Source organism: Rhizobium sp. 18055, assembly GCF_902706285.1.
Classification (GTDB): Bacteria; Pseudomonadota; Alphaproteobacteria; order Rhizobiales; family Rhizobiaceae; genus Rhizobium.
Genome location: NZ_CACSKD010000005.1, coordinates 1 through 222576, shown reverse-complemented (window position 1 = coordinate 222576; position 222576 = coordinate 1). Strand labels below are relative to the sequence as shown.

Annotated in this window: 226 protein-coding genes, 5 tRNA genes, 2 pseudogenes and 1 riboswitch (1 of these 234 only partly in view); of the genes and pseudogenes, 110 read left to right on the top strand and 123 right to left on the bottom strand. The window is 61.8% G+C overall.

Translation table 11 applies throughout. From position 1 onward, the window contains the following. On the bottom strand, positions 1 to 52 hold the start of the coding sequence (gene fhuF / locus GVL52_RS11710) for a siderophore-iron reductase FhuF (protein WP_160007152.1). The gene continues 713 nt to the left of window position 1, outside the view; 52 of the gene's 765 nt are visible here — the first part of the coding sequence; it begins with the start codon at positions 50 to 52; the stop codon falls past the left edge of the window. Positions 53 to 191: 139 nt separating this feature from the next. Beyond that, positions 192 to 1076, bottom strand: a complete 885-nt coding sequence (gene gcvA, locus GVL52_RS11705; RefSeq protein WP_160007150.1) for a transcriptional regulator GcvA — start codon at positions 1074 to 1076, stop codon at positions 192 to 194. 212 nt (positions 1077 to 1288) lie between these two features. Between gcvA and GVL52_RS11700 the strand changes: the two genes are divergently transcribed. After that, on the top strand, positions 1289 to 2206 hold the full coding sequence (locus tag GVL52_RS11700; RefSeq protein WP_160007130.1) for a DMT family transporter: 918 nt from the start codon (positions 1289 to 1291) through the stop codon (positions 2204 to 2206). A gap of 184 nt (positions 2207 to 2390) precedes the next feature. Here the strand turns inward: GVL52_RS11700 and hemW are convergent, their stop codons facing one another. Genes hemW through rph form a run of 4 tightly spaced genes read right to left on the bottom strand, consistent with a single transcriptional unit; the run spans position 2391 to position 5387 of the window. Continuing rightward, complete coding sequence (gene hemW / locus GVL52_RS11695; RefSeq protein ID WP_160007128.1) at positions 2391 to 3593, bottom strand: radical SAM family heme chaperone HemW; 1203 nt, start codon at positions 3591 to 3593, stop codon at positions 2391 to 2393. 8 nt (positions 3594 to 3601) lie between these two features. Then, positions 3602 to 4246 (bottom strand): RdgB/HAM1 family non-canonical purine NTP pyrophosphatase, encoded by a 645-nt coding sequence (rdgB, locus tag GVL52_RS11690; RefSeq protein ID WP_160007126.1) that lies wholly within the window; start codon positions 4244 to 4246, stop codon positions 3602 to 3604. An 8-nt stretch (positions 4247 to 4254) separates the two neighbouring features. Next, positions 4255 to 4671 (bottom strand): VOC family protein, encoded by a 417-nt coding sequence (locus GVL52_RS11685; protein WP_160007124.1) that lies wholly within the window; start codon positions 4669 to 4671, stop codon positions 4255 to 4257. Further along, on the bottom strand, positions 4671 to 5387 hold the full coding sequence (gene rph, locus GVL52_RS11680) for a ribonuclease PH (RefSeq protein WP_160007122.1): 717 nt from the start codon (positions 5385 to 5387) through the stop codon (positions 4671 to 4673). Before rph ends, GVL52_RS11685 begins: the two co-directional genes overlap by 1 nt. A 181-nt stretch (positions 5388 to 5568) precedes the next feature. On the opposite strand from rph, the gene hrcA reads away from it, so the two are divergent. Beyond that, complete coding sequence (gene hrcA, locus GVL52_RS11675) at positions 5569 to 6657, top strand: heat-inducible transcriptional repressor HrcA (protein WP_160007120.1); 1089 nt, start codon at positions 5569 to 5571, stop codon at positions 6655 to 6657. 12 nt (positions 6658 to 6669) lie between these two features. On the opposite strand, the gene GVL52_RS11670 is transcribed toward hrcA, so the two are convergent. Then, complete coding sequence (locus GVL52_RS11670; protein ID WP_160007118.1) at positions 6670 to 7104, bottom strand: GFA family protein; 435 nt, start codon at positions 7102 to 7104, stop codon at positions 6670 to 6672. Between the two features lie 221 nt (positions 7105 to 7325). Between GVL52_RS11670 and grpE the strand changes: the two genes are divergently transcribed. Then, positions 7326 to 7946, top strand: a complete 621-nt coding sequence (grpE, locus tag GVL52_RS11665; protein ID WP_160007116.1) for a nucleotide exchange factor GrpE — start codon at positions 7326 to 7328, stop codon at positions 7944 to 7946. Positions 7947 to 7980: 34 nt separating this feature from the next. Here grpE and GVL52_RS11660 read toward each other — a convergent pair whose 3' ends face one another. Further along, positions 7981 to 8925: a nucleoside hydrolase gene (locus GVL52_RS11660; RefSeq protein ID WP_160007114.1), complete on the bottom strand. Its 945-nt coding sequence runs from the start codon at positions 8923 to 8925 to the stop codon at positions 7981 to 7983. Positions 8926 to 9174: 249 nt separating this feature from the next. On the opposite strand from GVL52_RS11660, the gene GVL52_RS11655 reads away from it, so the two are divergent. From GVL52_RS11655 to GVL52_RS11645, 3 genes are all read left to right on the top strand, one after another. Then, positions 9175 to 9606, top strand: a complete 432-nt coding sequence (locus GVL52_RS11655; protein ID WP_160007112.1) for an Hsp20 family protein — start codon at positions 9175 to 9177, stop codon at positions 9604 to 9606. A gap of 50 nt (positions 9607 to 9656) precedes the next feature. After that, positions 9657 to 9914: a DUF1150 family protein gene (locus GVL52_RS11650; RefSeq protein WP_160007110.1), complete on the top strand. Its 258-nt coding sequence runs from the start codon at positions 9657 to 9659 to the stop codon at positions 9912 to 9914. Positions 9915 to 9996: 82 nt separating this feature from the next. After that, on the top strand, positions 9997 to 10716 hold the full coding sequence (locus GVL52_RS11645) for a carbon-nitrogen hydrolase family protein (RefSeq protein ID WP_160007108.1): 720 nt from the start codon (positions 9997 to 9999) through the stop codon (positions 10714 to 10716). A gap of 18 nt (positions 10717 to 10734) precedes the next feature. On the opposite strand, the gene GVL52_RS11640 is transcribed toward GVL52_RS11645, so the two are convergent. The 17 genes from GVL52_RS11640 to trpS all read right to left on the bottom strand — a co-directional run bounded on the left by GVL52_RS11640 (position 10735) and on the right by trpS (position 25182). Beyond that, the gene (locus tag GVL52_RS11640) at positions 10735 to 11436 is read right to left on the bottom strand and encodes a tRNA (guanosine(46)-N(7))-methyltransferase TrmB (protein ID WP_160007106.1); all 702 of its coding nucleotides are present in this window, start codon (positions 11434 to 11436) and stop codon (positions 10735 to 10737) included. A 112-nt stretch (positions 11437 to 11548) separates the two neighbouring features. Continuing rightward, positions 11549 to 12790, bottom strand: a complete 1242-nt coding sequence (gene metK / locus GVL52_RS11635; protein ID WP_160007104.1) for a methionine adenosyltransferase — start codon at positions 12788 to 12790, stop codon at positions 11549 to 11551. 181 nt (positions 12791 to 12971) lie between these two features. Then, a complete protein-coding gene (locus tag GVL52_RS11630; RefSeq protein ID WP_160007102.1) occupies positions 12972 to 13391 on the bottom strand; it encodes a helix-turn-helix domain-containing protein in 420 nt (139 codons plus the stop codon). A 151-nt stretch (positions 13392 to 13542) separates the two neighbouring features. Next, the gene (gene lnt / locus GVL52_RS11625) at positions 13543 to 15144 is read right to left on the bottom strand and encodes an apolipoprotein N-acyltransferase (protein WP_160007100.1); all 1602 of its coding nucleotides are present in this window, start codon (positions 15142 to 15144) and stop codon (positions 13543 to 13545) included. A gap of 77 nt (positions 15145 to 15221) precedes the next feature. Beyond that, entirely contained in the window at positions 15222 to 16373 is a 1152-nt protein-coding gene (locus GVL52_RS11620; RefSeq protein WP_160007098.1) for a hemolysin family protein, read from the bottom strand. Then, the gene (ybeY, locus tag GVL52_RS11615) at positions 16370 to 16885 is read right to left on the bottom strand and encodes an rRNA maturation RNase YbeY (RefSeq protein ID WP_160007096.1); all 516 of its coding nucleotides are present in this window, start codon (positions 16883 to 16885) and stop codon (positions 16370 to 16372) included. The genes GVL52_RS11620 and ybeY overlap by 4 nt, the downstream gene beginning before the upstream one ends. Next, the gene (locus GVL52_RS11610; RefSeq protein ID WP_160007094.1) at positions 16885 to 17937 is read right to left on the bottom strand and encodes a PhoH family protein; all 1053 of its coding nucleotides are present in this window, start codon (positions 17935 to 17937) and stop codon (positions 16885 to 16887) included. The genes ybeY and GVL52_RS11610 overlap by 1 nt, the downstream gene beginning before the upstream one ends. 18 nt (positions 17938 to 17955) lie before the next feature. After that, positions 17956 to 19365, bottom strand: a complete 1410-nt coding sequence (gene miaB, locus GVL52_RS11605) for a tRNA (N6-isopentenyl adenosine(37)-C2)-methylthiotransferase MiaB (RefSeq protein WP_160007092.1) — start codon at positions 19363 to 19365, stop codon at positions 17956 to 17958. Between the two features lie 42 nt (positions 19366 to 19407). Then, a complete protein-coding gene (locus GVL52_RS11600; protein WP_160007090.1) occupies positions 19408 to 19689 on the bottom strand; it encodes a BrnA antitoxin family protein in 282 nt (93 codons plus the stop codon). A 71-nt stretch (positions 19690 to 19760) separates the two neighbouring features. Next, on the bottom strand, positions 19761 to 20561 hold the full coding sequence (locus GVL52_RS11595) for a 1-acyl-sn-glycerol-3-phosphate acyltransferase (protein ID WP_160007420.1): 801 nt from the start codon (positions 20559 to 20561) through the stop codon (positions 19761 to 19763). A gap of 30 nt (positions 20562 to 20591) precedes the next feature. Next, positions 20592 to 21020, bottom strand: coding sequence for a Fur family transcriptional regulator (locus tag GVL52_RS11590; protein WP_160007088.1), 429 nt, complete (start codon positions 21018 to 21020; stop codon positions 20592 to 20594). Between the two features lie 36 nt (positions 21021 to 21056). After that, positions 21057 to 21551: a GNAT family N-acetyltransferase gene (locus tag GVL52_RS11585; RefSeq protein WP_160007086.1), complete on the bottom strand. Its 495-nt coding sequence runs from the start codon at positions 21549 to 21551 to the stop codon at positions 21057 to 21059. 2 nt (positions 21552 to 21553) lie between these two features. Then, complete coding sequence (gene tsaB / locus GVL52_RS11580; RefSeq protein WP_160007084.1) at positions 21554 to 22213, bottom strand: tRNA (adenosine(37)-N6)-threonylcarbamoyltransferase complex dimerization subunit type 1 TsaB; 660 nt, start codon at positions 22211 to 22213, stop codon at positions 21554 to 21556. Between the two features lie 94 nt (positions 22214 to 22307). Next, entirely contained in the window at positions 22308 to 22874 is a 567-nt protein-coding gene (locus GVL52_RS11575; RefSeq protein WP_148183623.1) for a NifU family protein, read from the bottom strand. Between the two features lie 123 nt (positions 22875 to 22997). Then, complete coding sequence (locus GVL52_RS11570; protein WP_160007082.1) at positions 22998 to 23489, bottom strand: universal stress protein; 492 nt, start codon at positions 23487 to 23489, stop codon at positions 22998 to 23000. Between the two features lie 93 nt (positions 23490 to 23582). Next, complete coding sequence (locus tag GVL52_RS11565; protein WP_160007080.1) at positions 23583 to 24008, bottom strand: cupin domain-containing protein; 426 nt, start codon at positions 24006 to 24008, stop codon at positions 23583 to 23585. A 109-nt stretch (positions 24009 to 24117) separates the two neighbouring features. Beyond that, positions 24118 to 25182, bottom strand: a complete 1065-nt coding sequence (trpS, locus tag GVL52_RS11560; protein ID WP_160007078.1) for a tryptophan--tRNA ligase — start codon at positions 25180 to 25182, stop codon at positions 24118 to 24120. Positions 25183 to 25791: 609 nt separating this feature from the next. On the opposite strand from trpS, the gene GVL52_RS11555 reads away from it, so the two are divergent. Beyond that, positions 25792 to 26220, top strand: a complete 429-nt coding sequence (locus tag GVL52_RS11555) for a DUF882 domain-containing protein (RefSeq protein WP_160007077.1) — start codon at positions 25792 to 25794, stop codon at positions 26218 to 26220. A 45-nt stretch (positions 26221 to 26265) separates the two neighbouring features. Here GVL52_RS11555 and murJ read toward each other — a convergent pair whose 3' ends face one another. The 4 genes from murJ to mutS all read right to left on the bottom strand — a co-directional run bounded on the left by murJ (position 26266) and on the right by mutS (position 33919). Beyond that, a complete protein-coding gene (murJ, locus tag GVL52_RS11550; RefSeq protein WP_160007075.1) occupies positions 26266 to 27852 on the bottom strand; it encodes a murein biosynthesis integral membrane protein MurJ in 1587 nt (528 codons plus the stop codon). A gap of 47 nt (positions 27853 to 27899) precedes the next feature. After that, positions 27900 to 30797, bottom strand: a complete 2898-nt coding sequence (locus GVL52_RS11545) for a [protein-PII] uridylyltransferase (RefSeq protein ID WP_160007074.1) — start codon at positions 30795 to 30797, stop codon at positions 27900 to 27902. Positions 30798 to 30907: 110 nt separating this feature from the next. Continuing rightward, positions 30908 to 31183 carry a hypothetical protein gene (locus GVL52_RS11540; protein ID WP_160007073.1) on the bottom strand — a complete coding sequence of 92 codons (276 nt, stop codon included), beginning with the start codon at positions 31181 to 31183 and terminating at the stop codon, positions 30908 to 30910. 3 nt (positions 31184 to 31186) lie between these two features. Beyond that, positions 31187 to 33919, bottom strand: a complete 2733-nt coding sequence (mutS, locus tag GVL52_RS11535) for a DNA mismatch repair protein MutS (protein WP_160007072.1) — start codon at positions 33917 to 33919, stop codon at positions 31187 to 31189. A 112-nt stretch (positions 33920 to 34031) separates the two neighbouring features. Between mutS and GVL52_RS11530 the strand changes: the two genes are divergently transcribed. Further along, on the top strand, positions 34032 to 36317 hold the full coding sequence (locus tag GVL52_RS11530) for an NADP-dependent malic enzyme (RefSeq protein ID WP_160007071.1): 2286 nt from the start codon (positions 34032 to 34034) through the stop codon (positions 36315 to 36317). Between the two features lie 249 nt (positions 36318 to 36566). Here the strand turns inward: GVL52_RS11530 and GVL52_RS11525 are convergent, their stop codons facing one another. The 5 genes from GVL52_RS11525 to GVL52_RS11505 all read right to left on the bottom strand — a co-directional run bounded on the left by GVL52_RS11525 (position 36567) and on the right by GVL52_RS11505 (position 42338). Next, positions 36567 to 37445, bottom strand: a complete 879-nt coding sequence (locus GVL52_RS11525; protein ID WP_160007070.1) for a GNAT family N-acetyltransferase — start codon at positions 37443 to 37445, stop codon at positions 36567 to 36569. 109 nt (positions 37446 to 37554) lie between these two features. After that, the gene (locus GVL52_RS11520) at positions 37555 to 39825 is read right to left on the bottom strand and encodes an ATP-binding protein (RefSeq protein ID WP_160007069.1); all 2271 of its coding nucleotides are present in this window, start codon (positions 39823 to 39825) and stop codon (positions 37555 to 37557) included. A 55-nt stretch (positions 39826 to 39880) separates the two neighbouring features. Continuing rightward, complete coding sequence (lspA, locus tag GVL52_RS11515; RefSeq protein WP_160007068.1) at positions 39881 to 40384, bottom strand: signal peptidase II; 504 nt, start codon at positions 40382 to 40384, stop codon at positions 39881 to 39883. After that, positions 40381 to 41241 carry an RNA methyltransferase gene (locus GVL52_RS11510; protein WP_160007067.1) on the bottom strand — a complete coding sequence of 287 codons (861 nt, stop codon included), beginning with the start codon at positions 41239 to 41241 and terminating at the stop codon, positions 40381 to 40383. Before GVL52_RS11510 ends, lspA begins: the two co-directional genes overlap by 4 nt. Beyond that, positions 41238 to 42338 (bottom strand): class I SAM-dependent methyltransferase, encoded by a 1101-nt coding sequence (locus GVL52_RS11505; protein WP_160007066.1) that lies wholly within the window; start codon positions 42336 to 42338, stop codon positions 41238 to 41240. The genes GVL52_RS11510 and GVL52_RS11505 overlap by 4 nt, the downstream gene beginning before the upstream one ends. A 117-nt stretch (positions 42339 to 42455) precedes the next feature. Between GVL52_RS11505 and GVL52_RS11500 the strand changes: the two genes are divergently transcribed. Together GVL52_RS11500 and GVL52_RS11495 are read left to right on the top strand one after the other, a co-directional pair. Continuing rightward, on the top strand, positions 42456 to 42908 hold the full coding sequence (locus GVL52_RS11500; RefSeq protein WP_160007065.1) for a carbon monoxide dehydrogenase subunit G: 453 nt from the start codon (positions 42456 to 42458) through the stop codon (positions 42906 to 42908). 50 nt (positions 42909 to 42958) lie between these two features. Continuing rightward, the gene (locus tag GVL52_RS11495) at positions 42959 to 43396 is read left to right on the top strand and encodes a GNAT family N-acetyltransferase (RefSeq protein WP_160007064.1); all 438 of its coding nucleotides are present in this window, start codon (positions 42959 to 42961) and stop codon (positions 43394 to 43396) included. Positions 43397 to 43418: 22 nt separating this feature from the next. Here GVL52_RS11495 and GVL52_RS11490 read toward each other — a convergent pair whose 3' ends face one another. From GVL52_RS11490 to sppA, 5 genes are all read right to left on the bottom strand, one after another. Continuing rightward, positions 43419 to 44324 carry a S1C family serine protease gene (locus tag GVL52_RS11490; protein ID WP_160007062.1) on the bottom strand — a complete coding sequence of 302 codons (906 nt, stop codon included), beginning with the start codon at positions 44322 to 44324 and terminating at the stop codon, positions 43419 to 43421. A 175-nt stretch (positions 44325 to 44499) separates the two neighbouring features. Then, a complete protein-coding gene (locus GVL52_RS11485) occupies positions 44500 to 44946 on the bottom strand; it encodes a GNAT family N-acetyltransferase (RefSeq protein ID WP_160007060.1) in 447 nt (148 codons plus the stop codon). Continuing rightward, positions 44946 to 45278 (bottom strand): lipopolysaccharide assembly protein LapA domain-containing protein, encoded by a 333-nt coding sequence (locus tag GVL52_RS11480; protein WP_160007058.1) that lies wholly within the window; start codon positions 45276 to 45278, stop codon positions 44946 to 44948. The genes GVL52_RS11485 and GVL52_RS11480 overlap by 1 nt, the downstream gene beginning before the upstream one ends. A gap of 118 nt (positions 45279 to 45396) precedes the next feature. Beyond that, positions 45397 to 45696: an integration host factor subunit beta gene (locus tag GVL52_RS11475; protein ID WP_160007056.1), complete on the bottom strand. Its 300-nt coding sequence runs from the start codon at positions 45694 to 45696 to the stop codon at positions 45397 to 45399. A 29-nt stretch (positions 45697 to 45725) separates the two neighbouring features. After that, complete coding sequence (sppA, locus tag GVL52_RS11470) at positions 45726 to 46676, bottom strand: signal peptide peptidase SppA (RefSeq protein WP_160007054.1); 951 nt, start codon at positions 46674 to 46676, stop codon at positions 45726 to 45728. A 211-nt stretch (positions 46677 to 46887) separates the two neighbouring features. On the opposite strand from sppA, the gene lptC reads away from it, so the two are divergent. The 6 genes from lptC to ptsN all read left to right on the top strand — a co-directional run bounded on the left by lptC (position 46888) and on the right by ptsN (position 52116). Further along, positions 46888 to 47553 (top strand): LPS export ABC transporter periplasmic protein LptC, encoded by a 666-nt coding sequence (gene lptC / locus GVL52_RS11465; protein WP_160007052.1) that lies wholly within the window; start codon positions 46888 to 46890, stop codon positions 47551 to 47553. Positions 47554 to 47564: 11 nt separating this feature from the next. Next, entirely contained in the window at positions 47565 to 48212 is a 648-nt protein-coding gene (locus GVL52_RS11460; RefSeq protein WP_160007050.1) for an LptA/OstA family protein, read from the top strand. Positions 48213 to 48249: 37 nt separating this feature from the next. Then, positions 48250 to 49035 carry an LPS export ABC transporter ATP-binding protein gene (gene lptB / locus GVL52_RS11455; RefSeq protein WP_160007048.1) on the top strand — a complete coding sequence of 262 codons (786 nt, stop codon included), beginning with the start codon at positions 48250 to 48252 and terminating at the stop codon, positions 49033 to 49035. A gap of 159 nt (positions 49036 to 49194) precedes the next feature. Beyond that, complete coding sequence (gene rpoN / locus GVL52_RS11450; RefSeq protein WP_160007046.1) at positions 49195 to 50760, top strand: RNA polymerase factor sigma-54; 1566 nt, start codon at positions 49195 to 49197, stop codon at positions 50758 to 50760. A 252-nt stretch (positions 50761 to 51012) separates the two neighbouring features. Further along, on the top strand, positions 51013 to 51588 hold the full coding sequence (gene raiA / locus GVL52_RS11445) for a ribosome-associated translation inhibitor RaiA (RefSeq protein ID WP_160007044.1): 576 nt from the start codon (positions 51013 to 51015) through the stop codon (positions 51586 to 51588). 63 nt (positions 51589 to 51651) lie between these two features. Beyond that, positions 51652 to 52116: a PTS IIA-like nitrogen regulatory protein PtsN gene (gene ptsN, locus GVL52_RS11440; RefSeq protein ID WP_160007042.1), complete on the top strand. Its 465-nt coding sequence runs from the start codon at positions 51652 to 51654 to the stop codon at positions 52114 to 52116. A 77-nt stretch (positions 52117 to 52193) separates the two neighbouring features. Here ptsN and GVL52_RS11435 read toward each other — a convergent pair whose 3' ends face one another. The 3 genes from GVL52_RS11435 to GVL52_RS11425 form a co-directional block, all read right to left on the bottom strand. Further along, entirely contained in the window at positions 52194 to 54557 is a 2364-nt protein-coding gene (locus GVL52_RS11435; RefSeq protein WP_160007040.1) for a methyl-accepting chemotaxis protein, read from the bottom strand. A gap of 227 nt (positions 54558 to 54784) precedes the next feature. Continuing rightward, entirely contained in the window at positions 54785 to 55684 is a 900-nt protein-coding gene (locus GVL52_RS11430; RefSeq protein ID WP_160007038.1) for a ribokinase, read from the bottom strand. A gap of 51 nt (positions 55685 to 55735) precedes the next feature. After that, positions 55736 to 56959 carry a DNA recombination protein RmuC gene (locus tag GVL52_RS11425; RefSeq protein ID WP_160007036.1) on the bottom strand — a complete coding sequence of 408 codons (1224 nt, stop codon included), beginning with the start codon at positions 56957 to 56959 and terminating at the stop codon, positions 55736 to 55738. 196 nt (positions 56960 to 57155) lie between these two features. Here GVL52_RS11425 and GVL52_RS11420 point away from each other — a divergent pair, with 196 nt between their 5' ends. The 7 genes from GVL52_RS11420 to GVL52_RS31265 all read left to right on the top strand — a co-directional run bounded on the left by GVL52_RS11420 (position 57156) and on the right by GVL52_RS31265 (position 62041). Beyond that, the gene (locus tag GVL52_RS11420; protein WP_160007034.1) at positions 57156 to 58655 is read left to right on the top strand and encodes a globin-coupled sensor protein; all 1500 of its coding nucleotides are present in this window, start codon (positions 57156 to 57158) and stop codon (positions 58653 to 58655) included. A 98-nt stretch (positions 58656 to 58753) separates the two neighbouring features. Then, a complete protein-coding gene (gene def / locus GVL52_RS11415; protein ID WP_160007032.1) occupies positions 58754 to 59272 on the top strand; it encodes a peptide deformylase in 519 nt (172 codons plus the stop codon). 64 nt (positions 59273 to 59336) lie between these two features. Next, entirely contained in the window at positions 59337 to 59597 is a 261-nt protein-coding gene (locus GVL52_RS11410; RefSeq protein ID WP_160007030.1) for a plasmid stabilization protein, read from the top strand. Beyond that, the gene (locus GVL52_RS11405) at positions 59594 to 60013 is read left to right on the top strand and encodes a type II toxin-antitoxin system VapC family toxin (protein WP_160007028.1); all 420 of its coding nucleotides are present in this window, start codon (positions 59594 to 59596) and stop codon (positions 60011 to 60013) included. Before GVL52_RS11410 ends, GVL52_RS11405 begins: the two co-directional genes overlap by 4 nt. 41 nt (positions 60014 to 60054) lie before the next feature. Beyond that, a complete protein-coding gene (gene fmt / locus GVL52_RS11400; RefSeq protein WP_160007027.1) occupies positions 60055 to 60990 on the top strand; it encodes a methionyl-tRNA formyltransferase in 936 nt (311 codons plus the stop codon). After that, a complete protein-coding gene (gene truA / locus GVL52_RS11395; RefSeq protein ID WP_160007026.1) occupies positions 60990 to 61796 on the top strand; it encodes a tRNA pseudouridine(38-40) synthase TruA in 807 nt (268 codons plus the stop codon). The genes fmt and truA overlap by 1 nt, the downstream gene beginning before the upstream one ends. Before the next feature lie 86 nt (positions 61797 to 61882). Continuing rightward, a complete protein-coding gene (locus GVL52_RS31265) occupies positions 61883 to 62041 on the top strand; it encodes a hypothetical protein (protein ID WP_306440361.1) in 159 nt (52 codons plus the stop codon). On the opposite strand, the gene GVL52_RS11385 is transcribed toward GVL52_RS31265, so the two are convergent. The 3 genes from GVL52_RS11385 to dapD form a co-directional block, all read right to left on the bottom strand. Continuing rightward, positions 62038 to 62634, bottom strand: coding sequence for a hypothetical protein (locus tag GVL52_RS11385; protein ID WP_160007025.1), 597 nt, complete (start codon positions 62632 to 62634; stop codon positions 62038 to 62040). The genes GVL52_RS31265 and GVL52_RS11385 overlap by 4 nt on opposite strands. Beyond that, positions 62621 to 63814 carry a succinyl-diaminopimelate desuccinylase gene (dapE, locus tag GVL52_RS11380; RefSeq protein WP_160007024.1) on the bottom strand — a complete coding sequence of 398 codons (1194 nt, stop codon included), beginning with the start codon at positions 63812 to 63814 and terminating at the stop codon, positions 62621 to 62623. The genes GVL52_RS11385 and dapE overlap by 14 nt, the downstream gene beginning before the upstream one ends. Positions 63815 to 63964: 150 nt before the next feature. Further along, positions 63965 to 64819 (bottom strand): 2,3,4,5-tetrahydropyridine-2,6-dicarboxylate N-succinyltransferase, encoded by an 855-nt coding sequence (gene dapD / locus GVL52_RS11375; RefSeq protein ID WP_160007023.1) that lies wholly within the window; start codon positions 64817 to 64819, stop codon positions 63965 to 63967. A 191-nt stretch (positions 64820 to 65010) separates the two neighbouring features. On the opposite strand from dapD, the gene GVL52_RS11370 reads away from it, so the two are divergent. After that, positions 65011 to 65877 (top strand): LOG family protein, encoded by an 867-nt coding sequence (locus tag GVL52_RS11370; protein WP_160007022.1) that lies wholly within the window; start codon positions 65011 to 65013, stop codon positions 65875 to 65877. A gap of 54 nt (positions 65878 to 65931) precedes the next feature. Here the strand turns inward: GVL52_RS11370 and GVL52_RS11365 are convergent, their stop codons facing one another. The 5 genes from GVL52_RS11365 to argB form a co-directional block, all read right to left on the bottom strand. After that, the gene (locus tag GVL52_RS11365) at positions 65932 to 66345 is read right to left on the bottom strand and encodes a DUF2442 domain-containing protein (protein WP_160007021.1); all 414 of its coding nucleotides are present in this window, start codon (positions 66343 to 66345) and stop codon (positions 65932 to 65934) included. Beyond that, positions 66338 to 66538 carry a DUF4160 domain-containing protein gene (locus GVL52_RS11360; protein ID WP_244619151.1) on the bottom strand — a complete coding sequence of 67 codons (201 nt, stop codon included), beginning with the start codon at positions 66536 to 66538 and terminating at the stop codon, positions 66338 to 66340. Before GVL52_RS11360 ends, GVL52_RS11365 begins: the two co-directional genes overlap by 8 nt. A gap of 161 nt (positions 66539 to 66699) precedes the next feature. Beyond that, complete coding sequence (locus GVL52_RS11355) at positions 66700 to 67341, bottom strand: EF-hand domain-containing protein (protein ID WP_160007020.1); 642 nt, start codon at positions 67339 to 67341, stop codon at positions 66700 to 66702. Between the two features lie 110 nt (positions 67342 to 67451). Next, entirely contained in the window at positions 67452 to 68159 is a 708-nt protein-coding gene (locus GVL52_RS11350) for a pyrimidine 5'-nucleotidase (RefSeq protein WP_160007019.1), read from the bottom strand. A gap of 157 nt (positions 68160 to 68316) precedes the next feature. Continuing rightward, entirely contained in the window at positions 68317 to 69204 is an 888-nt protein-coding gene (gene argB, locus GVL52_RS11345; RefSeq protein ID WP_160007018.1) for an acetylglutamate kinase, read from the bottom strand. Positions 69205 to 69366: 162 nt separating this feature from the next. Between argB and GVL52_RS11340 the strand changes: the two genes are divergently transcribed. The 3 genes from GVL52_RS11340 (at position 69367) to GVL52_RS11330 (ending at position 71293) form a co-directional block, all read left to right on the top strand. Further along, a complete protein-coding gene (locus GVL52_RS11340) occupies positions 69367 to 69906 on the top strand; it encodes a sigma-70 family RNA polymerase sigma factor (RefSeq protein WP_160007017.1) in 540 nt (179 codons plus the stop codon). Continuing rightward, on the top strand, positions 69903 to 70628 hold the full coding sequence (locus GVL52_RS11335) for an anti-sigma factor (protein WP_160007016.1): 726 nt from the start codon (positions 69903 to 69905) through the stop codon (positions 70626 to 70628). Before GVL52_RS11340 ends, GVL52_RS11335 begins: the two co-directional genes overlap by 4 nt. Before the next feature lie 107 nt (positions 70629 to 70735). Further along, the gene (locus tag GVL52_RS11330) at positions 70736 to 71293 is read left to right on the top strand and encodes a fasciclin domain-containing protein (protein WP_148185159.1); all 558 of its coding nucleotides are present in this window, start codon (positions 70736 to 70738) and stop codon (positions 71291 to 71293) included. 69 nt (positions 71294 to 71362) lie between these two features. Here the strand turns inward: GVL52_RS11330 and yihA are convergent, their stop codons facing one another. The 5 genes from yihA to rpmH are packed head-to-tail and all read right to left on the bottom strand — an operon-like array spanning position 71363 to position 74518. Beyond that, positions 71363 to 72019 carry a ribosome biogenesis GTP-binding protein YihA/YsxC gene (gene yihA / locus GVL52_RS11325; RefSeq protein ID WP_160007015.1) on the bottom strand — a complete coding sequence of 219 codons (657 nt, stop codon included), beginning with the start codon at positions 72017 to 72019 and terminating at the stop codon, positions 71363 to 71365. Beyond that, positions 72009 to 72179, bottom strand: a complete 171-nt coding sequence (locus GVL52_RS30385; protein ID WP_200847807.1) for a hypothetical protein — start codon at positions 72177 to 72179, stop codon at positions 72009 to 72011. The genes yihA and GVL52_RS30385 overlap by 11 nt, the downstream gene beginning before the upstream one ends. Next, positions 72176 to 73963 carry a membrane protein insertase YidC gene (gene yidC / locus GVL52_RS11315; protein ID WP_160007014.1) on the bottom strand — a complete coding sequence of 596 codons (1788 nt, stop codon included), beginning with the start codon at positions 73961 to 73963 and terminating at the stop codon, positions 72176 to 72178. Before yidC ends, GVL52_RS30385 begins: the two co-directional genes overlap by 4 nt. Next, entirely contained in the window at positions 73963 to 74364 is a 402-nt protein-coding gene (rnpA, locus tag GVL52_RS11310) for a ribonuclease P protein component (RefSeq protein WP_148185162.1), read from the bottom strand. Before rnpA ends, yidC begins: the two co-directional genes overlap by 1 nt. A 19-nt stretch (positions 74365 to 74383) precedes the next feature. Further along, positions 74384 to 74518: a 50S ribosomal protein L34 gene (rpmH, locus tag GVL52_RS11305; RefSeq protein WP_112429442.1), complete on the bottom strand. Its 135-nt coding sequence runs from the start codon at positions 74516 to 74518 to the stop codon at positions 74384 to 74386. 448 nt (positions 74519 to 74966) lie between these two features. Here rpmH and GVL52_RS11300 point away from each other — a divergent pair, with 448 nt between their 5' ends. From GVL52_RS11300 to GVL52_RS11280, 5 genes are all read left to right on the top strand, one after another. Continuing rightward, positions 74967 to 76967, top strand: a complete 2001-nt coding sequence (locus tag GVL52_RS11300) for a methyl-accepting chemotaxis protein (protein WP_200847806.1) — start codon at positions 74967 to 74969, stop codon at positions 76965 to 76967. 160 nt (positions 76968 to 77127) lie between these two features. After that, complete coding sequence (locus GVL52_RS11295; RefSeq protein WP_160007013.1) at positions 77128 to 78642, top strand: ATP-binding protein; 1515 nt, start codon at positions 77128 to 77130, stop codon at positions 78640 to 78642. A 122-nt stretch (positions 78643 to 78764) separates the two neighbouring features. Beyond that, a tRNA-Arg gene (locus tag GVL52_RS11290) sits at positions 78765 to 78841 on the top strand. A gap of 198 nt (positions 78842 to 79039) precedes the next feature. Beyond that, positions 79040 to 79366, top strand: a complete 327-nt coding sequence (locus GVL52_RS11285) for a hypothetical protein (protein WP_160007012.1) — start codon at positions 79040 to 79042, stop codon at positions 79364 to 79366. A 121-nt stretch (positions 79367 to 79487) separates the two neighbouring features. Next, complete coding sequence (locus GVL52_RS11280; protein ID WP_160007011.1) at positions 79488 to 79853, top strand: surface protein; 366 nt, start codon at positions 79488 to 79490, stop codon at positions 79851 to 79853. Positions 79854 to 80318: 465 nt separating this feature from the next. On the opposite strand, the gene GVL52_RS11275 is transcribed toward GVL52_RS11280, so the two are convergent. Continuing rightward, positions 80319 to 80702: a hypothetical protein gene (locus GVL52_RS11275; protein ID WP_160007010.1), complete on the bottom strand. Its 384-nt coding sequence runs from the start codon at positions 80700 to 80702 to the stop codon at positions 80319 to 80321. Between the two features lie 194 nt (positions 80703 to 80896). On the opposite strand from GVL52_RS11275, the gene GVL52_RS11270 reads away from it, so the two are divergent. Beyond that, complete coding sequence (locus tag GVL52_RS11270) at positions 80897 to 82144, top strand: FAD-binding oxidoreductase (protein WP_160007414.1); 1248 nt, start codon at positions 80897 to 80899, stop codon at positions 82142 to 82144. A 71-nt stretch (positions 82145 to 82215) separates the two neighbouring features. After that, positions 82216 to 83253 carry a 4-hydroxyproline epimerase gene (locus tag GVL52_RS11265; RefSeq protein ID WP_160007009.1) on the top strand — a complete coding sequence of 346 codons (1038 nt, stop codon included), beginning with the start codon at positions 82216 to 82218 and terminating at the stop codon, positions 83251 to 83253. A 12-nt stretch (positions 83254 to 83265) separates the two neighbouring features. Here GVL52_RS11265 and GVL52_RS11260 read toward each other — a convergent pair whose 3' ends face one another. Both GVL52_RS11260 and GVL52_RS11255 read right to left on the bottom strand, forming a co-directional pair. Then, on the bottom strand, positions 83266 to 83742 hold the full coding sequence (locus GVL52_RS11260) for an RbsD/FucU family protein (RefSeq protein WP_160007007.1): 477 nt from the start codon (positions 83740 to 83742) through the stop codon (positions 83266 to 83268). Beyond that, the gene (locus GVL52_RS11255; protein WP_160007005.1) at positions 83726 to 84973 is read right to left on the bottom strand and encodes an ROK family transcriptional regulator; all 1248 of its coding nucleotides are present in this window, start codon (positions 84971 to 84973) and stop codon (positions 83726 to 83728) included. The genes GVL52_RS11260 and GVL52_RS11255 overlap by 17 nt, the downstream gene beginning before the upstream one ends. A 235-nt stretch (positions 84974 to 85208) precedes the next feature. Here GVL52_RS11255 and GVL52_RS11250 point away from each other — a divergent pair, with 235 nt between their 5' ends. From GVL52_RS11250 to GVL52_RS11220, 7 genes are all read left to right on the top strand, one after another. Next, the gene (locus tag GVL52_RS11250; RefSeq protein WP_160007003.1) at positions 85209 to 86234 is read left to right on the top strand and encodes a sugar ABC transporter substrate-binding protein; all 1026 of its coding nucleotides are present in this window, start codon (positions 85209 to 85211) and stop codon (positions 86232 to 86234) included. Positions 86235 to 86403: 169 nt separating this feature from the next. After that, complete coding sequence (locus tag GVL52_RS11245; RefSeq protein ID WP_160007001.1) at positions 86404 to 87468, top strand: ABC transporter permease; 1065 nt, start codon at positions 86404 to 86406, stop codon at positions 87466 to 87468. Positions 87469 to 87470: 2 nt separating this feature from the next. After that, on the top strand, positions 87471 to 88253 hold the full coding sequence (locus tag GVL52_RS11240) for an ATP-binding cassette domain-containing protein (RefSeq protein WP_160006999.1): 783 nt from the start codon (positions 87471 to 87473) through the stop codon (positions 88251 to 88253). Next, complete coding sequence (locus GVL52_RS11235) at positions 88250 to 88876, top strand: nucleoside triphosphate hydrolase (protein WP_160006997.1); 627 nt, start codon at positions 88250 to 88252, stop codon at positions 88874 to 88876. Before GVL52_RS11240 ends, GVL52_RS11235 begins: the two co-directional genes overlap by 4 nt. A gap of 107 nt (positions 88877 to 88983) precedes the next feature. Beyond that, complete coding sequence (gene pyrC, locus GVL52_RS11230; RefSeq protein ID WP_160006995.1) at positions 88984 to 90024, top strand: dihydroorotase; 1041 nt, start codon at positions 88984 to 88986, stop codon at positions 90022 to 90024. 179 nt (positions 90025 to 90203) lie between these two features. Beyond that, on the top strand, positions 90204 to 91382 hold the full coding sequence (locus tag GVL52_RS11225) for a diguanylate cyclase (RefSeq protein WP_160006993.1): 1179 nt from the start codon (positions 90204 to 90206) through the stop codon (positions 91380 to 91382). A 219-nt stretch (positions 91383 to 91601) separates the two neighbouring features. After that, positions 91602 to 92138, top strand: coding sequence for a glyoxalase superfamily protein (locus tag GVL52_RS11220; RefSeq protein WP_160006991.1), 537 nt, complete (start codon positions 91602 to 91604; stop codon positions 92136 to 92138). 45 nt (positions 92139 to 92183) lie between these two features. Here the strand turns inward: GVL52_RS11220 and GVL52_RS11215 are convergent, their stop codons facing one another. Further along, positions 92184 to 93089, bottom strand: a complete 906-nt coding sequence (locus GVL52_RS11215; RefSeq protein WP_160006989.1) for a GGDEF domain-containing protein — start codon at positions 93087 to 93089, stop codon at positions 92184 to 92186. A 474-nt stretch (positions 93090 to 93563) separates the two neighbouring features. Between GVL52_RS11215 and GVL52_RS11210 the strand changes: the two genes are divergently transcribed. Continuing rightward, positions 93564 to 94253, top strand: coding sequence for an orotate phosphoribosyltransferase (locus GVL52_RS11210; RefSeq protein WP_160006987.1), 690 nt, complete (start codon positions 93564 to 93566; stop codon positions 94251 to 94253). A 91-nt stretch (positions 94254 to 94344) separates the two neighbouring features. Further along, complete coding sequence (locus GVL52_RS11205) at positions 94345 to 95271, top strand: carbohydrate kinase (RefSeq protein WP_160006985.1); 927 nt, start codon at positions 94345 to 94347, stop codon at positions 95269 to 95271. A gap of 3 nt (positions 95272 to 95274) precedes the next feature. Here GVL52_RS11205 and GVL52_RS11200 read toward each other — a convergent pair whose 3' ends face one another. Beyond that, complete coding sequence (locus GVL52_RS11200) at positions 95275 to 96078, bottom strand: alpha/beta fold hydrolase (protein WP_160006983.1); 804 nt, start codon at positions 96076 to 96078, stop codon at positions 95275 to 95277. A 108-nt stretch (positions 96079 to 96186) separates the two neighbouring features. Continuing rightward, positions 96187 to 97617, bottom strand: coding sequence for a PLP-dependent aminotransferase family protein (locus GVL52_RS11195; RefSeq protein WP_160006981.1), 1431 nt, complete (start codon positions 97615 to 97617; stop codon positions 96187 to 96189). A gap of 91 nt (positions 97618 to 97708) precedes the next feature. On the opposite strand from GVL52_RS11195, the gene GVL52_RS11190 reads away from it, so the two are divergent. Together GVL52_RS11190 and GVL52_RS30380 are read left to right on the top strand one after the other, a co-directional pair. Then, positions 97709 to 98572 (top strand): DMT family transporter, encoded by an 864-nt coding sequence (locus tag GVL52_RS11190; RefSeq protein WP_160006979.1) that lies wholly within the window; start codon positions 97709 to 97711, stop codon positions 98570 to 98572. 106 nt (positions 98573 to 98678) lie between these two features. Further along, the gene (locus GVL52_RS30380) at positions 98679 to 98822 is read left to right on the top strand and encodes a hypothetical protein (RefSeq protein ID WP_200847805.1); all 144 of its coding nucleotides are present in this window, start codon (positions 98679 to 98681) and stop codon (positions 98820 to 98822) included. Between the two features lie 100 nt (positions 98823 to 98922). Here GVL52_RS30380 and pgi read toward each other — a convergent pair whose 3' ends face one another. Together pgi and GVL52_RS11180 are read right to left on the bottom strand one after the other, a co-directional pair. Continuing rightward, positions 98923 to 100548, bottom strand: a complete 1626-nt coding sequence (pgi, locus tag GVL52_RS11185; RefSeq protein WP_160006977.1) for a glucose-6-phosphate isomerase — start codon at positions 100546 to 100548, stop codon at positions 98923 to 98925. 138 nt (positions 100549 to 100686) lie between these two features. Further along, on the bottom strand, positions 100687 to 102387 hold the full coding sequence (locus tag GVL52_RS11180; protein WP_160006974.1) for a long-chain fatty acid--CoA ligase: 1701 nt from the start codon (positions 102385 to 102387) through the stop codon (positions 100687 to 100689). A gap of 245 nt (positions 102388 to 102632) precedes the next feature. Between GVL52_RS11180 and GVL52_RS11175 the strand changes: the two genes are divergently transcribed. Beyond that, positions 102633 to 103025, top strand: coding sequence for a PRC-barrel domain-containing protein (locus tag GVL52_RS11175; protein ID WP_160006972.1), 393 nt, complete (start codon positions 102633 to 102635; stop codon positions 103023 to 103025). Between the two features lie 98 nt (positions 103026 to 103123). On the opposite strand, the gene GVL52_RS11170 is transcribed toward GVL52_RS11175, so the two are convergent. From GVL52_RS11170 to GVL52_RS11145, 6 genes are all read right to left on the bottom strand, one after another. Next, entirely contained in the window at positions 103124 to 105577 is a 2454-nt protein-coding gene (locus tag GVL52_RS11170) for a glycoside hydrolase family 2 protein (RefSeq protein WP_160006969.1), read from the bottom strand. 9 nt (positions 105578 to 105586) lie between these two features. Further along, entirely contained in the window at positions 105587 to 105982 is a 396-nt protein-coding gene (locus GVL52_RS11165) for a VOC family protein (protein WP_160006966.1), read from the bottom strand. A 46-nt stretch (positions 105983 to 106028) separates the two neighbouring features. Continuing rightward, positions 106029 to 106778 (bottom strand): ABC transporter permease, encoded by a 750-nt coding sequence (locus GVL52_RS11160; protein ID WP_160006963.1) that lies wholly within the window; start codon positions 106776 to 106778, stop codon positions 106029 to 106031. Next, positions 106775 to 107719: an ABC transporter ATP-binding protein gene (locus GVL52_RS11155; RefSeq protein WP_160006960.1), complete on the bottom strand. Its 945-nt coding sequence runs from the start codon at positions 107717 to 107719 to the stop codon at positions 106775 to 106777. Before GVL52_RS11155 ends, GVL52_RS11160 begins: the two co-directional genes overlap by 4 nt. Then, on the bottom strand, positions 107716 to 108882 hold the full coding sequence (locus tag GVL52_RS11150; RefSeq protein ID WP_160006957.1) for an ABC transporter permease: 1167 nt from the start codon (positions 108880 to 108882) through the stop codon (positions 107716 to 107718). The genes GVL52_RS11155 and GVL52_RS11150 overlap by 4 nt, the downstream gene beginning before the upstream one ends. A gap of 65 nt (positions 108883 to 108947) precedes the next feature. Beyond that, positions 108948 to 109856 carry an ABC transporter substrate-binding protein gene (locus GVL52_RS11145; RefSeq protein ID WP_160006954.1) on the bottom strand — a complete coding sequence of 303 codons (909 nt, stop codon included), beginning with the start codon at positions 109854 to 109856 and terminating at the stop codon, positions 108948 to 108950. 332 nt (positions 109857 to 110188) lie between these two features. Between GVL52_RS11145 and GVL52_RS11140 the strand changes: the two genes are divergently transcribed. Continuing rightward, positions 110189 to 110911: a copper homeostasis protein CutC gene (locus GVL52_RS11140; protein WP_160006951.1), complete on the top strand. Its 723-nt coding sequence runs from the start codon at positions 110189 to 110191 to the stop codon at positions 110909 to 110911. A gap of 60 nt (positions 110912 to 110971) precedes the next feature. On the opposite strand, the gene GVL52_RS11135 is transcribed toward GVL52_RS11140, so the two are convergent. From GVL52_RS11135 to GVL52_RS11105, 7 genes are all read right to left on the bottom strand, one after another. After that, positions 110972 to 111991 (bottom strand): zinc-binding alcohol dehydrogenase family protein, encoded by a 1020-nt coding sequence (locus GVL52_RS11135; protein ID WP_160006949.1) that lies wholly within the window; start codon positions 111989 to 111991, stop codon positions 110972 to 110974. A gap of 63 nt (positions 111992 to 112054) precedes the next feature. Beyond that, positions 112055 to 113029, bottom strand: a complete 975-nt coding sequence (locus GVL52_RS11130; RefSeq protein ID WP_160006946.1) for an ABC transporter permease — start codon at positions 113027 to 113029, stop codon at positions 112055 to 112057. A 26-nt stretch (positions 113030 to 113055) separates the two neighbouring features. Next, positions 113056 to 114606, bottom strand: coding sequence for a sugar ABC transporter ATP-binding protein (locus tag GVL52_RS11125; RefSeq protein WP_160006943.1), 1551 nt, complete (start codon positions 114604 to 114606; stop codon positions 113056 to 113058). Positions 114607 to 114728: 122 nt separating this feature from the next. Next, on the bottom strand, positions 114729 to 115715 hold the full coding sequence (locus GVL52_RS11120) for an ABC transporter substrate-binding protein (protein WP_160006940.1): 987 nt from the start codon (positions 115713 to 115715) through the stop codon (positions 114729 to 114731). 357 nt (positions 115716 to 116072) lie between these two features. Continuing rightward, the gene (locus GVL52_RS11115) at positions 116073 to 116519 is read right to left on the bottom strand and encodes an RbsD/FucU family protein (RefSeq protein ID WP_160006937.1); all 447 of its coding nucleotides are present in this window, start codon (positions 116517 to 116519) and stop codon (positions 116073 to 116075) included. Positions 116520 to 116530: 11 nt separating this feature from the next. Beyond that, the gene (locus tag GVL52_RS11110) at positions 116531 to 117550 is read right to left on the bottom strand and encodes an aldo/keto reductase (protein WP_160006934.1); all 1020 of its coding nucleotides are present in this window, start codon (positions 117548 to 117550) and stop codon (positions 116531 to 116533) included. 33 nt (positions 117551 to 117583) lie between these two features. After that, positions 117584 to 119086 (bottom strand): UxaA family hydrolase, encoded by a 1503-nt coding sequence (locus GVL52_RS11105; protein ID WP_160006932.1) that lies wholly within the window; start codon positions 119084 to 119086, stop codon positions 117584 to 117586. Positions 119087 to 119325: 239 nt separating this feature from the next. Here GVL52_RS11105 and GVL52_RS11100 point away from each other — a divergent pair, with 239 nt between their 5' ends. Next, positions 119326 to 120237, top strand: coding sequence for a GntR family transcriptional regulator (locus tag GVL52_RS11100; RefSeq protein WP_160006929.1), 912 nt, complete (start codon positions 119326 to 119328; stop codon positions 120235 to 120237). A gap of 26 nt (positions 120238 to 120263) precedes the next feature. Here the strand turns inward: GVL52_RS11100 and GVL52_RS11095 are convergent, their stop codons facing one another. Continuing rightward, positions 120264 to 123410: an efflux RND transporter permease subunit gene (locus GVL52_RS11095; protein WP_160006927.1), complete on the bottom strand. Its 3147-nt coding sequence runs from the start codon at positions 123408 to 123410 to the stop codon at positions 120264 to 120266. 3 nt (positions 123411 to 123413) lie between these two features. Continuing rightward, on the bottom strand, positions 123414 to 124538 hold the full coding sequence (locus GVL52_RS11090; protein ID WP_160006924.1) for an efflux RND transporter periplasmic adaptor subunit: 1125 nt from the start codon (positions 124536 to 124538) through the stop codon (positions 123414 to 123416). A 1072-nt stretch (positions 124539 to 125610) separates the two neighbouring features. On the opposite strand from GVL52_RS11090, the pseudogene GVL52_RS30870 reads away from it, so the two are divergent. After that, positions 125611 to 125955, top strand: a pseudogene (locus GVL52_RS30870) (flagellin/flagellar hook associated protein); the annotation flags it as partial. Positions 125956 to 126138: 183 nt separating this feature from the next. Here GVL52_RS30870 and GVL52_RS30865 read toward each other — a convergent pair. After that, entirely contained in the window at positions 126139 to 127443 is a 1305-nt protein-coding gene (locus GVL52_RS30865) for a hypothetical protein (protein ID WP_244619161.1), read from the bottom strand. A gap of 256 nt (positions 127444 to 127699) precedes the next feature. Beyond that, positions 127700 to 128035 carry a DUF6527 family protein gene (locus tag GVL52_RS11080; protein ID WP_160006918.1) on the bottom strand — a complete coding sequence of 112 codons (336 nt, stop codon included), beginning with the start codon at positions 128033 to 128035 and terminating at the stop codon, positions 127700 to 127702. A 115-nt stretch (positions 128036 to 128150) separates the two neighbouring features. Here GVL52_RS11080 and GVL52_RS11075 point away from each other — a divergent pair, with 115 nt between their 5' ends. The 12 genes from GVL52_RS11075 to GVL52_RS11020 are packed head-to-tail and all read left to right on the top strand — an operon-like array spanning position 128151 to position 135707. Continuing rightward, the gene (locus GVL52_RS11075; RefSeq protein ID WP_160006915.1) at positions 128151 to 128513 is read left to right on the top strand and encodes a hypothetical protein; all 363 of its coding nucleotides are present in this window, start codon (positions 128151 to 128153) and stop codon (positions 128511 to 128513) included. Then, positions 128510 to 128950, top strand: coding sequence for a hypothetical protein (locus GVL52_RS11070; protein ID WP_160006912.1), 441 nt, complete (start codon positions 128510 to 128512; stop codon positions 128948 to 128950). Before GVL52_RS11075 ends, GVL52_RS11070 begins: the two co-directional genes overlap by 4 nt. Further along, complete coding sequence (locus GVL52_RS11065; RefSeq protein ID WP_160006909.1) at positions 128947 to 129267, top strand: hypothetical protein; 321 nt, start codon at positions 128947 to 128949, stop codon at positions 129265 to 129267. Before GVL52_RS11070 ends, GVL52_RS11065 begins: the two co-directional genes overlap by 4 nt. Next, complete coding sequence (locus GVL52_RS11060) at positions 129264 to 129464, top strand: hypothetical protein (RefSeq protein ID WP_160006906.1); 201 nt, start codon at positions 129264 to 129266, stop codon at positions 129462 to 129464. Before GVL52_RS11065 ends, GVL52_RS11060 begins: the two co-directional genes overlap by 4 nt. Further along, positions 129461 to 129715 carry a hypothetical protein gene (locus GVL52_RS11055; RefSeq protein WP_160006903.1) on the top strand — a complete coding sequence of 85 codons (255 nt, stop codon included), beginning with the start codon at positions 129461 to 129463 and terminating at the stop codon, positions 129713 to 129715. Before GVL52_RS11060 ends, GVL52_RS11055 begins: the two co-directional genes overlap by 4 nt. Then, on the top strand, positions 129712 to 130734 hold the full coding sequence (locus tag GVL52_RS11050) for a PD-(D/E)XK nuclease family protein (protein ID WP_160006900.1): 1023 nt from the start codon (positions 129712 to 129714) through the stop codon (positions 130732 to 130734). Before GVL52_RS11055 ends, GVL52_RS11050 begins: the two co-directional genes overlap by 4 nt. Further along, positions 130734 to 131540: a hypothetical protein gene (locus GVL52_RS11045; RefSeq protein WP_160006898.1), complete on the top strand. Its 807-nt coding sequence runs from the start codon at positions 130734 to 130736 to the stop codon at positions 131538 to 131540. Before GVL52_RS11050 ends, GVL52_RS11045 begins: the two co-directional genes overlap by 1 nt. Further along, positions 131537 to 132613 (top strand): hypothetical protein, encoded by a 1077-nt coding sequence (locus GVL52_RS11040; RefSeq protein ID WP_160006896.1) that lies wholly within the window; start codon positions 131537 to 131539, stop codon positions 132611 to 132613. Before GVL52_RS11045 ends, GVL52_RS11040 begins: the two co-directional genes overlap by 4 nt. Before the next feature lies 1 nt (position 132614). Then, the gene (locus GVL52_RS11035; protein WP_160006893.1) at positions 132615 to 133940 is read left to right on the top strand and encodes a hypothetical protein; all 1326 of its coding nucleotides are present in this window, start codon (positions 132615 to 132617) and stop codon (positions 133938 to 133940) included. Beyond that, positions 133937 to 134194 (top strand): hypothetical protein, encoded by a 258-nt coding sequence (locus tag GVL52_RS11030; protein ID WP_160006890.1) that lies wholly within the window; start codon positions 133937 to 133939, stop codon positions 134192 to 134194. The genes GVL52_RS11035 and GVL52_RS11030 overlap by 4 nt, the downstream gene beginning before the upstream one ends. Next, the gene (locus tag GVL52_RS11025) at positions 134191 to 134454 is read left to right on the top strand and encodes a winged helix-turn-helix domain-containing protein (RefSeq protein ID WP_160006887.1); all 264 of its coding nucleotides are present in this window, start codon (positions 134191 to 134193) and stop codon (positions 134452 to 134454) included. The genes GVL52_RS11030 and GVL52_RS11025 overlap by 4 nt, the downstream gene beginning before the upstream one ends. Beyond that, complete coding sequence (locus GVL52_RS11020; protein ID WP_160006884.1) at positions 134430 to 135707, top strand: site-specific integrase; 1278 nt, start codon at positions 134430 to 134432, stop codon at positions 135705 to 135707. Before GVL52_RS11025 ends, GVL52_RS11020 begins: the two co-directional genes overlap by 25 nt. 64 nt (positions 135708 to 135771) lie before the next feature. Here the strand turns inward: GVL52_RS11020 and GVL52_RS11015 are convergent. Continuing rightward, a tRNA-Thr gene (locus GVL52_RS11015) sits at positions 135772 to 135847 on the bottom strand. Positions 135848 to 135977: 130 nt separating this feature from the next. After that, positions 135978 to 136937: a nitronate monooxygenase family protein gene (locus GVL52_RS11010; protein ID WP_160006881.1), complete on the bottom strand. Its 960-nt coding sequence runs from the start codon at positions 136935 to 136937 to the stop codon at positions 135978 to 135980. A gap of 258 nt (positions 136938 to 137195) precedes the next feature. On the opposite strand from GVL52_RS11010, the gene GVL52_RS11005 reads away from it, so the two are divergent. Further along, on the top strand, positions 137196 to 138386 hold the full coding sequence (locus GVL52_RS11005) for a hypothetical protein (protein WP_160006878.1): 1191 nt from the start codon (positions 137196 to 137198) through the stop codon (positions 138384 to 138386). Here GVL52_RS11005 and ppk2 read toward each other — a convergent pair whose 3' ends face one another. Then, positions 138387 to 139268, bottom strand: a complete 882-nt coding sequence (ppk2, locus tag GVL52_RS11000; RefSeq protein ID WP_160006875.1) for a polyphosphate kinase 2 — start codon at positions 139266 to 139268, stop codon at positions 138387 to 138389. Between the two features lie 238 nt (positions 139269 to 139506). Here ppk2 and phoR point away from each other — a divergent pair, with 238 nt between their 5' ends. From phoR to phoB, 7 genes are all read left to right on the top strand, one after another. Continuing rightward, positions 139507 to 140733 (top strand): phosphate regulon sensor histidine kinase PhoR, encoded by a 1227-nt coding sequence (phoR, locus tag GVL52_RS10995; RefSeq protein ID WP_160007412.1) that lies wholly within the window; start codon positions 139507 to 139509, stop codon positions 140731 to 140733. A gap of 200 nt (positions 140734 to 140933) precedes the next feature. Continuing rightward, positions 140934 to 141968, top strand: coding sequence for a substrate-binding domain-containing protein (locus GVL52_RS10990; RefSeq protein WP_160006872.1), 1035 nt, complete (start codon positions 140934 to 140936; stop codon positions 141966 to 141968). 154 nt (positions 141969 to 142122) lie between these two features. Further along, complete coding sequence (gene pstC / locus GVL52_RS10985; protein ID WP_160006869.1) at positions 142123 to 143604, top strand: phosphate ABC transporter permease subunit PstC; 1482 nt, start codon at positions 142123 to 142125, stop codon at positions 143602 to 143604. After that, the gene (gene pstA, locus GVL52_RS10980; protein WP_160006866.1) at positions 143601 to 144923 is read left to right on the top strand and encodes a phosphate ABC transporter permease PstA; all 1323 of its coding nucleotides are present in this window, start codon (positions 143601 to 143603) and stop codon (positions 144921 to 144923) included. Before pstC ends, pstA begins: the two co-directional genes overlap by 4 nt. A gap of 14 nt (positions 144924 to 144937) precedes the next feature. Continuing rightward, a complete protein-coding gene (gene pstB / locus GVL52_RS10975) occupies positions 144938 to 145753 on the top strand; it encodes a phosphate ABC transporter ATP-binding protein PstB (RefSeq protein ID WP_160006864.1) in 816 nt (271 codons plus the stop codon). 43 nt (positions 145754 to 145796) lie between these two features. Next, entirely contained in the window at positions 145797 to 146510 is a 714-nt protein-coding gene (phoU, locus tag GVL52_RS10970; protein WP_160006862.1) for a phosphate signaling complex protein PhoU, read from the top strand. Positions 146511 to 146546: 36 nt separating this feature from the next. Beyond that, positions 146547 to 147230: a phosphate regulon transcriptional regulator PhoB gene (phoB, locus tag GVL52_RS10965; RefSeq protein WP_037187663.1), complete on the top strand. Its 684-nt coding sequence runs from the start codon at positions 146547 to 146549 to the stop codon at positions 147228 to 147230. A gap of 79 nt (positions 147231 to 147309) precedes the next feature. Here the strand turns inward: phoB and GVL52_RS10960 are convergent, their stop codons facing one another. After that, entirely contained in the window at positions 147310 to 147855 is a 546-nt protein-coding gene (locus GVL52_RS10960) for a GcrA family cell cycle regulator (protein WP_160006859.1), read from the bottom strand. 427 nt (positions 147856 to 148282) lie between these two features. Here GVL52_RS10960 and GVL52_RS10955 point away from each other — a divergent pair, with 427 nt between their 5' ends. The 3 genes from GVL52_RS10955 to GVL52_RS10945 all read left to right on the top strand — a co-directional run bounded on the left by GVL52_RS10955 (position 148283) and on the right by GVL52_RS10945 (position 151534). Beyond that, positions 148283 to 149482, top strand: coding sequence for an aspartate aminotransferase family protein (locus GVL52_RS10955; RefSeq protein ID WP_160006856.1), 1200 nt, complete (start codon positions 148283 to 148285; stop codon positions 149480 to 149482). A 46-nt stretch (positions 149483 to 149528) separates the two neighbouring features. Further along, positions 149529 to 150446 carry an ornithine carbamoyltransferase gene (gene argF, locus GVL52_RS10950; protein ID WP_160006853.1) on the top strand — a complete coding sequence of 306 codons (918 nt, stop codon included), beginning with the start codon at positions 149529 to 149531 and terminating at the stop codon, positions 150444 to 150446. 92 nt (positions 150447 to 150538) lie between these two features. Then, positions 150539 to 151534 (top strand): Hsp33 family molecular chaperone, encoded by a 996-nt coding sequence (locus GVL52_RS10945; RefSeq protein WP_160006850.1) that lies wholly within the window; start codon positions 150539 to 150541, stop codon positions 151532 to 151534. Between the two features lie 28 nt (positions 151535 to 151562). On the opposite strand, the gene apaG is transcribed toward GVL52_RS10945, so the two are convergent. Both apaG and GVL52_RS10935 read right to left on the bottom strand, forming a co-directional pair. Then, the gene (apaG, locus tag GVL52_RS10940) at positions 151563 to 151955 is read right to left on the bottom strand and encodes a Co2+/Mg2+ efflux protein ApaG (protein WP_160006847.1); all 393 of its coding nucleotides are present in this window, start codon (positions 151953 to 151955) and stop codon (positions 151563 to 151565) included. Between the two features lie 210 nt (positions 151956 to 152165). Further along, positions 152166 to 153362: an O-succinylhomoserine sulfhydrylase gene (locus tag GVL52_RS10935; protein WP_160006844.1), complete on the bottom strand. Its 1197-nt coding sequence runs from the start codon at positions 153360 to 153362 to the stop codon at positions 152166 to 152168. A 46-nt stretch (positions 153363 to 153408) separates the two neighbouring features. Further along, positions 153409 to 153487, bottom strand: a riboswitch (SAM riboswitch). A 75-nt stretch (positions 153488 to 153562) separates the two neighbouring features. Here GVL52_RS10935 and GVL52_RS10930 point away from each other — a divergent pair. The 6 genes from GVL52_RS10930 to GVL52_RS10905 all read left to right on the top strand — a co-directional run bounded on the left by GVL52_RS10930 (position 153563) and on the right by GVL52_RS10905 (position 157432). Further along, on the top strand, positions 153563 to 154654 hold the full coding sequence (locus tag GVL52_RS10930; protein WP_160006841.1) for a 2'-deoxycytidine 5'-triphosphate deaminase: 1092 nt from the start codon (positions 153563 to 153565) through the stop codon (positions 154652 to 154654). A gap of 69 nt (positions 154655 to 154723) precedes the next feature. After that, positions 154724 to 154797, top strand: a tRNA-Gly gene (locus GVL52_RS10925). A 185-nt stretch (positions 154798 to 154982) separates the two neighbouring features. After that, positions 154983 to 155234, top strand: a complete 252-nt coding sequence (locus GVL52_RS10920; RefSeq protein ID WP_160006838.1) for a PilZ domain-containing protein — start codon at positions 154983 to 154985, stop codon at positions 155232 to 155234. A 137-nt stretch (positions 155235 to 155371) separates the two neighbouring features. After that, positions 155372 to 155806: a BA14K family protein gene (locus GVL52_RS10915; protein WP_160006835.1), complete on the top strand. Its 435-nt coding sequence runs from the start codon at positions 155372 to 155374 to the stop codon at positions 155804 to 155806. 226 nt (positions 155807 to 156032) lie between these two features. Continuing rightward, complete coding sequence (locus GVL52_RS10910) at positions 156033 to 157109, top strand: acyltransferase (protein WP_160006833.1); 1077 nt, start codon at positions 156033 to 156035, stop codon at positions 157107 to 157109. A gap of 134 nt (positions 157110 to 157243) precedes the next feature. Beyond that, the gene (locus GVL52_RS10905; RefSeq protein ID WP_160006830.1) at positions 157244 to 157432 is read left to right on the top strand and encodes a hypothetical protein; all 189 of its coding nucleotides are present in this window, start codon (positions 157244 to 157246) and stop codon (positions 157430 to 157432) included. 107 nt (positions 157433 to 157539) lie between these two features. On the opposite strand, the gene GVL52_RS10900 is transcribed toward GVL52_RS10905, so the two are convergent. Further along, a complete protein-coding gene (locus GVL52_RS10900; RefSeq protein WP_160006828.1) occupies positions 157540 to 158511 on the bottom strand; it encodes a quinone oxidoreductase in 972 nt (323 codons plus the stop codon). 68 nt (positions 158512 to 158579) lie between these two features. On the opposite strand from GVL52_RS10900, the gene GVL52_RS10895 reads away from it, so the two are divergent. Continuing rightward, complete coding sequence (locus GVL52_RS10895; protein WP_160007410.1) at positions 158580 to 159446, top strand: LysR family transcriptional regulator; 867 nt, start codon at positions 158580 to 158582, stop codon at positions 159444 to 159446. A gap of 87 nt (positions 159447 to 159533) precedes the next feature. Here GVL52_RS10895 and GVL52_RS10890 read toward each other — a convergent pair whose 3' ends face one another. Then, entirely contained in the window at positions 159534 to 161552 is a 2019-nt protein-coding gene (locus tag GVL52_RS10890; RefSeq protein WP_160006826.1) for a methyl-accepting chemotaxis protein, read from the bottom strand. A gap of 231 nt (positions 161553 to 161783) precedes the next feature. Further along, the gene (locus GVL52_RS10885) at positions 161784 to 163718 is read right to left on the bottom strand and encodes a glycosyltransferase family 2 protein (RefSeq protein WP_160006824.1); all 1935 of its coding nucleotides are present in this window, start codon (positions 163716 to 163718) and stop codon (positions 161784 to 161786) included. 57 nt (positions 163719 to 163775) lie between these two features. Here GVL52_RS10885 and GVL52_RS10880 point away from each other — a divergent pair, with 57 nt between their 5' ends. Continuing rightward, entirely contained in the window at positions 163776 to 164651 is an 876-nt protein-coding gene (locus GVL52_RS10880) for a transporter substrate-binding domain-containing protein (RefSeq protein WP_160006821.1), read from the top strand. A gap of 28 nt (positions 164652 to 164679) precedes the next feature. On the opposite strand, the gene GVL52_RS10875 is transcribed toward GVL52_RS10880, so the two are convergent. The 5 genes from GVL52_RS10875 to GVL52_RS10855 form a co-directional block, all read right to left on the bottom strand. Further along, a complete protein-coding gene (locus tag GVL52_RS10875) occupies positions 164680 to 165093 on the bottom strand; it encodes a tellurite resistance TerB family protein (protein ID WP_160006818.1) in 414 nt (137 codons plus the stop codon). 53 nt (positions 165094 to 165146) lie between these two features. Beyond that, positions 165147 to 165884, bottom strand: coding sequence for a thermonuclease family protein (locus GVL52_RS10870; RefSeq protein WP_160006815.1), 738 nt, complete (start codon positions 165882 to 165884; stop codon positions 165147 to 165149). Positions 165885 to 165895: 11 nt separating this feature from the next. Further along, complete coding sequence (locus GVL52_RS10865) at positions 165896 to 166561, bottom strand: helix-turn-helix transcriptional regulator (RefSeq protein WP_160006812.1); 666 nt, start codon at positions 166559 to 166561, stop codon at positions 165896 to 165898. 108 nt (positions 166562 to 166669) lie between these two features. Then, positions 166670 to 167317, bottom strand: coding sequence for a response regulator transcription factor (locus tag GVL52_RS10860; protein ID WP_160006809.1), 648 nt, complete (start codon positions 167315 to 167317; stop codon positions 166670 to 166672). 90 nt (positions 167318 to 167407) lie between these two features. Next, positions 167408 to 167806, bottom strand: a complete 399-nt coding sequence (locus GVL52_RS10855; protein ID WP_160006806.1) for a hypothetical protein — start codon at positions 167804 to 167806, stop codon at positions 167408 to 167410. Between the two features lie 109 nt (positions 167807 to 167915). On the opposite strand from GVL52_RS10855, the gene GVL52_RS10850 reads away from it, so the two are divergent. Together GVL52_RS10850 and GVL52_RS10845 are read left to right on the top strand one after the other, a co-directional pair. Next, the gene (locus GVL52_RS10850) at positions 167916 to 168269 is read left to right on the top strand and encodes a DUF952 domain-containing protein (protein ID WP_160006803.1); all 354 of its coding nucleotides are present in this window, start codon (positions 167916 to 167918) and stop codon (positions 168267 to 168269) included. After that, entirely contained in the window at positions 168266 to 169354 is a 1089-nt protein-coding gene (locus GVL52_RS10845; RefSeq protein ID WP_160006800.1) for a quinone-dependent dihydroorotate dehydrogenase, read from the top strand. The genes GVL52_RS10850 and GVL52_RS10845 overlap by 4 nt, the downstream gene beginning before the upstream one ends. Here GVL52_RS10845 and GVL52_RS10840 read toward each other — a convergent pair. Genes GVL52_RS10840 through GVL52_RS10830 form a run of 3 tightly spaced genes read right to left on the bottom strand, consistent with a single transcriptional unit; the run spans position 169330 to position 171485 of the window. Next, complete coding sequence (locus tag GVL52_RS10840; RefSeq protein WP_160006797.1) at positions 169330 to 170676, bottom strand: MATE family efflux transporter; 1347 nt, start codon at positions 170674 to 170676, stop codon at positions 169330 to 169332. The two genes, GVL52_RS10845 and GVL52_RS10840, sit on opposite strands and share 25 nt — an antisense overlap. A 43-nt stretch (positions 170677 to 170719) precedes the next feature. Then, positions 170720 to 171217 carry a CAP domain-containing protein gene (locus GVL52_RS10835; RefSeq protein ID WP_160006794.1) on the bottom strand — a complete coding sequence of 166 codons (498 nt, stop codon included), beginning with the start codon at positions 171215 to 171217 and terminating at the stop codon, positions 170720 to 170722. 1 nt (position 171218) lies between these two features. Beyond that, positions 171219 to 171485 carry a DUF6460 domain-containing protein gene (locus GVL52_RS10830; RefSeq protein ID WP_160006791.1) on the bottom strand — a complete coding sequence of 89 codons (267 nt, stop codon included), beginning with the start codon at positions 171483 to 171485 and terminating at the stop codon, positions 171219 to 171221. Between the two features lie 144 nt (positions 171486 to 171629). Here GVL52_RS10830 and GVL52_RS10825 point away from each other — a divergent pair, with 144 nt between their 5' ends. Further along, entirely contained in the window at positions 171630 to 172562 is a 933-nt protein-coding gene (locus GVL52_RS10825; RefSeq protein ID WP_160006788.1) for a class I SAM-dependent methyltransferase, read from the top strand. A gap of 197 nt (positions 172563 to 172759) precedes the next feature. Further along, positions 172760 to 173395 carry a YitT family protein gene (locus tag GVL52_RS10820; RefSeq protein WP_160006785.1) on the top strand — a complete coding sequence of 212 codons (636 nt, stop codon included), beginning with the start codon at positions 172760 to 172762 and terminating at the stop codon, positions 173393 to 173395. Between the two features lie 2 nt (positions 173396 to 173397). On the opposite strand, the gene pdeM is transcribed toward GVL52_RS10820, so the two are convergent. Further along, the gene (pdeM, locus tag GVL52_RS10815) at positions 173398 to 174123 is read right to left on the bottom strand and encodes a ligase-associated DNA damage response endonuclease PdeM (protein ID WP_160006782.1); all 726 of its coding nucleotides are present in this window, start codon (positions 174121 to 174123) and stop codon (positions 173398 to 173400) included. Between the two features lie 28 nt (positions 174124 to 174151). Beyond that, entirely contained in the window at positions 174152 to 176662 is a 2511-nt protein-coding gene (locus GVL52_RS10810) for a ligase-associated DNA damage response DEXH box helicase (protein WP_160007408.1), read from the bottom strand. 126 nt (positions 176663 to 176788) lie between these two features. Here GVL52_RS10810 and GVL52_RS10805 point away from each other — a divergent pair, with 126 nt between their 5' ends. Continuing rightward, entirely contained in the window at positions 176789 to 177739 is a 951-nt protein-coding gene (locus tag GVL52_RS10805; protein ID WP_160006779.1) for an alpha/beta hydrolase, read from the top strand. 13 nt (positions 177740 to 177752) lie between these two features. Here GVL52_RS10805 and GVL52_RS10800 read toward each other — a convergent pair whose 3' ends face one another. The 5 genes from GVL52_RS10800 to GVL52_RS10780 form a co-directional block, all read right to left on the bottom strand. Next, complete coding sequence (locus GVL52_RS10800) at positions 177753 to 179006, bottom strand: FAD-binding oxidoreductase (protein ID WP_160006776.1); 1254 nt, start codon at positions 179004 to 179006, stop codon at positions 177753 to 177755. 63 nt (positions 179007 to 179069) lie between these two features. Further along, positions 179070 to 179825, bottom strand: a complete 756-nt coding sequence (locus tag GVL52_RS10795) for an ABC transporter substrate-binding protein (RefSeq protein WP_160006740.1) — start codon at positions 179823 to 179825, stop codon at positions 179070 to 179072. 221 nt (positions 179826 to 180046) lie between these two features. Beyond that, positions 180047 to 180628, bottom strand: coding sequence for a transglycosylase SLT domain-containing protein (locus tag GVL52_RS10790; RefSeq protein ID WP_160006737.1), 582 nt, complete (start codon positions 180626 to 180628; stop codon positions 180047 to 180049). 182 nt (positions 180629 to 180810) lie between these two features. Continuing rightward, a complete protein-coding gene (locus GVL52_RS10785) occupies positions 180811 to 181614 on the bottom strand; it encodes a TIGR02186 family protein (RefSeq protein ID WP_160006734.1) in 804 nt (267 codons plus the stop codon). Further along, complete coding sequence (locus GVL52_RS10780; RefSeq protein ID WP_160006731.1) at positions 181614 to 182534, bottom strand: sulfite exporter TauE/SafE family protein; 921 nt, start codon at positions 182532 to 182534, stop codon at positions 181614 to 181616. The genes GVL52_RS10785 and GVL52_RS10780 overlap by 1 nt, the downstream gene beginning before the upstream one ends. 354 nt (positions 182535 to 182888) lie before the next feature. On the opposite strand from GVL52_RS10780, the gene GVL52_RS10775 reads away from it, so the two are divergent. Then, positions 182889 to 183431: a DUF922 domain-containing Zn-dependent protease gene (locus GVL52_RS10775; protein WP_160006728.1), complete on the top strand. Its 543-nt coding sequence runs from the start codon at positions 182889 to 182891 to the stop codon at positions 183429 to 183431. Positions 183432 to 183467: 36 nt separating this feature from the next. On the opposite strand, the gene GVL52_RS10770 is transcribed toward GVL52_RS10775, so the two are convergent. The 4 genes and pseudogenes from GVL52_RS10770 to GVL52_RS10755 all read right to left on the bottom strand — a co-directional run bounded on the left by GVL52_RS10770 (position 183468) and on the right by GVL52_RS10755 (position 189183). Further along, positions 183468 to 184097, bottom strand: coding sequence for a TerC family protein (locus GVL52_RS10770; RefSeq protein WP_160006725.1), 630 nt, complete (start codon positions 184095 to 184097; stop codon positions 183468 to 183470). Between the two features lie 116 nt (positions 184098 to 184213). After that, a pseudogene (locus tag GVL52_RS10765) lies at positions 184214 to 184438 on the bottom strand (transcriptional regulator); the annotation flags it as partial. Between the two features lie 64 nt (positions 184439 to 184502). Beyond that, complete coding sequence (locus GVL52_RS10760; RefSeq protein WP_160006720.1) at positions 184503 to 188327, bottom strand: SEL1-like repeat protein; 3825 nt, start codon at positions 188325 to 188327, stop codon at positions 184503 to 184505. A gap of 397 nt (positions 188328 to 188724) precedes the next feature. Then, positions 188725 to 189183: an Lrp/AsnC family transcriptional regulator gene (locus GVL52_RS10755; RefSeq protein ID WP_160006717.1), complete on the bottom strand. Its 459-nt coding sequence runs from the start codon at positions 189181 to 189183 to the stop codon at positions 188725 to 188727. A 124-nt stretch (positions 189184 to 189307) separates the two neighbouring features. On the opposite strand from GVL52_RS10755, the gene GVL52_RS10750 reads away from it, so the two are divergent. Beyond that, positions 189308 to 190591, top strand: a complete 1284-nt coding sequence (locus tag GVL52_RS10750; protein WP_160006714.1) for a cystathionine gamma-synthase family protein — start codon at positions 189308 to 189310, stop codon at positions 190589 to 190591. Between the two features lie 30 nt (positions 190592 to 190621). On the opposite strand, the gene GVL52_RS10745 is transcribed toward GVL52_RS10750, so the two are convergent. The 4 genes from GVL52_RS10745 to GVL52_RS10730 form a co-directional block, all read right to left on the bottom strand. After that, positions 190622 to 190993, bottom strand: coding sequence for a hypothetical protein (locus GVL52_RS10745; RefSeq protein ID WP_160006711.1), 372 nt, complete (start codon positions 190991 to 190993; stop codon positions 190622 to 190624). Positions 190994 to 191138: 145 nt separating this feature from the next. Further along, on the bottom strand, positions 191139 to 192161 hold the full coding sequence (locus GVL52_RS10740; RefSeq protein ID WP_160006708.1) for a sensor histidine kinase: 1023 nt from the start codon (positions 192159 to 192161) through the stop codon (positions 191139 to 191141). 16 nt (positions 192162 to 192177) lie between these two features. Next, positions 192178 to 192615: a response regulator gene (locus GVL52_RS10735; protein WP_160006705.1), complete on the bottom strand. Its 438-nt coding sequence runs from the start codon at positions 192613 to 192615 to the stop codon at positions 192178 to 192180. After that, positions 192612 to 194105 carry a CHASE3 domain-containing protein gene (locus GVL52_RS10730; protein ID WP_160006702.1) on the bottom strand — a complete coding sequence of 498 codons (1494 nt, stop codon included), beginning with the start codon at positions 194103 to 194105 and terminating at the stop codon, positions 192612 to 192614. Before GVL52_RS10730 ends, GVL52_RS10735 begins: the two co-directional genes overlap by 4 nt. A gap of 278 nt (positions 194106 to 194383) precedes the next feature. On the opposite strand from GVL52_RS10730, the gene GVL52_RS10725 reads away from it, so the two are divergent. The 4 genes from GVL52_RS10725 to GVL52_RS10710 all read left to right on the top strand — a co-directional run bounded on the left by GVL52_RS10725 (position 194384) and on the right by GVL52_RS10710 (position 200480). Next, entirely contained in the window at positions 194384 to 196180 is a 1797-nt protein-coding gene (locus tag GVL52_RS10725) for an acyl-CoA dehydrogenase C-terminal domain-containing protein (protein WP_160006699.1), read from the top strand. Positions 196181 to 196391: 211 nt separating this feature from the next. Continuing rightward, the gene (locus GVL52_RS10720; RefSeq protein WP_160006696.1) at positions 196392 to 197600 is read left to right on the top strand and encodes an acetyl-CoA C-acetyltransferase; all 1209 of its coding nucleotides are present in this window, start codon (positions 196392 to 196394) and stop codon (positions 197598 to 197600) included. A 187-nt stretch (positions 197601 to 197787) separates the two neighbouring features. Next, positions 197788 to 200004 carry an FAD-dependent oxidoreductase gene (locus tag GVL52_RS10715; protein ID WP_160006693.1) on the top strand — a complete coding sequence of 739 codons (2217 nt, stop codon included), beginning with the start codon at positions 197788 to 197790 and terminating at the stop codon, positions 200002 to 200004. A 266-nt stretch (positions 200005 to 200270) separates the two neighbouring features. Next, positions 200271 to 200480, top strand: a complete 210-nt coding sequence (locus GVL52_RS10710; RefSeq protein WP_148185249.1) for a cold-shock protein — start codon at positions 200271 to 200273, stop codon at positions 200478 to 200480. 136 nt (positions 200481 to 200616) lie between these two features. Here GVL52_RS10710 and GVL52_RS10705 read toward each other — a convergent pair whose 3' ends face one another. Next, positions 200617 to 201816 carry an MFS transporter gene (locus GVL52_RS10705; protein ID WP_160006690.1) on the bottom strand — a complete coding sequence of 400 codons (1200 nt, stop codon included), beginning with the start codon at positions 201814 to 201816 and terminating at the stop codon, positions 200617 to 200619. 139 nt (positions 201817 to 201955) lie between these two features. On the opposite strand from GVL52_RS10705, the gene GVL52_RS10700 reads away from it, so the two are divergent. Then, a complete protein-coding gene (locus tag GVL52_RS10700) occupies positions 201956 to 202558 on the top strand; it encodes a TetR/AcrR family transcriptional regulator (protein ID WP_160006687.1) in 603 nt (200 codons plus the stop codon). On the opposite strand, the gene GVL52_RS10695 is transcribed toward GVL52_RS10700, so the two are convergent. Then, positions 202515 to 206021, bottom strand: a complete 3507-nt coding sequence (locus GVL52_RS10695) for a PAS domain-containing hybrid sensor histidine kinase/response regulator (RefSeq protein ID WP_160006684.1) — start codon at positions 206019 to 206021, stop codon at positions 202515 to 202517. The two genes, GVL52_RS10700 and GVL52_RS10695, sit on opposite strands and share 44 nt — an antisense overlap. A gap of 213 nt (positions 206022 to 206234) precedes the next feature. Between GVL52_RS10695 and mscL the strand changes: the two genes are divergently transcribed. The 4 genes from mscL to GVL52_RS10675 all read left to right on the top strand — a co-directional run bounded on the left by mscL (position 206235) and on the right by GVL52_RS10675 (position 210478). Then, the gene (gene mscL, locus GVL52_RS10690; RefSeq protein WP_160006681.1) at positions 206235 to 206672 is read left to right on the top strand and encodes a large conductance mechanosensitive channel protein MscL; all 438 of its coding nucleotides are present in this window, start codon (positions 206235 to 206237) and stop codon (positions 206670 to 206672) included. A 124-nt stretch (positions 206673 to 206796) separates the two neighbouring features. Next, positions 206797 to 207963, top strand: coding sequence for a pyridoxal phosphate-dependent aminotransferase (locus GVL52_RS10685; RefSeq protein ID WP_160006679.1), 1167 nt, complete (start codon positions 206797 to 206799; stop codon positions 207961 to 207963). 200 nt (positions 207964 to 208163) lie between these two features. Continuing rightward, positions 208164 to 209198 carry a UDP-glucose 4-epimerase GalE gene (gene galE, locus GVL52_RS10680; RefSeq protein ID WP_160006677.1) on the top strand — a complete coding sequence of 345 codons (1035 nt, stop codon included), beginning with the start codon at positions 208164 to 208166 and terminating at the stop codon, positions 209196 to 209198. A 215-nt stretch (positions 209199 to 209413) separates the two neighbouring features. After that, positions 209414 to 210478, top strand: a complete 1065-nt coding sequence (locus GVL52_RS10675) for an enoyl-CoA hydratase/isomerase family protein (protein WP_160006675.1) — start codon at positions 209414 to 209416, stop codon at positions 210476 to 210478. A 13-nt stretch (positions 210479 to 210491) separates the two neighbouring features. On the opposite strand, the gene GVL52_RS10670 is transcribed toward GVL52_RS10675, so the two are convergent. Beyond that, a complete protein-coding gene (locus GVL52_RS10670; protein WP_160006673.1) occupies positions 210492 to 210758 on the bottom strand; it encodes a hypothetical protein in 267 nt (88 codons plus the stop codon). 165 nt (positions 210759 to 210923) lie between these two features. On the opposite strand from GVL52_RS10670, the gene GVL52_RS10665 reads away from it, so the two are divergent. Together GVL52_RS10665 and GVL52_RS10660 are read left to right on the top strand one after the other, a co-directional pair. After that, entirely contained in the window at positions 210924 to 211187 is a 264-nt protein-coding gene (locus GVL52_RS10665) for a BON domain-containing protein (RefSeq protein ID WP_160006671.1), read from the top strand. Between the two features lie 153 nt (positions 211188 to 211340). Continuing rightward, entirely contained in the window at positions 211341 to 211601 is a 261-nt protein-coding gene (locus tag GVL52_RS10660) for a hypothetical protein (protein ID WP_160006669.1), read from the top strand. 338 nt (positions 211602 to 211939) lie between these two features. On the opposite strand, the gene GVL52_RS10655 is transcribed toward GVL52_RS10660, so the two are convergent. The 4 genes from GVL52_RS10655 to GVL52_RS10640 form a co-directional block, all read right to left on the bottom strand. Further along, positions 211940 to 212182, bottom strand: coding sequence for a DUF982 domain-containing protein (locus tag GVL52_RS10655; RefSeq protein WP_160006667.1), 243 nt, complete (start codon positions 212180 to 212182; stop codon positions 211940 to 211942). A 227-nt stretch (positions 212183 to 212409) separates the two neighbouring features. Further along, on the bottom strand, positions 212410 to 212655 hold the full coding sequence (locus tag GVL52_RS10650) for a hypothetical protein (protein WP_160006665.1): 246 nt from the start codon (positions 212653 to 212655) through the stop codon (positions 212410 to 212412). 158 nt (positions 212656 to 212813) lie between these two features. Continuing rightward, on the bottom strand, positions 212814 to 212963 hold the full coding sequence (locus GVL52_RS10645) for a hypothetical protein (protein WP_160006663.1): 150 nt from the start codon (positions 212961 to 212963) through the stop codon (positions 212814 to 212816). 84 nt (positions 212964 to 213047) lie between these two features. Continuing rightward, positions 213048 to 213122, bottom strand: a tRNA-Thr gene (locus GVL52_RS10640). Positions 213123 to 213273: 151 nt separating this feature from the next. Here GVL52_RS10640 and GVL52_RS10635 point away from each other — a divergent pair. From GVL52_RS10635 to GVL52_RS10590, 10 genes are all read left to right on the top strand, one after another. After that, entirely contained in the window at positions 213274 to 213468 is a 195-nt protein-coding gene (locus tag GVL52_RS10635) for a hypothetical protein (RefSeq protein WP_112429162.1), read from the top strand. Positions 213469 to 213572: 104 nt separating this feature from the next. Beyond that, positions 213573 to 214865 carry a UDP-N-acetylglucosamine 1-carboxyvinyltransferase gene (gene murA / locus GVL52_RS10630; protein WP_160006661.1) on the top strand — a complete coding sequence of 431 codons (1293 nt, stop codon included), beginning with the start codon at positions 213573 to 213575 and terminating at the stop codon, positions 214863 to 214865. A gap of 160 nt (positions 214866 to 215025) precedes the next feature. Continuing rightward, positions 215026 to 215463, top strand: coding sequence for a DUF2948 family protein (locus GVL52_RS10625; RefSeq protein WP_160006659.1), 438 nt, complete (start codon positions 215026 to 215028; stop codon positions 215461 to 215463). Between the two features lie 40 nt (positions 215464 to 215503). Next, complete coding sequence (gene hisD / locus GVL52_RS10620; protein WP_160006657.1) at positions 215504 to 216802, top strand: histidinol dehydrogenase; 1299 nt, start codon at positions 215504 to 215506, stop codon at positions 216800 to 216802. A gap of 3 nt (positions 216803 to 216805) precedes the next feature. After that, entirely contained in the window at positions 216806 to 217279 is a 474-nt protein-coding gene (locus GVL52_RS10615) for a UPF0262 family protein (RefSeq protein WP_160006656.1), read from the top strand. Positions 217280 to 217284: 5 nt separating this feature from the next. Then, positions 217285 to 217761, top strand: a complete 477-nt coding sequence (locus GVL52_RS10610) for a low molecular weight phosphatase family protein (protein ID WP_160006654.1) — start codon at positions 217285 to 217287, stop codon at positions 217759 to 217761. A gap of 118 nt (positions 217762 to 217879) precedes the next feature. After that, complete coding sequence (infA, locus tag GVL52_RS10605; RefSeq protein ID WP_003545338.1) at positions 217880 to 218098, top strand: translation initiation factor IF-1; 219 nt, start codon at positions 217880 to 217882, stop codon at positions 218096 to 218098. Between the two features lie 53 nt (positions 218099 to 218151). Further along, a complete protein-coding gene (locus GVL52_RS10600; RefSeq protein WP_160006652.1) occupies positions 218152 to 218772 on the top strand; it encodes a Maf-like protein in 621 nt (206 codons plus the stop codon). A 32-nt stretch (positions 218773 to 218804) separates the two neighbouring features. Beyond that, positions 218805 to 219014: a DNA gyrase inhibitor YacG gene (yacG, locus tag GVL52_RS10595; RefSeq protein ID WP_160006650.1), complete on the top strand. Its 210-nt coding sequence runs from the start codon at positions 218805 to 218807 to the stop codon at positions 219012 to 219014. Positions 219015 to 219194: 180 nt separating this feature from the next. Next, a tRNA-Phe gene (locus GVL52_RS10590) sits at positions 219195 to 219270 on the top strand. Between the two features lie 70 nt (positions 219271 to 219340). On the opposite strand, the gene GVL52_RS30860 is transcribed toward GVL52_RS10590, so the two are convergent. The 3 genes from GVL52_RS30860 to GVL52_RS10580 form a co-directional block, all read right to left on the bottom strand. Continuing rightward, a complete protein-coding gene (locus GVL52_RS30860) occupies positions 219341 to 219601 on the bottom strand; it encodes a tyrosine-type recombinase/integrase (RefSeq protein WP_244619158.1) in 261 nt (86 codons plus the stop codon). Beyond that, on the bottom strand, positions 219598 to 220284 hold the full coding sequence (locus tag GVL52_RS30855; protein WP_244619150.1) for a hypothetical protein: 687 nt from the start codon (positions 220282 to 220284) through the stop codon (positions 219598 to 219600). Before GVL52_RS30855 ends, GVL52_RS30860 begins: the two co-directional genes overlap by 4 nt. 143 nt (positions 220285 to 220427) lie before the next feature. Beyond that, a complete protein-coding gene (locus tag GVL52_RS10580) occupies positions 220428 to 220664 on the bottom strand; it encodes a hypothetical protein (protein WP_244619149.1) in 237 nt (78 codons plus the stop codon). A gap of 543 nt (positions 220665 to 221207) precedes the next feature. Here GVL52_RS10580 and GVL52_RS10575 point away from each other — a divergent pair. After that, positions 221208 to 221882: a ParA family protein gene (locus GVL52_RS10575; protein WP_160006648.1), complete on the top strand. Its 675-nt coding sequence runs from the start codon at positions 221208 to 221210 to the stop codon at positions 221880 to 221882. Next, positions 221879 to 222169, top strand: coding sequence for a hypothetical protein (locus GVL52_RS10570; protein ID WP_160006646.1), 291 nt, complete (start codon positions 221879 to 221881; stop codon positions 222167 to 222169). The genes GVL52_RS10575 and GVL52_RS10570 overlap by 4 nt, the downstream gene beginning before the upstream one ends. Before the next feature lie 241 nt (positions 222170 to 222410). Here the strand turns inward: GVL52_RS10570 and GVL52_RS10565 are convergent. Continuing rightward, positions 222411 to 222576, bottom strand: a 166-nt coding sequence (locus tag GVL52_RS10565) for an integrase core domain-containing protein (protein ID WP_160006644.1), incomplete at its 5' end; no start/stop codon positions are given.

Genomic DNA, 222576 nt, shown 5'->3' with positions numbered 1-222576 from the left:
CGATCGGCAGCGGTGGCCGAGGCGCCGTCCGTGCAAACTGTTGAACTGTCATAGTACAGTATCGGCCTTGCCCGTATGCGTCCTGATATCTTGACTATGATAATCATCAAATTCAGGTCGGGAAAGCCTTTTATGAGCGCTTTGCTCCACTTTTTCGAACCATGCCGAAATTCACCTTGATCCATGCTTGCTTAGCGCGGCACTTCCGAAAGCAGCCAGCGCCGGAACGCCGCCACTGCCGGTCGTTCCAGCGCCAGGCCGGGATAGACGAGATGAAAGGCCAGACGGCTGGCGACGCCAATCGGGAAGGGGGCGGCGAGTATCCCATCCGCAAGCTCCGCTTTTACGAAGGAGCGTCGCATCAGCGCAAAGCCGAGCCCCGCCTTCATCGCCTCGTAGGCGCCGTTGCCATGCATGAACACGGGACCGCGCGATGGATCGACCGTCGTTGCACCGGCCGCCTCCAGCCAAAGCTGCCAGTCGTGGCGGTAGACGTCGTGGATCAGCTGGAACGCCGCCAAAGCATCGGGCGACGGCCTATCGCCGAGCGCGCCAGCAAGCTTTGGCGTGCACACCGGCACCAGCTCGTCGTCCACCAGCCGCTCGCTCACCAGCCCGTCATAACCGCCAAGCCCGTGGCGGATCGCCAGATCGATGCCGTCGCGCTGGAAATCCATCACCCGGTGCGAAGCGCTGATGCGAACGTCGATTTCCGGGTGCAGCACCTCGAACCGCGCCAGCCGCGGCACCAGCCAGTAGGTGGCAAAGCCTGCGGTGCAGGTGACGTTGAGGACGGTGCCGCGCGCCCGCGTGGTGATCGCCGCCGTCGCCTCGCGCACCAGCCGGAAGGCCGCCCGCAATGTCGTGAAATAATCCGCACCTTCCGTGGTCAGCGCCAGGGCCCGCGTCTTGCGCTCGAACAGGCGCACGCCAAGCGAAGCCTCGAGATCGCGGATCTGCAGGCTGACGGCCCCCGGCGTGACGTTGAGCTCCTTTGCCGCAAGCGTCATGCTCAGATGCCGGGCTGCCGCCTCGAAGGCCCGCAGTGCCGAAAAGGATGGAAGGAAATCGCTCATGCTTTAGCTCAGCTCAATCGTTGATCGAGAAAGACTCGTTTGCCGGACGTGCTCATCGGCAATAATATCAGTGTCGAGACGATCACTCAAAGTGAATCGTAGAAGCCCAGCAACGAGAATAATTCGCGTAGCGATATTGACGCTGCGCAGGAATCGGGTGGCGCGGGCGCTTGCCGCACCGTAATCCGTCATGGACAGACAGGGAGAGACGCATGCAACAGAAACAGATGGGCCTTGCCGAATGGGGAATGCTGCTCGTCCTCTCGCTGCTCTGGGGCGGCTCGTTCCTGTTCAACGGTATTCTGGTGAAGAGCCTGCCACCCTTTACCATCGTCACCGGCCGCGTTCTGATCGCGGCCATCGCGCTCAACATCATCGTCCGCGCCACCGGCCACGTCATGCCGCGCGACGGAAAATCCTGGGCCGCCTTCTTCGGCATGGGCATCCTCAACAACATGATCCCCTTCTGCCTGATCGTCTGGGGCCAGACCCATATCGCCAGCGGCCTCGCATCGATCCTCAATGCCACCACGCCGCTGTTTGCCGTGGTCGTTGCCCATCTGATGACAGCCGATGAAAAGATGACCGGCAATCGCCTGTTCGGCGTTCTCGTCGGTTTCGCCGGCGTTGCCTACATGATCGGTTTCGACGCGCTCGGCGATCTCGGCACCAATGTCGTGGCGCAGCTGGCCGTGCTTGGTGCTGCGGTCTCCTATGCCTTTGCCGGCATCTTCGGCCGCCGCTTCCGCCAGATGGGCATGGCGCCGCTGATCCCGGCTGCCGGCCAGGTCACCGCCTCGACCATCCTGATGCTGCCGGTCGCCTTGATCGTCGATCAACCCTGGACGCTGGCCGCACCCTCATCCGAAACCTGGCTGGCGCTCTTCGGCCTGGCGCTGCTATCGACTGCCGTCGCCTACGTGCTGTTCTTCCGCATCCTGGCTGCCGCCGGTGCCACCAACCTGATGCTCGTCACCTTCCTCATCCCCGTCAGCGCCATCCTGCTCGGCGCCGCCATCCTTGGCGAGCAGTTGCAGGGCAAGCACCTGATCGGCATGGTGATGATCGCGATCGGCCTTGCGGCGATCGATGGACGTCTGTTGTCAATGGCGAGAAAACGGTTGGCTTGATCTTGCTCCCCTCTCCCCTCGGGGAGAGGGTAGGGTGAGGGGGCTACACGGCAGAACCCGGGCGATATTTGCTTGAAAAATATTGACGCAGGCAGCAAGCCGCCCCCTCATCTGCCTGCCGGCATCTTCTCCCCGAGGGGAGAAGGGACTTGTGGCGGATGTCCAGCAGAGCTCACAGCCTCAATCAGCAGGCGAGATCGGCAACCACGGAATCGAGGATCAGCATGCCTGATGGCGTGCAACGGAGCCGCGAATTGCCGATCCGCTCGATAAAGCCGTGCTCCAGCAGGAACTCCTCGCGCTTCGGGTCGGGATCGCGGCCCGAGAGCTGCTGCCAGCGGGCCAGATCGACACCTTCGGTCAGACGCAGCCCCATCAGCAGCAGTTCGTCGGCCTGCTCGTCATAGCCGAGCTGCTCCTGCTCGAGCACACCATGCCCGTCGCGCTCGACCAGGTCTAGCCAGGCTTCCGGCGTGCGCTCGGTGGCGGTGGCAAGCTTGATCGGGCCGCGGCTCAGCCGCCCATGCGCGCCGGGGCCAATGCCGGCGTAGTCGCCATAGCGCCAGTAGGTCAGGTTATGGCGGCTCTCCGCACCGGGCCGGGCGTGGTTCGATACCTCGTAGGCCGGCATGCCCTCGCTGGCGGTAATCTCCTGCGTCGCTTCGTAGAGCAGCGCCGATTGATCGTCATCAGGCACGATCAGCTTGCCCATCTTGTGCAGACCGTAGAAGGGCGTGCCCTCTTCGATGGTCAGCTGGTAGAGCGAAAGATGATCGACCGCATAGGAGATGGCCTCGCGCAGCTCGCGCTCCCATTCCTCCACCGTCTGTTTCGGCCGTGCATAGATCAGGTCGAAGGACATGCGCGGAAAGATGTCGCGTGCCAGCTTGATCGCCTTCAGCGCATCCTCGACATCGTGCAGCCGTCCGAGAAATTTGAGATCCCGGTCGTTCAGAGCCTGCACCCCGAGCGAGACGCGGTTGACACCGGCGGCGCGATAGCCACGAAAACGCTCGGCTTCGACGCTGGAAGGGTTGGCTTCCATGGTGATCTCGATGCCATCGGGCATGTGCCATTCCTTGGCGATGCCGTCGAGAATGGCCGACACAGTGGAAGGGTTCATCAGCGATGGCGTGCCGCCGCCAAGAAACACGCTGGTCACGGTCTTCGGGCCGCTCAGCTGCCGCATCGTCGCCATTTCCTTCAGGAAGGCGGCGGTGAAGCGATCCTGGTCCACGGGCTTGTGGCGGACATGGCTGTTGAAATCGCAATAGGGGCACTTGGCGGCGCAGAACGGCCAATGCACGTAGACGCCGAAGCCGGGTTCACCGGTATCGGGCAGGAGAGCGGCATCGCGCGTCAGGTTCGGCTGTTCCAAAGTGTCCACGATCGCCCTTATGCGTCCAGGCAGGTTTCGACGAAGATCTTGAAGGCGCGGGCACGGTGCGACAGCGCCTGTGCGTCGCCGGGCTTCCAGCCATGCTTTTCCTCGGCGCTCATCTCGCCGAATGTCGTCTCATAGCCTTCCGGCTGGAAGACGGGATCATAGCCGAAACCCTGGCTGCCGCGCGGTGGCCAGGCAACGGTTCCCTCGACTTCGCCGCGGAACAATTCGGTGTGGCCATCGGGCCATGCCAGGCAAAGCACGCTGACGAAGCGCGCGGTGCGCTGCTCCGCCTTCGTGGCACCGACCTTTTCCAGTGCCGTCTCGACCTTCTGCATCGCCATCGTGAAATCGCGCGTGCCGTCTTCGGTCTCCGCCCAGTTGGCGGTGTAGACACCCGGATCGCCGCCCAGCGCATCGATCACCAATCCGGAATCATCCGAGAGCGACGGCAGGCCCGAGGCTGCGGCAGATGCCAGCGCCTTGATTTTCGCATTCTCCTCGAAGGTCGTTCCTGTTTCGTCGGGCTCGGCGAAGTTCAGTTCCGCAGCCGACTTGGCGGTGAAGCCGAGCGGGCCGATCAGGTCCTGGATTTCGCGGATCTTGCCGGCATTGTGGCTGGCGACGACGATGGTCTTGGTCTCAAGCTTGCGCATTGGATATCCTATTCGATGCCCCAGATTCTGGCTTCGGCGCATTCCAGGCTGTTGCCGGCCGGGTCGCGAAAATAGATCGAACGGCCGCCCTGCGGCCAGTTCACTTCGGATTCGATACCGACACCGGCAGCTTTGAGCTTGCCGCTCATCGCCCCGAGGTTTTCCGCCGACACCCGAAAGCAGGCATGGCCGGCACCTGTTGTCCCGTGCGGCGGCACCGGCAGCGCGTGACCTTCGGCCGGCTTGGTCGTCTCTTCAGGATTGAAGATCAGCAGCACGCCCGGCCCGCAGCGATAGAACACATGCCGGTTGGCCGCCCGAGTGATCTTTTCCAGCCCGAGAATGCCTTCGTAGAAAGCCTCGGCCTGGTCGAGATCATCGGCGTAGAGCGCTGTTTCCAGCACGCCCTCCAGCATGGCGTTCATCAGCCGATGGCCAGCTTCTGCATCTCGACCAGTTCGGCAATGCCGTTCTTGGCGAGCGCCATCAGCGAGGCGAATTCCTCTTCGCTGAAGGGCGTGCCTTCAGCCGTACCCTGGATCTCGACGATGCCGCCCGAACCGGTCATCACGAAGTTCGCGTCGGTTTCAGCCGAGCTGTCTTCGAGATAATCGAGATCGATCACCGGCTGGCTGGCGAAGATACCGCAGGAGATTGCCGCGACGTGGTCCTTCAGGACCCGCTCGACCTTGATCATGTTGCGGCTTTCCATCCACTTCAGGCAATCGTAGAGCGCGATCCATGCGCCGGTGATCGACGCCGTGCGGGTTCCGCCATCGGCCTGGATGACGTCGCAGTCAAGCGTGATCTGGCGTTCGCCGAGTTCCTTGAGGTCGACCACGGCGCGCAGCGAGCGGCCGATCAGGCGCTGGATTTCCTGGGTGCGGCCACCCTGCTTGCCGGTCGCAGCTTCGCGCTTCATCCGGTCGCCGGTGGCGCGCGGCAGCATGCCGTATTCGGCAGTGACCCAGCCCTTGCCGGAATTGCGCAGCCACGGCGGCGTCTTTTCTTCAAGGCTGGCGGTGCACAGCACATGCGTATCGCCGAATTTCACCAGACAGGAGCCTTCGGCGTGCTTGGAAAAGTTGCGCTCGAAGCTGACCTTGCGCATTTGGTCGGTTTTTCTGCCTGAAGGCCGCATCGTATTCTCCTGAGTGGATGGGGCCGAAAACGCAGTCGCGCGCTCGGCGGCATCATCTCTTTCTGTATGTTGTTGACCGCTTCTACGATTGGCGGCGTCCATTTGCAATTTCCCTTTTGCTAGTGCGCGGAGATTGGCTATATTTTGCGACATCATTGTCAGCCGAGGTGCGCAACGCTTAATGGAATTCAGGTCGTCGTCGATTTCGGATGCCGTGGCCGCGCTGGATGAACGCTCGAAGGAAATCTTTCGCCGCATTGTCGAAGGCTATCTGGAGACCGGCGAGCCGCTGGGCTCGCGCAATCTCTCCCGCATCCTGCCGATGTCCTTGTCGCCGGCTTCCGTGCGTAACGTGATGAGCGATCTGGAAGAGCTTGGCCTCGTCTATTCCCCGCATGTCAGCGCCGGCCGCCTGCCGACCCAGATCGGCCTGCGTTTCTTCGTCGATGCCTTCATGCAGGTCGGCGATCTCTCGCCCGAGGATCGCGCCAATATCGACCGCCAGGTGCGCGCCGAGCACCGCGACAGCCCGATGGAAGCGATGATGAACGAGGCAAGCCGGATGCTGTCGGGCATCTCGCGCGGCGCCGGGCTGGTGATCACCTCGAAGAACGACCCGGTGCTGAAGCATGTCGAGTTCATCCGCCTGGAGCCGACCAAGGCGCTGGCGGTTCTGGTCGGCGATCACGATCAGGTGGAAAACCGCATCATCGAGCTGCCGGCCGGCGTGACCTCGTCACAGCTGACAGAGGCGGCGAATTTCCTCAACGCCCACATGACCGGCCAGACATTACCGGAGCTGCGCACCCAGCTCGGCCGCCTCAAGGAGAATGTGCGCCACGAGCTCGATGCGCTGTCGCAGGATCTGGTCGAGCGCGGCATTGCGGTCTGGTCGGGGAGTGCCGATGAAGGCAAGCCGGCACAACTGATCATCCGCGGCCGCGCCAATCTGCTCGAGGGTCTTGCCGGCGCAGATGATCTCGACCGCCTGCGCATGCTGTTCGACGATCTCGAAAAGAAGGACAGCCTGCTGGAGCTTCTCAATCTTGCGGAAAGCGGCCCCGGCGTGCGCATTTTCATCGGCTCGGAAAACAAGCTGTTCTCGCTCTCCGGCTCCTCGCTGATCGTCGCGCCCTATCGCGACGAGGACGACCGCATCGTCGGCGCCGTCGGCGTCATCGGTCCGACGCGGCTGAATTATTCCCGTATCGTGCCGATGGTCGATTACACCGCCCAGCTGATGGCCAGGCTGTCGCGTCCCGCGAAGTAATCAGCCGGGCAGCTATTCCGGCAGCTGCTCGCCGGAACCGCCCATCTCAGCCGGCATGTCCCTGAATTTCGGCAAGCCATCCATGATGTGCAGGATGGTATCCTCATAGTTCACATGCAGGGTCGGCACAAAAGCAAGATCGGGGATGATCGGCGCATAGACGTCGGTGACGCCCCAGAGCGGATGCTCGCTGTAGAGATGCCCGCCACAGGTGTCGCAGAACTTGCGCACGCTGGTATCGGTCTTCTGGAAACTCTCCACATGCTCGCCGCCCTTGGTCACCCGCACCGCCTGCGGCTGCCAGAGCGTGAAGCTATTGATCGGGCCGGCGGACCAGTGCTGGCAGGAGCGGCAATGGCAATACCCCATCGCCACCGGTTCGCCGCTAACGGTCACTTCGACGGCACCGCAAAAGCACTTTCCGGCATAGACGGTTTCATCGGCCATATCTGCACCTCCATGGTTGAGATATGACTGTGTCATCATATTAGAGATTGTGAAAGCAATGAATCGAGCTCGGCCCGTGCTGGCCGCCTGATCGATCCCATGCCGGTGCAGATCCGGCTAATCCCCGCAATTCATCCCTTCTTCGTCACGCAGACTTGATTTTTGGCGTTCAAAGTTCGATATCGGGCTCATCCAAAAGCCACCAATGACCGGAGAACGTCATGACTGACGAGACGACGAAGAACGGACCTGACGCAGCCGCGGTCGAAGCCGCAGCAGACGCTGCCGCAAACGTCGAGAACGAAGCCGCTTCGCAGCCCGATCCGCTCGAGCTGCTGCAGGCCGAAAATGCCGAGCTGCGCGACCGCTATCTGCGCCTTGCCGCCGACATGGACAACCTGCGTCGCCGCACCGAGCGCGAAGTCAAGGATGCCAAGTCCTACTCCGCAGCCGGCTTTGCCCGCGACATGCTCGCCGTATCGGACAATTTGCGCCGCGCGCTCGATGCAATCCCGGAAGAGGTGCGCGCCTCTGCCGATGCCGGTCTTGCCACGCTGATCGAAGGCGTGGAGATGACCGAGCGCTCGATGCTGTCGACGCTGGAGCGTCATGGCGTGCGCAAGCTCGAGCCGGTCGGCCAGAAGTTCGATCCGAACTTCCACCAGGCGATGTTCGAAGTGCCGAACCCCGATGTCCCGAACAACACCGTCGTTCAGGTCGTGCAGGCCGGCTTCTCGATCGGCGAGCGCGTGTTGCGCCCCGCCATGGTCGGCGTCGCCAAGGGCGGCCCGAAGATCGTCGAGACCGAAGGCAATTCGGTATTCGACCAGAAGGACGCCTGATTTCTCAGGCGTCGCTTGACTGCGTTTGACCAAATCAGATGCGGGCGAAGCGTTCGATCAGGAGATCGAAGAAGCCGTCCGCATCGACGTCGCGCATCACCTTCGCATTGCGCTTGCGATCGGTCACGTGCCACCAGTCGACCACGGTCATCCCGACCGTCAGTTCCGACTTGACCTCGATCTCGACATTGCAGTCGCGCCCCTGAAAAAGCTCCGGCTTCAGCAGGTAGGCGACGACGGTCGGGTCATGCAGCGGCCCGCCATCCGAGCCGTATTTCTCGACATCGAAGCGCTCGAAGAATTCCAGCATCTCCACCATGGCGATGGCCGGGCGCGTGCCGAGCTCGGCCATGCGCTTGACGCGGTCCTTGCGGGTGAGCAGCTTGTGGGTCACGTCGAGCGGCATCATCACAACGGGAATGCCGGAGCGGAACACCAGGTCGGCCGCCTCTGGATCGACGTAGATGTTGAATTCGGCCGCCGGCGTGATGTTGCCGCCCTCGAAGAACCCGCCGCCCATCATCACCAGTTCGCGGATCCGCGGGATGATGTCGGGTGCCTTCTCGAAGGCCAGCGCGATATTGGTGAGCGGCCCGAGTGTGCAGAGCGTCACCGTGCCTTCCGGCTCGTCGCGCAGCGTCTCGACGATGAAATCGACGGCGTGCTGCGCCTGCAGCGGCATGGTCGGCTCGTCGAGCACGGGGCCGTCGAGGCCGGTCTTGCCATGCACATGCTCGGCGGTCACCAGTGGCCGCACCAGCGGCCTGTCGGCGCCCGAAAACACCTTCATGTCGGTGCGGTCGCACAGCTCGCAAATAATGCGCGCATTGCGGCTCGTATAGGAGAGCGGCACGTTGCCGGCGACGGTGGTGATGCCGAGCACCTTGAGTTCGTCAGGGCTGCCGAAGGCCAGCATGATCGCCGCTGCGTCGTCCTGACCGGGGTCGGTGTCGATAATGATCTTTCTCGGGTCTGCCATTCCGCTCGTTCCATCCTCCGGGCGCATATGTCAATGCATGCACCATCTGTTCATGTTCCCGCCGCAAATCGGCACAAGCCGGCATGGGGCCCGATTTGATGCGAGCCGCAGCCGGCTTTGTCAAGACGACGACGGAAAGCCTCGGCGATGGAGTGCCTTGCACAGAAAGCCTCCCGTTCCCATATTAGCGTCATCCGGATGCTGAAATTCAGGTCCGGCAGGGTCGCTTGCATCAAGGACTTGGAACTGATGAGCCGTATGACGCCTTTCGCCAGCCCGCTGCTGCTGGGTTTTGATGCCATGGAAAAGACGCTGGAGCGGATTTCCAAGGCGAGCGACGGATATCCTCCCTATAACATCGAGCGCCTAGCCGCCGATCGCCTCAACGATGATCCCGAGCGGCTGCGCATCACGCTTGCCGTTGCCGGCTTTGCGGAAGAGGAACTGGACATTTCGGTCGAGGAGAACCAGCTGGTCATCCGCGGGCGCCAGACGGATCAGGGCGAGCGGCAGTATCTCTATCGCGGCATCGCTGCACGGCAGTTCCAGCGAACCTTCGTTCTCGCCGATGGCATGCAGGTGCTTGGCGCCGGTCTGAAGAACGGTCTGCTGTCGGTCGATCTCATTCGCCCGGAGCCTGCGCGTATGGTGAAGAAAATTAACATTTCGGTCCCACAGTAGGACAACGGAACAAATAGCGCCGTTGGTCCCTTCTCTCTGGAGGTACAGGAATGTTGATGAAAGAAGCCAATTCGCACATGAACAAAACCGAACTCGCAGGCATCGGCAACGGTGAAGTCGCCTATATCCGCAAGATCCGCTCCGAGGATGTTTCGCGCTGCTTTCCCGAGGCCCCCGATATCGATCCGAACGTCGATCTATGGGCATTGTTCGGCGCCGACGGAACACCGATTCTGTTGACGGACAACCGTTCGAGCACCTTCTTCAAGGCTGCCGAGGACGAATTGAAGACGGTCAGCCTGCACTAAAGCTGGCTTGCCGTGCAAACAGGCGGCGTTCGCCGGATCGCCGCTGTTTTGCAGAGACAGGGACTCATGTTATGTCCCTTGCATGCGCATAGCGACGTTTCAGCGGTTCCCGGTTTTCGATGACGCGAAAACAGCGGCAGGCCGGATTTTGCGCGATCTCAGCTGGGCAGACGACAACAATGTCGATCTCGCCATCTTCCCCGAATGCTATCTCCAGGGCCATAGCTACGATCGGTCGATCAACGAGCGGCGCGCGCTTGCCATCGACGATCCGGTGCTTTTGGAACTGCTCGATCCTCTGAGCGCGCTCAAAACAGCGGCAATCATCGGCTTCATCGAACGCCGCGATGCTTTCGTCTACAACAGTGCCATGCTGGTCGAGGGCGGCGCTGTGTCCGGCGTCTACGCCAAGGCCAATCCGCTTGAGGAGGGGTGCAAGCCGGGCGAGGATTTCCCGGTTTGGCAGCGAGCCGGTCGGACATTCGGCATTAACATCTGCAGCGATTTCAGGAAGCCTCGCCTTGCCCGGAAATTGGTGACGAGAGGTGCGAGCGTCATTTGCGCACTGCTCAACATGATGATCCGCGCCGACAAGGTAGACCACTGGCGCGAGCCGGCGATTGAAAGCCTGCGGAGCTGCGCCATCGCCAACGGTTGCTGGGTGGTGTCCTCGGATGTGGTCGGCGACAAGGGAGACGGCTGGATGAGCTGCGGATGCACGCTTGCGGTCCGGCCGGACGGCACGGTCGTCGAGAAAGTCGCCGAGTGGGACGAAGGCGCCATCCTGCTGGATATCGATTGACGGAGCTGCGGGGCAGCCTCAGACGCGCCTGAACGTCAGATAGGCCGATGACCGGCCCTCGCGCCTGGCCTTCGCCTCGTAGCGAGTGCTCGGCCAGCCCTCATAGGGCGTCAGCCAGTCGGTGGCATTCGATGCCAGCCAGTCGAAGCCGCCGTGATCGCGGCATTTCATCAGCGTCCAGTTCACATAGGTATCGATGTCGGAGGCGAAGCAGAACAGCCCGCCCGGCTTCAGCACGCGATGGAACCGATCGAGATTGGTCTTCGACACGAACCGGCGCTTCCAGTGCTTCCGCTTGGTCCAGGGATCGGGATAGAGCAGGTCGATCTGGTCGATGGAGGCATCCGGCAGCCAGTCGAGCAGCTGCGTCGCGTCGTCGTTGAAGACGCGGATGTTCCGGGCGCCGGCGTCGTCGACGCTGGCCAGCAGCTTCTGCATCGAATTGACGAAGGGCTCGACGCCGATGAAGCCGGTGCAGGGTTCCTCCACCGCGCGGTGGATCAGATGCTCGCCGCCGCCAAAGCCGATCTCCAGCCGCATGCGGGTGGTTTCGACGGGAAAGAGGTCCTTCAGCGGCTCCGGGGGAGCCGCTGAGAGATCGATGATGAACGCCGGCAGCAGGGTGCTCAGCTTCTCCGCCTGTTGTCCGCGAAGCGCTTTTCCCTTGCGGCGACCGAAGAAAGCTTCGGTCGCGCGGCCGCGACGTTCCATATCGGTCATTGGTCTGCCTTCAAAGCAATTCCAGGAAAGGTCCGAAGCGGTTTTCCGTCCGGAATTGCGTAAAACAAAAAGATTAGAGTGGTTTCGCGTCTCGAAGAAACGCGGAACCGGTCTAAGCCTTGATGGCTTCCTTGAGCGCCTTCACCAGATCTGTGCGCTCCCACGAGAACGAGCCGTCCCGGCCAGCCTTGCGGCCGAAATGGCCGTAAGCCGAAGTCTTGGCGTAGATCGGCTTGTTGAGGTCGAGGTGGCGGCGGATGCCTGTCGGCGACAGGTCCATGGTCTTGCGGATCGCCGCTTCGACCTGGTCTTCGCTGACCTTGTTGCCGGTGCCGTGCAGATCGACATAGATCGACAGCGGCTGGGCAACGCCGATCGCGTAGGCGATCTGGATCGTGCAACGCTCGGCAAGGCCAGCGGCAACGACGTTCTTGGCGAGGTAGCGGGCAGCGTAGGCAGCCGAACGGTCGACCTTGGTCGTGTCCTTGCCGGAGAATGCGCCGCCGCCATGCGGGGCGGCTCCGCCGTATGTATCGACGATGATCTTGCGACCGGTCAGGCCCGCGTCGCCGTCAGGACCGCCGATGACGAACTTGCCGGTCGGGTTGATGTACCAGTTGCAATCGGCAGCGATCGGAAGGTCGCCCAGCGCTTCGCGGATGTAGGGCTCGACAACGGCACGAACCTTCGCCGAATCCCAGCTCTCGTCGAGATGCTGTGTCGACAGAACGATCGAGGTGACTTCGGCCGGCTTGCCGTCGACGTAGCGAACGGTAACCTGGCTCTTGGCGTCAGGGCCGAGCTTGCCAACGTCGCCCTCACCGGTCTTGCGGGCGGTGGCGAGCAGCTGCAGGATCTTGTGCGAGTAGTAGATCGGCGCCGGCATCAGGTCCGGCGTCTCCTTGCAGGCGTAACCGAACATGATGCCCTGGTCGCCGGCACCTTCGTCGCCCTGCTGGTCGGCGGCGTTATCGACGCCCTGCGCGATGTCGGCCGACTGCGAGTGCAGCAGCACGTCGATCTTCGCCGTCTTCCAGTGGAAGCCGTCCTGCTCGTAGCCGATGTCCTTGATGGCGCGGCGAGCGGCGGTCTTGAACTTCGAAGGATTGATGACGTCCTTGCCGTCCTTGTCCTTCTTCATCAGGCTTGGCGGCAGGCGAACTTCGCCGGCGATGACCACGCGGTTCGTCGTTGCCAGCGTTTCGCAGGCAATGCGCACGCCCCAGGGATTGATGCCGGTCTTTGCGGCTTCGCGATAAACCAGATCCACGATCTCGTCGGAGATCCGGTCACACACCTTGTCCGGGTGACCTTCGGCAACTGACTCGCTGGTGAACAGATAATTGGCGCGCATTCCGGGATTCCCCTCAAAGAATAAAAAGCTCGGTAGTGGTACTCAGTTCGATGTCGAAAAACAAGCGCAGAAGGACATAAATATATCTTTATATCTGCGACAGAATGACAAATTATGCCCTAAAAACGCAAAAAAACGGCCTTTATGGCCGTTTCGTTGATACCCAACTTATGAGGGATGCTTATTCGGAGTCGGCTTCGGCGGCCAGTGCCTTCACCAGTTCGACGACCTTGCGGCGAACTTTCGGGTCGGTGATCTTCACGAAAGCCCTGTTCAATTGCAGGCCTTCCGACGAGGACAGAAAATCGACCACGTAGTTGGAACTGGAGGCCTCGGCCATGCCGCCGGACAGGCCGGAATTCTCACCGGGGGCGTCCTCGAAGAAGAAGGAAACCGGAACGTTCAAAATACTGGAGATATTCTGAAGGCGGCTGGCGCCGACTCGGTTGGTGCCTTTTTCGTATTTCTGGATCTGCTGGAAAGTAATGCCAAGGCTCTCGCCAAGCTTTTCCTGGCTCATTCCAAGCATCGTTCGGCGAAGCCGTATGCGACTGCCGACGTGGATGTCGATCGGGTTCGGTTTCTTCTTGTTCTCAATCATCGTGCTGCCCTAACAATAATTTCACCCTTGTTCAAACCGGCACGCCCAAACCCATCCCCAAAACGTAACGTTGCAAAGTGCGATACATTCACCTTGAAACATACGTTAAGAATGCCGATCCTAACCACTATGCAATTTTAGGGGTTTTCGGTCAATTCCGCTTGAAAACAAAACCTAAGCGCGAAGCCATTGCAATTGCAAACAGAAGTATTTCGATCAACCAGAAGTATGTTTCGCGCGAGACCGCCGGATGGCCTGGAGCCACGAAACTATCAAGGGTTGCGTCCAAAAAGCCGGTTTCATTGAGGGCAAGCCCGGCAATTATTTCACCATGCTGATTTACCAGGGCGGAAATACCGCTATTTCCGTCGCGAATCAGCGGCAGGCCGGTTTCCACGGCTCGCACGCGGGCCTGCTGGAAGTGCTGGTAGGGGCCGGGCGTCGCTCCGAACCAGGCATCATTGGTGATGTTGAGGATGGCGGATGCGCCGCCGATATCCCCGGTCATCTCGCCGGGGAAGATGATCTCGTAGCAGACCAGCGGGTAGAGTTTCAGCCCGCCTGGCAGCGTCAGCAGCTGCCGCGTCGCGGCCGCCGAAAACCCGCCCGGCATCTCGACGATATTCTGGATGCCGAATTCGTTGAGAACGCTCTCGAACGGCATGTATTCGCCGAACGGGACGAGATGCACCTTGTCCGACGCGGCAATGATCTGGCCGCGGCCGTCGATGACATAGATCGAGTTGTAATAGCGCGGTGGATTGCCCGGACCCATGTCCTCGGCGCGCACGGCCCCGGCAATCAGCACCTGGTTGTCGTCAAGCGTATCGGCGATCCGCGTCAGCGCATCCTGGTTGTCGGTGAGGATGAAAGGGATCGCCGTTTCCGGCCAGACGATGATGTCGGGCTTCCTGCCGCCGTCCCTGGGCGCTTCGGCGGAAAGCTTCAGATGCTTCTCGAAGATTGCCGCACGGTCGGCATCGCTGTCGATCTTGGCGCTCTGGTCGATCATCGGCTGCACCAGTCGAATGACAGGGCTTTTCTGGGTCGAGACGGGCGGCTTGGGGGTGCCATGGAGCACATAGGCGCCGTAACCAAGATGCGCCGCAAACAGCAGCAAGGCCACGGGAACGCCGATCTTTGCGCCCTGTTTGGTGCCCAGCAGGGCAGGGGCCGCAAAGATGAACACCGAGAGCGCGGTAATTCCCATGATACCGATGACATGCGCCGACTGCATCATCAGCGGCACCGGTGTCATCCCGTAGCCGATGGCATTCCAGGGAAAGCCGGTGAACAGCACGCTGCGCGCCCATTCCAGCAGGCCGAAACTTGCCGCCAGCGCTGCAATCCGCCCGACGCCGTCGGACCAGAAGATGCGGGCCAGTGCCGTGGCGAGGCCATAAAAGATCGCCAGAACCGCAGGCAGCCCGAAGATCGCCAGCGGCAATGCCCAGGCAAACTCCTCGGCATCGACCATCAGCGCATGCCCGAGCCACCAGAGGCCGGCGACGAAGTAGCCGAAGCCGAACAGCCAGCCGGTGACGAAGGACGGCCATAGCCGCCCTAGGAGGCTGCTGTTGGGGCCCGCCGCCGCCCCATCGATCAGCCACACCAAAAGCGTGAAGGAAACGAACATCGCGGCAAAAAAGCCGAACGGCGGAAGGGCGAGGACACCAAGGGCCCCGGCAAGGATTGCCAGAAACACCCGTTTGTAACCCCAGACGAGGATGACCCTGTCCGCAAGTCGCTCCATGCACACCCCACCAATCCGCGAATCAACTGAGGTCGCAGTGTTTCAAAAAAGCCGCCACTTGTCGTGGTTTGCCGAGTTCAGTTTGTCCGGGGCGTCTCGGTCTGCCGCTCGTCGCCCTGGTCGGACCCATGCGCGCCATCACCATCCGCCTTGACGCGCCGGCGGATCGCCTGTCGCTTGCGGGTAATGCGCACGCGCTTGATCCGCCTGGGGTCCGCATCGAGGATATGAAACTCGAAGCCGGGCAGCGCCTGCACCACCTCGCCTCGAACCGGAATGCGCCCGAGTTCGGAGAAGATCAGCCCGCCCAGCGTATCGACTTCATCGACCTGCTCGGTGATGTCGAAATCCGGGCCGATTGCCTCTGCAATGTCCTCGAGTTCGACGCGGGCGTCGGCCACGAACATGTCTTCCGACACGCGCTTGAACATCACTTCTTCGTCATCATGCTCGTCGTCGATATCGCCGACGACCATTTCGACGATGTCCTCATGCGAGGCCAGCCCGTCGGTGCCGCCATACTCGTCGATGACGAGCGCCATCTGCGTGCGATTGACCTGCATCCGGCGCAGCAGATCGGAGGCCAGCATCGACGGTGGCACGAACAGGATCTTGCGGATGATGCCGGCTTCGGCCAGCGTCTTCTGCAGATCGACCCGGGCCAGATCGAAATTCGGCTTGGCCGAGCGCGGCGCCTTCTGCAGGTTTTCCGAAGAGACCTCGACGATCGGCGCAGCACCCTTGCCAGCCTTGGTGGCGGCGCGACGCTTGTTGCGCGCCTGCTTGGCGACGTAGGAGAGCAGATCGCGGATATGCACCATGCCGCGCGGATCATCCAGCGTCTCGGCATAGACGGGCATGCGCGAACGGCCGGATTCCTCGAACAGGATCATCAGTTCGCCGATGGTGATCGTCTGGTCCACCGCCTCGATATCGGCCCGTGGCACCATCACGTCTGCAACGCGCACTTCGCGGAAGCGCAGGATGTTGTTGAGCATCGCCTTTTCATCGGGCGAGAAGGCATCACCATCGGCTGCATCGGTGAGCAGCGCGTCTGCAAGGTCTTCGCGAATGCGCGAACCCTGCTGCGGTCTCAATATGCGGGCAGCCCGCGACCAGAAGGATAGGGATCGTCCGGACTGCCTGCTACTACTGCCACCCTCGTCGGAGGATGATTGATCGGCGGTGTCCTTGGCCTCGGTGGCCGGTCTCGTTGTAAAGTCGCTCATGGTTCCATTTTAAGGTCTTGACCCTCGTATGGGTCAGATAGGCCGAGTTTCGCCAGAATGCGAGTCTCCAGCCCCTCCATTATCTCGGCTTCGGTATCATTATTATGATCGTAGCCGAAGAGATGCAAGAAGCCGTGCACCATTAGGTGGGTCAGGTGGTCGTCGAAGCTCTTTTCCAGCTCGACGGCTTCGCGCCCGACGGTTTCGCGCGCGATGATGATGTCGCCCAGCATCGGCCCCGGCACCTTGCCCGGCTGAACCGGGAAAGCGGGGAACGACAGCACGTTGGTCGGCTTGTCCTTGCCGCGCCATTCCGCATTGATGTCCTGGATGGAGGCATCGTCGGTGAAGACAAACGAGATTTCGGGCGCCATCTTCGGAAATGGCTGCTTCTCGATTTCGCGCAGATAGGCGGCGGCCGTTTCGAGCACGCGTTCCGCCAGTGAATGCAAGGCTTCCTCGGAGGGCCATTCGCCCTCCTCGATGCTGATCTGTATATCGAGCTCGGCCATCAGTCCTGTCGGATCGCCTCGCCTGTATCAACTGCATAGGTCGCATCGTAGGCCCGGACGATCCGGCCGACGAGCGGATGGCGCACGATATCGACGTCCTTGAAGCGGATGATCGAGATGCCCTCGACGTCGTTCAGCAGCTGCAGGGCCTCCACGAGGCCGGATTTGATGCCGCGCGGCAAGTCGATCTGGCTCGGGTCGCCGGTGACGATCATCCGTGAATTTTCGCCGAGGCGGGTCAGGAACATCTTCATCTGCATCGATGTGGTGTTCTGCGCCTCGTCGAGGATGACGGCCGCGTTGGCGAGCGTCCGTCCACGCATGAAGGCAAGCGGCGCGATTTCGATGACGCCGGCGGTGATGGCACGATCGACCTTGTCGGCCGGCATCATGTCGTAGAGCGCGTCATAGAGCGGGCGCAGATACGGATCGACCTTTTCCTTCATGTCGCCGGGCAGGAAGCCCAGGCGCTCGCCGGCTTCGACGGCCGGGCGGGACAGGATGATCTTCTCGACGACGCCGCGTTCCAGAAGCTGGGTGGCGTGGGCGACGGCAAGATAGGTCTTGCCGGTACCGGCCGGACCGCAGCCGAACACCAGCTCGGCGCGCTCCAGCGCCCTGAGATAGGCATCCTGGGTCGGCGTGCGGGCAATGATGGTCTTCTTGCGGGTGGAGACCTGGGCCATGGTCAGCTTGGCCTTTTTCTCCATCGTCGGCAGGCTTAGCTGATCGTCGGCAGCAACGGCCATACGGATTGCGCCTTCGACGTCGGATCGTTCCACGCTGCCGCCTTTCTGCAGTTTCTCATAGAGATAATCGAGCGTGCGTCGCGCCTGATTGGTGGTGACGATGTCGCCGGAGATCACAACGGAGTTGCCCCGCGCTCGCGCGTCGATATTCAGGCGTTCCTCGAGCAGCTTGAGGTTCTGGTCGAATTGACCAAACAGTTCGCTGGCGAACCGATTGTTTTCGAACGTCAGAATAAAGTGATTGGCGTCGCTCGCGATGCGTGGGTGGCGCGGTGAAGAAGAAACCAATTCTTGTCCGTTCAAGCGGTCGAGCTCCTTGGGTTAAACCTCAGCCCCTGCAATCTCGGCAAACAGGCTGTTGGTTCCGGTTCCTGTGATTCGCACTTTAATAATGTCACCGATTTGCGATTCTTTTGCATCAACATTCACCGACTGAAGCCAGGGAGAACGGCCGATAAGTTGTTGAGACATGCGACCGGGCTTTTCAAGCAACAGTTCGATGGTTTTTCCGACACAGGATTCGGCAAATTCCTGCTGCTGCTTCAAAAGAAGCGCCTGCAGGCGTTCAAGCCGTTTTGCCTTGATCTCTTCGGGCACCTGGTCCTTCAAGTCCGCACCGGGCGTACCCGGGCGTGTCGAGTATTTGAAGGAGAAGGCCTGCGCGTAGCGGACTTTCTCCACTAGACACAGTGTATCCTCAAAATCCTGATCTGTCTCCCCCGGAAAACCGACGATGAAATCGCCGGACAGCGCGATATCGGGCCGCGCCGCGCGGATGCGCTCGACCAGCGTCAGATATTCAGCCGCCGTATGCCTTCGGTTCATCGCCTTCAGGATCCGGTCGGAGCCCGCCTGCACCGGTAGGTGCAGATAAGGCATCAGCGCGCGCAAATCACGGTGCGCCTCGATCAGCCGGTCATCCATGTCGCGCGGATGGCTGGTGGTATAGCGAAGACGCGCCAGACCGGGGATTTCGGCCAGCCGGTAGAGCAGGTCGCCCAGCGTCCACTCCTCGCCATTGGCGCCGACACCATGCCAGGCATTGACGTTCTGGCCGAGCAGCGTGATCTCGCGCACGCCGCCATCGACCAGCTTCTCGGCCTCTTCGACGATCTGCTTGACCGAGCGCGACACTTCCGAGCCGCGCGTATACGGCACCACGCAGAAGGTGCAGAACTTGTCACAACCTTCCTGCACCGTCAGGAATGCAGTGACGCCGCGCGCCCGGATCTTCGCCTTGTCGGCAATCGGCAGATGCTCGAACTTGTCTTCCAGCGCATATTCCGTATCGACGATCCGCTGGCCTTCCTTCGCCTTCCGCAGCGCCTCCGGCAGCCGGTGATAGGTCTGCGGCCCGATGACGACATCGACGGAAGGCGCCCGGCGCAGAATTTCCTCGCCCTCGGCCTGCGCCACGCAACCGGCAACGCCGATCATGAACTCGCGGCCCTGCTTCTGGCGCTCCGTCTTCATGTCGCGCAACCGCCCGAGCGCCGAGTAAACCTTCTCGGCCGCCTTCTCGCGGATATGACAGGTGTTGAGCAGAACCAGATCGGCTTCTTCCATGTCCTCCGTCGGCTCATAGCCGTCGCGGGCAAGAGCATCGCTCATCCGCGTGGAATCATAGACGTTCATCTGACAGCCGTAGGTCTTGATGAAAACCTTGCGGCTGTTGCTGCCATCACGGAGATTGGTCTCCGGGGCGGGAAGGAGGGCGGTGTCCTGGGTCATGCCGGCTATTTAGTGGTTTTTGCTCAAGGAGAAAAGGGATTCTTATCCCGTCTTCTTGTGGCGTTCCATGTACATCCTGAGAACGGCGTTCATCCGGGTCTGGTAGCCGCGCCCCTGAGATTTGAACCACGCCACGACATCGGCATCGAACTTGGCGTTCACGGGTGCTTTCAGCGGCGGAAGACCAACCGTCGCATCCGCCCAGTCGGCTGCCTTGCTGGCCGGGTTGTCGGCGTCGGTTTCGGCAATCCGCTCGATCTCGTCATCCGAGAGTGCGTCAATCCGTGCCCAATCCGTGCCCTTACTGGCTTTGGAGTTTGTCATGGTCCCACGAGCGCTTTGCGGTTGGTCAGTGCCTCAAACCTACTGAATAGCGTAGACTTCGGCAATGCAACCTAGCTGGCGGGATTCCGCCCGCGCAGCCCATCGGCCAGCAGGGTGCGGATGCGCTTGGCAATCGTCGCGCTGACCTGCTTGCGGTTGGTCTCGGCGCCATAGGTGACCGCCTCTCCGAAATAGACGTCCACCTCGAAGGCGCCGCAGCGCAGCATGTCCTTCAGGTGCGGCAGCATCTCGACATCGCCGGGCCAGGAGGCCAGTGGCCGGTGATAGCGACCCATCGGCAGGCCGTGCACGCCGGTATAGGCAACGGCCACCGGCTGCACGATGACGGTGCCCGTCGGCGACGCCGGAACCGCCATCGCGGCAGCCCCGAACAGCGAGGATTTCACCTCCAGCAGCCGGTTGCCGTCGGATGTCGTACCCTCGGGAAACAAAACGACGATCTCGCCATCGGCCATGCGGGCGGCGATCTCGTTCACCTGGTTGCCGGTATTGCGCTTTTCCTCGCGCACCACGAACACGCTCTTCTGCAGTTTGGCGAGCGTCCCGAAGATCGGCCAGTCGCGCACCTCGTTCTTGGCGATGAAGGCGACGTCGGCGATCGATGACAGCACCATGATGTCCATCCACGAGGAATGGTTGGCGCAAAGCATCAGCGGCCGGTGGGTTTCCATCTGCCCATGGACCCGCACCCGGATACCGAGGCAGTAGCAGATGATCCGGTGCCAGATGCGCGGCAGCCAGCGCCGCAGCTTCCAGTCAAAGCGCAGCGCGAGCAGTTGCCACGGCATGAGCAACAGGCTGACAATGAGAATGGCGATGCCGGCGAAGGCAACGCGCAGCCATGCGATCAAATCGAGCACTCCGCGGCTGCGTTCATGACCTCAGTGATCGTCCTTCTTCAGCGGTATGCCGTAGAGTTCGAGCCGGTGATCGACCAGCGTAAAGCCGTGCTCGCGGGCAATCCGCTCCTGCAGCGCCTCGATCTCGGGCGAGCGGAACTCGATGACGATGCCGGTCTTCAGGTCGATCAGGTGGTCGTGATGCTCTTCCGGCACGGTCTCGTAGCGCGAGCGGCCGTCGCGGAAATCGTGGCGGGCGATGATGCCGGCGTCCTCGAACAGCTTGACCGTGCGATAGACCGTGGAGATCGAGATCTTGGCATCGACCTTCACCGAACGGCGATAGAGTTCCTCGACATCAGGGTGGTCTTCGGATTCTTCGAGAATGCGCGCAATGACGCGGCGCTGCTCGGTCATTCGCATGCCGCGCTCGGTGCAGAGATCCTCAAGGGTTTTGGCCACTTCTGTCATGAGGCGCCTTCCGATAGTCAACGTGTCAAAACGGAACTAGCGAAGAACGCGCTTCATGACAAGCGCCGTGGAAACGGCACCGCTCACATCCTTGTAGTATCCACGCCGTTCTCCGACCTGGTCGAAGCCGAGCTTGCGGTAGAGACCGAGTGCCGAGACGTTGCCCGCATCGACCTCGAGGAAGATGCTTTCGCCGCCGCGCTGCTTGGCCTCGCGCATCGCTGCCTGCATCAGCCGCCAGCCGAGACCGGATCGTTCGACTTTCGCCTGCACCGCGACCGTCAGGATTTCCGCCTCGCCGGCAACCTCGCGCGCCAGCACGAAGCCGGGCAGCGGCTTCTTCAGAAACGCGTTGGTCTGGCGTGCCACGAAGCCGAAGACGTTGCTCTGTGTCAACAGGCTGTAGAACTCTCCATCGCCCCAGGGGCGGGCAAAGCGTTCTCCATGCAGGATGGAGACCGCGCGGCAGTCATCGGCATCCATCGGGATGATTTCGAACTCGGCCTTCAGCGTCAGATAGGATTCCAGCATGGTCATACTCGCGCAATCGCAAACCCGGCCTGCGGCTTGGCGTCGGGTCCGCGCAGATAAAGTGGCTTCGGCTTTCCGGAAGAGGGATCGGCGGCAGCGCCAAGGCGCGCCGCGATGGAAATCGGGAAATGGTTGGCATGATCGCCGGTCGTGTCCGGTCGCAGCAACGGCGTCGCAGAACCGGTGATCGCGCCGTCAAACGTTGCGGCAAAAGCCTGCGCCTCTTCGACGGTGACGGCGCGGGCTTCATCGCGCGGCGCGCCATCGGCATCGAAGGCCTGCAGGTAGATTTCGTTGCGCTTGGCATCCATCGCGGCCAGCACCGGATATCCGGGCGCGCGGAGCTGTTCGGCCGCAGCCATCACCGCAAGCGTCGAAATGCCGACGGCGGGAACACCGAGCGAAAGGGCAAAGCCGCGGGCCGCAGCCACGCCGACGCGAATGCCTGTGAAGGAGCCGGGACCGACGGTGACGGCAATGCGCTCGACGGCGGACAAGGTCACGCCCGCCTGGTCCAGCGCGCGATCGATGATCCCCATCAGATGTTCAGCATGCCCCTTGCCGATCATGTCCGATGCCTCCCCCAGCACCGTATTTCTGCCGCTGTCAAAGAGAGCGGCAGCGCAATCCACACCTGCGGTGTCGAGCGCCAGTATGATCATGGCATCAATATCCGAATAAAACGTTCCTGACTGTCCATACATCGCCACGCCACGCTTGCAAACGCTGCGTTATCGCGAATGTCGGTTCAGGGCGTCAGACGGCTTCGACTTCCTGGACCTCGGGCACGAAATGGCGCAGCAAATTCTGGACGCCGTGCTTCAGCGTTGCCGTCGAAGACGGGCAACCTGCGCACGAGCCTTTCATGTTGAGGTAGACGGTGCCGTCCTTGAAACCGCGGAAGGTGATGTCGCCGCCATCCTGGGCAACCGCCGGGCGCACGCGCGTCTCCAGCAGTTCCTTAATGGTCAGGACGATCGTCTCGTCGCCTTCGTCGAAGAACTCGCCATCGGCATCCGTCGCTTCGCCAAGCACCGAGGCAGCGCCCATGACGGGCTTGCCCGACATGAAATGCTCCATGATCGAGCCGAGAATGGCGGGCTTCAGGTGCTGCCACTCCTGGTCTTCCTTGGATACGCTGATGAAGTCGTAGCCGAAATAGACGCCGGTGACGCCTGGAATTTCAAACAGCCGTGCTGCCAGCGGCGAAGCGTTTGCCTCGTCGCGATTGCGGAATTCGGCCGTGCCGTTTTCCATGACGATCTTGCCCGGCAGGAACTTCTGCGTGGATGGGTTCGGCGTGGCTTCGGTCTGGATGAACATTTTTGTCTCCGTGCGGCAGGCGAGCGCCCACGCCGTCTCTAGATGTCGTCTTTAGAATTCTTCAAAAGTGAAAATAAGCCGTTTGGCGCTTCTATTCAAGAGACTGATACTCAAGAAAGCGCTTTATGCCAACGCATCCAGTTCCTCGTCGCTCAGTGTATCCGGCAACACCGTGACCGGGATCGGGAAGGCGGCCCCGCGACCGGCGACCGACGAGACCAGCGGCCCCGGTCCCTCCTTGGCGGAACTTGCGGCCAGCACCAGGATGGCGATGTCGCGATCCTCCTCGATGACGGCATTGATCTGCTCGGCGGCACTGCCCTCGCGAATGACCATCTCCGGCTCGATGCCGATCATCTCGCGCACCAGCTGCGCCGATTTTGCCACGATGGCTTCTGCCTCTTCGCGCGCTTCGGCCCGCATGATCTCCTCGACGCCCAGCCACTGCTGGAAATCGCCGTCGGGGATGATGTAGACGAGCACGAGGCCGCCATTGGAATTTTTCGCACGCCGGCCGGCATAATGGACGGCGCGCTGGCATTCGGGCGTGTCATCGATCACGGCCATGAACTTGCGGCGGTGACCTTCGAGCCGTGAGAGTCGTGTTGATACCATGGAGCGGACTCTGACACGCGATCCGGAAAATTTGCAAGTCCCCGTTTTGCCGCAAACCGGTCGGCGGCCGTCACGCGTCTGGCAGAGGTGGGATCAGGCCGGTACCAGCCCGTAGAGCAGCATGATTTCCTTGACGTGCTCGATATCGGGCTTGCCGACCACGTTGATCGCCGAGGCGATTTCCTCGAAGAACCGCCGGCCGATCAGGCCGGGCGTCATGGTGATCAGCGCGCGGGCGGTTTCATGGTGCAGGTTTTCGTGGGTGTGAACCACGCCGCGCGGGATGAATATCGTATCGCCGGGCCGAACCTCGCATCGCTCGCCGTCGACCGTGGTCGTCATCGTGCCGGAGAGACCGTAGATCACCTCATCGACATCGCTGTGGAAATGCGCTGCCGGCACCCGCGACTGGTAGGGCACCACGAATTCGAACATCACCAGGCTTTCCGAACTCTGATCTTCATCGATCAGGAAGCGGACCTCCATCATGCCGATCTGAATGAGGTTGCGGTCGCGCATCTTAGCCTCCTCACAGCTGGAAGGAGAGTACGCTGTCGTCTTTGGTTCGACAAGACCGGCCGCCGAAACCGGGCGAACTGGTCGCCCGGATCTCTGGTTTGCTGATCTGCTAGTAGAGGAAGCCGACGATGTCGCGGACTTCCTTCATCGTCACTTCGGCGCGCGCCCGGGCGCGCTCGCCGCCATTGCGCAGGATCGCATCGATATGGCTGGTATCGGCCATCAGGCGACGCATCTCCGACGTGATCGGTGACAGAACGTTGACGGCCAGATCGATCAGCGCCGGCTTGAACACCGAGAACTGCTGCCCGCCGAATTCGGCAAGCACCTCGGCGCGGCTCTTGTCGGCCAGTGCCGCATAGATGCCGACGAGGTTGTCCGCTTCCGGCCGGCCTTTCAGGCCTTCGATATCGCTTGGCAAACCATCAGGATCGGTCTTCGCCTTGCGGATTTTCTTGGAGATGGTTTCCTCGTCGTCCATCAGGTTGATGCGCGACAGATCGGACGGATCCGACTTCGACATCTTCTTGGTGCCGTCGCGCAGCGACATGACGCGCGGTGCCGGACCATCGATCAGCGGCTCGACCATCGGGAAATAGGCATGCACCGGCTCGTTGCCGACGGTGATGTCGATCCCGTAACCCGCCTTGCGGATATGCTCGGCATAATCGAGGTTGAACTTCATTGCGATGTCGCGGGCAAGCTCGAGATGCTGCTTCTGGTCGTCTCCGACGGGAACATGGGTTCCGCGATAGACCAGAATGTCGGCGGCCATCAGGCTCGGATAGGCGTAGAGACCGAGCGAGGCCTGCTCGCGGTCCTTGCCGGCCTTGTCCTTGAACTGCGTCATCCGGTTCATCCAGCCGATGCGCGCCACGCAATTGAAGATCCAGGCGAGTTCCGCGTGCTGCGGCACGGCCGACTGGTTGAAAACGATATGCTTTTCCGGATCGATGCCGGCGGCGATGAAGGCGGCCGCGATCGAACGGATCTGGTTCGGCATGTCCTCATGCACCAGCTGCGCCGTCAGCGCATGCATGTCGACGACGCAATAGATGCAGTCATTGCCGTCCTGCAGCGCCACGAACTTGCGGATCGCGCCGAGATAATTGCCGAGATGGAGATTGCCGGTCGGCTGAACGCCGGAGAAAACCAGTTTCTTGAATTCGCTCATCATGTCCTCGATTAGGCTTGTGGAGGGCCTTTACTGCGCCACGCTTCTTCGATGCGTGAAGGACGCAGTAACACTTTTAGATCTGCGCGCAATGCCGATTGCAACACGCCGCTTTTGCGGTCGGGATTGCGCGCGGCGGCCAACGGCCCATGTTGCTAACGCCGCGGCTTATGCACGCGCAAGCGCTTGCGATCAAGGGGTTCTGACGGGCTGAGGCGGAAGAGTTTGCAGGGACAGAGAGGGCGTATGGCGTGGCCAATCATCTGTCCTGCCGGAGATTGTCTACCCGACGGGGAGAAGGTGGCCCGCAGGGTTCAGCGGCAACAAGTTGCACCGGGAATGAGGGGACCGCACGGCACCCCAATTTCCTAGCCGACAGCACAAAACGCCCGCCACATTTCTTCTGTGAATATTCCAATTCGAATTTCACAAAATAGTATTTTCTACCTCATTTTAGGTAAATTGAAACTACCAATTCGACGTAAATTGAGGTTGTAATGTGATATGCTAGGTATGAATTTCCTTAAAATGGCCATTTTTGGGGAGAGTTTTTCCGCCCGCAAACATGGGCGCCGGGCCCTTCCGGCGTCCCTATCGGGGGACGAAACCATGCACACTGTCTTTTCCGTCGTGTTGGCGGGTCTTTTCAGCCTATCCTGCGTGAGTGGCGCCAGTGCCCAGAATGTCCGAAAACTGTCGATCGGGCCGCTGAAGAAAAACGAAACGCTGGCCTACAGCCTGCAGACCGTCAGTGTCCGCGCCAGCTGCTTCCCACCCAAGCTCAGGGGCATTCTCGCCTATATCGCGGTCAAGACCGGCCGCCGGCCGCTGGTCACGTCAGGCCTCAGGGCCCATTCCGGCCGCTCGCATTCGCAGCACCGCCATTGCGCTGCCGCCGATATCAGAGTTCCCGGTGTTTCGGATCGAACGGTCATCGCCATTGCCGCCAACGCGCCCGGCATCGGCGGCATCGGCCGTTATTGCAACGGCATCATCCATGTCGATGTCGGCCCGAAGCGCCGCTGGACCCATTGTTGAGGGCAGGCCGCCGCCAGGGTATGCCTGGTCAGACAGCGTGGCTGATCAGCCCTCTGTCTTCGTCACTGCGGGCGGCTTGCGGTTGAGGTTGCGGCGGATCATGCCGAGATTGGCGCCGCCGATCAGGAACGCGGTCGCGAAATAGACCACCATGGAAATGCCGATCAGCATCCCCAGCGTGCCGACCTTGGTGGCAAGCGAGGCGCTGGAGGCGAGCCAGGGTTCCCAGCGCTGCTGCAGATACATGATCACCGCGCCCATGACGGCAGCCGCGACCACCAACAGCGCCGCGCGCCGCGCCAGCGCCCATTCCCAGGCAAGGTGGCCGCGCTTCAGCAGCGTCCCGAACAGCAGCACTGTGCTGATCCAGCCGGCCGTGGCTTCGGCAACAGCGATACCCGGCGCGCCGAGCCGCGGAAACAGCGTCAGCGCCGTGGCGCAGTTGATCGCAACCGCGATGGCCGAAAAACGCATCGGCGTCTTGGTGTCCTCGCGGGCGTAGAAGCCGGGCTGCAGCGCCTTGATCAGCACGAAGGCCGGTAGGCCGATCCCGTAGATCGCGAGGATCGAGCCGACGATCGCGGTGTTTTCCTGATGGAAGGCACCGCGCTCGTAGAGCACGCGGATGATTTCGTCCGACAATATCCACAGCGCAAAGGCCGCCGGGATCGTCAGGAACATCACGAATTCGATCGAGCGGTTCTGCAGGTTTCCCGCCTCGCGCAGATTGCCACCCTTCAATGCCCGCGACAGCTCCGGCAGCAGCACGACACCGACGGCGACACCGACGACGCCGAGCGGCAGCTGATAGATGCGGTCGGCATATTGCAGAGCGGCAATCGCGCCCTCCTTGCTGGAGGCAATCGCCTGGCCGATCATCTGGTTGATCTGCGTGATGCCACCGGTAACCGCGGCCGGAATGGCGAGGATCAGCAGCCGCTTGACATTAGGCGTGATCTTCGGAAAGCGGATGCCGATGCTCATCCCGGCATGCAGCACGCCGAAATAGACGACCGCCAGCTGCAGCACGCCGGCAACCAGCACGCCCCAGGAGAGATACCAGGCCGTCTGCAGCGGTTCGGCGCCGGTGTAGAGCGCATAAAACAGAGCCCCGATCATCACCACGTTGAGGAAGACGGGGGCAATCGCTGCGGCGAAGAAATGATGCAGCGAGTTCAACATACCGCTCATCATCGCCGTCAGCGACATGCACATCAGATAGGGAAACATCACCGCCGCCATGCGCACGGTGATCGAGAACTTTTCCGGATCGTCGGTAAAGCCCGGCGCGATGACGAAGCGCACCAGCAGCGGCATGCTGAGTTCCATCACGATGGTGATCAGCAGCAGCACCGAAAACAGAACGCCGAACACCTCTTCCGAGAACCGCTTGGCGCCATCGATGCCGTTCGCCTCGATCTCCTTGGAAAACAGCGGCACAAAGGCGGCGTTGAAGGCGCCCTCGGCAAACAGCCGGCGAAACAGGTTGGGAAAGCGGAATGCCGCATAGAACACGTCGGCCATCGGCCCGGTGCCGAGTGCTGCCGCCATCAGCGTTTCGCGGGCAAAGCCGAACAGGCGGCTGCCGAGCGTGGCGCCGCCGACGGTGGCGAATTTCTTGACGAGGCTCATACGGTCGCTTTCATGCGAAGTGGTTCATGCGGAGTGAGCCATGCGGCTCAATCCGCCGTCTCTTTGGTAGGGCCGTCGTTGAGCTCGGTCGCCGCCGGCGCGATCATGCCGGATGGCATGCGTTCGCGCAGCTCGTCCTGCTCCTCGGCCATCACTGCCTTCATCCGCGCGACGATGTTGGAGCGCTTGCTGTCGCCGGAAATCTTCTGGCCGACCAGATCGGTGACGTAGAATGTGTCGATCACCTTCTCGCCGAAGGTGGTGATCCGCGCCGACTGAATATCGAGCGACAGGTCCGACAACACGGCGGTCACTTCCGACAGCAGACCGGTCCGGTCGAGGCATTCGACCTCGATCACGGTGAACTTGTTCGACAGGCTGTTGGAGATCTGCACCGACGGCGGGATGACGAAGGCCTTGCTCTTCTTGCGGTTTTTGCTGCGCGTCGCGATCACCTCAGGCAGCCGCTTGCGGCCGGAAAGCACGTCCTCGATCATCCGCCCGATCGTGCCGGCGCGGCGCAGCTCGTCGGCATCGTCCTTGAATTCGCGGCTGACATGGATGGTGTCGAGCGCGCGGCCGTCGGATGTCGTGAAGATCTGCGCATCGACGATGTTGGCGCCGGCCGCTGCACAGGCGCCGGCAATGACGGCGAGCAGGCGCGGGTGGTCGGGCGACAGCACGGTGATCTCGGTGATCGCATGGAAGCTGTCGGTGCGCACCATCGTCGCCAGCGCCTGGCCGGCCTTGTCGGCCTGGCGGATAAAGCCGGCATGGCGCACCTGGTCTTCCAGAGGCACGGAAAGCAGATAGGGCTGGTAGTGCAGCTTGCTGTAGGTCTTGCGGTCCTTCTGCGTCCAGTCGGCCAGCGCATTGAACAGCGCCTCGGCGGCAACCACCGCCCGTTCCTTGCGCGACACTTCGGAGAAGCCGCCGGCCAGAAGCAGCTCGGTCTCGTAGTAGAGCGTGCGCAGCAGCTGGCCCTTCCAGCCGTTCCACACGCCGGGGCCGACCGCGCGGATATCGCAGACGGTCAGGATCAGCAGCATCTTCAGCCGTTCGAGCGATTGTACCCGGTCGGCAAAGTCGGTGATCGTCTTGCGGTCGGTGAGGTCGCGGGTCTGCGCCACCATCGACATGGTCAGGTGTTCCTCGATCAGCCAGACAACGGTTTCCGTCTGCTTCTGCGACAGGCCGAAGCGGGCGCAGAGCTTGCGGGCAACGCGTGCACCGGCAATCGAATGGTCTTCCTGCCGGCCCTTGGCAACGTCGTGCAGCAGCACCGCGACGTAGAGCGCCTCGCGATCCTCGATGCCGGGCATCAGCTTGTTGGCCAGCGGATGCAGGTCGTCGGCCTTGCCCTTGTCCACCTCGGCGAGCACATCGACGCTGCGCAGCAGATGCTCATCGACGGTGTAGTGGTGATACATGTTGAATTGCATCATCGCGACGATCTTGCCGAACTCGGGAATGAAGCGACCGAGCACGCCGGCCTCGTTCATCCGCCGCAGGATCAGCGCCGGATCGCGCTTCGAGGTCAGGATCGACAGGAACAGCCGGTTGGCCTCCTCGCTCTCGCGGACCGTGTTGTCGATCAGGCTCAGAGACCGGGTGACGCGCTTCAGCGCATCCGGATGGAACTCCAGTCCATTGATATCGGCGACATGGAACAGCCGGATGATATTGACCGGATCGCGCTTGAACACATCCGGGGTGGCGAGCGCGATGCGACCGCGATCCTCCATGAAATCGGTGCTGCCGGCGATCTTGCGGCTGCGATGGGTGAAGCGGCTGAAGACGCCCGACAGGCCGGGCGTCGATTTTGCCTGCTGGTCTTCCAGTGCCGCGCAGAGAATGCGGGTCAGGTCGCCCACGTCCTTCGCCACCAGGAAATAATGCTTCATGAAGCGCTCGACCGCCGAAAGGCCGGGGCGTGCGTTATAGCCGAGTGCTGCGGCAATCTCGCGCTGGATATCGAAGGACAGGCGCTCTTCAGCCTTGTTGGTGAAGAAGTGCATGTGGCAGCGCACCGCCCAGAGAAAATCGTCGGCCTTTTCGAACAGCCGGTACTCGTGCTTGGAGAGCACGCCGAGCGCCACCAGTTCGGCTGTATCGCGCACGTGGTAGTAATATTTGGAGATCCAGAACAGCGTGTGCAGGTCGCGCAGACCGCCCTTGCCCTCTTTCACGTTCGGCTCGACCAGATAGCGCGTGTCGCCGGCCTTGCGGTGGCGCTCGTCGCGCTCGGCAAGCTTGGCGGCAATAAATTCGGGGCCGGTGCCGGTGACGATTTCCTTGTCGAAACGGGATTCGAGTTCCGTCTCCAGAGACTGTAGCCCGCAGATGTAGCGCATCTCCAGGATCGCCGTGCGGATCGTCATGTCGGACTTCGACAGCGCGATGCACTCTTCCACCGTGCGGGTGGCATGGCCAACCTTGAAGCCCATGTCCCAGAGCATGTAGAGAACGAACTCGACAGCCTTGTGCGTCTCTTCCGCCGGCTTCGGCTGGAACAGGAACAAGAGGTCGATATCGGAGCCCGGCGCCAGCGTGTCGCGGCCGTAGCCGCCGACGGCGGTCACCGAGAATTTGTCCTTCTGCTTCGGAAATACGTGATCCGTCGCGAATTCATAGAGAACGGTGATGATCTGGTCCTGCAGCCAGGAGATCCGGCGGGCGCATTTCAGGCCGCTGCCATCGACCGAAAGCAGTTCGCGCGCCTTGTCGCGCCCATCGGCGCTGGCCTTCTTGAAGATCACAAGCAGATCGGCGCGCATCGCGTCCGGCCGGTTCTTGTTGGCTTCGACCACGGCCTCGCACTGGTTGCGCAAATAGTCGGTATCGAGAATGTCGGAGAAATCGATGTCGTATGTTGGCGCCATGCGCGGGGCGGCTTCCTGTTCGCGCGGCGCGACCACCTGGTGCGCCTCTCGTTTCGTCTGCATGCGCTATAGCCTCTTTGACCCGTGTTTGACACGGGCTTTCATAATCCAAGAACCTTTAATTTTGGCGAAAAGGTGATCGCGTCCTTGCGCTAGGCGAAAAGGCCGCCCCCTCAGGCGGCGACCTGGGCGTTGACCGAGTAGAGAACCTTGCGTGTCTCGCTGGCGATCTCCTCCAGCATCTCCTTGTCGCACTCGCGGTAGCCGGCCTTGGCGATCGATGCCGTCAGATCGGAAATCCTGGAGCAGCAGCGGGTAATCTGCAGCAGCCCGAACGGCGAGGCCCAGCCACGCGGATTGCCGTGCTCGTCGGCCAGACGCAGCGCTTCGATCGCCGTGAAGATATTGGCGAGCAGCTGCGTTTCGCGAAGAAGCCGGTCCATGAACATCGCTTACCCCTGCTTCAGCTTCTTCTTGAGATCGTACAGCGCGTCCAGCGCCTCGCGCGGCGTCATGTCGTCGAGGCTCAGGTTCTTCAGCGCCTCATCGACCTTGGACGGCCCGCGTGCTGAATCGTCGCGGCGCACCGCCACCTGGAACAGCGGCAGGTCGTCGATAAGCTGGCTCGCCGGATTCTTCCGGTCGGCATCCTCCAGCCGGGTCAGCACGTCACGCGCCCGCGCCACGACCGATGCCGGAAGACCAGCCAGCCGCGCCACCTGGATACCATAGGAACGATCGGCCGCACCCGGACCGACCTCGTGCAGGAAGATCACCTCGCCGTCCCATTCCTTCACCCGCATCGTCGCATTGGAAAGCCGTGCCAGCTTTTCCGACAGCACTGTCAATTCGTGGAAGTGGGTGGCAAACAGGCCACGGCAGCGGTTTGCCTCGTGCAGATGCTCGACCGACGCCCAGGCGATCGAAAGTCCGTCGAACGTTGCGGTGCCACGGCCGATCTCGTCGAGAATGACCAGCGAGCGCTCGGTCGCCTGGTTGAGGATCGCTGCCGTCTCGACCATCTCGACCATGAAGGTCGAGCGCCCGCGCGCCAGATCGTCGGAAGCGCCGACGCGCGAGAACAGCCGGTCGACGATGCCGATATGCGCCGAGGTCGCCGGCACGAAGCAACCCATCTGCGCCAGGATCGCGATCAGCGCGTTCTGCCGGAGGAAAGTCGATTTACCACCCATGTTCGGGCCGGTCAGCAGCCAGATCGCTCCATCCTTGCCATCGCCCTCGGGAGACAGATCGCAATTGTTGGCGACGAATGGCCCGGACGATTGCCGCCGCAACGCCTGCTCGACGACAGGATGGCGCCCGCCCTCGATCGCAAACATCATCGAGCCATCGACCTGCGGCCGGCAATAGGCCTGCTCGTCGGCCAGCAGCGCCAGACCGGCGGCGACGTCGATGATGGCAAGCGCCCGCGCACCCGCCTTGATCGCCTCGGCCTCGGCAACCACGGCAGAGGTCATATGGTTGAAGGCGGCAAGCTCGATGGTCAGCGCCTGATCGGCGGCATTGGCGATCCTGCTTTCGAGATCGGCAAGCTCGGTGGTGGTGAAGCGCATGGCGTTCGCCATCGTCTGGCGATGGATGAAGCGCGCCTTGGCTTCCGGCGTATCGGTCATCGGCCCGGCATTGCCGGCGCTGACCTCGATGAAATAGCCGAGCACATTGTTGTGCTTGATCTTCAGCGACTTGATGCCGGTCTCGTCGGCATATTGCAGCTGCAGCCCGGCAATCACCCGCCGCGACTGGTCACGCAGCGCCCGGACCTCATCCAGCTCAGCATTGGCGCCATCGCGCAGGAAGCCGCCGTCGCGCTTCAGCAATGGCAATTCGTCGCCCAGCGTCTCCGACAGCAGCGCCGCGACGTTTGCGGGCAGGGCGCGCAGGCCGGCGAGAGCCTCGCCCAGTTCCTCGGGCAGCAGCGCCGTCTCCAGCAACTGCGCCACGTCTGTGGCCGTGATCAATCCCTGCCGGATCGCCGCCAGATCGCGGGGACCGCCACGGTCGAGCGCCAGACGCGACAAGGCGCGCGGCATGTCGGGCACATGTTTCAGATGATCGCGCAGGTCGCCAGACAGAGAAGGCTCCTCGATCAGGAAGCCGATCGAATCCAGCCGCTCGTTGATCCGCAGCGGATCCGTCAAGGGCGACATCAGCCGCTCGGCCAGCAGTCGTGCCCCGCCACCGGTAACGGTGCGGTCGATGGCTTTGAGCAGCGAGCCGTTGCGATCGCCGGATAGCGTCCGGGCGAGCTCGAGATTGGCCCGCGTCGCCGGATCGATGAACAGCGTCGAGGCCGCGCTTTCGCGCTCCGGCTTGCCGAGTGGCGGCCGCTCGGCGATCTGTGTCTTTTCGACATAGGCAACCGCGGCAGCCGCTGCCGCAAGCTCGGCGCGTGAAAACGTCCCGAAACCGTCGAGCGTCGAGACGCCGAAATAGCGCGCAATCCGGCCCTCGGCCGTGGCGCTGTCGAACAGCACGGATGGCTGCGGCACGGCAACGCGCCCGAGCACATCGAACACCGGCTTCAGCTCGGGATCGTGGAACATCGTGTCGGGCAGGATCAGCTCGCGCGGATCGATGCGGAGAATATCGGCAAGCAGCCGCAGGGCCTCGGTCTCCGCCACCCGGAACACGCCGGTGGAGATGTCGATCCAGGCAAGCGCCAGCAATGGCTCGGAAGCGCCGCGAATGCGGGTCAACGCCATCAGGTAATTCGATTCCGATGGCGAAAGCAGCTTTTCCTCGGTGATCGTGCCCGGTGTGACCAACCGCACGACGTCGCGCTTCACCACCGACTTGCCGCCGCGCTTCTTGGCTTCCGCGGGGTCCTCGATCTGCTCGCACACTGCAACGCGGAACCCCAGCCCGATCAGCTTCTGCAGATAGTCGTCGGCCGCATGCACAGGCACGCCGCACATCGGAATGTCCTGGCCCATGTGCTGGCCGCGCTTGGTCAGCGTGATCCCGAGCGCCCGCGAGGCATCGAGCGCATCGCCGAAGAAAAGCTCGTAGAAATCGCCCATCCGATAGAACAGCAGCGAGTCCGGATTGTTGGCCTTGATCTCGATGAATTGCTCCATCATCGGGGTCGCCGAGGCGCGGCTTTCCTCCGTTGCGAGCTCGGCAGCCGTAAAGGCGTCGTGTCTGGAGGTCATGCGATCGTTCACGGAGGTCAGGTTCATCCCAAAAAATAGGTGCCAACCCTATCCGCCCGCCGCTATACATGACAACCGCCATTGAGGAAGAGCAAGGCGTCACCCACAGGACGTTGGAGGAAAAATGCCCGATACCGAGAACAAGCCGCGCCCGGTCACATCCGTCACCGATCAGGAGGCCCTGGAATTTCACGCGATGGGCCGGCCCGGAAAGCTGGAGATCACCCCCACCAAGCCGATGGCAACGCAGCGCGACCTGTCGCTCGCCTACTCGCCGGGTGTCGCCGTCCCGGTCCTGGCGATCGCCGCCAATCCCGACAGTGCCTATGATTACACCACGCGCGGCAACATGGTCGCCGTCATCACCAATGGGACCGCCATTCTCGGCCTTGGCAATCTCGGCGCACTGGCCTCCAAGCCGGTGATGGAGGGCAAGTCCGTCCTTTTCAAGCGTTTCGCCGATGTCGACAGCATCGACCTTGAGGTCGATACGGAAAATGTCGATGAGTTTATCAACTGCGTCCGCTTTCTCGGTCCCTCCTTCGGCGGCATCAATCTCGAGGACATCAAGGCGCCGGACTGTTTCATCATCGAGCAGCGCCTGCGCGAACTGATGGATATCCCGGTCTTCCACGACGACCAGCACGGCACCGCGATCATCGCCGCCGCCGGCCTGATCAACGCGCTGGAACTGACCGGCCGCGACCTCAAGACGACCAAGCTGGTCTGCAACGGTGCCGGTGCCGCGGCGATTGCCTGCGTCGAGCTGATCAAGGCGATGGGCTTTGCACCCGAGAATATCATCCTCTGCGACACCAAGGGCGTCATCTACCAGGGCCGCACCGAGGGCATGAACCAGTGGAAATCGGCCCACGCCGCCAAGACCAAGGCGCGCACGCTTGAGGAAGCGATGAAGGGCGCCGACGTCGTCTTCGGCCTGTCGCAGAAGGGCGCCTTCTCGGAAACGATGATCTCCTCGATGGCCGACCGGCCGATCATCTTCGCCATGGCCAATCCCGATCCCGAGATCACGCCCGAGGAAGTCGCCCGCATCCGCGACGACGCGATCATGGCGACCGGCCGTTCGGACTATCCGAACCAGGTCAACAACGTTCTCGGCTTCCCCTATATCTTCCGCGGCGCGCTCGATGTCCGCGCCACCACCATCAACGACGACATGAAAATCGCTGCCGTCAAAGCCTTGGCCAGCCTGGCGCGCGAGGATGTGCCGGATGATGTCGCCGCCGCCTACCAGGGCAACCGCCCGCGCTTCGGCGCGCAATACATCATCCCCGTCCCCTTCGATCCTCGGTTGATCTCGGCCATCCCGGTGGCCGTTGCCCAGGCGGCGATCGATAGCGGCGTCGCCCGCAAGGTCATATCAGACATGGCCGGTTACGCCCGCGAGCTGTCGGCCCGTCGCGATCCGATCGCCTCGACGCTGGCGAGCCTCTACGAGCGCGTCCGCCGCCGCCCGAAGCGGGTGGTGTTTGCCGAAGCCGAGGAAGAGCAGGTGATGCGCGCGGCTCTCTCCTACGCCAACCAGCAGCTTGGCACCGCCATCCTGCTCGGCCGCGAGGACCTGATCAAGGCGACGGCTGAACGCGCCGGTATCGATCTCAACCGCCCGGGGCTGGAGATCGTCAATGCCCGCATCTCTACCCGCGTCGAGGTATATATCGACTATCTCTATGCCCGGCTGCAGCGCAAAGGCTATCTCCACCGCGATGCCCAGCGCCTGATCCACAACGATCGTAACCACTTCGCCGCCTGCATGGTGGCGCTCGGCGATGCCGACGGCATGGTCACCGGCATCACCCGCAACTACTCGACGGCGCTTGAAGACGTCAGGCGTTGCATCGACGAAAAGCCCGGCCACCGCGTCATCGGCGTCTCGATCGCGCTCTGCCGCGGCCGCACCGTCTTCGTCGCCGACACCGCCGTCCACGATATGCCGTCGGCCGAGGAACTGGCCGATATCGCCGTCGAGGCTGCCGGTTTCGCGCGCCGCATGGGCTATAACCCGCGCGTCGCCATGCTCGCCTATTCCACCTTCGGTCATCCCTCGGGCGAACGCTCCGAGCGCGTCCGCGAGGCGGTCAAGCTCCTCGACAAGCGCCATGTCGATTTCGAGTATGACGGCGAAATGGCAGCGGATGTGGCGCTGAACCGCAAGGTGATGGAGCAGTACCCGTTCTGCCGCCTGTCGGGTCCTGCCAACGTGCTGGTCATGCCGGCATTCCACTCGGCTTCGATCTCCACCAAGATGCTGCAGGAACTCGGCGGCTCGACGGTCATCGGCCCGATCCTCGTCGGTGTCGACAAGGCGGTGCAGATCACCTCGATGGGCGCCAAGGACAGCGACATCGTCAACATGGCGGCGATTGCTGCCTATACGGCTGGGTCGTAGCCGGAAACGTTTGGGAGGGGCTTACGTTTTACCGTGCAGCCCCTCATCCCCGGCTCAACGAGCTGCGCCTGACCTGCCCGTCCCTTCTCCCTCGGGAGAAGGGCTACGTGGCGAGGCTTCGCGCGCTACTTCTATGCTCAATTCTCCAAGGCCCGTCCCTTCTCCCCTCGGGGAGAAGGTGGCCCGAAGGGTCGGATGAGGGGGCACCGCACGACATCAAAGCCAGGTCAGCCGCAGCGGCCACCGAAATCAGCTGGCAAACCGCCCGGCATCCGCACCGTAGTAATTCAGATACCGATCGGAAATGCTTGCAATCGGCAACACGATCAGCACATCCGTCGTGTTGAACGCCTTGTCGACAACAGCGGTCGAGCCAACCATCGCGCCGAGGCGCAGGTAACCCTTGATCAGCGGCGGCAGTGCCATCAGCGCCCGCTTCGGGTTGATGGCTTCAACCGGCATCAGGTCCATATCGCGGGCCAGATGCGGCAATGCTCCGACGGCCCATTCGTCCTTCGCTGCAACGTTGTGGCGCAGGAACGACAGCGCCAGCGCATGGGCTTCCGGTTGGGTGCCGGGGAAGGAGGCGCAGCCGAACATGGCGCTCATCCCGTGCTTCAGCGCATAGGCCCAGTTGCCCTGCCACAGCAGCTCGACGATACGCTTGGTGCGATACTCAGGCAGCACGCAGGAGCGGCCGAGCTCCATGAAACGCTTATCCGGATGGCGCGCAATCAGCGCGCCGATGTCGAATTCGGAAGCCGAGTAAAATCCGCCATTGGCCATGGCGACATCCTGTCGCAGCAGCCGGTAGGTGCCGACGATCTGGTCTTCGCTGTCACCCTCGATCGAGCGATCGAGCACCAGAAGATGGTCGCAGAACGCATCATAGGCATCGACGTCGCGCTTGCGGCGCATCGCCTCTGCCGGTAGCTCCGCGCCCATCTCCTCGACGAACACGCGGTAGCGGACGGACTGCGCCGCATCGATCTCGCCGGGCGTGCGCGCAAGGCGCGTTTCCAGATTGCCGATGCGGCCGAAAACGTCACTCTGCCTCTGCTCTGGCGCCTGCGCAGCAGGGCGCGGGGCCTCGACCAAGGCGTCACGATTGCAGATGTCTACGGACATGACGATTCTTTCGTTGCCGGCTTTCAGAGGCCATAAAACACTTATATGCGACAGGAAAGTGACATTTTTAACCCCCAGCTACGCAACAAACGCAGGGGTCTCGCTGCGACTAAAGCGCCTCGGCGCGACGAGCGGAGAGGGCGGCGACAGCCTGAACTTCGGTCAGGAGCCTTATGGGATCGACGGGTTTCAGCATGACCCGGTTTGCCCCGTTCAGCAAGACTTGACGACGGGATTCATCGCGCTTGTCGGCCGTCAGAACGATGATCGGCACGGATGGCACGTCAAGCCGGCGTTCGTGACCACGTAGCCGGCCAATCATCTCGATGCCGTCGCCACCGGGCATCGACAGGTCGCTGATGACGATGTCGGGCCGCACGCTTCCTTCCGCCAGCGCCGCGTCGAGCAGCGCCTCGAAATGCTCGACATGCTGGACACTGTGGCCGGCCTTCTCAAGCATGGCGCGGATCAGCATGGCATTGATCGGATCGTCTTCGGCAAGCAGGATCTTCAATCCGCTCTGCATGCCGGCCTCGGGAATGCCGGCGCTGAAGCCGGGCTGGTTGTCGTTCAGCGCATCGCGCTTTTCCATGCCGCGCATGCGCCCGCGCAGCACGTCGATCAGCGACTGCTCGCGCAAAGGCCGGATCAGCCAGGCGTCGAACAGATCCAGTGAATGGGCGTTGCGCTCTTCCGGATTGACCAGAAAGATCTTGCGCAGGCCAAGCGCTGCGATATCGGCACGGTCGGCCAGATGCGTCGCAAACTCTGCCGACATCCGGTGATCGACGATGATGTCGGTCGGGCGGCGGCCGTTGGCGGCCATGTCGAGCAGGATCCAGCGTGCCGTCTCGCCATCCTCGACGAAATGACATTGGCCGCCGAGCGTGCGGATGGTTTCGGAAATCGCCATGCGGGCAGCCCCTGCCGGCGCCAGCAACACCACGAGATTGCCTGAGAGCAGCGCATCGCGCCGCGAGTGGGCCTGCTCGTCCTCTTCCGCCCGGAAGCGGATCGAAAACTCGCTGCCGGTGCCCTTTTCGCTGGCAACCGTCAGCGCACCGCCGAACTCGCGCATGATGCGGGCGGAGATCGCCAGACCAAGACCGGTGCCGGTGCTTTTCTCCGTGGCCGTGCCGCCCTGTTCGAACTCGCCGAAAACCCGCGCCTGTTCCTCGTCGGTCATGCCGGGCCCGGTATCGGTCACCGTGATCAGCAGTTCCTCGTCCTGCAGCGACACGCGAATGAAGACGCCGCCGACCTGGGTGAACTTCACCGCATTGCCGATGACGTTGAACAGCACCTGCCTCAGGCGGGCAGGGTCGAAATTCATGAATTCTGGAACGTCGGAGGAAACGGTCGAGCCGATCTCGATGCCCTTTTCATGCGCCCGGTGGGCCAGCATCTCGACGACGCTCTCGAGCAGCTTGCGCAACGATTCCGACCGCGGACGAAGCTGGAAACGGCCGACCTCGATGGTCGAGAAATCGAGCAGATCCTCGACCAGCTGGGTCAGCGCATGGCCGGACTGGCGGATGCCGGTGAGGTAGTTGTCCTGCTCCTGCGTCATCCGCGTCTCGGTCAGGAGATGGGTCATGCCGAGAATGCCGGAGAGCGGCGTGCGCAGCTCGTGGCTGACGGTGGCCAGCAGCCGGGATTTGGACGCGCTGTTGAATTCAGCCTTCTGCCGTGCCTCTTCGCGCGCCTGTGCCGCCATCCGCTCGCTCGTCACGTCACGGGCGATGCTGTGCAGCAGCAGCCGGCCATCGGCCGCATCGCGGGTGACGACATCGCGCCAGAAGAAGATGCGCTGCCCCTCCGGCGTCGAGATCTCCACATCGTAGCGGTGCGGTTCGGCGCCCGGGCGAAAGGCGATGCCGATCTCCTCGCAGGTCTGGCCCTTCGGGTCCGACCGGCCCGTCAGCCGCCGGAACATCTCGTTGGCGGCGACGATCCGTCGGTCCATCGTGCGGGTAATGGTGATGTCGCCAAGCGCATCGTGGATGCTTGCGAACAATTCGGTGTCGCCGTGGTCGCCGTGCAGCATTGCACCTGTGGCCCGCGCCGGCGTCTGGCTGCGACGGGTGGAAAGAACGGCAAAGCCGATGATCGCCGCAAGGACGAGGGCGCCCAGCCCGATCAGAACAGGCAGCAGACCCCCGGCATAGCCAAGTGTGAGCAGTGCGACCGCCGCGATCACACCGGCGCCGCCGAGCCACCAGGACAGCAGCCTGCGCGTTGGCGTGGCGCCGGCCGGTCTTGGCATTATCGCGACAGGTGAAGGGGCAGCCGGGATCGCAGCCGGCTCATCTTCGTGATGAGCGGCGGGCCCGCCAAAGGCGGCAGCAAGCTTTTCATGTAAGTGACCCAGACCGACCATAGGTTCAAATTAGCACGGTGGCCGTTCCGAATGCCTTCAGCAAACCGCTAAAAATTTATACATTAGCTTTTTTAGGTTGTATCAGCTCGTCCAATATCACGCATCCCGCGCCGATCGTGATAAAACTATCGGCAAGGTTGAAGACGGCAAACGACCATGTCTCGGTATAGAACAGGACGTAGTCGATCACGTGTCCATAAAGGAAACGGTCGATCAGGTTGCCGAGCGCGCCCGATATGATCAGCGCATAGCCGAGATGCGCGAATGTGCGGTGCTTGTCGGTGCGGTGCCAGAGCCAGATGACGAAGGCGACGATGATCAGCCGCATGCCGACGATGAACCAGCCATCCATGCCCGACAGCATCGAAAAGGCGACGCCGAGATTGTAGGTCCGGTAGAGCGCCAGCATCGGGATGACGTGCACGGCCTCCTGCAGCGGCAGCGTGTGATCGACGACGATCTTGATGATCTGGTCGAGCACGACGGCGACGATGACGAAGATCAGGATCGGCAGCGGGCGCGAAAACAGCGTCGGGCGGTCTTGCGTCTGATCGGTCATTTGGCCTCGGAGAGTGAGAGAAGATGGCGCCGCGCCTCAAACAGCATCACGGCGCTGGCAACCGCGAGATTGAGCGAGTCGGCCAGCCCCTGCTGCGGAATGCGGGCCAAGGCGTCGGCCTCGCGCGCCAGTTGCTCGGGCAGGCCGGATTGCTCGTTGCCCATCAGGATCACCACCGGCTTCTTCTTGTAGTCGATCGTCCTGTAATCGACGGAGCCGGCCAGATGCGTGGCCACGACGGACACGCCAGCCTGCTTCTTCCAGGCGATGAATTCCTCGGGCGTGGCGCGCGTAACCGGCATGGCAAACACCGAGCCCATGGTGGCGCGCACCGTTTCCAACGAAAACGGATCGGTGGTCTCGCCGACGAGAATGACGCCGGAGGCGCCGGCAGCGTCTGCCGTGCGGATGATGGTGCCGAGATTGCCGGGGTCGCGCACCCGGTCGAGCGCGATCCAGGTCTCGCCTTGGCCGGGACGAATGTCGCGTAGCGGCTTCCAGCGGCTTTCGAAAATGCCGACCACCATCTGTGGATTGTCGCGCCTTGTGACCGAGGAGAGCACCTTCTCGCTGACCTCGAGCACCAGCCCGCCTGAAGCGACGGTCTTTGCCGCCATCTGCTCGACCAGCGGCTTGGCCTTGGCAGCCTTGGCATAGACAAGCGTGCGGATCGTCCAGCCAAGCTCGATCGCGTCGATCACCAGCTTCAGGCCCTCGGCCATGAAGGTGCCGCTCTGCTCGCGGGTCTTCTTGTCGCTGAGCGCCTTGATGTCCTTGATGATCGGGTTGGCGAGCGAAGTGACTTCCTTCACCTGGCCCACCTTGCGGGGGCCGTTGTCGCGGTGTTCGTAGCTCATTTCGGCACCCAGCGGGAGAAGAGGGAGGTGGAAAGCGCCCGCGCCGGCGTGTTGCCGTCGAGCCCGGCTTCGCGGATGACCAGTTCGCCCGACTCGACCACGCCACCGGCGCCGCGCATCGTCTCGCGCATCAGTTCGTGGATCGAATAGAAGCTGGCACGGATCGAATAAGCCGTCAGCACCAGGCCCACAGCCTTCGGCGACAGGATCTCGCGGCAGATATCGAGCATCAGCGGCAGGTGCTCGAACAGGTGCCAGACCTCGCCATTCGGCCCGCGGCCGAATTTCGGCGGGTCGGTGAGGATGATGTCGTAGGTGTTGCCGCGGCGTTCCTCGCGCAGGATGAACTTCATCGCGTCTTCGCAGATCCAGCGGATCGGCGCCTTGTCGAGCCCGCTCAGCGCCTGGTTCTCGCGCGCCCAGCCGATCGCCTTCTTGGACGCATCGACATGGGTGACCTCTGCGCCGGCAGCGGCCGCGACCAGCGAGGCAACGCCGGTATAGCCGAACAGGTTCAGCACCTTCAGCGGACGACCGGCGGCTTCAACCTGCTGCTTCATCCACGTCCAGTGAACGATCTGCTCGGGAAACACGCCGACATGGCGGAAGGACGTGAACCGTCCATGGAAATCGACGCCAAGCAGATTGAGCGGCCAGGTCTCGCCGAGCGCTTCCTTCGGAAAACGCCAGCGCCCGGTGCCCTCTTCGTCGGTATCGCCTGTGAAGGCCGCATCGACCTTCTCCCAGACGTGTTTCGGCAGCGATGGCTTCCACAGCGCCTGTCCCTCGGGACGGATGATCCGGTAGGGGCCGTACTGCTCCAGCTTCTCGCCGTTGCCGCTGTCGATCAGGTGAAAATCGCCGGCGCCGAGGGATTCGAGAATGACAGGAACGCGCTCGGGCGGCCGTTCGCCGGTCCGCTCGATCAGCGGCCGCTCGGCCGCTGCGGACACGCCGGCAGGTTCACGCGCTGCGTCCTGCTGCGGTGCTGGCGTGTTCACAGGCTTGAGCGGCCGGCTGCTGCTGCGGCCGTCGCTGCGGCGCCCGTCGGAGGGGCCGCCGGATTTCTGGCCCGGCCGGCGTTCTTTTTGTCTCAACGTGGTGTTCCGCGTGCTGAATTCGATAGAGCCCGTGCAAATAGCATCCCGTTTCACCTTGGCAAAGCGCTTTCCCGCGGTGATAGGTGTGGCAGGGCGAAAATGGGAGGAATTCGGATGGACTTTACCGGCGAGCAGCGCATCACCGCACCGCGCGATGTCGTGTGGGCGGGCCTGAACGATCCGGAAATTCTGAAGGCCTGCATCCCCGGCTGCCAGACGCTGGAATTCACGGCACCGAATGAGCTGGTCGCCACCATCAAGGTCAAGATCGGATTGATATCGCTGACCTTCACCGGCGAAATCCGCGTTTCCAACATCCATGCGCCGGTCAGCTACAGGCTGTCTGCCGAGGGAAAGGGCAGTGTTGCTGGCTTTGCCAAGGGGGCCGCGGATGTGATGCTTCAGGATGATGGCGGCGAAACCATTCTGCACTATGTGGCTGCCGCCGAAGTCGGTGGCAAGATCGCCCAGCTCGGGTCGCGACTGATCGATTCATCCTCGCAGAAGCTCGCCCATCGGTTCTTCTCCGATTTCAATGCAGCGGTGAGTGCAAAAGCTGCCGAATAGGGTGCGACAGACAATTGGCAGCCTCTGCCGTCTCCGCTAAATCCTTAGCCATGAACTGGATCATCCGATCACCTGTCAAGGCAGACCTGGAAGAACTCGCGGATATCTATCTCGCGGTGCGTCGCGACACGTTCACCTGGGTCAACCCGCTCACCTTCCGCCACGAGGATTTCTTCGCCCATACCCAGGGCGAAATGGTCTGGCTAGCAGAGACCGATGACGGCGAGATTGCCGGCTTCATGACACTGTGGTCGCCCGATGATTTCGTCCACATGCTCTATCTCAGAAAACAGTATCAGGGCAGGGGAATCGGCACGGGGCTGCTCAGGGCGCTGCCGGATTGGCCGGACCGGAAATATCGCCTGAAATGCCTCGACCGCAACGAGCGTGCCAAGGCCTTCTATCGCGCCCACGGATTTGTCGTCACTGGCGCAGGCGCGTCCGGCGAAGGCGACTACGAGGAAATGACGTTCTTCCCCGCAAGCTGAGATGAAGGATTCCAGCCGTCCCTTACTGCAGCTGCGGCTTTCTGAGGAAGCTGTTCCGATCGGCAGACCGCACCCTTAGCCACGCCTCGCGGCCATCGCGCAGGATCCGCATCGGGATCTCAGCGCCTGCCGGGCCGCTGCTCCAGATCTTCCGGTAGAAATCCGCAAGCCCGTCGACCTCGCCGTCGCGGATTTCCGAAATCACGTCGCCCCGACGCAGGCCCGCCTCATCGGCCGGGCTTCCTTCCGCAACGCTCATCACGATCACCTCGCCGTTGTTCTCGGCGGAGAAAGCGCCGAGCCAGGGCCGTGGCGGCTTGTTGACCTGCCCGCGTGTCGTCAGATCCTCGAGGATCGGCGTCAGAAGATTGATCGGCACGATCATGTTGATATCGGCAACCTCGCCGCCGTGGCTCATCTGCAGACGCAGCGAGCCGATGCCCAGCAGCTTGCCGTCACGATCGACCAAGGCTGCCCCGCCCCATGAAGGGTGCGCAGGCGTCGTGAAGATCGCCTCGTCGAGCAGATACTCCCAGTAGCCCGCAAACTCCTGCTTGGCGACGATCTTCGCATCGACAGCTTCGCCGATCCCGTCTGCAAGCACGACGGATTGGCCAAGATCGGCCTTCGCAGCATCGCCGAAATCGAGCGCCGGAAGACCGAGTGAGCCGAGCGCCTGCAGCAGGCCGAACCCGGTCTCCTGATCGTAGCCCAGCGCATGCGCGGCAACCACCCGCCCGTCATGGGTGGTCAACCAGACCTCTTCGGCCTCGGTAATCAGGTAGCCGATGGTCAGCACCAGGCCACTATCCTTGATGACAACACCGCTGCCCTCGCGCCGCGTGCCAAGCGTGTCGGCCGTGAACGCGTCGTCGGGTATGGAGGTGCGCACGGCGACGACCGATTGCAGGATTTGTTCTGTATTCATGGTTTCATCCTCATGAGGCGAAGCGCTGAGGCAGTGAAACTGCTTTGTCGAGCAAGGGCGCAACGGATTTCATCTGGTATACCTATGAAGGCAGATGGGTCGGTGCAAGTGCTTGGCAAGCCGAAATCGCTGCAATAACAGGCGCAGCGGCATGCAAACAGCACGCGCAGCATCATCAATCCGGCTGCGTTGCCGCCAGCCGCTTCTTCAGGAAGAACCTTGCCGGCGTCTCGTGATTGCCTTCGAGGCTGCCGAAGACCTCATAGCCGAGCTTCTCGTAGAACGGCTTTGCCTGGAACTCGAACGTATCGAGAAACAGCCCGAAATAGCCGCGTTCCCGCGCTATGGTTTCTGCGTCACGCATCAGGCGCGAGCCGAGCCCCATGCCCCGAAACTCTTCCTGCATGACCAGATACTTGATGAACAGCCAGTTGTATTCGTCACTGGCAAAAAGACCGCCGATAACATCGCCGCCCTCTTTCGAGCGCGCCAAAATGGCGAGATGCGGTCTGTCGGCAATATGGGCCGTCCACTGCGCGTTGTAGCCGCGCAGGATATTCAGCAACTGATCTTTGTCACCAGGATCGGGCTCGCCCGCGACGATCTCGATGAAGGGCTGCATCAGCGTGACGGCAGCTGCCCGACGATCTCATCGGCGCGCGCCTTGTTTCGGTCGGCCTCGCTCTGCCAGCGAACGGCTTCCTTCGCTTCGCTGCGGGCGCGTTTGCGGTGCTTGCCCTGGTTCACCCAGGTCACGGCCGAACCGGCGACCATGCCGACGATCAGCGCGATGAAAATGAACACGAAGAACGGCGCCGATAGCGACAGCACCTGGTCTTCGGGCCGGAACGGATTGAAGGCCAGCGTTACGCTCTGGCGGTTGGCGACGCAAAAAATGATCAGGATGATGCCAAGCGGCAGCAAAATCAGCAGGTTGATAATCTTCTTCGCCATGGTCCGGCCTCCATATGCCTGCGCGCGCTGTCTGTGACGCGGCGCTTTCTTTCAGCCACAGGATAGAAAAGCCGTCGTGAAGATCAAGTGCGGTTTCGCCGCAGCCGGGCTGGGCCGATCAATCTTCCTGATCGGCCTGTCCCGGGTTGAGGCGCTCGCGCAGTTCCTTGCCGGTCTTGAAGAACGGAACCCACTTCTCCTCGACAAACACCGTATCGCCGGTCCGCGGGTTGCGGCCGGAGCGCGACGGGCGGTTTTTCACGGAAAAGGCGCCGAACCCGCGCAACTCGACACGGTTGCCCGCCGCCAGCGCATCGGTGATCTCGTCGAGAACCGCGTTCACGATATTTTCCACATCGCGATGGTAAAGATGCGGGTTGCGTGCCGCAACTATCTGCACCAGTTCAGACTTGATCACAGTCGCCCCCTTAAATTATTGATTTCTTATCAATCCCGGCCAACCTGCCAAACTGAAACGAGCCCGTCAAGAAGCAACTTTTGCGGCAGAATTCCTGCAAGGTCCTGGCTTCTGGCGAGATCGCCATAGCCAAGAACCGTGAGGATCTGCGAGGCAGCGCCTGCAAGCAGGAATGGCGTGCTGCTCTTCTTGTTCCAGTCGATCTCGGGCAGGTCCTTGCTGACGTTCTTCGTCGCCAGATAAGCGCGAATTTCGTCATCGCCGCCGAGTTGGTCGATGAGCTTCACCTTCAATGCCTGGCGGCCGGTGAAAATGGTACCGTCGGCCAGTTTCAGCACGTCTTCGCGCGGCAGCTTGCGGCGATCGGCCACAAGGTCGACGAACCAGGCGTAGCTGTCGACGATCATGTTGTTGATCATCGCCTTGGCTTCCTCGCTTGCCGGATGGAACGGCGAAGGCTCTGCCTTCAGCGGCGAAGACTTGATCTCCTCCATCGACACGCCGATCTTGTCGAGCAGCGGCTTGACCTGCGGATACTGGAAGATGACGCCGATCGAGCCGGTGATCGAGCTGTCGCCGGCAATGATGGTGTCGCCGGCCGTTGCGATCATGTAGCCGGCCGAAGCTGCAAGCGTGCGGACGTCGGAGACCACAGGCTTCTTGGCAGAAATCGCCCGGATCGCCTTGAAGATCCGTTCGCCGCCATAGGTGGTGCCGCCAGGCGAGGAGATGGAAACGACAAGCGCCTTGACCGCTTCGTTGTCCTTGATCTCGGCGAGACGATCGAGAAGTTCGGTGTCATCGGTGATCAGGCCCGAGATCGTCACATGGGCAACATGCGGGCGCCGGTTGGCCGCATCGCCGAACAGATAAAAGTAGGCCGCGAGTGCCAGGCCGACGAGCAGCACCACGGCGGCCACGCGCCAGAAGCCAAGCTTGCGACGCAGTCTGCGGCGATCTGCGATCATGGAGCTGTCCATTTATTCCTCCGGTCGGCAAGTCTGACGCAACTCTTCCTGCGTAGAGTGCAGTAGATGTGCGCGAAATGCTATGTCGATGGGTTCTACGCTTTTCTTGCTTGTTGCAGAAAAAAATCCATATTGGCAAGTCAGTGTAATAATGCGAAACGAACTGTGATTGGCGAAAGCGCTCCCTATATACGCTGTCCAATTATCGATACGGACCGAATTTATGCTCAATACGTTGGATAATGGCGGACAGGCTGCCTATGCGAAACCCGCAAAGAGCGCCTATGGCGCCGCGCGGTTTCACTCGGTGCGGGTTCGCCGCCTGAAGGTTCTGCTGCCCGTGTCCGCTCTTCTGGTGTCGTTGGCCTTCATCGGCGTTTCGGTTATCCGCACCTACCTGCCTGAAAACATCAAGATCGAAGGCGCCAAGATCGAAAACGGCAAGGTTGTCATGCTGAAGCCGGCGATTTCGGGCCGCAACGCCGCCGGCATCAACTATTCGATGATCGCCGAGCGCGCGCTCCAGGACATCAAGAACCCCAATCTGATCACGCTCGAGACCGTCAAGGCAACGGTTCCGGTCAAGGACGATACCGTTGCCCGTGTCGAGGCGACGACTGCCGATTACGACCGGGCCAGCGATAATCTGAACATCACGGCACCCTTCACCATCAACATGAGCGATGGCTTGGTCGCCAAGTTCCAAAGTGGGCAAGTTGACGTCAAGGGCGGGAAGCTGACGACGAGCGATCCCGTCGACATCAAAAAAGATGGCGCATCGGTTGTTGCGCGCTCGCTCAAGATGACAGATAAGGGACGAACGATCACATTCGAGGGGAACGTTCGAATGAACGTCAATCCCACCGCTATTCGCAAACAGGGCACTTAACCCGGGTCATCATGGCAAACGATTGTCGCATTTCTACCCGCAAGGCGGGTGCAGTATTCACGAACGGTGCGCTTGCACTCCTGCTGTTGGCCGGAGCTGCAATGGCGCAGGCGACGACCAGCCAGATGAGCGGTCTGCAGCTCAACAAGGATCAGCCGATCCAGATCGAAAGCGACAAGCTTGAGATCCACGATCAGGAGCACACCGCCGATTTCACCGGCAACGTGAAGGTGGTTCAGGGAACGACCACGCTGCAGGCTGGCCACATGACCGTCTTCTACAAGGCCAAGGACGCCGCAGCTGATGCCGCCCCCGATGCCAAGACGCCTGCAGGCAAGGCCCCGGCTACCAAGGCGTCGGATACGGCAGCCCCGGCATCTTCTGTTTCATCCGGCAATGCCGACATTGACCACATCCTGGTCTCGAACAAGGTGTTCCTGACGTCGGGCACCCAGACTGCGACGGCTGACAACGGCTCGTTCGACATGGCCAAGCAGCTCTTCATCCTGAAGGGCGACAAGGTTGTTCTGACGGATGGCGGCAACGTCTTTACCGGCTGCCAGCTGACGGTGCACATGGCAACTGGCCAGGCGCAGTTGGACAGCTGTGGGGGGCGCGTCCAGATACAGCTCGATCCGCAATCACAGAAAAAGAACTGACCCCGGCCAGCACGTGAAATTATTCTCGCTATCGAATATGTTCGGCAAGACCGGGCAACAGGCCACAGCTGACGCTGGAGCCGTTGACAAGAGCCGTTATCAGGGAACCCTGATTGCACGTGGTCTGACGAAAACCTATAGCACCCGGCGCGTTGTAAACGGCGTTTCGCTGGTCGTGCGCCGTGGCGAGGCTGTCGGCCTGCTCGGCCCGAATGGTGCCGGCAAGACCACCTGTTTCTACATGATCACCGGTCTGGTGCCCGTGGACGAGGGCACCATCGAGATCGACGGCAACGACGTGACCTCGATGCCGATGTATCGCCGCTCGCGCCTCGGCGTCGGATACCTGCCGCAGGAAGCCTCGATCTTTCGCGGCCTGACGGTCGAGGAAAATATCCGTGCGGTTCTCGAAGTGCATGTCAAGGACAGGGCCGAGCGCGAAAAGAAGCTCGATGAGTTGCTCGACGAGTTCCACATTCGCAAGCTGCGCAAGAGTGCTGCCGTATCGTTGTCGGGCGGTGAACGCCGCCGCCTGGAAATCGCCCGCGCGCTGGCCACCGATCCGACCTTCATGTTGCTCGACGAACCGTTCGCCGGCGTCGATCCGATTTCCGTTTCCGACATCCAGAACCTCGTGCATCATCTGACGGCACGCGGCATCGGTGTCTTGATTACCGATCACAATGTACGCGAGACGCTTGGACTGATTGACCGCGCCTATATTATTCATGCGGGCGAAGTGTTGACGCATGGCCGGGCAAACGACATTGTTAATAATCCGGAAGTCCGCAGACTATACCTGGGTGATAATTTCAGCCTCTGATAGCAGGTCTCTGCGACGGAAATTCACCTTGCCGTCATACTTCCGCTTGACCAAATAGAATAAAAAAGCAATTTTTGGGCCAACTTGGATATCAGTGGCCCCAGCCCCGTTTTAGGACACTGTTTCCCGGAGGAAATGAACGGGAGTTTTGCGTCCATCATGGCACTTTCGGCCAATTTATACCTGCGCCAAAGCCAATCTCTGGTGATGACACCACAGCTGATGCAGTCGATCCAGCTGCTTCAGATGACGCATTTCGAGCTCACGCAATTCATCGCGCAGGAAGTTGAAAAGAATCCGCTGCTCGAGTTTCCGTCAAATGACGCAGAAACAGGCAATGACCGTGCGTCCGAAGAGGACGATGCACGGTCGCGTCAGGCCGAAGAGCCGTCGGGCTCCGACGAAGACTATGATAGCCGCTCCGAGGTGATGTCCGGCGATTGGTCGGATCGCACCGATAGCGCCGGCGCCGGTCGCATGAACGATGAGCTCGACGCCAATTACGCCAATGTCTTTCCTGATGACGGCGTTCCGCAGCGTGCCGATGCGCCGGAACTGATCAGCCAGTGGAAGTCGATGCCGGGCGGCGGCGAGGGGACCGAGAGCTACGACCTCGACGATTTCGTGGCTGGCCAGGTCTCGCTGCGCGATCATCTGGCCCAGCAGTTGCCCTTCGTGCTGCCTTTGATCACCGACCGGCTGATCGGCCAGTATCTTGCCGACCAGCTGGATGACGCCGGCTATCTCTATGCCGATCTTGCCGAAGCGGCCGAGCGGCTCGGGACAGGCATGCCAGAGGTGGAGCGCGTCCTGGCGGTCCTGCAGACGCTCGATCCGCCCGGCGTATTTGCCCGCAGTCTCTCGGAATGCCTTTCCATACAGCTTCGCCAGAGGGATCGCTACGATCCGGCGATGCAGGCCTTCGTCGGCAATCTGGAACTTCTGGCCCGCCGCGATTTCGCGACCCTGAAGCGGCTTTGCGGCGTCGATGAGGAAGACCTTCTCGACATGCTGAGCGAAATCCGCCAGCTCAATCCGAAGCCTGGCAGTGGTTTCGAGGCGGTTGTCTCCGAAGCCATCATGCCGGATGTTGTGGTTCGCCCCAGCTCCGACGGCAGCTGGCTGGTCGAGCTCAATCCGGATACGTTGCCGCGTGTGCTGGTCAACCAGTCCTATTTTGCCAAGGTCACCAAGCACGGTGATGATCACGCCTTCCTGTCGGAGTGCCTGCAAACCGCCAACTGGCTGACGCGAAGCCTTGACCAGCGGGCGAAGACGATCATGAAGGTGGCAACTGAGATCGTCCGCCAGCAGGACGCTTTCCTGCTTCACGGCGTCGATCACCTGCGCCCGCTCAATCTGAAGACGGTGGCAGACGCCATCAAGATGCATGAATCGACCGTCAGCCGCGTCACCTCGAACAAATACATGCTGACGCCACGTGGGCTGTTCGAGCTGAAGTACTTTTTCACGGTGTCGATCAGCGCGGTGGAAGGCGGAGACAGTCATTCGGCTGAGGCGGTCCGCCACAGGATCCGCGCCCTTATTTTGCACGAAAGCCCTGAAGCCGTACTCTCTGATGATGATATCGTGGATATCCTAAAGGAGAGTGGTGTGGAGCTTGCTCGCCGAACGGTTGCGAAGTATCGTGAGGCCATGAATATCGCTTCGTCCGTCCAGCGCCGAAGGGAAAAACGGGCGCTCGCCAAAGTCGCGAGCTATTGAAGCGTTCGGTCCAAATGACGCATACGTGTTGCCCCGCGTGAAATAGGGCCTCTGTTGACTTTTTGGTAACTTCTGGCTAGAAGCCGCCGCAAATCGGCGCGTGGATAGCGTCGGAGGTTATCCCCATCAATCCTCAGGGCGCCCACAGCCGAGAACTTCGGCCGATCTTGCTTGAGATTGCGCGAAGTGCTTGGATGAGAGTCAGCCTTGGCGTAAACTGGTACTCGCAAACCACATAAGAAGGGAAACTCCATGAGTGTGCGTGTATCCGGTAAACATATGGAAATTGGTGAATCGTTCCGTCAAAAGATCGAGGACCAAATTGCTGTGGCCGTCACGAAATACTTCGACGGAGGGTATTCTGGTCAAGTGATCGTACAAAAGGCCAACGCCCGTTTTTCCGCCGATTGCAAGGTTCATCTCGACAGCGGCGTGATATTGCACGCAGCCGGTGAGGCAATGGATCCTCAGTTGGCCTTCGATGCCGCTTCCGAACGTATCGAGAAGCGACTTCGCCGTTACAAGCGTAAACTCAAGGATCACCACGCCGGGAATCATCTGAATGGTTTTGCCGAAGTCGCCTACACCGTCATGGATGGCATGCCGGATCATGACGACGAGGTCGCTGATGATTTCGCGCCGGCGATCGTTGCGGAAAGCACGAAGCAGATGAAGACCATGTCCGTGGCGACCGCCGTGATGGCGCTCGACATGACGGACGAACCGCTGCTGCTCTTCCGCAGCCCCGGTAAGGAACAGTTGAACATCGTTTACCGTCGGCACGACGGCAACATTGGCTGGATAGACGCAGCCAACATCAAAAGCTGAGACAAAGGCGAGGGGCGGCAGAAACCTGCCGCTCCCGCGGACTTGGCACAAAAGGAAAAAGAAATGGCTTTGGCAGATTTGCTGCAGCAGAATGCGATCATTCCCGCTCTCAGAGTAAATTCCAAGAAACAGCTCCTCCAGGAATTGTCGGCCAAGGCGTCGAAAGTGACTGGCCTGTCCGAACGGGAAATCTTCGACGTGATCCTGCAGCGCGAGCGGCTTGGTTCCACCGGCGTCGGCAATGGTATCGCCATCCCCCATGGCAAGCTCGCAAGTGTCAATTCCATCGTCGGCATCTTCGCGCGTCTCGACCAGCCGGTCGATTTCGAAGCGCTTGATGATCAGCCGGTCGATCTCGTCTTCCTGCTCCTGGCACCGGAAGGTGCCGGCGCCGATCATTTGAAGGCGCTGTCGCGCATCGCCCGCGTTCTGCGTGACCACGATCTCGTGGCCAAGCTGCGCGCCACCGATTCCGCCTCGGCGATCTATGCCTTCCTCAACGAAGAGCAGACCTCCAACGCGGCCTGATCTTTTCGTCTTCACAAATGCAAAAGAGGCGCCGGATTGCTCCGGCGCCTCTTTTTCGTTCGGCTCAGCCTGTCGGCTCAGAATTCTTCCCAGCTGTCCTGAGCAACGGCTGCCGATCCGTGCGACTGGGCGACGGCCCGGCGTGGTGCCGGCGCGGCGGCCTGGCGATAGCTCGGCTGCGATGGCTGGCGGTAGGCTGCAGTGTTTGCCGGGGCGCGCATCTGCTGTGCCGTGGAGCGCAGCGACGAAGCGTTGTGCGAGCCGCTGACGCGGAAGCGGGTGACGAGCTGCTGCAGCGTCTGGGCTTCTTCGTTGAGCGTAACGCTGGCTGCCGTGGTCTCCTCGACCATGGCGGCGTTCTGCTGCGTCACCTGGTCCATCTGGTTCATCGCCTGGCTGACCTCCTTGAGGCCGATCGCCTGCTCGCTGGCCGATGCCGAGATTTCCCGGATCAGGCCGTTGATGCGCATCACCTGCTCGGAGATGTTGTGTAGCGTATCGCCTGCGCGGCCGACGAGATCGACGCCTTCCTTGACCTGCACGGCCGAGGTGTTGATCAGCGTCTTGATCTCCTTGGCAGCATTGGCGGAACGCTGTGCCAGCTCGCGAACTTCCTGGGCGACGACCGCAAAACCCTTGCCGGCTTCACCGGCACGGGCTGCCTCGACACCGGCGTTGAGCGCCAGCAGGTTCGTCTGGAAGGCGATCTCATCGATCACGCCGATGATCCGCGACACCTCGGTGGACGACTGCTCGATACCGTGCATCGAGGCGATCGCCTTGCGAACGACATCGCCGGACTTCTCCGCGTCTTCGCAGGCACGGTTGACGTTGTCGGCGGCTGTACGCGCGTTGTCGGCGCTGGAGTTGACCTGCGCGGTCAACTCGTTGAGTGCCGCTGCGGTTTCTTCCAGACTTGCCGCCTGCGTCTCGGTCCGCTTGGCAAGATCGGAAGCGCTGCCGCTGATCTCGCTGGTGCCGGAGCCAATGTTGACGACGCTGACATTCATCGTCGTGATGGTTTCTTCCAGTGCGGCCAGAGCTGCATTGAAATCCTGCTTCAGCTTGTCGTATTCGCCGGGGAATTCATCGTTGATGCGATGGCTGAGATTGCCCTTCGACAGTTCCGACAGGCCGGAGCCGACGATCGAAACGATCTGGCGCTGCAGCGATACCGACTGCTGGCGTTCGCTCTCGGAGCGCCCGCGCTCGCTCTCGGCCTCTTGGCGCTGTGTCTTCGCCTCTGCTTCAAGGCGACGGCTGTCGGACAGCGCGTGCCGGAAGCCTTCCAGCGCCTTGGCCACGGAACCGGTTTCGTCCGAGCGCTCCTGACCGCTGACCGGCTGGTCGTAACGGCCTTCGCTCAGCGTCTTGACGCTGGCAACAAGCCCGCTCAGCGGCTTCTGCACGAAGGCGCGCACCGCGAAGTAGAGAGCCAGCATCACAGCCGCCAGAACCAGGATACCGGCAACGATCATCATCAGGGTCTGGTCCTGTACGGGCGCATTGATGGCGCTGTGCGGCACGTCGACGAGGATGATCCAGTTGGTGTTCACGTCGGGAAGGGCAAAGGGATAGACCACCCGGTCGAACTGCTCGCCATCCCCGATCGACAGGTTCTTGACCACGGATGGCGAAAGCGACGACAGCGCCGTCTTCACCGCATCGGCACCTTCGCCTTCGTAGGGCTTCATTGCCAGGTCCTTGGACGGCGCGACGATCCAGTTGCCGCCCTGCGACAGCAGCGTCACGCGGCCGGAGCCGAAGGGGTGCAGGCTGCCGAGCTTGTCGGCGAGCGACTTCAGCGAGATATCGACGCCGCTGACGCCGATCATCTTGCCCGCCGACATGACCGGGTAGGCAATCGAGGTCATGGCGGTGTTTTCACCGGTGGTGCTTTCGGCGTAAGGCGACGAGATCGCGCCCTTCTTGCTCGCAGCAGCCAGGCTGTACCATTCCGCCTTGTAGTCCGATCCGAACACCGAGAAGGTGTAACCGCCATCCTTGGTCTTGGTCCAATAGGCGTTGAATGCGCCTGTCTTGTCCGAGCCGAGTTCGGTCTTTCCGGCCATTGCAGGAGACTGACCGTCGAATGCGTTCGGCTCTTCGCCGAACCAGCTGCCGAAGGCGAACTGGTTGCGCTCGACATTGGCCTTCAGCATATCGACGATCGACTTGCGGTCGAGGTACTTGCCCTCGTGGCCGCGGCCGATCACGCCGGCCATCGAGCGGGCAGCGCCGGCAAGTTCGCCGACGGAGGAGGCGACCTCGTTGGCAATCGCCTTTGCCTCGAGGTTTGCCTGATCCATGGTCAGCGTTTCCACGCGATCACGGGTCTCGCCGATAAGGAAGAAATTGGAGATCAGGAGAACCAGCGCGATTGCGATGCCGGTGATCAGAATGAGTTTGGCCGCAAGCGATTTCATGCGAAAGATGGACATGGATTCCTCGGGGGATCAAGGATGCGCCGGGCGAGGCATCTGCCGACACAAAAAGCGAAGGCATCGCCCCTTCATGGAGCAGCCATGTCGAGTGCCGAAATCCCCTCAAGGAAGGAGCCGGCGATCGAGCGGAAGATCGCCGGAAATCTCTTAAGTTTGAATGAAATGCGTTGGTAATTTACAGCTGCGTAAACAAATTCATTAGGAATGTCGCGGGTTGATGGCGCCTAGAGTTTGTTTGCGACATCGTCTCTCGATGGGATGGATGGCTGCGCACCTTGCTTCAGGCAGGCGAGCGATCCTGCGACGGCTGCGCGCCGCAGCGCCGGCTCGAAATCGAGACCTTCGTCGAGGCTGGCGGCGAAGTAACCGCAAAACGTATCGCCAGCGCCAACCGTGTCCACCGGCTCGATCTTCAACCCTTTTGCCCGTGACAGGACGCCATCGCGGATCGCAACGACACCGTCACCACCGAGTGTCACGATCAGCGTCTGACCCGTCTCGGCATTGAGGCGCTTCAGCGCGGCTTCACGGTCGTCCGGGCTCATGTTCTCCTGCCCGGCGAGGCGCTCGAACTCCGTCTCGTTGGCAATGACGATATCGGCGAGACGGCCAAGGCGAGCGGCATCGTCGATCAGCGGCGCGAGATTGAGGATGGTCGTCACGCCCTTGGCGCGGGCTGTGGCCAATGCCCGTTCGACGGCCGGTGCCGGAACCTCGAGCTGCAGCATCAGCGTGTCGCCCTTTGTCATGGCGCCGACGGCCTTGTCGGCATCTTCGGCAGTCACGGTACCGTTTGCGCCCGGCACCACGGCAATCATGTTTTCGCCATCGCCGCCAACGAGGATCACTGCTGTCCCGGTCGGCTGGTCGGCCCGCTTGACAGCCTCAAGATCGGTGCCCGCATCCTTCAACAGGGCAAGCGCCTCGTCCGCGAAGCCATCATGGCCGACAGCGCCCGCCATGTGCACGGTGCAGCCCGCCCGGCGTGCGGCCAGCGCCTGGTTTGCGCCCTTGCCGCCCGCCGCCGTTGAAAAACCGTTGCCAGCGACCGTCTCGCCGGGCTTTGGCAGCCGCTGCGTCGTGGCGATAAGGTCCATGTTGATGGAGCCGAAAACGGTGATCATGAGGGCGTCCCTTCCAAAGCTTTTGTTTGGGCGCGACACTGCCCGAAGGGCTTACTCGTCGTCAACCACCCTGAGCTTGAGAAGTCCCGTTCTACTCTCGACGGACTTGGGTGCGGGCTCGGTATCGCTTGGGGGCCGGTTGCCATCACCGGCCTCGAATTCCAGCGCCTCGATCCTGACACCGCGCTTGGTCAGCTTGTCGGCCGAGGTGACGATCATGTCGACATCCTTCTGCGCCATGGCGAAGTGGCCCTGCAGCTTGCGCACGCGGTCGTCGAGACGGCTGAGGTCATCCATCAGATTGGCGACTTCGCCCTGGATCACATGCGCCTGCGCCTGCATCCGCTGGTCCTTGAGCACGGCCTGGATGACCTGGATCGACAGCATCAGCAGCGATGGCGAAACGATGACGATCCGCGCCCGATGCGCCTTTTGCACGATCGGCTCGAAATTCTCGTGGATCTCCGCAAAGATCGATTCCGACGGCACGAACAGGAAAGCCGTGTCCTGCGTCTCGCCCTGGATCAGGTATTTCTCCGAGATGTCGCGGATATGGATTTCCATATCGCGGCGGAATTGCTGCGACGCCGCCTTGGCAAGATCCGGCCCGCCCGCATCGCGGATCGCGTTCCAGGCCTCCAGCGGGAACTTGGCATCGATCACCAGCGGTGCCGCACCGTTCGGCATGCGGATGGTGCAGTCCGGGCGCGAGCCATTGGAAAGCGTCTGCTGGAAAGCATAGGCACCCATCGGCAGACCATCGGCGACGATTGTCTCCATCCGCGATTGCCCGAAGGCGCCGCGTGTCTGCTTGTTGGAAAGGATCGCCTGCAGCCCGACCACGTCCTTCGCCAGCGTCTGGATGTTGTTCTGCGCGGCATCGATCACCGCCAGCCGCGCCTGCAGCTTCTGCAGGTTTTCATGGGTCGACTTCGTCTGCTCGCTGATCGAGGTGCTGACCCGCTGCGTCATGCCATCCAGCCGCTGGTTGATCGCCTGGTTCAGTTCCGACTGCCGGGAGCCGAACACCTCGGCCATGGCTGCCATGCGCCCATGCATCTCCGACTGGATTTTCAAAAGCTCGGCCATGCGCGCGTCGGCGCCCGCAGCCCGTTCCTGGGCGTCCTCGGCCTGTTCCCGCCGCAACTGGCTGCTGCGGAAAAGAAGAACGATCATCAGCACGATCAGCGCTGCGATCGCACCGCCGGCAACGGCAAGCGTGGCAGGGCTGAAGCTTGAAAGAGCGGCGGAAAGTGAGTCGGCGTGAGCTGTCATCTGCGCACCATAGCAAACTCGACCGTGTTGGCTAGATCAAAAGGTGAACACAACTCGGCGCATCCGCCGCTGTGATCGGCTGCGACGCGGCCCCGCTAGCTAACAAATCACGACTTAATTTAACGGTTGCGAAACTATATTCGGCAAAAGCTGCCTCTAAATTATCTTTCCGCATCAATTACAAAGCAGAGATACTATGACCAGCCAGCAATCCGACAACGGCCTCAAGCAGCGCCTCGATTTCATCGAGTTGGATGATGGAGCACGCGCTTCGCTACGCGAAATGCGTCCGGCTATCTCGGAGTTGCTGGGCGCTGCGCTGGACAGGTTCTACGGCAAGCTGGCAAGAACGCCTGCCGTCGCCGGTTTCTTCGCCGACAAATCGCACATGAACCACGCCAAGACCCGCCAGCAGGCTCACTGGGACAATCTGGCAGGCGGCAATTTCGACGAGGCTTACGTCAAGGGCGTCGTTACGGTTGGCAAAACCCATGCGCGCATCGGCCTGGAGCCACGCTGGTACATCGGTGGCTACGCGCTGCTGATGAGCGATCTGATCAAGGGCTTGATGGACAAGCAGTGGCCCTCGATGTTTGCCCGCCAGCAGGGCAGGGTACTTGCCGACAAGCTGACGGCCGTCGTCAAGGCGGCCATGCTCGACATGGACTATTCGATCTCCGTCTATCTCGAAACACTGGAAGAAAAGCGCCTGAAGCTGGAAGACGAGCGCGTCAAGGCGGAAGCCGACCAGGCGATGGCGCTCGATCATCTCCGCCGTGGCCTCGAAGCCCTGTCGAGAGGCGATCTCGAAGCCGTCCTGCCGACCGATCTGCCAGGCAATTTCAAGGATATGGGTGACGACTACAATCGTGCCGTTGCCGCTCTGCGCGCCTCCTTCGCATCGGTTCGTGCCACATCGGGAGAAATCCTCCGCGGCACCGATGTGATCGCCAAGGGGTCCGACGACCTGGCGCTACGCACCGCACAGCAGGCAGCCGGCGTCGAGGAAAGCTCGGCAGCACTGCAGCAGCTCTCTGTCAGCGTCGGCCAGACCGCCTCCAATGCCGAAAAGGCGTCTGATGCGGTTCGCGAAACACAGCAGAAGGCCAAGAACTCGGGCGAGCTCGTCACCAGCGCCGTCTCCGCCATGGCCGGCATCGAAAAGTCGTCCACCGAGATCACCAAGATCATCGCCGTCATCGACGAGATCGCCTTCCAGACCAATCTGCTGGCATTGAATGCCGGCGTCGAGGCCGCCCGCGCGGGTGAAGCCGGCAAGGGCTTTGCCGTGGTCGCCCAGGAAGTCCGCCAGCTCGCACAACGCACCGCCGATGCTGCCAAGGAGATCAAGAGGCTGATCTCGGAGAGCACGGTTCAGGTCAACCAGGGCGTCGATATCGTCAGCAGCACCGGTGAATCGCTGAGCGACATGATCAACCGCATCGATATCATCAACAACTTCGTCGCCGACATTGCAGCTGCCGCCCGCGATCAGGCGACCGGCGTCAACGAAGTCAGCGTCGCCATCCGCAACATGGATACCATCACCCAGCAGAACTCCGGCATGGTCGAGCGCACCTCGTCCGAAACCCGACGCCTGCGCAGCGAGGTCGAGGGACTGGTCGGCCTGCTTGAGCGCTTCCGCATCGATAGCACTGGGCGCTCAGCCTACACGGCCTCACGCCGCGCCGCCTGACCCGAAATACGGCCAAATTCCGGGGGCGACACAAAAAATCGCCGCCTCCGGCCTTCGGATAATTCCATCCCGCAAAAAGATGGGTTATGGGGAACGCCATGACCATCAAGCCACTCATCATTCTCCCCGATCCGCTGCTCCGTCAGGTGTCGAAGCCGATCGAGCGCGTAGACAGCGATCTCCAGCGTCTCGTCGACGATATGCTGGACACCATGTACGATGCCCCGGGCATTGGCCTCGCCGCCGTCCAGATCGGCGTGCCGCGCCGCATGCTGGTCATCGACGTCGCGCGTGAAGGCGAAGACAAGCAGCCGCTGGTCTTCATCAATCCCGAAATCGTCGCATCGTCGGACGAACGCTCGGTCTACGAAGAAGGCTGCCTGTCGATCCCGGACTACTATGCCGAAGTCGAGCGCCCGGCGACCGTCAGCGTCAAATATCTCGACCGCGACGGCAAGGAACAGACCGTCGAAGCCGACAGCCTGCTCGCCACCTGCCTGCAGCACGAGATCGACCACCTGAACGGCGTTCTCTTCATCGACCACATCTCCCGCCTGAAGCGCGAAATGGTCGTCAAGAAGTTCACCAAGGCCGCCAAGACCACTAAGGCTCTGTGAGCCGCCGTTGAACATTCGGCGCCGAAGGATTATGATATCAGTGATATCATGATGGAGGTGGCGAATGGGTGATCTTCTGATCAGGGGCCTGGATGACAGCCTGAAGCTTCAGCTGCAGGAGCGCGCGACCCGCAACGGCCGTAGCCTGTCGCAAGAGGCAATCGAGGTGATGCGCATTCAGATCCTGCGCGACCAGTCGCTTGTGCCGGCCGGGCAACGGCTGAGAGCGCTTATTGGCGATGATCGGCTGACCGAGGATGAAGTCAGAGAGATTTCGGATTTGCGCCGCGAACCTGATCGCGAGCCACCGCGTTTCGATAAATGATCATTCTCGATACCAATGTCATTTCCGAAATGCAGGGGCGCTTGCACAGCGAGCGGATATTGGCGTGGCTGGATACATATGAGATCGAGGCTCTATTCCTGACGACGATCTCCATTGGCGAAATGCACTACGGCCTGCATTTGCTGGAAGACGGACACCGGAAAATTGGGCTAGCCTCGGCCTTCGCGCGCATCGAGGCGGACTTCGCCGGCCGTATTCTTGGGTTTTCCCTTGAGGCGGCCCGCCGCTACGGCGCTTTGGCTGCCGCACGCAGAAAAGCGGGGCGTCGGATGGAAACCAAAGACGCCATGATCGCAGCCATCTGCCTCGTGCATGGCGCAACGCTTGCCACGCGCAACACAAAAGACTTCGAAGGGCTTGATCTCAAGCTCGTAAACCCGTTTGAAGACGGCTGATCTTCAAGATTGGCCGCAAGGCCAAAGACTGGCGGCACACAATGTCTCTTCGCATCATCTTCATGGGAACGCCTGAGTTCTCCGTCCCGACCCTGCGCATGCTTGTCGATGCCGGTCACACGATCTTGGCCGTCTACACCCAGCCACCGCGCCCCGGCGGCCGTCGCGGGCTCGATCTGCAGAAATCGCCGGTCCATCAGGCAGCCGAGCTTCTCGGAATCCCGGTCTTCACCCCCGTCAATTTCAAGGACCCGGATGAACGCGCACGTTTCGCCGAGCACAAGGCCGATGTCGCCGTCGTCGTCGCCTATGGCCTGCTGCTGCCGGAAGCCATCCTCAATGGTACCCGCTACGGCTGTTACAACGGTCACGCCTCGCTGCTGCCGCGCTGGCGCGGGGCTGCCCCGATCCAGCGGGCAATCATGGCGGGCGATGAAAAGACCGGCATGATGGTGATGAAGATGGACAAGGGGCTCGACACCGGCGCCGTCGCCATCAGCAGCGAAGTCGCGATCGGCGAAAACATGACCGGCGGTGAACTGCACGACAAACTGATGTACGCCGGCGCCAAGGCGATGGCCGAGGCGATGGTGAAGCTTGAGATGGACGACCTGCCGCTGACCCCGCAGCCTGATGAAGGCGTGCTCTACGCCTCGAAGATCGACAAGAGCGAGACGCGCATCGATTTCTCCCGCGATGCCGCCGAGGTCCACAACCACATCCGCGGTCTGGCACCCTTTCCGGGGGCCTGGTTCGAGCTTGAGATCTCAGGCAAGCCGGAGCGCGTCAAAGTGCTCGGCTCCGAGCGCGCGGACGGCACGGGCACTCCCGGCGAACTGCTGACCGATGATCTCGTCGTCGCCTGCGGCACCGGTGCCGTCAGGCTGACCAAGCTGCAGAAGGCCGGCGGCAAGCCGCTGGCGGCGGCGGATTTCCTGCACGGCACCCATTTGCCTCAAGGCACGAGGCTCGCCTGATGCATCGCTACCGGATGATCGTCGAATATGACGGATCGCAATATGTCGGCTGGCAGCGTCAGGACAACGGTCCCTCCGTGCAGGGCGCCATCGAAACGGCGATCCTGTCGGTGAGCGGTGAAACCGTGGCGATCCGCGGCGCCGGGCGCACCGATTCCGGCGTCCACGCCATGGGCCAGGTGGTCCATGCCGATCTCGCCAAGGAATGGTCGCCCTTCAAGCTGCAGAATGCGCTGAACGCCCATCTCAGGCTCGCCGGCGAGCGCGTTGCCATCCTCGATGTCCAGAGCACCAGCGAATTCTTCGACGCCCGCTTTTCCGCCCTGCGCCGCCATTATCTCTACCGCATCATCACCCGCCGCGCGCCGCTGGCACTTGAGGCCGGCAAGGCCTGGTGGGTCGCCAAGGCGCTCGATCACGAGGCCATGCACGCCGCCGCCCAGATGCTGGTCGGCAGGCATGATTTCACCACCTTCCGCTCCGCCCATTGCCAGGCCAACAGCCCCATCCGCACGCTCGACCGTCTGGATGTGACCCGTACCGGCGACCTGATCGAGATCCGCGCCACGGCCCAAAGCTTCCTGCACAACCAGATCCGCTCCTTCGCCGGCACGCTGAAGCTCGCAGGCGAGGGACGCTGGACGCCGGATGACGTGCGCTCAGCACTGGACGCCAGAGATCGCAAGGCCTGCGGCCCGGTGGCGCCGCCCGATGGCCTCTATTTCATGCAGGTCGATTATCCCGACGTGATCGTTGATCGCCGCAGGGAGCCGGAAGCACCGAATGCCGACAATGGTCTGTCATAATCCGAGGTACGGCGCCCGCGCCAGAACGCTCGCGACAATCCGTCAGTCGGGCGACCAGCCCGTCGTCATCGCTGACCGATAATCAGTTGCTCGACACCATGCTCGCCCGCCCGATCATTGTAACAGAAAAGGGCACGCGCCTCTGCTGTCTATCGGCGGTCGTGCTGGAAATACTGGAAAATCCTGATATCGGCGTCTACACCAAGGAGGATGGAGAGATCATTCCGGGCAAAGACGCCGTCTAAACCGGGTAGATCCCCAGAAACCGCTGCAGATACTCCGACAGCATCAGCGCCGGTACGAACAGCACCAGCGTCATCGCCCCGATCAGCAGCCCGTTGCCGTTGAAGATCATTCGGAGGATGCGGGCGATGGCGAAGACCTGGGCCAGCATGAAGGCCAGCAGCAGCATCGAGACGATGCCGATTGCGCCGGGCACGAAGAACACCAGCGCCAGCAACAGGCCGTTGATGTAGGAGAGCGGCACGCCCAGCCAGTTGACGGCAACGATGACAGGCGCAAAGCGCTCGCCCTTCTTGAAGGCCAGCAGCAGCAGCCCGGCAAACACCAGCGGCACGAACCAGTTTGCCGCCTCCACCAGCCCCAGCCGGAAATAGAACAGCATGCCGACATCGGTGTGCGGTGGCATCGTCTGCAGGAAGGCCTCGCGCCACCAGAGCCAGGAAATCCCCATTGGTGGCAGGCACCAGACGAAGGCCCAGAACGAGCGGTTGACGCCGCGCTCGGACAGGTCGAGAAACCGGAAGCCGGCCGGATCCATGCGGATCAGCAGCCAGAGCCCCGCCAGGTAATATTGGACCTCTTTAAATCCCGGCATTCTCGAACCAGCGCTCGATGAATGTTTCGTAGACCACAGTCAGCTGCTCGAGATCGGAGATCGCCACGCGCTCATCGACCATGTGCATGGTCTGCCCGACAAGGCCGAATTCGACCACCGGGCAATAATCCTTGATGAAACGCGCATCCGATGTACCGCCCGTCGTCGATAGCTTCGGCGATTGCCCGGTAACGCTCTCGATCGCCGCAGACAGCGAGGCGATCAGCGCGTTGTTGCGGGTCAGGAACACGTGGCTCGGACGCTCGGCCCAGACGATATTGTAGTTGAGCGTCGCGCGGCCCGGGCGCAGCACGCCGTCGTTAGCAGCGGCATCCAGACGACGCAGGATTTCCTGCTGCAGGCTGTCTGCCGTCCATGTGTCGTTGAAGCGGATGTTGAAGCTCGCCGTCGCCTTGGCCGGCACCACGTTGGTCGCCGGATTGCCGACGTCGATCGTCGTCACTTCGAGGTTGGACGGCTGGAAATCCTCGGTGCCGGCGTCGAAGGCCGGATACATCAGTGCCTGCGTCAGCTGCAGGATCCCACGCACGGCATTGTCGGCCAGATGCGGATAGGCGGCATGCCCCTGTACGCCGTGCACCGTAATCTTGCCGGACAGCGAGCCGCGGCGGCCGATCTTGATCATCTCGCCGAGCGTATCCGGGTTGGTCGGCTCGCCGACAAGGCAGGCATCCCAGCGCTCGCCGCGCTCGGCCGCCCAGCTGAGCAGCTTGGTGGTGCCGTTGATCGCCGGGCCTTCCTCGTCGCCGGTGATCAGGAACGACACCGAGCCTTTCGGCGGCCCATGCTTTTCGATGTGGCGGGCGACAGCGGCCACGAAGCAGGCAATGCCGCCCTTCATGTCGACGGCACCGCGGCCGAACATCTCGCCACCCGATATCGTGGCGGCAAAGGGAGGATGCGTCCAGGCGGCCTCGTCGCCGACAGGCACCACGTCGGTATGCCCGGCAAACATCAGATGCGGTCCGTCGGTGCCGAGGCGGGCATAGAGGTTTTCGATATCGGGCGTACCCGGCTCCGTCGCCTTCATCTTGTCCACCTTGAAGCCGAGCGGGGACAGCATCGCTTCCAGCGCCGAAAGCGCCCCGCCTTCGGCGGGCGTCACGGACGGGCAGCGAATCAGGGTCTGGAGATTGGCAACGGGATCTGTAGCGGTCATGGCAATGCAACTATCCGGCGGTAATGGCAAAGAAAAGGCAAGGCGGCAGTGCCGCCCTGTTGAAATGGGCCGTCCATCATGCCGGGCGGATGCCCGGCGATCGGCATCCCGGCGCCACGATATGCGGGGCGCCGGAAACCGATGATCTTGTCAGTCGCGCAGCAGCTCGTTGATGCCGGTCTTCGAACGGGTCTTTTCATCCACCGTCTTGACGATCACCGCGCAATAGAGGCTCGGGCCCTGCTCGCCGTTCGGGAACGGCTTGCCCGGCATGGTGCCGGCGACGACGACGGAATAGGGCGGCACTTCGCCGTAGGAGATCTCGCCTGTGGCGCGGTTGACGATCTTGGTCGACTTGCCGATGAACACGCCCATGCCGAGAACGGCGCCTTCGCGCACGATGCAGCCTTCGACGACTTCCGAGCGGGCGCCGATGAAGCAATTGTCTTCGATGATCGTTGGGCCGGCCTGCATCGGCTCCAGAACGCCGCCGATGCCGACGCCGCCGGAAAGATGCACGTTCTTGCCGATCTGGGCGCAGGAGCCGACCGTGGCCCAGGTATCGACCATCGTGCCTTCATCGACGAAAGCGCCGAGATTGACGAAGGACGGCATCAGCACGACGTTCTTGGCGATATAGGCCGAGCGGCGCACGATGCAGTTCGGCACGGCGCGGAAGCCGGCTGCGCGGTATTCGCTCTCGCCCCAGTTCTCGAACTTGGAAGGCACCTTGTCCCACCATGTCGAGTTGCCGGAGCCGCCTTTGACGACGTCCATGTCGTTGAGGCGGAAGGACAGCAGAACCGCCTTCTTCAGCCACTGATTGACCTTCCACACGCCATCGGCGCCGCGTTCTGCAACGCGGGCCTTGCCGCCGTCGAGAAGTTCGAGCGCGGTCTCGACCGCATCGCGCACTTCGCCTTTGGTCGCGGTGCTGACGCTATCGCGGTTCTCGAAGGCGGCTTCGAGGATCGTTTCGAGGGCGGAAAGGTCTGTGGCGCTCATGAGAATTCCTTAAACTTCGATCTTTATCGTGGAGGCCGAAGCCTCCGGGTATTGTGATTGGCGGAATGCGATCTGCTCTATCGCATGCAGGGCTAAAATGGAATGATTTTTCGGGACAGGTTCACGCTCCCGATAACCGACGTGCAACGACATACCGGCAGCAACTGCCGGCGGGACGGAAAGGCATTGGAATGGCAAAGGCAAAGAACGGCAGGCTGCGGCGCAAGGATGGCGTTTGGGACCCGTTGAAATCGAGCGAGACCGACAAGCAGCGCGCCCAGGCCGTGCCGAAGACGCCGCAGACCCTGTCGCCGGCCTATCGCCTTGCCTATGCCGACGAGGATTTCCTCTGCCGCGAAGAGTTGCGGCCGATCCGCCTGCAACTGGAACTGATGAAGCCGGAAATGCTGCTCACCGAGCGCGGCATCAAATCGACGGTCGTCATGTTCGGCGGCGCCCGCATCCCGGCCCCCGGCCAGAGCGCATGGGCCGCCCGCAACGAGCTACAGCGCGCCAATCTGGAGGCCGCCTCGGTCTATTACGACGAGGCTCGCAAGTTCGCCCGTCTCTGCTCGAAATACGCTGCCGGCTTCGATTTCCATGAATATGTCGTCGTCACCGGCGGCGGCCCCGGCGTCATGGAAGCGGGAAACCGCGGCGCTGCCGACGAGGGAGCCCCGTCGATCGGCCTCAACATCGTGCTGCCGCACGAGCAGGCCCCGAACGTCTACGTCACGCCGGAGCTGAGCTTCAATTTCCACTATTTCGCCATCCGCAAGATGCATTTCATGGTCCGCGCCAAGGCCATCACCGTCTTCCCCGGTGGCTTCGGCACGCTCGACGAATTCTTCGAATGCCTGACGCTGATCCAGACCGGCCGCATGGAAAAGATGCCGCTCATCCTGTTCGGCGAAAAGTTCTGGAGGAACATCATCAATTTCGAGGCGCTCGCCGAATTCGGCACCATCGCCCCCGATGATATCGACCTGATCAGCTTCGTCGATACCGCCGATGCCGCCTGGAAGATCATCCAGGATTTCTACGAGCACCCTGAATAGCGGCGCGAAAGCAGATCATGTCATGGCGGCGGCAAGACCGCCATGCAGCGCCGACTACGAACCGTCCTCGGTTTTTTTGGGGCGACCGCCCCTGGCGCCATTGACCCGGCTGGCGGCTATTTTGGCCGCCGATCGGGATTGCCCTCCACGACGCTGGGCGTCCATGAACGTCTTCGTGCCGAAAATGCCGCTCATCAAGCCCGCGATCGTATAGTCCGCATCGAGGCTCTCCCAATGCAGCCCGGTTTCTCCGAGCAGTTCTACCTCGGCCAACTGGGCGGCGGATGCTTCTTCCAGTCCCTGCAGCGCGCGGGCCGGGAACAGGAAGGACGCGCCATTCGTGAATTCGACGATGACGCGTTCGGATACACTGTCGAACCGGACGGACGTGGGAATTGGCCGCTCGGCGCGCTCTGTCTCCCAGCGTCGCTTGGCCGCGGCCAGTTCTGCGTCGGTGATCTCAACCATGATACTGTCTCCAGGTATCGAGAAACAATTGCCGGTTCGCTGCTACCACGTCCATCGCGTGACGCACGTCCCCGTCGGACATCCCGCCTTGCGTGATGACCTTGAGGTCGAGAATGTCGATGCGCGCTTCACCATCGCCGACGACATGAACGTGGGGTGGCTCGTGATCGGCCGTATAGATGACGAAGCGCATTCCATATCGGCGCAAAACCGTAACCAGGGAGTACGATAACCTAACAAGTTGGGTATTTCAATCGTGGGGCAAATATCCGGCGACGCCTGTGAGTGCATCACAAACAGAAAAGCCCGCCGCGGAGATCGCGACGGGCCCTGTCATTTCAGCAATGCCAGTCCTTACAGGAACGGACGGTCCGGCATGTCGGCGATCGAGATTGTGCCGTCCTTGTTGCTGTCCATCCGCGTGAAGAACTTGTCGAAGGCGGCTTCGGCTTCCTGCTTGGAAATCTGGCCGTTCTCGTCGGTGTCGATGCGCTGCATGATCATCAGTTCGCGGATCATGCCGGGACCGCGCATGCCGTGGCGGCCGGGGCCGCGGTTGGCTTCATCCTGCGGCGGCGCGGGCTGGCCGGCGTCGGCATCGGCAGGCGGCGGCGCAGGGGCGGCATCGTCATCGGCTGCCATGTCGTCGGCCGGCGCCTTGGCCTTGGCCATCTGCGCTTCGTGATACTTGCGGATCTCGCCTGGCGTCAGCGAGCCGTCCTTGTCTGTGTCGATGGCGGCGAAGATCGTCTCCATGCCATTCTTGGCTTCGTCCTTGGAGATCTGGCCGTCCTTGTTGGTGTCGAACTGCTGCAGCATGCGAACGAACACGACTTCGCGCATCATAGGTCCGCGCGGACCGCCGCCCATCATCATGTGGTGGGGCTTGGGCGGATGCTTGTGCTTGTCGCCGGGCGCGGCAAAACTGCTGCCGGCTGCGGCACCGACGATCAGGACGGAGGAAAGTGCGGCCAGTATCAGCTTGTTGCGAGACATTTGAATTCCTTTCAGTGTGTAATCTCATTGGGGATCACAAACCAAAAGGTAGGGCGGCCGACCCGAATTGCCCAATTAAACATCGGTAAGCTGGATGAAAATTTCGTAACCTAGCCGTTAATCTTCTCAAGGAAATCAGTGAGATCGTCGGTCACGAAGTCGATGTGATCATCGTCGCCGCTGGTCTTTTCCCACCATTCGACGACGGTGTCCTCGAGGTTGTTGGGCACCAGCAGAACCGTCTGCATGCCGAGCGCCTTCGGAGCAACCAGGTTGCGCGGCAGGTCTTCGAACATCGCGGCTTTCGTCGTCTCGACCCGCTTCAGTTCGGTGAACTTGTCGTAGGTCGCCTGCGCCGGCTTCGGCACGAAGTCTGCGGCCACGATGTCGAAGATATCGTCGAAATGATCGAGAATGCCGAGCGCGCCGGCCGCCATTTCGGCGTGCCTGACGCTGCCATTGGTGAAGATGAACTTGCGCCCCGGCAATGCCCTGATCGCAGCTCCCAGTTCCGGCTGTTCGGTCAGGCTGGAATAGTCGATCGCATGCGCCTTCTCAAGGAAGTCGTTCGGATCGACGCCGTGGTGGATCATCAGCCCCTGCAGCGTCGTCCCGTGATCGAGATAATACTGCTTCTGCAGCTTGCGTGCCTCGTCGCGCTCCATCTGCAGCAGCGTCGAGACATAGGCCGTCATGTTCTTGTCGATCTGCGCGAACAGATTGACGCTGTGCGGATAGAGCGTGTTGTCGAGATCGAACACCCACTCTGTGACATGCGAAAAGTCGGATTTGGTCGGGGTGCGATCTATCTTGGTCATGCCAGCCTTATGGCATGGGCGGCGATCGATTGAAATCCGGAATGCGACCATGGCCGCCGGTCGAGCAATGCGCCGCGGCGGTCGTTACCGCCGCGGGCTGAAGCAATGCCGGGAAAAGCGTCAAGCGGTTTCCGCCGGGCGTTGCGTGAAGCAAGGATCAGGGAATGATCAGCGTTCCAGCGCCGTGTTCGGTGAAGATTTCGAGCAGCACGGAATGCGCGGTCTTGCCGTTCAGGATGACGACGCCCTGGACGCCGGCCTTGATCGCATCGATGCAGGTCTCGACCTTCGGGATCATGCCGCCCGAAATCGTGCCATCGGCGATCAGCTGGTGTGCCTGCGAGACCGACAGTTCCTTGATCAGGTTGCCCTGCTTGTCGAGCACGCCGGGAACGTCGGTGAGGAACAGCAGCCGGGTCGCGTTGAGCGCACCGGCAATCGCACCGGCAAAGGTGTCGGCATTGATGTTGTAGGTGGCGCCGTCGCGGCCGGGGGCCACGGGCGCGATGACAGGGATCATCTCGGAGCGGGCCAGAAGGTCGATCAGCGTCCGGTCGACTTCGACGACCTCACCGACGAAACCGAGATCGAGCACGCGCTCGATGTTGGAATCCGGGTCCTTGATGGTCTTGCGGGCCTTTTCGGCGAAGACCATGTTGCCGTCCTTGCCGCAAAGGCCGATCGCCCATTCGCCCGTCTGGTTGATCAGCGCGACGATTTCCTTGTTGATCGAGCCGGCGAGAACCATTTCGACGATCTCGACGGTCTTGGCGTCGGTGACGCGCAAGCCCCCTTCGAACTTCGATTCGATCCCCATCTTGTTCAGCATCGCGCCGATCTGCGGACCGCCGCCGTGGACGACGATCGGGTTGACGCCGGATTGCTTCAGCAAAGCGATATCGCTGGCAAACGCCTTGCCGAGCTCGGGATTGCCCATCGCATGGCCGCCATATTTCACGACGATCGTCTTGTTCTCGTAACGCTGCATGAAGGGCAGGGCCTTCGCCAGCAGCCGTGCCTGAAGTTCGCTTTCGGTCTCGGTCATCGGATACCCCGCGGGAATTGGATTGCGGCCTTTTATCCCAAGTTTTTGACAGATGGAATAATCGGCGCCGCATTAGTTTGCGCTATTTGCCTGCACTGCCGCGACTTGCCAAGTGCTGCAGAACACCCTTACTTAGGAAATCGCATAGGGAAGAGGCGCCGCATGACGAGCGAGGAAATCGCAGGACTGATCGGCCGGGTTGCAATGCGCGATCGCAAGGCCTTTGCGGTCCTTTATCGCGAGACAGGCCCGAAACTTTTTGCCATCTGCCTGCGTATCTTGAAAGACCGGACAGAGGCCGAGGAAGCGCTGCAGGAGATCTACATCAAGATCTGGCAGCGCGCTGCGGCCTTTGCGGTCACGGCAGGGACACCGTCGTCCTGGCTTGCGGCGATTGCGCGCAACCAGGCCATCGACACGTTGCGAAGTCGCAAGCCTGTGGCCGACGAACTGGACAGTGCATACGATCTTGCCGATGGCGAACTCAATCCGGAAGAGCAGACTGTGATCCGGGATGAAGGAAGGCGGATTGACAGCTGCATGGAACAGTTGGAAGCTGATCGCGCGGTGGCAGTGAGACGGGCTTATGTCGAGGGACTGAGCTACCAGGAACTCGCCGAACAATTCGGAGTGCCCTTGAACACGATGCGCACATGGCTGCGACGCAGCCTATTGAAGCTGAGAGAGTGCATGGAACGATGACATCGTCCGATCAAAGCAAGGGGGGCCGCTCCCGGGATGAAGTGCTCGCAGGCGAGTACGTGCTCGGCGTTCTCTCCTTCAAGGATCGGCGGGTCGTCGAGGACCGCATGCGGGTCGACCGCCCCTTTGCCGCCATCGTCAGCCGATGGGAGGCAAACCTCTCGACCTTCAATGACGATTACGACGTGGTCACCCCCAGCCAGGAAACCTTCAAGCAGGTCGAGGCACGTCTGTTCGGCACAGCGCAGAAAGCAGGCCCGCAAAGCGCCGGCCTGTGGAACTCCGTCACCTTCTGGCGGTCCTTCACGGCCGCCTCGCTGATTGTCACGGCCGCATCGCTGGCCCTGACATTCGCCACCGTCGCGCCGCCCAAGCCCGGCGCGCCGCTGGTCGCCGAATTGTCGGCGCCGGCAAGCCAGGTCAATCTGCTCGCCTCTTATGAAGCGCAGACAGGACGGATGCGGATCATCCCGGTTGCCGCAGGCAAGCCGGAAGAGAAGTCGCTGGAGCTCTGGATGATCCCCGGAGACGGCACGCCGAAGTCGCTCGGCGTCTTTGCGGCTGGCAAGGGTGGTGATGGCGAGCTGGTGATCCCGGTCGAGATGCGCTCGAGCATCGGCGACGGCACCACCTTTGCGGTCAGCCTCGAGCCTTTCGGCGGCTCGCCCACCGGCGCACCGACAGGTCCGGTCGTTGCCAGCGGCGCGGCGCACAGACCCTGATTTTTATCTGAAACTATTTCTGCGGAACCTCCGTAGATCCTCATGTCCCAGCAACGCTCAGGCATTCAGCCAGCGACACGCGAGTGGACGGATGAGGAGAAACAATCATGATCAAGTCCGCACTGCGCACCATCGCGCTTGCAACCGCTGTTTCCGCAATCGCTTTCGCTGCGCAGGCCAAGAATCCAATGGTCGGCGGCGCTGCGATGTATCCGACGAAGAACATCATCGAGAACGCCGTCAACTCGAAGGATCACACCACGCTCGTTGCAGCCGTCAAGGCAGCCGGCCTCGTCTCGACGCTCGAGGGCAAAGGCCCGTTCACCGTCTTCGCGCCGACCAACGAAGCCTTCGCGGCGCTGCCGGCCGGCACCGTCGATACGCTGCTCAAGCCGGAGAACAAGGCCAAGCTGACCAAGATCCTGACCTGCCATGTCGTCGCGGCTGACGCGATGGCAAAGACCGTTGCCAAGATGATCAAGGATGATGGCGGCGAGCACGACATCAAGACTGTCGGCGGCTGCGTGCTGAAGGCCAAGGAAAGCATGGGCAAGATCACGCTGACCGACGAAAGCGGCGGTGTCGCGCATGTCACGATCGCTGACGTGAAGCAGTCCAACGGCGTCATCCACGTCATCGACAAGGTTCTGCTGCCGAAGATGTAATTTACCCGTCACGGCAGTTTTGGAGGCGCCCTCATCCACCCTGGGGCGCCTCTTTTTATATAAGGTGCATTATTTCCAGTTGGTGGCGCCGACCGTCAGCGCGATCGCCTCGCGCAGATCGTTCAGCCCGTCGCTCTTCTCCGAAGAGGTGGCGATGATGCCGGGATAGGCGGCCGGCCGCTTCTTGATCTTCTCCGCCGTATCGGCCAGCAGCTTGACGACTGCAGGCGGCTTGATCTTGTCGGTCTTGGTCAAAACGATCTGGTAGGACACGGCCGCCTTGTCGAGCAGGTCGAGCACATCGTCATCGTTCTTCTTGATGCCGTGGCGGCTGTCGATCAGCACATAGACGCGCTTCAGCGTCGCGCGGCCGCGCAGATAATCGAACACCAGCTTGGTCCAGGCATCGACATTTTCCTTTGGCGCCTTGGCATAGCCGTAGCCCGGCATGTCGACCAGCGCCATCGGCGGCAGATCGTTGGCCTCGCCGGAATAGCCCTCGGGCACGAAGTAGTTCAGTTCCTGGGTGCGGCCCGGCGTGTTCGATGTGCGGGCGAGCCCGTTCTGGCCAACCAGCGCGTTGATCAGCGACGACTTGCCGACATTCGAGCGCCCGGCGAAAGCCACTTCCAGCGGCCCTTCCGGCGGCAGGAATTTCAGCGACGGTACGCCGCGGATGAAGATCCACGTACGCGCAAAGAGCGGCATGTCATTTTTATTGGTCATTCGTCTTTTCCAGCGCGTCCAAATCCATTGAGCCTATGGCATTCAGGTTTCGGGTGATTTTGTCAACCGGCCAGTCCCACCACGCCGCGAAGAACGCATGCGGATCGGCGATAGAGGGCCGGGAAAAGAAAAGCCCCGCCGAAGCGGGGCTTTCGATCACTTGTCTGTCGGGGCAGGTTTTCGTTTGAACAGGCCCTTGAGATTGCTGAACAGCTCGACCTTCACACCATGGCGACGCATGATCACTGCCTGCTGGATCACCGAGAGCGTGTTGTTCCACGCCCAGTAGATGACCAGACCGGCCGGGAAGCTTGCCAGCATGAAGGTGAACACCAGCGGCATCCAGTTGAAGATCATCGCCTGTGTCGGATCCGGTGGCGTCGGGTTCATGCGCATCTGCAGGAACATCGTGACACCCATGATCAGCGGCCAGACGCCGAGATGCAGCAGGGTCGGTGCCGTGAAGGGCAACAGGCCGAAGAGGTTGACGAACGAGGTCGGATCGGGCGCCGAAAGGTCCTGAATCCAGCCGAAGAACGGCGCGTGGCGCATCTCGATGGTGATGTAGATCACCTTGTAGAGCGAGAAGAAGATCGGGATCTGCAGCGCGATCGGCCAGCAACCGGCGATCGGGTTGATCTTCTCTTCCTTGTAGAGCTGCATCGTTGCCTGCTGCAGCGCCATCCGGTCGTCGCCGAACTTGGCCTTCAGCTCCTCCATCTTCGGCTGCATCCGCTTCATGTTCGCCATCGAAGCGTACTGCTTGCTGGCGAGCGGGAAGAACAGTGCCTTGACGACGATGGTGGTCATCAGGATGGCGACGCCGAAATTGCCGAAGTAGCGGAAGAAGAAGTCCATCAGCTTGAACATCGGCTTCGTCAGGAAGTAGAACCAGCCCCAGTCGATCAGGCGGTCGAAGCGCGGGATCGAATAGGTCTTCTCGTAACCGTCGATGACCGGAACTTCCTTGGCACCGGCAAACACCAGGCTCTTCAGCTCGACAGACTGGCCGGGCGCAACGCTGACGGCGTTCTGCTTGTAGTCGGCCTGGAAGCGCGGCTGGCCATCGGTGAAGTGGCTGAAGCGTGCATCATAGGGGGTCGTCTGCGGGGGAATGATCGTTGCCGCCCAGTACTTGTCGGTGATCCCGAGCCAGCCGCCGGTGGCCGTTGCCGGCGTAACGGCTTCCTTCTCGACAGCGGCATACTTGCTTTCGATCAGGCCGTCTTCGCCGATCACGCCGATGAAGCCCTCATGCAGCACGTAGGTCGAAGCGACAGCCGGCTTGTTGTAGCGGGTGACGCGGCCGTAGGAAGACAGCGCAGCCGGTGCCTGGCCGGCATTGGTGATCTTGTCGGTGACGGTGAACATGTAATGTTCGTCAACCGAGATCGTGCGGGCAAAGGTGATGCCCTTGTCGTTGGTGTATGTCAGCGTAACCGGTGTCTTCTCGGTCAGCGTCGCACCTTCCGGGGCCGTCCACACCGTCGATGGGCCAGGCACGCTGCCGGTGGCCGCGTCGCCGATATAGCCGAGTTCGGCATAATAGCCGTCCTTGGTTTCGGACGGGCTGAACAGGGTAATGATCGGGCTCGAGTCGTCGACCGTCTCGTGGTAGCCCTTGAGCTTCAGGTCGTCGAGGCGGCCGCCGACAAGGTTGATCGAGCCGGCAAGCGCTGCGGTGTCGATTGTCACGCGCGGGTTCTTGGCAAGTGCATCGGCGAGCGACGTGGTGGCCGCCGCCTGGCCTGTCGGAGCAGCCCCGTTGGTCTGCACGCCCGCGGCCGCAGGTGTCTGCGTCTGCTGGGTCGTCTGCTGTGCCTTCTGGGCAAGCTCGGCCTTGCGCTGAGCTTCGATGCGCGGGTTCATGTAAAGGAATTGCCACCCGAGAACGATCAGCACGGAGAGGGCGATCGCAATGAAGTAGTTGCGGTTATTTTGCATCATACGTTCCTGGGGCGGCCGTCTCCGGACCGCTTGTGTTTCGGCTTCGTCTGGACGCGAGCGGTAAGCTCAGCGGCTAACTCTTTGAAGGATGCTTGAAGCACGTCCCTTCGCGCGACAACCACATAGTCGTGTCCGGGCTGCATTGCAAACCCTGCATGCAGTCGCACCGCCTCTTTAAGGCGCCGACGCATACGGTTTCTTTCGACCGAGTTGCCATGTTTCTTGGTGACGGTGAAGCCGACGCGGGCTTCGGTATCGGGTTCTTTCCTGTCGAGTACCTCGAGAAGGAAGAAGCCGCCCCTGCGTTTTTCGCCATTGCGAACAGCAAGAAACTGCGGGCGGATTTTCAGCCGCCCGGCAGTCATTTTGGGTTCTTTGGTCGTCAATTCGCCCGCCATCTGATCGGGCAATCCCGGCTTAAGCCGAAAGACGATTGCGGCCACGGCTGCGGCGAGCAACGATGACCTTGCGGCCGCCCTTGGTAGCCATACGTGCACGGAAACCGTGACGGCGCTTGCGAACAAGCTTAGATGGTTGGTAGGTACGCTTCATTTATTTTAACACCGCGGAGTGCGGGCCTTCTTGAATTTGCATAAAGCAAGGAGCGTTGTTTTTCGAACGGGCGCGGCTTCAAAAGCCTTATATGACCGGACGTGCGGCGGCTTATACGGATGAAGGTCGCGAAAGTCAATTATCGCGCGATAAATCCACGCTACGCGCGACATAGCTACGAAAATTAGCAATTGCTGTTAATGATTGTGCCGAGTGGCCAATATTTTCGACGCGCCCACTTTGTTTTAATTCTGCAACTGAAACGCGCGTGTTTCCAGGCATTGAAAGTCACTCGCGCAAAATTATCCGCAGCAACGACCTATCACAGGTAATTTTTTATACTCCCCGGTCGATACATCCGAAATTGAACGTTAATTGTTTTAGTCCAATTTAAATTACAAGCCGAAGATCTACGTTGCTCGGCATCCTGTGTTTGTTGGGGGGTCCTTTGAAAATTCGTGGCAAGATTAATATACTCGTGTCGGCAATGTGTGGCGTTGCGCTGGTTATCGGTGCAACTGCTCTGTGGGCCGTACAGCGTTACAACGTGAATCTAACCGCTTACGAGGATGCTGCAGACCGCGCCTACTCCGGCGAACGCCTGAACCGGTTCGTCACCGCAACCGTCATGGAAGCGCGCGGCATCTATGGTGCCCCGACCACGAAGGATGCCGCAGGTTTTGCCAAGGGGCTTCTTGCCAATCTCGACCAGATCGATGCAACCATCGCCTCCTGGACACCGCTGGTTCCCGCAAGCCAGATGGAATCATTCAATAAGCTGAAGGCGCGCGCCGCCGAGTTCCGCACCTTCCGCGCTGAAACCGCGCGCCTCGGCACTGCCGTCGATCCGAAGGCCGCCAATGATCAGGGCAACAACGACGCCAACCGCGCCAACCGCAAGGCCTTCCAGGCTGAGATCGATGCGATCGTCGCCACCGACAAGGCAACGCTGGACGCGGTCAACCAGGAGATCGAAAGCTTCCGTGCATCGGTCCTGTGGCTGGTCCTCGGCATCACCGGTCTCGGCATCGCCGTCGGCATCGGCATGGGTCTTTATATCGGCACCATTCACCTCTCCCGCCCGATCAAGAAGGTTACGGAAGCCATCAAGAATGTTGCCGATGGCAATTTCGACGCCGATGTCCCCTTTGCTGGCCGCAATGACGAAATCGGCGAGATGGCCGCTGCCGTTTCCGTGTTCAAGGAAAATGGTCTGGCTGTCCGTCGCATGAATGCGCAGGAAGCCGCCATGCGCGCCAAGAGCGATGATCTGCAGTCGAGCATGTCGGTCGTCGTGGCGGCCGCTGCTGCCGGTGATTTCGCCCGCCGCATCGACAAGGATTACGGCGACGAGAATCTCAATCAGTTCGCCGGCAACATCAACCAGTTGTTGTCGAGCGTCGATGGCGGCGTCGGCGAAACCCGCCGCGTCATCGCCAGCCTGTCGGAAGGCGATCTGACGCAGACCATGCGCGGCAATTTCCAGGGCGCCTTCGCCGAATTGCAGCAGAACGTCAACAGCACATTCGCCACGCTGCAATCGACCATGCGCGAAGTGCGCGAAACGGCCGAAGGCTTCCACGGCAACACCAACGAACTGCGCTCGGCCAGCGACGACCTCTCCAAGCGCACCGAGCAGCAGGCTGCGGCGCTGGAGCAGACCTCGGCTGCCCTCGACGAGATCACCGCCGTCGTCAACAATTCGACGGAACGCGCCCAGGAAGCCAGCGTCATGGTCTCCGAGGCCAAGGATGATGCCGGTAAATCAGGTGTTGTCGTCCGCAGCGCTGTCGATGCCATGGGTCGCATCGAGCAGGCATCGCGCGAAATCAGCCAGATCATCAACGTCATCGATGAGATCGCTTTCCAGACCAACCTGCTGGCGCTGAATGCCGGTGTCGAGGCCGCGCGCGCCGGTGAAGCCGGCAAGGGCTTTGCCGTTGTCGCCCAGGAAGTCCGCGAGCTGGCGCAGCGTTCCGCCAAGGCCGCCAAGGATATCAAGGGCCTGATCACCAAGTCGGGCAGCGAAGTGCAGGTCGGCGTCAAGCTGGTGCAGGAAACCGGTACTGCGCTTTCGCAGATCGAAAGCCGCGTCAACGCCATCAACGACCACATCCACTCGATCGCCACTGCCGCCAAGGAACAGTCGACAGGCCTCAAGGAAGTCAACACGGCCGTCAATCAGATGGACCAGGTGACACAGCAGAACGCCGCCATGGTCGAGGAGACCTCGGCTGCTACGCACAAGCTGTCCTCCGAGGCCGATAGCCTGGTGCGCCTGATCTCGCGCTTCAAGGTGTCGAATGGCCTGTCGGCAGCACCGGTGGCCGTCGCCCGCCAAGAGGACCACCGCCCGGTCGCCTCGCCCGCCCGCCGCGCCATGGGAAATGTTGCCCGCGCCTTCAACAGCAATGCCGCGGTTGCCAGCCAGAGCTGGGAAGAATTCTGATCCGGTCGGCATCACTATATACTATATGACAGCGCCGCCTTCGGGCGGCGCTCGTTTTTGACGCGTACACCATCTTGCTCGCAAAGATTTGAACGCGGCGCGATTTCGTCTAATATAGAGCTCATATCCGTGGCGCCTTGCGCCGATTGGACGAGAAGCGATGCCAGCCCCCGATCAAGGCCATACTGTTCCCGACGAAATCACGACGGTGCCCGACGCCGGTCGCTCCGCATGCCGGCCCGCCGGCATGTTCGGCGGCATATCCGGCAAGCTGTTGTGGCTCACCGTTATCTGCATCATGCTGGCCGAAGTGCTGATCTTCTTTCCGTCGGTTGCCTCGATGCGGCTTCGCTGGCTGGACGAGCGGCTGAATGCCGCCGCCGCCGCCGCCATTGCCATCGATGGCCTGCAGCCGGTCGAGCTCCCGCGTGACCTGCAGAAACAGACGCTGGAGGCAACGGGAACCAAGGCGATCGTGCTCCGCAAGGACGGAACCTCCCGGCTGCTTGCCACCTGGGACATGCCGACCTCGGTCGATAACCAATACGACCTCACCGATGTACCGGCGTTGACCGCGATGCGCGACGCGCTCGATACGTTGATCTTCGGCGGCGACCGGATGATCCGGGTCTACGGACCGGTGCAGGACACCAGCACCGGCGTGGAAGTGGTAATGAAGGACAAGCATCTGCGCAATGCGATGCTGATCTACTCGCGCAACGTCTTCTTGCTGTCGATCCTGATATCGCTCTTCACGGCCACGCTCGTTTTCTTCGCCATCAACCGCATCCTGATCAAGCCGATCCGCAAGCTGACCGGCAACATGCAGCAGTTCTCCGCCGATCCCGAAAATCCGCAGCATATTTTCGTCGGCGACGGCGGGCGCGACGAACTGGCGATTGCCGGCCGCCACCTGACGGCGATGCAGCTTGAGCTGCAGAAGACCCTGAAGCAGCAGCGAAACCTCGCAGCACTCGGTTTGGCCGTCTCCAAGATCAATCACGACATGCGCAATATCCTCGCCTCCGCGCAGCTGATGTCCGACCGCCTGGTCGATATCGACGACCCGATGGTGAAGCGCTTCGCGCCGAAGCTGCTGCGCACCATCGACCGCGCCGTCGGCTATACCACCGAAGTGCTTTCCTATGGCCAGGCCAGCGAATCCGCGCCCCGCCGCCGGCTGGTGTTGGTGACCACGCTGATCGAGGACGTCAGGGACATGCTGGCGATCGATCCGCAAAGCGAGGTCGAGTTCGTTGAGCAGATCGGCCCCGGTCTCGAAGTCGATGCCGACAACGAACAGCTCTTCCGGGTGATCCACAATCTCTGCCGCAACGCCCTGCAGGCACTCACCGCAAGCAACGTCCCCGACAAGGTGCGGCGCATCACAGTGTCCGCCCATCGCATCGGCAGTGTTGTCAGCATCACCGTCGATGATACCGGCCCCGGCATGCCGCAAAAGGCACGACAGAACCTCTTCGCCGCCTTCCGCGGCTCGGCCCGCTCCGGCGGTACAGGGCTGGGTCTGGCGATCGCCCGCGAGTTGGTGCTGGCCCATGGCGGTACCATCGCGCTTGTCGAAAAACCATCGATCGGCACCCAGTTCCGCATCGAAATCCCGGATCGCCCGGTTTCGCTGGACGATTACCGCGGTCGCAGCCAGCACGAAAAGTGAAGCGATTTCCGTATCTCAATGAAGAGAGACGAAACTCACCACTTTTTTCACAAAGCCTATTGCATTCATTCAGATGACCCTTTAGAGAACCGCTCACGCAAGCGGAACACACCGCAGCAGACGCACCCGTAGCTCAGCTGGATAGAGCACCAGACTACGAATCTGGGGGTCAGGAGTTCGAATCTCTTCGGGTGCGCCATTCTTTTCCATAGGCTTATGACAGTGGTATTACGGTGACGTCTACAGCATGCGTTGCTGTCACCTGATGATCCGCCAAATCCTTCTCCATCGTCGCAAGCTGGCCGCAACGTTAGCCTGGCGCAATGTTACCACGCGATTGTCGTGTCGAGATGCCCTTTGGGCAGGTAATGCCGTGGCGTGGGGCCGGAGAGACGTGATGTTGAGGAATATCGTTCGGGTAATGGCGTTTGGGGCGTCGGTTATGGCGCTTGCCGGCTGCGTCGATCATGCCAATGGACCGATGCTGTTTCCCGTCAACACGCTGGATCCGCCGCTGAACCCACCCGGCATTGCACACAACATCTGCGTTGCCGATGGAAATTCCATGTATGACGAGGCGCGCAGGCAGTACCAGGCGCGAGCGCAGATGTCGCGCTATGCGGTAGACCCTGCCAACGAGGAAGCGCAGGCGAGGGCGGCGGCCCGCCGGCAATATGTCGCCTGCATTTCCAGCCAGGGCTATCGCGCCGTTTACGACCAGTAGACGCCGCCCGAGATCACGCGCAATCGCCTGCGATCACGACTGTTGGAGCCCGCGTGTGGGCGTGGAACTTTGCAAGCCAGACCGGCATTTTCTTCATGTGAATCCTGAAGGAGGGTTTATCATGAAAATCTCCCGTTCCATCCTATCCTCTATCTCCGTCGGCGCTATCCTGGCGCTCTCGATCGTCGGACCGGCCGCCGCGGCCGTTCAGCCACCGCTTCCCGGGACTTCGGTCGTCCAGGTTGCGCAGGTAAAGGCTCCCGTCGGCTACTGGCACGGCTACCACGGTTCTCGCACAGAGCGGCCAGGGACACGCCGCCATTCCGACGGCTACTGGTATCCGGATGCCGCCTTTGGTGTCGATCCCGGCACGACAGGCTCGATCACCAGCAACCCGGTTCGGCCGATGCAGCGGCAAACCTATTGCCAGAGCACATTCGGCGGCACCAACGGCGACGGCTCGATGCCCTGCAACAACGGCTTCTGATCGAATTGTTCACACAGGAGGCGGCATCCGGCCGCCTCCTGTGTGGCCAGCAGGTGGCTCACCTGCAGCAATGGCGTCACTGCGGCTAAAGACGCAGCGCGATTCGCAAAGCTACCAACTGCGTCGAGGCACCGCAGAAACCGGACAGTCACCGTAATTTACAGCGCATGCGCGATCTATTTGCGCAATCTTTCAGCCTTTTGAGTAAAATTTCTGCAAAATAAGACGAAACAACGGGAACCAATTGCCCAGCTTTGCGTTACGCGCATCGCTGCCTTGCGGTATTCTCCCTATTCCTGATCGAAACGATGGGCTATCTATCCCCTCGAAGGCAGCGCACTCCTCCTCCCAGCGCTCCTTCATCGGACTGACAGCACTCCTCCTCCCAGTTGTCAGTCAGGATCAAGAGCCTGGCGCACCTCCTCCCGCGCCGGGCTCTTTTCCATTTAAGCACCCGTCAAATCCTCAGTCGCCAATCCGCGCCACGCCGGTCTCGCCGTTGTCGCGCGTCCATTTGACCTTGCCCGGGCCGGCGGCTTCAAGCGCGAAACACATTGGCGCACCGTCGTACCAGGTGTTGAATTTCTGGCAGAGCCGGTTTGCCTCGATCCACCATTTGCCCTCGTCATCAGGCTTGAAGAATTTTCCGAGGCCGATTGCCTGGCCGTTGCCATCGACGATGCCTGACGTGTGGTAGTTGAGCGGCAATTCGCCGCCGAGCGGGGTGGCGAGGTAGATGGTCCTGCCGATGATGTCGCGGCGTATCGCATCTTCTGCAAGCGCGCCGGCACTTGCGAGGGACGGCGAGAGCAGGGTGATCGAAAGCAAAACGCCGGGCAAGACCTTCATGGCTCATAGTCCTATGTTGCAAACTCCGTTGCGATAAACGTCGGCAGCTGTCAGAAAGTTTCACGGTCGGGTCTGTTGCGATTCCCATCGCCGGGCAGGGAGAGGGGGAGCGAAAATTCAGATGGAAATGGCACATATTCTGATATATCACATGGTAGCCGGTGGCTGGGCCCTCCACCGTGATGAGTGGTGGCATAATGGATGAGAAGAAGACGGTCGCGGTTGTCGGTTCAGGCGTCATCGGTGCGGCAATTGCGCTGGAATTGCAGCGCCGCGGTCTGCAGGTCACGATGATCGACAAGGGAGAGCCCGGACGCGGCACCTCCTACGGTAATTTGGCCAGCATCGCGCTCGATTTCGCCGCCGGTTCCGGCCCCAGCACCTGGCGCAAGATCCCCCGCTGGCTGCTCGATCCGGAAGGCCCCGTCTGGCTGCGCCCCGCCTATGCGCTGAAGGTGGCTCCCTGGTTCCTGCGCTTCATCGCCGCTGGCCGTCCGGCGCGCCTTCGCGCCATCGAGGATGCGGGGATGAGCCTCTCCAATCAGGCGCTCGCAGATGTCCGCGCCATGCTTGGCGTCATCGGCGCGCCTGAGCTGATGAGCGATGAGGGTTGCCTGGCGATCTACGAGACCGAAGCCGAATTCGCAGGCGATCGCGGCCATATCGATTTCATGCGCCGCTACGGCCTCGATTTCGATGTCCTGAGCGGCGGCGACATTCAGGCCATCGAGCCGGCGCTGTCGCCATCGATCGCCAAGGCGGTGCTGCTGCCCGACAACAAGACGATCCGCGATCCCTATCAGCTGGTCGTCAAGCTCGCCGATGCCGCCCGCGCACTCGGTGCGACCTTTGTCTCGGGCGCTGTCCGCAACGTCGAAAAGACCGGTGACGGCAGCTCCGTCGTTCTGCTCGAAAACGGCGAGCGCATCACTGTCGGCTCCGTCGTGCTTGCCGCCGGCGTCCACACCCGCTTCCTTGCCGAAAAGCTCGGCGAGCCGATCCCGCTTGAAACCGAGCGCGGCTATCACACGCAGATCATGCGCCCCGGCGTCTCGATGCGCCATTCGGTCATCTGGCCGCACCGCGCCTTCATGATCACGCCCACAGCAGGCGGTATCCGCGTCGGCGGCAATGTCGAGCTTGCAGGCCTTGATGCAGCGCCCGATTTCCGCCGGGCCCGGGTGCTCGTCCGCCACGCACAGCGCGCTGTGCCGGGCTTGAAGGTTGAGGAAGCCACGGAATGGATGGGCCATCGTCCGTCGCTTCCCGACACGATCCCGATCATCTCGCCATCTTCGAAAATGCCCGGCGTCTGGTACGCGACCGGTCACGGCCACCTCGGCCTGACCTATTCGGCCACGACAGCGCAGCTGGTCGCCGACATGGTCACAGGGCGCAAGCCAAGCGTCGAGATGGCACCGTTCCGGATCGACCGCTACTAGCAGACAACAGCCTCCGGATACGCAGGAGCAATGGTCCTCGTATCGCGCGATACCGATGAGTGGAGAATCAGATGAGATGGAAGCGCACGATCCAGCTTCTGGATGTTCACGCCGAGGGTGAAATCGGAAAAGTCGCCATCGGCGGCGTTCCGAAGATCCCGGGCAACACGGTTGCGGAACAGCTGCATTGGCTGAACACCGATCCGAAGGGCCACGAGCTTCGCCGCTTCCTGTGCCTGGAGCCCCGGGGAGCGCCGATCGGCTCCGTCAATCTGCTGCTGCCGGCCAAGCACCCGGACGCCGACGCCGCCTTCATCATCCTGCAGCCCGATCAGGCGCATGCAAGCTCAGGCTCGAACTCGATCTGCGTCACCACGGCCCTGCTCGAATCCGGTATCGTCGAGATGCAGGAGCCGGAAACCATCGTCACGCTCGAAACCGCGGCCGGCCTCGTCAAGGCGACGGCGACGTGCCGCGACGGGCGCTGCGAGAAGGTCAAGCTCACCATGGTGCCGTCCTTCGTGCACGAGCTGGATGTCGAGATCGACACGCAGCAATGGGGAAGGATCAAGGCAGACATCTGCTATGGCGGCGTCTTCTACGCGCTCGTCGATGTCGGCCAGATCGGCTTGAGGATCGAGAAATCCAACGCCGCAGCCCTTGTTCAGGCCGGCATGGTGCTCAAGGAACAGGTCAATCGCAGCATTGAGGTGGTGCATCCGGAGATCGCGGCGATCTCGGGCGTTGCCTACGTGATGTTCCGCGATCTCGAAGCCGATGGCACCGTGCGCACCTGCACCACCATGTGGCCGGGTCGGGCGGATCGTTCGCCCTGCGGCACCGGCAGCTCCGCAAATCTCGCGGCGCTGCATGCGCGCGGCAAGGCCAGGGTCGGCGATGTCTTCAAATCGCGCTCGATCATCGGTTCGGAATTCGAAGTCGGCCTTCTGGCCGAAACGACCGTTGCCGGTCGCCCCGCCGTCATCCCGACGATAACAGGCCGCGGCTTCACCTTCGGCCTGTCGCAGGTGGCGCTCGATCCGTTCGATCCGCATCCGGGCGGCTTTGCGCTCACCGATGTCTGGGGGCCGCTGGCCGGCGAGATCTGACGCTCCGGCGCCTCAGTAGGTGAACGGATCGATCGCGGCCTTGCCGTGGTCGCTTCTCTTCTCGGGGTGGATCACCCCCTTGCGCAGGATGATGTTGGCATAAAGCCGCGGCTCGCTGGTCTGGATCAGCGCGTGTGCGGCGCGCACCCTGCTATAGAAGTCGTGGCCGATGAGCGGCACCACCTGCCGGTGCGGCTCATGCCGGGCGCAGCAATCGATCATCTCCTCGTGGACAGGATCGAGCTTGTCGCGCTCGGCCTTGACGGTCGAGCGGAAGATCGCATCCTGCACGAAATCATCGATCGGCAACACGCTCAGCACCGCATCGAGAACCGCGATGACGCCGTGGCCATCAAGCCGGATCAGCCGCCGGGCATCCTCGAGGCCGGGATAATTGCCATCGACGATGGCGATCTCGTCGCCGTGACCCATGGCCCGCAGCGTCGACAGCAGCTCCGGGCTCAGCAGCGGATTAAGTCCCTTCAGCATTCTCGACCTCCTTGAAGAGTACGTTCTGGTCTGTGAGGTAGCGGGCAAAGATCGGCAGGCTGGCGCCGCCGATGGCGCGCGCATGGGCGCCGACCGCACCCTCCATGATGTCGGGCATGACGACGCCCTGCAGGTCGAGATTGTCGGCCTCGAAAATCGTCGCCTGGACGATCCGCTCGCGCACCCAGCCGGGAAAACCGCCATCGATCACGGCTGCGCTGAAGTCGATGATCGAGGCGGCGGCGACGATTGCCTGCGCCAGCGCCTTTGCCGTATCCTGGATCCAAATCTCCAGCGGCTCGCCGAAATCGATCCAGTCGTCGGCGGAATACCATAGCGGCTCGGGGTCGATGCCGCGTTCGCGCAGCATGTTTTCGAGCACGAAGATCGATGCCACCTCGAGCAGCTGCAGCGTCTCGCCATTCTTGCCACGCACCGGCAGCGGGCCGATGGCGCCGGCCGTTCCGGTCCGCCCGGAAAAGATCGCCGAGTTCAGCACGATGCCGCCGCCGATGAACGAGCCGATGAAGAAATAAACGAAATCGGGATGCGACGGGCCGACGCCGAAGACAAGCTCCGCGCCACAGGCGCTGGTCGCGTCGTTCTGCAGATAGACGGGGTAGGGGACGCTGGCGGCGACTTCCGCATGCAGGTCGAAGTCCCGCCACACGTCCATGGCGCCCTTCGGCGAGCCCACTTCCTCTTCCCAGTTCCAGAGTTCGAACGGTGCGGCGATGCCAAGCCCGGCGATCCGTCCGCGCTCTTCGGCGGTGAGCCGGCTTTCCAGCTCCTTGATGCCGGACACGATGAAATCGAGAAACTCTTCGGGTAGCGGATAGGCGTAAGTCACATGCAGTTGCATGCGGATCTTGCCGACGAAATCCATCAGCACCAGATCGGCGCTGCGCCGGCCCATCTTCACCCCGAACGAATAGACGGCATCCGGATTGAGCCGCATCGGGATCGACGGCTGGCCGACACGGCCGCGAACGGGCTCGCCGCGCGACAGCAGCCCTTCCTTCTCCAGAACCCGCATGATCACCGAGACCGTTTGCGCCGAAAGACCGGTACGGCGCGCAACATCCGCCTTCGACTGGGCGCCATGAAGACGCACCAGCGACAGCACCAGTCGCTCGTTATAGGCGCGCACCCGAACCTGGTTCGCGCCGCCTGCCGGACTGACGTTCGGCAGCTGGGCCGGCGTATGAACCGGACCTCTCATGGACGACATTGGCCACTCCTCCCATTGATCGGCCTATGCGCTATTTTCCTGGAGCATGCCACATCGAATTAATAATTCAATTGGATTTATTTATTGACAAGCGAATTTCTTTCCCTCTTAATTAGCGCTGTGAACAGCACGAAACGGCTTGGGGGAAGCCATCGGCGAACTTTGAAGACGGTGTTCGTGCTCGTCAATTCCGGTCTAGCCATGGGGCGGATCGGCTACACTCTGGGAGGAGTATATGAAGAAATCAGTTCTTTCCGCAGCGCTCGCCGCGCTTGCTCTCGGCGTCGCCTTCTCGGCGCCTGCAAAGGCCGCGGACGTGTCCGCCTGCCTCATCACCAAGACCGACACCAACCCCTTCTTCGTCAAGATGAAGGAAGGTGCGACGGCCAAGGCCAAGGAACTCGGCGTCACGCTGAAGTCCTACGCCGGCAAGATCGATGGTGATAGCGAAAGCCAGGTTGCCGCGATCGAAAGCTGCATTGCCGATGGCGCCAAGGGCATCCTGATTGCTGCATCCGACACCAAGGGCATCGTTCCTGCGGTCAAGAAGGCTCGTGATGCCGGCCTCCTGGTCATCGCGCTCGACACCCCGCTGGAGCCGGCCGATTCTGCCGATGCGACGTTTGCCACCGACAACCTGCTTGCCGGCAAGCTGATCGGCCAGTGGGCCAAGGAAACCATGGGCGACAAGGCCAAGGACGCCAAGGTCGGCTTCCTCGATCTGACCCCGTCGCAGCCATCCGTCGACGTTTTGCGCGACCAGGGCTTCATGATGGGCTTCGGTATCGACCCCAAGGACCCGAACAAGATCGGCGACGAGGATGATGCCCGCATCGTCGGCCACGACGTCACCAACGGCAATGAAGAAGGCGGCCGCAAGGCCATGGAAAACCTTCTCCAGAAGGACCCAGGCATCAACGTCATCCACACGATCAACGAACCGGCCGCTGTCGGTGCCTACCAGGCGCTGAAGGCTGTCGGCATGGAAAAGAACGTGCTGATCGTCTCGGTTGACGGCGGTTGCCCGGGCGTCAAGTCGGTTGCCGATGGCGTCATCGGTGCCACCTCGCAGCAGTATCCGCTGATGATGGCGGCCCTCGGCGTCGAAGCGATCAAGAAGTTCGCTGATGGCGGCGAGAAGCCGAAGCCGACCGAAGGCAAGTCCTTCTTCGACACCGGCGTTTCGCTGGTCACCGACAAGCCCGTCTCCGGCGTCAAGTCGATCGACGTCAAGGAAGGCACGGCCAAGTGCTGGGGCTAAGCCTCGACAACTAGCTGCCAAGCCAAGGTAAATGGCGGCCGGGGAACTCCTCCCCGGCCGCGTTCCCAACGACCATCAGCTGCTGCCCCAGAAACCGGCATATGAAGACCGGAGCCACATGGGCGCTGGCTTTCCGCGCGCGGTTCGGCGCGAAAGCGGAGGAGGAACAATGACCGGATCACAGGAATTCGAACGGGTCCTCGACGGCAGCGACAAGAGCGTCGCCTCCTTCGACACCCAGGATGTCTCACTTCTGAAGCGCGCCCAGCACTTCCTGCACTCGACGCCGGCCGCCGTGCCGTTGATCGTGCTGGTGCTGTCGATCGTGATCTTCGGTCTGGCGATCGGCGGGCGGTTCTTCTCGTCCTACACGCTGACGCTCATCCTGCAGCAGATCGCCATCGTCGGCATTCTCGGCGCCGCGCAGACGCTGGTGATCCTGACCGCCGGCATCGATCTGTCGATCGGCGTCATCATGGTCATCTCGGCCGTCATCATGGGCAACTGTGCCGTCACCTACGGCATTCCGGCCCCGATCGCGGTGCTTGCCGGTATGGTCGCCGGTGGCCTCTGTGGCCTGCTCAACGGTTTCCTCATTGCCTACATGCGATTGCCGCCCTTCATCGTCACGCTCGGCACCTGGAACATCGTCATGGCGACGAACTTCATCTATTCCGCCAATGAGACGATCCGCGATACCGATGTCGATGCGCAGGCACCCCTGCTGCACCTCTTCGCCATCAGCTTCAAGGCCGGCACAGCCGTGCTGACGCTCGGTGTCATCGCCATGGTTCTCCTGGTCCTGGTGCTCTGGTATGTCCTCAATCACACTGCCTGGGGCCGTCACGTCTATGCCGTCGGCGACGATGCCGAAGCGGCCAAGCTCTCCGGCATCCAGACCAAGAAGGTGCTGCTCACCGTCTACGCGATCTCCGGCGTCATCGCCGCCTTCGCCGCCTGGGTGTCGATCGGCCGCAACGGTTCGATTTCGCCGTCCTCTGCCGTCACCGACTACAATCTGCAGGCCATCACCGCGACCGTGATCGGCGGCATCTCGCTGTTCGGCGGCCGCGGCTCCATCCTCGGCACCCTGTTCGGCGCCATGATCGTCGGCGTCGTGTCGATGGGCCTCAACATGCTCGGCGCCGATCCGCAGTGGAAGGTGCTGCTGACGGGCGTCCTCATCATTGCCGCAGTCGCGATCGACCAGTGGATCAGAAAGGTATCGGTGTAATCATGGCAAGCGAACCCATCCTCTACGCACGCGGTCTGGTCAAACGCTACGGCCGCGTCACCGCCCTCGACAATGCCGATTTCGACCTATACCCCGGCGAGATCCTCGCCGTCATCGGCGACAACGGCGCCGGCAAGTCGTCGCTGATCAAGGCGATCTCCGGTGCCGTCATTCCTGATGAGGGCGAGATCCGGCTGGAAGGCAAGCAGATCCAGTTCAAGTCTCCCATGGAAGCCCGCGACGCCGGCATCGAGACCGTCTACCAGAACCTGGCTCTGTCGCCAGCGCTGTCGATCGCCGACAACATGTTCCTCGGCCGCGAGATCCGCAAGCCCGGCGTTCTCGGCAGCGTCTTCCGCATGCTCGATCGCCCGGCCATGGAAAACCGGGCGCGGACAAAACTCTCCGAGCTTGGTCTGATGACCATCCAGAACATCAACCAGGCGGTGGAAACGCTCTCCGGCGGCCAGCGCCAGGGCGTGGCTGTGGCGCGTGCCGCTGCCTTCGGCTCGAAGGTCATCATCCTCGATGAGCCGACGGCAGCATTGGGCGTCAAGGAAAGCCGCAAGGTGCTGGAACTGATCCTCGACGTGCGCTCGCGCGGCATCCCGATCGTTTTGATCTCGCACAACATGCCGCACGTCTTCGAAGTCGCCGACCGCATCCATATCCACCGGCTCGGCCGTCGCTTGACGGTGATCAATCCGAAGGAATACACCATGTCGGACGCCGTCGCCTTCATGACCGGCGCCAAGGCAGTTCCCACGGAGCCGGTCGCCGCATGACGAAGTCGATCGAAGATATCGCCGGCGAGGCCATTGCCCGCGCCGGCGACGGTAAGCGTTTCCTGATCGCCATTGCCGGCCCGCCCGGCGCCGGCAAATCCACCATGGCCGACCACATCGCCGACGCATTGCGCGCCCGCGGCGAAACCGCAGCAGTGCTGCCGATGGACGGCTTCCATATGGACAATGCCGTCCTCATCGAACGCGGCCTTCTCGCCCGCAAGGGCGTACCCGAGAGTTTTGACGTCCGCGGCTTCCTCGACATCATCCGCGCCGTCCGCCCGGCCGACCAGGAGGTGTTGGTGCCGGTCTTCGACCGCTCACGCGAACTGGCGATCGCGTCGGCTCGCGCCATCACGCCCGACCACCGCTTCATCATCGTCGAAGGCAACTATCTGCTGTTCAGCCTCGGCAAGTGGGCCGAACTCGAAGGCGTGTTCGATTATTCGATCATGCTGGCACCACCGATCGAAGTGCTCGAGGAGCGCTTGTGGGAACGCTGGCGCGGATACAAGCTGAGCGAAGAAGACGCGGCCAAGAAGGTCTACGAGAACGACCTGCCGAACGGCCGCCTGATCCTCGGCAATCGGCGTCCTGCCGATGTGACGCTTGAGATCGCCTGAGCGTGCTTCCCGGTGAAATTTGACCGGCAAACTGTTTGCCATCTCAGGTGCTTGAATGATAATCCCCAAGGCTGAGCCCACAGCACAGCCTTGCCGGAGTTATAGCCATGCAATCGATCACCATCCGCCGCCCCGATGACTGGCACCTGCATCTGCGCGATGGTGCCATGATGGAAGGCGTGATTGCCGATTCAAGCCGCGATTTCGCCCGCGCCATCATCATGCCGAACCTGGTGCCGCCGGTTGTCACCACCGCCGATGCCGAGGCCTACCGGGGCCGCATCATGGCAGCGCTGCCCAAGGGCGACACATTCCAGCCGCTGATGACGCTCTATCTCACCGAGCACACCGATCCCGATGACGTCGAAGCCGGCATGACGAGCGGCCTGATCACCGCCGTCAAGCTCTACCCGGCCGGCGCCACCACCAATTCGCATGGCGGCGTGCGCGACTTCGACAAGGCAATGCCGGCGCTTGAGCGCATGGCCAGGATCGGCCTGCCGCTCTGCGTCCATGGGGAGGTGACGACACCGGAGGTCGATATCTTCGATCGCGAAGCCGTGTTCATCGAAACCGTTCTGGACCCCTTGCGCAAGCGCCTGCCGGAATTGAAGGTGACGATGGAACACGTCACCACCAGGGACGGCGTCGATTACATCAAGTCGGCTGAACGCAATCTCGCCGGCTCGATCACCACGCATCACCTGATCATCAACCGCAACGCCATCCTGGTCGGCGGCATCCGCCCGCATTACTATTGCCTGCCGGTTGCCAAGCGCGAGCATCACCGCCTGGCACTGCGCGCTGCCGCCACCAGCGGCGATAGCCGTTTCTTCCTCGGCACGGATTCTGCCCCGCATGTCGATCCGCTGAAGGAATGCGGCTGCGGCTGCGCCGGCATCTACACCTCGATCAACACGATGAGCTGCCTTGCGCATGTGTTCGAGCAGGACAATGCGCTCGACAAGCTGGAAGCCTTTGCCTCGCTGAACGGCCCGGCCTGGTATGGTCTTCCGGTGAACGAGCAAAGAACAACGTTGGTCAAGCGCGCCGATCCAGTGTCTTTTCCGGCCAAGATCGAGACGGGTGCCGGACCGGTGACCGTATTTGACCCGATGTTCCCGCTGCATTGGGACGTGGAGCGCTAATAACGCTTCATGGGCCCCTGATTTTACTGCTTCAAGGCTTGCTTTTTGTCTGGAGATGTTAGCACCGTAACACCTATGCTTTAAATAAATGATTTTTTAACGAAATTGATAACACATTCGGCGTCGGCGAAGTTGGTTTCCGACAACGAGAGCGTGGCAGAAGCCGCGGAGTTCAAAGCATGACGCTTGACTACAATTCATTGTTGACCGCGCTGGCGGTCTCGGCGGCGTGCCTCGCCGCCACCTTGATGGGCAGCTGGTTGGCGCGCCGGACGGAAACGTTTCTATTGGCCTGTGCCATCGGCCTGGTGCTGCTCGTCAGTGCCATCATCGCCTATGGCCTTTATGTCGATACGCCGACGAAGTCGCTCGCAATCCTCAGCTTTTCCCTGGTATTCCCGGGTTTCTCCATCGTCTGGGGCGCCGGACGCCAGTTTCGCACCGGCCGGTTTCCGAGCACCGCGGTCGTTGTCTCCGCGGCGCTGGCGATGATATCGACGATCACGCCGATGATGCTCGGCTACGACGGCCTCGCTTTCATGATCGACAATATTGCCATTGCCGCCGTTCTCTTTGCCACCGCCTTCCAGTATTGGCAGGCCAGGGAGGAAGCAGCCGTGCCGCTCACGGGCATCACGATCCTGTATTGCCTGACAGGCATTTCCTTCCTGCTCTGCGCCGGCATGCTGATCCGCGGTGGCAAGCTGGTGCTGGGTGTGGCACCCGACAACTGGGCCGAGGATCTGAGCCTTGCCGTCTGCATCGCCAGCATGACCGGCATCGGTGCCTTGTCGCTCGCCCTGCATCAATGGCGGATGGCGGCCCGCCACCGGGTCGATGCGGCGACCGATCCGCTCACCGGCCTGCTCAACCGCCGCGCCCTCTTCGATCGCCATGGTACCGGCGTGATGGGGCCGACTACGGCCGTCCTGGTGTTCGATATCGATCATTTCAAATCCATCAACGACAGCTTCGGCCACGCCGTCGGCGACCGCTTCCTCAAGGTATTTGCGGCTGAGCTCACGGCGAACTGCCGGGGCAGCGACAGCGTGGCGCGCCACGGCGGCGAGGAGTTCGCCATGGTGCTGCATGAGGTCATGCCCGGCCGTGCCGAAGTCGTGGCGGAGCGCATCCGCAAGGCCTTCGAGGCGCGCGAACTCGACATTGACGGCGAGATCGTCAAATGCACCGTCAGCGTCGGCGTTGCCTCCGGTCGCGTCAAGCCGCTGGCCTTCGATGCGATGCTGAGCGCCGCCGACAAGGCGCTTTATGCCGCCAAGCGCGCCGGCCGCAATCGTGTCGAACTCGCCAGCCACCTGCAGGCGGTTCCGGTGGATGCGGCACGCACGGCCTCCTGAGTCCGCCCCCCGACTCTTTCCCCTGCTCTTGATTGCAACCACGTCTCTTCGTATGATCGCGACGGCCGGATGCAGCCAGCCGCCCCGCGGCGCGAAAGCGCTATGGTGAATGCATTCACGCATATCCTTCACATCCCTTGCCGTTTGGCGATTGATGGCGAACGGGTCAGCAGACACGGGCACTGATCGTCCTGTTTGTCGCCAACGGAAGGAATAGATATGCGCGATTTTCGCGACGCCAAACTCATGGCCAAGGCGCTGCGGCAGGCTCTCGCCGGCCGCGACATTGCTCTCACCCACAGCGAAACGCTGGAGATCGTTGCCCGCCAGTTCGGTTTCGATCAATGGAATGTCCTGTCATCGAAGCTCGACGAGGCAGAAGCAGCGCCATCGACGATCAAGATCGAGCCGCCCATCCCGATCTTCCGCATCTTCGACGTTGATAAGGCCAAGGAATTCTACTGCGGTTTCCTCGGTTTCGCGCTGGATTGGGAGCATCGTTTCGGCGAGCAATTCCCGCTCTATTGCCAGGTATCCCGCAGCGGCATGCTTCTGCACCTCAGCGAGCATTCGGGCGACGCCAGCCCCGGTGCCCGCGCCTTCGTGCCTGTGGCAGGGGTGCGTGCTTTCCAGGCCGAACTGGCGGCCAAACAGTACCGCTACATGAAACCCGGCGTCCGGGAAGCGCCCTGGGGGCTGGAGATGGAGGTCATCGACCCCTTCAACAACCGCGTCACCTTCTGCGAGCGGACGTAACCGCCTGATCGGGCGATCGACTGCCTCGCTGGCTCGCGGATATGATCAGGCACGCATTCTGTTCGCGTCCCGGATCGATCGGGAAACCTCCCAGTGGACGGCATTGCGGCCGCCGTCTTTTGCCGAATAGAGCTTTCTGTCGGCCGCCATCAGCATGGATTTCAGTGTTTCGCTGGCGGGATCGCCGCGATAGACACCGAAGCTTGCCGTCACGCGCTGTGCCGGCAGCGGCCCGACCACCTTGCTCTCGAACTGCGTGCGCAGCCGATCGGCAATGCCGATCGCCGCGTCCATATCGGTTCTGGGAAGGATCAGGCAGAATTCCTCGCCGCCGATCCGGGCGGCAATATCATAGGGGCGCAGATTGTGCTGGATCGTCGCCCCGGCCATCATCAGCACCTGGTCGCCGACATCATGGCCGAACTCGTCATTGATCGATTTGAAATGGTCGAGGTCGAACACGACGACCGAAATCGGCGTGCGCTCGCGCGCCGCCCGGGCAATCTCCAGCGCGCCGATATCCTTCAGCCACCGCCGATTGCCGAGCCCGGTCAGAACGTCGGTCGTCGCCTGACGCCGAAGCTGCGACAGGGTTGCATCAAGCTCGGTGATCAGCACCGAAATACCGTTCGAAACGATGCCGACCTCATCCTTGCGGCGCGAGCGGACCGACCTGACCGCGCCGGAGGAGCGATAGGCTTCCACCACGCCCGCGACGTCGTTGAGCGGCTTGATCAGCGCCCATACCGATATCAGGCAGAAAGCGGTGCCGACGAGCGTAGCGGCGAGCACAAGGATCAGCACCGGCATGGCTTCGCTGCGGAAGCCGTTAAAGAGATAGATCACCAGAGCCAGCAGCGGCACATGTGTCGATACAAAGCAGATCGAAAAGATCTTGAGCGTCAGCGAGGTGCTGAACTTTGCAAATACGGTGGACATGGTCAGGCGCATCGGGGACTCCTTGATGGTGTCTTTAGCGTCGCGAAAATGGCGAATACCTGTCACTTGCTTCTTAATCAAATGCTTCAAATTTGAACGTTCTGCCGTCTCCGGACCCGGAGTGCAGCGCAAACGCTTGCTCTGCAACATGTATGACGAATGTCTAAAGTTACGCAAAGATTGTGGAAATCAGAGGCGCTGGCGAGATCAAGACCAGCCAAGGTTTGTAGTCTATCCGCAGGCTCGCGCTTGAGGCGAATCGCCGGGCTTGCCACAGAGGAGATAAGACATGCTGACACGGCGGGATAAGGATCGCAATCATCAATGGCAGTGCGTTGATCCGTTCACGGTCCAGCGCCGAAAATTCCGCCAATGACTTTTTGATTGCATTCTTGTCGCAGACGCGTCCGCCGTTCTGGAAACTTGGCACGCTTGCTGCTATTGCCCCATAAGTTTGAGCACCATGTTGAGGCAAAGGAGAGAACGATGATCCAGGCAACATTCACCGACCGCAAAGTTATGGCAGAACTGGTTGCGAAGATGCTTTGGGAGATCAAGGCGGTTCACTTCAATGCCAGCCAGCCCTACAAGTTCGCCTCCGGCATGGCGAGCCCCGTCTATATCGACTGCCGCAAGCTGCTCTCCTTCCCGCGCGTCCGCTCGACGGTGATGGATTTCGCCGCCAGCGTCGTGCTTCGCGATGCCGGCTTCGAGCAGTTCGATTGCATCGCCGGTGGCGAAACGGCAGGCATTCCCTTTGCAGCGCTTCTGGCCGATCGCCTCAGCCTGCCGATGATCTACGTCCGCAAGCAGCCGAAGGGCCACGGCCGCAATGCCCAGATCGAAGGCAACATGCCCGAGGGTTCGCGCGTTCTCGTCATCGAGGATCTGACCACGGCCGGCGGCAGCATGTTCAAGTTCATCGACGCCGTTCGCGACGCCGGCGGTGTCGTCGATCACGGTATCGCGCTGTTCTACTACGGCATCTTCGACGAGGGCGCGCTGCGCTTTGCCGATGGCAAGGTCAAGCTGCACTACATCGCCACCTGGCGCGATGTGCTGGCCGTTGCCAACGAGCAGAAGCTGTTCGACCAGGATACGCTGAACGAAGTCGAGGCCTTCCTCGATGCGCCGCTCGCCTGGTCGGGCCGCAATGGCGGTATTTCGTCACTTTGAATGAAGAATTGCGTGGCAGCGCTTTGCTTTTGCCACGAAGTTATCTAATCGATTTGATTATCGACATGAACGAATGCCTTGGGAGACGGACATGATTTTGTGCTGTGGGGAAGCGTTGATCGACATGCTGCCGCGGGAGACGACGCTCGGCGAAAAGGGTTTTGCGCCCTATGCCGGCGGCGCCATCTTCAACACGGCGATTGCGCTCGGCAGGCTCGGCGTTCCCACGGCCTTCTTCACCGGTCTGGCCGACGACATGATGGGCGAAATCCTGCGTGACACGCTGGTTGCCAGCAAGGTCGATTTCAGCCTCTGCGCCATCACCCCGCGCCCATCGACCGTCGCCTTCGTCAAGCTCGTCAACGGCCAGGCCACCTACGCCTTCTACGACGAAGGCACCGCCGGCCGGATGATCACCACCGCCGATCTGCCCGTCCTCGGCGATGATTGCGAAGCGCTGCACTTCGGCGCCATCAGCCTGATCCCCAGCCCCTGCGGCGAGACCTACGAAGCGCTGCTCGACCGCGAGGCCGACAGCCGCGTCATCTCGCTCGACCCGAACATCCGCCCCGGCTTCATCAAGGACAAGCAGGCCCACATGGCCCGCATCCAGCGCATGGCCGCCAAGTCCGATATCCTGAAGTTCTCCGACGAGGATCTGGAATGGTTCGGCCTCGAAGGCAGCCATGACGACCTCGCCGCCTACTGGCTGAAGCACGGCGCCAAGCTCGTCGTCATCACCAAGGGTGCCGAAGGCGCTTCCGGTTATACCAGCGAGCGCAAGGTCACCGTTCCGAGCCAGCGTGTGACGGTGGTCGATACGGTCGGCGCCGGCGACACTTTCGATGCCGGCGTGCTGGCTTCGCTGAAGATGGATGGGCTGCTGACCAAGGCACAGGTCGCCTCGCTCGACGAAAAGGCGCTGCAGAACGCGCTCTCGCTCGGCGCCAAGGCCGCTGCCGTCACCGTGTCCCGCGCCGGCGCCAACCCGCCATGGGCCAGCGAAATCGGCCTCTGAGCGTCAAGCCAGCCGATCGAGAAAGCCGAGCACGGTGCGATTGAAGTGCTCGGGCCGCTGCAGCGGCGCAAAATGGCTGACGCCCTCAAGCCCGATGAACACGGCACCCCGAATGCTGCGCACCAGATGCGCCGCATGCTCCTGCTTGATGAACTCGTCGCGATCGCCGATCACCACGGCCACCGGCACGCTGATCCGGTTGAGATCGGCAGCCGAATAATTCGGCTCTGTCGCCATCATCGCGCTGACATCCTCGACAAACGCATCGAACTGATCGGGCGTCGGCGATATCGCCGTGTAATCCATCCGGTGCCGGTTAAAGCAGCGATCGATCACCGGCGTCGGCACGAACGGCTTTACGCCTGACGGGTCCATGCTGCAGGCAAAGAAGAACACGCCGGTGACCCGCTCCGGGTGTTTGTCGGCGAGGATCAGCGCCGTACACGCCCCGTCGCTCCAGCCGACCAGCGCCGCCTTGTCGATCTCCAGATGGTCCATAACGGCAAGCACATCCGAGGCCATCAACTCATAGGTGAACGGCTGGTCGTCGCGCGTGCTGCGGCCATGTCCACGGCTGTCGATCACCACCACCCGCCGGCCTGACGCCACCAGATCGGCCACTTGATAGCCCCAGTTGCCGCTATGCCCGAGCCCGCCATGCAGCAGGATCACGGCAGGCCCGGCGCCATAGGTCGCATACCAGATTTCCGCGCCATCGTGATCGACGACGCCATCACTGTCCGCATAGGGCAGCGCCTGCGCCCCGCGCGCTGCAAACGTCACCAACTCGTCGTCTTCGATCGCCATCTCGTTCCTCCCGAATGCCACTGATATCGAGACGAACGGCATGGCCCCGTTTCGACACCCCAGCAGAAATAAATGCCTCGCAGGCCGGTCTTGGCAAGCAGCCCGCGGCTAGGTCTTCGCGCTGGCAGCGTCAAGCGCTTCACCCAGCACCGCGAACACAGTCGGATCCAACATCTGCGAGACGTTGAACCGCATGAATTCCGTCGCCGTCTGCGACAGGCTGAAGGCGTTGCCCGGCGCCAGCACCACATCCTTCTCCAGCGCCGCACGCGCCACATCCGCGGCATCGATCCCATCCGGCAGCCGGCACCACAGGAACATTCCCGCCGTTGGCTCCAGCCACGGAACGATGCCCATGCTCTTCAGCTTGGCGGACACCTCGAACATCGCCTTCGAAAGCCTGCCCCGGAGCGTCTCGACATGTTTGCGATAGCTGCCGTCGCTGAGCACGCTCAACACCAGTTGCGCGGCGTGCCTGCCGCCGCCGAACGAGGTGGCGATCTTCAAATCGGTCAGCCCGCCGATCCATTCCGGCCTGGCGGCAATGAAGCCACAGCGGGCAGACGCTGACAGCGTCTTGGAAAAACTGCCGATATGGATCACGCGGTCGAGCCCGTCGAAGGCGGCAAGGCGTGGTGCCGTCGTGTGTTCGAAGTCGGCAAAGATGTCGTCCTCGATAATGGTGAGGTCGTACTGATCGGCGATCTTCAGCACCCGGTGCGCGGTGACGGGCGAGAGGATCGCGCCGGTCGGATTGTGCAGCGCCGAATTGGTGACGTAGAGCCGTGGTCGATGTTCGGCCACCACCCGCGCAAACGCCTCGATATCGGGGCCGGAATGCGTATAGGGCACGCTGACGATCTTGGCGCGGTGCGCGCGCAGCAAAGCGTGGAAATTGAAATAGCAGGGATCATCGACCATCACAGTGTCGCCGGGCTCGATCAGGAACCGGCAGAGCAGGTCGATCGCCTGAATGCCCGATTCCGTCAGGATGATCTGGTCGGGCGACGCCCCGATCCCCTTGTCCGCCATCCGCCGGGCAATCAGCTGGCGCAGCGGCGGCAGCCCGAGTGGCGACCCATAGGCCAGCAGCACCGGAGCATCGGCCCGCGACAGCGCCCGCAGCCCGCGGCGAACGCCATCCTCGGGCAGCCACGACGGCGGCAGCCAGCCGCAGCCGGGCTTCAACCCGCTATCGCCCGCCTCCAGCGATTGCCGCGACACCCAGAACGGATCGACCTGGCGATCAAGCCGCGGCCCGACTTCCGACAGTGCGAAGGGTGCTGCCTGATTGGCGACGTAGAAGCCAGAGCCCGGCCGCGACAGGATGGCGCCTTCCGCCACCAGCCGCTCATAGGCCTCGACCACCGTCGAGGTCGACAGCTTCATCGTCGCCGCCAGCGCTCGCACCGAGGGCAGCTTCGCCCCCGGTGTCAGGCTGCGGCCGGCAATGCGCTGCTTCACCGTGGTCATGACGGCGGCGACGCGGGTGATGCCTGCAGATATGTCGTCGCTCATCCGTACTGCCCTATGGACCATAACAGTTTCGCGAAACTGTATCAGACTGTCACTGGCCTTGCGATAGCCTTCCGTCCGATAAGGCTGCATGATTTAGAGGATGGAGTGCAGCATGGACCGCGCGTCGGCTGGTTGGATCAATGGGTTTATCGGCATCCTGATCTTCAGCGGATCACTGCCGGCAACCCGCATGGCGGTGATGGGCTTCGATCCGGTGTTCCTCACCGTGGCCCGCGCAACGATCGCCGGCCTGATCGCGCTGGCGCTGTTGCTGCTGTTTCGCGAGAAGCGCCCCGCGCGGTCCGATCTGGCGTCGCTAGTCATTGTCGCCTTCGGTGTCGTCATCGGCTTCCCCCTGCTGACAGCACTGGCGCTCACCCACGTGACCTCCGCCCATTCCACCGTCTTCATCGGCCTGCTGCCGCTGTCCACGGCGATCTTCGGCGTACTGCGCGGCGGCGAGCGCCCGCGTCCGGCGTTCTGGATCTTCTCCTGTCTCGGCAGTGCATTGGTGGCCGGTTTCGCCGTCTCGCAGGGCATTGCCGCCGCGCCGCTCGGCGATCTCCTGATGCTGGCCGCGATCATCGTCTGCGGTCTGGGCTATGCCGAGGGAGCGAAACTCTCGCGCAAACTCGGTGGCTGGCAGGTGATATCCTGGGCGCTGGTGCTGGCGCTGCCTGTGATGCTCGCTCTGGCGCTGTTCAATCTGCCGTCATCCTTCGCCAGCATCGCCGCACCGTCCTGGGTGGGGCTTGTCTACGTCTCGCTGTTCAGCATGCTGATCGGCTTCTTCTTCTGGTATCGCGGCCTCGCGCAGGGCGGCATCGCCGGTGTCGGGCAGTTGCAGCTGCTGCAGCCTTTCTTCGGCCTGTTGCTGGCGGCCACGCTGCTGCACGAGCAGATCAGCCCGATCATGCTGGTTGTCACCGTCGCCATCGTTGCCTGCGTCGCCGGTGCGAAGAAGTTTGCACGATGAGGGATGAGTGCCTTCGGACGCAAGAATATGCTTGCTTTTTTCGCCCCGTGCGCTCCTCTGTTGGTTAGCCATCATCGTCTGATATGGCCTAACCAGGGAGCCAAACATGGCAAAGGGTCAAATCCGCGGAAGTCGCGAAGCGCGCAAGCCGAAGAAGGACAAATCCGCAGCATCCCCGGCCTCGCAGCAGGGGTCGCAGGTCAAGCAGGCAGCCAGCACGACGTCGCTTGGCAAGGGAACCAAAGGCTGATTTCGCCTGTCGGCCGCTGATGCTGGCCGCATAAAAAACGCTCCCGCAGCGGTTACCGCGGGAGCGTCGTACTCTCCAGATATGACTCTGGCTTCAGATCTTACTTAGCCAGCTTGGCCAGTTCCGCGACCAGACCCTGCGTCGATGAATCGTGACCGGCGGCACTTTCCTTGCCTTCGATGACAGGCAGCAGACCGGTTGCCAGTTCCTTGCCAAGCTCGACGCCCCACTGGTCGAACGAGTTGATGCGGAACAACACCCCTTCCACGAACACGCGGTGCTCATAGAGCGCGATCAGGCGACCCAGCGCAAACGGTGTCAGCTTGTCGTGGACGAAGGTGATCGACGGGCGGTTGCCGGTGAAGACGCGGTGCGGCGCGATGAAATCGGCCTTCTTGTCGTCCATGCCCTTGTCGGTCAGCTGCTTCTTCGCTTCCGCGAAGGTGCGGCCCTTCATCAGCGCTTCCGACTGGGCGATCACATTGGCCATCAGCAGCTGGTGCTGGTGGCGCAGTTCCGGCTCGAAGCCGTTGGCGGCGATCATGAACTCGGCCGGGATCACGCTCGTGCCCTGGTGGATCAGCTGGTAGAAGGCATGCTGGCCGTTGGTGCCGGGCTCGCCCCAGACGACAGGTCCGGAATTGCCCTCGACAGGGGTACCGTCGATGGTCACGCCCTTGCCGTTCGATTCCATGTCGAGCTGCTGCAGGTAGGCCGGGAAGCGCGACAAGCGCTGGTCGTAGGGCAGGATCGCGCGGGTGGCGTAGCCGAGAACGTTTCTGTTGTAGAAGCCGATCAGGCCGAGCAGGATCGGCAGGTTCTTGGCGATCGGTGCGGTGCGGAAGTGGTTGTCGATCGAGTGTGCACCATCGAGGAACTTGCCGAGGTTCTCAGGTCCGACGGCAAGCATCAACGGCAGGCCGATTGCCGACCAGATCGAGTAGCGACCGCCGACCCAATCCCAGAAGCCGAAGATCCGGTCGCTTTCGATGCCGAAGGCAGCGACCTTTTCGAGTGCCGTCGAAACCGCGCAGAAGTGATGCTGAACCGCAGCTTCGCCGAGCGCATCGGCAATGAACTTGCGCGCCGTCTGCGCATTGGTCATCGTTTCGATCGTCGTAAACGTCTTGGAAGCGACGATGAACAGCGTCGTTTCCGGCTGCACCAGCTTCAGTGTGTCGGCGATGTGGGCGCTGTCGATGTTGGAGACGAAGTGGGCGCGCGGGCCGTCATGGAACGGTGCCAGCGCCAGCGTCGCCATCACCGGGCCGAGGTCGGAACCGCCGATGCCGATGTTGACGACGTCGGTGATCTTCTTGCCGGTCGCACCCTTCAGCGCGCCCGAGCGGATGCCGTCGGCAAACTTGCCCATGGCGGCGAGCACGGCGTTGACGTCAGGCATGACGTCCTTGCCATCGACCATGACGGGCGTGTTGGAGCGATTGCGCAGCGCCGTGTGCAGAACGGCGCGGTCTTCGGTGAAGTTGATCGCCTTGCCCGAGAACATCTCGTCGCGCTTGGCTTCGACGCCGCCGGCTTCGGCCAGCTTGACGAGCAGTGCCAGCACTTCGTCGTTGACGGCGGTTTTCGAGAAATCCATCAGCAGATCGTCGAGCGACGCGGTGAAACGGGAGAAGCGCTGCGGATCGGCCGCGAAGGCGGCACGGATGTCGGTGGCCTTGGTGGCAGCCGCGGTGCTCTTCAGTTGTTCGACGATGGCATTCATGGGAGGCTCCTTTGCAGGGCGTGAGGGTCGCGGAAACTATTCGCTTTGTAGGGTGCAAATCAAGTTCACTGTCCTGCCGAAACGCAAAAAAGCCACCCGCAGGCGCAGATGGCTTTTAATTTCACGCAATCGTCAAATTCAGCCGCGCAGATCCTTGCGCAGGATCTTGCCAACCGGCGACTTCGGCAATTCGCTGCGGAATTCGATGAAGCGCGGCCGCTTGTAGTTGGTCAGGTTGGCGGCGCAATGGGCCTTCACGTCGGCCTCAGTCAGCGCCGGATCCTTGCGCACCACGAACAGCTTCACCGCCTCGCCGGAGTGCCCGTCGGCCACGCCAACCGCTGCTGCTTCGAGGATTCCGGCGTGCATCGCCGCCACCTCCTCGATCTCGTTGGGGTAGACGTTGAAGCCCGAGACCAGGATCATGTCCTTCTTCCGGTCGACGATCTTGGTGTAGCCGCGCGCATCCATGTAGCCCATGTCGCCGGTGCGGAAATAGCTGTCCGGGGTCATTGCCCGCGCCGTCTCATCCGGCCTGTTCCAGTAGCCGGCCATCACCTGTGGCCCGCGAATGCAGATTTCGCCGACCTCGCCGAGCGCCAGCGAATTGCCGTCCTCGTCGCGAATATCGAGATCGGTGGAGGAGATCGGCAGGCCGATCGAGCCGGTAAACTCGGGCGAATCGAATCGGTTGGCGGTTGCCACCGGCGATGTCTCCGAGAGGCCGTACCCCTCGGTGATGTGCCCACCGGTGATTTTCAGCCAGCGTTCCGCCACCGGCCGCTGCACCGCCATGCCGCCGCCAAGCGAGATCACCAGCGAGGAGAAATCCACCTTGGCGAACTCTGCATTGTTCATCAGCGCATTGAACAGCGTGTTGAGGCCGGGGAAGACATGCACGTTGGATTTCGAAAACTCCCGCACCAGCGCCGGAATATCGCGCGGATTGGCAACCAGGATATTGTGCGCGCCGAGCGACATGCCCATCAGCGAATTCACCGTCAGCGCGAAGATATGGTAGAGCGGCAGCGCGCAGAGGAAGTTCAGCACCTCGGGCCGCTGGCGGTTCTCAAACGCCGTTTTCAGCCAGATCTCCAGCTGCAGCTTGTTCGACAACAGGTTCCTGTGGGTCAGCATCGCACCCTTGGCGATCCCGGTCGTGCCACCTGTATACTGCAGGAAGGCGATGTCACCGGCCACCAGCCCGGCCGGCTTCAGCGCGACACCTTCACCTTCGCCAAGCACCTGTTTGAACGTCTTGTGCTGCGGGATCGACCACGCGGGGACAAGCTTCTTCACCTTGCGCACCAGCAGGTTGACGATCAGCCCCTTGGCACCCAGCATCTCGCCGAGCGAGCTGACGACCACATGCCGCACGTCGGTCTTCTCCAGCACCTGCTCGACAGTGCGGGCAAAATTCTCCAGCACGAAGATCGCCTTGGCGCCTGAATCGCGCAGCTGGTGCTCCAGCTCGCGCGGCGTGTAGAGCGGGTTGACATTCACCACCACCAGACCGGCGCGCAGGATGCCATAGGCGGCAATCGGGTTCTGCAGCACGTTCGGCATCATCACCGCAACGCGGTCGCCCTTCTGCAGGCCCGTACTCTGCAGCCATGCAGCGATCTTGCGCGTCTGGCTCTCCAACTCGCGATAGCTGAGCTTCCTGCCCATGCTGGAAAAGGCGATGCGGTCGGCGTAGCGCTGGCAGGATTTCTCCAGCAGCTCTGCCAGCGATTCATATTCCAGCGGCGGAAGCTCTGCCGGCACGATCGCGGGATAAGCGGCAAGCCAAGGCTTTTCGGGCTTGGCACCGTCTGGATGGACGGAAATGCTGTTCATCGTGTCTCTCTCCCTGTCGTTGCCGGCCGGTAACCCGGCAACCTATTGGAAGATCCTCCATCCTCCAATACGGCAGCTTATGCCATTGCCTGAATGGTTCAAGCAGAGACTAGGATTACTCTAACCTTAACGTAAACGTCAATATTCTCTGCGGCACGACGCTTGGGAGAATTTCGGAACCTTGAGCGACGGGCGACGTTTTCAACTCAGAGACTGCAAACGAGAAGACCAACAGGAGGTACACCATGCTGCACCAGGACAACAACCAGAACAGCCGTGATCCGAACGTCAAGGATACACCATCGCTGATTGCCAGCGACCGTGTCGAAGGCACCCGCGTCTATGGCGCCGATGCCAAGCATATCGGCTCGATTGAGCGCCTGATCATCGGCAAGAAGGACGGCCGCGTCGCCTATGCAGTGCTGAGCTTCGGCGGCTTCATGGGCATCGGCCACGATCATTATCCGCTGCCGTGGGACAAGCTGTCTTACGACACGCAGCTCGATGGCTACCGTATCGACCTGACCAAGGAACAGATCGAAGGCGCCCCGCGTTATGCGGATGATGACGACAGCTGGTACAACGACAATGGCCGCCGGGTCTATGACTACTACGGCGTGCCGCCCTACTGGATGTAATGTCTCCCGCTAAGCCGAAACGGAAGGCTCCTGCAGCTTGCGGGGCCTGAGTTTCGAAAGGCCTCCGGCACCAGCCGGAGGCTTTTTCGATTCATGCGTCAACCTCTGGCAACAAGGTCGTTGGCGCATCGAAGGATAGTTCCAACGGTGATATCAGCGGGAGCGATCGTCGCTTGCGTCTGCACCCGGAACACATGGCTCTCGCCCGGCAGCAATGTGACCAGCATCGAATCCACCACCGCATCGGGATCGAGACGATCGACCATCAGGCAGAGATCCTTCAGCAAGCTCACCGCCGTCACCGTGATATCGCAACCGCCGGCGCGCCTGCTCACCGAGACGCTGAGCGTCGGTTTCGGCAGCTTCAGCGCGATATCCTCGACGAAATAATGAAACGCCCGCCGATCGAGCATCTGCACGACGATCACCTCGTCATTCTTATCCCCTGCCGTCGCAATATCCTCCGGCAAGGCAAATGCCTTCGCCTCGAAGCGATCGCAGAGCAGCCGCCAGAACTCGAATTCGGCCAGCACCGTTCCATCCAGCTTCAGCCGCTTGCCCGATATTTTCGCCCGCCAGAACAGCGTCCGCTCGTTCACCGCAACGGTGGCCAGCCCGCCTTCGCGCGGCTGGATCGTCAAAAGCCGCGGATCGAAGGCCTGCTGCATCGCAAACCACAAAGGCTTGCGCCGCCCAGCCGAATCCAGCGCTGCCCATGAAGTCACCGGCCAGCAATCGTTGAACTGCCAGACGACGGCGCCCTTGCAGATATCGCGGTGCGAACGCATGTGCTCGACGGCAAAGCGGATGGCGCGCGCCTGGTTGAGCTGCGTGGCAAAGTGCCAGTCGTCCATCGTCTGCGGCTCCGGCAGGTGGCCGGAAAGCCCGCTGAGCAGCTTGTCGTTTCCCTGCGTCGCCTTCTGATGATGGAACACGCCGTTTGAAACCGGCGTCAGCGGGGCGTCGTGCACGCTCTCTTCCAGCGTCGCCCAGTTCGGCGGCGCCTGCCAGCCGAATTCGGAGCAGAAGCGCGGGATGTAGTCGCGATAGACCTCATAGCCGACATCGTTCCACACATCCCAGATGTGCTTGCACCCATGCTCATCGGCATTCGGCGCGATCTCCATCGTGCCGGAGTAGGGGCTGCCGGGATAATAGGGCCGCCCGGGATCGAGTTCGGCACAAAGCCTCGGCAGGATATCGAGATAATAACCCAGCCCCCAGCTCTCGCCGTCCTTGATGATCGGCCGCCAGCCCCACTCGTCAAAACCCCAGATATTCTCGTTGTTGCCGTTCCAGACGATCAGCGAGGCATGCGGCATCAGCCGCACGACATTGTCGCGCACCTCCGCCTCGACCTCGCTGCGCAACGGCTCTTCCTCGGGATAGGAGGCGCAGGCAAACAGGAAGTCCTGCCACACCAGCATGCCCGCCCGGTCGCAAGCCTCGTAGAATTCGTCCCGCTCGAAAATCCCGCCGCCCCAGACGCGCAGCAGGTGGATGTTGGCGGCCTTCGCCTCGTCGATGCGTGAGACGTAGCGCTCCGCCGTCACCCGAGACGGGAAGCAATCATCGGGGATCCAGTTGGCACCGCAGAGAAACAGCGGCACGTCGTTGATCACGAAAGTGAAGGCCGAACCGTGCGCATCCGCCGACGTATCGAGCCGCACCGAGCGAAAGCCGATCTCCTTTGCGTAGCCATCGAGCAGATCGCCGCTGGCACTGGCGCGCAATTCCAGCCGCAACGGATAGAGCGGTTGCGCTCCAAGATGATGCGGCCACCAGATCTGCGGCGAGGGCACCCGCACCTCGAAGCGGACCTCATCGGTTCCCGGATCCACCGCGACATCCTGCGTGACGCCGGCAATACTCGCCGTAATCCTGCAGGCACCGGCAGCGCCCTGCCGCGCGATCCGCGCATGCACCGTCACCAGCCCATCGCCACCGGCAAGCGTCGCGGACACCCGCGTCTCCGCCAGCCGCGCCCGTGCCCAGCTTTCCAGCCGCACCGGCTTCCAGATGCCTGATGTGACCAGCGTCGGACCCCAGTCCCAGCCGAAATTGCAGGCCATCTTGCGCATCAAGTTGCCGGGGCCGGGATAGTTGTTCGGCCGGTAGCCATAATGCGCTTCCATCTCGGCGCCATAGGCATAGGCCGAGCGGAAGGTGACGCATAGTTCGTTTGCCCCCGCCTTCAGCAGTTCCGAAACATTGAAGCGATAGGTGCGGTGCATGTTGAAGGCCTGGCCGATCTCCTCGTCGTTGAGCGAGATCGTCGCCACCGTGTCCAGCCCGTCGAACACCAGTTCGTGCACCCTCTCGCCATCGGGCGCCGCGTCGAAGCTGCAGCGATAGGTCCAGTCCTCGCGACCGATCCAGTCGTTGGTGATTTCGTTGACGTCGATATACGGATCGGGGATCAGTCGCTCGGCCAGGAGATCGAGATGCACGCAGCCGGGCACAGCCGCGGGAATGGATTTCGGCAGTTCCGGCTTACCTGCAACGTTGCAGGAAAGGGCCCAGCCGTGTTTCAGCTCAGTTTTCTGGATCATCAGGAACTCTTAGAGATAACGGCCGTGGCGCTGCAGGACTTCGATCTTGTAGCCGTCCGGGTCGTTCATGAAGAAGAACAGCGCCAGCAGCTTGCCGTCGCGGTTGAGCTCGACCAGCTTGCCGGGGTTGAGGCCCGCATCCGTCAGCCGCTTGTGCTCGACGGCGACCTCATCGACCGAGACCGCCAGATGACCATAGCCATCGCCGAGATTGTAGGGCTCGACGCGTCCCTTGTTGACGGTCAGCTCCAGCTCGAAACCGGTCTCGGCGTTGCTGAGATAGATTAGCGTGAATGTCTCGAAATCGATGCGGTCGGCGATATCGAGGCCGAACACCGTGCTGTAGAATTCGACCGAGCGCGCCTCGTCGAGAACGCGGATCATCGAGTGTATCATCTTGGCCAAGGCAGCCTCCCGTCTGGCATGTCAGGCCGCTTTGGTAGCCGCTGGATCAGGCCGCGCGCAAGCCCATTCTTCGCGTCATCGCGCTTTCCACCAGCCCCATCGCATCGTAGATCAGCAGTGCCATCAGCCCGACGATCAACCCGCCCTGCAGGATGAAGGCGGTGTTGTCGGAAATCAGCCCGGCGATGATCACTTCGCCCAGCCCCTTGGCCGCCACCGTTGAGCCGATCGTCGCGGTGCCGATATTGATCACCGTCGCCACCTTGATGCCCTCGATGATCAAGGGCAGCGCCAGGGGCAGCTCGACGCGAAACAGCCGCTGCGTCGGGCTCATCCCCATGCCATCGGCGGCATCGAGCACGGCGGGCGAGACCTGATGCAGGCCCGACACGGTGTTTTCGAAAATCGGCAGCAACCCGTAGAGAAACAGCGCGATCAGCGTCGGCCCGGCGCCAAAACCCATCGCCGGAACCGCAAGCGCCAGCACCGCCACCGGCGGAAAGGTCTGCCCGGCATTGGCAATTGCCCGCGACAGCGGCAGGAAGTCCGCGCCGCTCTTGCGGGTCACGAAGATGCCGCCGGCAATGGCGAGGATCGCGCTGCCGACGATCGAGATCAGCACCAGCTGGATATGCCCGAGCGCCAGCGATGGCAGGCTGCTCTGGGTGTAGACCGCAGGCGCGTTGTTGTTGGTCAGCGGCACCAGCAGGAACGACAGCCACTCGGTCCTGAACAGCAGGATCAGCAGCAGCGCCAGCGCTGCGACGCGCAAGAGATTGGCGGTGACGAGCTTCATTCCTTGCGGCCCAGCTCGAGCAGCTGCGACATCGAGATCGAGCCGACCGGCTCCTTTGCCGTATCCTCGACCGCCGCCTCGTCGATCCCCTGCCAGATCATCTCGGCCAGCGCATCGCGCAGGCTGAGTGACTGCGGCAGCGCATCGACCAGCCCGGCCTTCGCAGGCGCCATGCTCGATTTCAGCGGCAGCAGCGACATCCGCTTTAGCGCCCGGTCGGTCGTTCCGGTCAGCTGTTGCACGAAGGGATCGGCGGGTTCGGTGATGATCTTTTCCGGCGTTGAATATTGCAGCAGCTTGCCCCCGCGCATCACCGCAATCCGGTTGCCGAGGTGAAATGCCTCGTCCATGTCGTGGGTGACGAGAATGACCGTGGTGCCGAACTGCTGCTGGATCGCCAGCAGGTCATCCTGCGCCTTGCCGCGGATGACAGGATCGAGCGCTCCGAACGGTTCGTCCATGATCAGCACCTCGGGCTCCGCCGCCAGCGCCCGGGCGACACCGACGCGCTGCTGCTCGCCACCGGAAAGCTGGTGCGGATATTTGCCCGAGAAACTCTTCGGATCGAGGTTGAACAGCCCGAGCAGTTCCTCGACGCGCGCATCGATCCGGGCGCGCTCCCAGCCGAGCAGCTGCGGCACCGTGGCAATGTTCTGCGCGACGGTGCGGTGCGGAAACAGCCCGTTGCCCTGGATGACATAGCCGATATTGCGGCGAAGGTCCGTTTCCGGCACGTCCATGACATTGCGGCCGCCAACGAAGATCTCGCCCTCGTTCATCGGCACCAGCCGGTTGATCATCCGGATCAGCGTCGATTTGCCGGAGCCCGAAGTGCCGACGATGACCGTGATCGTTCCCTTTTCGACCGCCATCGAGACATTGTTGACCACGGTCGTGTCGCCGTAGCGCTTGGTGACGTTGCGGATCTCGATCATGCTCATGCGGCAGGTCCCCGTAGGCTGTCGGCGACCGCATCGAGGATGACGGCCGAAGAAAAGGCGAAGATGACGGTCGGTACGGCGCCGAGCAGGACAAGGTCCATGGCGGTCTGGCCGAGCCCCTGGAAGATGAACACCCCGAAGCCGCCACCGCCGATCAGGGCTGCCACCGTCACCAGCCCGATCGCCTGCACCAGCACGATGCGGATGCCGGTGAGGATCACGGGCAGCGCCAGCGGCAGGTCGATCCCGGTCAGGATCTGCCGCCGCGTCAGGCCCATGCCGGCCGCCGCATCACGCACCGCCGGATCGACGCCTTCGAGCCCGACCACGGTGTTGGCAACGATTGGCAGCAGCGAGTAGAGCACCAGCGCAATCAGCGCCGGCGCCGCCCCGATGCCGCTGATGCCAAGTGCTGCAGCCAGCGGAACATGGGTTGCGAGATAGCCGAGCGGCAGCATCAGCAGGCCGAACAGCGCCAGGCTCGGAATGGTCTGGATCAGGCTCAGCCCCTGCAGCAGCGCTGCCCGGAGCTTCGGCACCCAGAAGCAGAGAATGCCGAGCGGCAGGCCGATCACCACCGATATCGCCAGCGAGCCGAAGGCCAGCTGCACATGCGTCAGCGCCTCCGCCCAGAACTGATCGCCACGATTGGCGAACTCCCGCATGATCGACAGGCTGTCGAGCAGGCCGGAGCGCAGGACGATGCCGAAGAGGCACCCATAGACAACGAGCGCGCCGATCCGCATCCATGGCGTCAGGCGAATCTTCACCAGCGCATCGGAAGCAACCAGCGCGACCACTGCCAGCAGCACCCAGAACCCGCCGCCCGGCGTCATCCGCGCCACGGTGCTGCCCTCAGGCGTGAACGCCGTCGCCACCAGTCCGATGGCGGCCATCAGCGCGGCCAGACAGAGTGTTGAAATCACCAGCCGAACAGTGGCGTTTGGCAAGAACAGCACGGCGCAGGCGGTCAGCACCAGAAGTAGGGTGAGAATGACAGCGGAAGGCTGGTTCAGCAGTTGCATCAGCAGCATCGGCTTGCCGGCCGCGATCCGGTTTGCCTTCACATAGATGAATGGCAGAAGCCCCGTTGCGGCAATGCCGGCAACAACGAGAACGACGCCGAGCCGGTCCAGCTTGCGGACCGCTAAGGTTTCTTCCATCGATCCATCCCAGTATGGAAAGAAAATTGGCTCCGCCTCTGCGTGAGAAGCGGAGCGTCATCTGCCTACTTCAGGAAGCCTTTTTCCTTCAGATAGGCTTCAGCCACGGCCTTCGCCGGCTCGCCATCGACCTGGATCTTGCCGTTCAGCTTGCGCAGCTCATCGGCCGTCAGGCTCTGGAAGATCGGTGCCAGGATTTCTTCGATCTTCGGATTGGCCTTCAGCACCTCCTCGCGGATGATCGGCGTCGGCGCGTAGACCTGCTGCACGCCCTTGTCGTCTTCAAGAACCGTCAGTTCCGCCGCCTCGATCGCGCCGTCGGTGCCATAGACCATCGCCGTATTGGCACCATTCGTCTGATCGGCAGCCGCCTTGATGGTCGCCGCCGTATCGCCACCGGACAGCACGATTTCCTGGTCCTGCTTCAGCGCAAACCCGTAGGTCGTCTGGAACGCCGGGAGCGCGCCCGCGGTATTCACGAACTCGGCCGACGCCACCAGCTTGGCATCGCCCCCGCCGGCGACCCACTTGCCGAAATCGGACATGCTCTTCAGGCTGTTCTTGCTGGCGACATCGTTGCGCACGGCAAGCGCCCAGGTGTTGTTGGCAGGCGAGGGCGTCAGCCAGACGATCTTGTTGGCGTCATAGTCCAGCTTCTTGGCCATGTCGTAGCCCTGCTGCAGGTTCTTCCAGGCAGCATCATCGGGCTTGTTGAAGAAGAAGCCGGCATTGCCCGTATACTCGGGATAGATATCGATCTCACCGGCGGTGATCGCCTTGCGAACGACAGGTGTTGCACCCAGCGCGATGCGATCCTTCGTCTTGATGCCGTTGGCATTGAGCGCCAGCGCAATGACGTTGCCGAGCAATGTGCCTTCCGTATCGATCTTCGATGAGACGACGACATCGGCGGCGTGAACGGTGCCCGCCGCGAATGCGGAAAGCGATACGGCAAGTGCGATACGTGTAAACATGACCATCCCCTTAATCGTTAAAACGCGCAGAAAGCCCTGGCGGAAGGCTTCCCGCGGATAAAATCACCTGACAAAACGACCGCGGCCGCAATCTGCCGGACGACATTGCGTAACTGAAATAGTGTGCGCGATCGAAAAATCGATGCGGTTGCGAAAATTGTATCCATGTCCCGGCGTAAGTCACGGGCGGTGAGTGCTTTTTGGCCACCGCGCTCCCCGCGCCATTTTCAGCCACTCGCAAAATCGGTGTCTTAGTGCTAACCCAAACTCGAAGCCTTGGCTTGGACAATCCTGTTGCAAATGAGCATGAGGCAAACGCGGGAGGAGACGACGTGACGATCTTGCTTGAGGTATGTGTGGATAGCCCCCGCGGTCTGGCGGCGGCAATCGAGGGTGGTGCCAATCGCATCGAGCTCTGCTCGGCGCTCGAGGTCGGCGGTCTCACCCCCGTTGCCGGCATGATGAAGGCCGCTGCTGCTGCTCCCATTCCTGTTTACGCGATGATCCGCCCGCATGCCGGCCCCTTCGTCTTCGATGCCGGCGATGAAGCGGCGATGATGGCCGATATCGATGCCGTCCGCGCATTCGGCCTTGCCGGCGTCGTCATCGGCGCCAATCGTCAGGATGGGACGCTCGACATGCCGTTGATCCACCGGCTGAAAGCCCACGCCGCCGGCCTCGGCTCGACGCTCCACCGCGCTTTCGATCTGGTGCCGGATGCCGATGCGGCGCTGGAGCAGGCGATCGAGCTCGGTTGCGAGCGCATCCTCACATCCGGCTGCATCCCGAAGGCGATCGATGGGCTGGAGACCCTGGCGCGTCTGTCGAAAAATGCCGCCGGCCGCATCTCGATCATGCCGGGCAGCGGCGTGCGCCCGGCCAATGCCCTGCAGATCCTGCGGGCCACCGGTGCCCGCGAAATCCATGGCTCCTGCAGCTCGCCGGTCACCGATGTCGATGCCCGCGCCGTCGCCTTCGGTTTCGAAGCGCCATCCGCCAACCGCACCGATGCCGCCATCGTGCGGCAGATGCGTGAGGCGATCGATTCTCTGTAAAGCAGTCTCAGGAAAAGTGCCCGGCGGTGTTCCGTCCGGGACTGCGAACGACGGAAGAGTTTAACCGGAAACCTTGATCACGGCCTTGATCAACCCGCTCTTTTCGTGCGCCCAGCGCGCCAGATCGCGCGGCGCATCCGATAGCGTCGTGCGATGGGTGATCAGCCGATCGACCGGTACGAGGCCGTTGGCGATCGAGGCGGCCACATGTTCGAAATCGATGCGCGTCGCATTGCGGCTGCCGATCACCATCATCTCGCGCTTGTGAAACTCGGGGTCGGAAAAGCGGATCTCGTCCTTGACGACGCTGACCAGAACCAGCGCCCCGCCATGAGCGACGAAGCCGAACGCCTTTTCCATCGAGGGACCATAGCCGGTGGCATCGAACACGACATCGAAACCGTCGCCATCCGTCTTTGCTTTCACGGCGTCCAAAGTCGTGTCGCTGGCAACGATGCCGGATGCAAATCCGAAACGTTCAGCCGCCATCTCCAACCGCTCTGCGCTGGTATCGAGCAACGTCACCGCGTGTCCGGCAATGCGCGAAAAGATCGCAGCCCCAAGTCCGATCGGGCCGGCGCCGATGACAAGCGCCCGCGAGCCGGCCGGCGCCATCGAACGGCGCACTGCATGCGCCCCGATCGCCAGGAATTCGACGGTTGCCGCGGCTTCGAGGCTCAGCCCCTGCGCTGCATAAAGATTGCCGGCCGGCACCGTGATCTCCTCGCAGAAGGCACCGTCGGTGTGAACGCCGAGCACCTTTATATCGGTGCAGCAGTTCGGCTTGTCGTGCCGGCAGGCAACGCAGATGCCGCAGGAAATGTAGGGGTTGACGATGACAGGCGTGCCGATGGCGATCTCGACGCCATCGGCTGTCTCCATCACGGTTGCCGAGATCTCGTGGCCCATCACACGCGGATATTCGAGAAACGGATGCTTGCCTTCGAAGATATGATAGTCGGTGCCGCAGATGCCGACATGGCTGACCGCGAGCCGTACCCAGCCGGGCTCAGGCGTGCCGGGCGAGGGGCGCTCGACGATCTCGAGGACGCCAGGTTGTTGGCAAAGCACGGCTTTCATGGCGTATCCCGCATTCGATGGAGAGAAAAAGCCGGCCCTGAAGCCGGCTTCCGATATTGGTGCTTACGAGCTGCGACGGCGGCGCAGCTGGTCGAAGTAGACGATCACGATGATCAAAAGGCCGGTGATGATGCGCTGCCAGAACGAGTTGACGTTGAGCAGGTTCGCACCGTTGTTGATGGTCGCCAGGATGAAGGCGCCGATCAGCGGGCCATGCACGGAACCGACCGCACCGAACAGACTGGTACCACCGATGACCGACGAGGCGATCGCCTGCAGTTCCCAGCCGTCAGCCTGCGTCGCATTGCCGATGGCGATGCGCGAGGCGAGCAGCACGCCGACGAAGGCTGCGAAGGTCGCCGACAGGATGTAGGCCATGTAGATGATGGCGCTGACCCGGACACCGGAAAGACGCGCCGCTTCGCTGTTGGAGCCGACCGCGAAGAGATAGCGGCCCCAGCGGCTGAGATGCAGCAGCACGTAGGAGGGTATCGCCACCAGGATCACCATCCAGAACAGGCTGGGGATGCCGAGGAAATTGGCCCGCGAGAAGTTGGAAAAGGCTTCGTTGGTGATGTTGATCGACGAGCCGTTGGTGATCAGCAGCCCGAAGCCGCGCAGCGCCGTCAGCGTTGCCAGCGTGATGATGAACGGCGGCAGGCCCATATGGACGATGCCGAAGCCGTGGAAGGCGCCGATCGCCACACCGAAGGCCAGCGTTAGCAGGATCGCCGCCCAGACAGGGAAGCCCGCCTGCAGCAGGAAGGCGACGATGACCCCGGCAAAGCCGACGATGGCGCCGACCGAAAGGTCGATGCCGGCGGTGATGATGACGAAGGTTTCACCCAGGGCTAGGATTGCCGTCATCGAGCCCTGGCGCAGCAGGTTGCTGATGTTGAGCGGCGTCCAGAAACTGTCGGTGACGACGCCAAGCGCGATCCACAGCGCCACCAGCAGGCCGATCAGCGTCAGCCCGAACAGGATGTTCACTTTTCGGCGCTGTTTCGGCGCGGGAACTTCTGCGGGGGTTACGGTCATGGTCTCTCTCCCTCTTATTCTTCTGCTCAGACGCCGATCGCTTCGCTGAGCACTTGTTCATGTGACGCCGCGTGAAAGGCGTGGCTGGCGACGAGATTGCCGGTGCGGAACACGTGCAGTTCGTCGGCCAGTTCGTAGACTTCGGGCAGATACGACGAGATCAGGATGATCCCGGCGCCCGATTGCAGCAGCCGGGCAAACAGCCGGTAGATTTCCGCCTTGGTGCCGACATCGACGCCGACGGTCGGTTCGTCGAAGATGAACAGCCGCGCGCCGTGGCTCAGCCACTTGCCGATCACCACCTTCTGCTGGTTGCCACCGGACATCGCCGATACCAGCACACGCCGGCTCGGCGTCTTGATCGAGAGGTCGCGGATCTGCTGGTCGGCATTCTTGGCTTCATCGGCGAGACTGATCACCGGCCCCTTGCTCAGCCTGTCGAACACCGGCAGGTTGATGTTGAGGCCGATCGGCAGGTTGAGACAAAGCCCCTGGTCGCGGCGGCTTTCCGGCGCCAGCGCGATGCCCAGCTTCATTGCCGTGCGTTCGTTCTTGATGTTGACCTTGCGGCCCATCCAGTGGATCTCGCCCGCCGTCGTCTTCTCGCGGCCATAGAGCCCGAGCGCGAATTCGCTGCGCCCGGCCCCGATCAGCCCGTAAAGCCCGACGATCTGGCCGGCCTTCACCGACAGCGACACGTCGTTGAACCCGGGCCCGGAGAGCCCGCGCACCTCGACGATCGGCTCGCCGATGGCGATCTTTTCCTTGTGATAGATTTGCTCGATCGAGCGGTTGATCATCAGTGCGATCAACTCCGCATCATTGGTCTCGCCGATCAGGCGGGTGCCGACATGGGTGCCGTCGCGCAGCACCGACACGCGGTCGGCAAGCTCGAACACTTCTTCCATGCGGTGGCTGATATAGACGATAGTCACCCCTTCGCTCTGCAGGCGGCGGATCAGCTTGAACAGCTGCGCCGATTCCTGGCGGGTCAGATAGGCGGTCGGCTCGTCGAAGATCAGGAACTGGGTGCCGCGCATCGCGGCACGCGCGGTTGCGACCAGCTGCTGCTGGCCGATCGTCAGTTCGCTCAGCAGCACGGCGGCCGGCAGTCCGAAGCCGAGATCGTCGAGCACGGCCTGCGCCATGTTGACCATCTGCTTCTTGCGCATCAGGCCGAACGTGTTGACCTCGTCGCCGAGAAACAGGTTGGCAGCCACCGTCAAATGCGGGCAGAGCACGACTTCCTGGTGGACGGCATTGATGCCGCGCGCGATCGCCTCGTTCGGCGTTGCCAGCGCAACAGGATGGCCGCACCACAGCACTTCGCCGGCGGTTCGGGTGATGACTCCAGTCAAAAGCTTGATCAGCGTCGATTTTCCGGCGCCGTTTTCGCCGACGATCGCGTGAATTTCGCCTGCCAGAAACGTCAGCGTCGCCGGCTTCAGCGCCTGGACGTAGCCGTAATTCTTCTGCAGGCCCTTGAGTTCGAGGATGGGCGTACCCGCCGGAATGCGGTTTGCCTCTTTCAGCGTGGCGCTGTCATCGTGGCGATGACTGATCTCTTCCAGGCTCATGGACGTGTTCTCCTCCTCGCAAATTCAGTCTCTCCGCCCGTCGTCCGCGCTCCCCGGAGCAGACGATGACACCGGCAAAGAAGAGGCCGCGCGCGATTGCTCACGCGCGGCCGGATAGCTGGTTACTTGATCTTCGGGTTCAGCAGGGCGTCGATCTTCGGATCGGCCATGTTGGCCTTGGTCACCAGGTTCGCACCGGTATCGACGCTGGCTTCGACCTTCTCGCCCTTGGAAACGGCAAGTGCGGTTTTCACGCCGTCATAGCCCATGCGGTAAGGGTCCTGCACCACGAGGCCGGCAAGCGCGCCGTCCTTGAGGAAGCCGACCGTCTTGTCGTCGCTGTCGAAGCCGATGACCTTGACCTTGTCGCCGAGCTTGTTCTCGGCAATCGCCTGGCCAACGCCCTGCGCCATGATCAGGTTGGACGCGAACACGCCGACGATCTTCGGGTTGGCGGTGATCAGGTCGGTCATGATGTTGAGGCCGGTCGTTGCCTGGCCGTCAGCATACTTGTCGGCAACCACCTTCAGGCCCGGATACTTGGTCTTGACCTGATCGAGGAAGCCTTCGCGGCGCTGCTCGAGCGAGCCGGCACCAGGGGTGTTGGTGATGATGACGACATCGCCTTCATCCTTGCCGGTCATTTCCTTGATCGCAGCGGCAAGACCATCGGCAGCGATACGGCCGCCCTGGACGTTGTCGGTGGTGAGGAACGACTTGAAGGCCTTGGAGTCGGCGCCGGAATCGATGCCGATGATCGGAACCGACTTGGCAGCTTCGTCGATCGGCTTGCCGAGCGCCTTGAATTCGGTCGGCGAGATGACGATCGCAGCCGGCTTGCCGGCAACGGCGTTCTCGAGAATGCTGATCTGGCCGTTGACGTCGGTTTCAGCCTGGGCACCGAGTTCCGGCACCTTGACGCCGAGATCGGTACCGGCCTTGCGGGCGCCGGCCAGAACGATCTGCCAGTAGAAGGATGTGGTGTCCTTGACGATAATCGGAATGGTCACGTCTGCCGCAAAGGACGGCATCGGCACGGCAGTTGCCATGACGGCAGCGCCGGCGAGAGCGGTAAAGGCTCGACGAGACAGAATGGATTTCATGCGCATGTGGGTTCTCCTCTCAGGTGCGTTCTCCTCCTGGAAATCCCTCGCGAACGCGTACGAGAGACTTTTATCGATAAAAAACATTTCCCGTTTTGAAGCTAGCCGAGGCCTGCCCCAATTGCAAGTCTGCGCCGGTAAGCCCTTTGGCTCGTTCTTGGCAGCACGTGCAACCGGTTATCAATCGAGATGCCGGGCGCCTAAACCCACTGGCATCCTCAGTCCGTTCAACCCTTCGGCGCCTCGTCCTCCGTGACCAGATGCCCTCCCGGACATCCGGCCTCAAAGGCGCTTGAAGTTGATTAATGAAACAATGGTTCCGTGTGATTGTCAATACGGAATGTTTGTTCCATTTTTAATCCATCATCCCCAGAACACGTTCTCGGGAAGCACGACGCCCTTCTTCAGGATCAGGTTGCCGTAGAGACGAAATTCCGTGGTCGCGACAATGTAGGCGGCCTTGCGCGAGCGCTCGTAAAACGCAAACCGCTCCAGCGTCGAAACCGAAAAATCGCCGGCGCGCTTGGAGACGATAGCATCGAATTCCTTGCAAACCTCCGGCACCGCCGTCGGATCGCCGACCACCTCCATCCGCCATGCGGATTCGGGCACGAAGGTGTCGAGCGGCATATGGGTGAGGATCGCCTCGGCCATGGCGGTGGCGGTGACGCCATCGGCGCGGATCATTTCCGGGCCCATGGTAAAGGATGGAAAATTGGCGTCGGCAATGACGATCTCGTCGCCGTGGCCCATGCGGGCGATGGCGCGCAACAGGTCGGGGCTGAGAACCGGGTGAATTCCTTTGAGCATTCTATTCTTCCTTAAACGCGGACTGCTTCGTCGCCGAGTGGCGGCGCGACGAGCGTGAAACTATCGAATTCCGGGTAGATCGTCTCCGGCAAAATCGGTGTGAACAGCTCCATGTTGCGCGTCAGGCTGGAGGCCTTGGCGGTGCCGATCAGCACCGAGGAAACCACAGGGTCGCGCAGCGGAAACTGCAGGGCAGGGGCCGCCAGCGGCACGCCGTTCTTCGTAGCCACCGCCTCCATCCCCCGCACCTTGGACAGCACATCGTCGGTTGCCGGCATATAGTCGAAGTTCGCGCCCGGCACGGCACCGGTCGCCAGGATGCCCGAGTTGAAGACCCCGCCGACCACCAGCGACGTCCCCTTCTGGCGACAGAGCGGCAGCAGCTCCGCCTCGGCCGACCGGTCGAGCAGCGTGTAGCGCCCGGCCATCAGGATGCAGTCGATATCGGCGTTGCGCATCACGTCGAGACAGACCGGCACCTCGTTGACGCCAAGCCCGAAGGCCTTGATCGCCCCCGATGATTTCAGCTGTTCCAGCGCCTTGATGCCGCTGTCGAGGAACTGCTTCAGATAGACCGCGTTCTTCGCCGTTCCGTGCGTGTAGCCACCGATGTCGTGGACATAGAGGATATCGATCCGGTTCAGCCCCAGCCTGGCATGGCTGAACTCGACCGAGCGCATGATGCCATCGTAGGAATAGTCGTAATCGGCATCGAACGACAGCGGATCGACATAGCTGTAGTCAGGAACGGTCCCGGTCGGCACCGGCCGTAGCAGCCGCCCGACCTTGCTCGACAGCACCCATTCCGCTTCCGGCTTGCCGCGCAGGAAATCGCCGACATGGCGCTCGGCAAGACCAAGCCCGTACCAGGGTGCGACGTCGAAATAGCGGATGCCGCTATCCCAGGCCGCATCCAGTGTTTCCATCGCCTGTTCCCGCGGGCAGGCGCGATAGAGACCGCCGAGTGCTGCGGCGCCGAAGCTCACTTCGGTCACCTCCAGCCCGGTCTGGCCGATCCTCCTCGTCTTCATCATTCCTCCTCTGAAGACACAGTCTGCTTATGCTTAGAGCGTTGCTCCCAGATGCCACGGCACGAACTCGTTATCGCCGTAGCCGAATTCCTCGCTCTTGGTCTTCTTGCCGGACGCTGTATCGATGATCAGGTTGAAGATCTCCCGGCCCTTGCCGGAGATCGTCGCATCGCCGCTGGCGATCGTGCCGCAATCGATATCCATGTCTTCTTCCATCGAGGCATAGAGCGCAGAGTTGCTCGACAGCTTGATCGATGGCGCCGGGCGACAGCCGAAGCAGCTGCCGCGGCCCGTGGTGAAGGCGATCATGTTGGCGCCGCCGGCAACCTGTCCCGTGGCCGAGACCGGATCGTAGCCGGGGGTGTCCATGAACACCAGGCCGGGTGCCGTTACCCGCTCGGCATAGCCGTAGACAGCCGTCAGCGGCGAGCGCCCACCCTTGGCGACAGCGCCGAGCGACTTCTCCAGAATGGTCGTCAACCCGCCGCGCTTGTTGCCGGGCGAAGGGTTGTTGTCGAGCGAGGCGCCGTGCATCGCCACGTATTTCTCCCACCAGACGATCTTCTCGTCGAGCTTGCGGGCCACCTCGTCGCTGACCGCGCGGCTGCGCAGCAGGTGTTCGGCGCCATAGATCTCCGAGGTCTCCGACAGGATCGCCGTGCCGCCCGCTGCCGCCAGAAGGTCGGCCGCGACACCCAGCGCCGGATTGGCAGTGATACCGGAAAAACCGTCGGAACCGCCACACTGCATGCCAATGATGATATCGCTGATCGGCAGCGCCACGCGGCGCTCCCTGCCGACATCGTCGGCGATTTCCTTCAGCATGCCCATGGCGCGCTCGACGGCGCGGCGCGAACCGCCGGCATCCTGGATGTTGAAATGGCGCTTCGAGGCACCGGCGCCGCTCTGGCCGTACAGCGTCAGCTGGTTGACCTCGCAGCCGAGCCCGATCATCAGCACGCCGCCGAAGTTCACATGCCTGGTATAGCCGGCCAGCGTCCGGTGCAGCACCGCCATGCCGTCGCCGGTCGAACTCATGCCGCAGCCCTGGTCGTGGACGATCGGCACGAAGCCGTCGATGCCTTCGTAGAGCGGCAGCAGCGTCCGGTTTGCCGTGTCGGCAATCGCCCGGCAGACCGTGGTGGAACAGTTCACACTGGCGATGATGCCGATATAGTTGCGCGTCGCGGAGCGCCCGTCGGCGCGGCGGAAGCCCATGAAGGTCCGGGCGCGATCTTCTGCACTGGCCTCTTCCGGCGCCGAATTGGCCGTGGCGGCAAGACGGTCGTTCTCGAAATGCAGGTTCTGGCTGTGAATATGGTCGCCGGCCTTGATGTCTGCGGTGGTGCGCCCGATCGCCTGGCCGTACTTGACGACGGCTTGGCCGAGCGCGATATCGGTCAGCGCCACCTTGTGGCCGGGGTCGATCTTCTCGCGGGTCACAATGCCCGCGACCGTCTCGCCGGCAGCGATGGCAGCCGTTGCAACGGCAACGTTGTCGCCGGCGGACAGGATAATCCAGGGGTCTTTCTTCAACGTCTCTCTCCCAAGCGAAACACTCGCTGCATCGGCGAATGCGCATTGCTTTTGTTTTTTATCTACAATAAACATTTTCAAGTCAACGGGATTATTGATCCTGTGGACGAGGGAGGCAAACAGCCGCACGCGATCCAAAATAAGATAAGGATTGCCGAGAGATAAGCTTCTGCCATGTGCCTGGTCCCGCCTGTTGCGGGCCCTTGACGCGTGAAGCAGGGCAAGAAGGCGGGATGTGAATGGCTAGGCAGAATACGGTCTTCAAGGAAGCGTACAACCGCTATGTCGTGGCGTTGCGCCCGGAAGAAGCCTTGCCGTCGGAGCCCGATATTGCAGCACAGCTCGGCATCAGCCGCAGCACCGCGCGCGCCATCCTCACCCGTCTCAACGACGAGGGCATCATCAGCTGGAACAAGCGCCAGAAGGTGGTTCTGCGCGCACCCGTCGAAGCCGATCTGTTTCCCTCGGAAGAGACGGATTCTCTGCACAACATTATCGAGCGCAGCTTCATGCAGCGCATCCTGTCCGATGATGCCGCCCCCGGCACCCAGATCAACGAGCTGGAACTCGCCCGCGATATCGGCACCGGCACGACAAGTGTGCGCGAATTCCTCATCCGCTTCTCCCGCTTCGGGCTGATCGAAAAGCGGCCGAACAGCCACTGGATCCTCAAGGGCTTCACCCGCGAATTCGCGTTGGAGCTGGCCGAAGTCCGCGAGATGTTCGAGCTGCATTCGGCTGCCGAATTCGGCAAGTTGCCTGGTGACAACGACGCCTGGCGGGCGCTGGCGGAGATCAAGGCCGAGCACCACGCGATGCTGAAGGATCTCGACCACCGCTACAAGGAATTCTCCGCCCTCGACGAGCGCTTCCACCTTTTGATCCATGGCGCCGCGAAGAACCGTTTCATCGCCGATTTCTACGACGCCATCGCCATCGTCTTCCACTATCACTACCAGTGGAACAAGGCCTTTGCCCGCCAGCGCAACGAGCGCGCCATCCACGAGCATCTCGATTACATATCGGCGCTGGAATCGCGCGACCCGGCAGCCATCGAATTCTCCTGCCGCCTGCACCTGCGCTCGGCCCGCCAGACCCTGCTGCAATCGCTGCCGCAAAGCCCCGCCGAAAGCGACAGCTTACCGAAGTAACAAAGGCACCTTCGTGCCAGCGCTGCCTATTCGCTCACATGCGGTTTCGCCGGCGCTGAGCCGATCACGCTCTTCACCTTCTCGCGAGACCACTGGAACACCACATAAAGCACCGGGATCAGGAAAATCCCGACCATCGCCGCGCCCAGCATCCCGCCGAACACCGCGGTGCCGACGCCACGGCGGCTGAGCATGCCCGCCCCCTCGGCGATCACAAGCGGGATCAGGCCGGCGATGAAGGCAAAGCTCGTCATCATCACTGCGCGAAACCGCTCCTTGGCGCCTTCGACGGCCGCTTCCGAAATGCCGAGCCCATGCTTTCGCCGCTCCATCGCGAACTCGACGATCAGAATGCCGTTCTTGGCGGCCAGCGCGATCAGCACCACGAGGCCGATCTGGGCATAGAGATTATTGTCGAGCCCGGCGATCTTCAGCGCCAGCATCGCGCCCGCAATGCCCGCCGTCACCGACAGCAGCACCGCGATCGGGATGCTCCAGCTTTCATAGAGCCCGACGAGAAACAGGTAGGCGAACAGCACGGCAAGGCCGAGAATGATCGTCGTCTTGCCGCTCGCCTCGATTTCCTGCAGCGCCGTTCCGGTCCATTCGTAGCTATAGCCCGGCGGCAGCGTCTTCGCCGCCACACCTTCCATTGCCGCAATCGCCTCGCCGGAACTGTGGCCGGGTGCCGGCCCGCCATTGATCGTGGCGCTCGAATAGTTGTTGTAGCGCACGATCTGCTGCGGCCCGAGGATCAGCCGCGCCTGCGCGAAGGCTTTCACCGGCACCATCTGGCCGCTGCTGTTGCGCACGTTGATGTTGTAGATGTCGTCGATCCGCGCCCGCGCCGATGCCTCGCCCTGCACGGTGACCTGCCAGGTGCGGCCGAACATGTTGAAGTCGTTGACATAGGAGCTGCCAAGCACCGCCTGCAGCGCGCTGAACACATCGGACACCGTGATGCCGAGCGTCTGCACCTTCTCGCGATCGATATCGAGATAGAGCTGCGGCGTGTTGGCGCTGAAGGTGGTGTAGACCCGGCTGAGCGCCGGGTTCTGGTTGGCCGCGAAGATCAGCCCGCGGGCCGCCTGCGCCACCTCCGCGGCATTGCCGCCGCCGAGGCTGAGCAGCTGGAATTCGAAGCCGCTACCGGTGCCAAGCCCGATGATCGGCGGGAGGTTGTAGACGATCACATTGGCATCGCGGATCGACTGCAATTCGTTACTGAGCTTGCCGATCAGTCCGTTGACGGACAGCGCCGTCGTCGTCCGGTCGGCAAAGGGTTTCAGCGTCATCACCAGCAGGGCCGCGTTCGACTTCACCTGCCCGTCGAGCAGGCTGTAGCCGACGACGGACATCACGCCCTGCACACCCTCGGTGTTGCGGATGATCTCCTCGACCTTTTTCGCCGCAGCGTCGGTGCGGTTCACCGAAGCACCCTCGGGCAGGATGATTTCGCCGAAGATGGCGCCCTGGTCTTCCGATGGAAGGAAGCCGGTCGGCGTCGTCTTGAACAGCCAGCCGGTCGCGGCCATCAGCCCGACCAGCAGAACCAGCCCGAGCACCGCCAGCCGCACCAGTCGCCGCACGATCGAGGCATAGCCGTCGCGCGCATGGTCGATCCCCTTGAGGATATAGCGGATCGGCCCCCATTTCGGCCCATGCTGCTGCTTCAGCAGCACCGCGCAAAGCGCTGGCGACAGGCTGAGTGCGTTGATCGCCGAGATCACCATCGACACCGACACGGCCACTGCGAACTGGCGGAACAGCTCGCCCGAAATGCCGGGAATGAAGGCGACCGGGATGAACACCGAGAGCAGCACCAGCGTGATCGCGATGATCGGCGCGGTGATCTCGCTCATGGCGCGGCGCGCGGCCTCAGCCGGCGTCGCATTCGGGTCCTTCTCCATATGCGCTTCCACCGCCTCGACCACGACGATCGCGTCGTCAACGACGATGCCGATGGCCAGCACCAGCGCCAGCAGCGACACGGTGTTGGCCGAGAAGCCCAAAGCCATCATCACCGCGAAGGTGCCGATCAGCGACACCGGCACGGCAATCAGCGGGATCAGCGTGGCGCGCACCGAGCCGAGGAACAGGAAGACGACGATGACGACCAGCACGAAGGCCTCCAACAAGGTCTTGACGACTTCGTGAATGCTCTCCTCGACGAATTTCGTCGTGTCGTAGGTGATTTTGTAGCTCACCCCTTCGGGGAAGGCGGGCGAGAGCTTGTCCATCAGCTGGGTAATCGCTTCGGCGGTGGCAATCGCGTTGCCGCCGGGCGACTGGTAGATGCCGAGAACGGCAGCCGGCGTCCCGTCCTGCCGGCCGATCTGCTCGGCCCCCTTCGGCGCCAGCTCGACGCGGGCCACATCGCGAATGCGCACGAACGAACCATCAGGCTGGGCGCGCAGAACGACGTTGCCGAACTCCTCGACGGTGGCAAGCCGCCCCTTGGTCTGGATCGTCAGCTGGAATTGCTGGTCGGGCAGCGCCGGTTGGGAGCCGATGCGGCCGATCGCCGCCTGGATGTTCTGGCCCTGCAGCGCCGTGATGATGTCGTTCGGCGTCATCGCATAGCTGGTCAGCCGCTCCGGCGTGATCCAGATCCGCATGCTGTAGTCCCACGGCGTCAGCAGCGTCACGTCGCCGACACCCTTGATGCGCTTCAGCCCGTCGATGATGTTGATCGTCGCGTAGTTGGATAAAAACAGCTGGTCGTGATCGCCACTGGACGACGTCAGCGCAATCAGCTGCATCAGCGCCGACGACTTCTTCTTGACGCTGATGCCCTGGGCCTGCGCCTCCTGCGGCAGCTGTGCCTCGGCAAGGTTGACGCGGTTCTGCACGTTGACGGTGTTGATATCGGGATCGGTGCCGACCGCGAAGCTGATCGTCAGCGTATAGCTGCCGTCATTGCCGCTGGTCGATTTCATGTAGATCGCGTTATCGACGCCGACAACGCGCGACTCGATCGGCTGGGCGATCGATTGCTGCACCACATCGGCGCTGGCGCCGGGGTAGCTGATGCTCACCGACACCTGCGGCGGCACGATATCTGGAAACTGGGCGATTGGAATGAGCGTGAGCGCGACCAGACCGGCAATGGTGATCACGAGTGAAATGACGACCGCGAGCCGCGGACGATCGATAAAAATCCCCGACAGCATGGCTTATGACCCCGATTTGGCTTCAACGGGCGCAACGACCTGCCCCGGACGAACCTTCTGTATCCCTTCCGTCACCACCAGATCATCTGTCGTCAGCCCCTTGGCCACGGAGACATCGGAGCCTTCCATCCCCCCCGGCACGATATAGCGAACCTCGATCTTGTTCTCTTTCGTCACCAAAAGCACATAGGGGCCGCCCTGATCGATCTGCAGCGCAGCCTGCGGAATGACCAGCACCGGCTGCGCCTTGTCGCCCTCGACCTTGACGTCGACAAGCTGGCCATCGATCAGCAGCCGGTCCGGATTGGCAAAGCTTGCCCGCACCAGCACGGAATCGGTGCCCTGGTTGACGGTGACATCGACGAAGTCGATCTTGCCCACCTGCCCATAGCGGCTACCGTCGGCAAGCTCGACATAGACCAGTGCGCCGGCCTGCTGGCCCGCATGTTTCTTGCGGATGTCGAGGATTTCGCGCTGTGATACGGTGAAGCTCACGTAGATCGGATCCTGGCTCACCACCGTTGCAAGCGGATTGCTGGAGGCGCCGACGAAATTGCCGATCGAATATTGCGCAGCACCGACGCGTCCGGCAATCGGCGTGCGGATCTCTGTGTAGCTGAGGTCGAGCTGTGCCTGCGTCAGCGCCGCGTTCAGCTGGTCGAGTTGGCCGCGGGCCTGCTGTTGCTTGGCAACCGCGAGATCCAGCTGCGATTGTGGCGTCGCACTCTTGGCCACCAGCTCAGTCTGTCGCTTGACCTCGATATCGGCGAGCGACAGCACCGCCTGCGATGCCTCGATATTGCCCTGTGCTTGGGCGACGGCCGCCGCATATTGCCCCTTTTCCATCACGAACAGCAGATCGCCGGCTTTGACGTCCTGCCCGTCCTCAAACAGTTTCTGTTCGAGAAAGCCATCGACCCGGGCGCGAAGATCGACCTTGTCGATCGCTTCCACACGTCCGCTGAAAGAAGCCGAGGGGCGCAGATCTTTTTCGACGGCTTTGACGACAGTGACGCTGGGGGGTGGCGCGCCGCTGGCCGCCTGCTGGGCGATTGCGCCGGGGAGTGTGATAAAACCGGTAACGGCCACCGCGGCCAATGCAAAGGACAGACGCATACAATTTCGCATTGCATTCCCCTCAATACCCATTGCCGAAGCCGCCTGAGAGTGTGCCCTAAGTCAGCAACTGTCAATGTATAGTCGGCTTTGAATTTCTATATTAACGAGAGTTGTTCGTTGGTTAGGCGGTTCAATGCGCAGGCTGTTCTTGAATGGCTGCATGACAACGCGGAAGCGCGCGCCCTGCGCTCGTAAAACCTTCGGCCTTGCTTCAGGCACAAAAAAAGCCCGCTTGAATGCGGGCATGGTCCGAACGAAGGAAGACCGGGAAACGCAATTCAACGGGACAGCTCTAGCATCTCGCGCAGAGGCCGGCACGTCCGCCGTTTGGATGAGTTGCAGGCAAGGTCGATCGCCTGTCAGACAGGTGTCGCGGCGAGCGGACGACCGGGCAAAATGAAACGAGATGCAGCCGATTGGATCGGTGAGGCCTCACCGCCGCGGAAAGTCATTCCAGCCGGAGGCGCGCGCCTTGGCAAACACGATCTGCACCTCGCGTCCGAGATACAGCAGGCCGAAGATGCCAATGATCGTCAGGACGTCCCACATTGCATTTCCCCCAGATAAAGTTGCGGGCCGTATCGACAACCCCTCGTGACACGGCCCGCCTAATCCAAACGCGACCGCCATCACGTTTTAGGACATTCGCATTCATATGCGGCACGAGTGAGTCGCGATATCGCTATTTCTGGGGATGGCAGGTCCGGGCATTCATCCAAAGACGTAGTTCGGAACAACCAGCCGTGATCGCCGCGCGCCGGACTGTCGTGTCTCATGCTGCCCCGTCTTTGATCCATCAGGTAACGACGCGCAGCGATATCCGCCTGAAACGGAGGTTTCGCACTGATCAGGCATTTCGATACCGGGAATTGCTGCACGCAATACTTGTCATGCCATCCCGCGAAGCATCTCCGGCCACTTTATACAAGAACAACTCATGAGTTGCGCCCGGTTCATCAGATTTCGCTAATCTCATCCATACTTTGTTAACCGTGAATTTCTTAGTTTAACAGCTATAGGCTGCATGATTCACTTGGTTTTCGTCGATATCTAATTTTTGGTTTTATTTCTGGATAGTTAAATGACCTCGTTGCTAACAAATATATCGGCTCTTAATGCACTTCAGACGCTCAGGTCTGTCAACTCTGGACTGCAGGATACGCAAGACCGCGTGTCGTCTGGTTTGCGGATCGACAAGGCAGCAGACAACGCCGCCTATTGGTCGATCGCCACCACGATGCGCTCGGATAGCAAGGCGATAGCAGCGGTCCGCGATTCCCTTGGCTTGGCCGCCGCCAAGGTGGATACGGCCTATGCCGGACTTGATTCCGTTGTTGATGTCCTCGGGGAGTTCAAAGCCAAGCTTGTGGCGGCCAAGGAGGATGGCGTCGATAAGGGCAAGGTACAGGACGAGCTTGAACAGCTGAAGCAGCAGGTCCTCGGCATTTCCAAATCGGCTACCTTCAATGGACAGAACTGGCTGAGCACCGACATCGCTGACATCAATGATAACGAACTTGACATCGCGAACGTATCGACGGCCTTCGTCCGCTCTGAAACAGGCAGTGTTGCCGTGCAGACGGCAGAGGTGCATCTAGGAGAAATAGCGCTACTCGACCGCCTCGATGCGGGTCTGGATGTGGTTGTTCTTCACCGGTGCGGCGCGAACCGGCATGCCATGGGACCGGAAAACGTCATATGCCGTGGTCTCGTCGGCCTGCGTTCCGTCGTCGCCCTTCGGATCGCCGAAGAACAGAACTTCGTATCCACGCCGATCGCCGTCCTCGCCCGCGACGTACCAGTCGCCCAGCCGCTTCGTCAGCAACTGCTTCACCAGGGGCGCGAAGATCGAGGCGCCGGCACCGCGCGCCGTGACCTCTGCAAACACCCGCCAACGATTGTTGACGAGCTGCGCCACACAGCATGCGGGATTGCGGCCGAAGTCCAGACCGACATAGACAGGCCAGCCCGGAATAGGCTCAAGTGCCCGCTTCGACACATGGGAATCGTCGTTGAACTGCTCCCACACAGCCTTGCCATCGACGAACACCGTGATCTTGTTCAGCACGCGGCTGTCGATCCACTGCTTCGTCTTGCCCTTGATTTTTTCCGCGTAGTAGCCAGGCTTGAGCCATTTGGTGTTCTCGGCCACCGGGTTCATGGAATATCCGGTCAACGTGCCACCAGCATCCTTGATCTCAAGCATGGCAGGTGGCTGGACGTGATAGCCCCAATTGTCAGGCCGACGATACGCGAGACGCTCCTCTTCCGTCCAATCGTCCGGCAGCGGCACCTCGCCCATCATCAGCGGGATGAAATGATCCTCGCGCGGAGCGTTCATGTCGGCGATTACGCCGTCCCACGTCGCCCCGCCATCCTTCACCGCCGGATATCGCCCGGTGCGGCTTTCCGCCTCGTCGAGGATAGCCTTCTCGATGAACTCAAGCTCGTTGAACCAGATGCCGGTGAACTCGAACGACCGCAGCTTGCGCACATCGTCCTCGGTATCCAGCGCCAGAAAGATGATTTCCATCTCGACATCACCGAGCCGGATGATGTGCCGAAAAGGCCGATCCCAGTAGAACCGGCCGTACATCTCCTCAGGAAACCAGTCGAGCCACGACTTGACCGTCGTGTTCTTCAGGTCAGGAAAGGTGTTGCGGCAGACCGCCCAGCGCGTCTTGCGCACCCCGTCGCCGTTCGGCTTCTGCTCGCAAGAGATCAGCCACATCTTCATGATGCAGGCCGTCGATGTGCCGGACCCGATCGACCCGCGGATCACCGACACATGCTTGCGGCATTCCAGAAAATCACACAGCACATCGCCGTCAGGCTCATAGATCTTGCGACCATGACTATCGAGCTCGATCTTCGGGAGAACTGTCGGCCGATCCGGCTCTATGACCTCAAGCATCAGAAGAAATTCCCGCAGGTCTCAGTGCATACGAGCCGCGATCCAACCTTCAGCTTGATGCGCCCGATGCGGCACCGCCAGACTTTCCAGCCATCTTCGATCCACATGACGTTACCGGGCGCCCGCTGCCTTCAGCAGTGCATTGCCAACCTTCGCAACCTGTCTCCAAAACCATGCGCGCATTTCGAACTCCATCGCTGAGTTGCTTCAATGCACACATGATCCGATGTCAGAGGGTGCGCGGCAAAGCACAGGGCTAGTCGAAGTCTGCAAGATCGACCGTCTGGCCGGCGAACGTATGCGTGCAGTCCCCGAGAAACTGGATCCGGCCATCAGTCACGAAAGAGTGGCATACAGCTGGAGGCGCACCATCAATGCCCGCGTTAGGGCCGTTGTAGGTGACGAGGACCGAGGGCGTGAACGTCGGAGCCTCTGGGTTGTCGTTGTATCCCCAGCAGCCCGGTCCAGCACCCTCGACGCGGATCATGTGAGCTCCGTCGCAGCCAGGGCACCAGAACATCATCCGACCGCCGTCCAATTTCCGAAGCTTAGGCGATATCTGCTCAAACCAGCGCTTATCATCATCAGTCATCGCGTTTCTCCGTGGGTGAAAAATATCTAGCGGATCAAATGACCAAGCGGCCAGCGAGCATGATTGCCACAATGAACAGGCCAATCGCTGGGCCTACTATTTCAGCGAAACCGACGTGCTGCCGAAGGTCTATGCCACCGCGTCTGAGGCCATCCGTGGCAACGACGATTTCGTACAGGCGATCCGCTTCGACATGGAGACGCTGACCGGCGAGGACGTGACCGAGGAATGCGCAGAGGCTTGGCTGTCCGACTGGACCGGCAATCCCGATGACAAGGTTCCGGCCTTTGTCGACACGTCCACCGCGTTCAAGCGCTGGTGCGAGGCGTACACCGAGGAGAACCCTCGCTGGCGCGGTCCCGATCCTGATGAGTTGCGGGAGTCCTGGCTCGATGAAGAGTACCGCGAACCGCCGATGTTTCAGCACCGCCGTGGCCTTATCCCGCTGATCCGGTTTAACTCGGGGGAACGGGTATGAGTGAAAAGTGCACGTTCTCCACCTACAGATATGCCTGTGGCAAGCCCGTCGAGCATGGGCGTTACCTCTGCGAGGAACACGTCAAAGTGACCTGCGCGAGCTGCGGCAACGCCGCGACCCATGGCTGTGACTACTGCGGCCAGTTCGTATGTGGCACCCCGCTTTGCGATGAATGCACCTACTCGACGGACAAGACGAAGGCGGCGGGGAACTGGGGCTTTATGAACCACGTCCATGTCAGCAAACCAGAGTTCGCCGACAAGCACAGGGTGGTGAAGCTCGAAGCTGCCCTCGCCGCCAAGGATGCCGAGATCGAACGGCTTCGCGAGGCGCTGAGCGCATGCGCTGACCATATCGATAACTATTACTTCGAAGGCGACAAAGAATATCAGGTCGTGATCGTCGCCCGTGCCGCTCTCAAGGGAGATGCAGCATGAGCGATACAAAGCACACACAAGGCGAATGGAAGGCTGACATCAGCCTGACTTATGGCAGCAAGCCGCGCATCGGAACCGACGACAAGCTGATTTGCTGCGTTGGCAATGGTGAAAACCCGGTTATTGCGCAGGACGAGTGGGTAGCCAACGCCCGCCTGATCGCCGCCGCGCCTGATCTGCTGGATTCGTTGCAGCACCTTTCGAACATCTACGAACAAATCTGGGTGCAGATGTCGGACGGCGAAATGGCAATTGTTCGCGGCGCATGGGAAGTCGCGGACGCAGCCATCGCCAAAGCGACTGGCGGTGCAGCATGATCACCGGCCACGACCTCCGCAACATCATCGCCGTCATGCGCAACATCGACCGCGACCAGATCGAGGCCGAGGCAGGCCGGATCACGGACGCGTTCTGGGTCGAGTTCCAGGCGAACCCGTATCGCAGCTTTCTCCGCATGAACGATCACGGGCAGGCCGGCGTGGCGCGCGTTGTGTCGGAAAGGTTGCCGTCATGAGCAAGAAGAAGCACCACAAGGCATCCCCATGGATGTGCGGCCAGTGCAAGGCCGGCTTCGAAAACGAAAAAGCCGTCCGCATGCACATCGATGCTGCTCACTCCACCATCAAGGGCTGCGGCATCTTCCGCTGCGTCAGCCGGGTCAATGGTCCCGATTATGAGCCCTCATATGGAGAACGAGCCGTCGAAGCTTCCCTCGCAATGGCGATGGGCGAGCATACCGATGACGCTTGGCTGCTGGGGGAATGACAGTGGACCTCATTAACTCCGAAACCGTCACCGGCCCCGGTCTCTACCGTATGAGCGAGGCGGCATATCACGCAGATCCTGTCAAACCGTTCAGCCTCAGCCGCTCGATCGCGCAGAAGCTGATCCTCGAATCTCCACGCCATGCCTATGCAGCTCACCCGAAGCTCACCAAGCAGCCAGAGGAAGAGCAGGCCAACAGCCGGACGCGCGATATCGGATCGGCAGCACATGCGCTGCTGTTGCGGCAGAACACCGAGATTGCCGTGCTCGACTATGACGACTTCAAGAAGAAGGCGGCACAGGAGGAGCGGTCGCAGGCACAGGCGCGCGGTGCAATCCCGCTGCTGAAGGCTGACTTCGAGACCGTCGAGGCCATGGTCGACACGGCCCGAGCCGAGCTTGCCGACAACGAGCATGCATCGATCCGCGCGCTGGCAAACCCGGCCGATGACGAGATCGCATTCAACGAGGTCACCGCCGTCTGGCGCGACCGTTGCGGCGATCACTGGGCCAGAGCGCGTATGGACCGCATCAGCGTCATGCCGGACCGGATCACTGTGCTGGACTACAAGACCACCGAACTCAGCGCCGCCCCGATGCAGGTCAGCCGCGCCATCTTCTCGAACCACTACCATTTTCAGGATGGGTTCTATCGCCGCGGCGTCCGTCACATCTTTCCGGAGATCGATCGGCACGAGAAAAAGCTGTCGTTCCTGTTCGTCGTGCAGGAGCAGTTCGCGCCGTTCGAGATCACCGTCGTCGAGGTTGACGACGCCGGACGCGTGATCGGCGAGAAGATGGCATCTGACGCCTTCATGCTCTGGCGCAAGTGCAATGCCGAGAACTGGTGGCCGGGATATCCGAAGGAAACCGTGCGCGCCGAGATGCCCGCTTACGTCGAAACTAGCTGGCTCGCTCGCGAGATCGAGGACCCGTACCTGCAGGGTCTCGGGTTCGATCCTCTGCCGTTCTACGAATCCCGCCCTTATCGCAGCAAACCAATCATGGAGCCGAACTGATGTTTCTCTCTCGATACAACGACCGTCCTTCGACACTGAAGGTTGACCATGAGATTGCGACGAACGTGAATATCGATCTCGAAAACGAGACGATCACCAAGGAGCGCAAAGCAACAGTCCACTCTCTGAACGACTTTAACATCACTGTTTGGGATGATGGGGAAGTCACGGCGCAACGCAAACATTACGTCTCCACCGATCCTGGCCGACATTTCCCGAACATGAGTGTCGTCGATGGAGCAATCAATTTCCCTATCGAAGATCTGGTTTCGTTCGTCCTTGATCGAGTCACCCCGGAGGAATTAGCAGACGGCATCATGGCCGACGACGAGGCCCGCGCTGGGTTGGTTTACAAGATGTCTGAGCGCTACGCCTCACCTGGTTTTGAAGATGCCGACCGTCGGGAGTTCCTGACGAAGGTTCAACAGGCCATCCACGCGAAATCGGTTGATAGAGCCATTGAGCGTCTGAACACTATGGAATCGAACGCTCGTGCATTTTCAGATCGAGACCGCTGGCGTGGGATTGAGCTTGGGCACTACAAGGGTCTTTTTGACCGATACACGGAAGCGCTCTACGAGCTTCGCGAGGCTGGAAAACTGGACGACGCTGGAGTTCAGCGGCGCAAAGGTCAGCATACCTCACCTGACCGATTGGAAGAGTACATCAAAGAAAACAAAGACCCGGTCGCAACCGAAAGCGTGGGCGCGCAGTGGTATGAGAGCCGAGATTTTTGGCGCGCTGAGCTGCTTAAGTATTTCCCTGAGCCCGTCGAAGCGCCAGCAGAAGTCGGCGGTGACCTATGACCGACTTCACCGACGCCGTTCGCGATGACACTAGCCTCCTGATCGCAATTGCCGGCGCATCAGGCAGCGGCAAGACCTTCTCCGCGCTCACCATGGCGACCGGGCTTGCACAGGGCGAGCCGATCTATGCCATCGACACCGAGGCGAAGCGCATGCTGCATTATGCAGACCAGTTCACGTTCAAGCACATGGACATGCGCCCGCCGTTCACACCGGAAGCATACATCGAGGCGATCCAGAAGGCCGAGAAGGCAGGCGCCAAGGTCATCATCATCGACAGCACTTCGGACGAATACGAGGGTGTCGGCGGGCTGCAGGAGATGCACGACGATGAGGTAGCGCGTCTCGCTCGCAAGCCATACGACAAGCTCGAAGGCTGGGAGATCGACAAGTTCAATGCTCCTGCATGGAAGGTTCCCAAGACGCGCCACAAGACGCGCCTGATGTCGCCGCTGCGGCAGGTCCGCGCCTACATCATCTTCTGCCTGCGCGCCGAGGAGAAGATCAAATTCGTCAAGGTGTTCGACGAGCGATCGAACCGTGAAAAGACAGCAATCGAATCCGCCGGCTGGGTGCCGATCTGCGAGAAACGGTTCATGTATGAAATGACTATGAGCTTCACCGTCACGCCCGATAACCCCGGCGTGCCGCTGATCGAAGACGGTCAGGCCGTCCACGGCAAGATCCAGAGCCAGCATCTGTCATTCTTCCCGCCAGGCAAGCGAGTGACCAAGGACTGCGGCAAGCAGCTTCGGGCATGGGCCCGCGGCGAAAACACCACTCGTCCTGCTCAAACCCCACGGCAGGAAGAGCAGGGGGCCAGTCCCTCGACCTCCCAAGCACCGGCCCCCACCCATGACCGCGAGAAGCTGTGGAACTACCACGCCCTGCTCGCGACCGCCGAAGACAAGGACGCGCTGACCGCCAGCCATAAAGAGTTCAAATCGAAACTCGGTGCTGACGATTTTGCTGCGGCCGAGAAGATTCTCCGCGCCCACAATGACCGACTGCGCGGTGACGCTGATGCGGACACCACGGCGGTCTATGTCGAAACCGTGATCGAGGGAGAGTGAGATGAGCCAGTTCGAAAACGATCAAGAGCGTGCTGATTTCCTCGCTTGGGTAAAGGACGGCAAACCCATGCAGGCCCCACCGCCCCAACCACTTGTGATGGGGATGGAGGAGATCCGGAAGAGCGTCATGCGGGCGATCTTCGACCCCGGCAAGACCGAGGGCTACAAAGGTGAGCGAGATCTCACCACTTGGCAGACAGACGCCGTCATGCGCGCCCTGGCTGATGAGGTCGCCACGGCTCAAGGTTTCGAGACGCTGTGGAAGAACCACCGCGACGAGCTGCTGAAAGAGAACACGAGGCTCACCCGCCTCTTTGATCAGCAATGGAAGCGAACCCGCGAGGCTGGCGAACTCTGGCGGCAGGCGCACCCAGGCAACGATCTCGTGAGCCCAGACCTTGGCGAGTTGGTGACATGGCTTATGTCGTGCGCCGCCCCCGCTCAAAATGTACCGTGCCCTTGCACACTGATCGAGCAGGATGAGGATTGCCCCGTTGGCTATCCGTCACTGCTGTGCGGCATCTGCAAAGGCACCGGCAACACGACGTCGGATCAGGTCACCGCACTCGCCTGCGAGATGATCAAGATCGCCAGCGACATCGGCGGACCGGAAGATCCGTTCGCCGCATGGGAGAGCATCGACCTCATCAAAAGCCAGAACGACCGAATGCGAAAGGCGCTGGCGCCATTCGCCAACGCGTCTGTCTGGCGTCATGACAAAAGTGACGCGATGAAGGAGCCACGCCCGAAGTTTCCGTCAGATGTCGATCTAATGGAATTCGAGGGAAATAGCCTTACGCTTTGCGATCTATTGGACGCTCGCGCGGCTATCGACCCAGAAGACGACAACCCAGAATGCACCGACTGTGGCGGGGCTGGGATAACATATCAGACCGAGAGGGCGTGCTCTTGCTCAGCCGGTGATGAGTACCGCATGACGCCAGTGCCAGATGAGCGGGGGCTGCATGAGAGGTATCAGCTATCCCTCGACAAGGTGGTGGCGCAAGCGCTTTCCCCATCCGCGTTACCGAAGACGCCACGCGCCCCCGCTCAAGTTGTGATGGGGTCAGATCGGACGACCATCGAACTCAAGATGACCGCGTTCGCGGACACCGCGCCGCAGCGCGACGAGTTCAACGGAGAGCAGACGATCCTGACCTACACCGACCGCGTCGGCACTTGGGATCTGGCCTTCTTCGAAAGCGGCGAGGAGTTTCCGGAACGCTGGCTCGGCGACACCCATTGGATCGACATCACCAGGATGTGGCCTGGCGTCATCGCTCAGATAGCGAGCTTTGCCGCCTCTCCGGAGGGAGACCAGCCATGAGCGATTGCCTGATCTTTCCGAAGGAAATGTGGACGGTTGCTGGTCGCTTGTTTCAGGCTCGCATGTGGCGGGAATACGCGATGGCGATCAAATACGACCGTCCAACCATGACCGGTGTCAATCGCCGTTGGTGCCTAGAGATCGGTCGAATGACCTATGAGCGCTGCATCCGCCAGTCACGGGTTAATGCCTATCTCGCCCGTCGTCTAAATCGTGCCGCCCCGCCACCACCCGTTTCGAGGGAGGGCAAATGAAAGCCTCACTCTTCCTGACCGAGGGCGAGCTTGCAGCGCGGATGGGCATCGATCTGGACATGCTCAAGACGGCCCTGCCATCGCTCTCCCAGTCCGGCTTTCCTCAGCCCGATCCGCTGTTCGCCAACCGCCGATACTGGCCAGCCTGCGAGGCATTCCTTGACCGGAGATATGGACTCTCTCCACAATCAGGTCAGGGCAATGTCGCCCTGCCTTCTCTCGATGAGGAAGAACCATGGAAACGGAAAAGATCGGCCTGAAAAAACGGCCGAGGAATGATGGCACTATCGCATATTATTGGGTCGCATCAGCGGTATCCCGCCACTCGAAGGACTACCCGCAGAAGACGGTCCGCGTGCACGGAGCGACCATGGACGAGATCACGGCTCGATGCCGCGTCCTGACATCGGAGCTGAAGCAGTGGCTTTCCCAGCGCGGCGCTGGCGAGCCGGTGCAATATGATGGCAAGCTGCGCACACTGATCCGGATGTACCGCACCAACCCCGCATCGCCCTACTTCGAGATCAAGCGCGTCACCCGCGACAACTATGATCAGAGCCTCAACCTGATCGACCAGTTCTGCGGCATGCGTCGGCTCGACAAGGTGACCGGCCTCGATATCAAGGGCTGGTACAACGAGTTGAAGAAGGCGCCCGAGGATACGGAGAAGAAGGCCAAGCAGCGCGCAAAGGCTGCTGAGGAGGGAAGGACGCTGGCAGAGAGCAAGCCGCGCCCCCGTCGGGCCTACCAGTGCATGCAGCTCCTCCGCATTGTCATTGGATTCGGTGTGGTCTCGAACATCTCCGAGTGCTTCCGGCTGAAAAGCGTGCTCGAAGAGATGCGCTTCAACGTGCCGGCAGCGCGCACCGAATCCATCACGTTCGGGCAGGTCAAGGCGATCTGCGACAAGGCCATCTCGAAAGGCTTGTATTCGGTTGCTCTTGCCCAGGCGCTTCAGTTCGAACTGACGTTGCGCCAGGTCGATGTCATCGGCGTGTGGGAGAAGATCGAGGACAGCCATTTCAGCGGCATCATCTATCGCGGCAAGCGGTGGCAGGATGGCTTGCTGTGGTCGCACCTGAGCGCTGACGGCATCCTGCAGAAGGCGACAACGAAGGTCGATGGCGTGGATCTGCTGCACGACACGACACAGTATCCGTTCCTGCGCCAGATCATGGACAGCGTGCCGCTCAGCAAGAGGATCGGTCCGATGATCATATCCGAAGCGACCGGTCTCCCGTACCAGCGCCGATATTTTGCGGCGGTGTGGCGGAAGATCGCAAGCGAGGTGGGTGTCCCGAATGACGTGTGGAATCGCGACAGTAGAGCCGGCGGCGTCACAGAAGGATCAGACGCTGGGGCAGACATCGAGCACCTGAAGCATCATGCGAATCATACAAACTCATCGACGACGCAGCGTTACAACCGCAGAACCCTGCAGAAAACGCGGTCTGTCGCACAGCTTCGCGTGGCGCAAAGATCAGCCGTGAACGAAACGAAATCAGACGGCTAGGAACGTCACGGGAATGCGTCGGAACGGCAGAGCAGATTATTCGGGGCTAAGTGCCTGAAAAGAATGGTGCCGCTTAGAGGACTCGAACCTCTGACCCCATCATTACGAATGATGTGCTCTACCACCTGAGCTAAAGCGGCAACGGCGGGTGACGAATAGTACGCCCGCGATTTGCATGGCGCTGATACAAGCATTGGCAAAAGATTTCAAGCGTTCCTGCACGTCTTTGGCAAAAAAGAGCGCGGCTGTGGAAACGCAGCGCTTTTCGCGTCAGACCGCCAGCCGGGCGCGGGCGGCATTGTACTCCCGCTCCAGGCGATCGACGAGCGTGCCAACGGGTTCGACAGCCTTGATCGCGCCGATGCCCTGGCCGCTGCCCCAGATGTCCTTCCACGCCTTGGCGCCGCCCACGGCCTGTTCGAAGTCCATCTTCGAGGCGTCGGCGGCCGGCAGGTTGTCGGGGTCGAGGCCGACGGCCTTGACGGATGGCTTCAGATAGTTGCCGTGCACGCCAGTGAAATAGTTGGAGTAGACGATGTCGCTGGCGGCGCCATCGACGATCGCCTGCTTGTAGGCGTCCGATGCCCGCGCCTCCTCGGTGGCGATGAAGGGAGTGCCGATATAGGCCATGTCGGCGCCCATCGCCTGTGCAGCGAGGATGGCGCCGCCATTGGCGATGGCACCGGCCAGCAGCAGCGGCCCGTCGAACCATTCGCGGATTTCCTGAACCAGCGCAAAGGGCGAGAGCGTGCCTGCGTGGCCGCCGGCGCCTGCAGCCACGGCAATCAGCCCGTCGGCGCCTTTGCGGATGGCGGAGCGGGCGTGGCGGTTGTTGATCACGTCATGCAGCACGATGCCGCCATAGGAATGCACCGCCGCATTCACCTCGGGAACAGCGCCGAGTGACGAGATGACCACGGGCACCTTGTATTTGACGCACAGCATCAGATCATGCTCGAGCCGCTTGTTCGACATGTGCACGATCTGGTTGACCGCAAACGGCGCCGCCGGACGCTGCGGATGCGCCGCATTGTAGGTCGCCAGATCCTCGGTCATCATCGCCAGCCATTCGTCCAGCTGACTTTCGGGGCGGGCGTTCAGCGCCGGAAATGCGCCGATGATGCCGGCCTTGCACTGCGAAAGCGTCAACGCCGGGTTCGATATGATGAATAGCGGCGAAGCCACCACAGGCAGTCTGAGGTTTTGCGTCAGGATCGGGGGTAGGGCCATGGATCACCGTGAAGAATTGACGTTTACGAAAACGTCAATGTGATAGCAGAGAGTTTTCGGCAGGAAAAGACTGCGCGCTCGGTTCGCAAACATCGGTTGCTGCTATAAATAGGGGGATCGAACCGCGGGTTTCGGGCATTATCCCCTGTCAACGCGGCGTTGAAACGTGCCTAGGCTTGCGATTTGCAGCGTCAGCCGCTACCGCATTTGCAAGCTGTTAAGTATAGCAATGTCAGCCATCGGAATGAAGGATCGGACGTGAGCGGATTAGAAACGGCCATCAGAACGGCGCTCGACAATGCCGATCGCGACAATCCCGAAGTCCGAGCGAAAATCTATCAGTCCGCGCGCCAGGCGCTCGAGGCCGGTTTGCGCAAGCAGGATGTCACCGACACCGAAGCCGTCGCCCATCATCGCCATCGCCTCGAAACCACGATCCACATGATCGAGGCTGAGGAGCGGAAACGCCTGCATCCGCGACAAGGTCCGCCCGAGGTGGCGGTGCCGCCCGTGGTGGAAGTGCCTCAGCCGGTGGCACAGCGCGCCCGCGAAAATTTTGATAGCCCATTCATTGGTGGCGAAACCCGTGCGCCCGCTGCGAGCTTTGCAGATGATCGCTATGACGATGAATCGGGCCTCTCCGGTCTGCATGCCGGAAACGCCGATCACCTCGGCGCAGCCCCGGCCGCCGCCGATGGCGTCGTCGCGGAGACGAAACCGGCCAACGCCGATTTCCGCCCCGAGCGCGCCGTCGCCCGGCGCAAGCCGCGCAAGTTCTTCTCGCGGCTGCTCGTCTGGTGTGTCCTGCTGGCCTTCATCGGCATGGGCGCCTGGTGGGCGCATACATCCGGCTTGCTGATGACGGCGGCCGAACGCGATACCAGCGTTGCCAATCCGCCTGCCACCACGGCGCCTGAGGATTTCAACGGCGCTGACGACAGCGACGCGGGATCGTCGGACAGCAGCCAGGCACCGGTGATAGACCCGCAGAATTCCTTCTCCGCCGCCTGGCTTGAGGTGTTCAAGCCGTCCGACGCCGGCAAGATCGTCAAGGGTGCCCAGTCGCGTGCCGAGAGCGTCGCCGAAAACGATGGTCCTGCTGTGCGCCTGGTCTCGCAGAGCAATGGCAGCGACGGCAATATCGGCATCAGCGTCCCGCCAGAGGTGCTGCAGCAACTCGCCGGCAAGTCCTCGACCATCGCCATCACGCTGCAATCGACCACCGACGAGCCGACGCAGATTACCGTCGAGTGCGATTTCCAGTCGCTGGGTGATTGCGCCCGTCACCGCTTCACGGTCAACCGTGAGAAATCGGACGTACTGTTGCAGGTTCGTTTCGATCGCTCGCTGGCGCCGACCTCGGCGGGCACGCTGTTGATCAACAGCGACGTCGATGGCAAGGCGAGAGGTATCAACCTCTATGCCGTGCGCATCCTGCCGGGGCAGTGATCACTTGAGAAAGCCGGGACCCGAGCCGATGATCTTGTCGTCGATCTCGCCGATTGCCTGTTTGTCCTTGCCGTCATAGTCGATGGTCTTCAGCATGTGGCGGATCAGGTTCAGCCGGGCTCGCCGCTTGTCGTTGGCATGGATGACGCTCCACGGTGCAAACTCCGTATGCGTTTCCTTCAGCATCCGGTCGCGTTTTTCGCTGTAGTCGCCCCATTTGGTCAGCGCCGCGATATCCATCGACGACAGCTTCCAGACCTTCAGCGGATCGTGGCGACGGTCATGGAAACGCTTCAGCTGCATCTCGCGGCCGATATCGAGATAGAACTTAAAGAAGAAGATGCCTTCATGCGCCAGCACCTTTTCAAGCTGCGGGGTCTGCTGAAGGAAATCCTCGTACTGCTTCGGCGTGCAGAACCCCATGACAGGTTCGACGCCGGCCCGGTTGTACCAGGAGCGATCGAACAGCACGAACTCGCCTGACGTCGGAAACTCGGCGATATAGCGCTGGAAGTACCATTGGCCCGCCTCCCGGTCTGTCGGTTTGGTCAGCGCCACGACGCGTGCCAGGCGAGGGTTCATGTGGGCTGAAGAGGCCGAGATCGCCCCGCCCTTGCCGGCGGCATCTCGTCCCTCGAAAACCGCCATCACCCGCTTGCCCGTCGTCTGCAGCCAGAACTGCACTTTCACCAGCTCGATCTGCAGCTTGCGCAGTTCTTCGAGATACTCGTCTTCCTTGAGCTTCTTGTGATAGGGAAAATCGCCAGATTCCAGCGCCTGTTCATGCACCCAGTCGGGCAGGACGGGGTCATCCACATCGTAGACGCGGGTCTTGCCCTGAATATCCAGTTCTACGGCTCTGCTTTCGACATCGTCGGCCACGGCAATCCTCCTCGGCTTGTCTGCTGCAGGCAGGCGACCACATTTTCTTTTGAAAATCAAACATCTTGGCGCCGGCTGAAATTCTGTGCGCTGCCGGGGCAGATTGTCGCTTTGCTGGCGACACCCGTAAACTTCTGTCATGAAAGAGCGCTATCAGGCAAAGTTTGATAGCCAACAAAGAACGAATCGACGTCGCGAGGGGCACTTGGAAGAGCAAACGCCATGGACCGGCAAGCTGATGGCACGCATCCGCCGGGAGATCTTCGTGCTGGTCGTGGCGCTGGCGATCGCTTTCATCGCGGTCACGGCAGGCATGAATGGATGGGGTGTGCTTGGCCTGCTGGTGATCATGATCCTTGCGGTGATGTGCTCGTCGCAACCCCGCGCCCGGCCTCGGGTGCCGCTATCGGTGCCGGAGATGGAGCAGCCCGCCACCCGCAGCCTTCTGCCGGAAGTATCCGCGACGCTGTCGGCACTCGATATCCCGGTCATGGTGATATCGAGTGATGCTTCGGTGCTGTTCCAGAACCGCGCCGCGGAAAAGGCCTTCGGCGAAGTGGCGATCGGTGCGCATATTTCGGCACGTCTTCGTTCGCCCGGCATTCTCGACATGGTCCGCGAGACGATCGTCACCAACGCGCCGAACCAGATCGAGCACTCCGAGCGGCTGCCGTCGGAGCGCGTCTACATCGTTCGGAGCTCGCCGGTGGAGCTTGCCCCCGAAGGCAGCATTGGCGAGCGGCTGTTCATGCTGTCCTTCCGCGATATATCGGAAGTCCGCCGCATCGACCGCATGCGCTCGGACTTCGTCGCCAATGCCAGCCACGAGCTGCGCACGCCGCTCGCTTCGCTGCGCGGCTTCATCGAGACGATCCAGGGGCCCGCGAAAAACGACTTCAAGGCGCAGGAGCGCTTCCTCGGCATCATGTTCGACCAGACGACGCGCATGAGCCGGTTGGTGGATGACCTGTTGTCGCTGTCGCGCCTCGAATTGAAGTCGCACATCGCGCCCGATGAGAAGGTGGATCTGGTTCCCCTGCTCGGGCATGTCCGCGACGCACTGCTGCCGCTGGCCAAGGATGTCGGCGTCGAGATCCTGCTGCATCTGCCGGAAGGCAAGGCCGAGGTTCTCGGCGATCGCGACGAGCTTGTGCAGGTGTTCGAGAACCTGATGGAAAACGCCTGCAAATATGGCCAGGAAGGCAAGACTGTGGAAGTCTTCCTGAAGAGCGGCCCAGCTGGGCCTGTCGAGGTCACGGTCGTCGATCAGGGGCCGGGCATTCCGGCAGAGCACGTGCCGCGCCTCACCGAGCGTTTTTATCGCGTCAATATAGAAGACAGCCGCTCGAAGAAGGGCACCGGTCTCGGGCTCGCCATCGTCAAGCACATCCTCACGCGCCACCGCGCGCGCCTCATCGTGAAGTCCGAAGTTGGCAAGGGAACCAGCTTTACCGTGCGGTTTTGACATAAAACCGCAATAGGCCATTTTACGCTGTAAATTTTATGTAATATTTTCAATTACATAGACTGTCACAAATGTTTCACCGAACTGACATAATACCTCTGGGTATCGGGGGCTAAAGAGAGCGTGCCGATGAACAAGCGGCACCGCCCAGGGGCCGTTCCAGGCCACACTCAGACCGCTATATGCCCGGGAGACTGATTATGAACGCTTTTAAACTTACGCTCGCAGCACTTGCCGCCTCCGCCGCTTTCGCCGGCGCGGCGATCGCTCGCGACCAGGTCCAGGTCAGTGGCTCGTCCACGGTTCTGCCATACGCAAAGATTGTTGCCGAGACCTTCGGCGAAACCTTCAAGGACTTCAAAACGCCAGTCGTCGAATCCGGCGGCACCGGTGCTGGCCTCAAGGAATTCTGCAAGGGCGTAGGCCCTGACACGATCGACGTTGCCAACGCTTCGCGTCCGATCAACAAGAACGAGCTGGAAGCCTGCAAGACAGCCGGCGTCACCGACATCCAGGAAGTCAAGATCGGCTACGACGGCATCGTCTTCGCAACCGACTCTTCCAACCCTGATGTCGCTTACGTTCCTGCCGACCTCTACAAGGCTCTGGCTGCCCAGGTTGTTGTCGATGGCAAGCTCGTCGCCAACCCTTACAAGAAGTGGTCCGAAGTCAACCCGGCTCTCCCGGCTGTTGATATCGCTGCCTACATTCCTGGCGAAAAGCACGGCACCCGCGAAGTGTTCGAACTGAACGTTCTCCTCGCAGGCTGCAAGGACTCGGGCGCTTTCGACGTCATCGCCAAGGAAATCACCGACAAGGCCGCCCAGAGCAAGGCTTGCGTTGCAGTTCGCAAGGACGGCGCTGCTGTCGACATCGACGGCGACTACCCTGAAACGCTGGCACGCATCGCTGCCAACAAGACAGGTGTTGGCGTATTCGGCCTGTCCTTCTACGAAAACAACGCTGACAAGCTGAAGGTTGCCACGGTCAAGGGCATCGTTCCTAGCCCGGAAACCATTGCTGACGGCACCTACCCGGTTTCCCGTCCGCTGTTCTTCTACGTCAAGAAGGCGCATCTCGGCGTTATTCCTGGCCTGAAGGAATACGTGAACTTCTTCGTATCCGACCAGATGATCGGACCTGATAGCCCGCTCGTCGAATACGGCCTGGTTGCTGCTCCGGACGCTGAACGCGACGCGATCCGCAAGTCGGTTGAAGACGGCAAGACCATGTAATCAACATTGCCGGCGCGCTCCGAAAGGGTCGCGCCGGCATTGCCCTTGTCGCTCTAAGGGGGTGGCAAGGTTGAACTTCTCCATGATTGGAAGCCGAGATGGCCAGCCTGCCGTTTTCGCTTTTTTGGGGCCAAGAGCCTGGGGACCTTAACGAATGAGTACATCCGTCTTACTCTTGTGCCTCGTGGTGCTGGGCGCCGTTGCCTTCGTGGCAGCGCGCAGCCGCGCGACAGCCCTTGCCGGAGGAAAGTCCTCCGCACTGCATTCCCGGCCTGGCTATTACGGTGCCTATGCCGCCATCTGGACCATCCTGCCGGCGCTGATCGTCTTGTGCGCCTGGCTCGCCATCAGCCCCTCCATCATCGAATCCTCTGTGCGCGGCGCGTTCCCTGACGACGTCAAGGCGCAGCCTGTCGCGCAGCAGAACCTCAGCTACGGCATGGTCAACGCCATTGCCCGCGGTCTGCCGCTGCTGAGCACCGAAGACGTCGCATCGGGCGCCAGCGATCCGGCCGGCCTGCAGGCCAAGCTCGCCGCCAAGGGCGTTCCGCTCGCCGGCGAACCGCAGCCTTACATGATCGAAGGCGCACAGAAGCTGAACGTCGAAAGCGGCATCAGCCGCCTGATCATGACCCTGGTGGTGATCGCGATTGCCGTTGCCGGTGGCTTCTATGCGCTGCGCGAAGTCGCCCCGCGCTTCCGGGCCCGCAACCGCGTCGAGCGCGTCATGCTCTGGGGCCTGATGCTGGCATCGTCGATCGCCATCCTGACCACCATCGGCATCGTCATGTCGATGCTGACGGAAGCAGCCCACTTCTTCGCCGAAGTCCCCGCCGCCGATTTCTTCTTCGGCACCGTCTGGGATCCGCGCTTTGCCGGTGCAGGCAGCTCGTCCTTCGGCCAGTTCGGTCTGATCCCGCTGCTTCTCGGCACACTCTATATCGGCCTCGTCGCCATGCTCGTCGCCGTTCCGGTTGGCCTGTTTGCGGCGATCTACATGTCGGAATATGCCGCTCCAAAGGTTCGCTCGGTGGCAAAGCCGCTGCTCGAAGTCCTGGCCGGTATCCCGACCATCGTCTACGGCTTCTTCGCGCTGATCACCGTCGGCCCGTTCCTGCGCGATCTGTCGTCCCAGGTCAGCGGTCTCCTGACCGGCGATTACAGCAACTTCATCCAGGCGCAGAGCGTTCTGACCGCGGGTATCGTCATGGGCATCATGCTGATCCCATATGTTTCCTCGCTCTCAGATGACATCATCACCGCCGTGCCGCGTACGTTGCGCGACGGTTCGCTCGGTCTCGGAGCCACGCGCTCGGAAACGATCAAGAAGGTCGTCCTGCCCGCAGCGCTCCCCGGCATCGTCGGCGCCCTCCTAATGACCGCCTCGCGCGCCATCGGCGAGACCATGATCGTCGTGCTCGCTGCCGGTGTCGCCGCCCGCATCCAGATCAACCCGTTCGAGCCGATGACGACGGTGACGGTCAAGATCGTCAACCAGCTGACGGGTGACCTTGAATTCACCTCGCCGCAGACGCTGGTTGCCTTCGCGCTCGGCATCACGCTGTTCTTCATCACGCTTTGCCTGAACATCTACGCGCTCTTCATTGTGCGCAAATACCGGGAGCAGTACGAATGACCGATGTTGTTTCCTCCGGACAGGGCGTCGTCGTTTCCAAGGCGCCCGCCCGCCGCGATATCGGCATCAAGCGTCGCTACGCCGCTGAACGCCGGTTCCAGGCCTATGGCGTCGCCGCCATCTCCTTCGGCCTGATTTTCCTCGCCATCCTGCTGACCACCGTCATCCGCCAGGGCTACACGGCCTTTGCGCAGACGGCGATCACCCTGCCGATCGAGTTCAGCGAGAAGGTGCTGGACCCGAACAACAAGCGTGCCACCGATCCTTCGGTGCTGATCGCGGCCAACTATCCGGTCCTGATCCGCGATGCCATGGTCAAGATGCTCGGCGTCAACGCTGCCAGCCGACTGGAAACGCGCGACGCGGCGGCGATGATCTCCAAGGGTGCACCGATCGTGCTCCGTGACATGGTCGAGGCCGATCCGTCGCTGATCGGCAAGACCGTCAATGTCACGCTTCTGGCCGACGCCAACGTCGATTCCGCCAACAAGGGCCAGATCGACCTGACCGTTGACGAGAAGAACCGCAAGGTCAACGACCGCCAGGTCGGTTGGATGCAGCAGATGAAGGCCAGCGGCGCGCTGCACAAGCAGTTCAACACCGGCCTGTTCGTCAACGGCAACTCCAGCCGTCCTGAAGCTGCAGGCCTCGGCGTGGCGCTGATCGGTTCGCTCTATCTGATGCTGATTGTTCTTGTGCTCGCTCTGCCGATCGGTGTTGCCGCTTCGATCTACCTCGAAGAGTTCGCACCGAAGAACAAGCTGACCGATCTGATCGAGGTCAACATCAACAACCTCGCGGCCGTTCCCTCGATCGTCTACGGTCTGCTCGGCCTGGCTGTCTTCATCAACTTCGCTGGCCTGCCGCGTTCCGCGCCGCTGGTCGGTGGCCTGGTGCTGTCGCTGATGACCCTGCCGACCATCATCATCGCCACCCGCGCTGCACTGCGCGCGGTGCCGCCGTCGATCCGCGCAGCAGCGCTTGGCCTCGGCGCCTCCAAGATGCAGATGGTGTTCCACCACGTTCTGCCGCTCGCCATGCCGGGCATTCTGACCGGCACTATCATCGGCCTGGCGCATGCGCTCGGCGAAACCGCACCGCTGCTGTTGATCGGCATGGTCGCCTTCGTCGCCAATGCACCTTCCACCCCCATGGATCCGTCCACGGCTCTGCCGGTACAGGTCTACATGTGGGCAAACGAAGCCGAACGCGCCTTTGTCGAGCGCACATCCGGCGCCATCATCGTCCTGCTCCTGTTCCTGATCGTCATGAACTTCGGAGCTATCCTCTTGCGTCGTCGCTTTGAGCGCCGCTGGTAAACGGAGTAAACATCATGAACATGTTGACGGAAGCCGCAGTTGAGAAGGCGCTTGACCAGAAGATGAATACAGTTCCGTATAAAATGATCGGCCACGACGTTTCGGTTTACTATGGCGACAAGCGTGCGCTGTTCGACGTCAAGCTGAACATCCGCGAAAACACCGTGACCGCGCTCATCGGCCCATCGGGTTGCGGCAAGTCCACCTTCCTGCGCAGCCTGAACCGCATGAACGACACCATCGACAACTGCCGCGTCACCGGCAAGATCACGCTGGATGGCGACGATATCTACGATCCCGACATCGATGTCGTCGAACTGCGCGCCCGCGTTGGCATGGTGTTCCAGAAGCCGAACCCGTTCCCGAAGACGATCTATGAAAACGTCGCCTACGGCCCGCGCATCCACGGTCTCGCCAAGGCGAAGGCCGACATGGACGTGATCGTCGAGCAGAGCCTGCAGCGCGCCGGCCTGTGGAACGAAGTCAAGGACCGCGTCCACGAATCCGGCACCGGCCTCTCGGGCGGTCAGCAGCAACGTCTGTGCATCGCCCGCGCCATCGCCGTCAGCCCCGAAGTCATCCTGATGGACGAACCGTGCTCGGCGCTCGACCCGATCGCTACCGCCAAGGTCGAAGAGCTTATCCACGAACTGCGTGAAGCCTACACCATCGTCATCGTCACCCACTCGATGCAGCAGGCAGCCCGCGTGTCGCAGCGCACCGCCATGTTCCACCTCGGCAACCTCGTCGAGGAGAACGATACCGACAAGATGTTCACCAACCCGGATGACCCGCGCACCCAGGACTATATCATGGGCCGCTTCGGTTGATCTCCGGCGTCGGAAACCCTCAGGACATTCAAGGATAAGCCCCATGGCATCGACACATATCTATTCCGCCTATGACGACGACCTCAAGTTCCTGACCCGCCGTATCTCGGAAATGGGTGGCCTTGCCGAACAGATGGTCGGCGACGCCGTTCGCGCGCTGGTCAACGGCGACACCTCGCTCGCCCAGAAGGTCATTTCCGACGACGTGATCCTCGATCATGCCGAGCGCGAAATCGGCGACAAGGCGATCATCACCATCGCCCGCCGCCAGCCGATGGCTGCCGACCTTCGCGAAATCATGGGATCGATCCGCATCGCGGCTGATCTCGAGCGCGTCGGCGATCTCGGCAAGAACACCGCCAAGCGCGTCATCGCCGTGCAGAGCACCGGCGTTCCCCGCAAGCTCGCCCGCGGCCTCGAGCATCTCTCCGAACTGGCACTCGTCCAGCTCAAGGAAGTGCTCGATGTCTATACGAGCCGCGCTGCCGACCGCGCCAAGTCGATCCGTGAGCGCGACGAGGAAATCGATGCGATGTACACCTCGCTGTTCCGCGAGATGCTGACCTACATGATGGAAGATCCGCGCAACATCACCAGCTGCACGCATCTCCTGTTCTGCGCCAAGAACATCGAGCGTATCGGCGACCACGCCACCAACATCGCCGAGACCATCTACTACATGGCGACCGGCGCCCAGCCGGAAGGCGAACGTCCGAAGGACGATACCGCCAACACCGTTGGGGCAGTCACGGAATAAGCGTTCCGGAACCGCGCCCCCAGGAGACCGAGACGAATGATCCCAAGAGTAGCAGTCGTTGAAGACGAAGAAGCGCTGAGCGTGCTTCTTCGCTATAACCTCGAAGCCGAAGGCTTCGAGGTCGATACCATCCTGCGTGGTGACGAGGCCGAAATCCGGCTTCAGGAGCGCACGCCCGATCTGCTCATCCTCGATTGGATGCTGCCGGGCGTATCCGGCATCGAGCTTTGCCGCCGGTTGCGCATGCGCCCGGAGACCGAGCGCCTGCCGATCATCATGCTGACGGCCCGTGGAGAGGAAAGCGAACGCGTTCGCGGCCTGTCCACCGGTGCCGACGACTATGTCGTCAAGCCGTTCTCGACGCCGGAGCTTGTCGCCCGCGTCAAGGCGATGCTGCGACGCGCCAAGCCCGAGGTTCTGTCGTCGCTGCTGAAATGCGGCGATATCGAGCTCGACCGCGAAACCCACCGCGTTCACCGCAAGAGCCGCGAAGTCCGCCTCGGCCCGACCGAGTTCCGCCTGCTGGAATTCCTGATGGCATCGCCCGGCCGCGTCTTCTCGCGTTCGCAGCTGCTGGATGGCGTCTGGGGTCACGATATCTATGTCGACGAGCGCACCGTCGATGTGCATGTCGGCCGCCTGCGCAAGGCGCTCAACTTCTCGAACATGCAGGATGTCATCCGCACCGTACGCGGCGCCGGATACTCCATGGAAGCCTGAGGGGTTTCATCACCTGCCGAAAACGAAAAACGGGCCCGCAAAGGCCCGTTTTCTTGTGTTCCTTATCCGGCTTTCCGGATCATGCGACCCGGTTGGCTGCCCTGCGGCGCTCGTTGACCGGCTGGTAGGCCATTTTCTGGTGATAGGTGCAGTAAGGCGAAGCGTCAGGCGACTCGCAACCGCAGAAGTGGAAGTCATCTGTCAGCGGATCGCCGACCGGCCACTTGCACGTGCGCTCGGTCAGTTCCGTCAGGCCGAGGCGACGCGAGATCGGAACGACCACGTTGGCCGACGGACGGTAGCGAACTTCCTCGATCGCATTGACGTCCATCTCTTCCTTCAGCATCGTTGAACCCTGCTGGCGGGTAACGGTGCGGGTGGCAGTGATACGCGATGAGTTGAATGTATTGGCAGAGCGTGGCGCGGTTGCCGCAGGACGCTTCGGCGTTCTCGCAGCCGCCGAAGTGCCGCCGGCCTTGGCCCGGCCCGGCAGGCTCAGGCGGTGGACCTTGCCGATAACAGCATTGCGGCTTACACCGCCAAGTTGTGCAGCAATCTGGCTGGCGCTCAGGCCCTCGGCCCAGAGTTTCTTCAGTCGTTCAACGCGCTCGTCTGTCCAGTTCATGCCCTGTCTCCGCCTTTTAGCGTTGGTGCAGGCAGAATCCCTCACCCATGGCCCGGACGTGTCCGGACCACGAAACGCTTTCTCGATTTTGGTGACTAGTTCCGCCGCATGCAGTCTAGTAATTGAGTTTTAACCTAGAGTGAGGGCGACTCCGTGACAAGAGTCGGTTGAATCCCGACGAATCGATTTCTCGGTTTTCCCCAACTTGCTGGGAAGGAGAGTCATTTCTGCAACATTAGCTGTTGATAGGCTCCGCGGACCCCAATGCCAGCTTGACGCATGCTGCAAAACCTCAGTTTTGTTGACATCGCACTGCGAAACGTCAATAGTGCCGCTTGCCGCCGAAAGGCGGCATTTTCAATTTCCGGACCCCGTGTTTCTTAGCCGGAGTCCGGGTCAACGGTGTTCAATGACAGGAGATCGCGCCATGGCTGAAGCCGCGCCGCTTTATGATACCTACTCTCGTGCCCCATTGCGGTTCGAGCGAGGAGAGGGCGTCTGGCTGATCACCGAGAGTGGCGAACGATATCTCGATTTCGGTGCCGGCGTCGCCGTCACTTCGGTTGGCCACGGCCATCCGCATGTCGTCTGTGCTTTGAAGGATCAGGCCGACAAGGTCTGGCACCTGTCGAACATCTATGAGATCCCCGGCCAGGAGCGTCTTGCCAAGCGCCTGACGGATGCAACCTTCGCGGAAAAGGTGTTCTTCACCAATTCCGGCGCTGAGGCTCTTGAGTGCGCGATCAAGACCGCGCGCCGCTATCAGTATTCCAAGGGCCATCCCGAGCGCTTCCACATTATCACCTTCGAAGGCGCCTTCCACGGCCGCACGCTGGCGACGATTGCCGCCGGTGGCCAGGAAAAGTATCTCGAAGGCTTCGGCCCCAAGGCGCCCGGCTTCGACCAGGTGCCGTTCGGCGACATCGAAGCCGTTCGCGCCGCGATCACCGACGCCACGGCTGCGATCCTGATCGAGCCGGTGCAGGGTGAGGGCGGTGTCCGCCCGGCGACCAACGAGTTCATGAAGGCACTGCGCCAGCTCTGCGACGAGAACGGCCTGCTGCTGATCCTCGACGAAGTGCAGACCGGCGTCGGTCGTACCGGCAAGCTGTTCGCCCACGAATGGGCCGGCATCACGCCTGACATCATGGCAGTCGCCAAGGGCATCGGCGGCGGCTTTCCGCTCGGCGCCTGCCTGGCCACCGCTGAAGCTGCCTCCGGCATGAAGGCCGGCACCCATGGCTCGACCTATGGCGGCAATCCGCTCGCCATGGCCGTCGGCAATGCCGTGCTCGACATCATTCTCGAAGAGAGCTTCCTGCAGCACGTCAACGATGTTGCGCTGGTCTTCCGCCAGGGCCTGGCCTCGCTCCATGATCGCTTCCCTGATGTGATCGAGGATATCCGTGGCGAAGGCCTGCTGCTCGGCGTCAAGGCGGCCGTGCCGTCGGCCGAACTGCTGCAGGCGATCCGCGGCGCCAATCTTCTGGCGATCCCGGCCGGCGACAACGTCATCCGCCTTCTTCCGCCGCTTGTCGTCACGGCTGATGAAGCCCGCGAAGGCCTCGCTCGACTTGAGCGCGCCGCCGAGAGCGTGCGCGCATCGAAAATCAAGAAGACGGCTTGAACGGATAGGGTGCCCGGCCGGATGGCGGGCGTAACAGGTAAAGACAATGGCTTCCCCAAAACACTTCCTCGATCTCTCCGCGGTAACCTCGTCTGACCTTCGGGTCATCATGAATGATGCCATGGCCCGCAAGCAGGCCTTCAAGGCCGGACAGGGCGACAAGCCGCTGGCCGGCAAGATGCTGGCGATGATCTTCGAAAAGCCCTCGACCCGCACCCGCGTCTCCTTCGACGTCGGCATGCGCCAGCTCGGCGGCGAGACGCTGTTCCTCTCCGGCACAGAGATGCAGCTCGGCCGCGCCGAGACCATCGGCGATACCGCCAAGGTCCTGTCACGCTACGTCGATGCCATCATGATCCGCACCACCGAGCATTCGCGCCTGCTGGAGCTTGCCGAACACGCGACGGTGCCTGTTATCAATGCGCTGACCGATGACACCCATCCGTGCCAGATCATGGCCGACATCATGACCTTCGAGGAGCACCGCGGCCCGATCAAGGGCAAGACGGTGACCTGGATGGGTGATGGCAACAATGTGCTGCATTCGCTGATCGAGGGCGCTGCCCGTTTCGGCTATCGCATGAACATGGCGGTGCCTCTTGGTTCCGAGCCAAAGGATCACTATCTGAACTGGGCCCGCAATGAGGGCGCCGAAATCATGCTGAGCCATGACGCTGACCGTGCGGTCGCCGGCGCCGATTGCGTGGTAACCGATACCTGGGTTTCCATGAATCAGGAACATCGGGCCCGGGGTCACAACGTCTTCCAGCCTTATCAGGTCAATTCGGCTTTGATGGCACAGGCCGGCAAGGATGCATTGTTCATGCATTGCCTGCCTGCCCATCGTGGTGAGGAAGTCACGGACGAGGTGATCGACGGCCCGCAGTCCGTCGTCTTCGATGAAGCGGAAAACCGTCTTCATGCACAGAAGTCGATTCTTGCTTGGTGCCTGGGCGCGATCTGAACCATACTGGATGCCACATTGGGCCGAAAGGGCCCGTGGCCGCGCGGGCCGATGGACACGCTTGTCCGTCTCCCTAAGACGAGGAGAAGACCATGGCAGAAGCTGCAACTGCACTCGGCGAGTTCGATTTCGCCGGTGATGATCACGTTGTTCCGTTCCAGGTCGAGAACCTGGATGTGCGCGGTCGCGCCGTCCAGCTCGGCCCGATGCTGGATGCGATCCTCGAGCGCCACAACTATCCCGCACCTGTCGCCCGGCTTCTCGCCGAAGTCATCGCGCTGACGGTGCTGCTCGGCACCTCGCTGAAATTCGACGGCAAGTTCACTGTCCAGACCAAGAGCGACGGCCCGGTCGATCTCCTCGTCGCCGACTTTTCGACGCCGGAGAATGTGCGCGCCTATGCGCGCTTCGATCAGACGCTGCTCGACGAGGCGGTTGCCGCAGGCCAGACCGAGCCGGAACAACTGCTCGGCAAGGGCATGCTCGCCTTCACCATCGATCAGGGCAAGTTCAGCCAGCCTTACCAGGGTATCGTCGCGCTTGACGGCGCCACGCTGGAGGATATTGCCGGTACCTACTTCCGCCAGTCCGAGCAGATCCCGACCCGCGTGCGTCTTGCCGCAGCCGAACTGTTCGATCGCGACGAGGACGGCAAGCCGCGCCACCGCTGGCGGGCAGGGGGGCTTGTTGCCCAGTTCCTGCCGGAAGCGCCTGAGCGCATGCGCCAGGCCGATCTCCACGGCGGCGATGGCGATACCGGCTCCAGCCACCATTCTGACGATGATTCCTGGGCCGAAGCCCGCTCGCTGGTCGAGACGATCCATTTCGACGAGCTGACGGATCCCTTGGTCGGCACCGAAAGGCTGCTGTTCCGCCTGTTCCATGAGCGCGGCGTGCGGGTCTATGAACCGCGTGCGGTGTTCGATCGCTGTTCCTGTTCGCGGGAGAAGATCAAGGGCGTCCTGCAGGGATTCTCGGCAGAAGAGATCGATGCCAGCCAGGAAGACGGCGAGATTTCCGTCACCTGCGAGTTCTGCTCGACGACCTACCGCTTCGTCCCTGAAGAGCTCAAGCAGGCCGCCGAGTGATCGATCGCCACTGATGAACGGGGACTGATCAGTTCAGAACTCTGAGCAGTCCGGGTGAATCGAGCGAGAAGGCGGGGATCTCCACCTGGAAGGTCTCGCCTTCGTCGGTTTCCATCTGATAGTGGCCGAACATCAGGCCCGATGGCGTATCGAGCGGGCAACCCGAGGAATATTCGTATGTATCGCCGGGCCCGAGCTTCGGCTGTTCACCAACGACGCCGGCGCCGCTCACTTCGTCCACCACGCCGTTCTGGTCGGTAATGTTCCAGTAGCGGTTGACGAGGCGCACCGTCAGATCGGAGTTGTTGCTGATGACGATGCGATATCCCCAGACATAGCGATCGTCTTCCGGGTCGGATTGCTCCTCCAGGTAAAAGGGCTCGACCACCACTTCAATGTCTCGTGTCAGGGCGCGGTACATGCCTACACCATAGTAAGAATACCTTACTGGTATCTTATAAGAGGTCCGGCAGGTCAATAAATGCAGCGATGATCGCGCGTTAAATACCCATATTGGCTGCTGTCTTCGCGTGCCAAGACTAGCGCGATACCATTTTTGCGCGAATATTGCCGCCGCCGGCGAATTCTAATGTTGGCCGAACCGATTCTGGTCCGGCCAACGGAAGCGTGATCAGGCGCTCACTTTGGCCAGAGCCTGGGCGAAATCTTCGAGCAGGTCATCGACATCCTCGATGCCGGCCGAGAACCGCACGGTGCCGGGCGAGATGCCGAGCTCGGCGCGTGCCTCGTCCGTCAGATTCTTGTGCGTCGTCGTCGCCGGATGGGTGATGATGCTGCGCGTATCGCCGAGATTGTTGGAGATGGTCACGACATCAAGCGCATTCTGCAGCTTGAACGCAGCCTCCTTGCCGCCCTTCATCTCGAAGGCCACCAGTGTCGAGCCGCCGGTCATCTGCTTGGCGATGATATCGGCCTGCGGGTGATCCTTGCGGCCTGGATAGATCACCTTGGCGATCTTGCCCTGGTCAGCCAGGAATTCGGCAATGCGTGTGGCATTCTCGGTCTGCTGCTTGACGCGGATCGGCAGGGTCTCGAGACCCTTGATCAGCGTCCAGGCGGTAAACGGCGACATCGCCGGGCCGGTGTGGCGGTAATAGTCCTGCAGGTGCTCGGTCACCCATTCCTTGTCGGAGAGGATGACGCCGGCAAGGCTGCGGCCCTGGCCGTCGATATGCTTGGTGGCGGAATAGACGACCACATGCGCGCCCAGCTCCAGCGGTTTCTGGAAAAGCGGCGTCGCGAACACGTTATCGACCACCACGCGGGCGCCGACCTGGTTGGCGAGCTTGGCAACGCCGGCAATGTCGATCACTTCGAGCGTCGGGTTGGTCGGGCTTTCCAGGAAGAACACCTTGGTATTCGGCTGGATCGCCTTTTCCCAGTTCTCAAGATAGCGACCATCGACCAGCGTGCATTCGATGCCGTAGCGCGGCGCCAGCGTCTCGACCACCCAGCGGCAGGAGCCGAACAGGGCGCGCGCGGCGACGATATGATCGCCGGCCTTCAGCTGGCAAAGAAGTGCCGCGGTGATCGCCGCCATGCCGGATGCGGTGGCGCGGGCCTCCTCGGCACCTTCGAGCGCACACATGCGCTTTTCGAACATGTCGTTGGTAGGGCTGCCATAGCGGGCATAGATATAGCCGTCGTTCTCGCCCTTGAAGCGCGCCTCGGCAGCTTCAGAACTGTCGTAGGTAAAGCCCTGCGTCAGGTAGATCGCTTCCGACATCTCGCCATATTGCGAGCGCAAGGTGCCGCCGTGCACGAGCGTGGTGGCCGGGCGCCAGTTCTTATTGGGGGTCTTGCTCATCTGATCATCACCTTCGTGATACAAAAAAACCGGCCGCATATGCAGACCGGTTTTCAACCCGATCTTTTTAGCCACTTGTTTAACGTGGCTGCAAGCCGACCGGCCAAATCACCACGGGATAAAGCTGCAATACTGCCGATAGCTGCTTGCGTCAATTCATCGAGTTTGGTTTTGTCTGCTCGAATTACGATTGGAACCCGATGGCTCGCGATACTGGAATCTTGGCGGACCGCGCCATTGCTGCGTTGTTCGAAACGGGGCGTCTCGTCGCCGAGCGTGCGCTCGATCACGACCAGATCCAGCCGGCGAGCCTTGATCTGCGGCTCGGTGCCAAGGCTTTCCGCGTTCGCGCCAGCTTCATGCCCGGCCCGTCGCACCTGGTATCGGACAAGCTCGATCGCCTCAGCCTGCACGTCGTCGATCTCTCCGAAGGGGCTGTTCTCGAAACGGGCTGCGTCTATATCGTCCCGCTGATGGAGAGCCTGAAGCTGCCGGCCGACATGTCGGCCTCGGCCAATCCGAAAAGCTCGACCGGCCGCCTCGATATCTTCACCCGCGTCATCACCGATTACGCCCAGGAATTCGACAAGATCCCGGCCGGCTACTCCGGTCCGCTCTACCTCGAAATCTCGCCGCGCACCTTCCCGATCGTCGTTCGCCGCGGCTCACGCCTGTCGCAGATCCGCTTCCGCGTCGGCCACGCACTGCTCGCCGAAAAAGAACTGCTGGCCCTGCACGATGCCGAGACGCTGGTCGCCAGCAAGCAGCCGAACGTCTCCGGCGGCGCCATAGCGCTCTCGATCGACCTCGCCGGCGACAAGGACGGCCTGATCGGCTATCGCGGCAAGCACCACACCGCCGTCGTCGATGTCGACAAGAAGGCGCAGCACGACATCTACGATTTCTGGGAGCCGCTCTATAGTCGCGGCCGCAACGAACTCATCCTCGATCCGGACGAGTTCTACATCCTCGTCTCGCGCGAAGCCGTGCATGTGCCGCCGCACTACGCCGCCGAGATGACGCCGTTCGATCCGCTGGTCGGCGAATTCCGCGTCCACTACGCCGGCTTCTTCGACCCCGGCTTCGGCCATGCCCCCGCCGGCGGCCGCGGCAGCCGCGCCGTTCTCGAAGTGCGCAGCCACGAAGTCCCCTTCATCCTCGAAGACGGCCAGATCGTCGGTCGCCTCGTCTACGAGCATATGCAGGAACATCCCGAAAGCCTCTATGGCACCGGCCTCGGCTCGAACTACCAGGCCCAAGGCCTGAAGCTCTCCAAGCACTTCCGTCTCTGACGCGACGACCGGCCGTTTGACAGAGACAGCTTGACACCGGCCGCCATCTGTTGGAAATCTCGCTCCAACGCGGGTGTAGCTCAATGGTAGAGCAGCAGCTTCCCAAGCTGAATACGAGGGTTCGATTCCCTTCACCCGCTCCATTTTTCCAGTGATTTGCCCCGCCTGACTGTGCAACATTGCGCCGCGTGAAGACGCGCATGAATGCGAGCACAGATTGTCATGGTATGGCGTGACTGCCAGCAATTACCCTTCGAATGTCGGGTGGTGCCGTTAACCGCTCGGTCATCGCGAGCCGATACGTCCATGGCAGTGAACGAGAATCGTGATGGAAAATAGACAAGACCAAAGAAAGCGAACCTTCATCGGTGCAAAGATCCTGTTGAACGGCGGCGCCAGCGTTATGGACTGCCTGGTGAAGGATCTGTCTGAGGGCGGCGCGCGCCTGGCGCTTGATGGTGCCCCGACTGTTCCCAAGCAATTCGATCTGGCGTTTTCCGATGGGCGGTCGTTTCATTGCACCGTGCAATGGCGAACGATCAACGGCCTTGGCGTCAGCTTTGCACCCGCGCCGCAATAGTCGCCGCTGAGCGCTCGGCTTTCGCGCCGGCCGCGCCTCTCCTGCTCAACTCACGGGAATTCAAAAGATTTTGATCAGCGGAACCGTAAGCCTTGGTTTACCGTTCCATCCCGTTAGAACTGAGAAGGATAGATTTGATGCAGACGCGTAAATCAATCGTCGCCGGTGCTCTGGGATTGCTCATGGCCGTGACGGCCGTGTTGCCGGCGACGGCGATGCCCATGCTGGTCCAGCCGATTGCCGGACAGAAGTCGCCGCAGGTTTCCGAGGTGGAGCAGGTCCAGTATCGCCGCTACCGGCCGGGCTACTGGAATGGTCACCGCGGATATCACGGTTATCATCGTGGATACCGTCGCCACAATGACGGCTATTGGTATCCGCTTGCCGCCTTCGGTGCCGGTGCGATCATCGGTGGCGCCATTGCCAGCCAGCCGAGGCGGCCGGCCTATGCCGGCATCAATCCGAGGCACTATGACTGGTGCGCTTCCCGCTACAGAACATACCGCGCCTCTGACAACACCTATGTTCCAAGGGCCGGCGTGCGAGCCGTGTGCACCTCGCCATATTATTGACCGAGCCTCCGCCTCTCCCTGCCGGGGGAGGCGGAGGGTTTCATCTGCGGCCCGTCCGCTGCATCCTGAATGGCATCGCCAGACGCCATGCCGTCCGCTCTCCTTGCTGTCATTTGCTGCCGCTGGCGCTCATCCGCATTTACCAAAATCCTCGTTTCAGCTTTCCGGCCTAAAAGATCCACGTTAGATCTGCTGGTAAATTTTGTCTTAACGAGAGTGAAACGGCATGGCTGGACGCAAGGAAATCAGGCCGTTGACCGGCTTTCGCGGCGTTGCAGCACTGGCGGTGGCCACCTATCACTTCATGCTGTCGATGACCGGCAATCCTCCCTTTGTGCTGAGCGGCGGCTATCTTGCGGTGGATGCCTTCTTCGTGCTCAGCGGCTATGTGCTGGCCTACAATTACGCCGGCGTGTTTGGCGGATCGAACGACAGGGCCGCCTACCTCGATTTCCTGTTCAAGCGATTTGCCCGTCTCTATCCGGCCTATATCGTGCTGACGCTGCTCTACGCCCTGAAGCTCGCGCTAAAACCGGATGGCCTTGACGGATTTACCAGTTGGGATGCGATCTGCAATCTACTGATGCTGACCGGCTGGGGCCTGCATGCGACGCCTGTCGTCGGCCTGTCCTGGTCGGTCAGCGCCGAACTCTTCTGCTATGCAGCCTTTCCACTCATCTTGTTGCTCGCCCGTGAACGGCCGTTGCCGGCTTTCCTGTCCGTCGCTTTGATGGCGCTGGTGATCATGGTGATCTCAAGGGTCGGCGGCGGCATTGAGGGGCCGCTGGATGTCGTCTCCGATGTCAACCTCTTCCCGCTGCTGCGCGCTTTGGCAGGGTTCAGCCTGGGCGTGATCCTGTGCGGTGTCGCCTCTCGCATGAAAGTGCTGCCGGAGCAGACGGTAAACCTGTTCATGCTCCTGTCTGCCGCTGCTCTCGTCGCCGCTGCCGTCTTCGATCGCAGCGATCTGATCACCTATGCGGCAGTCGTCTGCATGGTTTTCTGGGTCGCCCAGGATTCGGATCTGTCGAATGTCCTGTTTGGCAATCGGCCGATCTACCGGCTCGGCGAAATCTCCTATTCCTTCTATCTCATCCATCCCTTCATCATCAGCGTGCTGGCGCGCGCGATCGGCAAGCTGCAGGCATTGGCGGGAAATCCGGGGGGATTGGCGATCACCTTCGCCCTCTATATCGGGTCCGCCATCCTGCTCTCCGAACTGTCCTATCGCTTCCTCGAGATGCGTGGAAAGGCCGCCTTGATGCGGTTGCGCCATTCGGGTTTCCGCGTCGCGCGGCAATAGTCAGTCAGGTGCTAACGCTTTTCGATAACTTGACGATGTCCTAATGGACGTGGTTAATTTTTAACTATTCTCCGGTACATGGAACTCGGACGGCGCTTTGGCCGTTACGGACGCTCAAGAGGAGGAATAGCGAAATGCTGTTGAGTATTTTCACTGCGAAACGCGATGTCGTCGATGCGGCCGATACCGGCACTTATGCGGATGGCTATCACATGCCGGAACTCGATATGGCCGCCTACAAGCGCGACGACCGCCGCTCGTCCTACGAGCGCGATTATGGCCGCGGCCGCAAGGTCGAACAGATTTCGCTGGGTCTCGTCTAGGCGAGCCAACCTGTGCCGATATGAAAAACGGGCGGCCTCAAGCCGCCGGCTTCTCCGTTTTGCGTGTCCGGTAGCCGGCAACCACAGCGCGGTATCGGTATCGGTGGCTAAGGCACCAGCAGGATGCTGCCGGCCGAGCGTCCAGCCTCCATCTCTTCATGCGCCCTTGCCACCTCCGTCATGCGGTATTCGGCGGCGATCTGGCAGACAATCCCTATCTCCATCGCCCGCACTGCAGCTTTCGCCGCCTCCCGATATCGATCGATGTCGGCGCACCAGGCCATGATGCTTGGATGGGTCAGCGCCTTGCCGGGCCGCAGTTCCTCAATGGCAACAGGCGGGATCGGCCCGGCGGCCTGGCCAATGGTGACCGCGGTGCCAAAAGCGCGCACCGAGCGGATGCTCTTGAGCAGCATGTCGCCGCCGATGCCGTCATAGGCGACATCGACACCGCTCCCCCCGGTCAGCCGCTTTACCTCTGCAACCACATCGGCCTCACGTCCGACCACCAGATGATCGGCGCCGCAGGCGCTGGCGAGCGTCGCCTTCTCGGGCGTGCTGACGGTGCCGATCACCGTCGCGTTCAGCGACTTGGCCCAGCGAACGAGGATGCTGCCGAGCCCACCGGCAGCCGCATGGACGAGAACGCTGTCGCCGCTGCGAACCTGGCAGGTCTTCGTCAACAGCATATAGGCGGTCATGCCCTTGAGCAGCGAACTGGCCGCCGTTTTCGCAGACACGCCATCGGGAAGTCTGATCGCTCTCTCTGCCGGGATATTGCGGGTCGAGCAGTAGGCACCGACCGGCGGTCCCGCATAGGCAACACGATCGCCCACGTTGAAATCCACGACATCGGCACCGACCGCCTCGACAAAGCCTGCGGCCTCCGCGCCGATCACAGCGGGATAGGCCGGCAGGGGATAGATCCCTTTCCGATGGTAGACGTCGAGAAAGTTGGTGCCGATAGCCTCGTGGCGGATTGTGATCTCGCCGGGGGCAGGTGGAACCACGCGTTGCTCCTGCAACTCGAACTGGGTGACATCGCCGGGGGCGTTCAGCAATATGATCTGGTCGGGCATCGCTCTATCTCCTTGTGAAGACACATTGCCCTGTGGCGCTCTGTGTGAAAATTCCCTATTTTCTCCCAATGGCTGGGAAAGAATTCACACAAATCGACTGGGACGACCTGCGTCATTTCCTGGCGCTGGCGCGCTCGGGCACATTCCTTGGTGCAGCGAAACAACTGGGTGTCGAACATGCCACCATCAGCCGGCGTGTCCAGGCGCTGGAAGCCAGGCTGGGCCTCAAACTGGTCGATCGCCGTGGGCGACGCATCGTTCTTACCGCAGAGGGCCAGCAGGTCGCAGAGCACGCGGCGCTTGTCGCCATGCAGACGGCTGCGATCGAACAGCTCGGCCGCAGCGGTTCGGCGGAACTGCGCGGCCACGTCAGGATCAGCGCCCCTCCCGCCTTCTCCACCGTGCTTCTGGCAAACCCGATCGTCGCCATCAGGCGGGACCACCCGGGCATCCAGATCACCCTTGTCGGCGAGAAGCGGTTCGCCTCCTTGAACAAGCGCGAAGCGGACGTCGCTATCCGGCTTTCCCGGCCCGATGACGGCGACTATGCCATCATCAGGCTTGGCGAGATCACCTTCGACCTCTACGCCTCGAAGACCTACCTCGAGACCGTGCCGCCGTCCGACTGGACCTTCATCGGCTACGACGAAGCAATGAGCAGCTCGCCGCAACAGCTGCGTCTGCTGGAATTGGCCGCCGGTCGCCCGATTGCTGTGCGATCCTCGGTGCTGGAGTTTCAGGCCGCAGCCGCGCGACTTGGCGGCGGTATCGTCATGTTGCCCGATTTCGCGGTCTCAGAGGCAGATGGGCTTCAGCGCCTCGAAGGCGATCCTGCCCTTGCACGCGAGGTGTGGCTGGTCGTGCACGCCGAGATCAAGGACGTTCCCTCTGTGCGTGTCGTTCTCGAAGCGCTGAAAAATGCGTTCGGGAGATAGCGTCGGCTGCGATGGCAGCTCGGCTCGCGGGACTGGTGGCCTGGAGCGAATGCTGCCGCGGGTGGCGGCAGCATTCGTAGTTTCTTCTTAGAACTCGGTCCAGTCCTCGTCCTTTTTCCCGGCAGGCGACGGTGCGTCATTGCCGAACGCATTTGCGAGCTTCTGCCCCAGAGCGCGTGCCGGCGAAGAGGCTGGCCGCGATACCCCTGTGGTGGCAACGCGAACCGGCGCCTTGCGGGTCAGGATCGGCTTGGCCGACCGCGGCGCCAGTGGCTCGTTGGCGTCCTGCACCGGTCTCGGTGTAAACGCCAGGGTGTTGCCACCCGTGCCGTTCAGCTTGAACTGGTCGAGCAGCGTGTTGAGGGCGGCGGCTTCCGTCGCCAGCTTGTGGCTTGCAGCCGTGCTCTCCTCCACCATCGCGGCGTTCTGCTGCGTTCCCTGGTCCATCGTGTTGACGGCGGTGTTGATCTCCTGCAGCCCGATCGATTGCTCGCGTGCTGCTTCGGCGATCGCGTTGACGTGCTGGTTGATCTCCTGCACCTCCCGAACGATCTCTTCGAGTGCCTTGCCTGTTTCGCCGACCAGCTGAACGCCTGATTTGACCTGACTTCCCGAGGTGATGATCAACGTCTGGATTTCGCTGGCGGCATTGGCTGAGCGCTGTGCCAGTTCGCGCACTTCCTGGGCGACGACCGCAAAGCCCTTGCCGGCTTCGCCGGCGCGCGCCGCTTCCACACCGGCGTTGAGCGCCAGCAGATTGGTCTGGAAAGCAATGTCGTCGATGACGCCGATGATGTTGCCGATCGCTGCCGAAGACTGTTCGATCTGCTGCATGGCATTGACCGCCTTGCGAACAACCTCGCCGGATCTTTCGGCGCCGTTGCGGGTCTTGGAAACCAGTGTGCGCGCCTCTTCCGCCCGTCTTGCCGCATCACGGACCGTCGTGGTGATCTCCTCCAGCGCCGCGGCCGTCTCCTCGACGGATGCTGCCTGCTGTTCCGTGCGCCGGGAGAGCTGATCGGCGGAGGAGCGGATCTCGCCGGCACCGGCCGTGATGGCGTGAGCGTTGTCACCCACCGTCTGCATCGTCTCGTTGAGCTTGAAGATCGAGTTGTTGAAATCCTGTCGCAAGCTGTCGAGATCGCCGGCAAACGGCGTGTTGATCTGCGAGATCAGGTCGCCGGCTGCAAGCTTGCGCAGGCCATCGCCAAGGGCGGTGACGGTGCGCGACAGATCTGCGGCTTCGGTTGCCCGCTGCGCTTCGATCTCGCGTCGTTCGCTGTCGCTGAGATTGCGGTTCTTCTCCGCATCCTGCTCGAGACGCAGCCGCTCGATCGCGTTGTCGCGGAAGATCGATACGGCCGCGGCCATCTCGCCAACCTCGTCGCGGCGGTCCATGCCATCGACAGCGCTTGCCGTCTCGCCCTCGGCCAGCCGTGTCATCCGCTCGCGCAGACGGGCCATCGGCAAGGCGATGCCGGCCTGCGCGATCCAGATGCTGAGGCCGATTGCGCCGAGCACGGCAAGTCCGATCAACGCGAAACTGAAATCGATCCGGCTGTTGACGTCAGCCGAAAGCGCGTCGCCGCCATCGTTGAGCAGAACCATCAGTGCGTCATTGTTGGCAATCATCTTCGGTGTCACGACGCCAAGCTTGGCGTTGAGCTCGCTGGCTGTCGCCTGCGCGCCGGCCCGGTCTCCTGATTTCGCCAGATCGACAACCTTCCTTGACAACGCATCCATCTCGTCGATGCCTGCGATGATCTCGTCGATCGCCGGCTTGCGGCCGGCAACGAGGCTGGCTGCCTGCTGCAGGCGTTCGCGCGCTTGCGGTATCTTGCCTGGCGCTGACGTCGCCGCATCGAAGGCAGGCGTGCCGGGTGTGAGGTCGGCGATCACGGTTGCCTGCAGCACCGCTGCGGTGGCCGACGCGCTGGCCCGCGAAGCCTGCATGGCGGCCAGCGCTTCATGGTCGATGAAGGCGCTATAGGCGGTGTCGGCGCGACGGAATTCCTCGACGACATAGACGAGACCGCCGATAGCGATCACGCCGAGAAGGGCGACGACCAAAATGATCTTGGTACGGATTTTGAAGTGTTTCAGCATGGATATGTCCATTGGCGGCGGCGTGAATTGCTGGCCGGATACGATCGTTTTCAAGGGCAGGCATGGCGCATTTGACAGCGCGAAGAAAGATGCCTGGTCAGGCTCGACAGGCGCATCATGCATTCGGCCAAGGGACCGGTGTCGTCGATCGCGACTAGAATCCATATTGCTTAAGGCGAACCTAACGCACGCCGATGTCCACCGAAAATTTCACCAAAAATGATTTCAGCCTCAGGACGCCCGCGCCGGCCGCAATGTCTGAGCGTGCAGGACCGGAACATGGGGTGTCTTGTCCCAGAAGAATGGTTTGAAATGCAGCTGGAACACGGCACGCCAGGCGGCACAGGCAATCATCAGCCAATAAAGCGGCACGGCCATCCAGCCCCAGCCGATTTGCCGCTTCTCGTCGCGCAGCATTGCCCTCCTGCCGAGCAGCAGGAATATCCCGTAGCTTCCCAGCATATTGGCGGTGTCGATCAGAAACAGCGTTGCCTCTCCCGTGCCCGGCGGTGGAAAGCCCAGCATCATGTAGGTCGCGGTGGTCAGAAGCAGCATGATCATCCATGGATGCGCAAGCGAGCCAACAAGCATGCCGCCGACCAGCAGCTGGAAGATCAGGAATGGTGCAATTCCCATCTCTGCGAGCAGTTTGCCGGGCGAGCGCATCATCACCAGCCACGTCTGCAGCCAGCCCTTGAACCAGCGTGTTCGCTGGTTGAACCAGATGTCGAGTGCTGTCGGTGCGTCCTCATAGGTCGGGCAGTCGATCACCCCACAGCGATAACCGAGCCGGAAAAGCCGCAAGCCGAGATCGGCATCCTCGGTGACGTTGTAGGGGTCCCATCCGCCGCATGCCTTGAGATCGGCGACGCGCAGATGGTTGGAGGTGCCACCGAGCGGCATCGGCAGCCGGCGTTTCGCCAGCATCGGCAGCAGCAGGCGAAACAGCGCGGCATATTCCAGCGCAAAGGCGGCGCTGATCCACGAGGCCGCACCATTGGAGATGATCAGCGGCGCCTGCAGGCAGGCAACATCGTTCGGGCTGGCAACGAAGGTCGCGTAGGCGGCGCGCAACTGATCCGGATGTGGCCGGTCCTCCGCATCGTAGATCACCAGATATTCGCCGCGCGCCGCCGCAAGCGCATAGTTCAGCGCCTTCGGCTTGGTGCGGGGATGGGCGACCGGCACTTCGACGATCTCGAATTGCGGCCCCAGATCCTGCGCCTGGAGAGCTGCGATCGTCGCGCGGTCGTCGGCCTCGCAGATCAGCTTGATATCCAGCTTCGCCGCCGGCCAGTTCAGCTGCTTCAGCGCCCCGACAAGCTGGCCCGCAACCTCGGCCTCCTTGTAGAGCGCAACGAGCACCGAATGGACCGGCAACCGTTCCGTCGGCTGCGGCGTTGGCGGTGGGCTGCGACGATGGTTGAGGGCATAGGCGCGCAGCAGGATCGCCGCCATGTAGATCAGCGAAACCGCCAGGTGCAGGATGGCAACCAGTGGCAGATCCGATGCTGCGGCGAAGGCAAAGGCGCAAACTGCAGCACCGGCAATGAAGCCCTGCTTGCCTGACAGCACGATCCGGGCGCTGAACCGCCCCTTGTCTTCGAACAGCGTGCCGATGCTGTCCTTGACGCGACGGTTCGCGCCGACACGCCAGACGGCGGCACGCAATGCTGCCGGCGTTGTCACGACGGCGCGCTCGGCAAGTCCCGGTCGCGCCTCGATCTGCTGCGCCAGCGCCAGCAGGCGACCGGCCTCCGGCACTATGGCGATCATCGCCCTGTCGGCATAGTTCAGCCGCATCGAGCGCGTATCGGCAAGTTGCGTATCCAGCCCCCTGTCGTCATGGATCAGTGCCGGGTCCAGTTGCGGCAAAAACGGCAGCCGGAGCGCCCGCGCCAGGCCCGCATAATAGCTTTCGGCATCGATCCATCCATTCGCCAGAAGCTCGCGTTCGACCGACGTGCCGTTGTGGCGGGCGGCAATCACTGCCCGCGCGATTGTCGGCTTGCCGATGCCGAGCCGCAGCAGCGCTTCGATCTCGAGCTGATAGGCATCAAAGACCACCCGCGCCGGCGACGTCGGCGGCGGATTCAGTTTCGACCTTTCGCGAAGCGCCGTTTCGCGGGGGCTGATCCCGCCCGGTGCATATTCCCCGATACGCATGACTCTGATACACCGTCGTTAAAGTGGCCGTGCATGCAATCCCCGGGGCAGATCATAATGGTGCAATTTAAACTGGCATCTCTCAATCCTAAGGGGTTTTTCAGCCTTTGGCTGTCGCTGGTTGTGTTTTTGCTACCTCTTTCGGTGGCGGCACAGCAGACCGCGCCATCCTTGCCCTTGCTGTTCGATAGCCGCGAGCGCCTCGCCAAGCCGGATCTTACCGCTCTTGTGCGCCTGCGGTTCCTGACCTCGGTCGATTTTCCGCCCTTCAATTTCATGGACCAGAACGGCAAGCTCTCCGGCTTCAATGTCGATCTTGCCCGCGAAATCTGTGCCGAACTGGAGATATCGGACAAGTGCCAGATCCAGGCGCTGCCCTTCGCAGACCTGAAGGACGCGCTCGCTGCTTCGCAGGGCGATGCCGTGATGGCAGGTGTCGCCGTCGGCGCGGATCTTCGTCGGCAGTTTGCCTTCTCACGCCCCTATCTCATGCTGCCGGCACGTTTTGCACGCAACCTCAAGGCGCCGATCAAGGGCGAGACGGCCGCAGGCCTTGCCGATCGCTCCGTCGGCGTTGTCAGGCAGACGGCCCATGCCGCCATGCTCGCCGCCTATTTCCCCAAGGTCAAGGCAGTGTCCTTCGACAGCAAGGAAGCGCTTCTGGCAGCACTGAAGGAGGGCAAGGTGGACGCTGCCTTTGCGGATTCCCTGCAACTCTCCTTCTGGGTGTCTGCACCCGCTTCGGACAAATGCTGCGCGCTGTTCGATGGCCCCTATATGTCCGAGCAGTTCCTCGGCGAAGGCATGACGATCATGCTGCGCCAGAAGGACGAGGTGCTGAGATCAGCCTTCGACCATGCGCTCGCAGCACTGTCGCGCAGCGGTCGCCTGCAGGAAATCTACCTGCGCTACTTCCCCTACGGCCTTTATTAGGGCCGGGGCTTCTGGGATGGCTTGAAACCTAGCTCTTGCGGAAGCGGGCGATGGCGCTGCGCTCGATCGCAGCACAGGTGAGCTTGTCGAGGCTGAGCCGGTCGCGCAGCATGCTGAGCAGCCGCAGCTCTTCGGCCTTCACCGAAAGGTCGGCCGAAGCGACCTCGACGGCCAGCGCATAGGCCGTGTCGTAGAGCTTCGCAGGCAGCGTGTCCTTGACCGTTTCGAGAACCACGTCGAGCCCCTCGGGGCCGGATAGCAGCGCCGCGCAGTCGCGTGCAACAGCAATCAGCTTGTCGTCGTCGAAACCCCGAAATACCGGCAGGAAGCCGATCAACTGGCCGATGCGTTCCAGCTCGCGATCGTTCATCGTGCTATCGACGGCGGATGCCATCACCATCACGTAGATCAATGCGTCGTGGGCGGAAAGCGGCTTGTTCATGTCTGCGTGGTCCCTCTGAAACGTCTCCAGAGTTTAAGAACTGGCCGCGCGCATTACAAGGGATCGGTCGTCGCTTCGGGCGATGGCAGCTCGGGAATCGTCATCGCGCCATCCTTGCGTGGGTCCTCGCCAAACAGCCCGCTCTTTTCCGCTTTCGCCTTCGCGCCGGCCTCGGCAAAGGCCGAACCCTCGGCTGCCTCGGCCCAGCCGTTTTCGATCAGCCATTCCGAAAGATCCTGTCCGCCGATCTTGCAAGACGCGGTCGCGGTGCCGGTCCAGTCGGCATTGTCGAGATCGCAGTTGACGGTCCGCAGCCGCAGAAACAGCCGGAAGTTGGTTTTGGCCAGCACCCCGCACGGCCACTCTGCGTCCCCTGCGCCGGGACACATCTTGTCCACCGGCGTCGGCGTCACCCCGGCCAATTGCAGACGTCGCTCTCCGAAGCCGAGAATGCCCGCACTCTCGGCAACCGGGCGGGGCAGATCGACACCCTTCTCGGCCACCACGACAGGCTTCTTTTCGGGCTCGGGCGTTGCCTCGCGTTCCAGCGGCTTGCCTTCCACCGCAGCCGGGTAGAACTGGCTGGCATCATCGACGGGACGGGCCGCCATGCTCGCCTCCGGGTTGGTCTTCGGAGGTGCTGGCGGTGCTGGCGGCTGCTCGGCCTCCGGCATCGACGCGGCGATCTCGCCTGCATCCGATGCGCCGCCAAGCTTGTGTCCACCGGCAGCAATCAGGCCGACAACGATCGCGATCCCTGCAATTGCGGTTCCGATGGCTGCAGGTCTCATGGAAGATTTTCCTACTGGCTGGCCCAGATGATCCGGGCGATCCAGTCCACATCGGACAGCTCGATCGTTCGGTTCGGGTGTTCAGGATTGAGAGACATCAGCTCGATCGAGCGCGGGCTCTGGCGCATCAGCACCTTGGCCATCACCTCGCCCTCGCGGGTCTTGACCACCACGCGGTCGTTGCGACGAACCTGCGCCCCCGGCTCGACGATCAGCACGTCGCCGTCGCGATAGAGCGGCATCATGCTTTCGCCCTGCACCTCGAGCGCATAGACGCCGGCCTTCTGCGACGGGGCAGCCGGAAATTCCACCACGTCCCAGCCTTGACCGGCCGGAAAGCCGCCATCGTCGAAAAAGCCGCCGGCGCCCGCCTGCGCAAAGCCCAGCAATGGGATGGAACTGCCCTGCGGCGGAAATGCACCCTCCGGCAGGGTCGAAAAGCTGCCCTGCGGCCGCATGAAGGCCATGAATTCTTCCATGCTGGACCGGGTCGCATCCAGCACCTTGGCGATCGATTCCGTCGAAGGCCAGCGCAGCCGCCCATCGGCCGAATGTCGCTTGGATTTGTTGAAGGAGGTGGGATCGAGCCCGGCACGGCGCGCAAGACCGGACGGCGTCAGGTCGTGCCGTTCGGCAAGCCTGTCGAGCGCTCCCCAGATCTGCTCGTGTGACAGCATATCGCCTGATTCCGTGCGCGCCTGCGCAATCCTTCAATCGGGCAAAAGATTAACCGCAAGGCTGGCAGGAGTAAAGAGAGGAAAGGAATAAAATCCTCTCTTCTAATGTCAGGCGACCATCGCCATGTTGATCTTGCCGAGCTGGATCACCGCCTGGGTGCGGCTATCGACATTGAGTTTCAGCAGGATGGCCGAGACATGCGCCTTTATCGTCGCCTCGGAAACCCCGAGCTCATAGGCGATCTGCTTGTTGAGCAGGCCTTCCGCCAGCATCGTCAGCACCCGGCTCTGCTGCGGCGTCAGCGTGTGCAGACGGCGGATCAGGTCGGCCATATCGGGGTCCTGCTCCTGCCCGTCGCGATAGCTGTCCGGTATGGCGATATCGCCTGAAAGCACCGTCTGGATGCCGCGCCTGATATCCTCGATGCCGGAGGATTTGGAGATGAAGCCGGATGCTCCGAGCTCCAGCGCCCGGCGAATGGTCGTGGCGTCATCGGAGGCGGAGACGATGACGATCGGCAGCCCTGCAAATTCCGAGCGCAGCGACATCAACCCCGAGAAGCCGCTCACCCCCGGCATGGCCAGATCGAGCAGCATCAGGTCTGCATCCGGATGCTGGCCGGCGGACTTGCGCGCCGCGGTGAAATCGCCCGCCTCGACGATCTCTGGATGCCCCTCCATGCCGGTCACGGCCTGGCGCAACGCATCGCGAAAAAGCGGATGATCGTCTGCTATGATAATGGTCTGCTCATGCATCGAAAACTCCCTCCCAAGAGCCCGATCATGAAGTCCATGCACCCTGTTCCTCCACGGTGCATGCCTCCCTGCCGGAGGGACTATATCAAATCATGTCTTTTGCGGAAGGGCATTGCTCTGGTCTTCGCTCTGGAATTCCTTGACGATCCCCATGAAGCTGCGCATCCAGCGCTCCATGATGCCGATCGAGCGGTCGATTTCCGCGTGGGACGGCAGTGCCTTGTTGACGATGCTCTTGTTCTCCAGCGCCGTGACCCGGTCGGAAAGCCGGTCGAGTTCGCTTTCGTAGGCAGCGCGCTCATCCGCGGCCATGCGGCAGACGAGGGCGCCGTCTTTCTCCTCGCAGAGCGACATTGCGCCGGTCTGCCGGTCAAGCCGGACGAAATGATCGCCGCTGCGCTCCAGCTGGAAGCGTGACGCGTCGGGCTCAGCCGCCGAAGCGGCGAGGGGAAGCAGGATGACCAAAAGGCCGATTGCGATGTTTTTCATGGGTTTCCTCCGGAAATCTCGGTGACCGGCGCATTTTTAGCGTCGGGGCGTGGACATCGCCGCCTGTTTGCGGCAAAGCCCGGGAAAGACCAGCATTCATGAGGCCATCATGACCCTGACACCCACGCTTTACAAGATCGTGACGGAAACCCTCTGGCAGGAGGCCCGCGATAGCGGCGTCTTCCATGGTGCGGCGATCGATCTGACCGATGGCTTCATCCATTTCTCCACCGCAAGCCAGGCGATCCAGACGGCAGCACTGCATTTCGCCGGCCAGACTGGTCTGCTGCTGGTCGCCGTCGATGGCGCAGCGCTTGGCGACAAGCTGATCTTCGAACCGTCGCGCGGCGGCGATCTCTTCCCGCATCTCTACGCGGACCTGCCGCTTTCGGCCGTGCTCTGGGAAAAGCCCTTGCCGCTCGATGCCGCAGGCAAACACATATTTCCGGACATGAAGCCATGATCGATCTCTTCAAGAATGCCGCCCGCAGGGGTCTCTTCCTGTTCGACCCGGAAACGGCGCATGGCATGTCGATCGCAGCCCTGAAGTCGGGTCTCGTGCCGGCTTGCCGGGTGCCGGCCGATCCGCGGCTGCGCCAGACCGTCGCCGGCCTCGACTTCGCCAATCCGCTCGGCATGGCTGCCGGCTTCGACAAGAATGCCGAAGTGCCGGAAGCGCTGCTGAAGATCGGTTTCGGTTTTACCGAGATCGGCACGGTGACGCCGAAGCCGCAATCCGGCAATCCGCGCCCGCGCATCTTCCGGCTGGTCGAGGACGAAGGTGTGATCAACCGCCTCGGCTTCAACAACGAGGGCCACGACGCCGCCTTTGCGCGTCTCGCCCCGCTGAAGGGCAACGGCATCATCGGCGTCAACATCGGCGCCAACAAGGACAGCGACGACCGCATCGACGACTACGTCAAGGGTATCCGCCGCTTCTACTCGGTGGCACGCTATTTCACCGCCAACATCTCCTCGCCGAACACGCCGGGCCTGCGCGACCTGCAGGCGCGAGAAAGCCTGGCCGCGCTGCTGTCGGCAGTTCTTGCCGCGCGCGACGAGGAAGCGGCAAAATCCGGAAAGAGGATCCCGGTGTTCCTGAAGATCGCGCCGGATCTGACCGAAGAGGGCATGGACGATATCGCCGCCGAAGCGCTGTCGCATGCGCTGGATGGCCTGATCGTCTCCAACACCACGCTCGCCCGCGATGGCCTGAAGGATCAGCGCCAGGCGAAGGAAGCGGGCGGCTTGTCGGGCAAGCCGCTGTTCGAGAAATCGACGGCAGTGGTCGCCAAGATCCGCAAGCGCGTCGGCCCTGCGATGCCGATCATCGGCGTCGGCGGCATCTCGTCCGCCGAAACGGCGCTGGAGAAGATCAAGGCCGGTGCCGATCTGGTGCAGCTCTACTCCTGCATGGTCTACGAAGGCCCGGGTCTCGCCAACACCATCGTTCGCGGCCTGTCGACGCTGCTCGACCGCGAAAAAGTGTCCTCCATCCGCGAGTTGCGCGACACACGCACCGATTACTGGGCGGCCAGGAACGTCTGATCCGCCCGCTGCCTGACCCGCAGCGCCAGGAAGATCCCGCGACACAGCAGGAAGGCGTTCATCGCCAGCCACAGGCCGTGATTGCCATAGAGCGGCACGAAGACCGCAAGTGCCGCGACATAGCCGACGAACGACATCAGCATGCGGTTGCGCATGTCGCTCGACCATGTCGCGCCGATGAACACGCCATCCATCAGGAAGGCAAGCGCCCCGGTCAGCCCGGTGATCGCCGCCCATGGCAGGTAGGTGCCCGCCACCTGCCGCACCTCAGGCGAGGTGGTCAGCACTGAGATCAGCCACGGCCCGGCCAGAAGGAAGAACAGCGAGATCGCGCCCGCGAGCCCGAAGGACCAGATCACCGTCAGTTTAAGACCGCGATCGAAAGCCGGCCGGTAGCGCGCACCGATGGCCCGCCCGGTAATCTGCTCGGCGGCGTTGGCCAGCCCGTCGAGATAAAAACCCGACAGCATCAGGAAATTCATCAGAACCGCATTGGCCGCCAGCGTCACGGCGCCGAAGCCGGTGCCGATCCGCGTCATCAGCGCAAAGGCGCCAAGCAGCACGAAGGTGCGGATCAGGATATCGCGGTTGAGCGCAAACAGCTCCGCCAGCCGGTGCCGGTCGAAAAGCTCTGCGCGCGCTGGCCGGTCGGCCCGGCGGAAGCCGCGGAGCACGATGAAAAGCCCCGCCAGCGCACCCACGGTCTCACCCACCGTCGTCGCCCATGCAACGCCCGCGATCCCCCAGTCGAGCCAGATGCCGAGGATGATGGCGAGCAGGATGTTGATGCCGTTGATGATCGTCTGCAGCAGCAGGCCGATGCTGCCCTGGCCGCGGCCGAGCACGAAGCCGAGGATGGCGTAATTGGCCAGCGCTGCCGGTCCGGCCAGAATGCGGATCGAGAAATAGGTGCTGGTCGCCTGCGCAATGGCACCATCGGGGGCCATCAGTTTAAGGCCCGCTGCCAGAAGCAGCGGTGACAGACAGAGCAGCGCCAGCCCGCAGCCGACAGCCGAAATGATCGCCCGCCAGAACACAGCCTGTTGTGCGTGCTGGTCGCCCCGCCCATAGGCTTGCGCCGTCAGCCCGGTCGTCGATGCACGCAGGAAATTGAAGCTGCCGAGGATCAGGTCGAACAGCATGGCGCCGATCGCCAGGCCCGCCAGCGCATTGGGCTCGCCCATATGCCCGACGACACCAGTGCCGACGAGGCCGAGCAGCGGCGTGGTGATGAAGCCGAGCGTCATCGGAATAGCGATCGACAGCACCATCCGGTGCGTCACCTCGAATGCCAGTCCGGTTTCGCTTCTGCCCGTATCCATGATTTCCTTGGAGCCAGCCTCAAACATCGGAGGCTGAATCGCCTCAGTTGGACAGCACCATGGCCCAGTAGGGCACGTTTCTGGAAGCAGGATTATAGGCAACGGCGACGCCCAGTCCGCTATAGCGGCCGAGCATGTTTTCCAGATGATGTGGCGAGTTGATCCACGCCGTCACCACGGCCGGAACCGTCTGTTGTCCGGTGGCGATGTTTTCGGCTGCCGGCAGCTGTACGCCGCTCGCCTTCACCCGCGGGCCAAACCCGTCGGCAATCCCCATCACATGCTTCATCTTGCCGGCGGCTGCCATGCGCTTGGCCTGGTACAGCGCGGCTGCCGTTGCCGCCGGATCGACGGTCAGTGCCGGCAGCCCGTTCTTGGCGCGCAACTGGTTGACCAGCGGCAACGACGCTGCCGTCTGGTCTTCGCCGTTGGATGGCGTCGAAGGCAGTTTCGGCGCGGTGGTGCAACTGGCAACGCCGGCGGCAAGCGCAAGCGCGGAGACACGCAGCAGGCTGCGCCGTGAAAGAGCGATGGAGGTCATGTTACCGGCGATAGCTGAAGAGACGGAGGATGAGGAAGATCGGGATGACGATGGTGGCGCCGAGGAGCAGATAGTCGCCGACGCGGCCGAGCGCGGAGAAGCCGCGATGCCAGACATCCAGAACCAGATTGCGGACCCAATAGAGGAAGTCGAGCGGTGCCAGGCCGAAGAAGGCCATGATGAAGCCGACGATCAGCGACACCACCAAAAGCTTGATCAATGTACGGCCGAGCGAGTCGCCTAGAAATTTATTCACCTGATCGGACATGCATCATCTCCTGTTCACCCTGAAATACGGGCGCGAATCGTCGCTCGCAAGCTTATTTCAGAGCTGGCGACCCGTCCTCTGAAATAGGACTTGAGTTTTTTTGTGGCCACCGCCAAATGCGGGCCGTACCAATAGGTCACCATCATGCAACCCCACCTCCAGACTTCGGGCGATGCCATCGCCGACCGCCGTGCCGACTACGCGAAGATGCTGGACAAGGGCGGCGAACCGGATGCGGCGGCCGAACTGATGGAGCAGGCGCTCGAACTGGTGCCCGCCTGGGCCGCCGGCTGGTACCGCCTAGCCACCTACCGCGAGAAGGCCGGCAATACCGAGGGCGCCATCGAGGCCTATCGACAGACGCGCGACCGCAGCAACAACGACATCTTCGGCGCCGCCCTCAAGCTCGCCTTTCTCGGCGACACGGCCATCCCCGATCAGCCGCCGAGCAGCTATGTCGAGCGCCTGTTCGACGATTATGCCGGGCGCTTCGAGATCTCGCTGGTGGAAAAGCTCGGTTACGACGTGCCCGCCAAGCTTGCAGCCCTGATCGCCACCACCGGCCGGCACTACGCGCTGGCCGTCGATCTCGGCTGCGGCACCGGTCTGCTCGGGCCGGAAATCCGCGGCATGGCCGATCGGCTCGAAGGCTTCGACCTGTCGCAGAACATGCTGGCCAAGGCCGCCGAAAAGCACCTGTACGATCACCTTGCCCAGGCCGACCTGTCGCTGACGCCGGAGGCGAGCGGGCTGTTTTCGGGCGGCGCTCAGCACCGTGCCGATCTCGTGACGGCATGCGACGTGCTGATCTATCTCGGCAATCTCGAAAGCGTTTTCGCGTCCATCGTGGCGCTTGCTGCTGACGGTGCCGATGTCGCATTTTCCGTCGAGGAAGCGGGCGAGGGGCAGGATATTCATCTCGCCGCTTCGCTGCGCTATGCCCACTCGGAACCCTATGTCAGGACACTATGCGTTCGCCATGGGCTGGAGATCAGTATTGTCAGGCGATCGACCATTCGCAAAGATGGCGCAAATGCCATTTCCGGCATTCTGTTCCTTGCACGCAAGGCAGCCTGAAGGAACGATTGTTGCGTAGTTCTGATAGGTCAGTAGTGCTTACGTATTTCGCTTGAAAAAGCCGCGAAATCGCCTGATAATCCTCGTTAACAGCCGAAGAGCGCAAATGCAGCCCCGGCGACATCCATCGTTCACATTCCGTTGCGCCTCGGTTTTCCGGGGGTTCTTGAACTCGTCTGCCGTTGGGGAATAGCGACATGACACAGATCATCAATGCCCTTGGCTTCTGGAATACGAGCGCCACCCGCCATACCCCTGTCGAAGACGTGCAGGGCATCTTCTCCGGCAGCCTGATCGCCGCCCTCGGCCTCTATATGCTGGCCAGTGCCGGCCTCTTGACCGGCAGCACCGCCGGCGTCGCCTTCCTCGTTCACTATGCCTTCGGCGTGAACTTTGGCCTTGCCTTTTTCGTGCTCAACCTGCCGTTCTTTTATCTCTCCTGGAAGCAGCTCGGCATCTCCTTCACGCTGAAGACCTTCATCGCCATCGGCCTGACCTCGCTGCTCACAAGTGTCCAGCCCAATGTCATGACCATCGCCGCCATCCACCCGGCCTGGGCAGCGCTGCTCGGCGGCCTGCTTCTCGGTTTCGGCCTGCTGGCGCTCTATCGCCACCGCGCCAGCCTCGGCGGCGTCGGCATTCTTGGCATCTACATGCAGGAGCGTTTCGGCATACGCGCCGGCCTCGTGCAGATGGCCGTCGATCTTTGCGTGCTGGCCGCCGCCTTCTTCGTCACCACGCCGCCGGTGGTGTTCTATTCGGTTCTGGGTGCCGTGGTGCTGAACCTGTTTCTCACGATCAACCACCGCGCCGACCGTTACGTCGCGCTGTAAGCTCAGCCCAACAGATTGCCGAAGCGTACCGAATAGATCCGGTCGCGCCCGAGCAGATGCGCGATCAGCGAGGGCTGGTCGAACAATCCCTTCATCGCCTTGTGGCGCAGGTCTAGCCCGCCACTCATGACGCCAAACGCCGGCATCAGCAGCCGCGCGCCGTCGGTCGCAAAGCACGGTCGGCGGATGGATTTCTCGCGCCGCCGCACGGTGGCCGACGGATGCAGGTGCCCGGCGATCTCGCCGCGCTGCAATCCGCCCTTCGGCTCGTGCCGGAAGGTCAGCCCGGCGTGGTGCATCTCGTCGGCGCAGGTTCCTGGCAGATCGACTGTCCCGTCAGGATCGTGGTTGCCATTGATCCAGATCCATTCGCGCCCGCGCGCCATATCCGAGATCAGCGTCCGAAACGCGTCCGGCAGATGCGCCGAGCCGATGCGATCGTGGAAATTGTCGCCAAGCGAGATCACCAGCTTCGGATCGTAGCGCGTGATGACAGCCGACAGCACGGTCAGCGTCGCCAGCGTGTCGTAGGGCGGCAGCATCATGCCGCGACGGGCAAAGGCGGCGCCCTTTTCCAGATGCAGGTCGGAAACGACGAGAATGCCGGCATCGGGCAGGTAGAGCCCGCCGAGCGGATCGCAGACGACCGCGACCCCATGCACGGCCGTTTCCACGCCCGGCATCGCCGCCACCCCGTTCAGTTCCCGCGCCAGCGCCAGCCGGTTCATCACGTCAGTCCGTTCCTTATTCCCATCATCAACTCAGCGCCTCGGCGATCAGATCGTCTGCGGCTTCCGCCAGCAGCGCATCATGGGCTTCGCCATGCACCGGCTCCTTGCCGATTTCCAGCATCACGGGCACTGCCAGCGGCGAGATGTGCTCCAGCGCCTGGTGGGTGATGTGCCCCTTGATTCGCTGCAGCATATCGCCAAGCCGGCCGATATCCAAAAGCCCGCTTCCCGCATCCTGCCGTGTTGCCTGCAGCAGGATATGATCCGGCTCATGGGTGCGGAGCACGTCGTAGATCAGGTCGGCCGAGACAGTCACCTGCCGCCCGCTCTTTTCCTTGCCCGGATGCCGACGCTCGATCAAGCCTGCAATCACGGCGCAATTGCGGAAGGTACGCTTCAGCAGGAAGGATTCGTCCAGCCAGGTTTCGAGATCGTCGCCGAGCATGTCCTCGTCGAACAGATCCGACAGGTTGAGCCGCCCGTTGCGGATCATCAGCCCCATATCCTCCAGCCCCCATATCCCCAGCGAATAATCGGTGGCGACAAAGCCCATCGGCTTGGCGCCCGCCCGCTCCAGCCGTCGGGTGAGCAGCATGCCGAGCGTCTGGTGTGCCAGCCGCCCCTCGAAGGGATAGGCCACCATGTAGCAGCGGCTGCCGCGTGGAAACGTTTCGATCAGCAGCTCGTCGCGTTTCGGCAGGATCGATTTCTCCTTCTGGATCGCCAGCCAGTCTCGCACCTGGTCCGGCAGCCGGTCCCAGCGGTCGGGATCGGCGAGCATCGAGCGCACCTGGTCGGCCAGATAGGTCGAGAGCGGAAACTTGCCGCCGGCATAGGACGGGATCTTCGGATCGTTGGAATAGGCCTGGCTCGCCAGTGCCTCGTTCTCGCGGATGCCTTCGAAGCGCAGCACCTTGCCGGAGAAGATGAAGGTGTCGCCCGGCGACAACTGCTCGAAGAAATACTCCTCCATCTTGCCGAGCGTGGCGCCGCCGCGACCGATCCGCCCGCCGGCGCCGCGCTTGACCATCTTCAGGTTTAGCATCGGACTTTCGACGATGGTGCCGATGTTCAGCCGATACTGCTGGGCGACGGCCGGATTGGACACTCGCCAGCGCCCCTCGGCGGTCTTTCGGATCCGGGCATAGCGCTCGTAGGTGCGCAGCGCATAGCCGCCGGTGGCGACGAAATCGACGATCCGCTCGAATGTCTCCCAATCGAGGTGGGCGTAGGGCGAGGCGCTGGTCACCTCGTCGTAGAGTTCCAGCATGTCGAACGGCTCGGCGCAGGCCATGCCGAGCACATGCTGCGCCAGCACATCCAGCGCCCCCTTGCCGACCGGCGGCGTGTCCTGCGCGCCGATATAGTTGGCGTCGAGCGCCGCCTGGCACTCCATCACCTCGAAACGGTTGGCCGGCACCAGGATCGCCTTCGACGGCTCGTCCATCCGGTGGTTGGCACGGCCGATGCGCTGGGCCAGCCGCGACGCCCCCTTCGGCGCCCCCACATGGATCACCAGATCGACGTCGCCCCAGTCGATGCCGAGATCGAGCGTCGAGGTGGCGACCACGGCGCGCAGCTTGTTGGCCGCCATCGCTGCTTCCACCTTGCGCCGCTGGCCGACATCGAGCGAGCCGTGATGCAACGCAATCGGCAGATTGTCATCGTTGCAGGTCCACAGCGCCTGAAACAGCATTTCCGCCTGGCTGCGGGTGTTGACGAACAGCAGCGTCGTCTGGTGCTCAAGAAGCTGCTTGTAGACATCGGGAATGGCGTAGCGCGCCGAATGTCCGGACCAGGGAATGCGCTCCTCGGTCGACAGGATCGAGATGTCGGGTTTTGCCCCGCCGTCGACGGTGACGATCCCTGAGTGACGCACCTCACCCTCCCGCTGCGTCACCAGCCACTTTTGCAGCTCCAACGGCTCGGCGACCGTGGCAGACAGCCCGATCGTCTGCAGACCAGGCGCCAGCCGCCGCAGCCGCGCCAGGCCCAGCGACAGCATGTGTCCACGCTTCGATGACACCAGTGAATGCAGCTCGTCGAGAACGATGTATTTGAGATCCTTGAAGAAGCGCTCGGCCTCGTGGTTGGCGAGCAGCAGCGCCACCTGTTCCGGCGTCGTCAGCAGGATGTCGGGCGGGTTCAGCTTCTGCCGCTGGCGCTTGGCAACGGGCGTATCGCCGGTGCGATTCTCGACCGTCACCGGCAGCCCCATCTCCTCGACCGGCTTCATCAGGTTGCGCTCGATATCGACGGCCAGCGCCTTCAGCGGCGAGATGTAGAGGGTGTGGATGCCGGTGAAGGCAGAGCCCGGCGGGATCTTGCCACGGCGGGTGAGATCGGTGAGCGCCGGCAGGAAGCCGGCGAGCGTCTTGCCGGCTCCTGTCGGCGCGATCAGAAGCGTGCTCTTGCCAGCCTCGGCGCGCGCCAGAAGCTCAAGCTGATGCACACGCGGCCGCCAGCCCTTCTCCGCAAACCAGCGGGTAAACGGGGCAGGCAGGGCGATGAGGTTTTCGGTATCGATCTGGTCCACGGCTTCAATGTAGTTCAAACAAGGCCGATGAGAAGGCGCCGTCTTCGCGATCTATGGACATCGGCCTGCAATTCCGCCGCATTGATGGCGAGCGTCAGGCGGAACAACCGAACGACAGGACCTCAGATGCTGACGCGCCGATCCATGCTGGGCACCATCAGCGCCGCGACCCTGCTGCCGCTCATGCTGCCTGGCAAGACGCTGGCAGCGGCACCTGCGACGAGCCTGCCGCTGTGGCCGGGACAGCCTCCGGGTGGGGGCGGCCCAACGGGGCCGGTCAGCGAAAACGCCAGGGGTGCGATCAGCAATATCGCAGTTCCCGTGGTCGAGGTCTTTGCGCCGGCCAAACCCAACGGCATCGCCATGCTGATCGCCGGCGGCGGCGGATACCGGCGGATATCCATGCGCAACGAGGCGCGACCCGCCGCCCGCTGGCTGAACGCGCGCGGCATCACCGCTTTCGTCCTGTCCTATCGGTTGCCGGGCGAGGGCTGGAGTGCCGGTCCGCTGGCACCGCTCCAGGATGCGCAGCGCGCCATCCGGCTGATCCGCGCCAATGCCGGCCGCTTCAGTATCGACCGGCAGCATGTCGGCGTCCTCGGCTTTTCCGCCGGTGGTCACCTCCTGGGGCTGGCTGCGACCCGATCCGCCTTTGCCTCCTACCAGCCGATCGATGCGGCAGACACGCAGTCGGCGCGGCCGGATTTCGCTGCGCTGATCTATCCTGTCATCACGCTCAAGCCGCCCTACGATCACACCTCGACCCGCCGCATCCTGATCGGCAAGCATCCGAGTGCCGCTACCAGCGCCGAATGGTCGGTGGAGGATCACGTCCAGGCGCAATGCCCGCCGATGTTTCTGGTCCAGGCCAAGGACGATCCGGTTTCAGACCCCGAAAACACGCTGATTATGCAGCAGGCCTGCGAGACGGCGAACGTACCGGTGGAGTTTCACCCGCTGGAAAACGGCGGCCACGGCTTCGGCATGGGCAAGCCGGGCACCGCGTCCGCCGAATGGCCCGCTTACTTCTCGCCCTGGCTGGAGCGGATCAATGCGCCGATCCCGCTCGAGCAGTGAAAGCGGTTGGGTTTTAGAGAAACCGCTGCGGATGAAACGGCGCCGGATCGGCAAACGGCGCCTCGCCGCACATCTGCTCGGCCAGAAGCCTGCCGCTGGCGGGGCCGAGCGTCAGCCCGTGATGGGCATGGCCGAAGTTGAACCAGAGGCCGCGATGGCGCGGGCCCGGCCCGATTACCGGTCGCATGTCTGGCAGGCAGGGCCGCAGGCCGAGCCACGGTGTCTGCTCGAAAGGTTCACCGAGCGCGACCAACTGCCGGGCGTGATCTTCGCACCGCCGCAGCTGGATCATGTTGGCAGGCGCGTCTGGCGCTGCGAATTCGATGCCGGTTGTCAGGCGGATACCGCGCGCCATCGGCGCCAGCACGTAGCCAGCCTCTTCATCGACGACGGAGTGCCTCAGCGGCGCGCCTTCTGCCTGCGCGTAGTGCCTGTGATAGCCACGCTTGATTCCGAGCGGCAGGCGATAGCCAAGCTTGCGGAACACCAAACCGGACTGCGGCCCCAGCGCCACCACGATCTCGCCGGCCTCGATGATGTCTCCGGTCTCCGATTTCAGCGACCAGCCGTTCTTTTCCTCGCGAAGATCAGCGGCATCGGCCGTAGCGAATATGCCGCCATTGTACAGAAACAGATCGGCGTAAGCCTTGGTCAGCGCCTGCGGGTCGGTCACCGTTTTCGGGTCCAGCCAGTGCACGCCGCCGGCAAGCTTTTCCCCGCTGCCGGCAAAGGCGGGCTCCAGGGCGATGAAATCCTCGCGGTCAATGATCCGCATCTGCAGGCCGAATGGGGACAGGCTCTCGGCATCGGCACGAGCCGCGGCAAACTTTTGTGGATCCTTGTAGACGGAAATCCACCCCTTCTCGCGGATCAGATGAGCCGCACCGGAACGCTCGATCAGCCTGTCATGCTCGGATACGCTCGCCTCCACCAGCGGCAGCAGCGCACGGGCGGATTTGTCCAGCCGGGCGGGCGAGGAATGCCACCAGTATCGCGCCAGCCAGGGAAGGATGCGCGGCAGGTGGGTGGGCTCGTAACGAACATCGGAAGCGTTATTCAGCGCGTACTTCAGCAGCGTGCCGATCTCGCGCGGGAAGGCGTAGGGAACGACAGACGAGCGCTCGATCAGCCCCGCATTGCCATAACTGGTGCCGCCGCCCGTCTCGCCGCGATCGGCCAGCACGACCGAGCGGCCACGCTCCTGCAGGTGAAGAGCGGCACTGACGCCGACAATGCCGGCACCGAGAACGAGAACATCTGTTTTCATGGGAGTGCTTGCTGGTAAGGGGTGCGGAGGCTTCGCCGCCTCCGCACGATGCAATACGGGCGATCAGTAGATATCGAAGGGGAAATACTTCTTGGTGATCGTCGCGTAGGTGCCGTTGGCCACCAGCGCATCGATCGCCTTGTTGAACTTCTCTTTCAGTTCCGGCTCTCCCTGGCGAATGCCGATGCCGGCCTGCGTTTCAGTGCCGGGCACGTCCCCGAGCAGCTTGCAGCAATCCTTGCCGGCCTTGTTCAGCCAGTCCACCACCACGAACTTGTCGGAAACAAGCGCATCCATGCGGCCGTTGAGAAGATCGGCGACGGCTTCGTCCTGCGTCGGGTACATCTTCGCTTCGGCGCCGCCCTTGGCATAGACGTCGTTCAGGTAATCGGCCTGCGTCGTCGATGCCTGCGCGCCGACCACCTTGCCCTTCATGTCCTCGACGCTGACGCCTTTCAGCGCGCTATCCTTGGGAACGGCGACGGCGAGCGGCGTTGTGTAATATTTGTTGGTGAAGTCGATCTGCTTCTTGCGCTCGTCGGTGATGCTCATCGAGGCAATGATCGCGTCATATTTCTTGGCCAGCAGGCCGGGGATGATGCCGTCCCAATCCTGGGCGACGATCGTGCACTTGGCCTTCATCTCCTCGCACAGCGCATGCGCCATATCGACATCGAGCCCCTTCAGGCTGCCGTCGGATTCCACATAGTTGAACGGAGGGTAGGCGCCCTCGGTGGCGATCCGGATCGTGTCGTCTGCCGAAGCCAGATGCGTCATGCCGAGCAGCGCTGCCGCTGCCAGGAAAATCGTCTTCTTCATGGATGTTCCCTTTTGGTGTTTGTCTTGCACCTCAACCTTAGCGGATCGTCATCGCTTCACAAGCCTTTGGTGAATTAGCCAAAGGTCTATCGCCAGGCGCGCATCGATGGTGGCCGCTGGCCGGATCGGCAAGCGGGCGGGGCCTCGGTGGTCGGTATCTTCAGCAGAACATTGAAGAACGGGCTGGCGCCCTGTTCGCCAACGCGGAGACGCACTGAAACTCAGTCGCAGCCCTGCAACTGTCGTTCATAGCTCGCCGCCATATTGGCAAATCGCTGCGCCGTCTTCTGCAGCTGTGCATTCGAGCGCCAGTCGCCGCGCATATATCCCTTCGGCCCGGAATAATAGGCAAGGTAGAGGCTGTACGCATCGGTCAGCTGGATGCCGGTCGTCTGGCTGTTCTGGTAGTGATACCAGGCGATGAAATCGATCGCATCGGAGAAGTTGGTCCGCCGCGCCGCCCAGTTGCCGGTGGCCGACTGGTAGTGATCCCAGGTGCCGTCGAGTGCCTGCGAATAGCCGTAGGCGGTCGATTGGCGGGTCCATGGAATGAAGCCGAACAGCTTGGTCCGCGGCGGCCGCGCATTCGGTTGGAAGCCCGATTCCGTATACATCGTCGCCATCAGGATCGGCACCGGAACGCCGTACTTCTTCTCGGCCTTTTCGGCCGAGCGCTGCCAGCTGGTGAACAACCCGTCGCGCTGGTCGAACACGGCGCAGATGTTGCGGGTCTGTCGCGGCGCCGTTGCGCAGCCGGCAACCACGGCCAGCAGCACAAGGGCGAGGAGAGTACGGATACGCATGACTAAAAAACCTCTCGTCTTGGAGAGATTACTAACTGGTAAAACTTAATGGTCGGTTTTTAGACAATGACGAAGCCGTGATGATCTCGCGGCAAGAGTGGGGCAGGACTCTTGGCAAGAGTCGCCGTCGAGCGTCATCAAATTCCAGACAACAAGCTTTCTCATGTCCTCTCCTCCGGTCATCAATCCTTGCGGAACACCACGCTGGCACCCCATCCGGTGACGACAGCCAGGAATACCGCAAACAGACCGTAGATGATCGGTTGCTCGTGCGCAGCATCGGTGATCGTCTGCTCTATGCCTGTCTTGATCACCCGCAGCGGCACGGATTTCTCGGTGACGAACTTGCCGCTCCGGAACAGATAGGCGCGCACCGTATGCACGCCGTTCGGAATGTTGGCTGGCAGGCGCAGGCTCGCCTTGAACAGGTTCGAGCTGACGAAGCGCACGCCGCTCGGATCGCGAACATAAAGCCCGCCGCGCTCCTGCAGGCGGCGGAAGGCGTCGCGGAATTCGCCGACATTGCTGGCATCGCCGAGGAAGCCCATCGGCGTCAGCGGAATATGGTCGATGCCGATGCCGCGATCGGTCAGATCGAGCGGCGTCGTCACGTCGTCGAGCATCCGCGAACTGGACATCGAATAGGAATGCGGCACGGTCTCGAAGGTCATCGAGCGGGTGTTGACCCAGATGCCGAAGACGCGCTCCTTTCTTCGCACCGTTGCATTGTCGCGCGGGCCTTCGAGCACCACGACGACGTCGTACTGGCCGATCGCCAGCAGCAGGCTGTCGGTATTGGTCAGCGCCCCGAAAATCGTCAGGTCGGCGCCGTGGAAATCGGAGGTGATGGCGATTTCGCTGGTCGAGGTGCCGATCTCAAGTCCCTCGGCCACCGCCTGCGGTGCCTGGCCGGGCAACAGCGTCTGCGCAGAGGCCGCAGCCGGCAGCAGCATCAGGGCAACGAGCAATAGCAGCAGCCGGCGCATCAGTTACCACCCATGACGACGGAATAGATATCTGTTGGCGTCACCACCAGCGCCACGGCCAGGCGAAGGCCGACGGCGAGAACAAGGAGGCCAAGCAGCGCGCGCAATTGCTCGCCGCGCAGCTTCTGGCCGACGCGAACGCCGTATTGCGCGCCGATCACCCCTGCAATCATCAGGAAGAAGGCCAGAACGATATCGACCGAAAAGTTCGTCGCCGCCTGCACCACGGTCGTATAGGCGGTCACAAAAATGATCTGAAACAGCGAGGTCCCGACCACGACATTGGTCGGGATGCGCAGGAGGTAGATCATCGCCGGCACCATGATGAAGCCGCCGCCGACACCCATGACCGATGTCAGGATGCCGATGCCGAAGCCGAGCGCTACGATCGGGATGACGCTGAGGAAGATCTTCGATTTCTTGAACCGCATTTTCAGCGGCAGCCGGTGCACCCAGTGGTGATGGCCGGGACGCCGTGCAGCGGGCGGAATGTTCTTCGAGGCACGCCGCATCGCGCGCACGCTTTCCAGCAGCATCAAGCCGCCGACGGTGCCGAGGAACAGCACGTACATCAGCGAAATGATGAGATCGAGCTGGCCGAGCCGGCGCAGCAGCGAGAAGATCCAGATGCCGACCGTGGCGCCCGCCAGACCGCCGGCCAGAAGCACCGAACCCAGCTTCACATCCAGAGTGCCGCGCCGGAAATGGGTGATCGCGCCCGAGATCGACGAAGCAACGACCTGGTTGGCGCCGGTGGCGACGGCAACGACGGGTGGAATATTGTAGAAGATCAGCAGCGGCGTGATCAGGAATCCGCCGCCGACGCCGAACATGCCGGACAGGAAGCCGACAGCCGCACCCATGCCGAGAATGATGAAAATGTTCACCGACAATTCTGCAATGGGCAGATAGATTGTCACAGCCGACCCCGCTTTGCGAACGGCCCGGCAGGCCGTTGCGTTCCCCACATCCTATGCGAATAGGCAACCATAGCCCGAAAACGTTGCGATAGGCTTTCGATCAGCGACATGGCGGCCTCTCAATACGCGAAGAATTCTGATTAATCAGGCTTTTTTCAGGTTTTGTGACAATCGCGGCACAGTGCTGGGGGTAACTGCCGATCGCTTCGCAAAGATAGGATGAAGACAGTTATGCGTCATTGAACCCCATGCCCCGGCCCCCTAGATTGGTGCGGCAGAGACAGGTTTGGGGGCGGTGTGAGGTCGAACGTTCGAATTTTCAGTCTGGGGGCGCTGCTTGCAGCCGCACCTTCAATGGCCTTGGCCGAATGGAAGCCCAGCGAAGAACTGCGACCCTACGCCATCTCCGGCAGCACCGGTGCCGAACTCTATCGCTCGATCGGCGAGCGCGGTCCTGAAGTCGGCGGCCAGTCGCGCGTCATTGCCCACACCACCTTCAAGCTGACATGGACGCGAAAATACGAGCGTCAGGGCAATGCCTGCGTGATCACGACGGCCAAGCCGAAGCTGACGATCATCTACACCGTGCCGAAACCGTCCTCGAAGCTGTCGGCACCCGTTCAGGCGAGTTGGAATATCTTCATCGATGCGATCCGCAAGCACGAACGGGTGCACGGCGACACCATCATCGACATGGTCCACGAGATAGAGACGCTGAGCCTCGGCTTCTCCGCTGCTGACGATCCCGATTGCCGCAAGATCCGCGAAAATCTCACCGAGCGCCTCGGCGAAATTTCCGGCCGGCAGCGCCAGCGGGGGCGCGATTTCGACAAGGTGGAAATGAGCGACGGTGGCAACGTCCAGGCGCTCATCCTCAAGCTCGTCAACGGCCCCTGACGGCAACCCGGCCGTCAGGAGACCTGTTGTAAAGGATCAGCCGCCGGTCGCTGCCGCAAGATGCGGCCATACTTCCAGGCTGCCGCGGTAGATCATGTGCACCGCTACATAGACGATGATGGCGAGGCCGACATAGGCGATCCAGTGATAGCGGGTCAGCAGACGGGCGATGAAGTTCGCGGCAATGCCCATCATCGCGATCGACAGGATGAGGCCGATGACCAGCACCGTTGGATGCTCGCGGGCGGCGCCGGCCACTGCCAGCACGTTGTCGAGCGACATCGAGACGTCGGCGATGACGATCTGCGTGGCTGCCTGGACAAACGTCTTGCGCGGCGCCTGCGAGCCTTCGGCGTCAACACCATCTGCATTGTCGCCGCTGCCGGCGCGAATCTCGCGCCACATCTTCCAGCACACCCAGAGAAGCAGAATGCCGCCGGCAAGCAGCAGGCCGATGATGTCGAGCAGCTGGACGGTCACACTTGCCAGTCCAATGCGCAGAACGGTCGCTGCCAGAATGCCGACCAGAATGGCTTTCTTGCGCTGGTCAGGTGCCAGGCCGGCTGCGGCAAGGCCAATGACAACGGCATTGTCGCCGGCGAGAACCAGGTCGATGACGATGACCTGTAGCAGCGCCAGCAATCCGGCGGACGTGAAAATTTCCATGCTTTAATGATCCCTGCACTACGCGACGCGGTTCCCCGGCGCAGCCAAGGCATAAATGATCGGTCGGCAAGGGATCAAGTGCTGTCGGACAAAAGATCCGCGCCTTTTGCTAGAATTCAGGCCGGTGCCGAAGGTTCCGCGTGGCTGTTGCATTGGTCGCCGGGCATGCGGCGGTCGAAGTCGTCGGCGATCTCGGCAAGGGTGACGGTTCGAAAGCGTTCCAGCCACAAAGCCTCCGCCTCCTTCAGCGCGTCATCGAGCCTGGCATCGACGGCCTGCTCCACCAGGCAGTCCGGCCGATCGCTGGATGGCCCGATCGCAAACAGTGGCGGCTCGCCGATCACCTTGCATAAAAAACCCCTCGCAAACACTGTCTGCGAGGGATGATGGGAGGATCGAGGCCGATCAGGCCTTGGTCGCGGGCGCCTTGTTGCGTTCGAGCAGCGCCTTCACTGTATCGTCGTTGATCTTGCCGCTCGGCTCCTGGCCGATCGATTTCTGGAAATTCTTGATCGCGGCAACCGTCTTGGTGCCAAGCTCGCCGTCCGGCTGGCCCGCATCGAAGCCGTTGTTGTTGAGGATCGCCTGGATGTTGCGGATTGCCCGCTTCATATCGACGCTCGATGTCTTGGTGCCGGTGCCGGTCCATTCGTCGGGAACCTCGATGCCGTTGGACTTGTTGTCCACGGGCTCGGCTTTCCAGAGGTCGGCCTTGGCGCGGGCTTTTTCCAGCTGGTCCGGCTTCATCGCATTGGCCACTTCGTCGCGCTTCTGCGAAGCGTCCTTGTCGCCGCCCTTGGCCGCAACCGCGAACCACTTGTAGGATTCCGTCAGGTCCATCGCGACGCCATTGCCGCGCGCGTAGAGGATTGCCAGGTTGAACTGGCTGTCGGTGATGCCGAGATTGGCAGCCTTGGTGAACCAGCCTGCCGCAGCGGAATAGTCCTGCTGGCCGAGCGCGCCCGACGCGTGCAGCACAGCAAGGTTGTGCATCGCATTGGCGTTGCCCTGGCTGGCTGCCTGCTCGTAATACTGCTTGGCCTTGTTGATGTCGCGGGCGACGCCGGTGCCCTTTTCATACATGCTGCCGAGACGGTATTGTGCCGGCGCAAAGCCCTTGTCTGCTGCCAGCTGGTACCAGCTGAGCGCTTCCTTCGGATCGGCGGTAACACCGGCACGGCCGTCGCTGTAGCGAGCGCCGATTTCAAACAGCGCCAGCGGATCGCCGCCCTTGGCTGCATCCGAAAGCGATTTCGGCTGCACGCTGTCGGGAACGGCAATCTCTGTGGCGGCAGTGGCAGGCGCCATCGCTGCGGTGACAGGTGCGCTATTGCTGGCGATGAAGCCGGAGGCGTCCTGCGGCGCACCCGATGGCGCAAGCGCTGTCGCGCCGTTGCCGCCAAGCGGTGCCGCTTCCGTCAGCCGCTCCGGCGCAGCAGGTTCGGTCGGCGTCAGCATTGCGCTGGCGGTGGCCGGTGGCGGCGTTGCGGCTGCCGGTGCCTCAGGTGCAGCAGCAACCGGTGCCGAAGACTGCATCGGCTCGGGCGCCGTCTCGCTATCGACGGGCAGTGCGTTGTTCTGGTTATCGGAAAGTGTCGCGACTTCTGCAGTCGGTGCAGGCGCGCCTGAAGTCAGCGTCCGCGCCAGAGGAAACGCCATGATCGCCAGGAGCACGGCGCCGACGGCGAGCAGGATCGGGCGGCGGAAGCGCGAGAAAGCGCTCCCCTTTGCAGGGTCCTTGATCCGTGACTTCTTCTCGCCCTTCACCGAACCGGCCTTGCCGCTGGAATCGACTTCCATGGCGGCAGCCTGTGCGGCGCGACGGGCGGCTGCGATATAGTCGGCCCGATCGGTGTCGCTCGCCGGCTTCGGATTGGTGCGGGCGGCATTCTGGCTGGCGCGCACGCGCTCCAGGATTTTCTTGACGTCGGGTGCGCCGGAGCCGGGCTCCAGCGGTTCGTTGGCGGCTTCGGCCGGCATCACATCGACAGGATCGATCGAGGGAGCCGGGTCGATGATGGTGCGTTCGCCCGTCGCCTTTGCTTTCTTCGCCGGCATCAGGCGTTTGCCGAGGCTGACGAGCAGGCTGCCCCTGGCGACAGCCGTGGTTGCAGGCTTGCTGGCCGCTTCGATGGCGAGCGCACTGGTGTCAGTGGCCGCCATGACAGGCGCGGATGGCTCCTGCACGATATCGGCCTTGCGCACGGCTTCCGGCGCTCTTGTGCCGAAGACCACGGGCTTCTCGTCCTCGTCGGCGCCGGCATGGACCAGCGCATAAGGATCGACGTTGAAATCGACGTCGGCCACAGGCATCCGCGCCGTTGGTCTTGCGGAGCGGCTTTCCATATCGTCGAGCCGGTCGGCGATATGCACCAAAGTTTCGTGCAGCGCCTGGAAGGTCTTGTGGGTGCGCTCTTCGCCGCTGCGGCTCAGATCCTCGAGATGGCGAAGGTCGGCGGCGAGCGCGCTGAGCGCCGTGATATCGACGCCGCTATTGCCACCCTGCATGCTGCCGTTGCGCGAATAGGCTTCGACGACGGCTTCGGCCGCCTGGCGGGCCGCTTCCACGATATATTCGTCGCTGGTCGCCATATAGTCTTCGATGGCGCCCATGCGGCGGTCGAAATCGACGGCGATCTCGGCGCCCGGGCGCGGCTCGCTCATCAGGGCCGAAAGATTGGCGATCTGGTCTTCGAGATTGCGCAGCGCATTGGCGTCTGTCGCCGGTGCCGCCGTGCTCTCGTCGAGACGGGCGGCGATGTCGCTCAGCCGGCCTTCGATGCGCAGGAAGGCTGCGTCACCGACCGCTGCGGCGATCGGCTGCAGCGGCTGGAATTCCATTTCGTCGATACGGCGCGCCAGATAGTCGAGACGCTGCGCCAGCGCGTCGTTGACCGAGCCGCTTTCCAGCGCATCGATCTTGCGGGAGATATCGGCAAGCGCGCCGGTGAGTTCCGGCTGCGGCGCTGCCCGCTGGCTCTTTTCGAGCAGGAACGACAGATGCTCGAGGCGTTCGTCGAGGCGCGATGTCGCTTCAGCGTTGGCCACTTCCTCGACACGGGCCGTCAGCGCTTCCAGCCGTTCGGCCAGGCCGTCTGCAGGGCTTGCGCGGTTGGCCACGCTGTTGCCCATCAGTTCGATCTGTTCGGCAAGACCGCTCAACCGGCCTTCCAGCCGGTGCATCACGGCGGGATCGCCTGCGGTCGCAGCACGGCCGGTCGCGGCAATCGCGCGGGTGATCTCGTCCAGGCGGCTATCGACCGAGGCGAACTGCTCGGACATCGCCCGGTCATGCGGCTGGATCATACTGCCGAACTGTTCCATCGCCGTTGCGATGGAAATCAGCTTGTCTTCGAGTGCGCGCACGGCCGGGCTTTCGCCCATGCCGCCGATATGGCGCTTGATGTCGTCGAGGCGGTAGGCAAGCGCCACCAGCTCTTCCTGCAGGCCCGACGTGTCGAGCGCGTGCAGCTGGTTTTCGAAGCCGTCCCAGCGCTGGTCCATGTGGCGCAGCGAATCCTCGCGCGCCAGCCCGTCCATCAGCGAGCGCAGTTCGTCGAACTCGCCGCGCAGGCCCTGGGTGTCGGAGGTTTCCGACCGGGCAGCGAGATGATTGATGCTGTCGGCAAGGCGGCTCATGTCGGCGTGAATGTCTTCAGCGAAAGGCTGGTCGGCAGCCGTCGTCTTGATCTCGCGCAGTTCGCTGCGCAGCGCGTCCATCTCGCGGGCGACACCTTCGGAGATATCGCGCTTCAGGTCCTGGCGCAGGCTGACGAGGGCCTGGGCGATTTCGGTCATCGTGTCTTCTGGCTGACGCTGGGCAGCGACCGGTGCTGCCGGCTGCGGCATGGCCGCCCGTGGCTGCGGTGCGACATGGTCTGCAATCGGAGCCGGCGCTGGCTGCGGAGCATAGGCAACAGCCTGTTCGCGCGGTGCGTAGGCAACGGGTTCGCGGGCAGCGCGCTCGCGGCTTGCTTCCAGCATGCGCTGGCGCTGGCGAATTTCAGCCAGTGGATCGGGACGCGGCTCGGCAGCAGCGTAGGGTGCGCGGGGTGCGTAGGTGGCCGGGGCGGGCTGGCGTTCGGGCGCCGGCGGGCGGGCGCGCTGGTCGCGGATGCCGTTGCCGATCAGGCCTTCGATGCGGGCCTCCAGCCCTTCAATGGTGCGGTTCAGCGCGTCGAGTGACGCCCTGTCGGAAGGCCGGGGGGAATTTGATCGCGATCCGTTCATCTTCTTGCTCGCTTATCTGTTCGAACCCTCGTCAGGGCCGATCATTGGCTTTTCCGTCAGAGCCGCACGACATGCGGTTCAGAGAGCATCGTCCATAAGAGGATAGTGAATTAGTCTTTCCTCAAGCTGTACGTGTGGCGTGCATTCCATAAAACGCGAGACTTGAAAAAACGAATGCAGAACACCAATGCTCGAACATCACCTTTCGCGGAACGTGGTAAACAACCCGTTAACCCGTGTAGACAATTTTTAACTTTTGAGGGTTTCGAGCCGATTTCCGTGTCGAAACCGGCCTCCTAATGTGCCAGTCCCTGTAGGCAGATAGCGGCGCAGCGCGCTGGCCGGAACGCCGCGTTGAAGGGTGTCCGCTCAACCTTTCAGGCGACAGTGCACCGCCTCACACGCGGCGTGACTTGATCGTGTTCATCACGAAGCTCGTCTCGATCGTGTCGACGCATTTCAGCCGGGCGATCTTCTCCTTGATGAAGCGCTCGTAGTGCTCGAGGCCGGAGCTCATCACCTTCAGCACATAGTCGCGCGATCCGGTCACCAGATGACATTCGAGCACCTCGTCCCACTCGCGCACGGCGTTCTCGAACATCTGGATCTCGTCCTCATGCTGGCGGCTGAGCCGCACCGAGGCGAGCGCCATCATCGTCCAGCCGTTGACGGCCGGATCGATCAGCGCAGTATATCCCTGAATGATCTCGGCGTCTTCCAACCGGCGCAAGCGGCGCAGACAGGCCGAGGCGGAAAGCCCCACGCGCTCGGCCAGTTCATTGTTGGCAAGTCGCGCATCGCCGATCAGCTCCTTGAGGATTCGCCGATCGGTCTCGTCTGCAATTTTCTGCACCATCTCTCATCAATTCTCGCAGGATGTTGCTTTCAACATCGCATCAACGCCCCAAATAGCAAGAACAGCTGCTGCATTCCGATATAATTTGCCGCCATCACCGCATTTCCAGATTGAGGAGACGATCATGACCGCGCCGCATCCCTACAGGACCCATATCGGCAACCACGCGCTGCATCCCGAGACGCAGATGCTGAACTATGGCTATGATCCCGAACTCTCGGAAGGTGCTGTCAAGCCACCGGTGTTCCTGACCTCGACCTTCGTGTTCAAGACGGCCGAGGAGGGGCGCGATTTCTTCGATTACGTCTCCGGTCGCCGCGAACCGCCGGCAGGCCAGGGCGCCGGCCTCGTCTATTCGCGCTTCAACCATCCGAACAGCGAGATCGTCGAGGACCGGCTTGCCGTCTACGAGCGAACGGAAAGCTGCGTGCTGTTCTCATCAGGCATGTCGGCGATCGCAACGACGCTGCTTGCCTTCGTCCGCCCCGGCGATGCCGTCCTGCATTCGCAGCCGCTTTACGGCGGCACCGAAACGCTGCTGGCAAAAACCTTCCTCAATCTAGGCGTTTCGGCCGTCGGTTTTGCCGATGGTGTCGATGAAGCCTCGGTTCAGGCGGCAGCCGAGCAGGCGATGGCCAAGGGCCGCGTCTCGATGATCCTCGTCGAAACCCCCGCCAACCCGACCAACAGCCTGGTCGATGTCGCGATGATGCGTCGCATTGCCGATGCCATCGGCAAGAAGCAGGGCCACACGCCGATCGTTGCCTGCGACAACACGCTGCTCGGCCCGGTGTTCCAGCGCCCGATCGAGCACGGCGCCGATATCTCGCTCTATTCGCTGACCAAATATGTCGGCGGCCATTCCGACCTGATCGCCGGTGCAGCGCTCGGAGCCAAGGCGGTGATGAAACAGGTCAAGGCACTGCGCGGCGCCATCGGCACGCAGCTCGATCCGCATTCCTGCTGGATGCTCGGCCGCTCGCTGGAAACACTGCAGATCCGCATGGAGCGCGCCAACAACAACGCGCTCGCCATCGCCGATTTTCTGCACAGCCATCCGAAGGTCAGGAAGATCCACTATCTGCCGTATCACGAGCCGACGTCACCGCTCGGCCGCACCTTTGCGGCGCAGTGCACCGGCGCCGGATCGACCTTCTCCTTCGACATCGAAGGCGGTCAGCCGGCCTCGTTCAAGTTCCTGAACGCGCTGCAGATCTTCAAGCTCGCCGTCAGCCTCGGCGGCACGGAATCGCTGGCCAGCCATCCGGCGACGATGACGCACTCCGGCGTGCCGGCCGATGTGCGCCAGCGGATCGGGGTTCTGGATTCGACCATTCGCCTGTCGATCGGCATCGAGCATCCAGACGATCTCATTGCCGATCTGACGCAGGCTCTGGACGCGGCCTGATCACCGCGCGCTGAGGGAAGGGCTGGCGGCTCAGGCCGCCGCCGTTTCCCGGACATCGTCGAGCAGGAAGTGCACCACGACATATTTGGTGGTGAAATGACGGCCGCCTTCCGACACATCTTCGACGCTGCCGCCGTCTGCCGGGTGCCAGCGGTGATAGTGCGGGTTGGTGGTGATCAGTGTCATCGCTTGGCCAAGATGCTTTCCGTCGAGCCGGTAGCGCGCTTCGGCGAGCGGCCAGATGCGCTCGTAGTCCTCCATGGGAATGCGGACTTTCAAAGCCCTTCTGCTTATGGCCTCACTGCGCGAGCCGTCTTCATGTTCTATCGCGGGAAGATCGAGTGTCACTTCTTCTGCATGGTTCAGAACGAAGTTGAACTCTTCGGGCCACATCCGTCTCATGAAATCGCTCCTCCTAAGCTTTTTCGTCGGTTAGCCAACAAAGTTTAGCGCGTCTTCCGCAGGAATCAAACAATACCTGCAGCCAGAGGCGCAAAACGACAAGCCTGAGAGGATTTCGGGGTCGCGGAGGCGGCGGATAAACGGCTTACTGCTGCCAGCGCACGGCGACATAGGTGCCCGACGCCTTACCGTCCCGGCCGTAGCTTATCTCCGCACCAAGCGTCGTCCCCATGGCGTTGATCAGCCTCGTGCCGAGCCCGGTGCCCTTCGGGCCGACGGTGCGGTCATAGCCGATGCCGTCATCCTCGACCGACAGCACGGCAAACCCGTCATCGGTCGATTGCAGCACGACCCTGACTTCGCCGGTGCCTGCGGTGTAGGCGTATTTCGTCGCATTGGTCACCAGTTCGATCAGGATCACGCCGAGCGCCACCGCCTTGTCGGCCGTGGTCGCGATCCGACACAGCTCCGACTGCAGGCTGATGCCGCGCGCGGCCGTGTTGGTGCTGTGCATTTCGGCCAGCAGCGGCCCGAGATAGACGTCGAGATCGACTTCGCCGACCTTCTCGGAGGTGTAGAGGCTGCGGTGAACCCCGGCGATCGCGGTAATACGGTTCTGCGTCTCGTTCAGCGCCGTCTTCGTCTCTTCGGTGCCGGCGATCTGCATCTGCATGCGGATCATCGCGGACACCAGCGACAGGCTGTTGGCGATGCGGTGGTTCATTTCGGCCAGCAGCAGTTCGGCCCGCTCCTTGGCGACCACCAGCTGCCGGTCGGCCTCTTCCTTTTCGCTGCGCAGCCGCGAGTTTTCCATTGCCTGGTTCAGCGCGCTGATCAGAAGCGGGAAGAAGTCGTCGGTCGCCGTCTTCACCACGTAATCGGCAGCGCCACCCTTCAGCGCCCGGATCGCGACATCCGCGTCGCTCGATCCCGTGACATAGAGCACCGGCGTCGATTTGCCGATATCGGCAATCGCTTCGAGAAAGTTCAGCCCGGTCTGGTTTTCGAAATAGTGGTCGAGAACCACCGCTTCGAACGGCTCTGCTGCAAACAGCTGCAGCCCGATCTCGATCGAGGCGGCGTGAATGACTTCGAAATCGCTGCGCGCAAGCACCCGGGTGGCAAGGCGGGCTAGGGCTGGATCATCATCGACGTAAAGGATGCGCACAGGTTATGGCTACTCGTTAGGGGACTTGGATGACGGAAAAGAACAGGCCCAGATTGCGGATCGCGGTTGCGAAGCCGTCATAGTCCACCGGCTTGGTGATGTAGACGTTAGCGCCGAGATCATAGCACTTCTGGATCTCGCGTTCATCGTCCGTGGTGGTGAGGACGACGACGGGCAGGCGGCGCGTATATTCGTTGGTCTTGATCTTTTCCAGAATGTCGAGACCCGACATGTCAGGCAGGTTGAGATCGAGCAGGATCAGCAGGTAGCGATCCTTGCTCACCAGTCCGTCGCGATCCGGCCCGAGGATATAGTCGAGCGCGCCCTTTCCGAGCGTGAACGGGACGATCTCGTTGTGCACGCCGGCGCGGCGCACGTTCTTTTCGATGAGGCGGGCATGCCCCTCATCATCTTCGATCATGACGATCGTGACTTCCTGGCCGGTGGCTTTCATGGTTCGATACTCCGTACGATTTTGGTGAGGTCCGAAGGCAGCGTCAGCACGAAAGTGCTGCCCTTCCCAAGCTCGGACTGGACGGTAATGTCGCCGCCCAAATTTCGGATTAACGAGCGGACATGCGCTAGGCCGATACCTTCGCCGCGCTGATCCTGCTCGCCCGCCCGGCGAAACAGCTCGAACACCCGCTCGAGATCATTGGCCGCGATGCCGCGACCATTGTCCTTGACATCGATCCTGACACGTCCCGGGCCATCGGGGTAGGCATCGACATCGATCGTCAACGGCCGCCCGGGCATCTGGTACTTGACGGCATTGTCGAACAGATTAGCGAAAATCTGGTCGAGGGAGAAGCGGTCGGTGATGATCTTGCCGACCCGAACACGGGTCTCGTTGGTGCCGCCGGTTTCGGCAAGCTGGTGATGGACGTTGGCTGCCACCGTGTCGATCAGCACCTTCAGGTCGATGCGATCCGGCTGCAGCTTGCGCCGGCCATCGCGGGAAATCTTCAGGATCGCGTTGATCAGCGAATCCATCTTGCGCGTCGATGATCGGATGAAGCCCATCGCCTCCGGCAGGTCTTCCTCGACCGCCTGCCGCGCCTCGCGGATATCCTGCGGGCTCAGCGTCTTTTCGTCGGCCAGTACGTAGCTGGAGACGGATTTTACCGCGGTGTCGAGTTCGCTCAGAAAGCCCATGATGTTGACCAGCGGCGCGCGCAGGTCGTGTGTGACGATATAGGCGAAGCGCTGGATTTCCTGGTTTGCCCGAATGAGGTCTTCGGTGCGCTCGTTGACGCGTGCCTCCAGCCCGACATTCAGCTGCGCGACCTCTTCGGTCGCCTTGGACAGATCGCGCACATGCTGGGCGATGATCAGGATCGCGCCGCCGAGCACGACGAGGATCGCGATGGCACCGCCGATCGTCACCAGTTGCAGCGTGCCGGCAGCAGAAAGCTGCGCTTCCACAAGCACCCGCAAGCGGTCGTCGGTCTTTTCCAGAAAGCCGCCGAGAATGGCGCGGATATTGTCCATGTACTCGCGGCCGGCATCGTCGCGGACGATGGCCACCGCTTCCGAAAGCTTGCCTTCCTGCGTGAGCGCCACGGTTCTGGCAAGCTCGTCCATCTTCCCATCGATGGCGGCCATCAATGTATCCAACTGCGTCGCGTAGCCGGGCAAGGGCGAGATATTGTCGATCAGCGTCTGCCGACGCTTCGGCAAATTCTCCAGCGCGGTCGTGTAGGGCGCGAGATAGGCGGCATCATTCGCCAGGAGAAATCCGCGCTGGCCGGTTTCGGCATCCTGCACCGTTGTCAGGACATTGACGATCGAACTGCGGATACGACGGAGCGATGCGGTCTCGTCCGAATAGGAACGGTTGGCCTGCACCAGCCAGAGCGAAGAGCCGACGATGCCCATAAGGATCAAAACGCCGACGGCGAGCATGAGTAGGCTGGAGCGAAAGAAAGCGGCTGTCGAGGTCATATAGCGTCCGTAAGATCAGATTGGACGACATTTATACATAGCCGCTAACGAAAGATAGCGCCCTCATAGTATCTTGCTGCCTTGTTGAGCCTCGACTGTCGCTGCGTGGTGGAGCAGCGCTTCAGGCACCGTCTCGCCGGCTGGTTTGAGCCATAGGCAGCATGAAGTTCAAAAATTCGCGCCGGATAAAAATTTGACGTTTACGCAAACGTCAATATTTTGTAAGACACTTGCATATGCCGGTCTCGACCGGCTGCCGAATTGGAGGAATTCGAACGATGCCAGTCTACAAGGCCCCCGTGAACGACACGCTCTTCGTGCTCAACGATGTGCTGGGTCTCGAGCGCTACAACAATCTCAAGGGTTTTGCCGACGCCACGCCTGACATGATCGAGGCCATTCTCGCCGAATCGGCCAGGGTCGCCGAAGAGGTGCTTTTCCCGCTCAATTATTCCGGCGATCAGGAAGGCTGCACCCGCAACGACGATGGCTCCGTCTCGGTGCCGAAGGGTTTCAAGCAGGCCTATGACGCCTATTGCGAAGGCGGATGGACCGGTCTTGCCGTGCCGGAGGAGTTCGGCGGGCAGGGGTTGCCCTACACGCTGCACGCCGCGGTCGGCGAGTATACCTCCGCCGCCAACATGTCGCTGATGATGTATCCGGGCCTGACCCAGGGCGCGATCGCCGCCATCCTCGTCCATGGTTCCGATCAGCAGAAGCAGACCTATCTGCCGAAGATGGTCTCCGGCGAATGGTCCGGCACCATGAACCTGACCGAGCCGCATTGCGGCACCGATCTCGGCCTGCTGCGCACCAAGGCGGTGCCGCAGGCAGATGGCAGCTACAAGCTGTCCGGCCAGAAGATCTTCATCTCCGCCGGTGAGCACGACATGTCCGGCAACATCGTCCACCTGGTTCTCGCCCGCATCGAGGGCGCGCCTGAGGGCACCAAGGGCATCTCGCTGTTCATCGTCCCGAAGTTCATGGTCGGCGCTGATGGCGCGGCCGGTGATCGCAACGGCGTCTCCTGCGGTGCCGTCGAGCACAAGATGGGTATTCACGGCAACTCCACCTGCGTCATGAACTATGACGAGGCGACTGGCTTCCTGATCGGTGCGGCGAACAAGGGCCTCAGCGCCATGTTCGTGATGATGAACGAGGCCCGCCTCAGCGTCGGCCTGCAGGGTCTGGCGATCTCCGAGATCGCCTACCAGAATGCCGCCAACTACGCCCGCGAGCGCATCCAGGGCCGCGCTTTGTCGGGTGCCAAGGCGCCGGAGAAGAAGGCCGATCCGATCATCGTCCATCCTGACATTCGCCGCTCGCTGATGACCATCCGCGCCTTCAACGAGGCCGGCCGCGCCTTCCTGCTCTGGACGGCGCTGAAATCCGATATCGCCCACCGCTCGGCCGACGAGAAGGAACGCCAGACGGCCGACGATATCCTCGGCCTCGTCACCCCGATCCTCAAGGGCGTGATGACCGACAAGGGCTTCGACCACGCCGTCATGGCCCAGCAGGTGTTCGGCGGTCACGGCTATATCGAAGAACACGGCATGAGCCAGTATGTCCGCGATGCCCGCATCGCGATGATCTACGAAGGCGCCAACGGCATCCAGGCGCTCGATCTCGTTGGCCGCAAGCTCGGCCAGAACGGTGGCCGGGCTGTCATGGCGCTGTTCAAGGAGATCGGCGATTTCTGCGAGGAAAACCGCAGCGACGAGCAGATGGCCTTCTTCACCAAGAACCTGAAGAAGGGCTTGAACGACGCCCAGGCTGCAACCATGTGGTTCATGCAGCATGCAATGGCAAAGCCCGACAATGCCGGCGCCGGCTCGACCGACTACATGCATCTCTTCGGCCTCGTCATTCTCGGCTATATGTGGGCGAAGATGGCAAAGGCCGCCGAGGACGGCCTTGCTGCAGGCGACACCGATCGCGAGGCGTTCCTGCGCAACAAGCTGATCACGGCGCGCTTCTTCATGGAGCGGATCATGCCGGAGACGGCCCTGCGCAAGGCCCGCATCGAGACCGGCGCCGAGACGATGATGGCGCTGGCCGCAGACGCGTTTTGACGATGAGTGTCCCCTTCTCCCCAACCGGGAGAAGATGCCCGTTAGGGCAGATGAGGGGGTAAGCGACGAAGCAGCGAACGACTGCGCCCCAGCAAAGTCGCACCCGCCGCACCCCCTCATCCGACCCCTTCGGGGCCACCTTCTCCCCGTTGGGGAGAAGGGAAGAAAGCAGAAAATTCACGGCTCTTGCGCCGTTAGGGAGACGAGACAGATGACCGAGGTTTTCATTTACGATCACGTCCGCACGCCGCGCGGTCGCGGCAAGAAGGACGGCTCGCTTCACGAGGTGCCGTCGGTGCGGCTTGCCGCCAAGACGCTGGAGGCGATCCGCGATCGCAACGGTCTCGACACATCCACCGTCGACGACATCATCATGGGCTGCGTCGATCCTGTCATGGAAGCCGGCGCCGTCATTCCGCGCGGTGCCGCCTTCGAGGCCGGTTACTCCACCAGGGCGCCCGGCATGCAGATCTCCCGCTTCTGCGCCTCCGGCCTCGACGCCGTGAATTTCGGCGCGGCCAAGATCGCGCAAGGCGCCGATGACATCGTCATCGCCGGCGGCGTCGAGAGCATGTCGCGTGTCGGCCTCGGCATGTCCGGCGGCGCATGGTTCATGGACCCCTCGGTGAATTTCCCGGCCTATTTCATGCCGCAGGGCGTCTCGGCCGATCTCATCGCCACCAAATACGGCTTCAGCCGCGACGACGTCGATGCCTATGCCGTCGAGAGCCAGAAGCGCGCCGCCAATTCCTGGGACAAGGGCTACTTCAAGAACTCGGTCATCCCGGTCAAGGATCAAAACGGCCTGACCATCCTTGCCCATGACGAGCACATGCGCCCCGGCACCGACATGCAGGCGCTGGCATCCCTCAACGCATCCTTCCAGATGCCCGGCGAAATGGGCGGCTTCGAAGCCGTCGGCATCCAGGCGCATCCGGAAATCGAGCGGATCAACTACGTCCACCACGCCGGCAATTCGTCGGGCATCGTCGATGGCGCCGCTGCCGTGCTGCTCGGCTCGAAGGCCGGCGGCGAAAGCATGGGCCTGAAACCCCGCGGTCGCATCAAGGCCTTCGCCAACATCGGCTCCGACCCGGCGCTGATGCTGACAGGCCCTGTCGACGTCACCGAGAAGCTCTTGAAGCGCACCGGCATGACGCTTGCCGATATCGATCTGTTCGAACTCAACGAAGCCTTCGCTGCTGTCGTGCTGCGCTACATGCAGGCCTTCGACATCAGCCACGACAGGATCAACGTCAACGGCGGCGCCATCGCCATGGGCCACCCGCTCGGCGCCACCGGAGCAATGATTTTGGGCACCGTGCTCGACGAGCTGGAACGCCGCGATCTCAACACCGCGCTGGTGACGCTCTGCATCGGCGCCGGCATGGGCACGGCAACGGTGATCGAGAGGGTGTAACCCGCTCATCCCCGGTGCAACGAATTGCACCCGCCCTGCCGGCACCTTCTCCCAGTGGGGGAGAAGGGACAAGCCGCAAAGGCGCCGCTTCTCCTCTCCCCTCGGGGAGAGGGTGGCCGAGCGCAGCGGAGGCCGGGTGAGGGGGCGGTTTGGCACAACAGAGAATTCAGGGAAAAGGAATCCCATCATGACCACCTACACCAATTTCACCGTCGAAACAGACGCAGACGGCATCGCCCTCGTGACCTGGGACATGCCCGGCAAGTCGATGAACGTCTTCACCTCCGAGGTGCTGGAAGAGCTGAACGCCATCATCGACCAGACGGTGGCAGACAGCGCCATCAAGGGCGTGGTCATCACCTCGGGCAAGTCGAGCTTCTCCGGCGGCGCCGATCTGTCGATGATCAAGGCGATGTTCACCTTCTATCAGGACGAGAAGGCCAAAAGCCCCGATACCGCCGCGCAAAAGCTGTTCGATCTGGTCGGCCGCATGACCGGCCTGTTCCGCAAGTTGGAAACATCGGGCAAGCCGTGGGTCTCCGCCATCAACGGCACCTGCATGGGCGGCGCGCTGGAAATGTCGCTCGCCTGCCACGGCCGCGTTGCGTCGAATGCCAAAAGCGTCAAGATCGCGCTCCCCGAGGTCAAGGTCGGTATCTTCCCCGGCGCCGGCGGCACCCAGCGCGTTGCACGCCTTGCCGACGCCCAGTCCGCTTTGCAGATGATGACGACGGGCCAGTCGCTAACCGCGGCCCGCGCCAAGGCGATGAACCTCGTGCATCAGGTGGTCGAGCCGGATCAGCTCATCCCTGCTGCCAAGCAGATGATCAAGGACGGTCTGAAGCCGGTCGCCCCCTGGGATGAAAAGGGCTTCAAGGCGCCCGGCGGCGGCATCTGGACGCCAGCTGCAGCCCAGCTCTGGCCGGCCGCCCCCGCGATCCTGCGCCGCGAGACGTCGGGCAACTATCCGGGCGCACTGGCGATCCTGAAAAGCGTCTTCGAAGGCCTGCAGGTGCCCTTCGACACGGCGCTGAAGATCGAGCAGCGCTATTTCACCGAGGTGCTGCAGACGACAGAAGCCTTCTCGATGATCCGCTCGCTGTTCATCTCGATGCAGGAGCTCGGCAAGGGCGCCCGCCGTCCAGCTGGTATTGCCAAGACCGAGTTCAAGAAAGTCGGCGTCGTCGGCGCTGGCTTCATGGGCGCCTCGATCGCCTACGTCACTGCCGCAGCCGGCATCCCCGTCACCCTGATCGATCGCGACATGGACGCCGCCAACAAGGGCAAGTCGGTCTCCGAAGGTCTGGTCAAGGATTCCGTCGGTAAGGGCCGTCTGACGCAGGATGAGGGGGCAGCCCTGCTCGCCCGCATCACCCCGTCGGCCGCCTACGGCGATCTCACCGACGCCACGCTGGTCATCGAAGCCGTGTTCGAGGATCGCGATGTGAAGAAGGCCGTCATCGAAGCGGTCGAAGCAGTCCTCCCCGAAGGCGCGATATTCGCCTCCAACACCTCGACGCTGCCGATCTCCGGCCTTGCCGAGAATTCCAAGCGCCCGGTCGATTTCATCGGCGTCCATTTCTTCTCGCCGGTCGAGAAGATGATGCTGACGGAAGTGATCACCGGCAAGCAGACCGGCGACAAGGCGCTGGCCGTCGCGCTCGATTATGTCGCCGCGATCAGGAAGACGCCGATCGTCGTCAACGACACCCGCGGTTTCTTCGTCAACCGCTGCGTCTTTCGCTACATCCACGAAGCCTATGACATGCTGATCGAAGGCGTGCCGCCGGCGATGATCGAGAATTCGGCGAAGATGGCCGGCATGCCGGTCGGGCCGTTGTCGCTCAACGATGAAGTGGCGATCGATCTCAGCCAGAAGATCCTCAAGGCCACCGTCGCCGATCTCGGCGGGACCGCCGTCGATCCGCAGCATCTGGCGCTGATCAACAAGCTGGTCGACGATCTCGATCGCCGCGGCCGCAAGAACGGCAAGGGCTTCTACGACTATCCGGCAAAGCCCGCCAAGAAGTCGCTATGGCCGGAGCTGAAGACCTTCTATCCGCAGAAGAAGCCTGACGAGATCGACGTCGCCGTCCTCAAGCAGCGCTTCCTCGTCACTATCGCTCTGGAAGCAGCCCGCACCATGGAAGAGGGCATCGTCACCGATCCGCGCGAGGCCGATGTCGGCTCCATCCTCGGCTTCGGCTTTGCGCCCTATACTGGCGGCGTGCTGTCCTGCATCGACGGCATGGGAGTGAAGGCTTTCGTGGTGCTTTGCGAAACGTTAGCCACCACTTACGGAGCGCACTTCAAGCCGACGGCGCTGCTCAACGATATGGCCGCAAAGGGCGAGACGTTTTACGGCCGCTTCGACCCCTATGCCGGTGCAAAAGTAGCCGCCTGACGCGCCCACAAACAGCATGATCAGATAGGCTCTGAGGGCCTGTCTGATCGCACCGAAAATTTCCTCATTTTGGGCATCGCGAACCGCTAAAGTTGCCTTGCCAGAAACACAATTACCGAGTACAAGCCTGCCATCGATCTTGCTAGATGAACTTTGTTGCGGCCGCTCGTGCCGTTGCTCGCGAACTTCCTCCAAAATCGGTTTCCATCGCATATCGGCCCAGGTTGGTATGCACTATCTATGTACGATTTATAAAGGATATCGTCATGAGCACAGGTACAGTTAAGTGGTTCAACGCAACCAAGGGCTTCGGCTTCATTCAGCCTGACGACGGCGCTGCGGACGTTTTCGTTCACATCTCTGCTGTTGAGCGTGCTGGCATGCGCGACCTCAAGGACGGCCAGAAGCTGTCTTACGAGCTCGTTGCTGACAAGCGTTCGGGCAAGATGTCTGCTGACCGCCTCCAGGCCGTCTAAGACTTCAAGAATATCATCTCCGAACCGCGATCACGGATTTATCTGCGCGGTTCGTCGAGATGGAAGGGAAGGTCGGGTTTGCCCGGCCTTTTTTCGTTTTGGGGTGTCCGGTTTTGGCGGCGCGCGAGGTAAGCTATCACGCCGCCATCCGCTCAACCCTGGCGCGTTCTGCACGGAGCCCGAAAAACCCCGCGGCCGTCACCAGAATGATCGCCGTCGCATAGATGTCCGTGGTGATCTGGTATCCGAGCGACTTGGCCAGGAAGCCGGCAAGAATGGCCGGCAGGCTGAAGGCCAGATAGCTCTGGATGTAAAAGGCCGACAGCAGTTCGGCCCGCTCGTCAGGCTTCGCCAGCGGCATGATCGTGCCGATCGCGCCGAGGAAATTGGTACCGAACCCGGCGCCCGTCAAAACCGTTCCCACGAGCAGCAATGGCACGCTGGCCAGATGCACACCTGAGACCACCGTCAGCACGCCGAGCGTCGTCGTCAGCGTTCCGAAACCGAGATTGGCGTCGGCCGATTTGCTGCGTCTGAGATAGACGGCCACGGCCCCCGAGACCATCAGCGCCGTGACGACCGAACCACCGGTCAGCGGTGCATGATTGCCGGTCGTGCTGACGACCAGCGATGGCACCAGCGACAGATAAAAGCCGCCAAGCGTCCAGTTGGCGATATTGATCGGGGTCACCAGCGCCAGCGGACGGCGAACCTGCGGCGGGATGGCAATCCGCGGCTTCAGCGAGCCCCAGACGCCCGGCCGCTTTGCACCGGTCTCCTGTGTCGCCCAGATCACAGCAGCCTGGATGACGAAGGCAACCAGCAGGATCGCATAGATCAGATGCAGCGGAAACGGCCCGTACTGGATCAGCGCGCTGGTGCCGGACGCGCCGATCGCCATTCCCAGAAGCGGCGCGATCGAATTGACCAGCTGCCCCCTCGCGCGATCGACGTCTACAAGTGCCGCGCCGATCGACGCCCCGGCAATGCCGGTCGCCAGCCCCTGCACGACCCGCGCTGCAATCAGCCAGCCGGGACCGCTTGCAACGACGAACAGCGCCATGGCGATGATCTCCAGCACCAGCGCCGCAAAGATCACCGGCTTGCGGCCGAGATGGTCTGAGATCGAGCCGGCGATCAGCAGCGCAAACAGCAGCGCGAAGGCGTAGACGGCGAAGATCACCGTGATCAGCACCGGGGAGACGGCAAAGTTCTCCTGATAGATCCGGTAGAGCGGTGTCGGGGCGGCCGACGCGCCGAAGAAGGTGGCGAGCGTCACCGCGTGAAAGCGGATCGGATTGGGCCTCGTCTCTATGGATTTGCTGTCGCCGGACATATATAAGCACCTTAAAGCTAAGTCGTTGCGTTAGCCTGATGTAAGGCGAGGATCGACTAAAAGCAAATTATTTGCGTTAATGAGTCGGTCAAGTTTTTTGAACCATGGCGCAGCGGAAGGATGAAGGTCGGCTTTGGCAATGGCAGCAAAAGAAAATCTCCGCCCGGGCGGTCGCAGTGCCCGGGTTCAGGCATCCGTCCACAAGGCAGTCCACGCGCTGCTCCAGACCATGGAGCGCGCCGACGTCACCATCCCGCTGATCGCCACCGAGGCAGGCGTCACGCCATCCACCATCTATCGCCGCTGGGGCGACCTCCAGGAACTCTTGGCCGACGTCGCCGTCGAGCGCCTGCGCCCCGATATGGTGCCGGTCGATACCGGCAGCGCCAGGGGCGATCTTGAGGCCTGGGCAGAACAATATGCCGAGGAGATGTCGTCAGGCATCGGTCGGGACATGATGCGCGACGTGCTGGCCGCACAGGACAGCACCAATGCCTGCAAATGCTGCGCTTTCACCCGCGAGCAGATGGAACTGATCGGTGAACGCGCGCGGGCCCGCGGCGAACATTTCCCCTCCATCGATGCCGTCATGGACCGCGTCGTCGCACCGATCATCTATCGCATTCTGTTCGGAGATACGCCGTCCGCACAGCGCGTCCGCGATCTCGTCGCCGATGTGATGGGAGCCGGGCCGGAAGCTACTCAGCCGCGGCAGCCCGCTTCTGCGCGGAAATCTGGGTGATATAGGCGCGCAGCGCGGCCGGCCGCACCGGCTTGTGCTGGATGCCGATCCCGTGCCGCTCGGCTTCCGATCGCACCTCCAGCGTTCGGTCGGCAGTGATCATCAGCCCCGGAATATAGGTCGCGAACTGCTCTCGCACCGCAAGGATCGCCGCAACGCCGGTGCCGTCGCCAAGGTGATAGTCGGCAATGATCAGATCCGGCGCCCCCTGCCTGACATCGAGCCCTGCGACCGCGGCCAGCGAATCCGCCGATTGCACCGCGCAGCCCCAGCCGCTGATCAAAAGCTGCATTCCTTCCAGAATATGCGGCTCGTTGTCGATGCAGAGGATCTTCAGGCCTTTCAGGTTCTGCGCCGCACGCTCTGCCGGCATGACAGGTGTCGGCACCGCCGCCGGCCGCGACATGTCGCGCGGCATGACGATGCGGAAATCCGTGCCCTTGCCATGGGTCGAATGCAGCTCGACCGGGTGGCTGAGAACGCGGGCAATGCGGTCGACGATCGACAGCCCGAGCCCCAGCCCGGACGCCGTCTTGGCGCCCTCGTCGAGCCGCGCGAACTCCTTGAACACTGTGCGGAACTTCGACGGCGGAATGCCGATCCCCGAATCCATCACCTGGATAATCACCAGATCGCCACGTCGCCGCGCGCCCACCAGCACCTTGCCCGTGATCGTGTATTTGATCGCATTCGACACCAGGTTCTGCACCAGACGCCGGAGCAGGTTGGGGTCCGAGCGCACACGTAGCGACGTCGGCATCACCACCAGCTTCAGCTTCTTCTCGCGGGCGATCGGCGCAAAATCGGTCTGGATCCGCTCTAGCAGATCGGCCAGCGGCACGGTCGCGAGGCGAGGGCGCATCGCCCCGGTATCGAGCCTTGAGATATCCAGCACGGCACCCAGAATGCTCTCCACCGATTCCAGCGCAGAATCGATGTTGCGGACGATGGCGCTGCTTTCCGATTGCCCCATCCGCTCGACCAGCGCCGAGGAATAGAGCCGTGCCGCATTCAGCGGCTGCAGGATGTCGTGGCCGGCGGCGGCAAAGAACCGGGTCTTGCCGAGGTTGGCCTCATCGGCCGAGGCGCGCGCTTCGCCGAGTTCGTGGTTGACGCGGGTGAGTTCCACGGTGCGCTCCGCCACCCGCTGCTCCAGCGTCTCGTTCGCCTGCTTCAGCGCCCGGTCGGCCGCGACGCGCTGGGTGATGTCCGTGAATGTGGCGACGATCCCCTTGTCGGGCATGGCGTTGGAGCGCACCTCGATGATCCGCTCGCCGCGGCCGAGCACCAGCGCAAACGGCTTGTCGAGCGTCAGGAAATGCCGCACCGTCTGGCTGACGTCTGCGACCGGGATATCGCCACGCTGGCTGAGAATGGCGACGATATCGGCCAGCGGAAACCCGACCTGTCCTGATGTCTCCGGCAGGTCGAGCAACTGCCGGAAGCGCCGGTTCCAGATCGTCAGGTGGTTGGAACTGTCGAACACGGCGATGCCCTGGTCCATCTGCGAAAGCGCGGTCTGCAGCATGTCCTGGTTATACTGCAGCGCCTCGCTCGCCTGGTCGAGCAGCCAGGCGGTATCGGCAGAGGCATCCTCCACCTTCTGCAGGATCAGCGACAGCACCAGCCGCGCCGAGGAAGAGCCGATGGCGCTGCCGAGCAGTTGCTCGGTGAAATGAATGAGCGCCATGTCGGCCGGCTGGTCGTCCTCCAGCTTTCGGCCTGAATTCTGCTGGTAGGTCTGGAAAGAGCGCTCCATCCGCTCCTCGCCGAGGTAGCGCGAGATCGTCGCCTTCAGGTCGCCGACGCTGATCCTTGTCTTCCAGCCGCGGGTGGCAAACTGCGAGCGCGACTGCCGCTTGACGAAGATGCCGGCCTGGATGCGCTCCAGCGGCCGGGCGTTGCGGGTCATCGAGCCGATCACGAAGAAGCCGGTGTTCACAAGCAGGCTCATCACAGTCGCATTGACCAGCGGATCGGCGTCCGGTGCGGTAAACAGCGTGGTGCCGGGGAAGAGGAAGCCGAGCACGGCGCTGGCAACGGCGGAATAGTCCGGCCCGCCGAGCGATGGCAGGAACAGCAGGTAGATCCAGATCACGAAGCCCGAGGTCAGCCCGAGAATCGCGCCGCGCGCATTTGCCCGCCGCCAGATCAGCCCGCCGAACAGCGATGGCGCCATCTGCGCGATGGCCGCAAACGACAGCAGGCCGATCGAGGCAAGCCCTGTCGTGCTGTCGGTCGAGCGGTAATAGGCATAGCCGAGCAGCAGCACCGCGAAGATCGCGCTGCGGCGGATGTTCAGCAGCGTCTTGGCGAAATCGTCGCGCTGGCCGGCACGTCCGGCAAGCTTGCGGTGCAGGAAGATCGGCATGATGATGTCGTTCGAGACCATGATCGATAGCGCCACAGAGGCAACGATCACCATCGCCGTCGCCGCCGAAAAACCGCCGATGAAGGTGATCAGCGACATGAGAGGCAGCTGCCCGGCGATCGGTAGCGACAGCATGTAGAGATCGGCATTGCCGTTGCCGCCGAAGGTCAGCAGCCCGCCGATTGCCGCCGGCAGCACGAAGATGTTGATGGCGATGAGATAAAGTGGAAACAGCAGCCCGGCGAGCCTGAGCTCCTTCGGCGTCCGGTTCTCGACCACGGTCACATGGAATTGCCGCGGCAGCATGATGATCGCAAACGCCGAGAGCAGCGTCAGCGTCAGCCAGCGGCTGATCGGTGTCTGGTAGTTGAGCGCCGAGAGCACCAGCTGGTTTTCCGACGCCTTCTGCCAGAGATCGGCCGGCCCGTCGAACAGGAACCAGATCACGCAGACGCCGGCCGTCAGGAAGGCGAACAGCTTGACCACCGATTCCATCGCCACCGCCAGGATCAACCCGTCCTGATGCTCTGTCGCATCGGTATGCCGCGTGCCGAACATGATGGCGAAGCAGGCGAGCACCAGCGTCACCAGAAGCGGCAGGTCGAGGAAATAGAGATTGCCGCTGCCGATGCCGTAATCCGACGGGTTGAGCATGGCGGTGACGGTGCTCGACACCGATTTCAGCTGCAGCGCGATATAGGGAATGGCGCCCACCAGCGAGATCGTCGCCACGATCGTCGCCACCGCCGAGTTCTTGCCGTAGCGGGCCGAGATGAAGTCGGCGACCGAGGTCAGCTTCTCGGTCTTGGCCAGATCGATGATCCGCCGCAGCACCGGCATGCCGAGCGTGAAGACGAGGATCGGGCCGATATAGATGCCGGTGAATTCGAGCCCGCGCTGCGAGGCAAGCCCGACGCCGCCGAAATAGGTCCAGGACGTGCAGTAGATCGCAAGGCTGAGCGCGTAGACCACGGGCCGCCCGTTGTCAGGCGTGCCGAAGCGTCTGCGCTGGCGGTCGCCATAACTGGCAACGGCAAACAGCAGCAGCAGGTAGCCGAACGCGGATGCGAGTATGACCCAGCCTGGCAGCATTGACCCTCCGCCGACGCCACACGCGCCGTCCTCCCGGAGATCGAAGCCTACGGCAATTCAGCGACTTTGAAAATCGGTGGGCTATAGGTCTTAAGTCAAAGAGCAGCGGGGCAGATGAATAATTCGTAATTTGTAATTGAATAATCACAACGAACATGTAGCTAATGAAAACAATAGCCTGCCAGTAAACTGCATCAGAGGGAGACAGATCGGATGCTCAACGAGTTCAAAGCCTTTATTGCCCGCGGCAATGTCATGGACCTTGCTGTCGGTGTCATCATCGGTGGTGCCTTCGGCGGTATCGTCAAGTCGCTGGTCGATGATGTCATCATGCCGATCGTCGGTGCGATCTTTGGCGGCTTCGACTTTTCGAACTACTTCATCGGCCTGTCTTCCAACGTCAATGCACCCACCCTTGCCGCCGCTCGCCAGCAGGGCGCGGTTCTGGCCTACGGTAGCTTCATCACCGTTCTGATCAACTTCCTCATTCTCGCCTGGATCATCTTCCTGATGGTCAAGGGCCTCAACACCATGCAGAAGCAGATGGACAAGCAGAAGAAAGCCGCCCCGGCAGAAGTCCAGCCAACGCCGGCGGACGTTGTCCTTCTCACCGAAATTCGAGACCTGCTGGCTAAGCGCCCGGCCGTCTGATCGCATGGATGGGCCCTGCCTGATCACATCGGGCCCATCCATCACGGAAATCGATCGCGCATCACCGATTGTCATGGGATTTGGCCTCGCATTTGTTTTATGAAGGCGAAAACCGGAGTGATGCATGTCGATCGTCAATAGCCTCAGCCCGCGCGCCATCTCGGCGCCAGAAAGCGGGATCGTCGAAGTCCTGAATTATGCCCGTGGCCGCGAAGGCCTGCTGCCCCTCTGGGTCGGCGAAGGCGATCTTCCCAGTCCCGATTTTGTGAACGATGCCGCGATGGCGGCGCTGGCGGCCGGCGAAACCTTCTACACCTATCAGCGTGGCATTCCCGAACTGCGCCAGGCACTCTCCGATTATTACGCCCGTCATTTCGGTATCACGCTGCCGGCCGAGCATTTCTTCGTTACCGGCTCCGGCATGCAGGCGATCCAGATCGCCGTGCAGGCAATGACCTCCCCCGGCGACGAACTGGTCTACCTGACGCCGGCATGGCCGAACATCGCCGCGGCGCTGGAGATCGCAGGGGCCCGTTCCGTCGGTGTGCAACTCGCCTTCGACGACGGCAAATGGGCGATCGACCTGGATCGCATAGCGGCTGCGATTACGCCGAAAACCCGTGCGCTGTTCATCAACACCCCCTCCAACCCGACCGGCTGGACCGCAACCAGGCAAGATCTGGCAGCCATCCTCGCTCTGGCGCGCAAGCATGGTCTCTGGATCATGGCCGACGAGATCTACGCCCGCTATTACTTCCCGGGCGGCCGCGCACCATCCTTCCTGGATGTGATGGAAGCCGACGACAAGATCATGTTCGTCAACTCTTTCTCGAAGAACTGGTCGATGACCGGCTGGCGCGTCGGCTGGATCGTGGCGCCGCCGGAGACCGGTCAGGTGCTCGAAAACCTCATTCAGTATTCGACCTCGGGCGTCGCCCAGTTCATGCAGAAGGGTGCGGTTGCCGCGCTGAATGATGGCGACGCTTTCGTCCAGGCCAATATCGACAAGGCCAAGCTGTCGCGCGATATCCTCTGCGACGCACTGATCGCCACCAACCGCGTCGAGACGCTGAAGCCCGATGGTGCGCTCTATGCGTTCCTGAAGATCGATGGCGTCAAGGACAGCCGCAAGGCGGCGATCGATATCGTCGACAAGACCGGTGTCGGCCTGGCGCCGGGAACAGCCTTCGGGCCCGGTGGCGAACTCTTCCTGCGGGCCTGCTTCCTGCGCGACCCCGGCCAGATCCAGACGGCAGCCGACCGGCTCTGCGATTACATCCTCAAGCTCTGAAGAACAGCAAGGCCCGGTTCGCTGCCGGGCTTTTCCTGTCAAAACGGCACATTGCTAAAATTCTAGCGAAACTCGAAATCCACCTCTAACCACGCCGCCAAACTTACCCGCTTCGAGCCGCCGGAACGGGCTTTTGCTAGGAGATTCGGAAAGGAAAACGGCCTCAGATGCCCCCGTGTGATAAAGCGGGAGTGCAGGACATGGCAATTTTGGTCACGGGCGGTGCCGGTTACATCGGCAGCCATATGGTCTGGACGCTGCTCGACGCAGGCGAACAGGTCGTGGTCCTTGATCGCCTCTCCACCGGCTTTCGCTGGGCCGTTGCCCCCGAGGCGCGCTTCTATCTCGGCGACGTCGCCGATGCCGACGTGCTGAAGACGATCTTCATCGAAAACGACATCGAGGCGATCATCCATTTTGCCGGCTCAGCCGTGGTTCCGGTCTCGGTCGCCGATCCGCTCTCCTACTACGACAACAATTCCGGCAAGACCCGCGCGTTGATGAGCGCTGCGATCGACGCCGGCGTTCGCCATTTCGTCTTCTCCTCCACCGCCGCCGTCTATGGCCCGCAGAAGACCACCGACCCGGTCAAGGAGGATGCGTCGCTCAATCCCGAAAACCCTTACGGCCAGTCGAAGCTGATGACCGAGTTCATGCTGCGCGACGCGGCTGCCGCCTATGACTTCAACTATGTGGCGCTGCGCTATTTCAACGTCGCCGGGGCCGACCCGAAGGGCCGCGCCGGGCAATCGACGGCAGGCGCCACCCACCTGATCAAGGTCGCCTGCGAGGCAGCCCTTGGCCGCCGCGACAGCGTCAGCGTCTATGGCATCGACTACCCCACCCATGACGGCACCGGTGTCCGCGACTACATCCATGTCAGCGACCTCGCCGAAGCCCACCTGAAGGCTCTGCAGCACCTGCGCCGGGGGCGTGGCTCGCTGGTTGCCAATTGCGGCTATGGCGCCGGCTATTCCGTGCTCGACGTCCTGAACATGGTCACCCGCCTGCATGGGCATTCCTTCAAGATCCACATGGCCCCGCGCCGCCCCGGCGATTCCGCCAGCGTCGTTGCCGATAGCACGCTTGCCCACCGCGTGCTCGAATGGACCCCGCAATACGATTCGCTGGAAACCATCGTCCGCAGCGCGCTCGATTGGGAGCTGTTCCTGATGGACCGCAACGTCGATGATCTGCAGGGCATCCACCGCGTGCTTGCCGCCGCCGCCTTCTGAGCAGTCAGCCCCTTCGGTCGCCATCGTCGGCCAAAACTGTTGCAGGCGTGCTACCCGATCGAACGCGTGCTCGCTTCCTCGTATCGCAGCCATCGACTATCCGGCCGAACGCGATAGGTTTGTGTGCAAGCGGCATGATCCGCTACCGACGCGACCATCGTATAGAAAGCGCCAGAAGCCGCAGCAATCGCGGCGCGGTCGAGAGGGAGGCCCGGATGCACGACAAAGTCGACCATCACGATGTTCTACGCGAGCGCCTCGGTTCCGCCGGTATCATTCGCCTGAACCGGCCGCGGGCGCTGAACAGCCTGACGCTCGACATGGTCCGCGCGATTGCATCGGCGCTCGATGACTTTGCAGCCGATGCCGATGTGGCAACCGTGATCATCATGGGCGAGGGCGAGCGTGGCTTCTGCGCCGGCGGCGACATCCGCGCGCTGCATGAAAGCGGCCGGGCCGGCACCCCCTTGGCCGAGACCTTCTGGCGCGAGGAGTTCCGCCTCAACCACCGCATCGCCACCTATCCGAAGCCCTACGTCGCGCTGATGGACGGCATCACCATGGGGGGCGGCGTCGGCCTCTCCTCGCACGGCCGCCACCGCGTCGTCACCGAACGCACCCGCTTTGCTATGCCCGAAACCGGCATCGGCTATTTCCCCGATGTCGGCGCCACCTGGCTTTTGCCGCACGCCTCGGGCGAGGTCGGCATCTGGATGGGGCTGACCGGTCTTGAGGTCGGTGCCGCCGATGTCATCTATGCCGGGCTTGCCGATGTCCGGATCGCCGCATTCCAGCTGCCGGAGTTGCTCGATACGCTGGCCGGCCTGTCGCGCGGAGCAAGCTCCCGTGATGTCGATGTTGTCTTGAAAAACCTCTCCAACGATCCCGGCAAGGGGCCGCTTCGGCTGAACAGCAGCCTGATCGAGCGCACCTTCCGCTTTGGCAGCGTCGGCGAAATCGTCAAGGCGCTGAAGGCGGAAGAGGGCGACTTTGCCGCCGAGACGCTGCGGGCGCTGCAAACCCGCTCGCCGACCAGCCTGACGCTGGCGCTGCGCCTGCTGCATCAGGGCAAGCAGAGCCGCAATCTTGCTGAATGTCTGCGCCGCGAACTCGGTGCTTGCCTCGCCATCCTGAAGAGCCCGGATTTCTACGAAGGCATCCGTGCTGCCGTCATCGACAAGGATCGCAATCCGAAATGGATGCCCGCAACGCTCGATGCGCTCGACCCCGCGGCGATCGATATCTTCATGAAGCCGGCCGAGCCGCCTTTGGCTTTATAGGATAGCGATCGGCTTACATCGGAAAATCGGGAATGATCTCGCGCCGGGTGAGCTTCAGCGTCCGGTCCGGCTGCAGAATGTAGGTCTCCAGAACCTTGCTGCCGGTCGAATCGTAGAACGAATTGTGGATGACACTGCCCGGCGGCGATTTGGTCAGCTTGGTCCGCGGTTGCCCGCCATAGGTGATGCTGCCGGGAATAGGCTGCACCTCGGCGGTGTCGCTGGTTGTACAGCCGACCAGAAGGAACGTGGCCATGACGGCCGGTAACAAGGGTTTCATCGCGATCATCCACAGTCTTTGAGCTGTTGATATGGCCTTCTTCACATGAGGCGCCAAGAGGCACCGTGCCGTTCTTCTCGAAAATACTCGAACTATAGCAAGCGCAGTGCAACGAAATGCGGCGCTGCAGCGTTAGGCAGTAGAGAAATTCGCTTGGAGGCGATCATGGTGCTGCAATTCCAGACTTATACGGGTCACGAGGAACACTGCGAGCGCGGCCACAGCCAGTCTTCGACGCGGGCCGCGGTGGAAAGCGCGCTCCGCGCCGATGCAGAACTCGATTGCTCTGAAATCACCGTCACCATTCTCGGCCCATACGCTGTTCTGGAAGGCTTTGTCCGCACCACCGGTGATTTCGTCCGCGCCACCCTGATTGCCGAGGACGTGGTCGGGAAAGGCAATGTGCAGAGCAGGATGCTTCGCCGATGACGTCGGTGGGCCGGATGAACTCCTCGTCGCGTTTCAGGCAGATACTGCCGGTGAAAAGTAGAGTCATATAAAATATGCGGAATTTACAATATTCAGGTGGAACTAAACTGACAGCCATTCCGTTACTGCAGTAATCAAACACGGGAGAATGGCATGAAGCGCTTTCTTCGACTTGGAATGCCTGCTTTTGCACTCGCCATCGGCGCATTTGCACTGCCGGCTGCCGCCTCCCTGGAGGTCAACAGTGATTATTCCGCGCTGGAGCGGGATGATGTGGTGCTGGCGCAATATGATGGCGGTGTCGCCTGCGTTCCGCCGAGCGCGCATTATGTGCCATCCTTCATCCGCGCCAATGACGGCATCATCATCGGTGTCGGCTACGTGGAAGTCGAAAGCGCTGCCTCAGGCTGCTAAATCAGGTAACACGCAATTAACCAGCCGGTCGGGCGCGCCTCAAAGCGCGCCTTTTCGACTGGGCGCGACACCGCTGTATGCCGCACGGCATCTTCCGTAACCGATTGTTTTGGGAAAGAATAACGAGGCCCGTCTGTGCTTTTGGCACAGAGGGTAACGAGCCTCTGACCATCATCATGATGGCTGCCAATGTTCTAGTGAGCCCCAAGCGTTGGTGACAACGGCTTTCTCCGGGCGCTCACGACAAGCTCCCGCAAAGGTTAAGCAAAAATCAACTCTGCTTTATTTCGAACCACTTGTGGAGTGTTTTGGCCCGCACATCGGCTCGATCGGCCGGATCAGTGGACGTGTAGCCTCGCCTCTTCGGCGGCAGCCACGAACTCGGCGCGCGCTTCCTCGACACTCTTGCGACCATCGAGCGCTGCCCGGCATGTGCTGCGTGCTTTGAGATAGCGAAGGCCGCGAACGCTGGGCCAAAGTTCCGTCAGGCATTTCAAGGCATCGAAGGGGCCGGAGATCGTCCGCGCGCCTGTGGTCTCGAAGCCGACGTGAATAGGATCATTCCATTTTTCGCTTGCCATGTGCGCACTCCTCCGTTGCTCACGCCAAAACTCTGTAGCGCTCTGCTCGCTCCTCCCGCAAAGCAGTGTGCAGGAGCATTTTAGCGATAAATCACAAACCCGCAAATGGGAAAACGTACCGCAATTCGAAAAGGCATTGTGTTCGAAGGACGAACCAAACTCCTGTTCTCCCCCATGCGCCCGACCTTACGGCCGAGCGCTGGGGACGAACCGCCGCAAGCCGGTGCTTAGCTGCAAACGCGGGTGGTCTTGGTCACCACGCGGCCATGGTTGTAGTGCTTCACCGTCTTCATCCGGCAATGCTGGCGCACCGGATGGCGGCGGTTGGAATGGCCGTAATAGGGGCGGTGGTTGTCGCGTTGGTGATAACCGGGCTGGCCGATCCGCACTGTCACGCTATCGGCAAACGATGGCATTGCCGTTGCGCTGAGCGAGGCGATGGCCACGATGGCCGCGGTAATAAACTTTCTCATGCTGGTCTCCATTCATGTAGCGGTGTCTAAACGTTCGTATCGAGCATTTGTTCAATACAAATAATAAGCACCGCATGAATGTCAGCTGAGAGGCCTGTTCATGTGAGGGTCATGGTTTGGGGGAGTGGAGCTGTGGCGGAGAGGGGCTGCGCCGGTCTTTACGACGGCACGATCGTATAGACGAACAACGCCTTGTAGACGGCCAGCGCCCCGAACACAGCGGTGATCGCGGCCAGCACCATGGCAACAATGATGATTGCCTTCACCGTGCGGCTGTTGGTCTCTGGCTGCTGGGTGGGGGTGTTCATGGATGTCTCCTCGAGCTGACCTTGCTTCACCAAGCGCAAGGCGGGTTCTCACAGTCTTCCCCCAAAATCTCATCTGAAGAAAACTGGTGCTGCCGAGTGGGATTGAACCACCGACCTCACCCTTACCAAGGGTGTGCTCTACCACTGAGCTACGGCAGCGAGGGCCAGACGCTGCAACCAATCGGCTGCGTTGCGTGAACGAGCGGGCTATTGCCACAGCTTCGGGGCCAGCGCAAGCCGCAATTTCGATCTTCGGTGAGATTAACGTGCCCACTTTTGGTCTGGCGCGAATTCAGGTAAGCCATCAAACATGACCGAAGACACTGAAAACGCCCAGAAGGGCCGCAAAGCCGCGATCGAGCAGCAGGCAAAACTGCGCCGCGATCGGGCCGCCGAAAAATTGCGGGAAAACTTGTCCCGCCGCAAGCAGCAGACCCGCGCCCGTCGATCCGGGCAGGCCGATGAGACAAATGGGCTGCCTGCCGCAAAAATGGACGAATCGTAATGTTCCGTCCGCTTCGAATTGAAGCTTCCGCGGATTTCGTCTAAAGACCCGCATCCTTTTAAAAGACAGCCTTTCAGAAAGGCGGGCATCGCCCGTAAGCGCCCATGGATCGTATTAGAATTGTCGGCGGTAATGAGCTTCACGGCATCATTCCGATTTCCGGTGCCAAGAATGCCGCCCTGCCGCTGATGATCGCCTCGCTTTTGACCAGCGATACGCTGACGCTCGAAAACGTGCCGCACCTGGCCGATGTCGAGCAGCTGCTGCGCATCCTCGGCAATCACGGCGTCGATGTGTCGGTCAACGGCCGTCGCGAGCGTCAGGAAGACAGCTACTCCCGCACCATTCACTTCACCTGCCGCACCATCGTCGATACCACCGCTCCCTACGAGCTGGTCTCGAAGATGCGCGCCTCCTTCTGGGTCATCGGCCCGTTGCTCGCCCGCGAAGGCCACTGCCGCGTCTCGCTGCCCGGCGGCTGCGCCATCGGCACGCGCCCGGTCGATCTGTTCCTCGATGGCCTGACGGCGTTGGGCGCCAATCTCGAGATCGACAGCGGCTATATCAACGCCACCGCGCCCAAGGGTGGCCTGATCGGTGCCAAGTACACCTTCCCGAAGGTCTCCGTCGGTGCTACCCACGTGATGATGATGGCGGCAACGCTTGCCCGCGGCACCACCGTGATCGGCAATGCCGCCCGCGAGCCTGAAGTCGTCGATCTCGCCAACTGCCTGATCGCCATGGGCGCCAAGATCACAGGTGCCGGCACCTCGACCATCACCATCGAAGGCGTCACTACGCTGTCGGGCGCCCGCCACCGTGTCCTGCCGGATCGCATCGAGACCGGCACCTACGCCATGGCCGTTGCCATGGCCGGCGGCGACGTCGTGCTCGAAAACACCGATGTGACGCTGCTCGACACCGCACTCGAGACCCTGCGCCGCGCCGGTGCCGAGATCTCCGCCACCAACAACGGCATGCGTGTTCGCCGCAACGGCGCCGGCATTCGCCCGGTCGATATCGTCACCGACCCCTTCCCGGGCTTCCCGACCGACCTGCAGGCGCAGTTCATGGCGCTGATGACCCGCTCGACCGGCGTTTCCCACGTCACAGAGACCATCTTCGAAAACCGCTTCATGCACGTCCAGGAACTGGCCCGTCTCGGTGCCAAGATCTCGCTGTCGGGCCAGACGGCGAAGATCGAAGGCGTGCCGCGCCTGAAGGGTGCGCCCGTCATGGCAACCGATCTGCGCGCCTCCGTGTCGCTGGTCATTGCCGGTCTGGCCGCCGAAGGCGAGACCATGGTGTCGCGCGTCTATCACCTCGATCGCGGCTTCGAGCGCCTCGAGGAGAAGCTCACCCGCTGCGGCGCCATCGTCGAACGCGTCAGCGAGTAAGCCGCTCCGCGTCGGCGAATTGACCGGGGGCGATCATTCGCCCTTGGTCCCGGTTGCGCAATGCGCTGCCGCGCCTTATGTCCCTTGTCTCACGGCATCGCCATTCCGGTGATGCCAATCGCCATTCCGGCGATGCCATTGGTAACGGGGTACCGCCTGAATGACCGACCTGAAGCTTGTTGCGCTCGATAGCGAAGATCTTGCCGTCGTCTCCGCGCATACGCAGGACAGCGTCTTCAAGGTCGCCGATCTCGCATGGTCGCCGCGCGACGCGCAGTTTTCGATCGCCGCCAACCGTTTCGTCTGGGAAGAAGCCGGCGCCAAGCGCAAGGGCTTCGAACGCCGTCGCGCCGCCCTGGTGTTCAAGCGGGTGCTCGCCGTCCGCTCCGTCGGCATCAACCAGAAGAAGCGCGACGAGGTCCTGTCGCTGCTCGCCATCCGCTTCGAGCAGAAGGGCGAGGGCCCCGAGGGCTCGATCGAGATCGATCTGGCCGGTGGCGCGACCATTGCGCTCGATGTCGAGTGCATCGAGGTTCAGCTCGCAGACATCGGCGGCGCATGGGAAACCACCTCCAAGCCGCGCCACCCCGGCGCCTGACATCTGCATTATGATCGATATACGGAAGAGGAATTGAGGCGTGGCAATCTGGCTGGATCAGGCATCGGGTGATTTCGAGCAGCGTTTCGCGGCGTTTCTGACGACCAAGCGCGAAATGTCCGAGGACGTCAACATCACCGTTCGCGCCATCATCGATGATGTGCGCGCCCGTGGCGACGTGGCGCTGGCCGAATATTCGAAGAAGTTCGAAGGCATCGATTTCGCGCAGACGCCGATGCGCGTCACCGAAGCCGAGATCGACGCTGCCGTCGAGGCAGTCCCCGCCGAAGTGCTGGGTGCGTTGAAAGTCGCCGCCGTCCGCATCGAATCCCACCACGCCCGCCAGCTGCCGAAGGACGATATCTACGAGGACGCCATGGGCGTGCACCTCGGCTCGCGCTGGACGGCGATCGAAGCGGTTGGCTTGTATGTGCCCGGCGGCACTGCCAGCTATCCGAGCTCGGTGCTGATGAACGCCATCCCCGCCAAGGTTGCCGGCGTCGATCGCATCGTCATCGTCGTGCCGGCCACAGGTGGCCAGGTCAATCCGGCCGTGCTCGCTGCTGCCAAGCTCGCCGGTGTCACCGAGATCTACCGCATCGGCGGTGCCCAGGCGATCGCAGCGCTCGCCTACGGCACCGGAAGCATCGCGGCCGTCGACAAGATCACCGGCCCCGGCAATGCCTATGTCGCCGCTGCCAAGCGCCACGTGTTCGGCACTGTCGGCATCGACATGATCGCCGGCCCGTCGGAAGTGCTTGTGATTGCCGACAAGGACAACAATCCGGACTGGATCGCCGCCGATCTCTTGGCCCAGGCCGAGCACGATGTCAGCGCCCAGTCGATCCTGATCACCGACGATGCCGATTTCGGCAAGGCGGTCGAAGCCGCCGTCGAGCGCCAGCTGAAGACGTTGAACCGCGCAGACACGGCTTCCGCCAGCTGGCGTGATTTTGGCGCCGTTATCCTCGTCAAATCAGTCACGGATGCCATTCCGCTGGCAAACCGCATTGCCGCTGAACATCTGGAACTCGCCGTTGCCGATCCCGATGCACTGGTCGACAAGATCCGCAATGCCGGCGCCATCTTCATCGGCGCACATACGCCCGAAGTGATCGGCGATTATGTCGGCGGCTCCAACCACGTGCTGCCGACGGCGCGCTCGGCGCGCTTCTCGTCCGGCCTCTCGGTTCTCGATTTCGTCAAGCGCACCTCGATCCTCAGACTTGGCCCGGAACAGCTCCGCACGCTTGGTCCGGCGGCGATTGCGCTGGCCGTCTCGGAAGGTCTCGACGCCCATGCGCGGTCGGTTGCGATCCGCCTGAACATGGAAAGGTAAGCGATGGCCGCGGGCGACTTCCGGCTTTGCGACGTCGTCCTTGACGACACCATCGGCCGATCGACGCCCGATGTCGAGCACGAGCGTGCCGTCGCCATCTTCGACCTGATCGAGGAAAACAGCTTTACGCCGATGGGCCACAACGGTGGCCCGTACCGGCTGAACATCTCGCTGGTCGATGCCAAGCTGGTCTTTGCCATCACCACCGACGCCGGCGATGCCGTCGCCACCCACATCCTGTCGCTCACCCCGTTCCGCCGCATCGTGAAGGACTACTTCATGATCTGCGAAAGCTACTACGAAGCCATCCGCTCGGCGTCACCCAGCCGCATCGAGGCCATCGACATGGGTCGCCGCGGCATCCACAACGAGGGCTCGCAGACCTTGATGAACCGCCTGAACGGCAAGATCGAGGTCGATTTCGACACTGCACGCCGGCTGTTCACGCTGGTCTGCGTGCTCTACTGGCGCGGATGATGGCGATGGAGCAGCTGGGCACCATCAGCGGGAGGGCAGGGCCGGGCGCCATCCTCTTCATGTGCGGGCTGAATGTCATCCGTTCGCCGATGGCAGAAGTCATTGCCCGTAGCCTTCTGCCCGCAAATACCTATATACGCTCGGCAGGTGTGCGCGCCGGCGAGCGCGATCCCTTCGTCGACGTGGTGCTCGACGAGATCGATCTGTCGCTCGGACGTCATCTTCCGCACACGCTGGAAGAACTGGAAGACGACTATTTCGATCTGATCATCACGCTGTCGCCGCAGGCCCATCATGCAGCACTCGAACTCACCCGCTCGAGCGCCGTCGATGTCGTATACTGGCCGACGATGGATCCGACGGTGACGCAAGGCACGCGGGAACAGATTCTGGAGAGCTACCGCGAGGTCCGAAACCATCTCGGTGAGCTTATCGAGAGCCGGCTTCTCAACCGAAATGGTATCGCCGCGCAATCGGCATGAAACAAATAAAGGAAACCCGATCAATTTGGTTCACAAACCTCCCTTGATTGTGTAGTTTCCGCCCAAATTTTGAGGCGGCCCAAGCCGTCATCTCAACCGACAGGAAGAAAACCCTTATATGCCTAAAGAAGAAGTCCTCGAGTTTCCGGGTATCGTCACCGAACTTCTGCCGAATGCGACGTTCCGCGTGAAGCTCGAAAACGAGCACGAAATCATCGCCCACACCGCCGGCCGCATGCGCAAGAACCGTATCCGCGTTCTCGCCGGCGACAAGGTTCTTGTGGAAATGACGCCATACGACCTGACCAAGGGCCGTATCACCTACCGCTTCAAGTAAGCTTGGCCCGAAAGCCATAAGGCTTTCGCTCCCGTCCCGGTAGTCGAGGTTCCATGGCGCTCAAATACAAGCTCATTCTGGCTTCAGGTTCCCCCCGCCGTGTTGATTTGCTCAACCAGGCAGGGATCGAACCCTCGCGCCTGATGCCGATGGATATCGACGAGACGCCGAAGAAGTCGGAGCACCCGCGCTCGCTGGCGCGTCGGCTCTCGACCGAAAAGGCCGAAGCGGCACTGGCGGCCATCAAGGGCGACATGACCTGGAAGGGCAGCTATATCCTCGCTGCCGACACCGTGGTTGCCGTCGGCCGCCGCATTCTCGGCAAGGCCGAGTTCGCAGACGAGGCCTCGGCCTCGCTCTACCTGCTCTCCGGCCGCAGCCACTGGGTCTATACCGGCGTCTGCCTGGTCACGCCTGATCGCAAGATTCGCCAGAAGATTGTCGAAACCAAAGTGCGCTTCAAGCGTTTGTCCGGTTTCGAAGTCGAAAACTACCTGGCCTCCGGCCAGTGGCGCGGCAAGGCTGGCGCCTACGGCATCCAGGGGCTGGCCGGCACCTTCGTCCAGAAGATGATCGGCTCCTACACCAATGTCGTCGGCCTGCCGCTTTACGAAACCATTCTGCTTCTGACCGGCGAGGGCTTCGACGTCCACAGCCGCTGGCCCGAGGCCTGAAGCCTAAGGGCATCAATCCCGAAGGACGGACCATGTCTGACGAAAACAAACCCAGCGCCAAGATCGAACCGCTGCGCAAGGCACGCCCTTGCCCCGAATGCAGCCGGCCCTCGCACCGCGAGCACTATCCGTTCTGCTCCAACCGCTGCCGCGAACTCGACCTTTCCCGATGGCTGACCGGCTCCTACGCCATTCCCGTGGCCGACGACGAGACCAAGGCCGAATATCCCGACGAAGATTGACAGCATTTCCCCAAGGGGAAGCTGTTCATTTTGTTGATGAATTCGGAAAATTCACAGGCCTGTCAAAAAACTCTCATTTGACGCTTGCCATGGCCGAACAAGATGTTATAACCCGCTCGCTTCCGGGGAAAACCAAGCCCCTTCAAATCTCGCTCGCGAGAGATGGGTCGAAGCAGGTACGCCCAGATAGCTCAGTTGGTAGAGCAGCGGATTGAAAATCCGCGTGTCCGTGGTTCAAATCCGCGTCTGGGCACCACTCCAAGCTTTTGCTTTGCTTACTGTTTTTCATATTTTTATCGCTTCTTGTTTTTCCGGGTTTGACACTTTCAACCCCCCGATTTGACAACTTTTGTTTTTCGTTTGTTCAATTCCTCGTCAAAATCGGCGGCCGCAGACGTCGCGCGCAGCGTCATGTTGGCACGTCGCGAATAGTGCTTTGCCATGGCTTCCGTCGCATGGCCGAGTACCAGCGCGATCGTACCGTGATCCTTCCCCATCTCGGCGAGAATCGTTGCGACCGTATGTCGAAGGCCCTTAAGCGTGAGACCGGGCTGAATTGCTGCATCGGTTTCAAGCTTGCCTTTCAGCTTGCTCCAATTGGTGCTGAACCCGTTGTACGTCCACGGCAGCCCCGGGAGTTAGCGCAAAGCGTCAAGGCATCATGCTTCGGTGCGCGCGCTATTGCCTGAGCGACAGGCTCAAATAGAGGCAGGTAAATTGGCTGGCCAGTTTTGTTCCGGCGGGTGTCGAGTCCAGTCTGCGTGATTGCCGACCTCGGAAGGCTCAACGCGTCCTGCGGGTCCAAGGCGTAGAACATCATCAGCGCGATTGGCAGGGTCATATGAGGCGGAAGTGCTTCGAGTACAGTTTCGCGTTCAGCGTCCGTCCAAGGCCGATTGGCGTCGGGCAGCGCCTTGGGCCGGCGCGCCGGCTTCACCTTTGCTGCCGGATTGTCCTTGGTGTACCCGTACTCAATGCCCCAGTCGAAAATCACAGAAAGAACCGACCGTACGTAATTGGCGAAGCGGAACTTGCGTTTCTCCAGGGCCTTGTCACGGATCTTTGCGATCAGCGGTGGAGTGAAGCGGTCCAGGGATGTATCTTCGATCCCCTGAAGGTAGTCGAAGCATTTCTGATAGTCGGCGCGCGTACGGGGAGCAAGTTCGCTTCGAAATCTAACGCTTTCGCGGTATTTGGTAATAAGCATGCCCAACGTGCCGGGCTTGGACTGCTTTTCGTTCACCAGCTCGTTTATGCGGTGAACCTCCATGTCGAATTCCAGGGTATATGGCGCGAACCGTTGGCAATCGATTCTCAGGCGCGTCTTGCGATGGTAACAACGCCAGGCGCCGTCGTGGTCCCTGAAGATCTGCCAACCCTTGTATCTATTCGGGCGCGGAGGCCTGGGACTCGTCATCCAAGACGCTCCAGGATTTCCGCGTCGGTTCGCGCATCTCCTGCCTTGATCTGGTCGAGCCACCGATCGAGGTCGCGAATGTCATAACGTTCCTCGCTTTCGGGCATGGCGACAGGCCTGACGGAGCAAAGCCTGGGGAACCGCCTCAGAGGCAAGCCGACGTAGTCCGCAGCCTGCCTCGCCGACATCATTCGCGGTTGAACGACGCGGATATTCAACATTGCGTTCGCCATTACATTGCTCCCTCACTGGCCCGAACAATAGAAAGATTGTGCGTTGGTTCGTTTGGTGGAACGGCGATCGTGCTGGCCTGATTTCGAAACAGGCTGGACGTTGTCTGCGTTCTGGTCTGGTCACGCGACGAAAGGAGTTCTCGCGGTTGGCACTCTGGCCATCGTTTGTCACTGTTCCACATCATTCTGAGATCAACTTGCATCTACGCGGCCTTTTCCAAGTTTGACATTGCAGTTGGCGCAAACTCCCTTTGAACCGCAGCTCTCCGAATAAATTCAGTGCGTCTATAGAAGACCGTTTTTTTGGTTGAGTAAATCGTAGGATTGACGGTGGCACAAAAAGGGAACGACGGTCTTGGAGCCCTTTTAAGACGCCGTGAAGGCGTGCCGAGCAGCGGCTCGCGGAAAGCCAAAAACATAATAGGCGTCATGATTGACGCACGTTAACGCAAATGCATTGTGATGCAGCATAACGCATGTTAACGCCTTATGAGGCGTCATGCTGCGTTGTGAACGTTGATCATCAACTAACGGAAATCGAACATGCCTGTCATCACTGTCGCAAACCCGAAAGGCGGCGCGGGAAAATCGACGGCTACCCTTGTGCTTGCCACATCTCTGGCTCAGCAGGGAGCCAGTGTTGTTATCCTCGATTGCGACCCCAATCGGGCTATCGAGGGTTGGAGGGGAGGGAACTCCAGGAACCCTGTGATCGTGGACGGTGGCGTCACTGAGAGTACCATTACAGCCAAGATCGACGAGTATCGAAAGAAATTCCAGTTCGTGTTTGTCGATCTCGAAGGCACGGCTAGCCGCCTAATGTCGCGCGCCTTGGCCCGCGCGCAGTTGGTGGTTATTCCGATCCAGGCTAGCCCCACAGATGCAGAGCTCGCCGCACGGGCGATCCGCCTTGTCCAGGAGGAAGAGCAAGCGTTCGAGAAGACAATTCCCTATCGCATTCTGTTCACGCGTACGTCTCCGGCTATCGCGACAAAGTTGGAGAAGCATATCACGTCCCAATTGACCGCTAGCGAGGTGCCGATGTTTCGAAATCACCTCAACGAGCGATCGGCCTATAAGGCGCTGTTCTACTACCAGCTCGACCTTGACGAACTTGATCCGAAAGAAGTGAACGGGCTACCGGCGGCAAGAGACAATGCTTTTCGGCTTGCGGAGGAACTCATAAATCTTGTTATCGATGTGAAGGCAGCGGCATGAGTGGCAAAAACCTAGGTTTCGGTGACAAGCTCGCCAAGATCACCCCCGACAAGGACGAGCCAGCAACAATTCCCGATGCCAAGATTGACGAAATTGGGGAGCGCCACGGTTTCGTGGCTCGCGAGCCGATCCAGAAGCTGACACGACGGAAGCCATCCGAACCTTCGGCAAATCTAAACATTCGTCCGCCGATCACGACCTTCAACCGCTTCCTGCAGTTTTGCGAGAAGAACCGCATGTCATACCCGGAGGCATTGAAGGAGCTCATGGATAGGGCAAACGTGTAAGACTTTAGCTATCGAGACGATCGACCGCATTAACGTGCGTCAACGTTGACGCGCCAATGGCTCAAGGGCCTTTGCTCTAGCTTCCTGCGGAAGCTGCTATTCGTCCAGTCGTGTTCCAATGTGAAGGAGGTCGTCCAGAATTGTCCGCAATTAGGGCCACGGTCTACTTTTAAGTCTTGCAGAGATGGCTCGGTTTGTCTGAACAGTTTTGGGCGTTTGGCTAAGTGGATTTCCGCCTCGATTATGCCGCCACCATCATTGGTGCCAGCGCGTTGAAGTGGGCCTGATCCGGCGTCTTCCGGTCAAGGGATGAATGTGGGCGTCGGCTATTGTAAAAGGCCAGATAGCGGCCGATGCCAGCGCGAGCCTCGGACACCGTCCTGTAGGCATGGAGGTAGACTTCCTCG

Coding starts and splice junctions, on each gene's coding strand:
- gcvA (WP_160007150.1), bottom strand. CDS start 1,076: ATGAGCGATTTCCTTCCATCCTTTTCGGCACTGCGGGCCTTCGAGGCG.
- GVL52_RS11700 (WP_160007130.1), top strand. CDS start 1,289: ATGCAACAGAAACAGATGGGCCTTGCCGAATGGGGAATGCTGCTCGTC.
- rdgB (WP_160007126.1), bottom strand. CDS start 4,246: ATGCGCAAGCTTGAGACCAAGACCATCGTCGTCGCCAGCCACAATGCC.
- GVL52_RS11685 (WP_160007124.1), bottom strand. CDS start 4,671: ATGAACGCCATGCTGGAGGGCGTGCTGGAAACAGCGCTCTACGCCGAT.
- rph (WP_160007122.1), bottom strand. CDS start 5,387: ATGCGGCCTTCAGGCAGAAAAACCGACCAAATGCGCAAGGTCAGCTTC.
- hrcA (WP_160007120.1), top strand. CDS start 5,569: ATGGAATTCAGGTCGTCGTCGATTTCGGATGCCGTGGCCGCGCTGGAT.
- GVL52_RS11670 (WP_160007118.1), bottom strand. CDS start 7,104: ATGGCCGATGAAACCGTCTATGCCGGAAAGTGCTTTTGCGGTGCCGTC.
- grpE (WP_160007116.1), top strand. CDS start 7,326: ATGACTGACGAGACGACGAAGAACGGACCTGACGCAGCCGCGGTCGAA.
- GVL52_RS11660 (WP_160007114.1), bottom strand. CDS start 8,925: ATGGCAGACCCGAGAAAGATCATTATCGACACCGACCCCGGTCAGGAC.
- GVL52_RS11655 (WP_160007112.1), top strand. CDS start 9,175: ATGAGCCGTATGACGCCTTTCGCCAGCCCGCTGCTGCTGGGTTTTGAT.
- GVL52_RS11650 (WP_160007110.1), top strand. CDS start 9,657: ATGTTGATGAAAGAAGCCAATTCGCACATGAACAAAACCGAACTCGCA.
- GVL52_RS11645 (WP_160007108.1), top strand. CDS start 9,997: ATGCGCATAGCGACGTTTCAGCGGTTCCCGGTTTTCGATGACGCGAAA.
- GVL52_RS11640 (WP_160007106.1), bottom strand. CDS start 11,436: ATGACCGATATGGAACGTCGCGGCCGCGCGACCGAAGCTTTCTTCGGT.
- metK (WP_160007104.1), bottom strand. CDS start 12,790: ATGCGCGCCAATTATCTGTTCACCAGCGAGTCAGTTGCCGAAGGTCAC.
- GVL52_RS11630 (WP_160007102.1), bottom strand. CDS start 13,391: ATGATTGAGAACAAGAAGAAACCGAACCCGATCGACATCCACGTCGGC.
- lnt (WP_160007100.1), bottom strand. CDS start 15,144: ATGGAGCGACTTGCGGACAGGGTCATCCTCGTCTGGGGTTACAAACGG.
- GVL52_RS11620 (WP_160007098.1), bottom strand. CDS start 16,373: ATGAGCGACTTTACAACGAGACCGGCCACCGAGGCCAAGGACACCGCC.
- ybeY (WP_160007096.1), bottom strand. CDS start 16,885: ATGGCCGAGCTCGATATACAGATCAGCATCGAGGAGGGCGAATGGCCC.
- miaB (WP_160007092.1), bottom strand. CDS start 19,365: ATGACCCAGGACACCGCCCTCCTTCCCGCCCCGGAGACCAATCTCCGT.
- GVL52_RS11600 (WP_160007090.1), bottom strand. CDS start 19,689: ATGACAAACTCCAAAGCCAGTAAGGGCACGGATTGGGCACGGATTGAC.
- GVL52_RS11590 (WP_160007088.1), bottom strand. CDS start 21,020: ATGACAGAAGTGGCCAAAACCCTTGAGGATCTCTGCACCGAGCGCGGC.
- GVL52_RS11585 (WP_160007086.1), bottom strand. CDS start 21,551: ATGCTGGAATCCTATCTGACGCTGAAGGCCGAGTTCGAAATCATCCCG.
- tsaB (WP_160007084.1), bottom strand. CDS start 22,213: ATGATCATACTGGCGCTCGACACCGCAGGTGTGGATTGCGCTGCCGCT.
- GVL52_RS11575 (WP_148183623.1), bottom strand. CDS start 22,874: ATGTTCATCCAGACCGAAGCCACGCCGAACCCATCCACGCAGAAGTTC.
- GVL52_RS11570 (WP_160007082.1), bottom strand. CDS start 23,489: ATGGTATCAACACGACTCTCACGGCTCGAAGGTCACCGCCGCAAGTTC.
- GVL52_RS11565 (WP_160007080.1), bottom strand. CDS start 24,008: ATGCGCGACCGCAACCTCATTCAGATCGGCATGATGGAGGTCCGCTTC.
- trpS (WP_160007078.1), bottom strand. CDS start 25,182: ATGAGCGAATTCAAGAAACTGGTTTTCTCCGGCGTTCAGCCGACCGGC.
- GVL52_RS11555 (WP_160007077.1), top strand. CDS start 25,792: ATGCACACTGTCTTTTCCGTCGTGTTGGCGGGTCTTTTCAGCCTATCC.
- murJ (WP_160007075.1), bottom strand. CDS start 27,852: ATGAGCCTCGTCAAGAAATTCGCCACCGTCGGCGGCGCCACGCTCGGC.
- GVL52_RS11545 (WP_160007074.1), bottom strand. CDS start 30,797: ATGCAGACGAAACGAGAGGCGCACCAGGTGGTCGCGCCGCGCGAACAG.
- GVL52_RS11540 (WP_160007073.1), bottom strand. CDS start 31,183: ATGTTCATGGACCGGCTTCTTCGCGAAACGCAGCTGCTCGCCAATATC.
- GVL52_RS11530 (WP_160007071.1), top strand. CDS start 34,032: ATGCCCGATACCGAGAACAAGCCGCGCCCGGTCACATCCGTCACCGAT.
- GVL52_RS11525 (WP_160007070.1), bottom strand. CDS start 37,445: ATGTCCGTAGACATCTGCAATCGTGACGCCTTGGTCGAGGCCCCGCGC.
- GVL52_RS11520 (WP_160007069.1), bottom strand. CDS start 39,825: ATGGTCGGTCTGGGTCACTTACATGAAAAGCTTGCTGCCGCCTTTGGC.
- lspA (WP_160007068.1), bottom strand. CDS start 40,384: ATGACCGATCAGACGCAAGACCGCCCGACGCTGTTTTCGCGCCCGCTG.
- GVL52_RS11510 (WP_160007067.1), bottom strand. CDS start 41,241: ATGAGCTACGAACACCGCGACAACGGCCCCCGCAAGGTGGGCCAGGTG.
- GVL52_RS11500 (WP_160007065.1), top strand. CDS start 42,456: ATGGACTTTACCGGCGAGCAGCGCATCACCGCACCGCGCGATGTCGTG.
- GVL52_RS11495 (WP_160007064.1), top strand. CDS start 42,959: ATGAACTGGATCATCCGATCACCTGTCAAGGCAGACCTGGAAGAACTC.
- GVL52_RS11490 (WP_160007062.1), bottom strand. CDS start 44,324: ATGAATACAGAACAAATCCTGCAATCGGTCGTCGCCGTGCGCACCTCC.
- GVL52_RS11485 (WP_160007060.1), bottom strand. CDS start 44,946: ATGCAGCCCTTCATCGAGATCGTCGCGGGCGAGCCCGATCCTGGTGAC.
- GVL52_RS11480 (WP_160007058.1), bottom strand. CDS start 45,278: ATGGCGAAGAAGATTATCAACCTGCTGATTTTGCTGCCGCTTGGCATC.
- sppA (WP_160007054.1), bottom strand. CDS start 46,676: ATGGACAGCTCCATGATCGCAGATCGCCGCAGACTGCGTCGCAAGCTT.
- lptC (WP_160007052.1), top strand. CDS start 46,888: ATGCTCAATACGTTGGATAATGGCGGACAGGCTGCCTATGCGAAACCC.
- GVL52_RS11460 (WP_160007050.1), top strand. CDS start 47,565: ATGGCAAACGATTGTCGCATTTCTACCCGCAAGGCGGGTGCAGTATTC.
- lptB (WP_160007048.1), top strand. CDS start 48,250: ATGTTCGGCAAGACCGGGCAACAGGCCACAGCTGACGCTGGAGCCGTT.
- rpoN (WP_160007046.1), top strand. CDS start 49,195: ATGGCACTTTCGGCCAATTTATACCTGCGCCAAAGCCAATCTCTGGTG.
- raiA (WP_160007044.1), top strand. CDS start 51,013: ATGAGTGTGCGTGTATCCGGTAAACATATGGAAATTGGTGAATCGTTC.
- ptsN (WP_160007042.1), top strand. CDS start 51,652: ATGGCTTTGGCAGATTTGCTGCAGCAGAATGCGATCATTCCCGCTCTC.
- GVL52_RS11435 (WP_160007040.1), bottom strand. CDS start 54,557: ATGTCCATCTTTCGCATGAAATCGCTTGCGGCCAAACTCATTCTGATC.
- GVL52_RS11430 (WP_160007038.1), bottom strand. CDS start 55,684: ATGATCACCGTTTTCGGCTCCATCAACATGGACCTTATCGCCACGACG.
- GVL52_RS11425 (WP_160007036.1), bottom strand. CDS start 56,959: ATGACAGCTCACGCCGACTCACTTTCCGCCGCTCTTTCAAGCTTCAGC.
- GVL52_RS11420 (WP_160007034.1), top strand. CDS start 57,156: ATGACCAGCCAGCAATCCGACAACGGCCTCAAGCAGCGCCTCGATTTC.
- def (WP_160007032.1), top strand. CDS start 58,754: ATGACCATCAAGCCACTCATCATTCTCCCCGATCCGCTGCTCCGTCAG.
- GVL52_RS11410 (WP_160007030.1), top strand. CDS start 59,337: ATGGGTGATCTTCTGATCAGGGGCCTGGATGACAGCCTGAAGCTTCAG.
- GVL52_RS11405 (WP_160007028.1), top strand. CDS start 59,594: ATGATCATTCTCGATACCAATGTCATTTCCGAAATGCAGGGGCGCTTG.
- fmt (WP_160007027.1), top strand. CDS start 60,055: ATGTCTCTTCGCATCATCTTCATGGGAACGCCTGAGTTCTCCGTCCCG.
- truA (WP_160007026.1), top strand. CDS start 60,990: ATGCATCGCTACCGGATGATCGTCGAATATGACGGATCGCAATATGTC.
- GVL52_RS11385 (WP_160007025.1), bottom strand. CDS start 62,634: ATGCCGGGATTTAAAGAGGTCCAATATTACCTGGCGGGGCTCTGGCTG.
- dapE (WP_160007024.1), bottom strand. CDS start 63,814: ATGACCGCTACAGATCCCGTTGCCAATCTCCAGACCCTGATTCGCTGC.
- dapD (WP_160007023.1), bottom strand. CDS start 64,819: ATGAGCGCCACAGACCTTTCCGCCCTCGAAACGATCCTCGAAGCCGCC.
- GVL52_RS11370 (WP_160007022.1), top strand. CDS start 65,011: ATGGCAAAGGCAAAGAACGGCAGGCTGCGGCGCAAGGATGGCGTTTGG.
- GVL52_RS11365 (WP_160007021.1), bottom strand. CDS start 66,345: ATGGTTGAGATCACCGACGCAGAACTGGCCGCGGCCAAGCGACGCTGG.
- GVL52_RS11360 (WP_244619151.1), bottom strand. CDS start 66,538: ATGCGCTTCGTCATCTATACGGCCGATCACGAGCCACCCCACGTTCAT.
- GVL52_RS11355 (WP_160007020.1), bottom strand. CDS start 67,341: ATGTCTCGCAACAAGCTGATACTGGCCGCACTTTCCTCCGTCCTGATC.
- GVL52_RS11350 (WP_160007019.1), bottom strand. CDS start 68,159: ATGACCAAGATAGATCGCACCCCGACCAAATCCGACTTTTCGCATGTC.
- argB (WP_160007018.1), bottom strand. CDS start 69,204: ATGACCGAGACCGAAAGCGAACTTCAGGCACGGCTGCTGGCGAAGGCC.
- GVL52_RS11340 (WP_160007017.1), top strand. CDS start 69,367: ATGACGAGCGAGGAAATCGCAGGACTGATCGGCCGGGTTGCAATGCGC.
- GVL52_RS11335 (WP_160007016.1), top strand. CDS start 69,903: ATGACATCGTCCGATCAAAGCAAGGGGGGCCGCTCCCGGGATGAAGTG.
- GVL52_RS11330 (WP_148185159.1), top strand. CDS start 70,736: ATGATCAAGTCCGCACTGCGCACCATCGCGCTTGCAACCGCTGTTTCC.
- yihA (WP_160007015.1), bottom strand. CDS start 72,019: ATGACCAATAAAAATGACATGCCGCTCTTTGCGCGTACGTGGATCTTC.
- yidC (WP_160007014.1), bottom strand. CDS start 73,963: ATGCAAAATAACCGCAACTACTTCATTGCGATCGCCCTCTCCGTGCTG.
- rnpA (WP_148185162.1), bottom strand. CDS start 74,364: ATGGCGGGCGAATTGACGACCAAAGAACCCAAAATGACTGCCGGGCGG.
- rpmH (WP_112429442.1), bottom strand. CDS start 74,518: ATGAAGCGTACCTACCAACCATCTAAGCTTGTTCGCAAGCGCCGTCAC.
- GVL52_RS11295 (WP_160007013.1), top strand. CDS start 77,128: ATGCCAGCCCCCGATCAAGGCCATACTGTTCCCGACGAAATCACGACG.
- GVL52_RS11285 (WP_160007012.1), top strand. CDS start 79,040: ATGTTGAGGAATATCGTTCGGGTAATGGCGTTTGGGGCGTCGGTTATG.
- GVL52_RS11280 (WP_160007011.1), top strand. CDS start 79,488: ATGAAAATCTCCCGTTCCATCCTATCCTCTATCTCCGTCGGCGCTATC.
- GVL52_RS11275 (WP_160007010.1), bottom strand. CDS start 80,702: ATGAAGGTCTTGCCCGGCGTTTTGCTTTCGATCACCCTGCTCTCGCCG.
- GVL52_RS11265 (WP_160007009.1), top strand. CDS start 82,216: ATGAGATGGAAGCGCACGATCCAGCTTCTGGATGTTCACGCCGAGGGT.
- GVL52_RS11260 (WP_160007007.1), bottom strand. CDS start 83,742: ATGCTGAAGGGACTTAATCCGCTGCTGAGCCCGGAGCTGCTGTCGACG.
- GVL52_RS11255 (WP_160007005.1), bottom strand. CDS start 84,973: ATGTCGTCCATGAGAGGTCCGGTTCATACGCCGGCCCAGCTGCCGAAC.
- GVL52_RS11250 (WP_160007003.1), top strand. CDS start 85,209: ATGAAGAAATCAGTTCTTTCCGCAGCGCTCGCCGCGCTTGCTCTCGGC.
- GVL52_RS11245 (WP_160007001.1), top strand. CDS start 86,404: ATGACCGGATCACAGGAATTCGAACGGGTCCTCGACGGCAGCGACAAG.
- GVL52_RS11240 (WP_160006999.1), top strand. CDS start 87,471: ATGGCAAGCGAACCCATCCTCTACGCACGCGGTCTGGTCAAACGCTAC.
- GVL52_RS11235 (WP_160006997.1), top strand. CDS start 88,250: ATGACGAAGTCGATCGAAGATATCGCCGGCGAGGCCATTGCCCGCGCC.
- pyrC (WP_160006995.1), top strand. CDS start 88,984: ATGCAATCGATCACCATCCGCCGCCCCGATGACTGGCACCTGCATCTG.
- GVL52_RS11225 (WP_160006993.1), top strand. CDS start 90,204: ATGACGCTTGACTACAATTCATTGTTGACCGCGCTGGCGGTCTCGGCG.
- GVL52_RS11220 (WP_160006991.1), top strand. CDS start 91,602: ATGCGCGATTTTCGCGACGCCAAACTCATGGCCAAGGCGCTGCGGCAG.
- GVL52_RS11215 (WP_160006989.1), bottom strand. CDS start 93,089: ATGCGCCTGACCATGTCCACCGTATTTGCAAAGTTCAGCACCTCGCTG.
- GVL52_RS11210 (WP_160006987.1), top strand. CDS start 93,564: ATGATCCAGGCAACATTCACCGACCGCAAAGTTATGGCAGAACTGGTT.
- GVL52_RS11205 (WP_160006985.1), top strand. CDS start 94,345: ATGATTTTGTGCTGTGGGGAAGCGTTGATCGACATGCTGCCGCGGGAG.
- GVL52_RS11200 (WP_160006983.1), bottom strand. CDS start 96,078: ATGGCGATCGAAGACGACGAGTTGGTGACGTTTGCAGCGCGCGGGGCG.
- GVL52_RS11195 (WP_160006981.1), bottom strand. CDS start 97,617: ATGGTCCATAGGGCAGTACGGATGAGCGACGACATATCTGCAGGCATC.
- GVL52_RS11190 (WP_160006979.1), top strand. CDS start 97,709: ATGGACCGCGCGTCGGCTGGTTGGATCAATGGGTTTATCGGCATCCTG.
- GVL52_RS30380 (WP_200847805.1), top strand. CDS start 98,679: ATGGCAAAGGGTCAAATCCGCGGAAGTCGCGAAGCGCGCAAGCCGAAG.
- pgi (WP_160006977.1), bottom strand. CDS start 100,548: ATGAATGCCATCGTCGAACAACTGAAGAGCACCGCGGCTGCCACCAAG.
- GVL52_RS11180 (WP_160006974.1), bottom strand. CDS start 102,387: ATGAACAGCATTTCCGTCCATCCAGACGGTGCCAAGCCCGAAAAGCCT.
- GVL52_RS11175 (WP_160006972.1), top strand. CDS start 102,633: ATGCTGCACCAGGACAACAACCAGAACAGCCGTGATCCGAACGTCAAG.
- GVL52_RS11170 (WP_160006969.1), bottom strand. CDS start 105,577: ATGATCCAGAAAACTGAGCTGAAACACGGCTGGGCCCTTTCCTGCAAC.
- GVL52_RS11160 (WP_160006963.1), bottom strand. CDS start 106,778: ATGAAGCTCGTCACCGCCAATCTCTTGCGCGTCGCAGCGCTGGCGCTG.
- GVL52_RS11155 (WP_160006960.1), bottom strand. CDS start 107,719: ATGAGCATGATCGAGATCCGCAACGTCACCAAGCGCTACGGCGACACG.
- GVL52_RS11150 (WP_160006957.1), bottom strand. CDS start 108,882: ATGGAAGAAACCTTAGCGGTCCGCAAGCTGGACCGGCTCGGCGTCGTT.
- GVL52_RS11145 (WP_160006954.1), bottom strand. CDS start 109,856: ATGTTTACACGTATCGCACTTGCCGTATCGCTTTCCGCATTCGCGGCG.
- GVL52_RS11135 (WP_160006949.1), bottom strand. CDS start 111,991: ATGAAAGCCGTGCTTTGCCAACAACCTGGCGTCCTCGAGATCGTCGAG.
- GVL52_RS11130 (WP_160006946.1), bottom strand. CDS start 113,029: ATGACCGTAACCCCCGCAGAAGTTCCCGCGCCGAAACAGCGCCGAAAA.
- GVL52_RS11125 (WP_160006943.1), bottom strand. CDS start 114,606: ATGAGCCTGGAAGAGATCAGTCATCGCCACGATGACAGCGCCACGCTG.
- GVL52_RS11120 (WP_160006940.1), bottom strand. CDS start 115,715: ATGCGCATGAAATCCATTCTGTCTCGTCGAGCCTTTACCGCTCTCGCC.
- GVL52_RS11115 (WP_160006937.1), bottom strand. CDS start 116,519: ATGCTCAAAGGAATTCACCCGGTTCTCAGCCCCGACCTGTTGCGCGCC.
- GVL52_RS11110 (WP_160006934.1), bottom strand. CDS start 117,550: ATGAAGACGAGGAGGATCGGCCAGACCGGGCTGGAGGTGACCGAAGTG.
- GVL52_RS11100 (WP_160006929.1), top strand. CDS start 119,326: ATGGCTAGGCAGAATACGGTCTTCAAGGAAGCGTACAACCGCTATGTC.
- GVL52_RS11095 (WP_160006927.1), bottom strand. CDS start 123,410: ATGCTGTCGGGGATTTTTATCGATCGTCCGCGGCTCGCGGTCGTCATT.
- GVL52_RS11090 (WP_160006924.1), bottom strand. CDS start 124,538: ATGCGAAATTGTATGCGTCTGTCCTTTGCATTGGCCGCGGTGGCCGTT.
- GVL52_RS30865 (WP_244619161.1), bottom strand. CDS start 127,443: ATGCTTGAGGTCATAGAGCCGGATCGGCCGACAGTTCTCCCGAAGATC.
- GVL52_RS11080 (WP_160006918.1), bottom strand. CDS start 128,035: ATGACTGATGATGATAAGCGCTGGTTTGAGCAGATATCGCCTAAGCTT.
- GVL52_RS11070 (WP_160006912.1), top strand. CDS start 128,510: ATGAGTGAAAAGTGCACGTTCTCCACCTACAGATATGCCTGTGGCAAG.
- GVL52_RS11065 (WP_160006909.1), top strand. CDS start 128,947: ATGAGCGATACAAAGCACACACAAGGCGAATGGAAGGCTGACATCAGC.
- GVL52_RS11060 (WP_160006906.1), top strand. CDS start 129,264: ATGATCACCGGCCACGACCTCCGCAACATCATCGCCGTCATGCGCAAC.
- GVL52_RS11055 (WP_160006903.1), top strand. CDS start 129,461: ATGAGCAAGAAGAAGCACCACAAGGCATCCCCATGGATGTGCGGCCAG.
- GVL52_RS11050 (WP_160006900.1), top strand. CDS start 129,712: ATGACAGTGGACCTCATTAACTCCGAAACCGTCACCGGCCCCGGTCTC.
- GVL52_RS11045 (WP_160006898.1), top strand. CDS start 130,734: ATGTTTCTCTCTCGATACAACGACCGTCCTTCGACACTGAAGGTTGAC.
- GVL52_RS11040 (WP_160006896.1), top strand. CDS start 131,537: ATGACCGACTTCACCGACGCCGTTCGCGATGACACTAGCCTCCTGATC.
- GVL52_RS11035 (WP_160006893.1), top strand. CDS start 132,615: ATGAGCCAGTTCGAAAACGATCAAGAGCGTGCTGATTTCCTCGCTTGG.
- GVL52_RS11030 (WP_160006890.1), top strand. CDS start 133,937: ATGAGCGATTGCCTGATCTTTCCGAAGGAAATGTGGACGGTTGCTGGT.
- GVL52_RS11025 (WP_160006887.1), top strand. CDS start 134,191: ATGAAAGCCTCACTCTTCCTGACCGAGGGCGAGCTTGCAGCGCGGATG.
- GVL52_RS11020 (WP_160006884.1), top strand. CDS start 134,430: ATGGAAACGGAAAAGATCGGCCTGAAAAAACGGCCGAGGAATGATGGC.
- GVL52_RS11010 (WP_160006881.1), bottom strand. CDS start 136,937: ATGGCCCTACCCCCGATCCTGACGCAAAACCTCAGACTGCCTGTGGTG.
- phoR (WP_160007412.1), top strand. CDS start 139,507: ATGGCACGCATCCGCCGGGAGATCTTCGTGCTGGTCGTGGCGCTGGCG.
- GVL52_RS10990 (WP_160006872.1), top strand. CDS start 140,934: ATGAACGCTTTTAAACTTACGCTCGCAGCACTTGCCGCCTCCGCCGCT.
- pstC (WP_160006869.1), top strand. CDS start 142,123: ATGAGTACATCCGTCTTACTCTTGTGCCTCGTGGTGCTGGGCGCCGTT.
- pstA (WP_160006866.1), top strand. CDS start 143,601: ATGACCGATGTTGTTTCCTCCGGACAGGGCGTCGTCGTTTCCAAGGCG.
- pstB (WP_160006864.1), top strand. CDS start 144,938: ATGAACATGTTGACGGAAGCCGCAGTTGAGAAGGCGCTTGACCAGAAG.
- phoU (WP_160006862.1), top strand. CDS start 145,797: ATGGCATCGACACATATCTATTCCGCCTATGACGACGACCTCAAGTTC.
- phoB (WP_037187663.1), top strand. CDS start 146,547: ATGATCCCAAGAGTAGCAGTCGTTGAAGACGAAGAAGCGCTGAGCGTG.
- GVL52_RS10960 (WP_160006859.1), bottom strand. CDS start 147,855: ATGAACTGGACAGACGAGCGCGTTGAACGACTGAAGAAACTCTGGGCC.
- GVL52_RS10955 (WP_160006856.1), top strand. CDS start 148,283: ATGGCTGAAGCCGCGCCGCTTTATGATACCTACTCTCGTGCCCCATTG.
- argF (WP_160006853.1), top strand. CDS start 149,529: ATGGCTTCCCCAAAACACTTCCTCGATCTCTCCGCGGTAACCTCGTCT.
- GVL52_RS10945 (WP_160006850.1), top strand. CDS start 150,539: ATGGCAGAAGCTGCAACTGCACTCGGCGAGTTCGATTTCGCCGGTGAT.
- apaG (WP_160006847.1), bottom strand. CDS start 151,955: ATGTACCGCGCCCTGACACGAGACATTGAAGTGGTGGTCGAGCCCTTT.
- GVL52_RS10935 (WP_160006844.1), bottom strand. CDS start 153,362: ATGAGCAAGACCCCCAATAAGAACTGGCGCCCGGCCACCACGCTCGTG.
- GVL52_RS10930 (WP_160006841.1), top strand. CDS start 153,563: ATGGCTCGCGATACTGGAATCTTGGCGGACCGCGCCATTGCTGCGTTG.
- GVL52_RS10920 (WP_160006838.1), top strand. CDS start 154,983: ATGGAAAATAGACAAGACCAAAGAAAGCGAACCTTCATCGGTGCAAAG.
- GVL52_RS10915 (WP_160006835.1), top strand. CDS start 155,372: ATGCAGACGCGTAAATCAATCGTCGCCGGTGCTCTGGGATTGCTCATG.
- GVL52_RS10910 (WP_160006833.1), top strand. CDS start 156,033: ATGGCTGGACGCAAGGAAATCAGGCCGTTGACCGGCTTTCGCGGCGTT.
- GVL52_RS10905 (WP_160006830.1), top strand. CDS start 157,244: ATGCTGTTGAGTATTTTCACTGCGAAACGCGATGTCGTCGATGCGGCC.
- GVL52_RS10900 (WP_160006828.1), bottom strand. CDS start 158,511: ATGCCCGACCAGATCATATTGCTGAACGCCCCCGGCGATGTCACCCAG.
- GVL52_RS10895 (WP_160007410.1), top strand. CDS start 158,580: ATGGCTGGGAAAGAATTCACACAAATCGACTGGGACGACCTGCGTCAT.
- GVL52_RS10890 (WP_160006826.1), bottom strand. CDS start 161,552: ATGCTGAAACACTTCAAAATCCGTACCAAGATCATTTTGGTCGTCGCC.
- GVL52_RS10885 (WP_160006824.1), bottom strand. CDS start 163,718: ATGCGTATCGGGGAATATGCACCGGGCGGGATCAGCCCCCGCGAAACG.
- GVL52_RS10880 (WP_160006821.1), top strand. CDS start 163,776: ATGGTGCAATTTAAACTGGCATCTCTCAATCCTAAGGGGTTTTTCAGC.
- GVL52_RS10875 (WP_160006818.1), bottom strand. CDS start 165,093: ATGAACAAGCCGCTTTCCGCCCACGACGCATTGATCTACGTGATGGTG.
- GVL52_RS10870 (WP_160006815.1), bottom strand. CDS start 165,884: ATGAGACCTGCAGCCATCGGAACCGCAATTGCAGGGATCGCGATCGTT.
- GVL52_RS10865 (WP_160006812.1), bottom strand. CDS start 166,561: ATGCTGTCACACGAGCAGATCTGGGGAGCGCTCGACAGGCTTGCCGAA.
- GVL52_RS10860 (WP_160006809.1), bottom strand. CDS start 167,317: ATGCATGAGCAGACCATTATCATAGCAGACGATCATCCGCTTTTTCGC.
- GVL52_RS10855 (WP_160006806.1), bottom strand. CDS start 167,806: ATGAAAAACATCGCAATCGGCCTTTTGGTCATCCTGCTTCCCCTCGCC.
- GVL52_RS10850 (WP_160006803.1), top strand. CDS start 167,916: ATGACCCTGACACCCACGCTTTACAAGATCGTGACGGAAACCCTCTGG.
- GVL52_RS10845 (WP_160006800.1), top strand. CDS start 168,266: ATGATCGATCTCTTCAAGAATGCCGCCCGCAGGGGTCTCTTCCTGTTC.
- GVL52_RS10840 (WP_160006797.1), bottom strand. CDS start 170,676: ATGGATACGGGCAGAAGCGAAACCGGACTGGCATTCGAGGTGACGCAC.
- GVL52_RS10835 (WP_160006794.1), bottom strand. CDS start 171,217: ATGACCTCCATCGCTCTTTCACGGCGCAGCCTGCTGCGTGTCTCCGCG.
- GVL52_RS10830 (WP_160006791.1), bottom strand. CDS start 171,485: ATGTCCGATCAGGTGAATAAATTTCTAGGCGACTCGCTCGGCCGTACA.
- GVL52_RS10825 (WP_160006788.1), top strand. CDS start 171,630: ATGCAACCCCACCTCCAGACTTCGGGCGATGCCATCGCCGACCGCCGT.
- GVL52_RS10820 (WP_160006785.1), top strand. CDS start 172,760: ATGACACAGATCATCAATGCCCTTGGCTTCTGGAATACGAGCGCCACC.
- pdeM (WP_160006782.1), bottom strand. CDS start 174,123: ATGAACCGGCTGGCGCTGGCGCGGGAACTGAACGGGGTGGCGGCGATG.
- GVL52_RS10805 (WP_160006779.1), top strand. CDS start 176,789: ATGCTGACGCGCCGATCCATGCTGGGCACCATCAGCGCCGCGACCCTG.
- GVL52_RS10800 (WP_160006776.1), bottom strand. CDS start 179,006: ATGAAAACAGATGTTCTCGTTCTCGGTGCCGGCATTGTCGGCGTCAGT.
- GVL52_RS10795 (WP_160006740.1), bottom strand. CDS start 179,825: ATGAAGAAGACGATTTTCCTGGCAGCGGCAGCGCTGCTCGGCATGACG.
- GVL52_RS10790 (WP_160006737.1), bottom strand. CDS start 180,628: ATGCGTATCCGTACTCTCCTCGCCCTTGTGCTGCTGGCCGTGGTTGCC.
- GVL52_RS10785 (WP_160006734.1), bottom strand. CDS start 181,614: ATGCGCCGGCTGCTGCTATTGCTCGTTGCCCTGATGCTGCTGCCGGCT.
- GVL52_RS10775 (WP_160006728.1), top strand. CDS start 182,889: ATGGCCTTGGCCGAATGGAAGCCCAGCGAAGAACTGCGACCCTACGCC.
- GVL52_RS10770 (WP_160006725.1), bottom strand. CDS start 184,097: ATGGAAATTTTCACGTCCGCCGGATTGCTGGCGCTGCTACAGGTCATC.
- GVL52_RS10760 (WP_160006720.1), bottom strand. CDS start 188,327: ATGAACGGATCGCGATCAAATTCCCCCCGGCCTTCCGACAGGGCGTCA.
- GVL52_RS10755 (WP_160006717.1), bottom strand. CDS start 189,183: ATGGTGCAGAAAATTGCAGACGAGACCGATCGGCGAATCCTCAAGGAG.
- GVL52_RS10750 (WP_160006714.1), top strand. CDS start 189,308: ATGACCGCGCCGCATCCCTACAGGACCCATATCGGCAACCACGCGCTG.
- GVL52_RS10745 (WP_160006711.1), bottom strand. CDS start 190,993: ATGAGACGGATGTGGCCCGAAGAGTTCAACTTCGTTCTGAACCATGCA.
- GVL52_RS10735 (WP_160006705.1), bottom strand. CDS start 192,615: ATGAAAGCCACCGGCCAGGAAGTCACGATCGTCATGATCGAAGATGAT.
- GVL52_RS10730 (WP_160006702.1), bottom strand. CDS start 194,105: ATGACCTCGACAGCCGCTTTCTTTCGCTCCAGCCTACTCATGCTCGCC.
- GVL52_RS10725 (WP_160006699.1), top strand. CDS start 194,384: ATGCCAGTCTACAAGGCCCCCGTGAACGACACGCTCTTCGTGCTCAAC.
- GVL52_RS10720 (WP_160006696.1), top strand. CDS start 196,392: ATGACCGAGGTTTTCATTTACGATCACGTCCGCACGCCGCGCGGTCGC.
- GVL52_RS10715 (WP_160006693.1), top strand. CDS start 197,788: ATGACCACCTACACCAATTTCACCGTCGAAACAGACGCAGACGGCATC.
- GVL52_RS10710 (WP_148185249.1), top strand. CDS start 200,271: ATGAGCACAGGTACAGTTAAGTGGTTCAACGCAACCAAGGGCTTCGGC.
- GVL52_RS10705 (WP_160006690.1), bottom strand. CDS start 201,816: ATGTCCGGCGACAGCAAATCCATAGAGACGAGGCCCAATCCGATCCGC.
- GVL52_RS10700 (WP_160006687.1), top strand. CDS start 201,956: ATGGCAGCAAAAGAAAATCTCCGCCCGGGCGGTCGCAGTGCCCGGGTT.
- GVL52_RS10695 (WP_160006684.1), bottom strand. CDS start 206,021: ATGCTGCCAGGCTGGGTCATACTCGCATCCGCGTTCGGCTACCTGCTG.
- mscL (WP_160006681.1), top strand. CDS start 206,235: ATGCTCAACGAGTTCAAAGCCTTTATTGCCCGCGGCAATGTCATGGAC.
- GVL52_RS10685 (WP_160006679.1), top strand. CDS start 206,797: ATGTCGATCGTCAATAGCCTCAGCCCGCGCGCCATCTCGGCGCCAGAA.
- galE (WP_160006677.1), top strand. CDS start 208,164: ATGGCAATTTTGGTCACGGGCGGTGCCGGTTACATCGGCAGCCATATG.
- GVL52_RS10675 (WP_160006675.1), top strand. CDS start 209,414: ATGCACGACAAAGTCGACCATCACGATGTTCTACGCGAGCGCCTCGGT.
- GVL52_RS10670 (WP_160006673.1), bottom strand. CDS start 210,758: ATGAAACCCTTGTTACCGGCCGTCATGGCCACGTTCCTTCTGGTCGGC.
- GVL52_RS10665 (WP_160006671.1), top strand. CDS start 210,924: ATGGTGCTGCAATTCCAGACTTATACGGGTCACGAGGAACACTGCGAG.
- GVL52_RS10660 (WP_160006669.1), top strand. CDS start 211,341: ATGAAGCGCTTTCTTCGACTTGGAATGCCTGCTTTTGCACTCGCCATC.
- GVL52_RS10655 (WP_160006667.1), bottom strand. CDS start 212,182: ATGGCAAGCGAAAAATGGAATGATCCTATTCACGTCGGCTTCGAGACC.
- GVL52_RS10650 (WP_160006665.1), bottom strand. CDS start 212,655: ATGAGAAAGTTTATTACCGCGGCCATCGTGGCCATCGCCTCGCTCAGC.
- GVL52_RS10645 (WP_160006663.1), bottom strand. CDS start 212,963: ATGAACACCCCCACCCAGCAGCCAGAGACCAACAGCCGCACGGTGAAG.
- GVL52_RS10635 (WP_112429162.1), top strand. CDS start 213,274: ATGACCGAAGACACTGAAAACGCCCAGAAGGGCCGCAAAGCCGCGATC.
- murA (WP_160006661.1), top strand. CDS start 213,573: ATGGATCGTATTAGAATTGTCGGCGGTAATGAGCTTCACGGCATCATT.
- GVL52_RS10625 (WP_160006659.1), top strand. CDS start 215,026: ATGACCGACCTGAAGCTTGTTGCGCTCGATAGCGAAGATCTTGCCGTC.
- GVL52_RS10615 (WP_160006656.1), top strand. CDS start 216,806: ATGGCCGCGGGCGACTTCCGGCTTTGCGACGTCGTCCTTGACGACACC.
- GVL52_RS10610 (WP_160006654.1), top strand. CDS start 217,285: ATGGAGCAGCTGGGCACCATCAGCGGGAGGGCAGGGCCGGGCGCCATC.
- infA (WP_003545338.1), top strand. CDS start 217,880: ATGCCTAAAGAAGAAGTCCTCGAGTTTCCGGGTATCGTCACCGAACTT.
- GVL52_RS10600 (WP_160006652.1), top strand. CDS start 218,152: ATGGCGCTCAAATACAAGCTCATTCTGGCTTCAGGTTCCCCCCGCCGT.
- yacG (WP_160006650.1), top strand. CDS start 218,805: ATGTCTGACGAAAACAAACCCAGCGCCAAGATCGAACCGCTGCGCAAG.
- GVL52_RS30855 (WP_244619150.1), bottom strand. CDS start 220,284: ATGGAGGTTCACCGCATAAACGAGCTGGTGAACGAAAAGCAGTCCAAG.
- GVL52_RS10580 (WP_244619149.1), bottom strand. CDS start 220,664: ATGGCGAACGCAATGTTGAATATCCGCGTCGTTCAACCGCGAATGATG.
- GVL52_RS10575 (WP_160006648.1), top strand. CDS start 221,208: ATGCCTGTCATCACTGTCGCAAACCCGAAAGGCGGCGCGGGAAAATCG.
- GVL52_RS10570 (WP_160006646.1), top strand. CDS start 221,879: ATGAGTGGCAAAAACCTAGGTTTCGGTGACAAGCTCGCCAAGATCACC.